Raw genomic sequence first — 224,964 nt, 5'->3', positions numbered from 1 at the left:
GACGTTGCAGTTCGGAATCTTCTGCAACGCGACCGCCATCGCCTTGATGACGAAGTCGTTGACCGAGATCTTGTAGAGCGGCTTCTTCTCCTTGTCCTTCGGCGCTGCGGCGTTGATCTCCTCGCGCGCGGCGAGCAGCTTGCCGATGTCGCAGTCGATGGTGAGGTAGAAGTGCGGGACGTTCTGCACCGAGGCAGTGAGACGCTGCGCGATGGTGCGGCGCATGCCGTCATGCGGCACCACCTCGTAGGAGCCCGGCTCGAACAGCGCGAGGATCTGCTTGTCCGACATCGACGGCGCGATGCTCGGGCCCGCGGCGGGCGCGGCCGCCGGCGCCTTCAGGCCCTTGCCGGACTTGGCCTCGTCGACGTCGCGCGCGATGACCCGGCCATGCGGGCCGGTGCCGGTGATGCGGGCGAGATCGATGCCGGCTTCTTTTGCCAGCCGGCGCGCCAGCGGCGATGAGAAGACGCGGGCGTGGCCGTTGGCCTGCGCGGCGGGTGCAGCGGCCTGAGGCGCCGCTGCGGGCGCTGCGGCCGGCTTTGGTGCAGGCGTCGCGACCGGTGCGGGAGCCGCCGCCGGCGCCGCGGCCTGGGCAGCCGGCTTCGGCGCCTCGGCGGGTTTCGCCGCCGGTGCTGCGCCTGCTCCGGCGCTGGCCGCCGCCTTCACATCCTCGCCGTCGCCGGCCATGACCGCGATGACGTCGTTGACCGGCACGTCCTGCGTGCCCTCGGGCACCAGGATCCTGGCGATCGTGCCTTCATCGACTGCCTCGACTTCCATCGTCGCCTTGTCGGTCTCGATCTCCGCGATCACGTCGCCGGACTTGACCTTGTCGCCCTCTTTCTTGAGCCACTTGGCGAGGTTGCCCTTTTCCATCGTCGGCGACAGCGCGGGCATGAGAATATTGATCGGCATTGTCAGTGACCTTGTTGCGACCGCGGTTTGGTTTGGCCCATGTCGGTCGGCCGGGCGATTTCGGCTTCGAACATCTCGACGATGCGCGCGAGCGCCTCGTCCTCGGTGTATTCGCTCTCGCGCGCATAGGCGCGCGCGGCGTGGCGGGCGATGTCGACCAGCATCAGCCCCCACATGTCCGGCTCCTCGAAAGCGCGCTGGAACGCGATCGACAGGCCGCCATCGACGACGAAGGCGCGCAGCACCTCGATGGCATCGTCGCGGCCCATCACGTCAGGCGGCAGCGGCTGCTCCTTGGGACCGGCCATCGGCGTTACCGGTAGGATACGGCCTTGGCGGCAGCGACCACCTCGGCGACGGAGGGCAGAGCGAGCTTTTCGAGGTTGGCGGCATAGGGCATCGGCACGTCCTTGCCGGAGACGCGCGCCACCGGCGCGTCCAGATAGTCGAAGGCATGCTCCATGATGCGCGCGGCAACCTCGGAGCCGACGCCGCTCTGCTGCCAGCCCTCCTCGACCGTGACCGCGCGGCCGGTCTTCTTCACCGAGTTGATGATGGTCTCGGTGTCCATCGGACGGATGGTGCGCAGATCGACCACCTCGGCCTCGATGCCTTCCTTGGCGAGTTCGTCGGCGGCCTTCAGCGCATAGGACATGCCCATCGCCCAGGAGACGAGGGTGACGTCCTTGCCGGCGCGGGCGATCCGCGCCTTGCCGATCGGCACCACGAAATCAGCCAGCTTCGGCACCTCGCCGGTGTGGCCGTACAGCACCTCGTTCTCGAGGAAGATCACCGGATTGGGATCGCGGATCGCGGCTTTCAGCAGGCCCTTGTAATCGGCGGCCGAATACGGCGCGATCACCTTGAGGCCCGGGATCTGCGAGTACCACGCCGCGTAGTCCTGGCTGTGCTGCGCGGCGACGCGCGCGGCGGCGCCGTTCGGGCCGCGGAACACGATCGAGCATCCCATCTGGCCGCCGGACATATAGAGCGTCTTGGCGGCGGAGTTGATGATCTGGTCGATCGCCTGCATGGCGAAGTTGAAGGTCATGAACTCGACGATCGGCTTCAGGCCCGCCATCGCCGCGCCGACGCCGACGCCGGCAAAGCCGTGCTCGGTGATCGGCGTGTCGATCACGCGGCGGGCGCCGAATTCCTGCAACAGGCCCTGCGTCACCTTGTAGGCGCCCTGATATTCCGCGACCTCCTCGCCCATGATGAAGACGTCGCCGTCGCGGCGCATCTCCTCGGCCATCGCATCGCGCAGCGCCTCGCGAATGGTCTGCGTGACCATCTCGGTCCCCGCAGGGATTTCCGGATCAGGCAGCGGTTCGGTCGCGGGCCCGGCCGGCGCCTTCGCCGCGGGCTGCGGCGCTTCCGCCTTTGCATCCCCCTTGGCTTCGGCCGGCGCGGCCTCGGCGGCCTTCGGCTGCGGCACTGGTGCCGCCGGCGCCTTGGCGAGGTCGGCTGCGCTCTCGCCGTCGACCAGAATGGTGGCGATCGGCGTGTTCACCGCAACGTCCGCGGTGCCTTCCGGAATCAGGATCTTGCCGAGCGTGCCCTCGTCGGTTGCCTCGACCTCCATCGTCGCCTTGTCGGTCTCGATCTCGGCGATGACGTCACCGGACTTGATGGTCTCGCCTTCCTTTTTCAGCCATTTGGCGAGGTTGCCCTTCTCCATGGTGGGCGACAGCGCAGGCATCAGCACTTGAATGGGCATATCGGCTCCCGAAATCGGTCTTGAAATTCGTCTGCGCGGTGGGTCAGCGGTAGATGTCGGTGTAGAGCTCGGCCGGATCCGGCTCCGGATCGTGCTGCGCGAAGTCGGCGGCCGCGTTGACGATCTCGCGCACCTCGGCGTCGATCGCCTTCAGCTCCTGCTCGCTGACGCCCGAGGCCAGCAAGCGGTTGCGCACCTGCTCGATCGGGTCCTGGTCGTGACGCACTTTCTCGACCTCCTCGCGCGTGCGGTACTTGGCCGGATCGGACATCGAGTGGCCGCGGTAGCGGTAGGTCTGCATCTCCAGAATCATCGGACCGTTGCCGCCGCGGCACCAGGCCACGGCCTCATCGGCGGCGGCCTTGACCGCGCGCACGTCCATGCCGTCGATCTGCTTGCCCGGAATGTTGAAGGAGGCGCCGCGCTTGGAGAAATCCTGCTGGGCCGATGCGCGCGACACCGAGGTGCCCATCGCATAGCGGTTGTTCTCGATCACGTAGATCACCGGCAGCTTCCACAGCTCCGCCATGTTGAAGCTTTCGTAGACCTGGCCCTGGTTGGCCGCGCCGTCGCCGAAATAGGTCACGCTGACGTTATCGTTGCCGCGATAGCGGTTGGCGAACGCAAGGCCGGTGCCGAGCGAGACCTGCGCGCCCACGATTCCGTGACCGCCGTAAAAGTGCTTCTCCTTGCTGAACATGTGCATGGAGCCGCCCTTGCCGCGGGAATAGCCGCCGCGGCGTCCGGTCAATTCGGCCATCACGCCCTTGGCTTCCATGTCGCAGGCCAGCATGTGGCCGTGGTCCCGGTAGCCGGTTATGACCTCGTCGCCCGGCTTCAGCGCCATCTGCATGCCGACCACGACCGCTTCCTGGCCGATATAGAGATGGCAGAACCCGCCGATCGCACCCATGCCGTAGAGTTGACCGGCCTTCTCCTCGAAGCGCCGGATCAGGAGCATGTCCCGCAGTGCCTTGAGCTCCTGCTCCTTGGTGAATTCGGGGGGAGAGCCGGCCTTCTCCTGCCCTGATTCTTTTGCGACGCTTTTCTTGGGTGCGGCCATGGCAATTCCGGGTGAGAGAAGTCGGAGAACCCTCTCTAACCCAACTCAAATCGCCTTGGAAGGATTGCGTTCGCCCGATGGAATTTTGCTATGCCGCACTGCAGCGCAGCGCGACATTTTTGTGATAGCGCGCGTGTGATTTTGAAATTTGAGAACGCGTCGTCAGTACTTGTTGATCCGAACGAGATCGCGCGGATTGGCGTAGTCGAGCTGGAAGCGCGCGCGCTCGTCCAGCATGTCGGGATCGACCCGGTCCGACCGCAGCAGCGACACCCGCTGCTCGCCCTCGGCCCGCTCCTTCTTCAGCCGCGCCAGCTCGGAGGTCAGCGCGATGATCTCCTGATCGAGCTCCTGGCGCGCGTTCAAGCCGTATTTGCCGGTGTAGGCGTTGACGCCGAAATAGCCGACCATCAGCGCCGCCAGCGTATAGAGGGCGAGCCCGGTCAGAATCGATTTGAGGCGTGTGCGGGAAACCATGGCCGCGAGCATGCGGCCATGGGGTTAACGAACGCTGAACCGGAGCGTTTTCGAGCGAAGCCTGTCCCGGACTTGATCCGGGATGGATACCGGTTCGCGTGAAGAAAACGCGTCAAGACAAGTTCAGAGTCCCGTTCCGATTCAATCGGAACGGGACTCTTGCTCAGCGGTTCTGCTTTTCGATAAAGGCCGCGAAGGCGTCGAGATATTGCTGCAGCACGCCCTCGAGCGACTCCTTGGTCAGTTCGCCGTTGTCGTCGAAGGCATCGCCGACGCCGTTGAGATAGGTTTCGGGCTGACCGAGGATCGGGCCGGAAATGCCCGGCAGGATGTTCTGCAGGTGCTTCACCGCGTTGACGCCGCCGAGCGGTCCGGGCGAATTGCCGATGATGCCGATCGGCTTGCCGATGAACGAGCTCTTGCCGTAGGGCCGCGAGGCAACGTCGATGGCGTTCTTCAACACGCCCGGGATCGAGCGGTTGTATTCGGGGGTCACGAACAGCACGCCGTTCGACTTCTGCAGCTTCTCGCGGAAGGCGAGCCAGTCCGCCGGCGGCGCGGCCTCGAGGTCCTGGTTGAAGAAGGAAATTTCCTGAAGCGTCGTCACATCGAGCTTCAGCGACGCCGGTGCAAGCTTGGCCAGCGCATTGGCGATCTTGAGCGAGAAGCTCTGCTTGCGGATGCTGCCGACGATGGTGACGATGTGATAGGCCATAGCAAATTCCCCTCGGGTTGCGCGTGAAACTGGTGACCCTCACCTACCGGCGCACCAGGAAAGATGCAAGTGCATGGATCGTCCAGTTCCGGAAACGCAGCGTTTCACCGAATTGGTCTATGCAAAGCAAAAGGGCCGCCCCTGTCGCGACGGCCCTTTGCGTTTCGATCCTCAGCCCTTGTTCGGGTTGATCAGGAATTTCTCGCCGGTCGCGCGCCTGTTGTAGACCGCGATGTTGTCGAGCTGCAGGGTCTCCTGCAACGAGACCACCTTGGTGTAGTGACTGGCGAAGGTCGTCTTCAACTCGGCCACCACGCGCTGGCGCAGCTTGTTGCCGGCCTCCGGACCGATCTTCATCAGGAACGGAAACAGCAGCCAGCCGCCGACACCCCAGGCCATGCCGAAGCCGCGCGGCAATTCGATCGAGCGCGTGTCGAGGCTGCCGTAGACATAGACCTGCTTGTGCACATTCGAGCCGTAGCGGCTATAGGCCTTGGCGGTCTTGTTGATCGCGGTCTCCATCGCGACCAGGATCTGGCCCGCGAGCTTGCCGCCGCCGATCGCATCGAAGGCGATGGTGGCGCCGGTCTCGACCAGCGCGCCGGTGAGCTTGTCCATGAAATCGGGCGCGGAGGAATCGACGACATGCTTGGCGCCGATCTTGTGCAGGATGTCGGCCTGCTCCTTGTTGCGCACGATGTTGACGAGGCCGATGCCGTCCTTGAGGCAGATCTTGTTGAGCATCTGGCCGAGATTGGACGCTGCCGCCGTGTGCACCAGCGCCTTGTGCCCCTCGCGCCGCATCGTCTCGGTCATGCCGAGCGCGGTCAGCGGATTGACGAAGCAGGACGCGCCTTCCGCCGGCGTGGTGCCGTCGGGCAGCGGCAGGCATTCGTTGACGCGCAGCGTGCGGTATTGCGCGTACATCGCGCCACCGATCATTGCGACGGTGCGGCCCATCAGCGCTTTCGCCGCATCCGATGAACCGGTCCTGATCACGACGCCGGCACCTTCATTGCCGACCGGCATGGACTCGTCGAGCCGCGCGGCGAGGCCCGCCAATGCCGCTTCCGGCACGCGCGCGGTCACCACGGGCAATTCCTTGCTGCCGGAGACCTTGGCGGCCGACATGTCGGCCGGGCCGATCAGAAGACCGAGATCGGACGGATTGATCGGGGTCGCCTCGACCCGGACCACGACCTCGTCGGGGCCGGGCTCGGGGGTCGGGACATTGACCAGCGATATCTCCAGCTCGCCATTCTTCTTGAGCAGCGAACGCAGTTGCAGACCGCTTTTGCCGTCGCTCATCCCGACCTCCCTTTTTGCGTTTGTTGGGTCCCGATCAAGTTGGGGCGCTACGCCAGCGCCTTCAAGGCCGCCCTGCCCGCGTATTTCGCCTGGGTACCGAGCTGCTGCTCGATGCGCAGCAGCTGGTTGTACTTGGCGGTGCGGTCGGAGCGCGCCAGCGAGCCGGTCTTGATCTGCCCGCAATTGGTGGCGACCGCGAGATCGGCGATCGTGGCGTCCTCGGTCTCGCCGGAGCGATGCGACATCACCGCGGTGTAGCCGGCCTTGTAGGCCATCTCGATCGCCGCAAGCGTCTCGGTCAGCGTGCCGATCTGGTTGACCTTGACGAGGATCGAATTGGCGCGGCCGTGCTTGATGCCGTCGGCAAGCCGGGTGACGTTGGTGACGAACAGGTCGTCGCCGACCAGCTGGCACTTCTTGCCGATCGCATCCGTCAGCTCCTTCCAGCCGTCCATGTCGTCCTCCGACATGCCGTCCTCGATGGTGACGATCGGATAGCGGCCGACGAGATCGGCGAGATACTTCACCTGCTCGGAGCGCGAGCGGGTCTTGTTCTCGCCGCCATAGACGTAGGAGCCTTCCTTGAAGAATTCGGTCGAGGCGCAGTCGAGGCCGAGCACGACGTCGTCGCCCGCCTTGTAGCCGGCCTTGCCGATCGCGTTCATGACGAACTCGAGCGCGGCGTCGGCCGACGGCAGGTTCGGCGCGAAGCCGCCCTCGTCGCCGACATTGGTGTTGTGGCCGGCCTTCTTCAGTTCGCCGCGCAGCGTGTGGAAGATTTCCGAACCGCAACGCAGCGCCTCGGCGAACGACGTGGCGCCGACCGGCAGGATCATGAATTCCTGGAAGTCGATCGGATTGTCGGCGTGCACGCCGCCATTGATGATGTTCATCATCGGCACCGGCAGCGTCCGCGCCGAGGTGCCCCCGACGTAGCGATACAGCGGCATGTCGAAGGATTCGGCGGCGGCCTTGGCGCAGGCCAGCGAGACGCCGAGGATGGCGTTGGCCCCGAGCCGGCTCTTGTTCGGCGTACCGTCGAGTTCGATCATGATCTGGTCGATCGCGACCTGCTCCTCGACGGCCTGGTCGCTGAGGGCCTCGTAGATCTCGCCGTTGATGGCGGCAACCGCCTTCTCGACGCCCTTGCCGAGATAACGCGACTTGTCGCCGTCGCGCAGTTCCACCGCCTCATGCGCGCCGGTGGAGGCGCCCGACGGCACCGCCGCGCGACCGATTGACCCATCCTCCAGCACCACATCGACCTCGACCGTGGGGTTGCCGCGGCTATCAAGGATTTCGCGGCCGATGATGTCGACGATGTCAGTCATGACGTGCTCTTTCTCGATATGGGGTTGGCTGATGCGCCGCGTCATACACGGCGCGCAAGCAAATGTGAACGGCCCGCCCACCCGGCCCGTCTGACGGTGCAATGTGGTGGGTTTATGCTGTTGGGGATTACCTTCGCGTGCTGGCCCATTGTTTCACGAAGCCGGGATAACGCAATGAACCGTCGCCAGTTTCTCGCCTCCACCACTGCCGCGATTTTGACCACGAGAGCGCAGGCGCAGGATGCCCAGACGCCGTTCCGGGTGAAATATTTCAACGTCGATGCCGGGACCGGCCTGCACGATGTCACGCCGGCGCCCGATGGCACCGTCTGGTTCACGGGCCAGCGCAGCGGTGCGCTGGGCCGGCTCAATCCGCGCGACAGTGCGGTCAAGCTGGTCAGCCTCGGCAAGGGTGCGGCCCCGCACGGCGTCACGATCGGCCCCGACGGCGCGCCATGGGTAACCGAGGGCGGGCAGAATGCGATCGCCCGCGTCGACCCCGGCGACCACAAGGTGACGCTGTTCCGCCTGCCTGAGAAAGCCGCTGACGCCAATCTCAATACCGGTGTGTTCGACAAGCGCGGCGTCTACTGGTTCACCGGCCAGTCCGGCTTCTACGGCCGGCTCGATCCGAAATCCGGTGAGATGAAGGTGTTCGAGGCACCGCGCGGCGTCGGCCCCTACGGCGTCACCGTGACCCCAAACGGCGACATCTGGTACGCCTCGCTTGCCGGCAGCTATATCGCACGGATTGACCGTGCGACCGGCAACGCCAGCGTGGTCCAGCCGCCGACGCCGAAACAGGGCGCGCGACGGGTGTGGTCGGATTCGCGGGGGCGGATCTGGGTCAGCGAATGGAACAGCGGCAACGTGTCGGTGCACGATCCCGCCGACGCGACGTGGAGGGCCTGGAAGCTACCCGGCAGCAATCCACGGACCTATGCCGTCTATGTCGACGACAAGGACAAGGTCTGGCTCACCGATTTCTCGGCCAACGCGATCATGCGCTTCGATCCGGTGGGCGCGACCTTCAACGCCTTTCCGAGCGACCGCGCCGGCGCAAATGTCCGGCAACTCGATGGCCGGCCCGGCGAGGTCTGGGGCTGTGAATCCGGCCAAGACCGCTTGGTCCTGATCCAGACTGCCGCGCCCGCGTAGCACCCTGCCCCCGCACGCGGACGGTTGACGAACCGCCCGCTTCCGTTCATTTCGGCCTCTCTCACAAGGATGAGGCCCATGGCGAAGAAAACCCTGCAACTCGGCCGTGCCGTCGCGTGGCCGGATAGCCCGGACAAGGCGGTGCTCGACCGCGTCCCCAATCCGCAGGCCGGCACGGATTATCTGGTGCGCTTCGCTATCCCGGAATTCACCTCGGTCTGCCCGATCACCGGCCAGCCGGACTTCGCCCATCTGGTGCTCGACTATGTGCCGGGCCGGTGGCTCCTGGAATCTAAGTCGCTTAAACTATATGCGGCGAGCTTCCGCAATCACGGCGCCTTCCACGAGGATTGCACCGTCATGATCGGGAAGCGCATCGTCGAGGAAATCAAACCGAAATGGCTGCGGATCGGCGGTTACTGGTATCCGCGCGGCGGCATCCCGATCGACGTGTTCTTCCAGACCGGAAGGCTGCCGAAGGGCGTCTGGGTTCCCGATCAGGGCGTCGCGACGTATCGCGGAAGGGGCTAGCGGGGTCGATGGAACGCCGCTGCCTGGAAGCCTAAGTACCGCCTTTGGGATGGATGCGACGAACTTCCAGCTCTTCCCAACGTGTCATGACTTTCTCGTTGAAGCGCCGCTGGTCAAACCTGACCTGACCGTCGTCCTGAATCAGAAAGATATCGTCCTGGGACGCGACCGCGTCCAGAAAGTGAGGCGATCGACTGTGAAGATAGACCTCCCCGCGGAATTCAGAAGGACTATGCAGCACCTCGAAAGAGGACATTGCAACGCAATAGTTGTCGAAAGTTTCGAATTTCGAGAAGTTGGCAACGGAGCATTCATCCAAAGTCATCACGGGATAGAAATTCGGCCCCCACAGGCCGCGCGTTGGTTGGAGAATCCTGAGAACACCGAGTTGCTCCAGCACACCACCCGGCCACTCCCAGTTACTTGAGAATTCATGATGGAAGGCCTCGCGTAGCGTGCCATTTTCATCAGGGAGCGACCTGATGTTCCCGCGCTTTCGGTCGAGATCCATCTTCCGATAAACCTCGAACAGAAATTCGTACGCAAGCGCGGCCACTGACGCGTTTTGCATTCCTCAGCCTCTCGATACCCGCGTCCCTGAAGAGGCGACGCTTATATTCATCAAATATGTACCATCACTACGGCTCGACGTCTGGCCGCGCCGCGGCATCCGCCGGTCGCGTCTGCTTCAAAAATCTCGCGCAGATAAAGCCGAGCACCACCATCACGGCAGCGGCCGAGACCAGCGTCGCGGTCTTGCCGGCGTGTTGCAGCCCAAAACCGTAGGCGATCGGGCCGACGGTCTGGCCCATGAAAAAGAAGAACGAGTGCAGCGACAGCGCGGTGGCGCGGGCCTCGACCGACAGCTCGCTGGCGAACACCTGCAGGCAGCCGTGGATCATGTAGAAGCCGAGGCCCATCACGAGAAGGCTCGCCATCTGCAATTTCCAGTGCGGCCCGAAGGCGACGCCGACGAGCTGGATAGCGACCAGCGTCGCGCCGACGATCATCATCCCCCTCACCCCGATCAACGGCAGCAGGCGCGCCACCGTCAGCGTGTAGAGCAATCCGCCGATCGCAAAGCCCGCGATCACGATGCCCGCGATCGACAGCGAGGTCTCGCCGAGTTCGAACAGGAATGAAGCGATGAACGGAAACAGCCCGAGCACGCAGCAGCCTTCGATGAAAACAGCCGAATAGCAGATCCGCGCGTTCGGATTGGTGAAGATGGTGCGATAGCCGTGGCGAAGCGCCTTCAGGCTGGTGCGCGGCGGACGATTGAGCGCGGCGCCGCGGAAGCCGGCCGCAACCGCCAGCGCAACGATGATCACGAGGCCGCCGAGCACCGCGAGCACGCCGCGCCAGCCGAGGAAGTCGCCGATCAGGCCCGAGGCCGTCGCGCCGAGCAGATTGCCGGTCATCGACCCCGCCAGCGTTCGCCCGATCGCAAGCTGCCGCTTGTCCGGGCCGACGAGATCGCTGGTCAGCGACAGCGCCACCGGAAACACCCCGCCCGAGCCGATGCCGGCGAGGATGCGGGTCACGAACAGCATCGGAAACGAGGTCGAGAGCGCGCCGAGGATGTTGGCGACACCGAGCAGTCCGAGGCAGATCGTCATCAGCCGCGCCTTGCCGAACAGGTCGGCGGCGGCGCCGATCGCCGGCTGCACCGCGGCAAAGGTGAAGGCGAACACCGCGGCAAAGCTCGCCGCGGTCGCGATGCTGACCCCGAAATCCTCGGCGACATGCGGCAGCACCGGATCGAGCGCGCGAACCGACAGGCTCGCCGCGAAGGTCGCCAGCGTGATCACGTTGAGGGCCGGCGGCATGCCGCTGGTTGCGGTCATGTCGTTGTCCGCCGGTCAGGCCGCCGTCTTCGCCAGCGCGTCGAACTGCATCAGCCGCCTGACGAGCGCCTCGAATTCACGGAGCGGCACCATGTTGGGGCCATCGGACGGCGCGTGATCCGGATCGGGATGGGTCTCGATGAACACGCCGGCGACGCCGACCGCGACCGCGGCCCGCGCCAGCACCGGCACGAATTCACGCTCACCGCCCGACGAGGTGCCCTTGCCGCCCGGCTGCTGCACCGAATGGGTGGCGTCGAAGATGACAGGCGCGCCGGTGGTGCGCGAAAGGATCGGCAGCGCGCGCATGTCCGAGACCAGCGTGTTGTAGCCGAACGACGCGCCGCGCTCGGTGACCAGCACATTGGCATTGCCGGCGCCGGTGATCTTGCTGACCACATTGGCCATGTCCCATGGCGCCAGGAACTGGCCCTTCTTGACGTTGACGACCTTGCCGGTCGCAGCTGCGGCCAGCAAGAGATCGGTCTGCCGGCACAGGAAGGCCGGGATCTGCAGCACATCGACCGCCTGCGCCACATCGGCGCACTGGGTCGCCTCATGCACGTCGGTCAGCACGGGCAACCCGAGCGAAGACCGGATCTCGGCGAAGATCGGCAGCGCCTGCGCCAATCCGATGCCGCGCGCCGCCGTCGCGCTGGTGCGGTTCGCCTTGTCGAACGAGGTCTTGTACACCAGACCGATCTTGAGCCGGGCCGCGATCTCCTTCAGCGCGGACGCCACTTCAAGCGCGTGGGCGCGGCTCTCGAGCTGGCAGGGACCGGCGATGATCGAGATGGGCAAGGCATTGCCGAATTTGGCCGATCCGACGGCAACGATCGGCGCGGCGGCTGGCGCGGAAACCTGATTGGTCAAAATGCTGCATCCTTTTGCCGGCGACCATGCAGTCCCGGGCGGGACGGATCAAGCCATCCGGCACGATGAGGGGGTTGCGCTGACGCCGTAGGTGCGCCGTGCTAACACAATCCCGCCCAAACAGCGCCTATAAACTGGTGCGGAACAGATTCCCATGAGGAAGACATGCGCATCCCGCTGATGATCGGAGCCGTCATCGCCCTGTCGGCGATGTCGGGCCTCGCCTACGGCCAGACCAGCAGCCAGCCCGGGGTCGTCACCAGCGGCGCCACCGGCGTGACCGTCAATGGCAAGCCGGCGGCGCGCAGCGGCGATACCACCAGCAATGGCGGCGCGCTCGTCGAGGGCGTGCCCAACGTCCTGATCAACGGCAAGCCGGCGGTGGTCATGGGAGATCGCACGCATTGCGGCGGCAAGACGACCTCCGGCAGCCGCGGCGTCTTCATCAACGGCAAGCCGATGGTGACCCAGGGCGACCAGACGTCCGGCTGCCCGCAATAGCCGCGCCGGTTATAGGGCGCGACGAAGTCTCGTCATCGCGCCCCCTGCGCCCACCGCGTCACTTGACCGACGAAAACGCCGTCGGCACCAGAAGCTGGTTGACGATGTTGAGAACGATCTGGCCGTCCTCCTCGGTCTTGGCGCGCGCGGTGATCCACTCCGGATCGGTCTGGAACGCGGTCCACTTCTTCTCGCGCTCGGCGAGCGATTCCCAGGCCAGCAGATAGGTCAGCTCCTGGTTGGATTCCCCGACCAGCGTCGTGAAGAAGCCGGCCTGCCTGATGCCGTGCTTGTCCCAGAGCTTCAGCGTGATGGTCTCGAAGCGCTTGAGCAGCGCCGGCAGGCGTCCCGGCAGGCAGCGATAGACGCGGGTCTCGTAGATCATTGGCAGTCCTCCCAGATTTGTGTGCGGGCGGTTATAGCCAGCGCCTTCCGGACTGTCTTGAGGGGGTGACAACATGGCACCCCTGCTCGCGCCAGGCGGCCATTTCCGCAATGTTGTTGCAATGTTACTTGCCTTAAAACCTGCCTTCAGGAGCTGGACCCACAAGGACATGCGGATACTGCTGGTTGAGGACGAGGCCGAAATGGCGGCGGCGCTGTCGCAGGCGCTGAAGGGCTACGACATGGTGGTCGACCACGTGCCGAACCTTGCCGAGGCCGAGGAAGCGATCTCCGCCGACGTGCATGGCGCGGTCCTGCTCGACCGGCAGCTTCCGGACGGCGACGGCCTCACGCTGATCCCGAAGCTGCGCGCCAAGGCCGACGGCGTCCCGATCATCGTGCTGACCGCGCGCGGCGAGCTCACCGACCGCATCACCGGCCTCGACAGCGGCGCCGACGACTATCTGGCCAAGCCGTTCGCCGTGGAAGAACTGCTGGCGCGGCTGCGCGCCGTGCTGCGCCGGCCGGCCGGACTGCAGCTCGAGATCATCAGGGCCGGCCGCGTGGCGTTCGATTGCAGCCATCGCGAGGCCAGCGTCGACGGCCGTCCGCTCGAGCTGCCGCGGCGCGAGCTGCTGGTGCTGGAGACGCTGCTGCGCCGCCTCGGCCGCACCGTGCTGCGCGCGACGCTGGAGGAAGCCGTCTACAATTTCGAGGACGAGATCCAGTCGAACGCGCTCGATGCGCACGTCTCGCGTCTCAGGCGCAAGCTTGCCGACGCCAACGCCGGCGTCGAGATCCACAGCATCCGCGGCGTCGGCTATCTGTTGAAGCAAACGTCATGAGCGAACAGGCCGAGCACTATTGCCTGCGCTCGCAACTGAGCTGGCGGCTGGTGACGCTGCAGGCGCTGCTGCTTGCCATGCTGATCGTCTGCCTGATCAGCGCGTTGTGTGCCACCGGCTTCCTGATCGTTCCGCGCGATGAGGATCATGTGATTTCCATCGTGCAGGGCGCGGTCGCACGCGACGGCAAGGGCGATCTGATTTTGCGCCCGACCGCCGAACTGCAAAAGCTCCGTGACGACACGCCCGACCTCTGGTTCCTGGTGCGCGACCGGGAAGGCCGTTCGCTGACGGAAGGCGCGGTGCCGCCGGAATTCGCCAGGATCGGTGGCGCACTCGACCAGATCAGCCAGGCGCGGCTCGGCTGGCAGATGTTCGAGGATGATCCGCGCAAGCCGCCGGCGCGGCTGAAGCGCGTCAATTCGGACGCCGGCCCCGTGCAGGTGCTCACGGCGACGCAGGGGCCGATGTCGAGCGTCAAGACCGCGCTCGCCACCACGCTGGCATTCCTCGCCATTGCCCTGCCCGGCCTTTTCCTGATGGCATGCGCCACCTTCATCGCGACGCCGATGGTGGTGAAGCGCGCCTTCGCCGGTCTCGACACCACCGCCGACGAAGCGCGCCGGATCGATTTCCGCCAGCGCGGCAGCCGGCTGTCGGCCGATCATCTGCCGCTCGAGGTGGCGCCGCTGGTGACCGCCATCAACGACGCGCTGAAGCGGCTCGACGACGGCTATTCCCGGCACCAGCGCTTCGTCGCCGACGCGGCCCATGAATTGCGCACGCCGATCGCGATCCTCAACACGCGGCTGGAGTCGCTGCCGCCAGGCCCGGAGAAAACCCGCCTGCTCGAGGATTCGGCACGCCTTGCGACGTTGGCCGAGCAACTGCTCGACATCCAGCGCTTCGACCAGTGCCGCAATCCGTTCGTCCGCGTCGATCTCGTCGCGGTCGCACGCAATGTCGCGGCCGACCTTGCGCCGCTCGCGATCGCGGCCGGCTATGAGCTGTCGCTCGATACTTCGGTCGACCGTGTGGAAACATCCGGCGATCGGGCGGCGCTGGAGCGCGCGCTCACCAACCTGGTGCAGAACGCCATCCAGCACGGCGGCCGCCGCGGCACCATCACCATCCATGTCGGCAGCGCCGCGACGATCGACGTATCGGATGAAGGCGACGGCATTCCCCAGGGCGAGCGCACGCGGATCTTCGATCCGTTCTATCGGCTCGCGCCGCTCGACCGCGGCGCCGGCCTCGGCCTCAACATGGTGCGCGAGATCGCAAGGCTGCACGGCGGTCACGTCTCCGTGCTCGATGGTCCCAAGGGCGGCGCGTGCTTCCGCCTCACATTACCGCCGGCGCCGTTCGCGTCGTGATGCCGAAGCGTTTTCGAGCGAAGCCTGTCCCGCACTCGCTGCGGGATGGGCACCGGTTCGCGTGAAGAAAACCGCATCGAAACCAGAGTCGAGAGCCGTTCCGATTCAATCGGAACGGCTCTCGCGCAATGTTGTCGCAATGCAGCTCCCGCAAACAGGGCGTCACGCTTCGCATCTGAGTCGAAGCGCCGCGACACTTTGTTGGGAATCCCAATGTCACATGATCTGCTGTCTTTCTTCACGGCGTGGATAGCGGCCCCCGGCCGCGTCGGCGCCATTGCGCCGTCGGGCGCAGCACTCGCCGAACTCATCACGCGCGACATCAGCGCCGACACCGGCCCGGTGCTCGAGCTCGGTCCGGGCACCGGCGCATTCACCTATCAGCTGTTGAAGCGCGGCGTGCGCCAGCAGGATCTCACGCTGATCGAGTACGGCTCGGATTTCATGCGGCTGCTGCAGCTGCGCTTTCCCGGCGCGCGCGTGCTGTGGATGGACGCGGCGCGCCTCGCCTCGGAGCGGCTCTACGATGGCGCGCCGGTCGGCGCCGTCGTCAGCGGACTGCCGCTGCTCAACATGTCGCCGCGCAAGGTCATCTCGATCGTCGGCGGCGCGTTCAGCTATCTGCGTCCCGGCGGCGCGTTCTATCAATTCACCTACGGCATGCGCTGCCCGGTGCCGCGGCCGATCCTCGACCGGCTCGGCCTGCGCGCCACGCTGGTCGACCGCGCCATCCTCAACGTGCCGCCGGCCGCGGTCTACCGGCTGACGCGACGCCCGCAATACAAGCTGATGACGCGCGACGGCACGCCAGCGGCTGGTGCAAACGTTTCACCGATCAAGAAAGAACGCCGGGCCAGCGAGGACTGCGCCGTGTAACGGCGCAGCTGGCGGCCGCTCGGTTAGACCAGCCGGCTCTGCTTCGCTGCGGCCTCGATGAACGAGGCAAACAGCGGATGCGGCTCGAACGGCCGCGACTTCAGCTCGGGATGGAACTGGACCCCGATGAACCAGGGATGGTCCTCGTACTCCACGATCTCCGGCAGCACGCCGTCGGGCGACATGCCGGAGAAGCGCAGGCCGTGCTGCTCGAGGCGGTCCTTGTAGGCGGTGTTGACCTCGTAGCGATGGCGGTGCCGCTCGGAGATCTCGGTCGCGCCGCCATAGACCTGCGAGACGCGGCTGCCGCGGTTGAGCGCCGCCGGATAGGCCCCGAGCCGCATCGTGCCGCCGAGATCGCCGCTCTGCGAGCGCTTCTCGAGCTCGTTGCCGCGCAGCCATTCCGTCATCAGGCCGACCAGCGGCTCCTTGGTCGGGCCGAACTCGGTCGAGTTGGCGTCCTCGATGCCGACCAGATTGCGCGCCGCCTCGATCACCGCCATCTGCATGCCGAAGCAGATGCCGAAATACGGCACGTCACGCTCGCGCGCGAACTGCGCCGCGCGGATCTTGCCCTCGGCGCCGCGCTGGCCGAAGCCGCCGGGCACCAGTATGCCGTTGACGTGCTCGAGGAACGGCGCCGGGTCCTCGTTCTCGAACACCTCGCTCTCGATCCAGTCGAGATTGACCTTCACCTTGTTGGCGATGCCGCCGTGCGACAGCGCCTCGATCAGCGATTTGTAGGCGTCCTTCATGCCGGTGTATTTGCCGACGATGGCGATCGTCACCGCACCTTCCGGATTGCGGACGCGCTCGTTGATGACGTGCCAGCTCTGCAGCGCCGGCGGAATCTTCGCGGTGATGCCGAACGCGGCCAGCACCTCGTCGTCGAGGCCGGCGGCGTGATAGGCCTCCGGCACGGCGTAGATGTTGTCGACGTCGCGCGCCTCGATCACGGCGCTCTCGCGCACGTTGCAGAACAGGCCGAGCTTGCGCCGCTCCTCCTTCGGGATCTCGCGGTCGGTGCGGCACAGCAGGATGTCCGGCTGGATGCCGATCGAGCGCAGCTCCTTCACCGAGTGCTGCGTCGGCTTTGTCTTGAGTTCGCCGGCACTTGGAATGTACGGCAGAAGCGTCAGGTGAATGTAGACCGCGTGATCGCGCGGCAGCTCGTTCTTGAGCTGGCGGATCGCCTCGAAGAACGGCAGGCCCTCGATGTCGCCGACGGTGCCGCCGATCTCGACCAGCACGAAATCGTACTCGTCGTTGCCGTCGAGCACGAATTCCTTGATCGCGTTGGTGACGTGCGGGACCACCTGGATGGTGGCGCCGAGATAGTCGCCGCGGCGCTCCTTGGAGATGATGTCCTGGTAGATCCGACCGGTCGTGATGTTGTCGGCCTTGGTGGCCGGACGACCGGTGAAGCGCTCGTAATGGCCGAGATCGAGATCGGTCTCGGCGCCGTCGTCGGTCACGAACACTTCGCCGTGCTGATACGGCGACATCGTTCCGGGATCGAGGTTTAGATAGGGATCGAGCTTGCGAAGGCGGACTTTGTAGCCCCTGGCCTGCAGCAGAGCGCCGAGCGCCGCTGAAGCCAGACCCTTGCCGAGCGAGGAGACCACGCCGCCGGTGATGAATATGTACCGCGCCATGGGACTTTACCTTTAATCCGACTCCGCCGATTCGCAAAACGAATCGGCTGTTCCCGGCAAACAATTCGCCGGGCTGTGGGTTGCATCAAACTGGAAGCGATTTCAGAGCATTGATGGGGGTTTCTGATGCAGGATGCCAGCGGGGCATCCTGCATGGCCACCCTGCTTTATTGCGACCGTGGCGCCTGCGGACCGCTCGGGGCCTGCTGCCCCTGCTGCTCGTCGGCCTTCTTCAGCGAATCGAGGATGCCGCCCGAGGTCGGCGCGTTCATCGGCGTGCCGCCGGCCGGCTGGGTCTGCGCCGGTGCGCCGGTGCCGATGATCGAGCTCGGCTTGCGGTCATAGCCTGCGTACCAGGACAGGAACAGGCTGGTGATGAAGAAGCCCACCGCGAGGATCGCCGTGGTCCGCGTCAGCAGATTGGCGGTGCCGCGGCTCGACATGAAGCCGGCGCCGCCACCCATGCCAAGGCCGCCGCCTTCGGATTTCTGCAACAGCACGGCGCCGATCATGACGGCGACAATCATGAGGTGGACAATGATAACGACAGTCTGCATCGCAAGCCTTCCGTCACAAGCCGCCAAGCGGCCAGACAAACGGCGCTATCGGCTTTACGGTTTTCGTGAAGTCGCGCCCTGTTACACGATTGCACCGGGCATTGTCACCCCCGAGATAGTCGCACTGTCGATGATCACAAGCAGCGCCGATCACGGACCGGCCAGGCCTTGCCCGGAACCGGCGGTTTCTATTATAATAGATATATGGATACTTTGGTAGACGATCTGAGCCAACGCCTGGCGCAGCGGATCCGGCTCGAACGCGATGGCCGGGGCTGGTCACTGGCCGACCTCGCCGAGCGCGCCGGCGTCTCCAAGGCCACGATCAGCAAGATCGAGCGCGCCGAGGTCAGCCCCACCGCGGTCGTGCTGGTACGCCTCGCCTCGGCTTTCGATCTCACCCTGGCCGGCCTGATGTTGCGCGCCGAAGGCCAGGGCGAACGGCTGTCGCGCGCCGCCGCGCAAACGGTCTGGCGCGATCCGGAAACCGGCTATCTGCGCCGCCAGGTGTTCAGCCGTCCCGACCATCCGGTCGAGCTGGTGCGGGTCGAGCTGCCGCCGAAGCAGACCGTGACCCTGCCCGCCTCCTCCTACGCGCATATCCGCCAACTGGTCTGGGTGCTCAGCGGCAGCGTCGTCATCACCGAAGGCGGCGCACGCCACGTGCTCGCCGCCGGCGATTGCCTCGGATTCGGACCGCCGGCAGAGACGACCTTCGCCAACGAGACCAACGCCTCCTGCACCTATGTGGTCGCCCTGGCCCGGAGCTGATGCATGTCGCATTTTGCCATCAAGCCGCTCATCGACGGACCCGAGATCCGCGGTGCGCTTGGCGAGCTCCTGATCGAGACCGTCGCGAACGGCGGCTCGGTCAGCTTCATGCATCCGCTGTCGCCGGAGGACGCCGACGCATTCTGGCAGGACTCGCTTGCTGCCGCCGCGCGCGGCGAACGAGTAGTGCTCGGTGCGTTCGACGGCACTGATCTGATCGCCACCGTGACGCTGCTGCTGAAGCTGCCACCGAACCAGCCGCACCGCGCCGAGATCGCCAAGATGATGACGCACCTCAGCCACCGCCATCGCGGCGTCGCCACCGCATTGCTGCGCGCCGCCGAAGCGCTCGCCGTCGAGCACGGACGCACGCTGCTGGTGCTCGACACCGCCGTCGACGACGGCGCCGCACCGCTCTATGAAAAGCAAGGCTTTCAGCTCACCGGCGTCATCCCGGACTACGCGCTGAAGCCGCATGGCGGCCTCACCGGGACGATGATCTATTGGAAGCGGATCGGCGCCGCTGCGGCCTGAATCCGTAGCCAAACAGAGATACCGATGGCAGCTGTCTGCGCAACACTGCCAATCCCGTCACCCCCGCGCAAAGGCGAAGCCTTTGTCGCTGGAGGAGCCGCGTAGCGGCGTCTCGAAGGATGAACGGCCACCAGCCGGGCCGTCGATCCTTCGAGGCGGCCGCGTTGCGGCCTCCTCAGGATGACGGTGTGAGAGCTCGTTGTGAAATGGGCGGCCCTAACACCCCGCCGCGATGGCCAGGAAGTCCGACGCCTTCAGGCTGGCGCCGCCGACCAGCGCGCCGTTGACATTGGCGACCGCCATCAGCTCGGCCGCGTTCGACGGCTTGACCGAGCCGCCGTACAGGATCCTGATCCTGTTTCCCTCGCCCTTGAAGCGATCGGTGAGCTGACCTCGGATAAACCTGTGAACTTCCTCGACATCCTTGGCCGTCGGGGTCAGGCCGGTGCCGATCGCCCAGACCGGCTCATAGGCCACCACCAGGTTGGCCGCGGTCGAGCCATCGGGCAGCGAGCCCGCAAGCTGGGTGCCGCAGACATCGAGCGTCTTGCCGGCGTCGCGCTGCTCGCGCGTCTCGCCGATGCAGACGATCGCGGTCAGGTGGGCGCGCCAGGCGGCCTCCGCCTTCTGCCGAATCAAGGCGTCGGTCTCGCCGTGGTCGGCGCGCCGCTCGGAATGGCCGACGATGATCGCGACCGCGCCGAGATCCTTGAACATCTCCGCCGAGAGATCGCCGGTGTGGGCACCCGATGCCTTCGGATGGCAATCCTGGGCGCCGACCGCGACCTTCGAGCCGCGCGCCTTGTCGGCAAAGGCCCCGACCAGCGTCGCCGGCGGACAGACCAGGAGATCGGCCTTTCCGGCGACATCGCCGGCGCCCGCCAGCATCGCGTCGAACTCGACAAAAGAGGATTTCAGGCCGTTCATTTTCCAGTTGCCGGCGATCAGCGGCCGGATGGCGTCGGTCATGTCGGATGTCCCATCGTTCAAGCGTGTCCCTGCGCTACCAGAGCCGGGCGGCGACTTCCAGAGCGCGGCTTCGCGCACACCGTGCGACGCTTCCGCCCGCGCGGCCAAGGTTGCGGGGGCGCTTCGGCCACTTTATGATGGGTTTTCAACCCGGTGACGCCCTGCTGCGGGACAAAAGCCTCGACTTTCGGCTCCCCATTGGGCACGACCCGGTTCCCCTCCTGTAAAACAAGTTGGACCCATGCTTCGAGGAATGCGGAAAGCCTCATCAAACTGGCTCGGCAAGACGATTATGGCCGTGGTGATGGGCGTTTTGATCGTCAGTTTCGGAATTTGGGGCATTGCCGACATTTTCAAGGGGTTTGGCCAGTCGACCTTCGCCAAGGTGGGCGGGACCGAGATTTCGGCCGAGCAGTTCCGCCAGATCTATACCGACCGCCTGCAGCAGCTTGGCCGCCAGTTCGGCCGTCCGCTGACGCCGGACCAGGCGCGCGCCTTCGGCATCGACCGCCAGGTGCTGCAGCAGACGCTTGCGGAAGCCGCGCTGGACGAGGAAGCGCGCCGCATGGGCCTCAACGTGTCCGACGCCGAGGTGCTGCGCGCGATCTACAACGATCCGAACTTCAAGGGCCTCAACAACCAGTTCGACCCGCAGCGTTTCCAGGCCGTGATCCGCAACTATGGCTATACCGAGGGCCGCTACATCGCCGAGCAGCGCCGCGTTGGCCTCAGGCGGCAGATCGCCGGCACCATCTCGTCCGGGATCGAGCCGCCGAAATCGCTGGTCGAGGCGCTGACCCGGTTCCAGAACGAGCAGCGTTCGATCGACTACATCACGCTCGGCGCTGCGCAGGCCGGCACCATCGATCCGCCCTCGCCCGAGGCGCTCGCCGCCTATTTCGAGGACCACAAGGCCCAGTTCCGCGCGCCCGAATACCGCAAGATCTCCTTCGTCGCCATCACGCCCGAGGAGATCGGCAAGTGGGAAACGGTGTCGGACGAGGACGCCAGGAAGATCTTCGAGGAGCGCAAGGACCGGCTCAGCACGCCGGAGAAGCGCGAGGTCTCGCAGATCGTGTTTCCGGACGCCGGCGAGGCGCAGGCCGCGCGCGGCCGGATCGCGTCGGGCACGTCGTTCGACGACATCGCCAAGGAGCGCAATCTCAATCTGGCCGACGTCAATCTCGGTCTGGTCGCAAAGTCGGCGATCCTCGATCCGGCCGTCGCCGATGCCGCCTTCTCCCTGCCCGCCGGCGACGTCAGCCAGCCGGTGCAGGGCCGCTTCGGCGTCGCGCTGGTCAAGGTCGGCAAGGTCGAGCCCGGCGCGACCCCGAGCTATGAAAGCCTCGCCCAGCAGGTGAAGAACGAGATCGCCTCCGAGCGCGCCCGCACCAAGGTCGCCGAGCTGCGCGACAAGATGGAAGACGAGCGCGGCGGCGGCGCCAGCGTCGTCGAAGCCGCACAGAAGCTGAAGCTGACCCCCATCACCATCGACGCGGTCGATCGCTCCGGGCGGCTGCCGAACGGCCAGGTCGCGACCAACATCCCGCGCGGTCTCGACGTGGTGTCGCAGGCCTTCAACAGCGACGTCGGCGTCGACAACGACCCGATCCAGTTCAACGGCGGCTATGTCTGGTACGACGTGCTCGGCATCACGCCGTCGCGCGAGCGCAGCCTCGACGAGGTTCGCGACCAGGTCGAGGCCAAATGGCGCGAAGACCAGGCCTCCACCAAGCTGCGCGCCAAGGCGACCGAGATCGTCCAGAAGCTCGACAGCGGCGCCAAGCTCGCCGACGAAGCCGCCGCTGTCGGCGTCAAGGTCGAAACCGCGGCGAATTTCAACCGCGAGGCCTCGCTGCCTGCCGTCCCGGCCGGCGTGATTGCAGCCGCATTCCGGGCCGCCAAGGACGGCGACGGACAGACCTCGGTCGCCGGCGGCAGCCAGTGGGTGGTCTTCCGCGTCACCAACGTGACGGTGCCGCCGGTGGACTTCGCGTCAGACGCGGCCAAGCAGCTCACCGAGGCGCTGCGGCGGTCGCTCAGCGACGAGCAGGTCGCGCAATATGTCACGAAGATCGAGTCCGATATCGGTGTGACCATCAACCAGGCAGCCTTCGCACAGGTGACAGGCGCAAATAATTGAGCATGATCGGGACAGCCCGACGACGCGCTGCGCGGCGATCAAGCTCCAACAACAGACCCTGAGCCAGCGAATGGACGACCTGAAATCGATCATCGGAAAAGTCGCCACCGGCGCCACGCTGACGCGTGAAGAGGCGGCGTCCGCCTTCGACAGCATGATGTCCGGCGAAGCCACGCCCTCGCAGATGGGCGGGCTATTGATGGCGCTGCGGGTGCGCGGCGAGACCGTCGAGGAGATCACTGGCGCCGTCACCGCGATGCGCGGCAAGATGCTGCCGGTCACGGCGCCGGCGGAGGCCGTCGACATCGTCGGCACCGGCGGCGACGGCTCCGGCTCGGTCAACGTCTCGACCTGCGCGGCATTCATCGTGGCCGGCGCCGGCGTGCCCGTGGCGAAGCACGGCAACCGCGCATTGTCGTCGCGCTCGGGCGCCGCCGACGTGCTGGCCTCGCTCGGCGTCAAGCTCGATTTGACGCCCGAACAAGTCGGGCGCTGCGTCAAGGAAGCCGGCATCGGCTTCATGTTCGCGCCCGCGCATCATCCGGCGATGAAGAATGTCGGTCCGACCCGGGTCGAGCTCGCCACCCGCACCATCTTCAACCTGCTCGGGCCGCTGTCGAACCCGGCCGGCGTCAAGCGGCAGATGGTCGGCGTATTCTCGCGGCAATGGGTGCAGCCGCTGGCGCAGGTGCTGAAGAACCTCGGCTCCGACAGGGTCTGGGTCGTGCATGGCTCCGATGGCCTCGACGAGATCACCCTCACCGGCCCGACCTTCGTTGCGACGCTCGAGAACGGCGAGATCAGGACATCGGAGGTGACGCCCGAGGACGCCGGCCTTGGCCGCGTCGGCGGCGAGGCGCTGAAGGGCGGTGACGCCGATGCCAATGCGATCGCACTCTCCAGCGTGCTGCAGGGCAAGCCGAGCGCCTATCGCGACGTCGCCCTGCTCAACGCCGCCGCCGCGCTGATCGTGGCCGGCCGCGCCAAGGACCTCAAGGAAGGCGTCGCGATCGGCACGCAGTCGCTCGACAGCGGCGCTGCCGCGGCGCGGCTGAAGCATCTGGTCGCGGTTTCGAACGGTTGAGCATGATCCGAAAAAGTGGGAACCGGTTTTTCGAATCAGATCATGCGCAAGCAAGGCGTTAAGCGATGTCCGACATCCTGACCAAGATCGAGGCCTACAAGCGCGAGGAGATCGCCGCCGCGAAGCGCGCCCATCCGCTCGCCGAGGTCGAGGCGCAGGCCAGATCAGCCTCGGCCCCGCGCGGCTTCGTCCGCGCCCTCAAGGACAAGCATGCGCGCGGCGACTACGCGCTGATCGCGGAAGTGAAGAAGGCCTCGCCTTCGAAAGGCTTGATCCGGGCCGATTTCGATCCGCCCGTGCTCGCCAAAGCCTATGAGGCCGGCGGCGCGGCCTGCCTGTCGGTGCTGACCGATGCGCCCTCGTTCCAGGGCCATCTCGACTTCATGGTCGCGGCCCGCGCGGCGACCAGCCTGCCGGTGCTGCGCAAAGATTTCATGTTCGACACCTACCAGGTGGCGGAAGCGCGCGCCCATGGCGCCGACTGCATCCTGATCATCATGGCCGCGCTCGACGACGCGGCGGCCCGGGAGATCGAGGACGCCGCGCTCGGCTACGGCATGGACGTGCTGGTCGAGATCCATGATCGCGCCGAGCTTGACCGTGCCTTGAAACTTCGCTCGCCGATGATCGGCGTCAACAACCGCAATCTGCGCACCTTCGAGACCACGCTGGCGACCAGCGAGGCGCTGGCGCCGCTGATCCCACGCGACCGCCTGATGGTCGGCGAGAGCGGCATCTTCACGCCTGACGATCTCGCCCGGCTCGAACGGGTCGGGATGTCGACCTTCCTGGTCGGTGAAAGTCTGATGCGGCAGCAGGACGTCACCGCGGCGACCCGCGCCTTGCTGACGCGGCAGGCCGCCCCGCGCGCCACCGCAACGCGCTGACGCAATGGCGCGGAACAGCAAGGGCAAGACCAAAGCCGAGCCGTCCGGCTCGGGCACCGCCCTCACCCACATCGACGCCAAGGGCGACGCGCGCATGGTCGACGTCTCGGCCAAGCCCGCCACCGAACGGACCGCCGTTGCCGAAGGCCGCGTCCTGATGAGCAAGGCAACGCTGGCGCTGATCGAAACCGGCCAGGCCAAGAAGGGCGACGTGCTGGCGACGGCGCGGATCGCCGGCATCATGGCGGCGAAGCGGACCTCGGAATTGATCCCGCTCTGCCATCCACTGGCGCTGACCAAGGTCACGATCGACATCACACCCGACCGCAAGCTGCCCGGCTGCATCGTCCGCGCCAGCGTCAAAGTGACGGGGCCGACCGGCGTCGAAATGGAGGCGCTGACCGCGGTCTCGGTCGCATGCCTGACGATCTACGACATGGTCAAGGCGGTCGATCGCGGCATCCGCATCGAGGGCATCCACCTCGTCGAGAAGATCGGTGGCAAGTCCGGGCACTACCGCGCCGGCGCGTGATTGCGACCGATGCGCAAGCGACGGCCTGCCGCGAATCCCGCAAGATTTCGTTAACCAATCTCGCTAACCCGCGCTCCATTTCGATTGGATACGACTTTCGCGGGCCGGGGGTGCACGAAACCTACTTCCGGGTGAAGCACCTGGAAGCGATTGCGGCACATGAATCCAAACGGCAGCGCCTCGTTCAACATCACCTCGGTGATCGGCAGCGGTCCGATCCGCTGGCTGATCCTCGGCGGCGCCGTGCTGATGGCCGCGATCGCGATCGGCGCCACGCTGATGGCGGAGAATTTCCGCGATCGCGCCCTGCACAACAGCGAGCGTGAGCTCGAGAACACCGTGCTGCTGCTGGCGCGGCATTTCGACCAGCAGCTCGACGATCTCGAAGTCGTCCAGCGCGACCTGATCGCGTTCATGCGCGACAATGCAATCGCGACGCCGGAGAATTACAGGCGCCGGATGTCGGCCGCCGACATCCATGCGATGCTCAAATCCAAGATGGACGCGCTGTCCAATGTCGGCAGCCTCAACGTGTTCGACGCCGACGGCGTTCTGATCAACAGCTCGGGCGCCTGGCCGCTGCCGCAGGCCAGCATTGCCGACCGCCCCTACTTCCAGATCTTCAAGTCGAGCCCCTATTCGCCCGACATGCAGGTCGCGCCGGTGGTCAGCCGCATCACCGGAAACTGGACCACCGTTATCGTCCGCAAGGTGACCGGTCCGCACGGCGAATTCCTCGGCGTGGTCGGCCGCGGCATCGAGCCGGCGGCCTTCGAGAAGTTCTTCTCCACCGTGGCGCTCGGCGACGGCGCCGCGATCTCGATGCATCACCGCGACGGCACGCTGCTGGCGCGCTATCCCCATGTCGAGGAGCTGATCGGGAGGAATTTCCGCAACGGTCCGGTCAATCAGCAGCAGGTGTTCGAGCTGCCGCAAAGCACGACGCGGCTCGCCAGCCCGGTCGACGGCAAGGACCGCCTGGTGTCGTCGCGGGCGCTGACCAAATTCCCGATCGTCGTCGTCGCGACGAGCACCACGGAGGCGGCGCTCGCCAACTGGCGCGAGCAGATCGGCATCCTGATCGCGGTGACCAGCATCTCGGTGCTGGCGATCGCGATCCTGCTGACGCTGGTGGTGCGCAAGCTGGTGCAGCAACATCGCGCCCAGCAGCAGCGCCTGACGCTGGAGAAGCTGCGGCTCGACACTGCCGTCAACAACATGACGCAGGGGCTGTTGCTGTTCGATGCCGCGCAGCGCCTGGTGATCTGCAACAGGCGCTATATCGAGATGTACGGGTTGTCGGCCGACATCATCAAGCCCGGCTGCAGCTTCCGCGACGTCATCGTGCATCGTCACCGGACCGGCTCGTTCCAGGGCGACGTCGAGCGCTACGTCAATCTCGTGCTGCGCGACGTCGGCATCCGCAACACCATGGTGATCACGACGCCCGACGGGCGCTCGATCCAGGTCGTCAACGAGCCGCTGGCCGACGGCGGCTGGCTTGCGACCCACGAGGACGTCACCGAGCGCCGCCGCGCCGAGGAGCGCATCACGCATCTTGCCCACTACGATGCGCTCACCGACCTGCCGAACCGCGCGCTGTTCCACGAGGAGATCAGGCGCGAGCTGCCGCATGTCGCGCCCGACAGCCAGCTTGCGGTGCTCTATATCGACATCGACGAATTCAAGGGCGTCAACGACTCGCTCGGCCACATGGTCGGCGACGAGCTTCTCAAGTCCGTGGCGCGGACGCTGAGCGGCGTGATCGGCGAAGGCGATTTCGTCGCCCGCCTCGGCGGCGACGAGTTCGCGATCGTGCAGACCGGGGTGAAGAGCGAGGCCGAGGTCACCGACCTCGTCGCGCGCATCTACGAGGTGATCCGCGCGCCCTATCAATGCCTCGGCCACCAGGTCACGACCGACGCCAGCATCGGCATCGCGCTGGCGCCGAAGGACGGCACCGATCTCGACCAGATCATGAAGAACGCCGATCTTGCGATGTATGCGGCGAAGTCGGCCGGCCGGCGCGTCTTCCGCTTGTTCGAGCCGGCGATGGATGCCGACGCCCGCGCCCGCCGCGAGCTCGAGATGGAGCTGCGGCAGACGATCGCCGCCGGCAGCGGGCTCGAAGTGCATTACCAGCCCTGCGTCGACCTGCGCAGCAACGAGATCACGGGCTGCGAGGCGCTGGTGCGCTGGCGTCATCCACAGCGCGGCATGATCTCGCCGGCCGAATTCGTGCCGATTGCGGAAGAGACCGGCCTGATCAACCAGCTCGGCGAATGGGTGCTGATGACGGCCTGCAAGGAAGCCGTGAACTGGCCCGACCAGGTCAGGCTGGCCGTCAACGTCTCGCCGGTGCAGTTCCGCAGCGGCACGCTGGCGCTCAAGGTGATCGCGGCGCTTGCATCGTCGGGGCTGTCAGCGAGCCGGCTCGAGCTCGAGATCACCGAGGCGGTGCTGATCCGCGACGACGAGACGGCGCTGGCCGCGCTGCACCAGCTGCGCGCCATCGGCATCAGGATCGCGCTCGACGATTTCGGCACCGGCTATTCGTCGCTGAGCTACCTGAAGCGATTCCCGTTCGACAAGATCAAGATCGACCGCTGCTTCGTCACCGACATCGCCGATCCGCAAGGCTCGGCCGGCATCGTCGAGGCCGTCGTCAACATCGCCGCCGAGCGCAGCATGACGACGACGGCGGAAGGCGTCGAGACCGCGCAGCAGCAGCAATTGCTGCGCGAGCTCGGCTGCTCGGAAATGCAGGGCTATCTGTTCAGCCCGCCAAAGCCCGCCGCCCAGATCCGCGAGCTGCTGGCCGGGCACCGCCGCGGCCCCGCTGCGGGCGCGAGCACCATGCGCCGGCGCAAACCCGTCGCCGGCGCGGCATAAGGCTGCTCGGAAGTCGAGAACCCGAGGGGCGTCTGCACGATTTCGGAATATTGGAAGAATACCCTGAAATTGCCCGACATGTCAAATTGCCCGGTCGAGCGCCAGCCACCACCGGCTCCTTTGCATGGGGTTGTTTTCGATATTTTGGCAGCGCGCCCCGGCGACGGTAGCCGCGTAGCCCGGATGGAGCGCAGCGCAATCCGGGGACCTTGCAACGCGCAAAGCGCTCCCGGATTTCGCGGAGCCTGTCATCGGGCGCGCGTTCGCGCGACCCGTTGGCTCCATCCGGGCTACATGTGTCAGGTCCTAGTTCGGTACCGGCCGCTTCTGCGCGGCCTTGGTGTCGGCGTTCTTGGCGTCGGCGTTGACGGTGACGCCGCGCAGCTGGTTGAACGCCGCGGCCAGCGCCTTGTCGTTCTTCTCGTCCGGCGGGACGTAGGATTGCGAGCCGGTCTGCTCGGCGCCCTCGGCGGAAAGATGGCCGCGCATCGAGGCCTCGCCCTTGATCTCCGAGCGGGTCTTGAACTCGTCGGGCACGTCCTGCAGCACCTCGATGTCGGGCTTGATGCCGAGTGCCTGGATCGAATGGCCCGACGGCGTGAAATAGCGCGCCGTGGTCAGCGCCAGCGCGCCATTGCCGGTGCCGAGCGGAATGATGGTCTGCACCGAGCCCTTGCCGAACGAGCGGGTGCCGATCAGCGTCGCGCGCTTATGGTCGTGCAGCGCGCCGGCGACGATCTCGGAGGCCGAGGCCGAGCCGCCGTTGATCAAGACGACGAGCGGCTTGCCCTTGGTCATGTCGCCGCCATGCGCGGTGAAGCGCTGGGTTTCCTCGGGATTGCGGCCGCGGGTCGAGACCACCTCGCCGCGCTGCATCAGGGTCGCGGTCACCGAGACCGCCTGGTCGAGCAGGCCGCCGGGATTGTTGCGGAGGTCGACGACGTAGCCGGCGAGCTTGTCCTGCGGGACCTGCTTCTGGACATCGCCGATCGCCTTGCGCAGACCTTCGGTGGTCTGCTCGTTGAACGAGGTGATCCTGATATAGCCGATGTCGCCGCCCTCGACGTGATACTTCACCGGACGGACGCGGATGATCTCGCGCGTAATCGAGACCTCGATCGGCTTGTCGGCGTCCTTGCGGACGATCTTCAACCGGATCGAGCTGTTGGGCGCGCCCTTCATCTTGTTGACGGCCTGATCGAGCGTCATGCCCTGGATCTGGTCGTCGTCGATCGAGGTGATCACGTCGCCCGACATGATGCCGGCGCGCGAGGCCGGCGTGTCGTCGATCGGCGCCACCACCTTGACGAAGCCGTCCTCCATCGTGACCTCGATGCCGAGCCCGCCGAACTCGCCATGCGTGGTCTCCTGCATCTCCGCCCAGCCCTTCTCGTTCATGTAGCGGGAGTGCGGATCGAGCGAGGAGATCATGCCGTTGATCGCGCCCTCGACGAGCTTGGAGTCCTCGGGCTTCTCGACGTAGTCGGTCTTGACCTTCTCGAACACCTCGCCGAACAGATTGAGCTGCGAATAGGTGTTGCTGCTGTCGGAATGCGCGGCGGCGTTGGCGACGGCGAACAGATGCGCGCCCTGCGGCGAGGCCACCAGCAGGGTGAGACACGCGCCCGCGACCGTCCCGAGCAAGAAGCCAACATGTTTGCGCATTATCCGTGATCCCTTCGCTAACGGCCGGCAACGTTTCGCAACATTCGGCCCCACCCCGACGCGGGGCACCACACAACGGCTTTTTGGTCGGATCAAGGCCGCGCTGTCACCGGACCATTACGGTCCTGTCACGGTGCCCGGATCGGCCTCTTGTCAGCCCCCTGTCAGCCTTTCGTCGGCCTTTGGCCCAGTCTCCCGCAACCCGTTCTGCCAGGTCGACGGCTGGGTGCCGAATCCGCGCTTGGCCCGCGTGCCCAGCCAATAGCCGAACTGCGGAGGAACATTGCGGAACGGCCCCTCGACGCCGAGCTTGAGCGCGGCGTCCATCGGCCAGTTCGGGTTATTGAGGATTTCCCGGCCGACCGCGATCAAATCTGCTTGTTTATCACGCAGGATTTGCTCGGCCTGGTCCCCGTGGATGATCAGGCCGACCGCCATGGTCATGATATCGGCATGGGCGCGGACATATTCCGCGAGCGGCACCTGATAGTTGTATTTGATCTCCTTGCCCAGGATCGGCGCCATCTCGCTGATTCCGCCCGATGAGCAGTCGATCACGTCGACGCCCTCGGCTTTCAGGATCCTGGCGAGCCGCGCGCTCTGCTCCGAGCCCCAGCCGGCATTGTCCTCGACCGACAGCCGCACGAACAGCGGCTTGTGATCCGGCCAGTGCACCCGCACCGCCTCGGTGACCTCGATCAGGAAGCGCATCCGGTTGGCTTCCGAGCCGCCATATTCATCGTTGCGCTGGTTGGAGCGCCCGGAGAGGAATTCGTGCACGAGATAGCCATGGGCGCCGTGCAGTTCCAGCACCTCGAACCCTGCCTGATGGGCGCGCCGTGCCGCCTGCCCCCAGGCCTCGACGAGGTCCTTCACCTCATGCGTGTCCAGCGCGCGCGGCACCGGCCAGCGCTCGCTATGGGCGATCGCGCTCGGCGCCACCGGCGTCCAGGCATCCCAATCCTCGATCTCGGCGGTGCGTTCGAGCGGACGGTCGCCCTCCCAAGGCCGGCTCGCACGCGCCTTGCGGCCGGAATGGCCGAGCTGGATGCCGGCGACCGCGCTCTGCTGCTTGATGAAGCCGACGAGGCGGCTGAGCGGCGCGATGAACTTGTCGTCCCAGATGCCGAGATCGCCGATCGTGCCGCAGCCGCGCCGCTCGACCTTGGTCGATTCGACGATCACGAGACCGGCGCCGCCGGCGGCGAACTTGCCGGCATTCATCAGGTGCCAGTCGGTCGGAAAGCCCTTCTCGGCGGAATACTGGTGCATCGGCGGCACCACGATGCGGTTCTTCAGCGTGACGCCGCGGATGGTCATTGGCGAAAACAGCAGCTTGTCGGACATCGCTTCCTCATTATGCGTCGTTACCCGGCGTGCGGGACCGATCTTGTGTTTGGCGCGGACGATATACGCAGCGCGCGACGCCCGATAGAGGCGCGCCGGCGGCCGCAATTGGCCGCTCGAACGGATCGCGCCACGGCGGTGCCGTAGCGGGCCGCGGCAGGTTCGCCATGCCTGTTCCCTTGCGGCGATTTTTCACGCGCATAGGAAATGATGATCGCGATGCGTGTTGTCCCCGCAACCCAGAGGAGGGACACTCATGAGGACCCGCACAATCGCACTGCTCATCGCCGGTGCCATGGCAACCGGCCCGATCCTGGCGCAACACGCGGTTGCCCAGAACCTGCAAAACGAGGCCGACAAGGGCGCCAAGACCCGCAACTCCGGTGAATCCGGTTACGTCGGCGATCAGGACAGGCCCGGCGCGGCCGCAACGCCTCCGGGACGCCCCGATACGGCCGCCGGTTCCCCAGATGCCACGACGTCTCCAAGCGCCCAGAGTTCCGGAACCGGCATCGCCGGCGCGCCGGGCAACAAGAGCGGGCCGCCCGCCAAGCAAGGCACGGTCGGTTCGAACTCGCAGAACCTGCACGTCCAGGAACAGGATCCGTCGAACATCAAGGGACAGCCCGGCAACAAGAGCGGCCCACCCGCAAAGCGCTAGGCAGCGCGCCATGCTGATCAGGCGGCGGTAACCGATCCTATTGAGCGGCCTTGCGGCTCGCGGAGAGGTCGGTCGGGCAATTTGCTCCGCATTCAATCGACTTCTTCTGGTCGGCAACGCGCCATACCAGCAACGCGACCAGGACTATGATGGTGACGGTGAGCTTGGCCAATGCGTCGTGGTTCAATGTCGGCTCCGCAGAATAATCGGCATAACGAAAAAGATCAGCTGCAAGCGGAAATGTGACCCCGGCACCCTCTCGGGCCGAAGGCCGAATGCTGGGGCGTCCACCGGGCCCGCATTCGATTCGGGCCTGATGACGTCATGATGGTACGGTCCCGGCGCGGTCTGCAAGCTTCTCAGTCTGCATGGCAGCATGGCGCCGCCGGCCGCAGCCGGTTGGAACATTGTCATCAGCGTGCGGTTCAGAAACTGTCCTCTGATTCATTGCCCCAGAGGCACACACCACCTCCTGCGGCCCCAGCCGTCACGCTGGGGCCGTAAATCATAGGAGGTGCCCGCGGACTGCTGTTGGTCTCCCAGGACCACAATCGCGCCGGCGCGCCCGCAAATGACGTACGTAGCCTATACAGGCCAGATCGCGGTCAGAGCTTCGCGAGCCTCGCTGCGCCCGCCGCGATCGCCTCGTTGAAGCTGGTGTCCCAGAATTTTCCAACCTCCGCGCGCGCGTCGAGCACGCCGAGCTTGAGGAAGGTGTCGGCGACCTTCTGGTGCGTCTCCGGCACGTCAGGCGTCACCCCGGCGAGCGCGAAGTCGTCGCTGCGACGGGCGAACTGGTCGAGGATGTCCTGCAACGGCAGATGCGTCTCCGCCACCTGCGCGGCCGCATACACCGGAAAATTCTTGTTGGCGAACGCATAAGCGCGCTGGATCCGCAGCAGCAGATCGCTCACGGCCGCGTGACGCAGCGGATCGTCGACGGCCTTCGGATTGGCGTAGATCGGGAAATTCCCCGAGAGATAGCCGGCGCCGGTCTTGAGCAGCCGCGCGCCCTGCTTGGCGATCGCGAGCTGCCCGTTATAACCGTAGATCGCCCAGGCATCGAGCTTGCCGGAGGCGAAGGCCGAATAGCCGTCGGACGGCGTCAGATTGATGGCCTCGATATCGCCAAACGCAAGGCCGGCTTCCTCGAGTTGCTTGGCGAGGAAATAATGCGCCGTGGTCGCGCGCACATAGCCGACGCGCTTTCCCTTGAGATCGGCGATCGAATGGATCGGCGCGTCTTTCGCCGCCACCGTGACCTGGATGTTGAGATCCTCATGGGTGACGGCGACGAAGCGCACCTTGGCATTCTGGCGCGCCGCGAACATCGCCGGAATCTCGCTGCCCGAACCGATGTCGAGCGCGTCCCCGTTCAAGGCCTCGATGTGGAGCACACCGTTGTTGAGCTCCTTCCACTCGATCCTGTACGGCGTCTTGTCCTCGCCCGCGGCCTGCAACAGCTGGCGCCAGCCGCCCTTGTAGTAGGCAACGCGCAATGTAACGCCGCCGAGATCGGTGCCGCCCCCCGCTCCGGTTTCCGCGCGCGCACCGCCGGTGATCAGACTTCCGGCAAGCACGCCGAGCGCAGAACGTCGCGAAAGCGAAAATGGCGTAGTCACCGGCTTGAGCTCCTGAACAACAGTCACAACTGCTGCGAGCTTAAGAGAAAACCGCCCGATGTATATGAGACGCTATTTCGTTTTTCGCCATGCGCGCGAAAAGCCGTTCCATGGATTGATGGCTGGACGCGGCGATCTGTTTTCCGCCACCCTGTCGGCCAATTGTAGCTCGGATCAGCGAGCGCGACATCCGGGGTCCCGCCATCGATTCAAGCTGGACCTTACCCGCATGTCGCTTTGCTCATGCGGGCTACTTTCTGCTACTTCGCAACCTCGTATACATCGGGATCGAAGCTCGAGCTCGGATTGGCGAAAGCGTGGCGCAGCGCCGGCGACATCGGCACGTTGTAATTGATACCTTTCGGCGGGGTCGGCGCTTCCAGCCATTTCCTGTACATGACCTCGATCTCGGGGCTCTTGTAGAGTTCCGCCGTGGCGCGGTCGGCGAGCGCCTTGAACGGGGTGTCCTCCCTGCGCAGCATGATGCCGAACGGCTCTGCCTTCGAGAACGCCTCCTCGCTGATCATGTAGAACGAAGGCTGCTTCGACCGCGCGATCGCAACGGCAAGCTGGACGTCGTCGAGCGCGTAGGCCTCGGCGCGATCGGTCTCCAGCATCAGGAACGCCTCGGCCTGGTCCTTGGCCGGGAGAACGTTGATGCCGAGCTTGCGTTCGGTGTTGACCTTGATGAGCTGCGTGAGGTTCACCGAGCCCGCAACGGCGGTGACCGACTTGCCCTTGAGATCGTCGATCGTGTTGATCCCAGCGGATTTCTTGGCGGCAAAGCGTGTCGCGCTGAGGAAGTGCGTGTTGGTGAAGGTCACCTGCTTCTGGCGGTCCGCGCTGTTGGTGGTCGCCGAGCAATGCAGATCGATCGTGCCGTTGACCATCAGCGGAATGCGGTTCGACGAGGTCACCGGGAGGTAGTCGACGGCGATGTCAGATACGCCGAGCTCCTTCTTCACGGCATCAACGATCTTCAGGCAGATGTCGAGCGCAAAGCCGATCGGCCGCTGATTGTCGTCGAGATAGCTGAAGGGAACGGAAGCCTCCTGAAAGCCGAGCGTGACCTTCTTCGCCTCCTTGATCTTCTGCAGCGTGCCCGACAGCTCTTCGGCCGTCGCGGGGCTTGCGGCGAGCGTGAGAGCGAAGAGGATGGCGGGCAAACGCATCGGCGGCTCCTGTGCGGTGATCAGACGGCGGTGATAGCGCACGCATGAGCCCGGAGCCAGATGACGCTGTGTCTAGCAGCTATCGCACTTTGCTATGGTCCGCCTGCCAAAGTTGCGGCCGTGGCTGCGGCGCATCACTAGCGCTGCGCCGCCCCCTCGAGCAGGCGGTCGCCGACTAGGCGGACCGCGCCACGGGTCCAGGAATAATCGGCTCCCATCCGCAGGCCGCTGTCGCCGCGCGAGACGACCGCGCCGCTGCGGGCGTCGCGCAGCTGGAAGCCGATCGTGTATTCGGTCCGGCTGACCCGCCTGATCACGCCGATCAGCGATTGATCGGCGCCGAGCTGTTGCGCAATCGCGGCTTCGCAGCCGTCGCAGTCACGCAGCGCACGCGCCTTGACGGGCTCCGCGGTCGCGCCGCCGGTATCGACCAGGCGGTAGCGGCCCGACTGCGCAAGCCGGTCACGCACGCCCTTGGTGACATCGGCGAGGTAGGCTGCATCGGCGTCGGCAAGGCCGGACGACGGCGCCGCGGACGTGTCCTCGAGCTCGAATGCGAACACCGCAAGCCCGATCGGCGCCGCAGCGGCGGTCTGCCCCGGCGGCAGCACGGCCGCGAGGACGCCGCGCACCTCGCGCGACACGAACATCCGCGCATGGTCCCATGCCTCATCAGTGTCGCCGCGAAACGTGTAGAGCTTCTCGTAGAGCACCTGGTTCGCTTCGACATCGATGACCGCCACCTTGGCCCACTGCACCAGCGTACTCATCTTCTGCACGCCGCCGACCACCTTGATCCGGGCCTCGCCTGCGGGCGCCGCCGATGACACCAGGCGATAGCGCGGCTCCGCGGCGACGTCGGCGCGCAGCGCGCGCATGAACGCATCGAGCCGCCTCTGATGCGCGGCGGTCTGGTCGATCACCTCGCCTGACGTATCAACATAGCCGAAATCGTGGATGCTGACGCCAAGCGGGGATGCCGTCGCCCTGCCGGCTTCGGCGCGCAGCGGACAAGATCCGGCCAGCAGGCCGATCAAGGCAACAGAGAGCAGAACGAGACGGGACTGACGCATGATTGGGGCCTTTCAGCTGCTGGCGCGGGCGGGTCGGTCGCATCCTGGGCCAACTGGCCTCCGCGCCGCAGCGGAGTGCCTCCCGCCCGGTGCCGGGAAAATTTCACGACGATGGTCCGCGCCGACAGCGGCGCTTCTCGGCGCCTCCGTTCTGCCGTTTAATGTGCGCGACGGCCCTGCCCGCGACCGCGCACTGAGGCTCGTCTGCGATCTCTGAGGATACGCCAATGTGGATTTGGTCCGGAAGCGATCTGAAACTGCGGCTGACGTTGCGCGTGGCGATCGTCTCGACGCTCTGCTTTGCCGTCATCTCCGGCTATTTCCTGGTCGAGGCCGACCGCTCGGTGCGCGGGCGGATCGCGGCCGTTGCCGATGTCGCCGCCAAGACGCTGGAGCTGCAGCAGAGCAAGATCCAATGGTTGAACAATGCGCGTTCCGACTTTCCCGATCTCGACAGCGTTGCCGCTACGGTCATGACGCCGGGACTGTGCATCGCCTTTCGCAGCAATAGCGGCGAGATCAGCCAACGCTTCTGCGGCGGCGCGCAAGCCGATCAGGCCGCGCCGCCGCTGGCCTTCGCGGCGCTCTATCGCCGCCTGTTCGATCCCGGCCGCGAGACTGTACGGCAGGTGGTTTCGCGCGGCAACGCCGTCGGCGAGGCTGTGGCCTGGATCGATCCGGCGGTGCCGACCGCCGAGGCCTGGCACGATGCCGGCCGGCTGATGGCGGTGTTCATGATCGCGCTGCCGCTGCTCTGCGCCCTGGTCTATGCGGCGCTGGCGCGCGCGCTGCGTCCGACGCGGCAGATCCGCGACGGGCTCGAACGGATCGCCGCAGGCGACCTCGCCGCGCGCCTGCCGCCGTTCGATCTCGCCGAACTGTCGGCGATCGGCGACGTCTTCAACCAGCTCGCCGAGCGCCTCGCTGCCGCGCTCTCCGACCGCAACGCGCTGACGCAGAAACTGATCCTGGTGCAGGACGAGGAACGCCGGCACCTCGCGCGCGAGCTGCATGACGAATTCGGGCAGTCGCTGGCCGCCATCCGTGCGCTCGCCGCCTCGGCGCGCCAGACCGCGGCCGCGGATTGCCCGCCTTTGCTCGCCGAATGCGACGGCATCGCGCGGACCGCGACCGGCATGATGGAGACGCTGCGCGGCGCCCTCTTCCGGCTCCGCCCGCCCGATGTCGACGAACTCGGACTTGCGGCCAGCCTCGAAGGCCTGGTCGCTAGCTGGAACGGCCGCAGCCGGGGACAGCCGCGGTTCGAGATCACCATATCGGGATCGTTCGAGCGCCTTGCCGCCTCCGTCGGCGCCAACCTCTACCGCATCGTGCAGGAGGCGCTCACCAACGCCGCCAAGCATGCCGGCGCCACGCGCGTGATGCTGCGGCTTGAGATGCGCGAGGCGGCGCCCGGCGGCGGGGACAGCGCGATCGTGCTCGCGATCGACGATGACGGCCAGCCCGGCGATCTACAAGGCGATCCCCAGCTCAAGTCCGGCCTCGGCCTGCTCGGCATGCGCGAACGGGTCGCCGCGCTGGGCGGGCGGCTCAGCTTCGAGACCGGACAGCCCAGCGGCTCATCGCTCCGCGTCATCGTTCCCGTCGCGGCCAGCCGAGAGGCCGCACCGGTGGAGCGCGCGGCATGAGCCATGCGGCGCGAACCATCATGCTGGTTGACGACCACGCCGTCGTTCGGGAGGGCTACCGGGCGATGCTGCAGAAGCAGCCGGACCTCTGCGTCGTCGCCGAAGCCTCCGACGGCGTCGAGGCCTACCGCCTCTACAAGGAGACCGGGCCCGACCTCGTCATCATGGACCTGTCGATGCCCGGCATCGGCGGCATCGAGGCCATCCGCCGCCTCCGGCAGTGGGACAGGCGCGCAAAAATCCTGGTGTTCACCATGCACCAGAACGCGGCCTTTGCCGTGCAGGCGATCCGCGCCGGCGCGAGCGGCTATGTCACCAAGACCAGCCCGCCGGAGACGCTGGTGCACGCCGTGATGGATGCGCTGTCGGGCAAGATCGCGATCAGCCCGGATATCGACCACGAGCTCGCGCTCAGCCACCTTGCCGGCGAGAGGAAGGCTGCCGACCTCCTGACCGCGCGGGAATTCGAGGTGCTGCGGATGCTGCTCGCGGAGAACACCACCGAGGAGATCGCCGAGGCGCTGCACCTCAGCCCCAAGACGGTCGCGAACCTGCATTCCCTGATCAAGGACAAGCTCGGCGTCGGCACCGATATCGAGTTGGTCCGCCTCGCGCTGCGGCAAGGCATCCTGACGCAGCTCGATCTCGGCGAACGCTGAGCCCGCGGCGGCGGCAGCGACCAACTCTTGCGAGCGCGCCGGGGATTGGATAACCTTCTGCTCGCGATGAGCTCCGCAGGCTCATTCGCCCCTCGCGCGACTGGCGAGCTTACGTGGAATTGACCACGGTGAAGCGCGAAGGGTTCTAGCGCCGTTCGCCTGGGCACCCGTTCAGCTGATGATCCAGCGTCTTAGGGAGCCCGGACCATGCCGTCATTCCGCAATGAACTCCACCTCAACGATTCGGAAGTTGCCCTTGCGCTCGAGGGCGAAGAGCGCCGCCAGCAAGACGGCGTCGAGCTGATTCCGTCGGAAAATTACACCTATCCCGAGGTTCTCGAGCTGCTCGGGTCGGTGTTCACCAACAAGTATTCCGAGGGCTATCCGGGGCGCCGCTATTACGGCGGCCAGGAATTTACCGACCAGATAGAGAACCTTGCCCGACAGCGAGCTTGCGCGCTGTTCCGCGCCGAACATGCCAACGTTCAGCCTCTGTCCGGGTCGCCAATGAACCAGGCCGTGTATCTCGGCCTGCTGCAGCCCGGCGATACGATATTGGCGATGGACCTGTCACACGGCGGCCATCTCACCCATGGCGCGCCCGTGTCGCACATGGGGCGGCTCTTCAACTTCGCCCGCTACAAGACGCAGCCGTCAAACGGCGGCGCCATCGATTTCGATGGGCTCCGCGCCATGGCCCGGCACGTCCGTCCGAAGCTGGTGCTGTGCGGCTACAGCTCCTATCCGCGCGATCTGGATTATGCGTCCTTCAAGAGTATCGCCGATGAGGTGGGTGCACTGACCATGGCCGACGTCAGCCATTACGGCGGCCTGATCGCCGGCAACGCCTTGCGCAATCCGCTCGATGCGGGCTTCGACGTGATGACGACGACATCGCACAAGACGCTTCGCGGACCGCGCGGCGGCATCGTTCTTTGTCGCCGGGAGTTCGCCGGCAAGATCGACGCGTCGGTGTTCCCGGGATTGCAGGGAGGTCCGCACATGAACGTTGTGGCCGGAACCGCGGTCACGCTGAAGAAGGCATCGACATCCGATTTTCAGGCCTATGCAGGGCTGGTCATCCGTAACGCGAAGGTCCTGGCCGAAGCGTTGATGGAACGCGGCATGACCTTGATCACCGGCGGAACCGACAATCACATGATGGTCGTGGATACGGTGGCCAGCGTCGGCCTGGACGGCGGCGCGGCCGAGAACATCCTCGACGCCGTCGGGATCACCGCAAACAAGCAGATCATTCCCGACGATCCGCGTCCGCCGCTCAAGCCGAGCGGCATTCGCCTCGGGACGCCGGCGGCGACCACGCGCGGCATGGGCGAGCCCGAAATGCGCCTCATCGCCGAGCTCATTGCGGGATCCCTCCGGTCGAAGGGAGATGCAGCGGTCGTCAAGCGACTGAGGTCGAACAGCGTCGAGATGTGCCGCGCTTTCCCCGTTCCGGGGATCGCACCGCCCTCATAGGCGGCCAAGCCGCGTTCCTGTTCCGCGTTCGTCGCGTCGCTCGTCCGGGTGTGCAGTCTGCATGGGCACGTCATGAAGGTTCCCCGGGAACGACCGGAACGGAAATTGATGCTGTTCGTTGGACCGCATGATCTCGAAGACGGAGCGTCGAACACCGTGACCCGGAAAACCTTGCAAGCACGCTCGGAGCAGGCGCTCGTCGTCATCATTCTCAGCACCGGTGCGCTGATCGGTTACCTCGGCCTGGCACTGTCCAGGCTGTGAGAGCTACGCCCGGCGGGCACCAAGCCGCCGGGAGGCGTCAACAAGCCGCTTGGTGTGCCGAAAACGCGCGCGCGCGTGCCACTGAGTTGCCCGACGCGGCAAGCCAAGCACCGCAGCAAAAATATAGGGTGAAAAGAGCAAGGCTCGGACATATCATGTCGCGAGAATGCGAATGTTTGACGCACAAGCGACAACACCCGCCGTCGTCCCGGCGAAGGCCGGCAACTGTTATGTTGGTTTGGTCTGCAGGTACGGCTTTCGGTCTCGCATCATGGCATTGAGGACCGTGAGCAGCTTCCTGGCGACGGCGATGAGGGCGAGTTTGGCTGGTTTTCCGGCCTGTCGCAGTCGTGCATAGAAGGCCTTGAACGGATCAGCTCTGCGAACTGCGTTGAGGGCCGCCATATAAAGGGCGTCACGAACGCGCTTTCGGCCGCCCGCAATCTTGCGCTTGCCGCGGAAGGTGCCGCTGTCGACGTTGAAGGGAGCAAGGCCAGCGAGCGCTGCGAGTTGTTTCGGTCCGACCCGCCCGAGTTCCGGCATCTGCGCGATGAGCTGCATGCAGGCCACGGGACCCACGCCGGGCAGCGAACGCATTAACTTCGCATCGTCCGCGATCTGCGCTTCGGCTTTAATCAATGCGCTGATGTCGGCCTCGATCTCGGCGATCTCGCTGTCGAGGACCTCGATGAGGCGGCCGATGCGTTCGGCCATGGCGCGATCGTCGGCCTCGCTGCGCCGGTTCTTCTCCTGGGCGCGCATGAGGACCAGCTGATCCCGCCGTTTTGCAAGCCTCGCCAAGGCGCCCCGTGCAGGATCGGCGACCTGCTCGGGGGCGGGCTGCATGGCCCGCGCAAAGGCCGCCAGCATCCGCGCATCGATCGGATCGGTCTTGGCGAGTAGGCCGCTGGCCCGTGCAAAGTCGCGGGCACGGGCCGGGTTGATCCGTGCGAACTGGATCCCGGCCTGACGCAGCGCCTCGCGAAGCGCGAGGTCATAGATACCCGTCGCCTCGAAGACCACCAGCGCATCGCATTGCCAACGCGCCACCTGCTGTGTGATGGCCTGTGTCGCGTTGGCAATGCGCCTCGGCACGCCGTCAGCCTCATCAAAGATATCGAGGTGTTTCTTGGAGATGTCGATTCCGACGTAACGAAGAGCTATGATCACGGTGCCTGTCCCTGTGATGCGAGGTCTGTTGGTGCAGCCTCGTGCAACTGTTCAGGTTGATAGATGGAACGGGCGGGAGACCGAGCCGGCTCACGGCGTCAAGCGCCAAGGACCCAACGGCTTCCCGCCCACCCTCATCCTGACACACTTCCAAGACACAGGGACCCATTACCCCAAATCTCAATTGTTGCGCGACGCCGGGGCCACGATCCCGTTCCTGATCAAATCCGGTGGTGATGGGTCCCGGCCTTCGCCGGGACGACGGTGGTGTGCGCGGGAACAGTCTCGCGATGAATGCAACGCCACGTACAATCCACACACCCGTCACTGAAATCGAGGACATTGCCGCCTGCCCGCAATTCTCGTACACGGTTTCACGCAATGACCTCGCGACTCTCTCCCAACTCCGTCGACGTGCTGCTGTTCGATATCGGCCGCGTCGTGCTCGACATCGACTTTGACAAGGTGATGGCGCACTGGGCGCAGCACGCCGGCTGTGCGCCCGCCGAGCTCGCCACGCGATTTGTCGTCGACGACAGTTTCAAGCATCACGAGATCGGCCGGATCGACGACGCGGCGTTCTTCGAAAGCCTGCGCCGGACTCTCGGCATCGACATCACGGACGCCCAGTTCCTCGAGGGCTGGAATGCGATCTTCACCGGCGAGATGCCGGGCATCGCCCCGCTGCTCGCGGCGGCCGCCGAGCGGATGCCGCTCTACGCCTTCTCCAACACCAATCCGGCCCATGTCGCGCACTTCTCGGTCACCCATGCCGAGCTGCTCAGCCATTTCCGCAACGTCTTCCTGTCCTCGAGCATCGGCTTCCGCAAACCCGACGCCGAGGCCTATGATCATGTGGTAAAAGCCATCGGCGTCCCGGCGTCGCGGATCCTGTTCTTCGACGACCTGGCCGCCAATATCGAAGGTGCACGGGCGCGCGGCCTTCATGCTATCCACGTGACATCGACGGATGACGTGGCAAGGGCTTTGACCGCACTTGGTATTTGGACATTAGGAATTGAGGAGCTCTGAGCGTGGCCCTGATGCCGGTTGCCGATGCCCTGTCCGCCGTCCTCGCCGGCGCCGAACCGCTGCCAGAGGAGATGGTCGCGCTCGATGCCGCCTACCACCGCACGCTGGCGCACGACCTCGCGGCGCTGCGCACCCAGCCGCCGCAGCCGATGTCGGCGATGGACGGCTATGCGGTGCGCGCCGCCGATGCGGCTGATCTAAAGGCCCGGCTCAAGGTGATCGGCGAAGTCGCCGCCGGCCGGCCGTTCGGGCGGACGGTCGGCGCCGGCGAGGCGGTGCGGATCTTCACCGGCGGCGTGATCCCCAATGGCGCCGACGCGGTGATCATCCAGGAAGACACCGCCGTCGACGGCGACCACATCACGATCACGGAGGCCGCCAGCGTCGGGCGGCACATCCGCCAGGCCGGGGTCGATTTCCGTGCGGGCGAGGTGCTGCTCGCCGGCGGCAGCCACCTGTCCGACCGCGCGCTGTCGCTGGCGGCCGCCATGAACTATCCGGAACTTGCGGTGCGCCGCCGCCCGAAGGTCGCGGTGCTGGCGACCGGCGACGAACTGGTGATGCCGGGCTCGCGGCCCCGTCCCGGCCAGATCGTCTATTCCAACGGCTACGCGCTGCGGGCGCTGGCGCGCGCCGAAGGCGCCGAGACCGTCGACCTCGGCGTTGCCGCCGACACGGTGGAGGCGACCACGGCCGGCATCCGCCGGGCACGCGAGGCCGGCGCCGATGTCCTGATTACGACAGGCGGCGCCTCGGTCGGCGACCACGATCTCGTCAAGCGGTCGCTGGAGGCCGAGGGCGTCGAGATGGCGTTCTGGCGGATCGCGATGCGGCCCGGCAAGCCGATGATGCATGGCCGGCTCGGCGCGATGCGGGTGATCGGCCTGCCCGGCAATCCGGTGTCGTCCTATGTCTGCGCCTTCCTGTTCCTGGTGCCGTTGATTCGGGCGCTGAGCGGCCGGAAAGTGATTCATCATCGCCGCGCGAGCGCCCTGCTCGGCCGCGACCTCGCCGCCAACGACCAGCGCGAGGACTATCTGCGGGCGCGTCTCGAAGCGCGCGAGGACGGCAAGCTGATCGCAACGCCGGTGACGCAGCAGGATTCGTCGCTGCTCGCGAATCTCGCTGCGGCACGGGCACTTCTCGTGCGTCCGCCGTTTGCGGCGGCGGCCGTCAAAGGCAGCGAATGCGAGATCCTGACGCTGCCCGAATAGGGTTTTCACGCCCCGCCGATCGTGCGTTGCCTGATCCGTTCACCGGAAATTAAGTGGTTGCGGAACACATATCGAACATATAGTGTCCGTTCATGATTTGTTTCGAGTACTGGTGTCTACAATCGGGAAGCCGCGTGGAAGCAAGTGCAACGAGCACATGCTCCTGAGGTCAGGCCCCGCCTGCAGGCCCCACCAGAAGAGTCTCGGAATCGAACGCCGCTATCAACCGGGGGAATACTCGAGATGCTCACGCGCAAACAGTACGAACTTCTGCGTTTCATCAATGAACGTCTGAAAGAGGCCGGCGTACCGCCCTCCTTCGACGAGATGAAGGATGCGCTCGACCTGCGCTCGAAGTCCGGTATCCACCGCCTGATCACTGCGCTGGAGGAGCGCGGCTTCATCCGCCGCCTGCCGAACCGCGCCCGCGCCATTGAGGTCATCAAGCTGCCCGAACTCTCGGCCGGCGGCGGCAACGGCCGACGCGGCTTCACGCCCAGCGTCATCGAAGGCACCCTCGGCCGGCGCGCCAGCACGCCGCCGATCGCCGAGGACGACGGCAACCGTCCGGTCGCGGTCCCCGTGATGGGCCGGATCGCCGCCGGTACGCCGATCGAGGCGCTGCAGACCCGCAGCCACACCATCAGCGTGCCGCCCGACATGCTCGGCGCCGGCGAGCACTATGCGCTCGAGGTGCGCGGCGACTCGATGGTCGATGCCGGCATCCTCGACGGCGACATGGCGCTGATCCAGCGCAACGACGTCGCCAATACCGGCGACATCGTGGTGGCGCTGATCGACGAGGAGGAAGCCACCCTGAAGCGCTTCCGCCGCCGCGGCGCATCGATCGCGCTCGAGCCGGCCAACACCGCCTATGAAGTGCGCATCCTGCCGCCGAACCGGGTCCGCATCCAGGGCAAGCTGATCGGCCTGTATCGCAAATACTGAATTGCAAATACTTGCGGCGGCCGGGAACGAGCAACACGTCGGATCGTTCCTTGCATGATAGCGTAGCGTACGGCCTGCCCGATGCGCTCCGATACCTCTCGCGCAGCGTCGCGTGTTTGTGATCGGGGTCGGTCTCGGACCAGTCGTACAATCGCCCAGAAACGAGCGGAAGCTCGTTCGCTATCGTCCACTCTGGTAGAGGCCCCAATGCCTCAAGAGAGGCACGGGTCGCTACCTCGAAATGAGGAGCCATCCGATGTGTGACTATAGTCTGCACGCCGTGGCATCGCGCCCCGCCATTGTCGGAGAGACGCTGATCACGACGACGTTCCGCGGCACGTCGACCCGCGGTTTTGCTTCGGAAAACGATCCCACTGTCGCGGTCTGCATGCTGCCGGGCACCGAGCTCGCTTTCGCCGAGAACGTTCGCTACGACAGCCGCTGGATCTGGACCAAGACGCTGAACTATCGCGTCGGCGTGTTCAACGAAGTCGAGCCCGACGTGCCCGATCGGCATCATGACGCGGTGGAATTCCCCGACGGCAGCCATGTGCTGGTGACCCAGCTGGTCGAGGGACAGCGCGTCAGCGTGCTGCAATTGCCGGCGCTGCATCCGCCGGTCGAGCAGAAGCCGAAGGTGGTGGAGCGGCGGCCCTCCGCATTTGCAACGCTGTTTTTGGGTTGAGCGCATCGTCGCCGCGGAATGGGCTGTTCGGCGGCGGATGACCTAAGCAATTTCGGGCGCCCCCGGACTTCCGCTTCCGGGGCGCACGAGGAAATTTGCGTCAGCCGGCGCCTTGGCGCATCATCGGGCACGGAGGACGTGCGCGGTGGTCGATAAGGTCACATGGCAAAAGGCTGGACGCGTCACGGAACCGGGCCGCTACATGTTCCGGTTCGGTTGGCTGACGGTGACGGCCGACGACCTGAGAGTCTGGGAGCAATTTCCCGAGGCTTCCTTCACCCTCGTCAAGAAGCCCGACGCCGGCCCCGACTCCGACGAATACCATCTCGGCCTGTTCGAGCTGCCGAGCGCCCCCTCGCCGGACCACCGCTAGTCATCGCCCTGCAGATCGGACTCGGCCGGCGTCGCATCCACGGCAGGCCGCGGTGCGGCGGCGGCTGCGCGCAGCGTCGTCTCGCTCTCGCCGTCGCCGGGAACCGCCGGCGACCACGGCCGGTCGATCCCGCCGGGCTTGACGGCATCGACGGCGTAGCCGTCCCTGGTCCGCCGCAGTACCAGCGCGCCGTGGCGCCGCAGCCGCTCGGCATCGATCACCGACGCCGTGCAGCCCCGCGGCGCCGCCCGCGCCGTCACGATCAAGCCTGCGCGCTCGCAGTCGTCCGCCAGCGCCTCCGGCCGGGTCGCCAGCGCGACGAAGGCGCCGCCTAGTCCCTGGGTCACGCAGCCGCCGGCATCGCAGGAGACGCCGTCGCCGAGCGACGCATCGGTGGCGGTCCGCGCGTCGGCGTCCGCCGCCAGCCACTCCTTGACCAGGAACGCATCCTTGGCGCTGTGCATCAAATGCAGCCGCCCGTCACCGCCGCGCACCGCGACGTTGCGGCCGTCGCCGGAGACCAGCACGTCCGGCTGCGGCACCCTGAGCGCCCAGACCGAGGCCACCAGCAGCAGAACCGCGCCCGACCAGCGCAGCGGCGTACGCAGCAGCCCGAGCAGGATGATGCCGGCACTCGCTGCAATCAGCGGCCCGATCCCGAACGCCGCCATGCGGCCGACCGCGCCCGGGAGTGCGGCGACCCATTGCGTCACCAGGATCATCCAGTCGATGCCAAGACCCATGATCGCCCAGAACACGCCGTCGAAGCCGAACGGCATGGCGACGAGGCCCAGCAGGCCGGCCGGCATCACGACCGCCGACACGACAGGCATCGCCGCGAGGTTGGCGAGCAGCCCGTAGGGCGTCACGCGGTGGAAGTGGAACGCGGCGTAGGGCGTCGTCGCCAGCCCCGCCACCAGCGAGGCCAGCATCAGCATGGTGAGCTCGCGCCCGCCCCACAGCGCAACCCGCGCGGTCGCCGAATGGTCGGGCGACGCGAATAGGTTCGGCAGCCCGATCTGCACCAGCGCCACCAGCCCGAGCGTCGCGGCAAACGACATCTGGAAGCTCGGATGCACCAGCGCCTCCGGCGCGATCGCGAGCACGATCAGCGCCGCCACCGCCAGCGTGCGGAAGGTGATCGCGCGGCGGTCGACGATCACGGCGAGCAGCACCACGGCGGTCATGAAGAACGACCGTTGCGTCGCGACCTCCGCACCCGACAGCAACAGATAGAATGCCGCGGCGACCAGCGCCGCCGCCGCCGCCCATTTCTTGATCGGATGCCCCGCCGTCAGTGCCGGAAACAGCGCGAGCAGCGCGCGCACCGCGAAGAACACGACGCCGGCGACCACGGCCATGTGGTAGCCGGAGATCGACAGCACATGGCCGAGCCCCGAGATGAACATCGCATCGTTGACCGGCGTCGAGATCGCGTCGCGCCGGCCGGTGAGCAATGCGGTTGCGATCGCGCGCTGGTCGCCGTCGAGCGTGGTGCGAATCCGCGCGTCGATGGCGTCGCGCAGGCCTTGCATGAAGGCGGCGTAGCGCAGCGCAAAGCCGCCGGTCGCAGGCGGCTCCCTGGTCTTGACCGCGCCCATCACGAAGCCGGAGGCGCCGATGCCCTGGAAATACAGGTCACGTCCGAAATCATAGGAGCCCGGGCGCTGCGGCCCGAGCGGCGGCAACAGCCGCGCCTTCAACTCTACGAAGCTGCCGACATCGGGCGCAGTGCCCTTCTTCACCGAAAGCCGGACACGATCGAGCTTCGTCATGTCGCGCGGGCTCTCCATCGAAACCACGCGCAGCACGAAACGATCGGTCTTCTCGCGGATGTCACGCGCCTCGACGAAGCCGGTCAGCGCCACCGAGAACATCGGCCGCGCCAGCACCGTGTGAGCAACGCGCGCCGTCTTCCAGGTCGCCGTCGCAAAGCCTGCGGCCACCGCGGCCAGCATCGCGATGACGGGAAACACGCTGCGCCGCCGCAGCAGCAGCGCCAGCAGGCAGAGCAGGATTGCGACGGTGGCCGCGACCGACAGCACCGGCTCGTGCTCGGCCGCGAAATAGAAGGCGATACCAGTGCCGAACGCCACCGGCACCCAGGGCAACAACCGGCCCGCCCCCGCCTCCGCGCCCGCCCATCGCCGCAATGTCTCGACGACAGGCTTCCAGATGCCGACGCGCGCCGGGAAATAGCCGCCAGCCGGCGCAGCCGCGCGCGGCGGCCACGTCCCCGCGTAGCCGCGTTTGCCGCCCGGCGTCGTGCCCTGCTCCGCCATTCCGCTTGCGATCCCTGCCGAGCGGCAGGCTAGCGGATGGCCCCGTCCCCCGACTAGCGGAACGGATGCAGAATACGGACCGGCAACGCCCGGGTACCTGGATCGTCCTGCGCCTTGCCGACCTCGCGCCGGGCCACAGCTGCCGCCTGCGTCAAATCGATCGAGCCGAAAGTCTCATTAAGATACCGATCACATTAGGAATAGACTGTCCCGATGCCTCCACTCCCGGAGAGACCGGGATGAGGCAGTGACGGCTCGCGGCACTTGAAGGCCGCTGGAGCTCCTCTCAGGCGGCCACAACTCCCCTGAGATCAGGCGTTGCGGACGAACTCGCAAATCTCGCCTGTAACGCCGCGCACCACGCGCACTCCGCGAGCGGATTGATCGCTGAAAAACGCGAGGAGTAGCGTTTGCATTTGAGAGGAGCGACACATGGCAATTCAAGTACCGAGCGATTTTCGTCGCGTGATTGTCGCCGCGTCAGTGGGAAACATCATTGAATGGTACGACTTTTATATTTTTGGCAGCCTGGCCGCGGTTCTGTCGGTCAAGTTCTTTGAGCAATCCCACCCCGTTGCAGCCCTGCTGAGCACGATCGCGCTGTTCACTGCGGGATTCCTGATCCGCCCGCTAGGGGCCTTCCTGTTCGGATGGATGGGCGATCGGGTCGGCCGCAAATATACATTCCTCATTACGCTGAGCGGAATGGGCCTGGGAACGGGAGCGATCGGACTGATCCCGACTTATCAGTCGATCGGCCTGACGGCCGCATTCATTCTGTTCGGCTTGCGGATGATCCAGGGTCTCTGCCTGGGCGGCGAGTATGGCGGCGCCATCACCTACGTCGCCGAGCATGTTCCGGATCACAGCCGCGGCTACTACACCGGCTGGCTACAAACCTCGCCGACACTCGGGATCGTGGTGTCGCTGGCCGTGATCGTTCTGACCCGAACCTGGGCCGGCAATCAGGCCTTTGACGAATGGGCGTGGCGCGTTCCGTTCCTGGTCTCGTTCCTGCTGGTGGCCATCGCCATCTACATCCGCCTGCAGCTCCAGGAGACGCCGATTTTCCAGGAGATCAAGGCACGCGGACAGATGACCAGGAATCCCTGGCGGGAAGCTTTCCTCAGCGCCAACATCAAGTACATCTTGATCGCGATCGTCGTCCTGATTGGGCAGGGCGTGGTCTGGTACAGTGGTCAATTCTGGGCACTGTACTTCCTGCAGCAGGTCTCCAAGGTCGATGCGGTTACCTCGGCCTACATTGTGGGAGCCGCACTGTTGATCGGAACGCCGAGCCTGATCTTCTTTGGTTGGCTGTCGGATCAGATCGGCCGCAAATCCGTGATCCTCGGAGGCATGCTGCTTGCCGCGATCACCTACTATCCGCTGTATCTGTGGCTCGGCATGGTCACGCAGCCGGGACACATCAACTATCCGGTCGCCGTCTTCATCATCTTCATCCTCGTCTGCTACGTCGGGATGGTGTACGGGCCGGTCGGCGCGTTTCTGGCGGAGTTTTTCCCGGCCAGGATCAGGTACACCTCGGTCTCGGTGCCGTATCATATCGGCAATGGTTGGGGCGGCGGATTGGTACCCTTCATCACATCAGCCGCCTTCGCAGCGACCGGCAGCATCGGCTACGCGCTGATCTACCCGATTGTCGTTCCCGCGGTGTGCTTCGTGATCGCCGTTTTCATCATGCCCGAGACACGCAAAACCAGAATCTGGGAGCAGATCGAGGCGAAAGCCGCATCGTGACGGAGTCACCTTGCTGAGGGGCGACCAGCGCCGCCCCGTTCCGATGGGATCGGAACGGGGGGTCTGGAATCTTGTCTTGACGCGTTTTCTTTCCGCGAAGCGGTATCCGCATTACGTCGGAGCCGGACGGAGAGGATTCCGCGCCACGCAAGTCCAATCTCCGGCCGCCTTGGGTTGGCGGTCAGGCCAACGTTTCAGTCAGCTCCCTCTCAGCCAGCTCGGTGATGCCAGCGATCGTGCCACCAGGTGGCAAAATCACGATCCATCGTCAGCTCCCAGCACGCGAGCACGATCACCACGATGCCCGCGAGCACGCTGCTCGTCGTGACCGATCCTGGCTCGTAGCTGAACGTCCAAGGTGCGACTACCAGAGCCAACCCCATCAGCATCTCACCCCATTCCTCCAGATAGGACGGAATGATGAATGCCTCCAAGGCGAACAGCACGACGCCCAATCCGAGCGCGATGGAGATCCAGAGAGCTGCCCCGGAGAAGCCCAGAGCAAACGGCGATGCAACCAGCCAGGCGCCCACCAACAGGCTGGCAGCATCCTGCCAGTGTTGAATGCGCATGATCCTCACCTCCTTCTTCCGAAGACATGGTGCGGCGCGGACCAAAAAGCATCGGTCCGACCTGCGATGTGTTGCCGCTGCTGATCCGTAGCCCACGTCCAGCCGGGCGTCCCCGCTACCCGGGAAAGCGCTCTTGCAATGGCGCCGCAGCAAGATGCACACTGTGTGCGCTTGACCAGGTGTCAACGTCTGCGGTTCGCGGCCCGACCGGCATTTGCGGTTGCGCTCAGGACGAGAGGAGGATGACGCCATGCGAGAAATCGAAATCCACAACTATGCGCGGCAGTTGCTCGAGGCACATGGCGCCAAGGCCATTGCGGAAGCTGCCCAAAACGCCATCGAGCTCGAAGCAAGAGGCGAGGCCGAGCTGGCCAGGACCTGGCGACATATCGAAGACGCCATGAAGCTGATGCGCGGGCCACACCAAAGCTGAGGCTGGCAGCGAGCAGCGCAGAACGTGGAGCGGGACCCGTTCGAGCCTCGCAATGGCGGCTTGAACGGCAGCACAATCTCAACGACGCGGCTCTCCATGACAGGAGTGAAGCCATGTTTCCGAAGTGCGCAACAGCCGAAGATATCGTGAAGGCGGTCAAGGACGAGAACGTGCAGATGATCGATCTGCGTTTCACCGATTTGCCGGGGGTATGGCAACATTTTTCCGTCCCTCCGAGCGCGGCGAGCGTCGATGCCCTCGGAGATGGAATTGGCTTCGACGGCTCATCGATCCGCGGCTTTCAGGAAATCCAGGAAAGCGACATGCTGGTCGTTCCGGACCCGACCACGGCCTTTCTCGACCCGTATTCCACCGCATCCACCCTGGTATTGATCTGCAACATCCGCGACCCTGTGACCGGTCAATCCTATAGCCGTGATGCCCGGTACATCGCCCAGAAAGCCGAAACTCACCTGAAGGCGACAGGCCACGCCGATATCAGCTACTTCGGTCCGGAGGCGGAATTCTTCGTGTTCGACAGCGTGCGCTACGGACAGGGCATCAATTACGCTTTCCACGAAATCGATTCCGATGAAGGCAGCTGGAACACCGGCTCGGAGGAAGCGCCCAATCTGGGACACAAACCGCGCCCGAAAGAGGGATACTTTCCGGTACCCCCGACGGACAGCATGCAGGCGCTCCGCACCGAAATGGTGTTGACCATGGAGCAGCTGGGCATCCAGATCGAAGCCCATCACCATGAAGTCGCGACCGGTGGGCAGAACGAAATCGACATGCGCTTCACCACGCTGACGCGCATGGCGGACAATCTGATGATCTACAAATACGTGGTGAAGAACACCGCCCGCCAGAACGGCATGACCGCAACATTCATGCCGAAACCTTTGTTCGAGGACAACGCGTCTGGAATGCATGTTCATCAGTCGCTGTGGAAAGGCGAGACCAACCTGTTCTACGACAGGGGCGACTATGCCGAACTGAGTCAGCTCGCCCGCCACTACATCGGCGGCCTGCTGACCCACGCCTGGGCGTTGTGCGGGCTTTGCGCCCCGACCACGAACTCATATCGGCGCCTGGTGCCGGGCTATGAGGCTCCGATCAATCTGGTCTATTCCCAGCGCAACCGGTCAGCCTGCTGCCGCATTCCGATGTATTCGCCGAACCCAAAGGCCAAGCGTGTCGAATTTCGCTCGCCGGATCCTTCCTGCAATCCCTATCTGGCTTTTGCCGCAATGCTGATGGCCGGCCTCGACGGAATCCGCAACAAGATCGACCCGGGCAGCCCGATCGACAAGAACCTCTACGACCTGCCGCCCGCCGAGGCGAAGGAGGTGAAGTCGACGCCGGGGTCGCTGGATCAAGCGCTGGACGCGCTCGAACGCGATCATGCATTCCTGCTGCGCAACGATGTCTTCACCGCCGATGTGATCGAAACATGGCTCGACTACAAGCGGAAGAAGGAGGTCGATCCCATCAGATTGCGACCTCATCCCTACGAGTTCCATTTGTACTACGACATCTAGAGCGTTTTCGAGCGAAGTGGGTACCGGTTCGCGTCAAGAAAACGCGTCAAACCGAGAATCTAGAGCCCCGTTCCGATTCAATCGGAACGGGATAAGCTCTAGCGGCGACCGCACGCTCTGTGCGGACCAACCCAGTGCTCGATCAGGGGACTCGTCTCCGGTCAACACAGCGTCGGATGCCTGAGTCGCTCGTCCAGTCGGGGCGGTCCAACACCCGGAAGCCGCCCTCGGCAGCCTACGACCTTGGTCCCTCCTCGCGATGCAACGAGATCCGGATAGCCTGCAGTTGGGTGCAAGATCGCTTGGATGAGCGGCAGCCGCGGGGCGCGTGGCGCCCGGCCCCCCGCGCACTGACTATGCACTCTCCCTGACTACGAGGGCCCGCCGGCCCTCGACTTTTTGCGTCACGCTCCAGCGCCAGGCCTAGATCAGCGGCGTCTGCGACGAGACGTGGTGGCAGACGATCTTCCAGCCGCCGTCCTCGTGCGCGATCACCCAGGTGATCTTGACGGCGAGCGAGGGCGCATCGCCGTCGAGGAAGAATGACGCGATGCCCGCCATGTTGACGAGATCGGCATTGACCCGTTCTGCCCTGACATCGCTGAACTGAACTCGCGGCGCGCGCCAGCGCGGCAGACCGTCAAAGTAGGCTTTGACGCCGTCGCGGCCACGATACAGCGTCGGGTTCGAGCCGAAGAAGAACGCGCTCTTCGAATAGAGCGCGCTTAACGCATTCGCATCGAGCCTGCTGAAACCCGCCGACCATCTGGCGATGATGGCGGAGACGATCTCGTCGGATTCATCGGGCATCGATCCCCCGTCTGCTTGTCCGCGCGGAGCTGCGCTAGCCCTTGCCGCCGACTTCCTTGGCGAAGGTGTCGCGCAGGCCGATGGTGCGGTTGAACACCATCCGGTCCGGCGTCGAATCCGCATCGCGCACGAAATAGCCCTGCCGCTCGAACTGCATCGGGTCGGGCGAATTGCTCTCGGCGATCGCCGGCTCGACGCGGGCATCCTTCAGCACTTCGAGCGACTGCGGATTGAGGTCGGCGGCGAAATCGGCTGCGTTCGGGCTCGGATTGGCGAACAGCTGGTTGTAGATGCGGATCTCCGCCGGCTTCGACTGCGCCGCCGGCAACCAGTGCATCGTCGCCTTGACCTTGCGGCCGTCGGGCGCATTGCCGCCCTTGGTTGCGGGATCGTAGGTCGCGCGGAGTTCGACGATCTCGCCGGCATCGTTCTTCACCACGCCGGTACACTTGATGAAATAGGCATAGCGCAGCCGCACCTCATTGCCGGGCGAGAGGCGGTAGAACTTCTTCGGCGGATTCTCCATGAAGTCGTCGCGCTCGATATAGAGCTCGCGGCCGAACGCGACCTTGCGGGTGCCGGCTTCCGGATTGTCGGGATGGTTGATCGCCTCGATCTCTTCGACCTGTCCTTCCGGATAATTCTCGATCACCACCTTGAGCGGCCGCAGCACCGCCATCCGGCGCAGTGCCGTGCGGTTCAGCTCCTCGCGGATGCAGAACTCGAGCATGCCGACATCGACCACGCTGTTGGCCTTGGCGACGCCGATGCGCTTGATGAATTCGCGCACCGCCGCCGGCGGCACGCCGCGCCGCTTCAAGCCGGCAATGGTCGGCATGCGCGGATCGTCCCAGCCCGAGACGTGGCCGTCGCGGACGAGCTGGGTCAGCACGCGCTTGGACAGCAGCGTATAGGTCAGGTTCAGCCGTGCCATTTCGTACTGGCGCGGCTTCGAGGGCACCGGCAGCTTGTCGAGCAGCCACTCATAGAGCGGGCGGTGATCCTCGAACTCCAGCGTACAGATCGAATGGGTGATGCCCTCGATCGCGTCCGACTGGCCGTGCGCGTAGTCGTAGCTCGGATAGATCGACCACTTGTCGCCGGTGCGCGGATGGCGGGCGTGCAGGATGCGGTAGAGCACAGGGTCGCGCAGGTTGATGTTGCCGGCGGCCATGTCGATCTTGGCGCGCAGCACGCGGGCGCCGTTCGAGAACTCTCCGGCCTTCATGCGGCGGAACAGGTCGAGGTTCTCCTCGACCGAGCGGTCGCGGAACGGCGAGTTCTTGCCGGGCTCGGTCAGCGTGCCGCGGGAAGCGCGGATCTCCTCCTGCGACTGATCGTCGACATAGGCATAGCCGGCCTTGATCAGGCCCTCGGCCCAATCGTACAGGCGCTCGAAATAGTCCGACGCATAGAACAGGTTGGCTCCCCAGTCGTAGCCGAGCCAATGGACGTCGGCCTGGATGGAGTCGATGTACTCCTGCTCCTCCTTGGTCGGATTGGTGTCGTCGAAGCGCAAATTGCACTGGCCGCCGAACTCCTGCGCGATGCCGAAATTCAGGGCGATCGACTTGGCGTGGCCGATATGCAGGTAGCCGTTCGGCTCCGGCGGGAAACGGGTCACGATCCGGTTGTGCCTGTGGGAGGAGAGATCGGCCTGGACGATGTCGCGGATGAAGTCGCGCCCTGCCTCTGCCGTCGTGTCAGTCGTCATCAAAGGGTTCCCTGGAGGAGTCAGCTCAACCTTCTGCCAAATTCGTGCCGTCCGGCCAAGTCCGGTTTCAAGTCTGGTTTGGCGGGCAAAAGGTCAGCCCGGGGGTTTAGTTATGTCCGGTTCCTGATATACACCACCGCCGTCTCAGCATACGTCTCGCTCGATCATGACCAATTCCGTCGTTACCCGCTTCGCCCCCTCACCGACCGGCTTCCTCCATATCGGAGGTGCCCGCACCGCGCTGTTCAACTGGCTCTATGCCAGGAAGCTCGGCGGCAAGATGCTGCTCCGGATCGAGGACACCGACCGTGAACGCTCGACCAAGGAGGCGATCGACGCCATCCTGGACGGCCTGAAGTGGCTCGAGCTCGATTGGGACGGCGAGGTCATCTACCAGTTCAGCCGCGCCGCCCGCCACCGCGAGGTCGCCGAAAGCCTGCTCGCCGCCGGGCGCGCCTATTACTGCTATGCCTCGCCGGAAGAGCTCACCGCGATGCGCGAGAAGGCGCGCGCCGAGGGCCGCACCCGCCTCTATGACGGCATGTGGCGCGACCGCGATCCGGCCACCGCGCCCGACGGCATCAAGCCGACCATCCGCCTCAAGGCGCCGCAGACCGGCGAAACCGTGATCGAGGACCAGGTGCAGGGCCGCGTGGTCTGGCAGAACGAGAACCTCGACGACCTCGTCCTGCTCCGTGGCGACGGCACCCCGACCTACATGCTCGCGGTCGTGGTCGACGACCACGATATGGGCGTCACTCACATCATCCGTGGCGACGACCACCTGATCAACGCCGCGCGTCAGAAGCAGATCTACGACGCGCTGGAGTGGGAACTGCCGAGCATGTCCCACATTCCGCTGATCCACGGTCCCGACGGCTCGAAACTGTCGAAGCGCCATGGCGCGCTCGGCGTCGATGCCTACCGCGCGCTCGGCTACCTGCCGGCCGCCTTGCGCAACTACCTCGTCCGGCTCGGCTGGAGCCATGGCGATCAGGAGATCTTCTCGACCCAGGAGATGATCGACGCGTTCGACCTCTCAGGCATCGGCCGTTCTGCGGCGCGGTTCGATTTCGCCAAACTGGAGAACCTCAACGGTCACTATATCCGGCAGAGCGACGATCAATCCCTCGTGACCCAGTTCGAGAGCGTGCTGGATTATGTTCCCGAGGGCGCCGCACTGAAGGCCAAGCTCAACGACACCACCCGTGCGCAATTGCTGCGGGCGATGCCGAGCCTGAAGGAGCGCGCCAAGACGCTGATCGAGCTGATCGCGGGCGCCTACTTCATCTTCGCCGATCGTCCGCTCGCGCTGGATCCGAAAGCGGCGGCGCTGCTGACGGCTGAAACGCGCGCGTTGATCGGCCGCCTGCGCACTGCGCTGGAGGCCGTCAACGACTGGACGGCGGAAACCACCGAGACCGCGATGCGGAATTTCGCCGAGCAGAACAACCTGAAACTCGGCGCCGTCGCCCAGCCGCTGAGGGTGGCGTTGACGGGACGTACAACGTCGCCGGGCATATTCGACGTGCTGGCCGTGCTGGGACGCCAGGAGTGCCTTGCCCGCCTCGCCGATCAGGCGGCGTGATCCTGCATGGACCCCCTCCAGGGTCCATCTTGCAGCGCACATGGCAATGAGCTACCCAATTCCGGACGCTTTCTCCACAAGCCGTTCCGCCCCGCCATGGGCCGCAATTTAGCGACTGGGCAAGGTCGGTTTTCGCAACGAATTCATCGGGGATATCACGATGGACGCAAAATCCAGCAAGACAGCCACACTCACCATCGGCAACAAGAACTACGATTTCCCGATCCTGAGCGGCACGGTTGGGCCTGATGTCATCGACATCGGCAAGCTCTACGGCCAGGCCGGGGTGTTCACCTACGACCCCGGCTTCACCTCGACCGGCAGCTGCCAGTCGAAGATCACCTACATCGACGGCGATGCCGGCGTTCTCGAATACCGCGGCTATCCGATCGAGCAGCTCGCCGAGCACGGCGACTTCCTCGAGACCTGCTACCTGCTGCTGTACGGCGATCTTCCGACTCCGGCGCAGAAGAAGGACTTCGACTATCGCGTGATCCATCACACGATGGTGCATGAGCAGATGGCGCGGTTCTTCCAGGGCTTCCGCCGCGACGCTCACCCGATGGCGATCATGGTTGCTGCCGTCGGCGCGCTGGCCGCGTTCTACCACGACTCCACCGACATCAACGATCCGCGGCAACGCATGATCGCCTCGATGCGAATGATCGCGAAGGTACCGACGCTGGCGGCGATGGCGTACAAGTACACGATCGGCCAGCCCTTCGTGTATCCGAAGAACTCGCTCTCGTTTGCCGAGAACTTCCTCAACATGTGCTTCGCGGTGCCCTGCGAGGAGTACAAGATCAATCCGGTGCTCGCCGACGCACTCGACAAGATCTTCATCCTGCACGCCGATCACGAGCAGAACGCCTCGACCTCGACGGTACGCATTGCCGGCTCCTCGGGCGCCAACCCGTTCGCCTGCATCGCGGCCGGCATCGCCTGCCTGTGGGGCCCGGCGCATGGCGGCGCCAACGAGGCCGCGCTCAACATGCTCTACGACATCGGCAAGGTCGAAAACATTCCGGACTTCATCGCCAAGGTGAAGGACAAGAACAGCGAAGTTCGCCTGATGGGCTTCGGCCACCGCGTCTACAAGAACTACGATCCGCGCGCCAAGATCATGCAGAAGATGTGTCACGCGGTGCTGAAGGAGACCGGCCACGGCGACGATCCTATGCTCAAGGTCGCGATGGAGCTTGAGAAGATCGCGCTCAGCGATCCCTACTTCATCGATCGCAAGCTCTACCCGAACGTCGACTTCTATTCGGGCATCACGCTGAAGGCGATGGGCTTCCCGGTCTCGATGTTCACGGTGCTGTTCGCGGTCGCCCGCACCGTCGGCTGGATCAGCCAGTGGAGCGAGATGATCGAGGATCCGCAGCAGAAGATCGGCCGTCCGCGCCAGCTCTACACCGGCGTCGCGCGCCGCGACTATGTGCAGATCGACAAGCGCAAGTAAGCTGCATCGCTCAAGAGAATCCGGGACGGCGCCATCATTCCTGATGGCGCCGTTTTCGTTTGCCCCGCGCGACTTCGGTCGCGATCGCGTCCAGGCGCGGCAGCCAGAACGCCCGGAACCGGTCGAGCCAGTCGTCGACCTCTCGCAGCCGCGCCGGCTCGACCGCGTAGATGCGGCGCGTACCCTCGGCGCGCACCGACGCGAAACCGGCGTCCCGCAGGATCCGCAATTGCTGCGAGACCGCCGACTGGGTGATGCCGAACTCGCGCTGCACGACGGCAACGACGTCGCCCGAACTGTGCTCGCCGGTCGCCAATAGCTCCAGGATGCGCCGGCGGACAGGATCGCCGAGGATGTCGAAGGCGTGCATCGCTCGTTAGCCTCCGCTCCCCGGCTCCGGCTCGCCGCAATAGGCCGCCGTGGTATTTGCGGCCGATCTGCGCGCCGCTGCCTCCTCGGTGCCCGCCGCGATCGAGGCCCTGCACCAGTCCTCGCTGGCGCGGCGGATGAATTCCTTGCCGTCGTCGGTGGCCGGCCACGCCGACGCGGCGGCGCGGTCGAATTCCCCGCCGGGCGGCATGGCCAGATAGAGCGCGAGCCCGAGCAGCGCGAGATCCCAGCCGACGCCGACCGCACCGGCCCCGTAGCGGTCCCAGAAGTCGCCCTCGATCACCGAGAGGTGTTCCAATTCCAGGCGCGTGGCGTCTGGGCCATTCTCGGCCAACGTCACGGTAACCCAGCTGACCGTGCCCATGGACTCCCACGTGACGGCAAGCCGGCGCGGCGGCTCACACGTCGTGATCTCGCCGCCCGCGTGGCCCTGGAACTGATAGCGGCCGCCAAGCCTCAGGTCGCCCGAGATCGGCAGGAACCAGCGCGGAATGCGTTCGGGGTTGGTCAGCACATCCCAGAGATCGGCGATGTCGGTGTCGTAGCTGCGGGTCGCGATCACCGCCCGCGCCGGCTTGCCGTCGCGTTCCCGGAAGGCGACTTCGCGAACGACGGCTCCGACATAGGCGACCGGATCGATCTTCATGGCTGGGCTCCATACTAATATTAGCTATTGCTAATATTAGTATGGTCTAAACATTCAGCGCAAGCGGGATCGTTGCGGCGGGATGTCGCCGCTGAACGCGGACACGATCGATTGGCTAAAGCATGATCCGGAAAAGTGCGAAGCGGATTTCATGCTCAAACAAAGTGCTAAAGCGCGATGACGATTCAACCTAATCACACCGCGCCTTAGGTCGAACGGCGGCCCATCTCCGCCAGCACGATGTCGGCGGCTCGGACGCTTGGCGGCTGGTCGCCGGTCGACATCTTCCCGTCCATCGTCGCGAACCCCACGAGCTGCCGCAGACGATCGGGCGAATCCGCAAGCACGTCGCGCAGCGCCGCCGCGAGCTTGTCCGGCGTGCAGTCCTCCTGCAGGAACTCGGGAATGATATCGCTGCCGATCACGAGATTGGCGAGGATCACCGAGGACACCCGGATCGCACGGCGCAGGATGAACGCCTCGGCGGCGCCGACGCGATAGGCCGTCACCATGGGAATCCCCGACAGCGCGAGCTCCAGCGTCACCGTGCCCGACTTCGCGAGAGCCGCGCGGGCGACACGGAACGCGGCGCGCTTCTCGGTCTCGCCGATCGCGAGCCGCGGCACCACCGGCCACGACGCGACGCCTTCGCGCACCATCGCCTCGAGATGCGGCATGGTGGGGAGCACGAGCTCGAACGGCGTTTGCTTGCTGAGCTGGCCGAGCGCCGTGCCGAACAGCGCCAGGTGATGCCTGATCTCGCTGCGCCGGCTTCCGGGCAACACCAGCAGCACCGGAGGCTGCGCATCGCGCCGCTTCTGCTCGTCCTCGTTCGGCCGCAGCGAGGCGAGCTGCTCGGTCAGGGGATGGCCGACATAGCTGCACGGGGGTCCCTGCAGCTTGCGATATTCCTCCGGCTCGAACGGCAGCAGCGCGAGCACGTGATCGACATAGCGCTGCATCGCGCGCGCCCTGCCCGGCCGCCAGGCCCAGACCGAGGGCGACACGTAGTCGACGATCGGAATGTTCGGGTTGCGGGCGCGGACGCGACGGGCGACGCGGTGGGTGAAATCGGGGCTGTCGATGATGACGAGCATGTCAGGCGCGTCGGCGAGCACGGCATCGGCTGTGCGCCGGATCAATCGCAGGATTTTCGGCAATTGCTTCACGACAGCGGCAAAACCCATGATCGAGAGTTCCTCGATCGGAAACAGCGAGGCGATGCCCTGTGCAGCCATCGCCTGGCCGCCGACGCCGGAAAACTGCACGGCATCGCCGAGGCGCTGGCGCAGCACCTGCATCAGCGCCGCGCCGAGGCGGTCGCCGGATTCCTCGGTCGCGATGAGGAATATCTTGCGAACGGTGCTGGGACTGCGCACCTGCATCAGCCCGCCAGTCCGATGACAAACAGCCCTTTGGCGTCGGCGGCCTCGACCAGGGCCTGCGGTTCGGCGGCCAGCGTATTGCCGGCGATCACGGCGATGCCGGCGATACCGGCGGCTGCCGCGCCCTCGACCGTCCGCGGGCCGATGGTCGGCAGATCGAAGCGCAAATCCTGCCTGCTCTTCGGCGCCTTCACCAGCACGCCGCGGCCGGCCTTGGTGCGGATGCGGCCCTCGGCGCGCAGCCGCGCGACGCGCGCGAGCAGCCCGTCGGTGCCCTCGATATCCTCGACCGCCACCACATGACCGTCGATCACCACGGCCGCTTGACCGATGTCGAACGGGCCGAGCGCGTCGAGCACGCCGCGTCCGCGCGCGATATCGGCGAGCGCCGTGCTGTCGGGCGCCGCGCGCGTCACGGCGCCCTCCGGCATCAACAGATCGGGCGCGACATCCTTGATCCCGACCATGCGGAAGCCCTGCTGCTCGAGGATGCGGCCGACGCTCGACAGCAAATGATCGTCGCCGCCGCGAAATGCGCGCACGACGTGGCCGAGCAGGCGCAGCGTGCCCCAGTCGAGCCGAATCTCCGACAGCGCGGGGCGCACCAGGGTGCCGATGAAGATCAGATCGCGGCAGCCTTCATCGCGGAACAGCCGGGTCGCGCGCCCGAGCTGGCCGACCGAGATCCAGCGGTGGCGAAACCGCTGCGCGCGCGCCGGGTCGCAGGCGCCGCGCAGCGCGAACAACACCGGCGTGATGCCGCGCGCAACCAGGGAGTCGGCAACCGCGAACGGCATGGCGCCGCCGCCGGCGATGACGCCGACCGGCGAGGAAAGCGAGGGAGCCGCTGACGTCATGCTGGCGGCCATCCGCTGCTCAATTGCTATCGGCGGGAAGGCAGAGCGGGCGCAGCTTGCCGCCCTCGATGAAGGCCAGGATTTCCGCAATCGCCGGATCCTCGCCCGCCAGCGGCTGCACCGAGGCCAGCCGCTCGGCGAAGATGCCAGGGCCGTGGAACAGCTTTTGATAGAACGCGCGCACCGTCGCCAGCCGCGCCTTGGTGAACTGGCGGCGCCGCATGCCGATGATGTTGAGTCCTTCGAGGACTGCGTACTGACCGTTGGCCAGTCCGAACGGGATGATGTCGCCGCGGACGCCGCAGACGCCGCCGATCATCACCTGGGAGCCGACGCGGGTGAACTGGTGCACCGCCGACAGGCCGCCGATATAGACGAAGTCGCCGATCTCGCAGTGGCCGCCGAGCGTCGCCGACGTCGCGAAGATCACGCCATTGCCGACCATGCAGTCATGGCCGACATGGCTGTTGTTCATGAAGAAGCCGCGATCGCCGACGCGGGTGAGCCCGCCGCCCTTGACCGTGCCGACGTTCATCGTCACGCCCTCGCGGATGGTGCAGGCTTCGCCGACTTCGAGGCGGGTCGGCTCGCCGCGATAGCTGAGATCCTGCGGCGGCCCGCCGAGCGCCGCGAACGGCGAGATGATGCAGCCGGCGCCGATCCTGGTATGCCCGCTGACCGTGACATGCGCGATCAGCTTGCAGTTCTCGCCAAGCACGACATTGGGGCCGATGATGCAGTACGGACCGATCTCGGTGCCGGCCCCGATCACAGCGCCATCGGCAATCCGCGCAGTCGGGTCGATCATGCTCATGAAGTTTCGGTCCGGAATTCGTTAATGGCGCCAAGGTGCTATCGAGGCGCCAGGCTGTCGATTGGGGCGGTCGTTAGCGCGACTTTGCCCGCCCTGTCCAGTGACGTATGATGACCGCCTGTTGCAAACGAGAAGGTCGCAACCGATCCCATGGTCCGGGCCGCCGCGCTGATCCTCAGCCTGCTCTCTGCGCCAATCGGCCCGGAGACGGTCGATCTCGGCGACAGCACGGCGATTGATCTCTCGAGCTTCGAATGCCGCGACATCAACCGCAGCACGATCGTCCAGCGGGTCTGCTACAGGGCGGATCAGCGCGCGCTGCTGGTCGCGGTCAGAGGCAGCTACCAGCACTATTGCGGCGTCCCCGCCGAAACCTACGACGCGCTGATGAACGCGCCGTCGATGGGCGTCTTCCTCAATCGCGTCCTGCGGATCGCGGGCGCGGACGGCCGCTACACCTGCACAACGTCGTGAGCCCGGCGCGGCTTAATCCGTCAGCATCGCACCGACATCGGCCTCGGCGACGACCTGGCCGTTGACCTTCGCATCGCCGTGAAACCACCACATCGTCTTGCGCCGGCCGAGCGAGCGCATGTGATACTCGATGGTGTCGCCGGGCATCACCGGCTTCCTGAACTTGCACTTGTCGATGGTGAGGAAATACACCGCGCGCGGCTTCTCGGTGCCCTCGACCGACTTGATGCCGATGACGCCGGCGGTCTGGGCCATCGCCTCGATCATCATCACGCCGGGGTAGACCGGACGGTCCGGGAAATGCCCCTGGAACGGCGGCTCGTTGAAGGTGACGTTCTTGATGCCGATGCCGCTGTAGTCGGTGCGGATCTTGATCACCCGGTCGATCAGCAACATCGGAAAGCGATGCGGGAGCGTCTTCAGGATATCGTTGATATCCACCAGCTCGAATTTGACCGGTGCCTCCTCCATCACTCCTGCCCCTCACCTTTGGCTTCGTTGTCGCGCACCAGACGCTCCACTGCGATAATTTCCCTGAACCACTGCTTGGTCGGCTTGGCGAAATGCCCGCCCCAGCGACCATTGGCCGGGATATCGTCCTTGACCGCGCTCATCGCCGTCACCTGCGCGCCGTCGCCGATCTTGAGGTGGTTGTTGATGCCTACCTTGGCGCCGAGCGCGACATTGTCGCCGATCGTCAGGCTGCCGGCGAGCCCGATCTGGGCCGCGAGCAGGCAGTGCCGGCCGATCGTTACATTGTGGCCGATCTGGACCTGATTGTCGATTTTGGTGCCCTCGCCGATCACGGTGTCGCGCAGGGAACCGCGGTCGATGGTCGAGGCGGCGCCGACCTCGACATCGTTCTGGATCACCACGCGGCCGGTTTGCGGCACCTTCACATGGCCGGCCGGCCCGAAGAAGATGAAGCCGTAGCCGTCCTGGCCGATATTGCAGCCGGGATGGATCAGGACGTTGTTGCCGATCAGCGCGAACTGGATGGTGGTCTTGGCGCCGACATTGCAGTCGCGGCCGATCTTGACGTCGGCTCCGATCACCGCGCCGGCGCCGATGATGGTGCCCGAGCCGATCTCGACCCGCGGGCCGATCACGACCAGCGGATCGACAATGACGCCGTCCTCGAGGCGCGCGGTGGGATCGATGATCGCCGACGGCGCGATGCCCTCGGTGTCGAACCAGGATTGCGGCCGCAGGGCATCGGCGTGCCATTGCCGGGCGAGCTCGACGAACACCTGGAACGGCTTCGCCGCCCGCAGCACGGCAGTGCCCTTCGGCACCTGTGCCTCGAAGCGCGGGCTGACCAGACATGCCCCGGCCTTGGTCGCGGCAAGCTGGTCGGCGTATTTCAGATTGTCGAAAAAGGCGAGATGCATCGGACCGGCCTCGTCGAGCGAGGCCAGCCCCCTGATCTGAAGCGCACCCCTTTCGGGGTCGACCAGTTGCGCCTTCGTCAACGCGGCTATTTCAGCCAGCGATGACGAAGGAGGACTCTTGAAGAAGATCGGCTGCGCCATTTCATCCGTCGCAGTCCGGTTGGCAATCGGTCTTAGAACGTCGTACCGCCGCCAAACCGGAATTCTTGCGTGCGGTCAAACGCACCCTTGGTCAGCGGCACCGCGTAGTCGAAGCGCAGCGGGCCGAACGGTGACTGCCAGATCAGGCCGACACCGACCGAGGTACGGACAACCTTGCTGTCGTCGTAGCTCAGACCAAGGCACGTACCCGGAGACGGCGGATTGTTCGTCGGCCTGATACAGCCGGGCTGGTTGACTTCGCCGGTCGCCGCCCACGAGGTCGGGCCCTGGTAATCGTACAGGCCGCCGGCGTCGGCATAGACCGCGCCCTTGAGCCCGACTTCCTTCGGCAGGAACCAGAACGGCATCTGCAGTTCCGCCGACACGCCCCAGTACTTGGTGCCGCCGATGGCGTCCATGGTGCCGTACGGGTTGATGTCGCGCGGACCGATACCGTTCGGCGCAAAGCCGCGGACCAGGTTCGGGCCCATCTGGAAGTGATCGAGCATGCGCAGATCCGAGGTCCCGAGCTTGTTCAGGATGCCGCCCTGGGCATGGATCACGCCGACGATGTCGGAGACCAGCGGAGTGTAGTACTTCGCGTCGATCGCGGTCTTGATGTAGCTGACGTCGCCGCCAACACCGGCGAAGTCCTGCTTGAAGTCGACGATCAGACCGTCGGTCGGGTTCTTGTTGTTGTCGAGCGTGTTGTAGTTGAGCGTGTAACCCAGCGCCGACGTGAGGGTCTTGCCGCCCGCCAGCTCCTTGCGGACCGGCAGCGAGGCTTCGCCGTCATAGAAGCAGCCGAGACCATTGGTCGACACCAGGCTGATCCCGTTCAGGTTCGCATAGGCCGGGCTCGGATTGAACGCGGGATTGGGCGTTCCATCCGGCAGGAGCGGCACGTTGTTACAGTTGTTCAGCGTCGACGGCAGGGTGATTTCCTGCTGGTAGATCGAGTAGCGCAGCTGCAGCGACAGGTCTTCCCGCAGGCTGAAGCCGAGCCGCGGGCTGAAGCCCAGCGTCTTGGTGCCGTACGCGATGTAGCTGTTGGACAGCTGCTGGCGCTGATAGAGGTCGAGGCCGAGCGCGACGCGGTAGTCGAGCAGATACGGCTCGACGAACGACAGCGAGTAGCCGCGGGCATACTGGCCGTAGGTTACCGACGCCTTCGCGAACAGGCCGCGGCCGAGCAGGTTGCGCTCGGAGACGCTGACTTCGGCCAGCGCGCCGTCGGTGGTCGAGTAACCGCCCGACACCGAGAAGTCGCCGGTCGACTTCTCCTCGAGATCGACGATCAGGATGACGCGATCGCTGGAGGAGCCCGGCTCGGTGGTGATCTTCACCGTCTTGAAGAAGTCGAGGTTCTTCAGCCGGCGCTCGGCACGGTCGACCAGCGCACGGTTGTAGGCGTCGCCTTCCGAGATATCGAACTCGCGGCGGATCACGTAGTCGCGGGTACGGCTGTTGCCGCGGATGTTGATGCGCTCGATATAGGTGCGCGGCCCTTCGTCGATCGCGAAGGTGATCGACACCGTGTGATTGTCGAAGTTGCGATCGCCGCGCGGCCGGACCACCGCGAAGGCGTAGCCGCGGCGCGATGCCTCGATCTGCATCTCTTCGACCGACTTCTCCAGCGCCTCGGCGTTGTAGAGCGAGCCGACATTGACGCGCGAGTAGGTGCGCAGCGCGTTCGGGTCGAGCGTTGCGATCGACGACGTATAGTTGACGGACGCGACGCGGTACTGCTGGCCTTCCTCGATCTTGAAGGTAACCAGGAAGCCCTTCTTCTCGGGATCGTATTCGGTCAGCGCGGCCACGACCTGGACGTCGGCATAGCCGTTCTTGAGGTAGAAGCGACGCAGCAGGTCGCGATCGGCCTCGACCCGGTCGGGGTCGTAGACGTCGTTGCCGCCGAGGAAGCTCAGGATGTTCGATTCGCGGGTCTTGATGACGTCGCGCAGACGGGACGCCGAATAGGCGCTGTTGCCGATGAACTCGATCGACCGAACGCCGGTCTTCACGCCTTCATTGACCTCGAAGATCAGGTCGACGCGGTTGTTCGGCTGCTCGATGATCTGCGGATTGACCCGCACGTCATAGCGGCCGGACCGACGGTAGATCTCGGCGATGCGCAGGGCGTCCGACTGGACCATCGGGCGCGAGAACGTGCCGCGCGGCTTGGACTGCACTTCAGCGGTCAGCTGTTCGTCCTTGATCTTCTTGTTGCCCTCGAAGGCAACGCGGCCGATTACCGGGTTCTCGACCACGACCACGACGAGGCGCCCGCCCCGCTGGTCGATATGGACGTCCTGAAACAGGCCGGTCTCGATCAGCGCCTTCAAACCATCGTCGATCTGGGCCTGGCCCAGCCGACCACCCGGTCCGGGATGGAAGTAGGAGCGGATGGTTTCAAGCTCGACACGGCGGTTCCCCTCCACCGTGATCGAATCGACTGTCTGCGCCGACACAGGCACAGACACAGCTACGGTCGCCAAGGTGGCAACCACCGGCGCGGCGAACATGACCAAGGCGGCGAACAGCCCCCCCCTCACTCGCATTCCAAACATCATGCGCAACGCGCCCTTATCTTAACGATGCCCGATCGTTCCCCAACGACCCGACAGATTCCCAACCTGCCGCTCAGCTTGTAACCAAATTTGCCTAGGGGGCAAACTTACTAGAGCTGAACATTTCCATTTTCGTTCCAAGACGTTGCCCATTGGCAACGCCACAAAAAAGCCCGTTTCAGGACCCGGCGATCCTGAGGATGTCGTTATACGTCGCAAACACCATTAGCATCAGGACCAGACCCAGCCCGATTCGGAAACCTACCTCCTGCGTCCGCTCCGACAGCGGGCGTCCCCGCAGCGCCTCCGCGCTGTAGAAAAGCAGGTGTCCGCCATCCAAAAGCGGGATCGGAAACAGGTTCAGCAGGCCGATCGAGACCGAAAGGATGGCGCAAAGGTTGATCACGAACTGGAACCCGGCGCTCGCGGCCTGCCCTGACAGCTTCGCGATTCCAATCACCCCGCTCACCTCGGCCGGATTGCCGGTTCCAACGAACAGCGACCCGAGGAACTTGAACGTGCTGGAAATGATGTACCAAACCTGCTCGACGCCGATCCTCAGGGCCTCCAGCACGCCGACGGAGGCGCTGGTGGCCTCGCCGACCTGAGCCTTGTGCTCGATTCCAAGCACGCCGATTCGGTGAGCATTGCCGAAGGGGTCCTTGACCTCCCTGAGCGCCGGCGTCGCCTTGAGCGCGACGATCGCGCCATCGCGCTTCACCTTGAACCCAAGCTCTGAACCAGCATTCGAGGCTACAATGCGCTGCATGTCGGCAAAGCTCTGAATCGCGCTGCCGTCGATCTCCACGACGACATCGCCGACCTTGAAGCCGGACGACGCTGCGACGCTTTCGGCCACCAGGCCGTCGACCCGGGCGATCGTGCTCGGCTTGCCGTAGTAGAGCGCCATGCCCGCGAAAATCAGGGCGCCGAGGATGAAATTGGCGATCGGGCCGGCCGCGACGATGGCGGTGCGCTTTCCGACCGATTTGTGATGGAAGCTGCCTTCGCGCTCTTCCGCCGTCATGGCGGCGAGCGTCTCGGTCGACGGCGTCGATGCCTCGCTGTCGTCGCCGAAGAATTTGACGTAACCGCCGAGCGGTATCGCCGAGATCTTCCAGCGCGTGCCGTGCCGGTCGTTGAAGCCGGCGAGCTCCGGCCCGAAGCCCAGCGAGAACGTCAACACCTTCACGCCGGCCCAGCGCGCGACCAGGAAGTGGCCGAGTTCGTGGAAGAAGACGACGATGGTCAGGACGAAGAGGAAGGGAACGATGGTACCGAGAAGCCCATGACTCAACGCATTGATACTATGAATAAAATACTCGGGCATTCGATTTTCCCTCGACAAGAGCCAAAGGCTCCGCCCCCAACCCTCTAGGTTGCCTTTAAGGCAATTTGAGGCAATAGGGCGGCAGCTTTATTTCGCGCGATATGGTCAACGGAAATCGCATCATCCGCCGAGCGCAGTGGTGGCTGATTCCCCGACCTGATCCAATCGTTCATCGTCGCCTCGACCAGGCGGGCGATCGCGCCGAACTTGATCTTGCCGGCGATGAACGCGGCGACCGCGATCTCGTTCGCGGCGTTGTAGACCGTCGTCGCGCCGTGCCCCATCCGCAGCGCCTCGTACGCCAGCCGCAGTCCCGGGAAGCGTTCAAAGTCCGGCGTCTCGAAGGTGAGCTGTCCGATCTTGGCGAGATCGAGCTTGGCGGACGGGCCGACAACGCGGTCGGGCCAGCCGAGGCAGTGCGCGATCGGGATCCGCATATCGGGCGTGCCGAGCTGGGCGACCACCGAGCGATCGGAGAACTCGACCATGCCGTGGATGATCGACTGCGGGTGCACCAGCACGTCGATTTCATCGGGCGTCAGGGCGAACAGATAGGACGCCTCGATCACCTCGAGACCCTTGTTCATCATCGACGCGGAATCGATCGTGATCTTCTGCCCCATGCTCCAATTGGGATGTTTCAGCGCCTGTTCCAGCGTCGCCTGCTCGATGTCGGCGGGGGCCCAGGTGCGGAACGGCCCGCCGGACGCGGTGATGATCACCCGCGTCAGTTCCTCGCGGTTGCCGGAAGCCAGCGCCTGGAACAGCGCATTGTGCTCGGAGTCTGCCGGCAGAATGCAGGCGCCGGCCTTCTTGGCCCGCTCCATGAAGATATCGCCGGCGCAGACCAAACATTCCTTGTTGGCGAGCGCGACGGTGGCGCCGCGATCGACCGCGGCGAGCGCGGGCTTCAGCCCGGCCGCGCCGCTGACCGCGGCCATCACCCAATCGGCAGGCCGCGCGGCCGCCTCGATGATCGCGCTCTCCCCGGCCCCGCATTCGATCCGGGTTCCGGCCAGCGCATCCTTCAATTCGGAAAGTCGGGCCGGATCGGCAATGGCCGCGAACCGCGCGCCGAATTCCTTGGCCAGCTTGGCGAGGCCCTCGACATTGCTGTTCGCGGTCAGCGCCTCGACCCGGTAGCGGTCGCGCGCGCCGCGGAGCAGATCCATGGTGCTGTCGCCGATCGAGCCGGTGGCACCGAGGACGGTTACGGTCCGCACCGCGGACACCGCCGCGGCCTTGTTGTTACGCAACGGAACTGCGCTCATTTCATCACCAAACCATAAGACCGCGCCCGACGCCATCGGCGCCACCACGGAGAAAGCCGAAAATCGCCGCCACAATGACGGCCGCGACGAATCCGTCCAGGCGGTCCAGGAGGCCGCCGTGACCGGGAATGATGTGACTCGAATCCTTCACGCCGAACCGCCGCTTCACCGCGGATTCGAAGAGATCGCCGAGTTGCGAGACCACCGACAAAACGGCGCCGAGCATCAAGAGCGGACCGGTCGAGCCGATCTCGAAGGCGGCAAAGCCGGCCGCGACCAGCAGGCTCGCCACGAAGCCGCCAACCGCACCCGCCCACGTCTTCTTCGGGCTGACCCGCACCCAGAGCTTTGGCCCGCCGATGCTGCGGCCCGCGAAGTAGCCGCCGATATCGGTGACCCACACGATCAGCAGCACGAACATCAGCGCGGCAAAGCCCTTCGCCGTGTCGAGACGCAGCAGGACCGATGCGATCTCGGCCGCTGCCGCATAGAGCAATCCCGCAATGGCCCAGTTGCGCCGCGCGCCGGACGTCAGTGCCACAACAACCGCACCGACGGCGAGCACGATCAGGGCCGCATCGATACGGCCGGCCATCAGGCACAGTCCGGCGAGCAGCAACGCGATCACACCGGGCACCAGGATCCGGAGCTCGCGTCCGAGTCCGGTGACAACAAGCCATTCCGCGAACAATCCAGCCGCCGCCAATGTCACAAGGAGCGACCAGGCGACGCCACCCATATAGGCCAGCGCGATCGCAACCGGCGCCAGCACCAGCGCCGCGATCACGCGCATCGCGAGATTGCGCGACCCCTGTTCGTTTGCTGCCGCCGGCGCGGCCTCGCCCTCGGTCACGATCCGGTTTTCGCAGCGAGCCCGCCGAACCGGCGCTCGCGCTTGCCGTATTCCGCAATCGCGCCCTCGAGCGCCGCCTTGTCGAAATCCGGCCAGTGAATCGGCACGAACACGAGCTCGCTATAGGCGGCCTGCCACATCAGGAAGTTGGACAGACGCTGCTCGCCGCTGGTGCGGATGATCAGATCCGGATCCGGAATGTCGGGCGCATCGAGATATTGCCCGAGCGTGTCGGCATCGATGGAGTTGGCGTCGCGCTTGCCTTCGGCGACCTCGCGCGCAAGGCGCCGCGCTGCGGAAGCGATCTCCGCGCGCGAACCGTAGTTGAAGGCGACCACGAGATTGAGCTTGTCGTTATTCCTGGTCAGCTCCTCGGCTTCGTTGAGCAGCGCGCAGATGTCGGCGTCGAGGCCGTCACGCTGGCCGATCACGCGCACCCGCACCCCATCGCGGTGCAGCGTCGCCAGATCGTTGCGGATGAAGCGGCGCAACAGGCCGAACAAATCGCCGATCTCGCTGGCCGGCCGCGACCAGTTCTCCGAGCTGAAGGAAAAGATGGTGAGATAGACGATGCCGAGTTCATGGGCTGCGCGCACCACACGGCGCAGCGCTTCGACGCCGCGGCGGTGGCCCTCGACGCGCGGCAGGCCGCGCGACTTGGCCCAGCGCCCGTTGCCGTCCATGATAACGGCCACATGCAACGGACTGCCGGTGCGATCCGGTCCGTCAGTTGCTGGGGCGGCGGCGTTCGACATCGGCTGTTCCCGTAGCGCCTTCAGACCGTCAGGATTTCCTTTTCCTTGGCAGCGAGCAGCTGATCGATTTCGGCGATCATGCCGTCGGTCGCCTTCTGCACCTCGTTCGACAGGCGCTCCTGATCGTCCTCGGAGATCTCGTGATTCTTCTCGAGCTTCTTGATCACGTCGAGACCGTCGCGGCGCACGTGGCGCACGGCGACCTTGGCCGCTTCGGCGTATTTGTGCGCGACCTTGACGAGCTCCTTGCGGCGCTCCTCGTTGAGCTCGGGAATCCGCAAGCGCAACACCTGCCCTTCGGTCGCGGGCGACAGGCCGAGATTGGAATCGACGATCGCCTTTTCGACCGCCTTCACCATCGTCTTGTCCCAGACCTGCACCGAGAGCAGGCGCGGCTCGGGCACGCTGATGGTCGCAACCTGGTTGAGCGGCATATGCGAGCCGTAAGCCTCGACCTGGACCGGCTCCAACATGGAGGCCGCGGCACGGCCGGTGCGCAGACCGCCGAGCTCGTGCTTGAGCGATTGTGTGGCGCCCTGCATGCGGCGCTTCACGTCGTTGATGTCAAAACCAGGTGCGGCCATGACGTTCTCCCTTCCCTAGAAACCGGCTGTCGACGCCCGGAGGCGCGGCATCAGCCGGCGACGACCGTGCCGTGTCCGGTACCGCGCAGAATCGCACCGATCGAACCGGGCTCCGCGATCGAGAACACGATGATAGGCAGCGACGTCTCGCGGGCAAGCGCGAAAGCGGTCGCGTCCATGACCTTGTAGCCGCCCTCGATCGCCTGCGAATGGGTCAGGCGGTCGAAGCGCTTGGCTTTGGGGTCCTTCTTCGGATCGGCGCTGTAGACGCCGTCGACATTGGTGGCCTTCAGCACCGCCTGCGCGCCGATTTCGGCCGCGCGGAGCACGGCGGTGGTGTCGGTGGTGAAGAACGGGTTGCCGGTTCCACCGCCGAGCAGGACGATGCGTCCCTCGGCAAGATATTTGTGCGTTGCACTACGGGTGAACAGCTCGGAAATCTCCGGCATCACGAATGCCGACAGGGTCTGCGCCGGGGTTCCCTTGCGCTCGATCGCCGCCTCCAGCGCGAGGCAGTTCATCATGGTGGCAAGCATGCCCATGGTGTCGCCGGTCGGCCGGGAGACGCCGCGCGAGGACACCTCGACGCCGCGGACGATGTTGCCGCCGCCGATCACGACGGCGACCTCGATGCCGAGCTTGCGGGCCGCAATCAGGTCGTCGGCGACGCGATCGACCGTCGGTTGATCGATACCGAACCCGTGGGAGCCGGCCAGATATTCGCCGGAAAGCTTGATCACCACGCGACGATAGATCGGCTCAGCCATGATGCGATCGCTTTCTTATCCGCGCAGGCAGGCTTCCGGCGCAAAGCGCCGGAGGCCCTGGTGTCAGCGGTTACTTCTTGCCGCTGGCGGCCGCGACTTCGGCGGCGAAGTCGCTTTCCTGCTTCTCGATTCCCTCACCGAGAGCATAGTTCACAAAGCCAGCGATTTTGATCGGCCCGCCGACCTTACCCTCAGCTTCCTTCACCGCCTGGGCAACGGACTTGCCGCTGTCGTGGATGAAGGCCTGATCGAGCAGGCAGACTTCCTTGTAGTAGGTCTTCAGGCCGGAATCGACGATCTTCTCGATGACGTTCTCCGGCTTGCCCTGCTGGCGGTACTTGTCGGCCAGCACGTCCTTCTCGCGCTTGACGGTCTCCGGATCGAGCCCGGCCGGGTCGAGCGCCAGCGGCTTCGCCGCCGCCACGTGCATGGCGAGCTGGCGGCCGAGCACTGCGAGCTCATCGGCCTTGCCGGCGGACTCCAGCGCCACGATCACGCCGATCTTGCCGGCGCCCTCGACGACCGCGTTGTGGACATAGCTCGACACCACGCCCTTGCTCACCTCGAGCGAGGCGGCGCGGCGCAGCGTCATGTTCTCGCCGATGGTCGCGATCGCGTCGGAGATCGCGGTCTCGACGGTGACATCGCCGACCTTCGCCGCCTTGATCTTCTCGACGTCGGCGCCGTTGTGCAGCGCGACCTGGGCGATCATCTTGACCAGGCCCTGGAACTGCTCATTGCGCGCAACGAAGTCGGTCTCGGAGTTGACCTCGACCAGCACGCCCTTGGTGCCGGAGGTCAGCGCGCCGATCAGGCCCTCGGCCGCCACGCGGCCGGCCTTCTTGGCGGCCTTGGAGAGGCCCTTCTTGCGCAGCCAATCCTGCGCTTCCTGCATGTCGCCGTTGTTCTCGGTCAGCGCCGCCTTGCAATCCATCATGCCCGCGCCGGTCGACTCGCGGAGCTCCTTGACCATCGCTGCTGTGATCGTTGCCATCGTTCAATGCCCTTCTTGCCTGTACAGAAACCGCGGCGCCCGATGGCGCCGCCGTCTGCGACAGGGAGATCGTTGTTCGTGGAATAGAAGCGGCGGCCGGGCGAAACCCGGCCACGCCGCGCAACCTTTATTCCGCTTCGGCGAGCGTCTTGGCCTGGGCGACCCAGGCGTCGGCACGGCTCGGCAGACCGACTTCTTCGCCGATCTTGTGCGCGGTGTCGTGATCGAGCTCGGCGAGCTGCCAGTAGTGGAAGATGCCGAGGTCGTTGAGCTTCTTCTCGATCGCACCGGACACGCCGGTGAGCTTCTTGAGGTTGTCGGCGGTGCCGCGCGGGCCGGCGAGGCCCTGGAAGCCGGACGGCGCAGCCGCCGGAAGGTCTTCCTGCACGGGCGTCGCCGACGCACCGATGTCGATTCCCGACTCGCCCTGAGCGCGCGAGATGCCGTCGATGGCGGCGCGCGCCACGAGGTCGCAATACAGCGAGATCGCGCGGCCGGCGTCGTCATTGCCCGGCACCACATAGGTGATGCCCTTCGGGTCCGAATTGGTGTCGACAATCGCGGCGACCGGAATGTTGAGCCGCTGGGCTTCCTGGATCGCGATGTCTTCCTTGTTGGTGTCGATCACGAAGATCATGTCGGGAAGACCGCCCATGTCCTTGATGCCGCCGAGCGAACGGTCGAGCTTGTCGCGCTCGCGCTGCAGCGTCAGCCGCTCCTTCTTGGTGTAGGAGTTGGCTTCGCCCGACGACAGCACGTCGTCGAGGTGACGCAGGCGCTTGATCGAGGCCGAGATCGTCTTCCAGTTGGTCAGCGTGCCGCCGAGCCAGCGCGAGTTGACGAAGTACTGCGCCGAACGCTTCGCGGCGTCGGCAACGCCGTCCTGGGCCGAGCGCTTGGTGCCGACGAACAGGATGCGGCCGCCCTTGGCGACGGTATCGCTGACCGCCTGCAGCGCACGGTGCAGCATCGGCACGGTCTGCGCGAGGTCGATGATGTGGATATTATTGCGGGCGCCGAAGATGTAATCCTGCATCTTCGGATTCCAGCGGTGGGCCTGGTGGCCAAAGTGAACGCCAGCTTCCAAAAGCTGACGCATGTTGAATTCGGGCAGCGACATAGATCCAATTCTCCGGTTGGTTCCTCCGGAAACGTGTGAGCAAACGCGCCTGAATGGCCCGGTTGCCACCGGACGGCCTTGAGAGCCATGTTTCCGTGTGAGATGGCGCGCTATATAGCGCGATTTGCGCGAGAAGCAAGGAAATACGGCCGGTTACAGCGGACGGCCGAGCCCAAATCGTACCGAAACGGACCTGTTCGGCGCCCGAAGTCCCCCTTTAGAGGGTCTGCACGTCGACCACGCCCGCCACCGCCTTGATCGCACCGGCAATCTGCGGCGAGACCTTGTAGCGGCCGGGCAGCTTCATCTCCACCTCGGTTTCGAGGTCCAGCATCATCACCAGCGAGACGTCGCCATCGGCCCCTGCCGCCGGTGGCGGCGCGGCGGCCGGCTTCACGGCCGGTGCCTTTGCGGGGCCGCCCGGGGCGGGCGCGGCTTCCGGCATGTTGAGGCGGCGGGCGATCGAATCCAGCGGCTTGGTGTCGCGCACGAAGATGCGCAGGCCCTTCTGGGTCTTGGCGGCGGCGTGATCCAGCGGCTCGGCGTGCAGCACCCTCGCCCGCACGTCCTCGCCCTGCAGTTCGGCGCCGAGCTGCAACAGCACGGCCGCCCCCGGCTCGAGCACGTCGCGGTACTGCGCAAGGCCCTCCGAGAACAGCACCGCCTCGAAATGGCCGGTCGGGTCCGACAGGCCCATGATGCCCATCTTGTTGCCGGTCTTGGTGCGCCGTTCCATGCGCGACACCACGGTAGCCGCGACCTTGCCGGCGGTGGCGCCGGTCTTCACCGCGCGCGAGAATTCCGCCCAGGATTGCACGCGCAGCCGCTTCAGCGCGGTCGCGTAATCGTCGAGCGGATGGCCCGACAGGAAGAAGCCGATGGCGTCGTATTCGCGCCGCAGCCGGTCCGCGGGCAGCCACGGCTCGATCTGCGGCAACATGATGCTCGGCGCATCCGCCGCGCCGCCGAACATGTCGTTCTGGCCCGAGGTCGCCGCCTCGTGGCTGCGCTGGCACGCGGCGAGGATCGCATCGGCACCGGCGAAGACGCGCGCGCGGTTCGGCTCCAGCGTGTCGAAAGCGCCGGCCGCCGCAAGGCTCTCGATGATCCGCTTGTTGACGGCGCGCGGGCTCACCCTTGCTGCGAAATCGGCGAGCGAGGTGAAGACGCCCTTCCTGTTGCGCTCCTCGATGATCTGCTCGACCGCCTGGATGCCGACGCCCTTCAGCGCCGCGAGCGCGTAGTAGATCGTGTTGTCGCTGACCTCGAAGGTCGCGCCGGAGCGATTGATGTTGGGCGCCTCGACCTTGATGCCGAGCCGCTGCGCCTCGGAACGAAATTCGGAGAGCTTGTCGGTGTTGTTGAGTTCGAGCGTCATCGACGCCGCCAGGAACTCGACCGGGTAATGCGCCTTCATATAGGCGGTGTGGTACGACACCAGCGCATAGGCGGCCGCGTGGCTCTTGTTGAAGCCGTAGTCGGCGAACTTGGCGAGCAGCTCGAAGATCGTCTCGGCCTGGCCCTTCGCCACGCCGTTCTTCATCGCACCGGCGACGAAGATGTCGCGCTGCTTGTCCATCTCGGCGCGGATCTTCTTGCCCATCGCGCGGCGCAGCAGGTCGGCCTGGCCGAGCGAGTAGCCCGCCATCTGCTGCGCGATTTGCATCACCTGTTCCTGATAGATGATGACGCCGAAGGTCTCCTTCAGGATCGGCTCCAGGATCGGATGCAGATATTCCGATTCCTCGTCGCCGTGCTTGCGCGCGCAATAGGTCGGGATGTTCGCCATCGGGCCCGGGCGATACAGCGCCACCAGCGCGATGATGTCCTCGAAGCGGTCCGGCCGCATGTCGATCAGCGCGCGCCGCATGCCCTGGCTTTCCACCTGGAACACGCCGACGACATCGCCCCGCGCCAGCATCTGATAGCTCGGCGCATCGTCGATCGGCAGCGTCGCGAGATCGACATCGACGTCGCGCTGCTTGAGCAGCTTCACCGCGACGTCGAGCACGGTCAGCGTCTTCAGGCCGAGGAAGTCGAACTTCACGAGGCCCGCGGGCTCGACCCATTTCATGTTGAACTGGGTCACCGGCATGTCGGATTTCGGATCGCGGTAGAGCGGCACCAGCTCGCTCAGCGGCCGGTCGCCGATCACGATGCCGGCGGCATGGGTCGAGGCATGGCGCGTCAGACCTTCGAGGCGCTGCGCGATATCGAACGCACGCGCCACCACCGGATCCTCGTCGCGGAACGCCTGCAGCTTCGGCTCGCCCTCGATCGCCTGCGCCAGCGTCACCGGTGCTGCGGGATTCTGCGGCACCAGCTTGGTCAGCTTGTCGACCTGCCCATAGGGCATCTGCAGCACGCGCCCGACGTCGCGCAGCACGCCGCGCGCCTGCAGCGTACCGAAGGTGATGATCTGCGCCACCTGGTCGCGGCCGTAGCGCTCCTGCACGTACTGGATCACCTCGCCGCGGCGGTCCTGGCAGAAGTCGATGTCGAAGTCCGGCATCGAGACGCGCTCGGGATTGAGGAAGCGCTCGAACAGCAGCGCAAACCGCATCGGATCGAGGTCGGTGATGGTGAGCACCCAGGCGACCAGCGAGCCCGCGCCGGAGCCGCGGCCCGGCCCGACCGGAATGCCCTGCGCCTTCGCCCATTTGATGAAGTCGGAGACGATCAGGAAGTAGCCCGCATATTTCATGCGGGTGATGACGTCGAGCTCGAAGGCGAGCCGCTTGCTGTAGTCCTCCTCGGTCATTCCCGGCGAGAGACCGTGCACCCGCAGGCGATTCGCCAGCCCCTCCTCGGCCTGGCGCTTCAGCTCGGCGGCCTCGTCGGCGGCGGCATCGGCGCTGGCGGCGGCACCGACCGTGAAGAACGGCAGGATCGGCTTGCGGGTCTTCGGCCGGAACGAGCAGCGCTCGGCGATCTCCACCGTCGAGGCCAGCGCCTCCGGGATGTCGGCGAACAGCACCGCCATCTCCGCACGGGTCTTGAAACGGTGATCCGGGGTCAGTTGCTCGCGGTTGGTCTCGGCGATCAGGTGGCCGCCGGCGATGCAGAGCAGCGCGTCATGCGATTCGTAGTCGTCATTGCTGGCGAAATACGGCTCGTTGGTCGCGACCAGCGGCAGGCCCTTGCTGTAGGCGAGATCGATCAGGCCGCCCTCGGTGCGGCGTTCCTTGTCGGCGCCGTGGCGCTGCAATTCGATGTAGAGGCGGTCGCCGAACAGGCTGGCCAGGCGCTCGCAGCGGGTGGTCGCCAGCGCCGCCTGTTCGGCCCGGAGTGCCAGCGCGATCGGCCCGTCGGGGCCGCCGGTCAGCGCGATCAGGTCCTCGGCGTCGTCGGTGAGCCAATCGAACTTGATGTGCGGGGTCTGGTTGACCGGCGTCTCCAGGAACGCCCGCGAGTTCAGCCGCATCAGGCTGCGGTAGCCGCGCTCGCGCGCCGCCAGCAGCACGATTCGCGCCGGGCCCGTCGTCGCTAGGATGCTCCGCGTGTTCGGATCGACGTCGCCGAAATCCACCGCCAGCTCGCAGCCGACGATCGGCTGGATGCCGTAGCCGGCCATCTTGTCGGAGAATTCTAGCGCCCCGAACATGTTGTCGGTATCGGTCAGCGCCAGCGCCGGCTGGCGGTCGGCCTTCGCGAGCTCGCCCAGCTTGGCGATCTTGATCGAGCCCTTCAGCAGCGAATAGGCGGAATGAACGTGAAGATGAACGAATCCGGCATTCGGCATGGCTGCTTACGGAAGCTCTTGAGTCAGGGATGGAGCGAGCGCCAGGGCCGGAACTCGAAAGCGTCAGACCCGACTCGCAATCCCATCGTGGGGCCTGAACCCTGCCAAGTCCACGCCGAACGCGGCGCGGCGGCAAGTCCTCCCGCTTTTCCCCAAGGGCAAGCCATGCCCCTGGCCCCGCGCGCGCATTTTCAGAATTGGGTGATCAGCTGGGCCCACACCGCGATCATCCCGACGAACAGCGTGATCGATGCCAGCGCTGCAGCTTCCTGCACGAAAATCTTCAACATGGCCGCTCTCCCTGAACTGGAACGTATGCAGAACATTGTTCCTTTTTTGTTCTAGGAGTCAAGCAACGGTAGTAGGTCAGTTTGAAAACTGACCCCGAAAGAATTCCCTTGGTTAATCGTGGCAGGAAGTGGCAGCGACTCGATAGTTTGAAGCGTTGCTGCGCTCAGCGTAGGACGTGCCGATTCACTTCTCAAACTGGGCTGCCAGCGTTGCTTGGGTAGTGGGTCAGTTTGATTGTGGCTGTCGGCCGGGATGGAAATTGGCTGGCACAGGGTGCATACTTGCTCCATGAACCACTGGCTAAAAACTGCCTTGATCATTTTCGGCATGTGCGCTGGATGGATGGCCTTTGGTTACTTGACCACCGATGACGATGAGATCGTCCGAATCGTTGCGGCGCAAAAATGACCTCTAAACGCCCCAGAGACCCCAACCTCTGCGGTTAATTCCTGACCGGCCAACGTCTCGCCGCCGATCCGGATAGCGAGCTGGTCGGAGGCTCCGGGGAGCTAGTTACCGCAACAATTCCCCGCCTGCTTGGGCGGGCACGGGACCGTTCCGAAGGAGCAAAACACGCAGCAATCTCCTGCTTTCGGTTTCAGGCGAGTGCCGCAGCCCTTGCAATCGTAGAAGAACCGGCAGGCGTCGGTCGGCATCGTCTCGATGGAGACATGGCCGCAGGATGGGCACGTCAGTTCGGAGATCAGCTGCAGGTCCGTCATGCCCCGAATATGCGGCGTTGACCGTTCGGTTGGAAACCCCCGCCCAATCAAGTCTGCCCCGAATCCCGGAGCTGACGAGCAGAGCCCATCCCCTGCTCGTGGCCGCCAGGCCAACAAAAAACCCCGGGCCGAAGCCCGGGGTTTTCGATGCCGCTTGAATTAAGCGAGCGATCAGTACTTCGCGATGACCGGGCCACCGAACTTGTAGTTCAGACGGCCGAGGACCATGTCGGTGTCGCCACCGGTGTGGAAGCCGGTCACGGCAACACCAGCCGGGGTCACGAAGGTCGCGCCATGGGTGTCTTCGAAGATGTGGTTGTACTCGACGCCGAGCGACCAGCCCTGCGAGAAGGCGAATTCGAGGCCAACGCCCACCGTCGGGCTCCAACGGGTGTCGAAGCCGGTCTGGGAGGCCAGATTGCCGGCCGCGTTGAGGAACTGGAAGTTGCGATCGGTGACCGCAGCACCGCCCTTGGCGTACAGCAGGACGTTGTTCCAGGCGTAGCCGATCTGACCGGTGAACAGGCCGAACGCATCGGTCTTCGAGCGAACGATGCCGCCCGGGACGACCAGATTGCCGGTGCTGCCGGAGAAGTCAGCCCAGTTGCCCTGAGCTTCCAGACCGAACACCCAGCCGCCGGCCTGCCAGCGGTAGCCGATCTGGCCACCGACGGTGCCGCCGTTGGCGTCGTAGCTTCCGACGCCGCCGAAGCCGTCGACCGAACGGTTGTCGTGGCTCTGGCCCCAACCACCGTTGATACCGATGTAGAAGCCAGTCCAATCATAAACAGCGGCAACCATGGGCGGCGGAGCCTTGGTGTAAGGGCGAGCCGCGAGGTCAGCCGCGGAGGCAGCAGTCGCGCTGAGCGCGAGCATGCTGGCGGTGACAAGCAAAATCTTTTTCATTTTCCCGTTCCAACTTTTTCTACAGGCCCCCAAGGCCGCGAGACACCGTCATAGCAGCCCCCGGCGGAATTGCTGTAACTTCGCGGCAACAGGCAGGGCCAAACGACTTCGCTCAAATTTGAAGTTAATACTGTGTTACGGGCGCTTCTTGGAGTTTTGCCACATAACTGCCGCACAATCTTCACAATTCAGGGCCGCCTCCGCAGCTGCGCGCAAGATCGTGTTGACCGGAACCGGCTTGTCCGATTTGGATCGTCGCCAAGGTCGAATCTTCCCAGCAGAAGGAATGCACATGCGGACGATGATTCTTGCTGCTGCAGCGTCAGTGGCCGCACTCGCAACGCTGGGGACTGCGCCCGCGCATGGCGTCGGCGTGCGTTACCCGTTCTGCATTCAGGGCGACCGCTATCCCGGCCTGAGCAACTGCTCCTATCCGTCGTATGAGGCGTGCCTGGCCACCGCTTCGGGCATCGGGCAGAACTGCGTCGCCAACCCCTATTATGCAGGCGACAACGACCCGCGCTCCTCTCTTCACGTGTCCCCGCGGGACCGCCGTGAGGGCAATTTCTTCGACCTGTTCATCCACTGACGCCCGATCCGGCAAACACCAGCGCGCGAATGTGAGTTGATCCAGCGCTGCGCGCGGGTGCCTATTCGCGCGCGCTCGGTATCAGCATTGCCGGCGCCCGACCGACGAGGAGATTTCTGATGCGCAGTTTGCTTCTGGCACTCTTGCCGGCACTTTTGGCCCTGGGTGCCGTCGCGCCGACACCAGCCAGCGCCCAGAAATACGACTCGACCTCGCCGGTCTGCAAAACCAACTACCGATGGGGCGGTGAGGATACCGACTGTGGCTACAGGTCGATCGCGCAGTGCCAGGCCTCGGCGTCCGGCCTGGCGGCGATCTGCATCAACAATCCCTATTATGCCGGACCGTCGATCGACGGTCGGCCGAGAGCATCTGGCAGACGGCCTCGCCCCACTTATTGAGAGCCAGAACCTGTTTCGTTCCGATCGAAGCGAAGCGGAAAAAGGCTCCGAATTCTTCGCCTTAACGCGATTTCTTCACGCGCACCGCTAGCCAGTTCACGCGACGGCGCACTATTCGAGCTCGACAACCTGTCCGTTCGACAGCGACACCCGGCGATCCATTCGCGCGGCAAGATCCAGATTGTGAGTCGCGATCAGCATCGCGACCCGGGTCGCCTTCACGAGTTGCATCAGCGCGTTGAAGACGTGGTCGGCGGTGCCGGGATCGAGATTGCCGGTCGGCTCGTCCGCGAACAGCACCCGGGGCGCGTTGGCAACCGCGCGCGCGATCGCGACACGCTGCTGCTCGCCGCCCGAGAGCTCGGCCGGACGATGAGTAATGCGGTCGCCGAGCCCGAGATAGGAGAGAATCTCGGTCGACCGTTTCACGGTTTCGGAGCGTTTGAGGCCGCGAATCATCTGCGGCAGCATGACGTTTTCGAGCGCCGAGAACTCCGGCAGCAGCCGGTGCGATTGATAGACGAAGCCGATATCGGAACGGCGAATCTGGGTGCGGTCGACGTCGGACATCTGCGAGGTCGGCGTGCCCGCGACATAGACTTCGCCGTCATCGGGGGTCTCCAGCAGGCCCGCGATGTGCAGCAATGTCGACTTGCCGGATCCCGACGGCGCCACCAGCGCCACCGATTGACCGGGCCACAGCGCGAGATTGGCGCCGTTCAGGACCGTCAGCGTCGCTTCGCCCTGCCGGTATTCCCGCTTGATGTCATGAAGATAGACGACCGGTGTGTCTTCCGCCCCCTCCGCCATGTGCGCTCCTTATTCGTACCGGAGCGCGTCGACCGGATCGAGGCGCGCGGCGCGCCACGACGGGTAGAGCGTCGCAAGGAAGGACAGCGTCAGCGCCATGATCACGACGGCGAGCGTCTCGCCAAAATCGATTTCAGCAGGCAGCTTCGACAGGAAATACAGCGTGGGATCGAACAATTCCGTGTTGGTGAGCCACGACAGGAATTGCCTGATGGTTTCGATGTTGAAGCAGATCAGCAAGCCGACCAGGAGACCGACCAGCGTGCCGACGACGCCGATCGATGCGCCGGTGATCAGGAATATCCGCATGATCGAACCCTGCGAGGCGCCAATGGTCCGCAGGATCGCGATGTCCTGGCCCTTGTCCTTCACCAGCATGATCAGTCCCGAGACGATATTGAGCGCCGCGACCAGCACGATCATGGTCAGGATCAGGAACATCACGTTGCGTTCGACCTGCAGCGCGTTGAAGAAGGTCGAATTGCGCTGCCGCCAGTCGACCAGGAACACCGGCCGGCCGGCCGCCTCGGTCACCAGCTTGCGATAGGTTTCGATCTTGTCCGGATTGGTGGTGAACACCTCGATCGAGGACACGTCGTTGTTGCGGTTGAAATAGGCCTGCGCCTCGGCCAGCGGCATGAACACGAAGGTCGAATCATATTCCGACATGCCGATCTCGAACACCGCAGTGATCTTGTAGGGCTTGATGCGCGGCGTGGTGCCCATCGGCGTCACCGCGCCCTTCGGCGAGACCAGCGTGATCATGTCGCCGGCATGCAGCGAAAGCTGGTCGGCGAGTCGGCGACCGATCGCGACGCCCTGCCCCTCGTCAAAGCCCTCGAGCGAGCCTTGTTTGATGTTCTTGGCGATCGAGGTGAGGTTGTTGAGATCGTCGGCGCGGATGCCGCGGATGAAGACGCCGGCGGCGTTGAACGGCGATGAGCCGAGCCCCTGCCCGTCGACCACCGGGGCGGCGAGACGGATGCCCTGCACCTGGCTGATGCGGTCGGCGACATCCTTCCAGTCGGTCAGCGGCGATTCCAGCGGCTGCACCAGAATATGTCCGTTGAGGCCGAGGATCTTGTCCAGCAATTCCTTGCGGAAGCCGTTCATGACCGCCATCACCACGATCAGCGTGGCGACGCCGAGCATGATGCCGAGGAACGAAAAGCCGGCGATAACCGAAATGAACCCTTCCTTGCGGCGCGCGCGCAGATAGCGTCCGGACAGCAGCCATTCGAATGGCGCAAAGGGCGGGGTACGGACTGGCTCGCTCATGGTCTCATCCATCTGTCGATAATCCCATGATTCGGGCCAAATGTGGCCGGATTACCCCGCCGATCAGCGCGGCGTGAATAAACTTTAACCCGCGAGCTTCGCGACCACGTCGGCGGGGCTCATGTTGTCGCGTGAGCCGTCGCTGCGACGCTTCACTTCGACCTTGCCGTCCGCAAGCCCCTTGGGTCCGACGAGAATCTGCCACGGGATGCCGATCAGATCGGCCGCGGCGAACTTGGCGCCGGCACGCTGGTCGGTGTCGTCGTAGAGCACGTCGACGCCCTTCGCCGAGAGCTCGCGATAGAGCTGCTCGCAGGCGCCATCGACCGCGGCATCGCCCTGCTTGAGATTGAGGATCGCAGCGCGGAACGGCGCGACGGCCTCGGGCCATTTGATGCCGGCGTCATCATGACACGCTTCGATGATCGCGCCGACCAGACGCGACACGCCGACGCCGTAGGAGCCGCCATGGATCGGCACGTCGACGCCGTCGGGACCGGCCACCATCGCCTTCATGGTGTCGGAATATTTGGTGCCGAAATAGAAGATCTGGCCGACCTCGATGCCGCGCGTGTTCAGCCGCTTAGCCTCGGGCACTTCCCGTTCGAAGCGCGCAGCTTCGTGGACGTCCTCGGTCGCGGCATAGACCGAAGTCCACTGCTTGATGATCGGCGTCAGATCACCGTCATAATCGACGTCCTCGCCCGGCACCGGCAGGTCCAGCACATCGCGGTTGATGTAGACGCCGGACTCGCCGGTCTCCGCGAGCACGATGAATTCGTGGCTGAGGTCGCCGCCGATCGGACCGGTCTCGGCCCGCATCGGGATCGCCTTCAGGCCCATCCGGGCAAAGGTACGCAAATAGGCCACGAACATCTTGTTGTAGGAGCGCCGCGCGCCGGCCTCGTCGAGGTCGAACGAATAGGCGTCCTTCATCAGGAATTCGCGGCCGCGCATCACGCCGAACCGTGGCCGCTGCTCGTCGCGGAACTTCCACTGGATGTGGTAGAGGTTGAGCGGCAGGTTCTTGTAGGACTTGATGTAGGAGCGGAAAATCTCCGTGATCATTTCCTCGTTGGTCGGCCCGTACAACAGCTCGCGCTTGTGACGATCGAGGATGCGCAGCATCTCCGGACCATAGGCGTCGTAGCGGCCGCTTTCGCGCCAGAGATCGGCGAGCTGCAGCGTCGGCATCAAGAGTTCGAGCGCGCCGGCGCGGTCCTGTTCCTCGCGAACGATCTGCTCGATCTTCTTCAACACCCGGAAGCCGAGCGGCAGCCAGGCATAGATGCCGGCGGCCTCCTGCCGCATCATGCCCGCGCGCAGCATCAGCCGATGCGAGACGATCTCCGCCTCTTTCGGGTTTTCTTTCAGGATGGGCAGGAAAAACCGCGACAATCGCATGGCGTTACTCGGGAATCAGGAAAGCGTAGGAAGAGCTGCAGTGAAACCGGATCGGCTGTGAAAACACAAGGCCGCCAAATAAGAAAAACCCTTCAAATCAGGCGATTTTCGGCCATTTGAACGAATTGCTCGCCGTCGAAGTGCCGAGCGCGCCGACCGCGGCTTTACCTGACCTCGAAATCGTCTTCCAGCGTCACTTTCTTGAAATCGGTCACCAGGGCGTCGATCTGCATGTGCCAGCGGCCCGGGACCGGCAGCGGCACCTTGCGCACGTGCCAATAGCCGTCGGCACCGCGCGCGGCGGCGCGTTCCATCGGTTCGATGCCGCGCTCGGGCAGGCTCAGCGTCAGCGTCGCCTTCTTGGCCGCAAACGGGCTGGCATCGCCGTTCATCAGCTGCAGCACGAAGTCATTCGGCCCGACCTTGCCCGGCGCAATCAGGACCTGGAACATCGCGGCATCGGTGTGGATGTGGACCGCGAGCGGAACATCGCTCGACATCGCCAGCACGCGCGGCGGCGGCGTGAAGCGCCATAATGCGACGAGGCCGAGAATGGCAATCATCAGCACGAATTCGAGCGCGATCGAGCGCTGCAGCGGCCGTGTCCGATGAAACTCGCGCGCGATGGCCGGCGTGAACACCAACCGGTTCAGCGCAGCGAGCCCGAGCAGCACCACCACCAGCACCAGTTTCGCAACAAGGATGTTGCCGTACCCGGTGTCGATCAGCGCGTGAAAACTTTCGAGCTGGACGATCGCGAGGGCGAGGCCCGACAAGGCGATCAAGGCGACAACCGGTACCGCGAGCGTCGAAAAATGCCGCAGCACCCGCAGCAGCGAATCCTTGCGCTGCCAGGCAAGCACCGCCAACGGCGCGAGCGCGCCCATCCAGAACGCCACGCCCACGCCATGGATGAACAGCGCGGCTCGCGTCAGCCATTGCGGCGAGGCGGTGGCGGCATGGCCGCTGACCGCAAACGACAGCCCGACACAGATCATTGCGATCGCGGTGCGGGTGAAGGCAGCACCAAACGACGGGCTGCGCCAGGCGATCGCCGCGATCAGCATCGCGGCGATCGCGAGCAGCAGCGCGGGAAACAGGCTGGTGCCGGCGGCGCTGGCCCATGCCGCCCACGTCACGATGCCCGAGAGCGGCAGGTTCAACAGGTCAACGCCCTGCAGTCCAAACGACGCGATCGCGCCGACAAGGCCGATCTTCAGCGACCACATGATCAGCCGCTCGCCGGCCGGGCCCTGCGCGATCCAGGCCGCAAAGAACATCCCGCCGACGCCGGCAAACAGACCCAGATAGAGCCCGAGCCGCGCCAGCCAGATCAACACATGGAGCATGCCGTCGCTTGACGGCGCCGCCGAGCCGGTGACGACGCCGATCGAAAACAGCAGCGAGCCCGCGACCGGATGGCCATCCTGCGACACCACGCGATAGCTGACCACCTGCGTGCCCTGTGGCAGGCTCGCCGGCAGTGTCACCATCACCGACTGGTCGACGGCGCGGATCGCGACGTCGCGCGGCTTGCCCGCGGCGTCGAGCAGGCTGACCGCCGTCGGCGCCACCGCTTCGTTGAAGCGGAGCACCACCGTCCTGGGTGCTTCAGCCACCACACTGCCGTCGGCCGGTTCGGCGCCGACCAGGACGGCATGCGCATGGGCCGAGGTCGCAAGACACAACGCCACGAGCAGCGCTGCGAGGTTTGCGACCAGCCGCATCGGTTACGACTTCGGCAGCAGCTTGACGCCGGGCGCCGGTGTCTTGCTGCCATGGTCGTGCCCGCCGCCCTGCCCGTCGGCTGGGATATCGATCCAGCGGCTGACGCCCTGCTCGCACTCCTGCACGACCGGAAAGTACAACTTGGTGTTGGGCTTCAGGGTATCGGTGAGAAACGTCTGCATCACGAACTCGTCGTAGTTCTGGTCCGCAAGCTTGCCACCGCTCCAGGCGACTTCCTTGACGCCCTCGGAAAGCTTGGCGCCGTGATAGTCGTATTGGGCGGCGTATTTGCCGGTGACCGTATCGAGAGCCCAGCCCGCCTTCGGCATCGGCTTCACTCCGATCACGCCCTCCGGAATCTGCACCCGGACCTTGATCGTCGCCGAGCCCGCGCAGCCATGCGGCACGGCGAACACCGCCTTGTAATACGATCCGACCGCCGCCTGCTTTCCTTCGAGCGTGATATGCGCGATCGCCGGCTGCGCTGCGAGCAGCGCCGCCGTGGCAATGAGGAGCGTCTGTGATCGCATGGCTCGCTCACATCTTCTTCATGTCCATGTGACCGGAATGGTCGCCGTGGCCGGAATGACCGCCGCCGCCCGGCGCCTGCGCGCCGACGGCCTGCACGTCCAGCGAGACCGAGACCTTGCCGGCCTTTTCGAACTCGAGCGTGACCGGCACCTTGTCGCCCTGCTTCAGCGGATTCTTCAGGTCGAACATCATCAGGTGATAGCCGCCCGGCGCGAGCTTCACGGTCTTGCCGGGCTCGATGGTCAGACCCTTGTCGAGCGCACGCATCTTCATCACACCATTGTCCATCGACATCTCGTGGACTTCGATCTTGCCGGCAACATCGCCGGAGCCTGACACCAGCCGGTCGGGCGTCGTCCCCTTGTTCTCGATCGTCAGATAGCCGCCGCCGATCTTGGCGCCGTTCGGCGTTGCGCGCGTCCAGGCCTGCGTGATCACGAGGTCGCCGGCCTTGACGTCCTCGGCGCGTGCGGACGCCGACACGAGTGCAGCGGTCAGCGCTGCGAAGGCAAGGATGCGGTGGAATGTCTTCATGGCGACGGATTTCCTTTCAAGTTGAAATTCAAGTGTCATCTGGTTGCTGCCGACTGGGCGCTGGACCATTTGTCCAGATCGGCGATTTCGGCCGACCCTTCGATCGTCGTGATCGTTCCATCCCGGGAAATCAGCATGGTTCGCGGGATATCGCCTTGCCAGCCCGGATCGATCTCAAATCTCAACCGCTCGGCAAAGCCGTCGTCGAAAATCCAGTTTTCGGCCGCGCCGAGGCCGGCGCGATCCAGCATCGATCGCGTCGCTTCCGGAAGGTTGGGAACCAGATCCGCGCTGATCGTGACGACATCGATTCCGGGATGATCCTTCATGAACTGGCCAAGCTGCGGCAGCTCGACCTTGCATGGTCCACAGGTCACTCCCCAGAAGTGCACCAGGGTCGGATGACCTGCATGCGCATGCAGCAGCTTTTGCCAGCTGCCGCGTTCGAACGGCTTTGGCGCGCCCTCTCCCGCCGCCAGTGCAGTCGGCAGCGTTGCGAGCAGGATCAGCGCAGCGAGCAAATGACGCTTCATGGTTCGCCCTCGATCGCTTGAAAATGGTAGCCGTCGGCCTTCGTCATCCACGACAGATAGGTCTGCCGGCTGTCCGAGACGAGCAGCGGATGGTCGGAACTGTCGGCGGTATCCGCGATCACCGTTGGCTTCGACCATGTCGCTCCATCGTCGTGCGACGTCATGAGGTCGATTGTCGTCTTCTGCCCGTCGAATTCCTTCCAGGCCATCACGAGCCCCTGCGGCCCCGCGATAATCTGTGGCCTAGACGGGCTGCGGTTCGGCTGACCGACCGGAAGCGGATCAGAGAAGGTTTTGCCGCCGTCGCGCGAGCGCGCATAGAACAATCCCTTGCGCGCCTTGCCGTTGGTGTACCACGTCACATGGTACGTTCCTTCGGGCGATACGGTTAGGCCCGGACCGTGATGCGGACAGGCCGCGATCTGCCAGTCGTCGCGGCTCACCCGATGTATCTCGCCGGGCGTAGCCAGGTCGGAGAACGTCACGATCGCATGGTCGCGCACGCCGCCCTCAAAGATGTTCCGGAACACGACCACCGGGTGGCCCGCGCCGTCGAACGCCAAAGCGAGGCGGCAGCATTCGCAGGTGTTGTCGGCGACGAGCCGAGCGTCGGAATAGGTTGCTCCGCCATCTTTCGATGACGCGAAAAACAATCCGGCACCGTCATATTTCTGGCCACGCTGCTGCGCCGGCACGCGGTTGCGCTTGTCGAGCCACGCGGCAAACACCGCCCCCGCAGGATCGAAGCCGATCGCCTCGAACCGCTGGCTCTCATTGTTCGTGGTGATGGCCTTCGGCGCATCGAAGCTGCGCCCGCCATCGGTCGATCGCGTGGTCAGCACCTGACCGTTGAAATTCTGATCGCGGAAGATCGAGAAGGCCACAGCGATGTTGCCCTTGGCATCGATCGCAAGCTTCGGCCGCGCATCCGGTCCCCAATCGAGATTGAGCCGCTCCCGGGTGACCTGCACCGGTGTGGAAAAGCTCTTGCCCTGGTCTTTCGAGTTCGCGACGGAGATCTGGCCGCCGGCCATCCACGCCAACCACAATGTCCCATCCCGCCCAAAGGCGGGCGTGACCTTGGTCGCGCAGCGCAGGGCCGTCTCTTCGCAGGCCGCTTCGGAGGCGTGCTGATGGCTCATCTGTGCGACGGCAAGGCTCGGCAAGGCCGCGAGCATGAGCGTTGCAAGCAGCGTCAGGGCGACCGGTTTGCGATAGGTCATTGATGCGCTCCTCATTTGAACGCAATCTTCATGCCCGCCACGAAGGCGCGCGGCGATCCGGCATAGATCGAGTTGGTCGAGTTTGCCAGTACGCTCGCGGGATTTTGAATGCCTGCCGCGGTCACCGAATTTGAGATGTTGTTCGCCGACGCCACGTAGGTCCGGTCGAAGACGTTCCTCACCTCGATGTACAGGTTCAGCGCCTTGAAATAATCCGAGACGAGATCGGTCTTGTAGTGCAGGTTGAGATTGACCAGCTCATAGCCCGGCGCCTTCAAGAGGTTGGCGTTGTCCATGTAGAAGCTGTCCTTCCGCTGGACTTCGACGAACCCGCCAAGTCCCTGCAACGGACCCGACAACTGGTCGTAGCCCAACCGCGCCGTGAGCTCGTTCGGTGAGATGCCGGGGATCTTGTTGCCGGCGCGATTGAAACTGAACACCGCTCCGTTCGTGATGCTTTCGACATATTCCGTGTAGACCTCGTCGAGATAGGTGTAGGCCGCCGAGAACCGCCAGCCCGGCAGGAATTTCCAGTCGGCGGCCAGTTCGACGCCGCGATGCTCCGAGCGCGGCGCGTTGAACGTGTAGGAGATGCCCGCAAGCGGCGTAGCCTGGGAAACGAGCTCGTCCTTGAAGAACTCGTAGAAGCCGGTGACGCTGACTTTGAGCGCGTTGTTCGGTGTCCAGTCGGCGCCGACGTCGTAGCCGAGATTCTTCTGCGTCCGCAGCTGGGTGTTGTTGCCCGAGGCGCCGCTCGGCAGGACGAACAAATTGCCGACCTGCGGCGTGCCATATCCGGTAGCCACCCGCCCGCGGAACTGCCACTCGCTGTTCAGCCGGTAGAGCAATGCGAGCTCGGGCGCGGTATTCTGGAATTGCCGATCGGCGGTCGTGACCGCCGTGGTCGTGGTTCCGGCCGCGCCGGCGTAGCTATAGGCGGTGTTCCGCCCCGTCAGACTGGTGGCCTCCCAGCCAATGCCGGCAACGGCCGTCAGCGCCGACGTGAGCTTCAATTCCTCCCGCGCACGAACGCCGTAATTCGTCGTCGTGCTGAGCAAATTGCTCGACAGGCTTCCGAGCGTCGCATTTCCCCCCGGCATCACATTGCGCGTATCGCTCGACGCGGTGAGCGTATTGTAGAAGCCGCCGAAATAGGTCGTCGAATCCAGCCCGAACACATCGCCGCGTCTGACGACGTCGCTCATGTAGTTGTAGGACGGGAAGTCGCCGATCGCGCTCGTCGATCCCGTCGGCTGGTTGATGTTGCGGTCGTCGAAGACGAACTGGTTGCGCCAGGTGGTCTGGTTGTCGAAGTCGTGCTCCCAGCGGCCGCCGACGATGGTACGGCGGTCGTCGCGCCCGAGGCCCGCCTGAACCGCAGTCTCTTTGTCGGTTCCTGCCGCCGCGTTGAATCCGTTGTTGAACAACGTCACGGTCGCGCATCCCGGCGCGGCCGTCGCGCCGGTCGTGCAACCCTGCTGGAACGGGTTCTGGTAGAACTGGTTCAGCGAGGAGCGGATCGGCAGGCGCGTCGTCAGGTCGTTATTGATCAGCTTCACCGTGAAGCGATCGTCCGGCGTGACCTGCAGCGTGCCGAGGAAATTGACGGTCTGGGTGTTGAACCAGCTGTTGCCGATGTAGCCGTCGCCGCGCGCGTCGCTCGCGAACAGCGAGCCCTCGAAATTGCCGACCTTCTTGCCCGCGGCGAGATAGTTGTTGAGGTAACCGAAGCTGCCACCGTCGACGCCATACTCGACGCCGTCGATCGTGCCGCCCGGCCGGGTCCGGAAATTCAGCGCGCCGCCGGTCGCGTAATTGCCGTAGAGCGCCGATGACGGCCCGCGAACCACGTCGATGGCGCCATAGGCATGCGGATCGATCAGGTCGCTGCGCGACAGGCCGTCCGGCTGGGTCACCGGGAAACCGTCGTCGAAGACGACGAGATTGCGGATGCCGAAGCCGTTGCGCGCATTCGACCCGCGGATCGAGATGCCGAAATCACGCGGGCCGTTGCCCTGCTTGATCGAGATGCCCGGACTGTCCCGCAGCACATCGGCGACGGAGAACGCCGGTCGGTTGTCGAACTGGCTGCGGTCGATGGTCGTCTGCGTCTGGCCCGTGGGCGCCCGGTTCAAACCGTCGCGGGTCGCGGCAAGCGTCTCCCCCGGCCTCGCGCCGCCCGCCGGGGCCGCCGTCGCGGCCGGCGCTGTCGCCGGCTTCGGAGGCCGCTGGACGGATGCCGCACGAACGCGCGGCTTCGGCGCCGCCGGTTTGGCGCGCACCGCCGTCCGGGGCGCCTCGACGGTGACAGAGGGTAGCTCTGTGCTGGGCGCCTGGGCTTCGGCAGCGGACGGCGATGCGCAGAGCGTCGCGCCCAGCGCGAGCACGCTTGCCGCTTCCAGCGGATGATAGCGAAACATGGATGAATCCTGACGCCGGCGCTTCGGCCGGCTTGCTCAAGGGCACTTGCCGGCGCGGGACGCACCGGCAGCGACAAGGTCGTCAGGAAGACAGCGGCGGCGCGCGGGCTTGCGCCGAGAGGCCGGCGCGCGAACGATCGAACTCGGAGGCGAAATCAAGCCAGGCGATCCGGCTCGGCAGGCGTACGACGGCCTGGGCCGCAACTTGCGGGCTATCAACGGGCGCACCGGTCTGCAGCACGCTGCACGCCGAGCAGCAGCCGTCATGGGCGTCGTGACTGGTCTGGTCACCCTGCCCGGCTCGGGAGCCGGCATCGCCGTGGCAGATGGTGGCGGCCGCGAGCGGATCGGACGCGGCAAGGTTCGCCGCCCAGCAGGCCCCGATCGGTGCAAGAATCTGCACCAGCAGGGCAACCAGGACGATGGGCAGAAAATTCTTCAGCCGCCGGCGCATTGCAAAACCATCCGGGACGGAACTAACCACCATGAGCACCGGAAGTCGAGATCGCCGACGCGTCCGGTTTCTTCCAGCCGGCGGAAATAGCCGAGCGTGGCACTTGCGTCACGGCGGCTCCGAAACCAGTCGTATCCCCTTACCCTGTCACGTGTTTTACATCTCCCGTCACAACCGCCGGTGGCGCCATCCCAATCATTTCGCAAATTGCTCGAAAATTGAACAATCGTTGCCGAAAATGATGACAAGCCTGGAAAGATAGTCTACCAATTCGGGCTCAGGCCAGCCGCGAGGTGTGTCCTGGTGGTCCAAGTCTCGGGAGGAGCCCGACGCGCATAAGCAGCGTCACCCCATCAATCAAGATCAAATCGAATTTTTGGGGCAAATAGGGTCGACACAATTTTTGGAGCAGGGCTTTCAGCCCTGCTCTTTTTTTATGTGATGATCGCAATCCGCTATGACTCCATCCTCGAATCCGATCGAACGCAGCTTTGAGCTCGCAGCAGCGGCTTGCGATGATCTGACACCGTTCGTGTATCGCCGCCTGTTTCGCGAACATCCTGAGACGCAGGCGATGTTTCGCACCGAAGGCAGCGAGCCTGTGAAAGGCGCGATGCTGCAGCTGACGATCGAAGCCATCCTCGATTTCGCGGGCGAGCGCCGCGGACATTTTCGCCTGATCGAATCGGAGGTGTTCTCGCACGACGCCTACGGCACGCCGCGCGAACTGTTCGTGGCATTCTTCGCGATGATTGCCGACAGCTTGCGCGACATTCTCGGCGAGCAGTGGACTGCGGAGATCGATGCTGCGTGGCACACGCTGCTCGGCGACATCGAAGCCATCGTGCTGCAGCAGAAACATCTCGTGGACGAGAGGCCGTAGCGTCACCGTTCCGATTGTGACACACTCGCTTTATCCGCGGCGCGTGCAATTGACGCCGACGGTCAGAAAAACGAAGAGGGAGCAAGCAATGCCAGGGACCGACAAGGGGATGGACAAGGCGTCGACGACGCGGCGCGACCTTCTGCAGATGGCGGCGGCAGGTGGAGCTGCGGCCGGCCTGTTCGGCGGAATGGGCATGACGACGTCCGCGCTCGCCGCCGAAATGGGACGCTCGGAAAAGCCGCTGAAGGCGGCGTTCTCCAACGCCGGACTGCAGGCGACGTGGTGCGCGCAGGGCAAGCAGGCCGCCGAGTTCTGGGGCAAGCTGTTCAACGTCGAAGTGACCTGGTTCGACGGCCAGCTCGATGCCGTCAAGCAGCGCGCCGCGATCGACAACATGGCGTCGCAGAAATGGGACTTCGTCGCGATCCAGGCGTTCGGCATCGGCACGCTGACCCAGCCGGTGCAGAAGATGATCGACGCCGGCACTCCCGTGATCGACATGGACACGCTTATTGCTCCTCTCGATCAAATTAACGTCCACTCGTTCCTCGCGCCCGACAACGAGTTCATGGGCGCCTCGGTGACGCAGGCGCTGTGCAACGCGATCGGCGGCAAGGGCAAGGTCATCATGACCCAGGGCGCGCTCGGCCACACCGGCGCGCAGGGCCGCGCCAAGGGCTTCAACTCGGTCATCAAGCAGTTCCCGAACATCGAGGTGCTGGACACCCAGCCCGCCGACTGGGACGTCTCCAAGACCGCCCGGCTCTGGGAAACCTATCTGACCAAATATTCGCAGATCGACGCCGCCTTCTTCCACAATGACGACATGGCGCTCGCCGCCTACAACATCATGAAGGCGCGCAACCGCACCAACATCCTGATCGGCGGCGTCGACGCCATGCCGCCGGCGATCCAGGCGGTCAGCGAAGGCCGCATGTTCGCGACCGTCCGCAATCCGTCCTGCCGCATCCATGGCGGCGCGATCGTCGCGGGCGTCGCCGCCGTGGTCGGCGGCGAAAAGAGCGGCCAGGGCATTCCGAAGAACGTCGTGACCGATGGTCCCGTCGTGACCAAGGCCAACGCCGCCGGCATGCAATGGATGGAGGATCACTTCCTGATCTGAGCGGTCCTCATGTCGCAGGGACGCTCGGCGATCCTCGAATTGCACCAGATCACGAAGGCCTTCGGCGGCGTCGAAGCCCTTCGTGGGGTCGACTTCGCGCTGCACGCCGGCGAGATCCACGGTCTCGTCGGCGAGAACGGCGCCGGAAAAAGCACGCTGATGAAGATCATCGCCGGCGTGCATCCGGAGTTCTCCGGCCGCTTCATGCTGGACGGCAAGGAGACCCGCTTCCGCTCCACCCGCGACGCGCACGCCGCCGGCATCGGCATGGTGCATCAGGAGCTCAGCGTCGCGCCCGATCTCACGGTCGCCGAGAACGTGTTCCTCGGCAACCAGCCGACCAACCGCCTCGGCTTCGTGCAGTGGCGGCGGATGGCGCGCGAGGCCGGCGAGCAGCTGGCACGGTTTGGCATCGACGTCGACCCGATGACGCGGCTCGGCGACCTGCCGATCGGCCTGCAACAATTGATCGAGATCGCGCGCGTGCTGTTCTCCGGCGCACGCATCATCATCCTGGACGAGCCGACCTCCGCCCTCTCCCCGCCCGAAGTCGAACGCCTCTTTGCGACGCTGCACAAGTTGCGCGACGAAGGCACCAGCATCGTCTTCATCTCGCATTTCATCGAGGACATTTTGCGGGTCTCCGACGTGGTCACCGTGTTCCGCAACGGGCGGAAGATCGCCGAGACGGCGTCCGCGGACACCACCAAGGGCGCGCTGATCGAGGCCATGATCGGCCGCGGTGGCGAGGCGCTGGAACACAGCTACACCGATGACCTGATGCTCCCGCAATCGAGCGGCGGCGCGGCGGTGCTGAAGGTCGATCAGCTCTCGCTGCGCCGCAGCCTGCAGGACGTCTCGTTCGAAGCCCGCTCCGGGGAGGTGCTCGGCATCTACGGCTTCATGGGCTGCGGGCAGTTGGAGCTGTCGCGCATCCTGTTCGGCAAGCTGCGGCCCGATGGCGGAACGCTGGTGGTCGACGGCGCCGCCAAGACCTTCCGCAGCACCGCAGCCGCCCGGCGGGCCGGCGTTGCGCTGGTGCCGGAAAGCCGCCGCGCCATGCTGTTCCACCAGGAGCCGGTTTACAAGAACATCTCGATCAGCATCCTCGAGCGGATCTCCTCGCTGCTGCTCAAGCCGGTGCGCGAGCGCGCGATCGCCCAGCGCCAGGTCGAGCAATTGCAGATCCGGCCGCCGGTGGTCGGCCTCGATCTCGGCATGCTGTCCGGCGGCAATCAGCAGAAGGTGGCGCTGGCGAAATGGCTCGCCTACCCGCCGCGCGTCCTGGTGCTGTGCGAGCCGACCCGCGGCATGGATGTCGGCGCCAAGAACGACGTGATCAACATCGTGCGCGATCTCCGCGCCAAGGGACTGGCGATCATCGTGCTGTCGACCGAGCCGGAGACGGTGCTGTCGCTGGCCGACCGGATCCTGGTGCTGAAGCGCGGCGCGGTGGTGCGCGAATTTGCAGGCGAAGCGGTCAGCAAGGACCGGCTGCTGGAGGCGGCCTAGAGCATGATCCGGAAAAGTGCGAAGCGGTTTTCCGATGAGATCATGCTCAAACAAACAGGGAAAGCGCGATGACCACCTCATCGCGCTTGATGGAGAGACATGATGGCAAGCAGTGACGGCGCGACGGCGCGAGCGGATCACCAGCGGTCGCGCGGGCTGGTGCCCTTCCTGCGCTCGCAGATGCGCAACATCGCGCCGTTCCTGACGCTGATCTTCCTCAGTGCGTTCTTTGCGATCGCGAGCCCGTCGTTTGCGACCATCGACAATGTCGGCAACATCCTCACGCAAGTCTCGGTCACCGGCATCATCGCCGTCGGCCTCACCTTCGTGATCCTGTGCGCCGAGATCGATCTGTCGATCGCCAGCATCGCCAACGTCACCGGCATTGCCGTGGCGTACTTCACGCTGCAGGAATCCTACGTCAACATCGCCAATGTCCCGATGCCGGGCATCGTCGCGATCCTGCTGGCGCTGGCGCTGTGCGCGCTGCTCGGCCTCGTCAACGCGCTGGGGCTGACCATGATCGGCATCCCCTCCTTCATCATGACGCTCGCCATGATGCAGATCGCGGCCGGCGTCTCGGCGCTGCTGGTGCGCGGCCAGATCGCCTACAAGGTGCCGGACCTGATCACGACGCTCGGCTCCGGCTCGATCGGCGGCATCCCCTGGATCGTGATCGTCGCCGCGGTGATGCTGCTCGGCGGCCACCTGGTGCTGACCTACACGCGGTTCGGCCGCTACGTCTACATGGTCGGCGGCAACCGCGAAGCCGCGGAATTTGCCGGCCTCAACGTCAAGCTCATCCTCGGCAGCGTGATGGTGATCTCGGCGGTGTGCTCGGGGATCGGCGGCATGCTCGGCGTCGCCCATTTCGGCAGCGCCCAGCAGAACGAGTTCGACACCTATCTCTTGGATTCGATCGCGGCCGTGGTGGTCGGCGGCACCAGCCTGTTCGGCGGCCGCGGCGGCATCGGCAACACCATCGTCGGCCTGTTCGTGCTCGGCGTGCTCAACAACGGCCTCGACCACGTCAATATCGACAGCTTCCTGAAGATCCTGATCCGCGGCCTGATCCTGCTCGCGGCGCTGATCATCAACGTCTACGCGCAGCGGCTGCGGGAGCAAGCGGCGGATTGATAGTGGAGCGGAGCACGTAGCTCTCACCTCTCGTCGTCCCGGCGAAGGCCGGGACCCATAACCACAGGGTTGGGTTGTTGAGAGCAGGCTGTGGCCCCAGCGTCGGGCAACAATTCGCATTCGTGATAATGGGTCCTGGCTTTCGCCAGGACGACGCCGAGTGTGTGTCGCTTGTGAGTCAAACATCCGCATTCTCGCGACACGATATGCCCGAGCTTTGCTGTTCGTTTCACCCTCTGAAAGCAGAGGGCGCAGGGAAAGCCGGGTGCCGATCGCACCCATGGGCCCCGTGCAATGGGTAGAAAGCACGGGGGTAGGACCACAGGTGTAACCGGGAACTCCGGCTTTCCCTGCGCGATGGGCTACGGCTTACTTCGTGCTCTCCCCGGCGAGACTTGGCTTGTTTGTCACCGCCTTCGCCACGCGCACCGCGCAACGTGAAGAGACACCTGCCACTTGGGCGTCAGGACCACACGACTTCACCGTCCGCCTCATGCGCACTCGTCAGTTGCACACTCAGCGTCCACCGCATCTCGACCCGCGTCCGTGACGACCGCGAAGCGCCCCTCGATCGGGTGAGACGGGCGGAATTGAACATCTGATTTGCCCGACGACGGAAGCGCTAATTTGCCCGTCGGGGTGATTTGTCGCAGGCCTCCTCCGTCGTCATTCCAGTTCGGTGCGGCGCTCCGCCCCGGAATGACAGCGGGTCATCTGGCAAAATCCGGCTGCCAGTGACGCAGTTCGCGCGCGGCGAAGGTGACTGCTCCGATCGTCGTGAACGACGCCGCCTCCAGCATCATATTGCGGGCGAGCTTGAGGGCGCGCGCCTCGCAGATCGCGCGCTGCTTCTCGTCGGCGATCCACTCGAAGTCGATGTTGTGCGCAAGGCCGAGGATGCGCCGGATGGTCTTGGCCGCGGCGAAGCCGACGGTGTCCTGGAACAGCCGCGCCATATAGGCCTGCCGTTCCGCCTCCAGCCGCGCGGCACCTGCCTCGCCCGCGAACAGCGACACCGGATAGCCGTCGCCCCTCGCCTCGCTGCGCCACAGCGCGAGAAACTTGCGGGAAAACTCGCTCCAGACGCCCTCGATGGTCGCGAGCAGCCATGCCTCGAACGAGGCGCGCTCGCCCGGCGTGCGCTCGTGGCCGGCGGAGGCGAGATAGGCCATCAGCAGATTGCCGATGACGGCGCCGATATCGAAGCCCATCGGGCCGTAGAACGCGAACTCGGGATCGATCACCCTGGTCTCGCTGTCCGTGACCATGATCGAGCCGGTGTGCAGGTCGCCGTGCAGCAGCGCCTGCGGGCTCGCCATGAATTTCAGCTTCAGCCTGCTAATTGCGACATGGAGGTCGAGGTCCTCGCGGAACGCCGCGGCCGTGGCGTCGAGATAGGGCGCGGTCCAGCGGTTCTGCTGGGCGATGCGATAGGGATCGGTGAAGATCAGATCCTCGGTGATCTTGCAGAGCGCATGGTTGCCGGCGAAATCGGCGATGCCCTGCTTCTTCTCCGCGGCCGACAAGGCAAGGTCGGACGTGAGGAACAGCGTTTGCGCCAGGAAGGTCGAGATATCCTCGACAAAGCGCGGGTACCGCGTGGCTTCGATCAGGCCCTTGCGCATGATGACGTGCGGCTCGAGCAGCTCCATCGCGGTGAGCGCGAGCGGCGCATCATGATGCAGCGCCGCAGGCACGAGCATCGGCGCCAGCCGCGCCTGATGCACCAGCGCCATGTGCTCGTAGTGCGCCCGCGACAGCGGCAGCGGCCAGCTCTCGCCGACGAGGCGCACATAGGGCAGCGCCTGCTTGACCGCGAGGCCGCCGCTGTTTCCCTTGACGATGAAGACGAGATTGAGATTGCCGTCGCCGACCTCGCTGATCGACCAGTCGGCCGGCGCGCCGCCGAGCTGCGCGACGATGGCGGGCAGCTCCGCGAGATAATCCCGCAGATCGGCTTCCCGCAGGATTCGATATGCGCTCGGCCCGGAGCCCGGCTGGGACTGCAGGTTCATCGTGGTCGCCTCCTCCGCATTGCCAGGGCGAGGTTGATCCCCGCTCCATTGGCATCAGTTTCTAAAACAGCATCCCCATCGGTACGTAGCCCGGGTGAGCGAAGCGATACCCGGGAAGGTGATCCCGCATGTCGCTTCGCTCATGCGGGCTACTTCAGATCCAACGAAAACTGCGTATCAGAACGGCATCCCCATCAGTTTCGACAGCCGCTCGATCGAGAGATAGCCGGAATGATAGGCCCACATGGCGATCGAGAAGATCACGGCCGAGATCAGCGTGGTCCACAGCAGCTTGCGGCCCATGCGCGCCAGGATCGGCGCGCCGGGGTCGGTGCCGGGCGCGCCGACGCCGTCCTCATGCTGGCTGCGTATGCCGAACGGCAATGTCAGGAACAGCACGAGCCACCAAAGGACGAAGTAGATCGCAAGCCCAGTGGAGATCTGGTACGCCATACTGGCCTCAGGCCTGTTCGATCTCGACCAGGGCGCCGGAAAAGTCCTTCGGGTGGAAGAACAGCACCGGCTTGCCGTGCGCGCCGATCTTCGGCTGGCCGTCGCCCAGCACCCGCGCGCCCTCGGCGATCATGCGGTCGCGAGCCGCGATGATGTCGGGCACGTCGTAGCAGACATGGTGGATGCCGCCGTCGGCATTGCGCTCGACGAATTTCGCGATCGGCGAGGCCTCGCCGAGCGGCTCGATGAACTCGATCTTGGTGTTCGGCAGCGTCACGAACACGGTGATGACGCCGTGCTCCGGCAGCGGCACCGCATCGGAAATCTCGGCATTGAAGGCAGTGCCGTAGATCTTCGCGGCCTGCTTGGCGTCCTTGACCGCGATCGCGACGTGATTGAGCCGGCCCAGCATCTCATTCTCCCTTTAGTTGAGCATGATCTTTTCGGAGAACCGCTTCGCGCTTTTCCGGATCATGCTTAGGCTCAGACCGTCAGAACGTGCACGACGCAGATCGGCTTCTTGCCCCATTGCTCGTTCAGCGCCGCCCGCACCGCGCGCCGCACCGATTCCCCCAGCGCGTCCGGATCGCGCCGCCGCGGCTTCGGCAGGCCCTCGATCGTCGATACCACCACATCGAACACGATGTCGTCGAGCAGTTCGCCCGCCGCATTGTTCTCCGGCATGCCGACCAGATCAACCTCGGGATCGTCGACGAGCTCGCCCTGCTCGGTCATGGCGATGGCGACGAAGGCGCAGCCGGCAAAGCCCATCCGCCGTCGTTCCACCACGGCACGCGACTTGGCGTCCTCCAGGATGGTTCCGTCCTTGTAGAGCCGGCCCGCCGGCACCTCGCCGATGATGCCGGGCTCGCCGGGCCCGAGCTTGACGAGGTCGCCGTTGCGGCAGGTCAGGACCTTGGGCACGCCGGCGGCGCGTGCCAGCTTGGCGTGCTCGGCCAGATGCAGCGCCTCGCCATGGACGGGGATCAAGAGCTGCGGCCGCACCCAGGAGATCATGTCGCGCAGCTCGTCGCGGCGCGGGTGGCCGGAGACGTGCACCAGATGCTCACGGTCGGTGATGATCTCGACGCCCTGCATGACCAGGTTGTTGATGATCGAGCCGACCGCCTTCTCGTTGCCGGGAATGGTGCGGGAGGAGAAGATCACGGTGTCGCCCTTGTTCAGGGTGACCTGCGGATGGTCGTCATTGGCGATCCGCGCCAGCGCCGCGCGCGGCTCGCCCTGGCTGCCGGTGCACAGCGCCAGCACCTTGTCGGCCGGGAAATGGCCGTAATAGTCGGCGCTGCGGAATTTATGCGAGCCGTCGAGATAGCCGCATTCGCGCGCCACCTGCACCACGCGCTCCATGGCGCGGCCGACCACGACCACCTCTCGATCGGCGGCGTTCGCGGCATCCGCCACCGCCCGCACCCGGGCGACATTGGAGGCGAAGGTCGTGACTGCGACCCGGCCCTTGGCCGCCTTGACCAGCTTCTTGATCGTGGCGGCGACCTCGGTTTCCGACGGCGAGCGCCCGTCGCGCACCGCATTGGTGGAGTCGCCGACCAGCGCCAGCACGCCTTCATCACCGAGCTCGCGCAGCCGCCGCTCGTCGGTCGGCTGGCCGATGATCGGGGTCGGATCGATCTTCCAGTCGCCGGTATGCAGCACGGTGCCGACATCGGTCTTGATCGCCAGCGCGTGCGATTCCGGAATCGAATGCGCGACCGGGATGAACTCGACATTGAACGGACCGATATCGACCCGCCCGCCCGACGGGATCACCGTGACCGGGATTTTTGGCGGGTTGCGCTCGGCGGCGCATTTGGCCTCGAACAGCGCCGCGCTGAATTGCGTCGCGTAGATCTTGCAGCCGAGCTTCGGCCAGAGATCGATGATGGCGCCGAAATGATCCTCATGGGCGTGCGTCAGCACGAGGCCCACCAGATTGTTGCGCTCCTTCTCGAGGAAGCGGACGTCGGGCATGATCAGGTCGATGCCCGGAAGATGCTCCTCGTCGCCAAACGAGACGCCGAGATCGACCGCGAGGAAGGACCGCTGGTGGCGGTTGCCGAGGCCGTAGATCGACAGGTTCATGCCGATCTCGCCGACGCCGCCGAGCGGCGCAAAGGTGAGTTCGTCGGGACGCGCCATCAGACCGCCCTCACCGAGGCTGCGGTGCCGAAATAGACCTCGCCGGCGGTCACGGGCAGGCGCTCGCCATCAGCGGTGCGGACGATCAGGCAGCCGGTATCATCGATGGTGTCGAACGTGCCCTCAAGGGTCGCCGAGCCGGTCTGGACCGCGACCTTCTCGCCGAGGCCGGCCGCGCGCTCCAGCCACAGCCTGCGGATCTCGGGGAAGCCGCGGCCGTCGTCCCAAATGCCGCGAAACTCGACCCAGGCGTCCGACAGCGCGGCAAACAGCTCCTCCGCCCCGATCTGGATGCCAAGCGCCGCGAGCGATACGGCCGGCGTCGGCGTCCCCTCGGGTGCTGCGACGACATTGGTGCCGATGCCGACCACGACCGCCAGCCGGCTCCCGATGGCCTCGGCCTCCAGCAGGATGCCCGAGAGCTTCTTGCCATTGGCCAGCACGTCGTTCGGCCATTTCAGGGTGAACTTCGGGCTGTCCGGCCCGAGCCGCAGCGCCGCCTCGATGCTGACCTTCCGCAGCGCGGCTTCAAGCGACAGCCCGGCGGCAAAGCCGAGGGTGGCGGCGACTGCCGGCTGAACGTCGGTCACCTCGAGGATCGTGCTGGCGAGATTGCCGCGCGGCGCGACCCAGACCCGCTGCCGCCGCCCGCGGCCCGCGGTCTGTTCGGGCGTCACGAACCACATCGGCCCCTGCGCGCCGTCGCGGGCGCGCAGCATCGCCTCGGCATTGGTCGAGCCGATCTGATCGAAGGCGGCGAGCCGGTAGCCCGCCGCTATGGCCCGAGGCCCGAGCGTGAAGGTCATGTCAGAGTTATGCGCATGATTGGTTCCGAAAGCCAGCATCCCGATTTCGGAACCGCACGCGTCAAAATAGTGATTTGGCCGCCGCCGTGGCCACGCTCACCAGCGGGCCCGGATAGGCGAAGTAGAAGATGTTGAAGATGCCCGCGACCGCCAGCACAGTGCGCAGCTCGACGCGGACCGGGTCGAGCTTGCCGAGCGGCTGGTCGAAATACATCACCTTGACGATCGACAGATAGTAGAACGCGCCCACCACGCTGGTCAGCACGCCGATCACGGCGAGCGTGAACAGATTGGCCTTGATCGCGGCGACGAACACGTACCACTTGCCGAAGAACCCGGCGAGCGGCGGCACGCCGGCCAGCGAGAACAGCAGCATCGCGAAGATGAAGGCGAGCAGCGGATTGGTGCGGGACAGGCCGGCGAAATCGCTGATCTGCTCCAGCGCCTGGCCGTTCCGCTTCATCGCCAGGATGATGCTGAAGGAGCCGAGCGTCATCGCCACATAGATCGCGATGTAGATCAGGACGCCCTGGGCGCCCTCGACCGTGCCGGAGGCGAGGCCGACCAGCGCAAAGCCCATATGGCCAATCGAGGAATAGGCCATCAGGCGCTTGATGTTGGTCTGGCCGATCGCCGCGAACGAGCCCAGCGCCATCGAGGCGATCGCCACGAACACCAGGATCTGCTGCCACTGGGTCACGATGCCCGGGAACGCGGTCAGCGTCGCGCGGGTGAACACCGCGAGCGCCGCGACCTTCGGGGCGGACGCGAAGAACGCCGTCACCGGCGTCGGCGCGCCCTCATAGACGTCCGGCGTCCACATGTGGAACGGCACTGCCGAGACCTTGAAGCAGAGGCCAGCGAGCAGGAACACCAGGCCGAACACGATGCCGATGCTGCCGGTGGTCGCCGCCGCCGCGATGCCGGCGAAGCTGACGGTGCCGGTGAAGCCGTAGATCAGCGATGCGCCGTAGAGCAGCATGCCCGACGACAGCGCGCCGAGCACGAAATACTTCAGGCCCGCCTCGCTCGACTTGGCGTTGTCGCGCTGGCTGGCGGCGACGACATAGAGCGCAAGGCTCATCAGCTCGAGGCCGAGATAGAGCGAGATCAAATCGCCGGCCGAGATCAGCACCATCATGCCGAGCGTCGACAGCAGCACCAGGATCGAGAACTCGAAGTTGCGGCTCGAGGGCTGAGACAGGTACTCGGTCGACAGGATCAGCGTCGCCGCCGAGGCGATCAGCGCGAGGACCTTCAGGAAGCGGGCGAAATCATCGACGATGAAGCTGCCGCCGAAGGTCACGAGCTTGCCGGCCGGCAGCCAGAGCTCCAGCACGCCGGTCAGCACCAGGAGACAGATCGCGAGCGCCGTGACGAGCCGCGTCGTCCCCTGCCCGCGATAAGCTCCGATCATCAACAGCACCATGGCGCCGACCGCGAGCACCAGCTCCGGCAGCACCGGCTGCAACTGATAACCTGCACTGGAAAAGCTCATGACGAGGGCCTTACTGGACGGTCAGCGCGGCTGCCTTCACGGCAGTCACGGCGGTTTGGTAATTGTTGACGAGCTGCTGGACCGAGGCGGCCGACATGTCGAGCACCGGCTTCGGATAGACGCCGAACAGGATGGTCAGCGCGATCAGCGGGAACAGCGTCACGCATTCGCGGAAGGTGAGATCCTTGATCGACATCAGCGACGGCTTGACCAGCGCGCCGAACACCACCTTGCGGTAGAGCCAGAGCGCGTAGCAGGCCGACAGGATCACGCCGGTGGTGGCGAAGAACGCGGTCGGCAGCGAGATCTTGAAGGTTCCGAGCAGCGTCATGAACTCGCCGACGAATCCGCTCGTGCCCGGCAGACCGACATTGGCCATGGTGAAGACCATGAAGGTCAGCGCGTAGAGCGGCATCCGGTTGACGAGGCCGCCATAGGCCGCGATCTCGCGGGTGTGCATGCGGTCGTAAACCACGCCGACGCAGAGGAACAGCGCGCCGGAGACGATGCCGTGCGAGACCATCTGGAACATGCCGCCGGCGACGCCCTGCGTCGTCACCGCGAAGATGCCCATGGTGACGAAGCCCATATGCGCGACGGATGAATATGCGATCAGCTTCTTCATGTCCTCCTGCATCATCGCCACCAACGAGGTGTAGATGATGGCGATGACCGACAGCACGAACACGAACGGCGCGAAGTCGTGCGAGGCCAGCGGGAACATCGGTAGCGAGAAGCGCAGGAAGCCGTAGCCGCCCATCTTCAGCAGGATCGCGGCCAGGATCACCGAGCCCGCCGTCGGCGCCTCGACGTGCGCGTCGGGCAGCCAGGTGTGCACCGGCCACATCGGCATCTTCACCGCGAACGAGGCAAAGAAGGCCAGCCACGCCCATGTCTGCATCGACCGCGGCACAGCGGTGTGCATCAGGGTCGGGATGTCGGTCGTGCCGGCGTTCCAGTACAGCGCCATGATGGCGAGCAGCATCAGAACCGAGCCGAGGAAGGTGTAGAGGAAGAACTTGAACGACGCATAGACCCGGCGCGGGCCGCCCCAGACGCCGATGATCAGGAACATCGGGATCAGGCCGCCCTCGAAGAACAGGTAGAACAGCACGAGATCGAGCGCCGAGAAGGTGCCCACCATCAGCGTTTCCAGGATCAGGAACGCCATCATGTATTCGCCGACGCGCTGCGTCACCGACTTCCAGCTCGCGATGATGCAGAGCGGCATGATCGCGGTGGTCAGGATGATCAGCGGCAGCGAGATGCCGTCGACGCCCATGTGATAGGTGATGCCGGTGGCGAGCCAGGACGCCTTCTCGACGAACTGGAAATCGGTCGAGGCCGGATCGAAGCGCGCTACCAGGATCAGCGAGATCGCGAAGGTGATCAGCGTGGTCCACAGCGCGATCCAGCGCGCCGTGCGGCTCGCGGTCTCGTCACCGCCCCGCGCCAGCAGATAGACCAAGATCGCACCGACCGCCGGCAGGAAGGTCGTAACCGAAAGGATGGGCCAGGTTGTCATTTACTGGCCTCCCAAGCCGAACATGAACCAGGTGATCAATCCGGCAGCCCCGATCAGCATCGCGAATGCGTAGTGATAGAGGTAGCCGGTCTGCAATTTCACGACGTTGCGGGTGACGTCGAGCACGCGGGCGGAGACGCCATCGGGACCGAAGCCGTCGATGATGAAGCCGTCGCCCTTCTTCCACAGCGTGTAGCCGAGCCACTTTGCCGGACGCACGAAGATCCAGTCGTACAGCTCGTCGAAGTACCATTTGTTGAGCAGGAACTGGTACAGCATCGGCTGCTGGCGAGCGAGCTCGACCGGCAGATACGGCCTGCGGATGTAGAACAGATACGAGATGAACAGGCCGAGCGCCATCATCACGGTGGGCAGCGGCGCGAGCCAGCCCGGCATGTGCTCCATGTTCTCGAGGATGTGCGGGTTCATCTTCACGGACTCGCGGAAGAACTCCTCGACGCCGTGCGGGTTGACGAACAGCTCCTTGAACGGCAGGCCGGCCAGGATCGAACCGGCGGCGAGCACGCCGATCGGCACCAGCATCCACACCGGGCTCTCATGCGCCGCCTCATAGTGCTTCTGGTCGTGCGGCTCGCCGAAGAACGTCTTGAAGATCAGACGCCAGGAGTAGAACGAGGTCAGGCCGGCGGCCGCGATCGTCAGCAGATATGCATAGGCGGCGAACGGATTATGCGCCGCATAGGCCGCCTCGATGATCGCGTCCTTGGAGAAGTAGCCGGCGAACAGCGGGAAGCCGGTCAGCGCCAGGGTGCCGATGCACATCACCGCGAAGGTGTACGGGATCTTGCGCCACAGCCCGCCCATGTTGCGGATGTCCTGCTCGTGATGCATCGCGTAGATCACCGAGCCGGACCCTAAGAACAGCAGCGCCTTGAAGAAGGCGTGCGTGAACAGATGGAACATGCCGACCGAATAGGCCCCCGCTCCCATCGCCACGAACATGTAGCCGAGCTGCGAACAGGTCGAATACGCGACGATGCGCTTGATGTCGTTCTGCACGAGGCCAATCGTGGCGGCGAAGAACGCCGTGGTCGCGCCGAAGAACATCACCACCGCCTGCGCGGTCGGTGACAGCTCGAACAGCGGCGACAGCCGCGCCACCATGAAGACTCCGGCGGTGACCATGGTCGCGGCATGGATCAGCGCCGACACCGGGGTCGGACCTTCCATCGCGTCCGGCAACCAGGTGTGCAGCAGGAACTGGGCCGACTTGCCCATCGCGCCCATGAACAGCAACAGGCAGGTCAGGGTCAGCGCCTCGGCCTGCCAGCCGAAGAAGTTGATGGTCTTGCCGGTCAGCCCGGGCGCGGCGTGGAAGATGGTCTCGAAATCGGTCGAGCCGACCAGCGCGAAGATCGCGAAGATGCCGAGCGCGAAACCGAAGTCGCCGACGCGGTTGACCACGAAGGCCTTGATCGCCGCGGCATTGGCCGACGGTTTCTGGTACCAGAACCCGATCAGGAGGTAGCTCGCGAGGCCGACGCCCTCCCAGCCGAAGAACAGCTGCACGAGGTTGTCTGACGTCACCAGCATCAGCATCGCGAAGGTGAACAGCGAGAGATAGCCGAAGAAGCGCGGCCGGTTCGGATCCTCGTCCATGTAGCCGATGGAGTAGAGGTGGACGAGCGCGGACACCGTGTTGACCACGACCAGCATCACCGCCGTCAGGGTGTCGACCCGCAGTGTCCAGGCCACCTGCAGGTCGCCCGAGGTGATCCAGGGCAGCAGCACGACGCGCGCGTCATGGTGCATGAAGCCGACATCGACCAGCGTGAACCAGGACAGCGCCGCCGAGACGAACAGCAGGCCGGTGGTGATCAGCTCGGCGAGGCGCGAGCCGGCGGCCGCCGGCTCGGAGACATGGTGATCGTCATGGCCATGGTCGTTATGACCGTGATCGTCATGGGCGGCGGAGGCACGGGCGTCGCCATGCGCGTCGTCGTGATGGTCGACGATATCGCCGCTCGGGCAGCGCGCATGGGCACCGACCAGCGAGATGATGCCTGCGAGGATGGCGCCCAGCAGAGGCAGGAATACGATTGCCTGAACCATAACTGCGCCTAGCCCTTCATCAGATTGACGTCTTCAACCGCGATCGAACCGCGGTTGCGGAAATACACCACCAGCACGGCGAGACCGATCGCGGCCTCGGCGGCGGCCACCGTCAGCACCAAGAGCGCGAACACCTGGCCGACGATGTCGCCGAGGAAGGTCGAGAACGCCACCAGGTTGATGTTGACCGACAGCAGGATCAGCTCGATCGACATCAGGATGACGATGATGTTCTTGCGGTTGAGGAAGATGCCGAGGATCCCGAGCGTGAACAGGATCGCGGCGACCGCGAGATAGTGTCCGAGCCCGATCGTCATTTCACCCACTCCGCCGCGTCGGCATCCTGCAGGCCCTGCCCCGACGCCACCTTGCGCATCGCCATCGCCATCTCGGGCGTGCGCGCGTTCTGCACGTTGATGTTCTGCCGCTTGACCTTGGCCTTGTGGCGCAGCGTCAGCACGATGGCGCCGATCATCGCGACCAGCAGCACCATGCCGGCGAGCTGGAAGTAATGGATGTACTTCGTATAGAGCACGAGGCCGAGCGCCTCCGTGTTGCTGACATTGGTCGGGATCGCCGCGGTGATCGTCTTGGTCACGGCCGGGTTGATTACCCAGGCGCCGACGACGAGCAGCAGCTCGAACATGAAGATGCCGCCGATCACGATGCCGATCGGCAGATACTGGATGAAGCCCTCGCGCAGCTCGACGAAGTCGACGTCGAGCATCATGATCACGAACAGGAACAGCACCGCGACCGCACCGACATAGACCACGATCAGCATCATCCCGAGGAACTCGGCGCCCATCAGGATGAACAGGCCGGCCGCGTTGACGAAGGCCAGGATCAGGAACAGCACGGAGTGCACGGGATTGCGCGAGACAATCACCATGACCGCCGAGGCCACGCAGACCGCAGCAAACAGGTAGAAGAACAGCGCCGGAAGGATCATGCCCTCACCTCACCGGTACGGCGCGTCGAGCGCGATCGACTTCGCGATCTCGCGCTCCCAGCGGTCGCCATTGGCGAGCAGCTTGGCCTTGTCATAGTACAGTTCCTCGCGGGTCTCGGTCGCGAATTCGAAATTCGGTCCCTCGACGATGGCGTCCACCGGGCATGCCTCCTGGCACAGGCCGCAATAGATGCACTTCACCATGTCGATGTCGTAACGCACCGTGCGGCGGGTGCCGTCGTTGCGGCGCGGGCCGGCCTCGATCGTGATCGCCTGCGCCGGGCAGATCGCCTCGCACAGCTTGCAGGCGATGCAGCGCTCCTCGCCGTTCGGATAGCGGCGCAGCGCGTGCTCGCCGCGGAAGCGCGGCGAGATCGGGCCCTTCTCGAAGGGATAGTTCAGCGTCGGCTTCGGCTGGAAGAAATAGCGCATCGCGAGGAAGAACGCCGAGACGAATTCCGACAGCAGAAGCGAGCGGGCTGTTGCGTTGACATTGACACTCATGACGGCCTCACTTCGGCGCGATGCCGGCGAACTGCAGCACGCCGGCCACGATCACCACCATCGCCAGCGACAGCGGCAGGAACACCTTCCAGCCGAGCCGCATCAGTTGATCGTAGCGGTAGCGCGGCACGATCGCCTTCGCCATCGCGAACATGAAGAACATGAAGAACACCTTCAGGGCGAACCAGACGATGCCCGGAATCCAGGTGAACGGCGGCAGGTTGACCGGCGGCAGCCAGCCGCCCAGGAACAGGATCGACGCCAGCGCGCACATCGTGGTGATCGCGACATACTCGCCGAGCATGAACAAAAGATACGGGGTCGAGCCGTATTCGGTCATGAAGCCGGCGACCAGTTCGGATTCGGCTTCGACGAGGTCGAACGGCGGACGGTTGGTTTCCGCCAGCGCCGAGACGTAGAACACCACGAACATCGGGAACAGCGGCCACACATACCAGTTCAGGATGGTGAGCTGCGGCAGGCCGATCAGGTGCGCAAGCCCGCGGGTGTTCTGCGCCTCGACCACCGCCGACAGGTTCAGCGAGCCGACGCAGAGCAGCACGGTGATGATGACGAAGCCGATCGAGACCTCGTAGGACACCATCTGCGCCGCCGAGCGCAGCGCGGCCAGGAACGGATATTTCGAGTTCGACGACCAGCCGGCCATGATGATGCCGTAGATCGACAGCGACGAGATCGCGAAGATGTAGAGAACGCCGACATTGATGTCGGAGATCACCCAGCCGAGATCAAACGGGATCACGGCCCAGGCGGCCAGCGCCAGGATGCACGACACCAGCGGCGCGAGCAGGAACACGCCCTTGTTGGAGCCGGACGGAATCACCGGCTCCTTCAGCACGAATTTCAGGAGGTCGGCGAAGGATTGCAGCAATCCGAACGGTCCGACCACGTTGGGGCCGCGGCGGATCTGCACCGCCGCCCAGATCTTGCGGTCGGCGAGCAGGATGTAGGCGATCGCGATCAGGAGCACGACCAGCAGCAACAGGCTCTCCGCGACCATGATGATCAGCGGCCAGAGGAAGCCGGTCCAGAACGAGCTTGCGAAGAATTCAGCCATCAGGTCACGCTCACTCCGCTGCCGTCAGCATTCGGCCCGACGCCAGCCGCGAGCATTCCGCCATCACGGCAGAGGCCCGCGCGATCGGGTTGGTCAGATAGAAATCCTCGACGGTCGGCTTGAATGCCGCCTTGTCGACGCTCCCGCCCTTGCCTGCCAGCGCCTTGACGTCGTCGGGCTTGCCGGCCTCGATCTGGTCGAGCCGCATCAGATGCGGGTAGGCCTTGAACATAGCCTGACGCAGCGCCTGCAGCGAGTCGAACGGCAGCTTCTTGCCGAGCACGTCGGACAGCGCGCGGATGATCGCCCAGTCCTCGCGGGCCTCGCCCGGCGGGAACGCGGCGCGGTTGGCGATCTGCGCCCGGCCTTCGGTGTTGACGTAGATACCGGACTTCTCGGTATAGGCCGCGCCCGGCAGGATGACGTCGGCACGATGCGCGCCCTGGTCACCATGGGTGCCGATATAGACCACGAAGGTGCCGTCCGGCGCCTTGATCTCGTCGGCGCCGAGCAGGAACAGCACGTCGAGCGTGCCGAAGGTCGTCATCTGCGCCGAGGTCAGCCCGCCCGCCGCCGGCGAGAAGCCGATATCGAGTGCACCGGCGCGCGAGGCGGTATCCTGCAGCACGGCAAAGCCGTTCCAGCCGTCCTTCAGCGCACCGACGTCGACCGCGAGCTTGGCGGCCTGCGCCAGCACCGCCGCGCCGTCATGCCTGGTATAGGCGCCGGCGCCGACCAGGATGATCGGGTGCTGGGCCTTCTTCAAGACGTCGGCAAAGGAGTGCTTGCCCGCCACGAGATCGGCCAGCGTATCGGTGCCCGCGCCGAGATAGTCGTGGTCATAGGTGAAATCGGCCTTGGCGCCGATCATGCCGACCTTGAGCCCGCCGGTGCGCCAGCGCTTGCGGATCCGCGCGTTCAGCACGGCGGCTTCCTTGCGCGGATGCGAGCCGACGATCAGGATCGCGTCGGCCTGGTCGATGCCGGCGATGGTCGGGTTGAAGATGTAGGAGCCGCGGCCCGCCTTGGCGTCGAACGCGTCGCCGCCCTGCACCGCCAGATTGACCGAGCCGAACTTCGCGAGCAGCTCCTTCAGCGCGTACATTTCGTCGACCGCGGCCAGATCGCCGGCGATCGCGCCGATCCGCTTGCCGTCGCTGCGGCCGGCCTTGGCGGCGATGGCAGCAAAGGCTTCCTGCCATGTCGCCGGCCTGAGCTGGCCGTTCTCGCGCACATAGGGCCGGTCGAGGCGCTGCGTGCGCAGGCCGTCGACGACGTGCCGGGTCTTGTCGGAGATCCACTCCTCATTCACCGCCTCGTTGATGCGCGGCAGGATGCGCATCACCTCGCGGCCGCGGGTGTCGACGCGGATCGCAGATCCCACGCCGTCCATGACGTCGACCGACTGGGTCTTGCCGAGCTCCCACGGACGCGCGGCGAAGGCGTACGGCTTCGAGGTCAGCGCGCCGACCGGGCAGATGTCGACGAGATTGCCCTGCAGCTCCGAGCTCAGCGCCTGCTCCAGATAGGTCGTGATCTCCATGTCTTCGCCGCGGCCGGTCGCGCCCATTTCCGGCGCGCCGCAGACTTCGGCGGAGAAGCGGACGCAGCGCGTGCACTGGATGCAGCGGTTCATCGAGGTCTTGACCAGCGCGCCGAGATACTTGTCCTCGACCGCGCGCTTGTTCTCGGCGAAACGGCTGGTGTCGACGCCGTAGCCCATCGCCTGGTCCTGCAGATCGCACTCGCCGCCCTGGTCGCAGATCGGGCAGTCCAGCGGATGGTTGATCAGCAGGAACTCCATCACGCCTTCGCGCGCCTTCTTCACCATCGGTGAACGGGTCGAGATCTCCGGCGGCTCGCCCTTCGGGCCCGGACGGCAGTCGCGCACGGCCCAGGCGCAGCTCGCGACCGGCTTCGGGCCGCCCTTCACCTCGACCAGGCACATCCGGCAATTGCCGGCGATCGACAGCCGCTCGTGATAGCAGAAGCGCGGAATCTCGGCGCCGGCCGCCTCGCACGCCTGCAGCAGCGTGTACTCCGGCGGCACATCGATCTCTTTGCCATCGACGATGATCTTGCTCATGTCTGTCTCAAGTCTTTCCGAGCTTGCAGTCCGGCGGTGCGACGCTCGCGGTTTTCAATGAGGTCTTCACCCATTGCTGGGTGTCGGCGCCGTAGGTCGCGAGATACGCAGGCTGCGCCTGGTTCTTCTCGCAGAGGAACGGCAGATGCGGTTTCAGGTCGTAGTCACACGATACCTGCCATTCGCGCTTTTCCGCGAATGCGGCAAAGGTCTCCTCGCAGGCATAGAGGAAGTACGAGACAAAACTCTCATATTGGGACCGCTCTTCGCGACCGGCGGCCTTGATGGCCTCGTAGTCGGGCTGAGCGAACTTCGGATTCTGGAATGCGAGATCGGTGTAGCCGAGAAACGCCGAACGCGCGCTGGAGGCGCGGTTCGAGGTGCGGATTTCGTTGATCTGCAGCAGGATTGCAACAAAGCCGAGCAGCGCTACGGTCGCCTGCGCCATCTGCGCAAGCGTCCCGTATTTCTGCCACCATGCGGCCTGTTGCGTCATCGCCAGCATTACTCCGCAGCTACCATGTGCATGGGATCGCGCACGCCCTGATCGTCGAGATCGGCCTTGTGCGAATACTGGTCGATGCGCTCTTCGATCTCGTGACGGAAATGCGCGATCAGGCCCTGGATCGGCCATGCCGCGGCGTCGCCGAGCGCGCAGATGGTGTGACCCTCGACCTGCTTGGTAACCTCGAGCAGCATGTCGATCTCGCGCTTGTGGGCGCGGCCCTCGGCCATGCGGGTCAAGACGCGCCACATCCAGCCGGTGCCCTCGCGACACGGCGTGCACTGGCCGCAGCTCTCATGCTTGTAGAAATAGGAGATGCGCGCAATCGCTCGGATCAGGTCGGTCGACTTGTCCATCACGATCACCGCCGCGGTGCCGAGGCCCGAGCGCAGCTTGCTCAAAGAGTCGAAATCCATCGGCGTGTCGATGATCTGCTCGGCCGGCACCATGCGCACCGACGAGCCGCCGGGGATCACTGCCTTCAGATTGCCCCAGCCGCCGCGGATGCCGCCGCAATGCTTCTCGATCAGCTCGCGGAACGGAATCCCCATCGCCTCTTCGACGTTGCAGGGCCGCTCGACGTGGCCGGAGATACAGAACAGCTTGGTGCCGACATTGTTCGGCCGGCCGATGCCGGCGAACCAAGCGGCGCCGCGGCGCAGGATGTCCGGCGCGACCGCGATCGACTCGACGTTGTTGACGGTGGTCGGGCAGCCATAGAGGCCGACATTGGCCGGGAACGGCGGCTTCAGCCGCGGCTGGCCCTTCTTGCCCTCGAGGCTCTCGAGCAGCGCGGTCTCCTCGCCGCAGATATAGGCGCCGGCGCCGTGCGCAACATAGATGTCGAACGGCCAGCCGTTGACGTTGTCCTTGCCGACCAGCTTGGCCTCATAGGCCTGGTCGATCGCCGCCTGCAGCCGCTCGCGCTCGCGGATGAACTCGCCGCGGATATAGATGTAGCAGGCATGCGCGCCCATCGCGAAGCTCGCGAGCAGGCAGCCTTCGACCAAGAGATGCGGATCGTGCCGCATGATCTCGCGGTCCTTGCAGGTGCCGGGCTCCGACTCGTCGGCGTTGACGACGAGGTAGCTCGGACGGCCGTCCTTGGATTCCTTCGGCATGAAGGACCACTTCATGCCGGTCGGGAAGCCGGCGCCGCCGCGGCCGCGCAGGCCGGACGCCTTCATCTCGTTGATGATCCAGTCGCGCCCCTTGTCGATGATCCCCTTGGTGCCATCCCAGGCGCCTCTGCGGCGCGCGCCCTCGAGGCCCCAATCATGCAGGCCGTAGAGGTTCTTGAAGATGCGGTCCTTGTCGTCGAGCATGCTCAAAACTTTCCGAACATCACCGATTGGCTTGCGAATAAGCGAGCCCGGCGGCGCAGCCGCCGAACACGATGGCCCACAACAGGCTGGATTCCAGCGTGGCGCTCAGGCCGTAGCGTTGCAGCAGGAACATGAAGCCGGCCGCGACAGCGGTATGCAGGGCGATCGTGCGCCAGGCCTTCATCGCAGCGCCCCTTCCTGCCTTGTTTTCCTGCCCGTTTGCCAGCACCTGAAAGCCCCGCATCAGGTGGTTTCCTTCAGCGTCGTCGGCCCGCCCGCGGGCGCCGAGAACTGACGGTCGATCTGCGGGCCCGGCTTCGGCGGATTGCCGGCGGCAAAGCCGTCGAGCACCTTGCCGAAGCTTTCCTTGGTCAGATCCTCATAGGTGTCCTTCCAGATCAGCACCATCGGCGCGTTCACGCAGGCCCCCAGGCACTCGACTTCTTCCCAGGAGAAGTTGCCGTCCTTCGACAGCTGGAAGGGATCGTGATGGATGCGGTGCTGGCAGACCTCGATCAGGTCGGCGGCGCCGCGCAACCGGCACGGCGTGGTGCCGCACACCTGCACATGCGCCTTCTTGCCGACCGGCGAGAGCTGGAACATGGTGTAGAAGGTCGCGATCTCCAGCATGCGGATATGCGGCATCTCGAGCAGGTCCGCGACGGCGCGGATCGCCGCTTCCGAGACCCAGCCGTCATGCTGCTCCTGCACGCGCCACAGGATCGCGATCGCGGCCGAAGCCTGCCGTCCCGGCGGATACTTCTCGATCTGCTTCTTGGCCCAGGCGAGATTCTCGTCCGTGAACGTGAAGCTCGCGGGCTGCAATTCCTTCGGGGCAAGGCGGCGGACGGACATCGATCAAACTCTCATTGCGCGCGGTGCGGATGCGGACATCGTCACCGGTCGACCTCGCCGAACACGATGTCCAGCGAGCCCAGGATGGCGGAAACGTCGGCCAGCAGATGGCCCCTGCAGATGTGATCCATCGCCTGCAGATGGGCGAAGCCCGGCGCGCGGATCTTGCACTTGTAGGGCTTGTTGGTGCCGTCGGCGACGAGGTAGACGCCGAACTCGCCCTTCGGCGCCTCGACCGCGGCATAGACTTCGCCGGCCGGCACGTGCACGCCTTCGGTGTAGAGCTTGAAGTGATGGATCAGCGCTTCCATCGAGCGCTTCATCTCACCACGGCGCGGCGGCGCGATCTTGTTGTCCTCGACCACCACCGGACCCTGCCCGTCGGGTGCTTTGAGCTTCTGGATGCACTGCTTCATGATGCGCACCGACTGGCGCATCTCTTCCATGCGGATCAGATAGCGGTCGTAGCAGTCGCCGTTCTTGCCGATCGGAATGTCGAAATCCATCTCGGCGTAGCACTCGTAGGGCTGCGACTTGCGCAGGTCCCAGGCTGCGCCCGAGCCGCGCACCATCACGCCGGAGAAGCCCCACTCCCAGGCTTCCTTCAGCGGCACCACACCGATATCGACGTTGCGCTGCTTGAAGATGCGGTTGCCGGTGAGCAGCCGATCGAGGTCGTCGACCACCTTGAGGAACGGATCGCACCACGCCTCGATGTCGTCGATCAGCTTCGGCGGCAGGTCCTGATGCACGCCGCCGACACGGAAGAACGCCGCGTGCATGCGCGAGCCCGAGGCGCGCTCGTAGAACACCATCAGCTTCTCGCGCTCTTCGAAGCCCCACAGCGGCGGGGTCAGCGCGCCGACGTCCATCGCCTGCGTGGTGACGTTGAGCAGATGCGACAGGATGCGGCCGATCTCGCAATACAGCACGCGGATCAGCTGGCCGCGGCGCGGCACCGTGATGCCGAGCAGCTTTTCCGCCGCGAGGCAGAACGCATGCTCCTGGTTCATCGGCGCGACGTAGTCGAGCCGGTCGAAATAGGGAATCGCCTGCAGATAGGTCTTGTGCTCGATCAGCTTCTCGGTGCCGCGGTGAAGCAGCCCGATATGCGGATCGACGCGCTCGACGACTTCGCCGTCGAGCTCCAGCACGAGGCGCAGCACGCCGTGCGCCGCCGGATGCTGCGGCCCAAAGTTGATGGTGAAGTTACGAAGGTTTTGCGGCTGTTCATTCATGGCTTCGGCTCCGCCTTGGCCTTTTCATCGCCGGGCAGCGGATAGTCCGCGCCTTCCCAGGGCGAAAGGAAATCGAACTTGCGGAATTCCTGGTTGAGCCGGACCGGCTCATACAGCACCCGCTTCTCCTGGTCGTCGTAGCGAACCTCGACGAAGCCGGTGAGCGGGAAATCCTTGCGCAGCGGATGGCCGTCGAAGCCGTAGTCCGTCAGCAGGCGGCGCATGTCCGGATGACCGGTGAAGATCACGCCGTAGAGGTCGTAGGTCTCGCGCTCGAACCAGTCGGCGCCGGGGAAGACGCCGATGATCGACGGCACCTGCGTGGTCTCGTCGGCTTGCCCGCGCAAACGGATGCGCGTGTTCAGCGTCGGCGACAGCAGATGGTAGACGACGTCGAAACGCTTCTCGCGGCTCGGATAGTCGACCGCGGTCACGTCGGTGACGTTGACGAAGCGGCAGCCGGGATCGTCACGCAGAAACCTGGCGACGTCCACGATTCTGCCAATCTCGACGTCGATAGTGAGTTGATTGAACGCGACCGAGTGCGCCGTGGCCGCGCCCGGAAGCGCGCTCACGATCGTCTGCCCAAGGGCGTCGAGCTTGCCGTCGTCCATACCTGAAACCTTAGCGTTCAATGGTGCCGATACGGCGGATCTTCTTCTGCAGCAGCAGCACGCCGTAGAGCAGCGCTTCCGCCGTGGGCGGACAGCCCGGCACGTAGATGTCGATCGGCACGATGCGATCGCAGCCACGGACCACCGAATAGGAATAGTGGTAGTAGCCGCCGCCATTGGCGCAGGAGCCCATCGAGATGACGTAGCGCGGCTCCGGCATCTGGTCGTAGACCTTGCGCAGCGCGGGCGCCATCTTGTTAGTCAGGGTACCCGCGACGATCATCACGTCGGATTGCCGCGGCGAGGCACGCGGTGCGAAGCCGAAGCGTTCGACGTCATAGCGCGGCATCGAGACCTGCATCATCTCGACCGCACAGCAGGCGAGACCGAAGGTCATCCACATCAGGGAGCCGGTGCGCGCCCAGGTGATGAGGTCATCGGCCGCGGCGACGAAGAAGCCCTTGTCGGACAGCTCGTGATTGACCTCGAGGAAAAACGGATCATTGGCGCCGACCGGCTTGCCGGTCGACGGATCAAGAATACCCTTCGGAGCCATGGCGATCTCTGATTTGGCTATCGCCGGCCGGGAGGTTGCGGCGGTGGGGCTCAATCCCATTCGAGCGCGCCTTTCTTCCATTCATACGCAAACCCGACCGTCAGCACGGCCAGGAACACCATCATCGACCAGAACCCGGTGGCGCCGAGCTTTCCGAACGCCACGGCCCACGGGAACAGGAACGCCACTTCGAGGTCGAAGATGATGAAGAGGATCGCCACCAGATAGAAGCGGACGTCGAACTTCATGCGGGCGTCGTCAAAAGCGTTGAATCCGCATTCATAGGCGGACAGCTTTTCCGGGTCCGGCGATTGGAACGCGACCAGGAACGGCGCGATCAGGAGCGCCAGACCGATCAGGCTCGCAACTCCGATAAAGACCACAAGTGGAAGATAATTCTGCAGGATGCCGGTCATCGGCGAGGCCTTCTTGCTGCGGTTTCGGACGTGCCGCAGATTCGTTGATTGGAATTGTTCTTGAGGCTTTAGCGCAGCGCAACAGGGGGCGCAAGACAAGCTATTTTGACGCTTTTACCGTCCTTCCCGCGGGCTCTTGGCCTCATCAGGCGGATGCGCTTGCCTCCATGGGCAACGCTGCGGCGGCCATCCTGTGCCCTGCGCTCTTGCCATATCAGCCCAGCCCCCGTTCGGCCGCGAGCATCTCGGCGGCGGTCAGGGTGAGCCGATCGATGTGTCCGAGCAGCAGCTCGAGATCCCCTGGCGCAAGCTGTTCCAACAGGCGCCGGTTCCGCTCCTGCGCGCCGGCCACGATGGCATCATGGGCGGCCAGGCCGGCCTTGGTAAGCGAGACCAAAGTCTCCCGGTTGTCGCGCGGATTGGCTGCCTTCGTCACCAGCTTGCGCGCCACGAGCTCGGCGAGTGCCCGGCTGATCTGCCCCTTGTCCATGCCGACGGCCTCGGCGAGCCGCACCACACTCATCGGCGGCCGCCGGCCGAGCGAGGCCACCAGGCCGAACTCCACCGAGGACAGGCCGGTCAGGCGCTTGTAGCGCAGCATCGCGCCGCGCCTGAGCAGGTTCGCCAGCACCATCAGCCGCGACGACATCATCGCGGTGATCGGCGCCAGTTCGGAATCGACAACGGCCTCCGGCGGCAAGGCCCTCTCAGTCCTGAGCTTCTCGGTCATCACCAACCTCTGCCAACAAAGCCGCGCGCTGCCAAGCTGAACGATATCGTTGACATTGTCATCGATCTATCGTTGACTTGGTCAACGATAGATCAGCCGCCGGCACCAGACCAGCGGCGGGGGAGGACAACGTGACGATCACCCAGCGGGACCGCGATCTCGGCACGGCCTATGCGATGAAGCCGTCCAGCATCCGGACCGAGCTCACCTCGGTCGGCCGCGGCACGCCGATGGGCGAGCTGCTGCGTCGGTATTGGCACCCGGTCGGCCTCAACGGTGACGCCAGCGATATCCCCAGAAAAGTCCGCGCGCTTGGCGAAGACGTGATCCTGTTCCGCGACCGGCATGGCCGGGTCGGCCTGCTGCATGCGCGCTGTTGCCACCGCGGCACCACACTCTATTACGGCAAGGTCGAGGAAGACGGCATCCGCTGCTGCTATCACGGCTGGAAGTTCGACACCGAGGGCCGCTGCCTCGAACAACCCTGCGAGCCCGACGGCGGCCTGTTCAAGGACAAGGTGCGCCAGCCCTGGTATCCGGTGCAGGAACGCTACGGCCTGATCTTCGCCTATATGGGGCCGGCCGAGAAACGGCCGGTGCTGCCGCGCTACGAATGCCTGGAAAACATGGACGACGGCGAGTTCGTCGAGGCCGACGATTCCTCGATCGGCGGCGGCGGCCCTGCCGTGATCCCCTGCAACTGGCTGCAGCATTTCGAGAACGTCGCCGACCCCTACCATGTGCCGGTGCTGCACGGCTCGTTCTCAGGGCCGCAGTTCACCAACATGATGGCCTCGATGCCCGAGGTGAGGTTCGAGATGTCGCCGCGCGGCGTCGCGGTGCGTTCGATCCGCAGGCAGGACGACGGCAAGGTGTTCTATCGCGTCACCGAGGCCGCCCTCCCGACACTCCGCGTCGTGCCCAATCCACGCGTCGCGCAGTTCGCGCGCGTCGAATCGATCGGCTGGACCTTGCCGATCGACGACACCTCGTTTCGCATCTACGTCGCCGGCCGGGTCAAGAACGCGGGCGATATCGGGCGGATGCGCTCGAAGTTCAACGGCAAGTTCTGGTGGGACATGACCGAGGCCGAGCACCAGCAGTTCCCCGGCGACTACGAGGCCCAGGTCGGCCAGGGAGCGGTGACGATCCATTCCGAAGAGCATTTTGGCCAGAGCGACCGCGGCATCCTGATGATCCGCCGGATGCTCTCCGACCAGCTCGAGGCCATGGCCAGCGGCCGCGACCCGATCGGCGTGTCGTTCGACGCCGACACGAGGCCGATCGAATTCGAGGCAGGGAACTACATCCGCGAGGCGTAAGGCGCGCGCGCAAGCAACAACGCAAGCAACAACAAAGAAGACCGGGGGAGGAAGTCATGGTCGATGTCGCACCGCAAGCGGCCGCGCCAATCGCTACTCGCTGCTGTCGGCGGCAGTCACGACCACGCTCGGCGCGCTGCTGTTCGTTTGGGCGGCGCGCTCGATCCGCGCCGACATCGCGCGCGCGAGCTAAGCATCCATGAACGCCAGCAGGTCAGCCATCAAGCGCGCGCTGTGCGTCAGCGGCAACGCGTGCGGGGCGCCTTCATAGACGGCGAGCCTGCTTCCTTTGATCAGCTTTGCCGTCTTCGCACCGGTCAGCTCGACGGCGCGCTGGCATCGTTGTCGCCATGCACGATCAGCGTCGGGCGATCGATCCCGCTCGCCGCGGCGCGCAGATCGGCAAAGGAAATGGTCTTGCGGCGGGCCAGTGCCACCGGCAACGGCACGCTCAGCATCATCTCCCTGATCCAGGCCCGCGTCACCTCGGCCGTGTCGGGCATGAAGAACGGCGCTTCGTTCTCGCCCATCCATTTCGAAAAGTCCTGCGCGATCGCCGCAATTTGCGCGTCGACCATCGCTCTCGGCACGGCGTCCGGATTGTCCTCGGTCTGCACGATGAACGGCGTGGTCGGCGCAACCAGCACCAGTCGCGCGATGCGCTTGGCGCCGTGACGCGCCAGATAGTTCACCGCCTCGATCGATCCCATCGAATGCGCGACGATCGTGACGTCGTGGAGATCATGCTGCTCGATCACGGCGGCGACGTCGTCGGTCAGCGTGTCGAGATCGTATCCCGCCATCGGCATGTCGGAGCGGCCGTGGCCGCGCCGGTCAGGCGCGACGCAGCGAAAACCGTTGGCGTTGAGCGCCACGATCTGGCTGCCCCAGATGCTGGAATTGAACGTCCAGGCGGCAAGCAGCAGCATCGGCCGGCCCGAGCCCCAATCCTGTGCGAACAGCTTTGTGCCGTCCCCGGCGGTTGCATAAAGCGGTTGGACCATCGCTTATCTCCCCTTGCGGATCGATCGGCAGCCATCGCCGCCGATGCATCGACCATCGCAAAGGGAGATCGCGCGCGCGATTACGCGTCAGGTAATCGCGCGCGCGATGTCAGGCTGCGCTCATGTCAGCTTGCCGGTGTATTTCTCCAGCGCCGCCCAGGCATCCGCGCCATAGGTCTTCTGCCACTGCGTGTAGAAGCCGGCCTTCACCAACGCGGCCCGGAACTGCACGGGATCGGGCTTGTTGAAGGTCATGCCCTTCTCGGTCAGCTCGGCCTGCAGCGAGCGGTCCATCTCGACCAGATCGGCGCGCTCCTTCACCGCCGCGGCATCGAACGCGGCGTTGATGAGCTCGAGCAGATCGGGCGGCAGACCGGCCATCGCGCGGCGGTTGCCGAGGATCCAGTAACCGCTCCAGCAATGGTTCGAGAGCGCGCAGAATTTCTGCACCTCGTAGAGTTTTCCGGTGGAGACCTGCGCCAGCGGATTCTCCTGCCCTTCGACGATGTGGGTCTGCAGCGCCGAATAGAGCTCGCTGTAGGAGATGCTCGACGGCAATGCGCCGAGCCCTGAGAACAGCGACGTCAGCAATGCTGTCACCGGCACGCGGATCTTGAAGCCCTTGAGATCGTCGACACTGTTGAGCTGCCGGCTCGACGACGAGGTGATCTGGCGGAAGCCGTTGTCCCAGACTTTCTTCAGCGGCACGACGCCGGTCTTCGTGATCGCCTCGCGCACGAGGTCGCCGACGCCGCCGTCCATCGCCGCCCAGACCTGGTCGTAGGACTGGAAGGCGAAACCGATGCTGGGCAGCCCCGACAGCGGCACCAGCGTCGACAGCGTCATGCTGGGCGCCGCCAACAGCTCGATCCCGCCGGCCCGGACCTGCGACAGCATCTCCGGATCGCCGCCGAGCTGGCTGTTGGAGAACACCGTGATGTTGACCCGGCCGGACGACTGCGCGCCGACCGCCTTGGCGGCCTCAGTCAGGCGCATTGTTAGCGGATGGGTTTCCGGAGTGTTGACACCGAGCTTGAGATCGAACTCGACGGCGGCAAGGGCTGGCTTACCAAACATCGTGGCGGCAACTGCAGCAGAACCGGTTCCCAGCACCCGGCGGCGGGTCATTCTCATTGTTTTCATTATTATTTTTCTCCCAAGCGCATTTCCGCGCCTGAGGTCAGTTTTAGCCGGCCGCGAGTGTGACGCAAGGCACGGTGAAACCAATCCGCCCGTGGCACGAAACCATTTCCGGGAACTCACGAAACGATCCGGAAACAGATGGGGCTTACCAGTACCTGCCATAGACGGCGCACAGACGCCCGGAGGCGACCATGAACCACTCGATCCATTCAGCTGACCGCGCGACCCATCTCAAGATTGTGGTGGTTGCCCTTGTTGCGGCGATCGGGATTGCGGCGCTCGGCATCTCGGCCCGGAACAACGCGGATTTCACGCAGACTGCCCAGACGACGCAGGTCATCAAGGCCGGCAAACCGGTGGCGATCACCTCCTCGGGCACCTCCACGGTCCGCTAAGACGCTTTCAGGCTTCGGCAGACAAAACGGCCGCCCTCGGGCGGCCTTTCTTGTTGGTCCCGATCGTCTCAAGCACGGACCAGGATGGTGTGGCCTTTGCGAGCAGGTTCGGCTACGGCGATTGCAGGACCACCGAGACCGGAGTGCGCACAATCGACGTGTGCATGGTCGCAACCCGGCTGAGCGCCGCGAATGACCAAGCCTCGCCTCGCCGGCGACGACATCGCGAAGCCGCAGGATGCTTCCCGCACCGACGGGTTGTCCCCTTTGCTAGGCCTCCCGGCATCGCTGCCGCTGGTGCTCGACCTCGACGGCACGCTGATCACGGGCGACCTGCTCTATCTGAGCTTCTTCTCGATCCTGCGCCGCAATCCGCTGATCGTCGTGTCATGCGCCGCTTGGCTGACGCGCGGCCGCGCGGCGCTGAAGCGCCGGCTCGCACAGCGCCAGCACATCGACTGGAGCCGGATCGAACTGCACCAGGACGTCGTCGCATTGGCCGAGCGCGAGAATGCGGCCGGCCGCCGCATCGTGCTGGCAACCGCTGCCGACGCGCTGCTCGCACGGAAGCTGGCGTCGGGTCTGCCTTGGATCGACCAGGTGCTCGCCTCCGACGGCGAACATAATCTGAAGGGCGCCAACAAGGCCGACCTGTTGCGGAAGACATTTCCCGAGGGCTTCATCTACGCCGGCGACAGCGCCTCCGACCTCGCGGTCTGGGCCCACGCTGCCGGCATCATCACCGTCAATGCCCGCGAAGCCGTGCGCGCCGCCGCGGCCGGGCTCGGCAGGCCGACGCTGCATCTGCAGGGCCGCGCGGCCGCGGCGAAATCTTAACCGCGTCCTAACTTGGTCGCTCGATTGCGATCCGCTCCGCGACCCCAGTCTTAAAAGTTGTCGGTCAAGGTCGGCGTCAACAGAGGCGCAGGCCACAATGAATTTGCAGCAGCAAGTAATTTCAACCGGCTTCAAGATCATCTGCACGGATTGCGGCAGCCTGGCGATCAAGGTCGCCGATCCCGCGCACGCATCCGGCGACACCATCATCGAATGCCGCCGCTGCAATGCGGTGCGCGGCACGGTGGCGGACTTGCACAACCTGGCGCGGTACGGCCGCGACCTGTTCGAATTCTAACCGCGGCCCCGCCGATGCTATCAGACCCGAAGGCAACCGTGCAGGGCGACGTTCCCTTGGACACGGTCTGGTCGATCCTCGAGGCCGCCAACGAATTGGGCGACACCCACACGGTTGACGCCTGCCGCCGCGTCATCGACGCCAATCTGCGCGGCGACACCCCGGGACAATCCGACCTCAACGCGGTCGCCGCATTCTTTGCCTGATCAAGGCAACGTGTTGCCGTTCTGTGAATTCAACAAGGCGTCGCGGTGACGAATCGCCAGGCAGAAACATAACAACACAGACCGAGATATTGCTTAACTTGCTTCGTTCAGGGCCGACCGGCTAGCTGCCTGGCAGCTTTCGGATTCGGACGGAACGATGACATTGACGCGCGATGACCTGGTTGTCGGGGTCACGATCCCCGGGTTCTTCGTCCTCAGCGTCGCCTCGATGATCGCCTGCGGGCATGCATTCCCGGCGATGCATGTCTGGCGATCCGGCATCAACGCGCAGGCCGCCCTCGGCACCGCCATCATGGTCGCGTTCGTCCCGGCGTTCGTCGCGGCACGATTCAGCTTCGGTTATCTGGTCGGCTTCTCGCTGCTGTCAGCCGTGTTCGGCTTCGTCTGGCTCAGCTTCTTCAGCGCGTTCGACTATCCGCACGCCATCGCCCGCTGGGCCATGATCGCCGCGCTGGCCGCCGCGATGATCCCTCTGATGCTCCAGAATATCCCGGTTTGGCGGCCCGGTTTGTCCGAAGCCGCCGTCAAGCGCATCGCGGTTCTGCTGCTGGCGTCGTGCCTTGCCGTGCTGGTCGCCGACGTCTCCTACGGGGCCAATCTTGGCGATCCTTATGGCGCAGCCCGCACCGCCGTCGTGCGGCCGGCGCTGTTGAACTATCTCACCGGGATCATGATCGGCGCGGTCCTGCCCTACCTGTTCGCGCATTTCGCATCGCGCAGGCGGTGGATGCCGGCGGCCGGGGTGCTGCTACTTGCGCTTTGCTTCTATCCCGTCGTCAACAACAAGACCGTGCTGCTGCTGCCGATCTGGCTGCCGTTTCTGTTCTGGCTGTACGGCCGGTTCGACCCGCGGCTGGCCACGGTGGTCGCATTTCTGATCCCGATGATCATCGGCCTTTCGGCTTTCGCCATTCTCGGCGTCGACAAGAACTATATCGTGTTCAGCACCATCAATCTGCGCTTCGTCGCGATCCCGTCGCTCGCGCTCGATCAATACGCCGACTTCTTTGCGCACCACGAGCTCACCCGGTTCTGCCAGATCTCCATCCTGCGATACATGGCCGCCTGCCCGTACGGCGAACTCGGCCCGACGCTTGGAGCGATTTATCAGGACGGCAATTTCAACGCGTCCTTCCTCGCCACCGAGGGCATCGCATCGGTCGGTCTTGCGCTCGCCCCGGTGTCGGCATTCGTCTGCGGCCTGACCCTGTCGGTGGGATCGATGGTCTCAAAGCACCTGTCGCCGCGCTTCATCGCGGTTTCGTCCGGCATCGCTGTCCAGGCGATCATGAACGTGCCGCTCACGACAGGCCTGCTGTCGAACGGGATAGCGCTGCTGTTCCTGTTGTGGTGGCTGACGCCCGAACAGCGCGTGGCATCATCCGTCAGTCGCGAGCAGGCCGCCGCTCAACCGGTCGGCGCCGTTGGCCTCGCGGCGTCCTGAGCTGTCGCGACAGTTGCCAGGTGCAGTGAACGGGAGGGCAAGCAACTCGTTACGGCATCGGTCCAGAGGGTCCGATGGTTCCGGGCCAAACACGCTGCTAAGTCATTGAAATGAATGGCGCGAGAGACGGGACTCGAACCCGCGGCCTCCGCCGTGACAGGGCGGCGCTCTAACCAACTGAGCTACTCCCGCGGATGCCGATCATCGGATTGATCCGCGCAGGACCGAGGGCATAAAGGCCCGCATCCGGTTAGTCAAGGAGGTTGCGGATCCCTGCACAGCGTCGGCATTTTCGCGGCGCCGGCACGGGTTGTCGCCTGTTTTCAAGGGAAACGGCGTAGTCAGCGAAGCCCCGAATCAAATAAGGCCTGATACGTCTGGGTTTCCTGTGGCCGGCCCGGCGCTGCCCGTTCCCGGAACCGGCGGTTTTCAGGACCTTTCCGGACGCATTTTCCCGACGCGAACGGCGCGCCATTCGCGTGAAAGCAGCAATCCAGCCATTCAGCAACGAGGAGGGCCAGACATGGCGAAGAAAGCAGCGACACCGGCGACGATCACGCTGAAGCATTTGGCGGCGGCCATCGCCGAAGAGCAGGAGCTGTCCAAGAAGCAGGCCGAGGCGATCCTGACCGACATGGTCACAAGGATCACCAAGCACCTCAAGAAGGGCGAGCGCATCAGGATCGTCGGCCTCGGCATCCTGCAGGTCCGCAAGCGCGCCGCCCGCATGGGCCGCAACCCGGCGACCGGCGAACAGATCCACATCAAGGCGAGCAAGAAGGTCGCCTTCCGCGCCGCCAAGGAGCTGAAGGAAGCCGTCTAGCGCCTTCTCTGTCCGTTAAGGCAAAGCGCCATTCCGGCTCGTGACGCGGCCCCGGAGTGGCGCTTTTCTGTTATAGGATTGTCCTTCGAAGCTCGCCTTGACGCGGTTTGCTCGCGTGAACCAACTTCGCCAAAGCGCATTGTTCCTTTCCCCTGTTTTTGCGCGGTTTTCATGCTGGCACCGGCTCTCGACTTCAAGCACACCGTCACCGAGCGCTTCCTGCGCTATGTCGTGATCGATACCCAGTCCGACCCGGATTCACCGACCTGCCCCTCCACCGAGAAGCAGAAGAATCTCGGGCGGCTGCTGGTCGCCGAGCTGCAGGCGATGGGGATATCCGACGCGCATCTCGATCCGCACGGATACGTTTACGCGACGATCCCGGCCAACACCGACAAGGCGGTGCCGGTGATCTGCTTCTGCTCGCACATGGACACCTCTCCCGACTGCACCGGCAAGAACGTCAAGCCGCAGGTCGTGAAGAACTACCGCGGCGGCGACATCGTGCTTCCCGCCGATGCCTCGCAGGTGATCCGCGCCGCCGAGCACGAAGCGCTGGCCGACCAGATCGGCAACGACATCATTACCACCGACGGCACCACCCTGCTCGGCGCCGACAACAAGGCGGGCCTTGCAGAGATCATGGACGCCGCGCATTTCCTGGTCACCAATCCGCAGGTCAAGCACGGCACCATCAAGATCCTGTTCACGCCGGACGAGGAGATCGGCCGCGGCGTCGACAAGGTCGACATCAAGAAGCTGGGGGCCGATTTCGGCTACACCATGGACGGCGAGACCGCCGGCCATATCGAGGACGAGACCTTCTCGGCCGACGGCGCCAGCATCATCATCGAAGGCGTCGCGACCCATCCGGGATTTGCCAAGGGCAAGATGGAGCACGCGATCAAGATCGCCGCCGCGATCGTCGATCGCCTGCCCAAGGACACCTGCTCGCCCGAGACCACCGAGGGCAAGGAAGGCTTCCTGCATCCGGTCGCGATCTCGGGCGCGCTGGAGAACGCGCGGATCGACTTCATCGTGCGTGATTTCACCGAGGCCGGCCTGAAGCAGAAGGAAGCGCTGCTGGAAGGCATCGTGAACGATGTCATGAAGGGCTATCCGCGCTCGACCTACCGCATGGAAATCAAGCAACAGTACCGTAACATGAAGGATGTGATCGATCGCCACCCGCAGATCGTGGCCCATGCGATCGAGGCGATCCAGCGCGCCGGCCTCACGCCGGTGAAGACCTCGATCCGCGGGGGCACGGATGGCTCGCGGCTGTCCTTCATGGGACTGCCCTGCCCGAACATCTTCGCCGGCGAGCACGCGTTCCATTCGCGGCTCGAATGGGTCAGCCGGCAGGACATGGAGAAGGCCGTGCAGACCATCGTGCACCTGGCGATGATCTGGGAAGAGAAGGCCTGATCAGGCCCGCGCCGTCACGATCCAGATCGCGCCGGGCAGCAGCACCGCATCGCCCTTGACAAACGGCGCCAGCGCCTCGCGCATCGAGGCGATCGCAGCGGCGCGCACGTCATCCGCGTGCCCTTCCAGCGCGCGGCTGGCCGGCCCGATCTCGAGCGCGCCCTGGATCGCGGCATCGATGCCGCGCCCGGTCGCGACATCGAGCTCGAGCCGGCACGGCTCCATAGCAATGCCGGAGAAGCCGGCTTCGCCCAGGATCCGCTTCACCCTCGCCTCGGAGGCGAACGCGAACGGGCCGGGATCCTCGGGCCCGAGCGGCGGCAGTTTCGGCACGTGCTTGTAGACGGCAGCAAGCGGCGTCATGAAGAACGGATTTTCGCGCGGCTCCTGCCAGCAGGCGAAGGCGAGACGGCCCGTCGGCTTCATCGCCTTGCGCAGATTGGCGAACGACACCACGGGATCGGCAAAGAACATCACGCCAAAGCGCGAGGCCAACAGATCGAAGCTCTCGCCGACAAACGGATAGACGGTCGCATCGGCCAGCGCGAACTCGACCGGCAAACCCTGCGGCGCGCTCTGCCGCGCCCGCGTCAGCATCGGCTCCGAGACATCGACGCCGAGCACGTGACCAGCCGGCGCGACCTTCGCCGCCAGTGCGAAGCTCGAGGCGCCGCTGCCACAGCCGACATCAACGACGCGTTCGCCGGCTTTCGGCGCGGCGCGATCGATCAGGAGGTCGAGCACCGGTTGCAGCACGATATCCTGCGCGGCCTGCCGTGTGGCCCAGCGCTGACCGCCCGGCCCGTTCCAGTATGCGATCTGATCGGCGTTTTGCGGGTGGCCTGCGTTCATGCGATCCAAACCTTTTCAGGAAGCTTCTGTCGTCTCAAGTTTGGGTATGATCTTTTCGGAAAACCGCCTCGCACTTTTCCGGATCATGCCCTAGCAGCTCTCGCGCGTCGCGGCGCGCAGCATCGGCATCACCTGATAGGTGAATCCGGCATTGGCCTTGGTGACGGGATCGTTGGCGACGATCTCCTGCGGATCGGCATCGTCGGGCAGTTGCAGCACGCCCAGGCCCCAGATCCCTGCCGGATCGGCGACCGGCCCGAACACCAGCGCCTTGCCGGCGTGCAGCAGCTCGCCGCAATAGGCGACATGCGCCTGCATGATGGCGGCTTCCTGCGGCGTCATGTCCTGCGGAAAGGTCGGACGCGGTCCGGTCAATTTGCAGACGTAATGTTTCATCGACCCGATCCGCGCTCGGAGATTATTTGGCGGCTGCGCTCGTGGGCTTGGCCGGCTTCGGCTTTGCGGCATTCGCCTTGGGCGCGCTCTGCCCGTCGCTGCGCGCAATGCCCCAGGGATCGGTCGGCTTCTGATCCGGCACACCGCTGAGCGCACGCTGATAGGCGCGCTGCTGCCGCGCCTCGTTGGCCGCATCGGCCGGCGACTTCTCGACCTCTTCGCGATAGCGCTGAACGTGATCCGACTGTGCGAATGCGGGTCCGGCAATCATGGTGAGAAGAAAAATCGCGGCGAGTTTGCGCATGCATCGAGTTCCCGGTTAGGCGGACAGAATAGCATCGCGGAAGCGTCGGCATCAAACCTGCGCGCGTGACTTTCGGCACCTTTCGCGCGATCGGTCATCGAACGACACTTGCCACGCCAGCGCGGAGCAAGCGCGGTCCCGGCCATCCCCATGTGACTACCCACGGCCGGGATCGCGCCCTCTTCGCGCGTTCACCGAGAGCCGTGCAATGGCCTTGCTCCACAGGGCTCATCAACCAGAGGCCGCTTTGCAGCTCGTGAAACACCGCGCCACCGTCATCCTGCGCGAGCATGTGCAGGCGGAGGCGGAGCTGGTCGGACGAGCCGCGGTTCTCACCGATGGAACCGCAGGAACCGTCGAGGGCGTGTTTCTGGACGAATCTCATGGATTGCGCATCTCGATCAAGGGCCACATCGGGAAGTGGCCGATCGCGACCATCAGGATGCTGCAACCGTAGGGCTGGATCCAAAGGGGAAATCACGCCCGCGCGCGTTTAGGCAGCCAGTCCGCCTGCGCTCTTCGAGCTTCGGCGCGACAGCCTTCGCCCCGCGCACCGAACAAGCGAATGAATTCGTGCTCAAATGGCTGGCTTGCCAAGCCGTAGCCCGGAGGGCGAAGGCTGGTAGGCGGCGAGAGATTCGAACTCCCGACCCTCTCGGTGTAAACGAGATGCTCTAACCAGCTGAGCTAGCCGCCCTTACCTGCGCGCCTCTTTAGCCTCGCCTGCCCCCGAGGCGCAAGGCCGCAACTCCTCAATCCGTCAGCTCCAGTCGGTCAGCTTCAATCCTTGGGCCGCGCCGGCAATTCCTTGAGATCATTGATCCATGGCGCGGCGGAGCGACACCAGACCTGGCGTCGCGGGGGCAATCGGTCGCGCTGGCGAATGCTGCCCCAGCGGATGCCCCAGTCGTCGGGCCCGCCGTCCTCGCCGCTCGTGAACAGCGGCGAACCGCAATCGCTGCAAAAGTGCTGGAAGCGGATTCGGCCGTTATCGCCCCGCTTGCGGTAGACCTTCGGTACACCTTCGGTGAGCCGGACTTGCTCGGCGCCGCAAATCACCGTGACGCGATAGGGCGAACCGGTCAGCGCCTGACAGTCCGTGCAATGGCAGATCGACACCTGTTCGGGATCAATTTCGGCCTGATAGGTGATAGCCCCGCAATGGCATTGCCCATCGATACGCATGGAGCGCTCTCCAATTCCGTCAAACCAAGCAACCGCCGTGGGCGCGGTTCCATCGTCCAGGGCCCTGGCTCTCGGCCCACCTCCCTTAACGGAGCAACGTCGGCATCCCATAGCTGCCTTGTTTGGGATACCAAATCGGGATACGAAACCTGCCAGACCGAGATTCTGTGCCCGCCAAGCGGCGGCCAAAGGACGGCGCCATGTCGCAGATGCTTCAGATCCATGACCAGCTCCGGGAGATGATCCTGTCGCTCGACCTGGGCCCCGGCGAGCGGCTGACCGAGCGCTGGCTGGAGAGCCGGTTCGAGGGATCGCGCACGCCGATCCGTGCCGCGCTGGTCCGGCTCGAAGGCGAAGAGCTGGTGCGCCGCGACGGCCGCAACTGGATTGTCGCACCGATCGACCTCGGTGAGCTGGAGGCGCTTGCCGAGTTCCGGATTCCGCTGGAGACGACGGCGGCGCGCCTCGCCTGCGCGCGGGCGAGCGCGGCCGATATCGCCGGCATCGAAGAAATGCTGGACGCCTGCCAGTCCGGCGCGCCGCGCGAGGAATGGCACCGGGTCGGCACCGATTTCCATGTCGAGATCGCGCGGCTCTCCGGCAATCCCTTCATCGTCAAGGCGATCGCCGGCGCGATGACCCGGCTGTCGCGGGCACGCTGGCTGGAAGTGTGGACCGAGCCGTCGCGCGAGCAAGCTTGGCGCGAGCACCGGCGCATCCTCGGCCTCATCAAGGCCAACGATCCGGAGGCCGCCGCGCGCGAGGCCGCCGACCACATCACCGATACCCGCGATCGCCTGCTGCGTTCGCTCAACGAGGACCGCCGCGGCCTCCGAGCGCGCGGCTTCGCCGTGATCGGACTGCGCTGACATGAACATCGAAGTCGATCGCGAAGCCCTGCTCGACGCGGGCCCCTGGAAACGCAATTTGATCGTCTGCGTGTTCGGCTCCTTCACGACTATCGTGGGGATGACGCTGCTGCTGCCGTTCCTGCCGCTCTATGTCGAGCAGCTCGGCGTGACCGATCACGCCGCGATCGTGCAATGGTCGGGCGTAGCCTATGGCGCGACCTTCTTCAGCGCGGCGCTGACGGCCCCCCTGTGGGGACGGCTCGCCGATCGCTACGGCCGCAAGCTGATGCTGATCCGCGCCAGCCTCGGCATGGCGATCGCCATGTCGCTGATCGGCATGGCGCACAACGTCTATGAGCTGGTCAGCCTGCGGCTGCTGACCGGCCTGCTCGGCGGCTACGCGTCGGGCTCGACCGTGCTGGTCGCGGCGCAGACGCCGAAGGCGCGGTCCGGCTGGGCGATCGGCGTGCTGTCGGCCGGCATCATGGCCGGCAGCCTGGTCGGTCCCTTGATCGGCGGCGTGCTGCCGGGGCTGATCGGCATCCGCGCGACCTTCTTCCTGATCGGCGGCGTCATCTTCTTCACCTTCCTCGGCACGACGTTCCTGATCCGCGAGGAAGCACGCCCGAAGGCCAAAGGCGGCAAGGCGCGGGGCGGCTGGTCGCTGGTCCCGGACAAGCGCCCTGTCGTCGCGATGTGGGGAACGGGCCTGCTGCTGATGGTCGCCAACATGTCGATCGAGCCGATCATCACGGTCTATGTCGCGCAACTGGTCGACGCACCGCAGGTGACATTCGTCGCCGGCCTCGTGATGTCGGCGGCGGCCTTCGGCAGCCTGCTGTCGTCCTCGCATCTCGGCAAGCTGGCCGATCGGGTCGGCCACTGGCGGATCATCACCATCTGCCTTGCTGTCTCGGCGCTGCTGTTGATCCCGCAGGCCTTCGTGGTCAGCGGCTGGCAGTTGATCCTGCTCCGCTTCCTGATGGGGCTCGCGCTCGGCGGCCTGCTGCCCTGCATCGCGAGCGTGATCCGGCACAACGTGCCCGATGCGGTCACCGGCAGCATGCTCGGCTATTCGATCTCGGCGCAATATGCCGGCCAGGTGATCGGCCCGCTCGCCGGCGGCTTCATCGGCGGCCATATCGGCATGTCCGCGGTGTTCCTCGGCACCAGCGTGCTGATGGCGCTCGGCGCGATCGGCAATTTCATCGTCGAGAAGAAAGAGTAGACGCCCTCGACCAAGCTGCCATGCAGCGGCGAGAAAATCCGCCACGCGTGCGGATCGGCAAAACAAAAACGGCGCCCGAAGGCGCCGTTTTCTATTTCGACTGAAGCCTGCTTCAGTGCGCCGTCAGGCCGCCGGACGCTTCGTCGGAAGCATCGGGCTTGACATCGACCTTGCTGGTCTCCTCTTCCCAGACGATCGGCGCGGGCACGCGGACCAGCGCCTTGGCGACGACCTCATCCAGCCGCGAGACCGGAATGATGTCCATGCCGCCCTTGATCGCATCGGAAATCTCCGTGAGATCCTTGGCGTTGTCCTCCGGGATCAGCACCGTCTTGATGCCGCCGCGCGCGGCAGCCAGGAGCTTCTCCTTCAGACCGCCAATCGGCAGCACGCGACCACGCAGCGTGATCTCGCCGGTCATCGCGACATCGTGGCGGACCGGGATGCCGGTCATGACCGAGATGATCGCGGTGGCCATCGCAACACCGGCAGACGGACCGTCCTTCGGCGTTGCGCCCTCCGGCACGTGAACGTGGATGTCGCGCCGGTCGAACATCGGCGGTTCGATGCCGTAGGTGATCGCACGGGAGCGGACGTAGGACGCCGCCGCCGAGATCGACTCCTTCATCACGTCGCGCAGATTGCCCGTGACGGTCATCTTGCCCTTGCCGGGCATCATGACGCCTTCGATGGTGAGCAACTCGCCGCCGACATCGGTCCAGGCCAGACCGGTGACGATACCGACCTGATCCTCGTCGTCGATCTCGCCGAAGCGATACTTCGGAACGCCGAGGAACTCTTCGATATTCGCCTCGGTGACCTTCACCGACTTCTTCTTGGAGATCATCAGCTCCTTCACCGCCTTGCGGGCGAGTGTGGAGAGCTCACGCTCCAGGTTACGGACGCCCGCTTCGCGGGTGTAGCGGCGGATCATCAAGAGCAAGGCCGCGTCGTCGATCGACCATTCCTTGGAGTCCAGACCATGCTTGGAGAGCGCGCTCGGGATCAGATGCTTGCGCGCGATCTCGACCTTCTCGTTCTCCGTGTAGCCGGCGATCCGAATGATCTCCATGCGGTCCATCAGCGGGCCGGGAATATTCAGCGTATTCGCGGTCGTGATGAACATCACGTTGGATAGGTCGTAGTCGACCTCCAGGTAGTGGTCGTTGAAGGTCGAGTTCTGCTCGGGGTCCAAGACCTCAAGCAGCGCCGACGACGGATCGCCGCGGAAATCGGCGCCCATCTTGTCGATCTCGTCCAGCAGGAACAGCGGGTTCGAGGTCTTCGCCTTGCGCATCGACTGGATGATCTTGCCGGGCATCGAGCCGATATAGGTGCGGCGGTGACCGCGGATCTCGGCCTCGTCACGCACGCCGCCGAGCGACACGCGCACGAATTCGCGCCCCGTGGCCTTGGCGATCGACTTGCCGAGCGAGGTCTTGCCGACGCCGGGAGGCCCGACCAGGCACAGGATCGGTCCGGTCAGCTTGTTGGCGCGCGACTGCACCGCGAGATACTCGACGATGCGGTCCTTGACCTTCTCGAGCCCGTAGTGATCGGAGTCCAGCACCGCTTGCGCGGCCTCGAGGTCCTTCTTGACCTTGGACTTCTTGCCCCACGGGATCGACAGCAGCCAATCCAGATAGTTGCGCACGACGGTCGCTTCCGCGGACATCGGCGACATCTGGCGCAGCTTCTTCAGCTCGTGCTGGGCCTTCTCGCGGGCTTCCTTGGACAGCTTGGTCTTGGAGATCTTCTCCTCCAGATCGGCCAGCTCGTCGCGACCTTCGTCGTCGCCGAGCTCCTTCTGGATCGCCTTCATCTGCTCGTTCAGGTAATACTCGCGCTGGGTCTTCTCCATCTGGCGCTTGACGCGCGAGCGGATGCGCTTCTCGACCTGCAACACCGAGATCTCGCTCTCCATCAGGCCCAGCACCTTCTCCAGGCGCTGCGTGACGGACAACGTCTCCAGGATGGCTTGCCGATCGGCAATCTTGACCGCGAGATGCGAGGCAACGGTATCGCCGAGCTTGGCGAAATCGGTGATCGCCTGAACCACGCCGACGACCTCGGCGGAGATCTTCTTGTTCAGCTTCACATAGCTTTCGAAGTCGGACACGACCGACCGCGCCAGCGCCTCGGCTTCGACCGAGTTGGCGTCAGTGTCGGCGAGCGCGACCGCGGTCGCCTCGTAATATTCGCTGCGGTCGGAGTACTTCTCGACGCGCGCGCGCTCGAGGCCCTCGACCAGCACCTTCACGGTGCCGTCGGGAAGCTTCAGGAGCTGCAGGACGCTGGCGAGCGTACCGGTCTCGTAAATTGAATCGGGTGCCGGATCGTCATCGGACGCGTTCTTCTGCGTCGCGAGCATGATCAGCGCGTCGTTCTTCATCACCTCTTCGAGCGCGCGGATCGACTTCTCGCGACCGACGAAGAGAGGCACGATCATGTGCGGGAAGACGACGATGTCGCGGAGCGGCAACACCGGATAGGAGTGGCTTTCGCCGTGGACGATCGTTGGCCGGGGTTTTGAGGTCGTCATGGCCTTATCCTTTTGTTTTGCCCCCTTGCACGCAATCCGCCTACTTGCGCAACCGCCACAAGGTGCCTTGGTGATCCGGAAAAAGATGCTGTCAGCAGTCGCTTATTCCGTATCGAAAAGCGACGAATCTCAACGCATGAGATCCCTTCGCCGATAGCATTAGGTGGCTATCAGGCACGGAGGTGTCAAGTCTGAGAAGTGCCCGGAAATTCAGGCTAAACAGGCATTTGCTGCTACGCCGCAAGAGCGCCGCTGCTGCGCCACGGCGGCCGCCGGAGCGTCCGGCAGCCGTGCATTTTTGGCGGGTCGAGACGAGCGCCGTTTACGCGCTTGCGCTGCTCTCGACGGCGCGGTCGGAACGATCCGCGTAGATGTAGAGCGGACGCGCCGTCCCCTCGACGACCTCGCGCGAGATCACGACTTCCTCGACGCCCTCCAGGCCCGGGAGGTCGAACATGGTTTCGAGCAGGATGCTCTCCAGGATCGACCGCAGGCCGCGCGCGCCGGTCTTGCGCTCGATCGCCTTGCGGGCAACCGCGCCAAGCGCCTCGTCGGCGAAGGTCAGTTCGATGTTCTCCATCTCGAATAGCCGCTGGTACTGCTTCACCAGCGCGTTCTTCGGATCGGTCAGGATCTTCTTCAGCGAGGTCTCGTCGAGGTCCTCCAGCGTCGCAACGACGGGCAGACGGCCGACGAATTCCGGGATCAGGCCGTACTTCAGCAGGTCTTCCGGCTCGACGTGACGGAAGATCTCGCCGGTGCGGCGGTCCTCCGGCGCGAGCACCTGCGCCGCGAAGCCGATCGAGGTCGAGCGGCCGCGCGCGGAGATGATCTTCTCGAGGCCCGAGAACGCACCGCCGCAGATGAACAGGATGTTGGTGGTATCCACCTGCAGGAATTCCTGCTGCGGATGCTTGCGGCCGCCCTGCGGCGGGACCGAGGCCACCGTGCCTTCCATGATCTTCAGCAGCGCCTGCTGGACGCCCTCGCCCGACACATCGCGGGTGATCGAGGGATTGTCCGACTTGCGGCTGATCTTGTCGATTTCGTCGATATAGACGATGCCGCGCTGCGCACGCTCGACGTTGTAGTCGGCGGCCTGCAGCAGCTTCAGGATGATGTTCTCGACGTCCTCGCCGACATAGCCGGCTTCGGTCAGCGTCGTCGCGTCAGCCATGGTGAAGGGCACGTCGAGGATGCGGGCCAGCGTCTGCGCGAGCAGCGTCTTGCCCGAACCGGTCGGACCGATCAGCAGGATGTTCGACTTCGCCAGCTCGACGTCGTTGTGCTTGGTCTGATGGTTGAGCCGCTTGTAGTGGTTGTGGACGGCGACCGACAGCACCTTCTTGGCATGGCTCTGGCCGATCACGTAGTCGTCCAGGACCTTGCAGATTTCCTTCGGCGTCGGGATGCCGTCGCGCGACTTCACCAGCGAGGACTTGTTCTCCTCGCGAATGATGTCCATGCACAGTTCGACACACTCGTCGCAAATGAAGACAGTCGGTCCGGCAATCAGCTTGCGAACTTCATGCTGGCTCTTGCCGCAGAACGAGCAATATAGCGTGTTCTTGGCGTCGCTCGTGCCGACCTTACTCATTCATTATCTCCGTCCGCCGTTCGATCTTGTTTGCCAGATCGACCCAATCCGGCACAAAACCGGGGTCTTGGGTAGATAGAGCAAATTCCGTACCAAAAAAGACCCTACGCAATACTGACCGTGTGGATCACGGTTTATTCGAATCTCCGCGATCATAGCCGATGCATCACAGCCAACCATGCTGGCACCCGACTATCAAGAATTCGCTAATCGGATGGCCGGCTCAAGACCGTGACAATACCGTGATTTTCAACGATCGCACGTGGAATACGCGCCGAAATCCACGGAACGTTGCGGGATTACCACGTCGGTATATGAGCACGAAACCGGAACTTTCCGCCTGTGCGCATGCACCCGCCCGCGGGTCCACCGCTGCTTTTGCCGGTTATGTGAGGCGTCAATGTGGAGATCACACCGACGCCTCGAGATGCCTGCCCAGATCAGGCCGCCTTCGCGGCGGCTGGATCGTCCGGACGCTTGTCGATGACCTTGTCGACGAGGCCGAACGCCTTGGCGTCCTCGGCGGTGAGGAACTTGTCGCGCTCCAGCGCGTCCTCGATCGCCTTGTAGGTCTGGCCGGTGTGCTTCACGTAGATCTCGTTGAGGCGCTTCTTGAGATTCAGGATCTCCTGCGCGTGCAGCATGATGTCGGTGGCCTGGCCCTGGAAGCCGCCGGAGGGTTGGTGCACCATGATGCGGGAATTCGGCAGCGTGAAGCGCATGTCCTTCTCGCCGGCGGCCAGCAGCAGCGAGCCCATCGAGGCCGCCTGCCCCGTGCACAGCGTCGATACCGGCGGACGGATGAACTGCATCGTATCGTAGATCGCAAGGCCCGACGTCACCACGCCGCCCGGCGAGTTGATGTACATCGAGATTTCCTTCTTCGGATTCTCGGCCTCGAGGAACAGCAGCTGCGCGACGATCAGCGTCGACATGCCGTCTTCCACCGGACCGGTGACGAAGATGATGCGCTCCTTCAGAAGGCGCGAGAAAATGTCGTAGGCGCGTTCGCCGCGATTGGTCTGCTCGACGACCATCGGCACGAGGTTCATGTAGGTTTCAACGGGATCGCGCATGAAAGAACCCAAGGGTTAGGGGTGATGCAGAACTTTGCTCGAGATTACTTGGCTCAAGACTACTGCCTCAAGGCTTAACCCAGATATGGGCCAATTTCCGGCCGACAAGGCCGTCAACTCGCCGCACTAGCCACCTGGGCAGGTCGCAGAAGTTCAAGCTGATTCGCGTCTGCACGCCTAGCGACGGGGACCCTCGCCAGGCGTGCTTTCGCGGTTCATCATTAACGCGAGGTGCCGAAATTAAGCGGCAGTTTTCTCGGCGTCTTCATCCTTGAACAGCTCGTCCTTGGTGACCTTCTTCTCGGTCACATTGGCGAGCTCCAGGACGAAGTCGACGACCTTGTCCTCGTAAATCGGGGCGCGGAGCTGGGCCAGCGCCTGGGCGTTGCTGCGATAGTAGTCCCAGACCTCCTTCTCGCGGCCGGGCACCTGGCGCGCACGCTCGATCACGGCGCGCGACACCTCGTCGTCGGTTACCGTGATCTTGTTCTTCTCGCCGATCTCCGACAGCACGAGGCCGAGGCGGACGCGGCGGTCGGCGATCTTGTGGTACTCCTCCTTTGCCGCTTCCTCGGTGGTGTTCTCGTCGGCGAAGGTCTTGCCGGACGAGTCCATCTCGGCCTTGATCGAGTTCCACATCAGGTTGAACTCTTCGGCGACAAGCGACGGCGGGGCCTCGAATTTGTGGCTCTCGTCGAGCCGGTCGAGCAGCGCGCGCTTGACCTTCTGGCGGGTGGCGCCGGCGAACTCGGCCGTCAGGCGCTCGCGGGCGGCTTCCTTCAGCTTGTCGAGCGACTCGAGGCCCAGCGTCCTGGCGAACTCGTCGTCGATCGTGGTCTCACCGGGCGCCTCGATCAGCGTTGCGGTGGTCTCGAACTCGGCCGGCTGGCCGGCGAGCTTCTCGTTCAGATAGTTCTTCGGGAACGAGACCTTCAGCGTGCGCGTCTCGTTGGTGCCGATGCCGATCAGCTGCTCCTCGAAGCCCGGGATGAACTGGCCGGCGCCGATCACGACCTGAATGCCCTCGCCGGTGCCGCCCTCGAAGGCTTCACCGTTGATGGTGCCCTTGAAGCTGATGGTGACGCGGTCGCCCTTCTCCGCCGCCCCTTCGGTCTTGGCATTGTACGGGCGGCTGCCTTCGGCGATCCGCTTGATGGCATCGTCGACATCGGCGTCGGAGACATCGACCACCGGCTTCTCGACCGAGAACGACTTGAAATCGGCGAGCTGGATCGGCGGCACGACCTCGATCGCGACGGTGTAGGTCAAGTCGGTCTTGCCCGACAGCAGTTCCTCGACCTGGTCCTTTTCGGTCGGCATCGTGATCTTCGGCTCGCCGGCGAGGCGGAAGCCGCGATCTTCGAAGATCTGCCGGTTGGTGTCGCTGATGGTCTGGTCGATGGTCTCGGCCATCACCGAGCGGCCGTAGATCTTCTTCAGATGCGCCACCGGCACCTTGCCGGGACGGAAGCCGTTGAGACGGACCTTGTCCTTGAGGTCGACCAGCTTGGCGTCCGCCTTGGCATCGAGATCGGATGCCGGGACGCTGATCTTGAATTCGTGCTTCAATCCCTCGTTGAGGGTCTCGGTGACCTGCATGGTATCAATCTTCTTCCGCTTTTGCCGCGGCCCGAGCGGCCGTGGCAGTGTTCAATCTGTTCGACGCTGAGCCTTGCGGCCTAACGTCTGTGGGTTCGGCGAACCCTCACCCCATCGGGGCCAAAGGTTCTCCAAGAATTCGTCATGCAAACGCTGTAAGCGCTTGGTGCGGGCGGAGGGACTCGAACCCCCACAACTTTCGTCACTGGAACCTAAATCCAGCGCGTCTACCAGTTCCGCCACGCCCGCGCGAAAAGCATCCCAGTCCGGCCGCGATGCCGCGGGCGGCCGGGCTTATAACATGCGCCCACCGGTTCGCAGCAAAAAAATGGCCGCTGTTGAGCCCGCCCTGCGACCGATCGCGACTGGACAGGTACACTTGAAAATGGTCCGCATCGGCCGGATGGCAAGTCCCCCCGCAACTCCCGAATTTTCACTCACCCGGCGTGACCTGATCGCCGCCCTCGGCGCCGCGGCGCTTTGCCCTACTCTGCCGGCCACCGTCTCGGCACAGGGCCGGACCGCGGTCGCGCTCCAGGCCAAACCCGACCGCATCTCGCTTCGTCCGGACGGACCGGGTCCTGGCGGACCGGAGACACCGGTCTGGTCACTCGGCGGCAGCGACCTCCGCTTCAAGCGCGGCGAGGTCCTCGACGTCACCTTTGGCAATGACCTGCCGGTAGCGGCCGCGCTGGATTGCCGCGGGCTCGACGGCATCGCCGCGGCGGAGCCACTGGCTTCCCGGGCGCTGCTTGTCGCCGGGGGCAAGGATAGCTTCCAGTTGCCGCTTCGGCATGCCGGCACCTTCCTGTGCGAGCCGCTGTTCGCTGATGGCGGCACGGCGCCGGCACGGCCGCGGCCGCTGATCGTGACTGGCACCTCGCCGGTCGCGGTCGATCGCGACGAGGTCCTGCTGATCGAGGAGTGGCGCCTGCGGCCGGACGGAAGCGCAATCCCGGCCGGCAACGATCCAAAAGATTCGACGCAAATTCATACGATTAACGGCAAAACCTCATACGACATCTCGGCGCCGGCCAATGCCCGCCTCAGACTCCGCTTTATCAACGGCAGCCAACGCAGCGTGCTGGCGGTCAAGCTGGAGAACCTCGACGTCCGGGTGATGGCCATCGACGGCCAGCCAGCCGAACCGTTTCCGGCCCGCAACGGTGCGCTGGTACTGGCTCCCGGCAGCCGCACCGATGTCTTCGTCGACGCGGCCGGACCTACCGGAACCAGCTTCGCGATCCTGCTGCACGACGGCAAGCAGGCCCGCCCGGTCGGCAAGCTGGCCATCTCGAACGACCCGCCGGTCCGCCCCGCGCCGTTCCCGCCGGCACCGCCGCTGCCGGGCAACGACATGCCCGCCCAGCTCGATCTCAAGAGCGCCGCAAGATTCGAGCTAACCCTCGGCACGCCGACCGAATGGTTCCGCCCGGCGGACTTCAAGCCATCGGCCGCTCCGGCCTTTCAGGCCAAGGCCGGCCGGTCGGTCGTGCTGGCGCTGACCAACCGCGGCGCGATCGCCAGCGTCTTTCATCTGCACGGCCATCACTTCCGTCTGCTCGACCGGCTCGACGACGGCTGGAAGCCGTTCTGGCTCGACACGCTCGCGATTGAGCCGGGCCAGACCCAGCGCATCGCTTTCCTCGCTGAATATCCGGGCCGCTATCTGATCGAGCAGGTCGCGACCGACTGGGCCGCGCCGCGGCTGGTCCGATGGTACAGTGTCCAATAACAACAAGAGGAAACGTCCATGAGCCGGACAGTTGCAGCGATCCGCGGAGTTCGGGCGCGAAGCGTCGTGGTGCCGCTCAAGCGCCCTGTGAAGAACGCCTTCGGCGTGATCGATTCCGGCCCGCTGGTTCTGATCGATGTCGAGACCGATCAAGGCATTACCGGCCGCAGCTACATCTTCGCCTACAGCAAGCTCACGCTTAAGCCTCTTGCCTATCTGATCGAGGAGATCGGCCGCGAGCTCATCGGCAAGCCGGTCGCGCCGTTCGACCTCATGAAGGCGATGGACGCCAAGTTTCGGCTGCTCGGCTGGCAGGGCCTCGTCGGCATGGCGGTATCCGGTCTCGACATGGCCTATTGGGACGTACTCGGCCAGCTCGCCGGCCGGCCGCTGGTCGAACTGCTCGGCGGCTCGGCGAAGCCGATCAAGGCCTATGACAGCTACGGCGTGGTCGATCCTGTCGCCGATGAGCGCGCGCTGCGCCGCTCGCTCGACCAGGGCTTTCGCGGCATCAAGATCAAGGGCGGCGATGGCAACGCCGCCATTGACGAGCGCGTCGTGAAGGGCGTGCGCGCCCTGCTCGGCCCCGACATCGCGCTGATGATCGACTTCAACCAGTCGCTCGATCCGGCGGAAGCGACCCGCCGCATCGCCCGCCTTGCGCCTTACGATTTGCACTGGATCGAGGAGCCGGTGCCGCAGGAGAGCCTGTCCGGCCACGCAAAAGTCCGCGAGACTTCGCCGACGCCGATCCAGGCTGGTGAGAACTGGTGGTTTCCGCGCGGCTTTGCCGAAGCGATCGCGGCCGGCGCGTCCGACTTCATCATGCCCGACGTGATGAAGGTCGGCGGCGTGACCGGCTGGGTGCAAGTCGCAGGACAAGCCGACGCCGCCTCGATCCCGATGTCGAGCCATCTGTTCGCGGAAGTCAGCGCGCACCTGCTCGCGGTGACGCCGACCGCGCACTGGCTCGAATTCCTCGACTTCGCCGGCTCCATCCTCACAAGGCCCGCCGAAATCGTCGACGGCGCGGTGACCGCCCGCGGTCCCGGGCTCGGGATCGAATGGAACGAGCCGGCGGTCGCGAAGTATCTCGTGACCTAGCGGCGATCCTGGCTGGTGAGCGCGCGCTTCACCTTTGCGACGCATTCATGTAGGTCGATCCGAAATCGGAGCGCCCAATGTCGACCAACAGCAAGCTGACGCTCAAATTCCGCTGCCCGACGGAGCTCGACGGACTGATACCGGCCCCCATACCGGCGGCGCAGGGCGTTCCCGACTGGCTCAAGGCGATGCCGGCGACGGCGTTCTCTTCGATCAACCTGCACGACGAGGACACCATCAAGCGCTGCCCGCCGTTCGTGGATGCGATGACCTGCGGGTTCTTGCTGCCGCTGGTTTGCGATCTCAAGGTCGAGGACGGCGAAATCACCTGGGACCAGGATTTACCGCCGGGAGGCACGCCGGAATTCCCACGCTCACCGATCGGCTTCCACGACCCGGGTCAGGTCACCGGCACCCCTCTGTTTGAAGAGGGCCGCTTCTTTCTCAAATTTCACAATCTGTGGACCGTCGAAGCCCCGGAAGGCTACGCGATCTACTTCACCCATCCCGTCAACCGCTTCGACCTGCCATTCACCACGCTCAGCGGCCTGGTCAATTCCGACCTCTATGCCGACAATTGGGTGCACTTTCCGGCGTACTGGCACGACAGGAATTTCAGAGGCGTCCTCCCAAAGGGGACTCCGATCGCGCAATGCATTCCCGTCAAGCGAGACGACTGGACCGCGCAGGCATCGCCGTTCACCGCGGAGGACGCCAAGCGGGTCGGCGAACTCCGCACCGAGCTCAAACGGCAGCCGAACCTCTACCGGAGAAACTTCAGGGCGTAAGGCAAGGCGGAATGTCGTCCGCCGCGTCAATCTCAGTCCCCGCCGAGGAACTTCGCAGCGGCGCTCTGGGAGAAGAAGAAGCGGCCGTGAGATCCCGAGGCCATGACGAACGCCGCGCGTCCAAATAGCTGGGGCTGACCGCGCATCACCGAGCGCAGCGCCGCCTCGGCAGCATCGCGCTCACCCTGCTCGAAGAGGCAAGTGGCGAGGTGGGCGCGGGTCGAGCGATCATCCGGGTATTGCGCGAGCACGCGGCGGAACGCATCCGCGGCTGCGGCGTAGTCGCCACGGAGGATCAGGACCCGCCCGAGCTGGTTGAGAACGTCGGGGCGTCCCGGCGCAGCATCACGTGCCGCCGTCAGGACGCTTGCAGCCCGCGCGATGTCATTGGTCTCCTGCAACAGGCGCCCGAGATCGAGCTTCAGATCGACGCTCTCAGGCGCGAGCGCGAGACCGGCCTCGATCGTGCTGATCGCCTCGTCGTATTGCCCCGCCTTGGCAAGCTGCCCGGCGAGTTCCTGAAAGGACGGAAAATATGGCGGGCGGCGCGCCGCCGTGCGCCGAAGCTGTGCGATGCCGTCGGTGACGCGGCCCGCGCCGCACAGCAGCGCGCCGAGCAAAGTCTCGACCTCTCCATCGTCGCCGCGGCGCGCAACCCGCTCGAGCGCTGCGATCGCCTCGCCTCCCCGGTTCTGCCCCATCAGGGCATGCGCCAGAAGAAGCGCGGCGTGTCTGTCCGTGCGGTTTGATTTCAGGATGTTCGTCGCAATCTGCTCGGCCTGAGCAAACTGCTGCGCCCGCAACGCCAAGGCGCCTTGTTGCAGTGCCTGAGCGAGGAAATTATTCTGCCTGCCACTCACGAGCGAGATTCACGGTGCCGAGGGAATACCCTGCGCGTTTAGCCCGCATCTTCCGACGCGTCCACCAAAAGTATCGTCTGACGGACGAGGCCCGGATGTCCGCATGCGTTGATCACGCGGACATCGCGCGCTTCGTCCCGCTACTCGCCGCCGGCGGCGATCCCGCGGGGGCTTGGTTGCAGCTTGCCGCGCATCTCTGCGGATGACGCTTCGCCGTCCATCGTCTCCGGCCGCAACGCCTCCAGCGGGCGCTTGCGGGTCTCGATGCCGAGCACCGCAACCGCGATCGCCTGCACCACCAGGAGCCCGGCCACCACAGAGACGACGCCGGTGACGCCGAACCTCGTGAACAGCTCGACCACGATGAACGGCGTCACGATCGACATCAGGCGACCGGCAGTGTTGCAGATGCCGGACCCGCGCATCCTGAGCTCGGTCGGGAACAGTTCGGGGATGTAGAGCCCCCAGGCCAGCGCCAGCATCACCGCCACCGTGAAGACCAGGAGGAAGCCGATCACGACGAAAGCGATGGGGTTGATGAACATCGGATAGATCAGCCCGAGCCCGGCCGCCGCGAGCGACAGCACGATCAGCGACGGCTTGCGGTCGATCTTCTCGCCGATCCACATGCCCGACAGCGTGCCGAGCGGGCTGCCGAGCGTCATCAGCATGGTGTAGCCGAGCGATGACGACAGGTTGATGCCCTGCTTGACGAAGAAGGTCGGGATCCAGGCGATGAAGCCGTAGACCGCGGTGTTGAGCCCGATCAGGATCAGGCAGCCGACGATGGTCCGCGCGATCAACGCCCGCGAGAACAGGCGCGTGAAGCGAACGTCCGGCTGCACCGGGGCCGGCTGATAGGCCGGGGTCGGCAGGGTCCTGCCCTTGCCGACCTCCTGCTCGATCGCCGCCAGCACCGCCTCCGCCTCGGCGCTCTTGCCCTGCGTCTCGAGCCAGCGCGGCGATTCCGGCAGTGAGCGCCGCAGGAACCAGACGATCATCGCGCCGACGCCGCACAGCGCGAACATCCAGCGCCAGCCGAGATGCGGAATGACGACCCAGCCGACCAGCGTCGCGACGAACAGCGCACCATTGGTGCAGGTTGCGAGCGCGGCGCCCCAGCGGCCGCGCTGCTGCGGCGGGATGAATTCGCTGAGCACGACATAGCCGACGACGATCTCGGCGCCGAGTCCGAGGCCCATCACGAAGCGGGCCCCGATCAGCCAGTTCATCGACGGCGCGAGCGTTGCCGCCAGCGCGCTGAGGCCGAAGATCAGGAGGTTGGCCTGATAGGCGAACTTGCGGCCGAAGCGGTCGCCGGCGACGCCCGCCAGCCAGGCACCGATCAGCATCCCGACAAAGGTCGCCGAGATGAAGCGCGCATTCTGGGCGAGGTCCGAATAGCCGGACTGAACCAGCGCGCCGAGAATACTGCCGGCGAGGAAGATCTCGAAGCCGTCGACGAACAGTCCGGCCCCGATCAGCGCGAAGATCCGGTAGTGAAATCCGGCAATCGGCAATCTGTCGAGCCGGCCCCCCGCGTTAACGCCCTTGGTCACCTCAGCCTCCCTGATTTTGATTTTGTTTTGATCGTTCTCTGCGCCCGCGTTCTGTGCCGGCGCTATCCGGTCGAGACGCGCGCCTCCTCGTCGGCGCTTGCATGCGCAGCCTGCGGCCGCGGCAGGCCGAGATTCTCGCGCAATGTGTCGCCCTGATACTCGCGCTGGAACAGGCCGCGGCGTTGCAGCTCGGGCACCACGAGGCGCACGAAGTCCTGGTAGGTGCCGGGCACATGGGTGGCGGCGACGACAAAGCCGTCGCAGCCGCCTTCGCAGAACCACCGCTCCATCTGATCGGCGACCGCCTTGGGCGAGCCGACGAAGGTCGGCAGTTCGGCGAGCGTCCCGCGCCCGCTGAACTGCACGAAGTCCCGCGGCGTCGGATTGGGCTTGCCGCTGAGACTCACCACGCGGTCGCGGATCGCCTGCAATCCGCTGATCGATGCCAGCTCATCCGACGTGAACGGCTCGTCCATCGGCTTGGCCGCGAAATCGTAGTTCAGCACCTCCGACAACAGCGTCAGCGCATCGATCGGCTTGGCGAGCCGGCTGATTGCCGCGAACTTGTCCTCGGCCTCGGCCTGGGTCTCGGCGACGACCGGATAGACCGCCGGCGCGATGCTGATGTCCCTGCCCGTCTTGGCCAGCGTTCCCTTGAGGTCGGCATATTGCTTCTTGGCGATGTCGAGATTGGGATAGATCACGAAGATCAATTCGCCCCAGCGTGCCGCGAAGGTCTTGCCGCGACCGCTCTGGCCGGCCTGAATGATCACCGGATGGCCCTGCCGCGAGCGCGGCACCGTGAACGGGCCGCGCGAGCGGAAGAACTGCCCCTGATGGTCGAGCCGGTGCACCTTGGCCGGATCGGCGAACAGCCCGCTCTCGCGGTCGAAGCTGACGGCGCCGTCCTCCCAGCTGTTCCAGTGACCGAGCACGACCTCCATGAACTCGTCGGCGCGGTCGTAGCGCAGATCGTGGCTGAGATGCTGCGAGGCACCGAAATTCGCCGCCTCGGAGTCGTTCAGCGAGGTCACCACGTTCCAGGCCGCGCGGCCGTTCAGCAGCAGGTCCATCGTTGCGAACACCCGCGCGACGTGGAACGGCTCGTAATAGGTGGTCGAATAGGTCACGCCGATGCCGAGCCGCTCGGTCGCCAATCCCATCGTCAGCGCGACCGAGACCGGATCGAGCTTCGCCGCGCGCACGCCGTGGCGGATGGTCTCGCGAAAATCGTCGCCGAAGCGATCAGGGATCGCGAGGCGGTCGTCGAAGAAGGCAAGATGGAACTTGCCGTGCTCCAGCGTCCGCCCGATCTCCTGATAATAGTCGCGCGAGAACCAATTCGGCTTCGAGTCCGGATGACGCCAGGAGGCGGGATAGTTCGAGCAATTCTGGGCCTGCAGGAAGCCGATCAATTTCATCTGCCTGGTCATGGCGTGGTTCCTTCGTGGCCGCGGGAGAATTGGGGCATGTCAGATCACCCCGTCGCTGCGCAGCGCGGCGAGCGCCGCAGCGGTTGCGCCGGCAAGCGAGGTCAGGACTTCGTCGGTGTGCGCGCCGAGCGCGACGCCGGCGTGCTTGAACTGTGGCGGCGTGCGCGACATCTTGGGAATCGCGCTCGGCACCGCGATCGGCCCCGCGCGCGAGGCCACCTCGGCGATGTTGCCGCGGGCGCGGTACTGCGGGTCGGCGAAGATGTCCGCGATGCTGTAGATCGGCCCGCAGGGCACGTCGTAACGCTCGCATTCGGCAAGCGCCGCCTCCAGCGGCATGGAGCCGATCCAGTCGGCGACCATCCCGTTGACCTCCTCGCGCCGCGCCAAGCGGCCGGCCATGGCCGCATAGCGCGAGTCAGTCGCGAGATCCGGCCGCCGCATCGCCTGCGCCAGGCGCTCGAACATCTTGTCGCTCGAACAGGCCAGCGCCACCCATTTGCCGTCGGCGGTCTGGTAATGGCTGTGCGGCACGACATTGACAGTGTCGGCGCCGAGGCGTTCGCGGACGAAGCCGGTCTTGGCGAACACGGTCGCCATTTCATCAAGCAGCCGAAACACCGATTCATAGAGCCCGATATCGACCACCTGCCCGTGTCCGGTGGCTTCGGCATGGCGCAGCGCCAGCAGCACGCCGAGCGCGCCCCATAGCCCGGAAATATAGTCGGCGAGCGAGGTCGATCCCGGCATCACCGGCGCCCGTCCCGCCTCGCCGGCAAGATGAGCGAGCCCGCTGAAGCCGTGCGCGATCCGGGCAAAGCCGGGCTTGTCGCGCAGCGGGCCGTCCTGCCCATAGGCGCTGATGCGCAGCATCACGAGCTTTGGGTTGATCTCGCGCAGCGCCTCGAAGCCGAGCCCCCATTTCTCCAGCGTGCCGGGCCGGAAGTTCTCCAGCACCACGTCGGATTGGCGGACCAGTTCGCGAAACAGCGCGGCGCCCCGCTCGCTGCGCAGATCGAGCGTCACCGACTTCTTGTTGCGGGCTTCGCTGAGCCAGACATAGGTGTCGCCGCAGTCGCTCGGCGTTCCGAACCGGCGCAGGGGATCGCCTGTGCCCGGCTGCTCGATCTTGATCACCTCGGCGCCGAAGTCGGACAGCACCGTCCCGCAGAACGGCGCCGCCACGAAGGTTGCGATATCGAGCACGCGAATTCCGGCAAGCGGTGACTCATGCGACATCGCGCGCTCCCGCCCTGCCCGCCGCCTGAATTGCGTCGTTGCGGTCGATAATCGCCTGCGCGCGCTTGAGCACCGCAAGATCGATCAGCACGCCGTCCTGCCCGAAGGCGCCGTCGCCGCCGGCGCTGGCGGATTGAATCTTGGCTGTGATCTCGCGCGCCCAGCCGATCTCTCGTGCGGTCGGCGAGAACACCTCGTTCGCAGTTTCGAGCTGCGAGGGATGGATCGCCCATTTGCCTTCGAAACCAAGCGCGGCCGCCCGCGCCGCACTGGCGCGAAAACCTGCGGCATCACCGAAATTGGCATAGGGGCCGTCGATCGCCCGCAGGCCGTGGGCGCGGCAGGCATTGGCGATCCGGGCGAGCGCGAAGTGCCACTGGTCGTTCCAGTGCACGCGGCGCGCGCCGCCCTCGCCCGCATCGGCGAGCACGGCATAGCGCCGATCGGAGGCGCCGATAATCTCGCCGCAGGTGCGCAGGTCGATCGAGTAATCGCCGATGCCGAAGATCACAGCCTCCAGCCGCTCCGACGCCTGCACGATGTCCTCGACATTGGCGAGCCCCAGCGTGGTCTCGATCAGGATCTCGATGCCCAGCGGCCTTGCGCGCGGGAACTCGCGCTCGAGCCCCGTCAGCAGCGCATCGACGAAACGGACGTCGAATGCGGTGCCGACCTTCGGCACCATGACGAGGTCGAGGCGCGGCGCGCGGCTGACGATCTCGATGATGTCGCGATGCGCCCATTCGGTGTCGAGCCCGTTGATCCGCACCGCCAGCGTCTTGTTGCCCCAGTCGATCCGGTTCAGCGCCTCGATCGCGATCTCGCGCGCCTCGGGTTTTCGCGGCGGCGCAACCGCGTCCTCCAGATCGAGGAAGATGAAATCGGCGGCGCTACTCGCGGCGCGCTCGAAGAAATGGGTCGAGGTGGCGGGAACCGCGAGTTCGGAACGCTGGACGCGGCGCGTGCGCGGCTTGGTGACGGTGAAGGACATTGGAGCATCTTTTCTGCATCGCGCCGCAGGATCGTCTCCCGCGGCCAACACAACCATGCTAGATGTCCGGCACTGATCTTTCTAACGAGATTATCTTAAGAACTGTTCAGGTCTTTGGGACAATCCTCCGCGGGGCAAAACGATGTCGCAGATCAATTTCAAGCTGCTGCACATGTTCATCGCGGTCGCCGAGAACAAGAGCTTTCGCCAGGCCTCCGAGCAGCTCAACCGCTCGCAATCCGCGGTCAGCATGCAGATCAAGCTGCTGGAGGACCAGGTCGGCGCCGCCCTGTTTCATCGCACCACGCGGCGCGTCGAGCTGACCGCGGAGGGACTGCAACTGCTGACGCATGCCCGGCGCGCGCTCGGCGAATGGGAGAACGGCCTGCGCGAGATCCGCGAGGTCATCGACATCCAGCGCGGCACGCTGTCGCTGGCCTGCGTTCCCACCATTGCCGCGACCATCCTGCCGCAGGCGCTGCATGCCTTCCAGGCGAGCTATCCCGGCATCAACATCAATCTGCGCGAGCTTGCGGCCGAGGACATGCTGGACTGCCTGCGCCGGCGCGAGGCGGATTTCGGCATCGGGCCGGAGACGGACGGCTCGACCGAGTTTCAGTTTGCGCCGCTGTTCAACGACCCGATCTATGCGCTGGCGACGAAGGCGTTTCCGTTTCGCAAGCGCAGCGCGGTCGACCTGACCGAGCTGTCCGCCTATCCGATCCTGCTCAACTCAAAATCGGCGGCGCTGCGCTCGATGCTGGAGCGCGCGCTCGCCACGCGCAATCTGCAGATGAAGATCAAGTTCGAGGTCGAGCACAGCTACACGCTGGCCGCGCTGGCCGGCGCCGGCCTCGGCGTCGGCATCCTGCCGAAGGTCGCCTTGCCGCGGCCGATCAGGAAGACGATGCAGGCGCTGCCGATCGTCAATCCGACGTTGGAGCGCACGGTCTGCATCGTCTCGCTGCGCGGACAATCGTTCTCGCCGGCCGCCGGCGCGCTGACATCAGTGATTCACAAATTTCTCAAGCCGCGGCCCTAGGCCCGCCGGGCCAATCCGCAGAACGCGCCACCAAAATAGATCAGCGGCGTCTCCCCCTCCCGCAGATGCATCGCGCGGACCGCGCCGACGAAAATCGAATGCGTGTCGTGCGCATGCTCGTCGATCAGCTCGCAGTCGAGCCCGATCAGCGCACCCTTAAGGATCGGCGTGCCGGTGGCAAGCGACAGCCAGCCGTCGGCGTCGGAAAACCGATCGTCCCGCTCGATGCCGCGGCGGCCGGCGAACACATTGGCCAGTTCGGCCTGGTCGGCGTGCAGCATGTTGACGCCGAAGGCTGCGGTGCGCCGGATCAGGCCATGCGCGCTCGCCGAACGGTTGACGCAGGCGATCAGCCGCGGCGGCGCGTCCGACAGCGAACAGACCGACGTCGCCGTCATGCCCGTTCTGTCGCCCGGCCCGCCCGCCGATAGGATCGTCACCGCACCGGCGTGGTGGCGCATCGCCGCGCGATAGGACGCAGGGTCGACGTCGTGGTGAAGCGCACCGGCGGTCCGTGCGGCGGTAGAGAGCTGGCTGCTCGGTGCGATCATCAGACTGTTCCGCGCAAGTGACAAGGATGCCGATCCTATAGGTCAGTCGAACCGATCGCGGAAACACAAATATCTGACGAGTTGTTCAGTTCAGCCGATCAATGCCAATCACGCTCATGGGAGAGGTCCGGCGATCTCCAGTTCGCCCTGGGCAATGAAACGTAACGTGCCGCTCACCCGGAGCCCTTTCAGTATGGCTGAGCCAGATGCGGGTAGGTCAATGAAGAACCTTCAGATGCCTCGAACCTCAATCATCATTTTCTGCCTTTCGGTCCTCGTCCTGTCGATGTCCGCAACCGGCGTGGCCGAGGCGAGAGGCGGCTTCAATCCGAATTGCCGCGTCCCAAGGATCAGCCTCTGTCCGGGTTGCACGGTCGCCGTCAAGATTATCGTGCTGCAGAAGCGCGAGTGCCGGATCAACTATGGTTCGTTGGGCCCCATGCACTCCGAAGCTGTAGCGAACTTTGCCGTCCATCAAACGGCAGACTAGATCAACTCATTGCACAAGCGCCCCGGCCCTCACCGGAGGTGTAGCGTCCAACTCGGCAATCCGGCGGTCAATCACACCGATCACGTATTTCGAGAACGGCCCGAAGTGCAAGTACAGCGCCATCAGCATCACGATGTAACGCAGCGCGCCCGGATTGGACTTGGCGACCTCGACGAAGGTCTTCCAGAACGGCTCGCGAACCTCCGGCAGGGCACTTATGATCTTGTGTACGCCTTCGATGCCGCCAAGCCTCTTGCGCATGTCGCCATCCGGCAGGTCGCGGCGCCGGTCCGACCGGTCGAGCATGGCGGCAAGCCGCGACAGCCGTCCTGCATATCCCGTCGGGCTGTACACGTGCCCGAGCACGGCCTTGTAATCCGTGAGGATGTCACGAAGCGGACGCTTGGTGTCGAAATTGCAGCCCAGCGTGCACTGGTCGCCCGCCTGCTCGACCTTCATGAGATCATGGCCCTCGTGCAGTCGGCCTTCCTTAGCCAGCCGCCGCGTCAGCTGTGTGCCAGGCAGCGCATAGAGCAGTCCAACCATGCAGACTGGAATGCTCGCCTCCTCGATGAAGTCGATCATCGCCTGTGCCATCGAGACTTTTTCGGTATCGAACCCGACGATGAAACCCGCGGTGACAAACATGCCATAGTCATAGATCTTGTGAACGCTCTCGGCGATGTTGCGCCTGGTGTTCTGCTTTTTCTTCATCTGCACGAGGGTCTCTGGATCCGGACTCTCAATGCCGACGAAAATGCCGAAGAAGTTGGCGTCCTTCATTGCCTGCAGCAGTTCGCTGTCGTCAGCGATATTGATCGAGGCTTCGGTCGAGAATTCGAACGGATAGTCCCGCTCTTCCAGCCAGGCTTTGAGCCGCGGCAGCAAGACTCGGAGGTTTTTCTTGTTGCCGATGAAATTGTCGTCGACGAAATCGACGTGCCCTCGATAACCGTGATCGTAGAGCGCTTGCAGCTCGGCGAGAATCTGATCGGGGGTTTTGGTACGCGGCACGCGCCCGTACAGCTCGATAATGTCGCAGAACTCGCAGGTAAACGGGCAGCCGCGCGAATACTGCACGCCAATGAAGAGATAATGCTCGAACTTGATCAAATCGTAGCGGGGCATCGGGCTTAGCGTGACATCGATCTTGAATTTCTCGGCGGTGAACACGCCCTTGCGCTCACCGCGTTCCCAAGCGGCGATGAATTCCTCGATGATGTGCTCGGCCTCGCCGATCACCTGGAAGTCCGCATCCGCGTAGAGGTGCGGGCTGGAGGAGACGTCGGGCCCGCCGACACATACCGGCTTGCCGTGCCGGTGGGCGAGATCGATCAGGTGGAGAAAATCAGGCTGCTGGTTGAGCATACCGCCGATCATGACGAGATCGGCCCAGTCGAGGTCCGCGTCGGTCGAAGGCTCGGTGTTACGGTTGACGAGGCGAATCTCCCAGTGCTTCGGCAGCATGGCGGCCACGGTGATCAGTCCGAGTGGCGCCGCCGGATACTTCGCGCCGACGAGTTCGCAAGCCTCCGTATAGTTCCAGAAAGAATCCGGAACGAACTTCGGATAGATCATGAGGACGCGGCAGGGACTCGTCATGTTGCTCCGGTCCGTACCACAAACCTCAAGGCTCAAGGGTACATTCACTGGTCGATACAGGCATTAAGTGCTCAAAAGGTGGCGGATAGCCAGACGATATTTCGCCTTACCGCGAGCCCGGTCCTATCCCCGGGCCTGCCTGCTGTCAGCTATTCCGGTCAATATCACTCACCCGCCGGCCCGCGCGTCCAGCGATAGCGCACGCCGGGCTCCCTCTCCTCGTCGCCGATGACGTCGGTCTCCTCATCCGCGACAAAACCGCGCGTCTCGTAGAAGCGGCGCGCGGGCGTTGCATTGAAACGTCCAGAGCTGCAGCCGGTCCGGGTCTTGCGATCTCGAGCAGCGCGCCGCCGATGCCGCGGCCCTGTGCGCCCGGCAGCACGTAGAGCTGCCCGATCCAGCCGTCGCGGAATGCGATCACGCCGCTCATCGCCGCGCCGTCGAACGCCCCCCCCCACAGCGTGCAGGTAGCAAACATCTGCTCGCGATAGAACCAGCGATCTTCGTCGGGCGTGCGCGGGCCGGCGAGCCACGGCAGCGTCTCGTCGAACGCCGCGCGATGCACGCCCGCGGCGGCATCCGTGTCGGCCGGCGTGAGCCGCCTAATACTCAATCCCGAATTCGTCATAGAGGCGGCGGAACACGGCGGGCAGCACTTCGGTGAGATCTTCCGCGATCAGGCCGGGGCCCGCCTCGCTCGCGCTCTCGCCGTGCATCCAGACGCCGATGCTGGCGGCCTCGAAGGCCGCGACGCCCTGCGCCAGGAAACCCGCGATGATGCCTGACAGCACGTCGCCGGCGCCGGCGGTGGCGAGCCACGGCGGCGCGTTGGCGGCGACGGTGGCGCGGCCGTCGGGAGACGCGATCACCGTGTCGGCGCCCTTCAGCAGTACCACCGCGCCGGAGCGCTCGGCCGCCGCGCGCACGCGCTCGAGCTTGGAACGGCCGGGATGCTTGTTGGAGATATCGCTGAACAGCCGCGGAAACTCGCCCTCATGCGGCGTCAGCACCACCTGCTGCCCGTCGCTTGCCTTGATCGCCTCGAACAGCCGGTCCGGCGCGCCGGCAAAGCTGGTCAGCGCGTCGGCGTCGAGCACCAGATGCCGCTGCGCCGACAGCGCGGTGTGGACGAAGTCACGGGTCCGCGCGCTGACCCCGGCGCCCGGACCGATCACGCAGGCATTGAGGCGCTTGTCGCCGAGCAGCTCGGCGAACTGGATCGGATTGTCGACCGCGCGCACCATCACCGCGGTCAGCGCCGCCGCATTGACGGCAAGCGCATCGCGCGGCGAGGCCAGCGTCACGAGGCCGGCGCCGGCGCGCAGCGCGGCACGCGCGGCAAGCCGTGCCGCGCCGGTCGAGGCGAGATCGCCCGACACCACGACGGCATGCCCCCGCGCGTACTTGTGGCCGTCGATCCGGGGCACCGGAAACGACCAGCGCCAGGCCTCCGGCAAGTTCTCCGCGGTCAGCGGCTTTATCTCGTCGAGCACCTGCGCGGCGATGCCGATGTCGGCGACGCGCACCCGGCCGCAATACATCCGGCCCGGCAGCAACAGATGCGCGGGCTTCTTGCGGAAGAACGTGACGGTCTCGGCCGCCTGCACGGCGGCCCCCATCACGGCGCCTGTCGTGCCGTTGATGCCGCTCGGCAGATCGACCGCCAGCACCGGCGTACCGTTGGCATTGATCGCCCCGATCATCTCCAGCGGATCGCCCTTCACCGGCCGGTTGAGGCCGGCACCGAACAGCGCGTCGATGATCAGCGCCGGCTTGCCGAGCGCCTGCGGGTTGAACGGCAGCACCGGATATTTCCAGCCCTTCGCCGCCAGCGCCGCATCGCCCTGCAGGCTGTCGCGCTCGCAGAGCAGGATCACCGAGACCTCGCGGCCGCGCGCGGCAAGCTCGGCGGCGGCGACAAAGCCGTCGCCGCCATTGTTGCCGCGGCCGGCGACCACCACGATCGGCCCCTCCTCGACCAGGTCCATCGCGGCTTCCGCGACGGCCTGACCGGCGCTCATCATCAGCGCGAAGCCCGGCGTTCCGGCTGCGATGGTCAGCCGGTCGGCGCGTTCCATCTCGGTCGTCGTCAGAACGTCCATGCCGTATCCTCAATCGCTTCGCCTTTTCGAGAGGCAATTCCTGTAACGTTCGCGGGGTTTCTACTGGCCGACTGCATACGGTTTGATCTATTTGCCTATTTGTTAGGCTTGGATATCATAGCCCATGTGGTTCGATATCAGCCGATTGCCTGTTAAAAGGCTGATAACATTCCGAAATCGGGGACCTTAACAACTTGGCATAGACCCTGCTTTTGAGGAAGCCGCGCGCAAGGCCGCTCCATGCGACCATTGCGCGTGTTTCCGGCCACCGGCCGGAAGCCTTAAGACCAACCAGACTGCGCCCCACGCGCATCGAACTCGACCCTGCAATCTGCAATGCCCGGGAGGCGCTCAGTGAAGAAGATTGAAGCCATCATCAAGCCCTTCAAGCTCGACGAGGTGAAAGAAGCGCTCCAGGAAGTCGGACTGCAAGGCATCACCGTGACCGAGGCCAAGGGATTTGGCCGCCAGAAGGGCCATGCCGAACTCTATCGCGGTGCGGAATACATCGTCGACTTCCTGCCCAAGGTGAAGATCGAGATCGTGATCGGCGACGACCTCGTCGAGAAGGCGATCGACGCGATCCGCCGCGCCGCGCAGACCGGCCGGATCGGCGACGGCAAGATCTTCGTCTCCAACATCGAGGAAGCCATCCGCATCCGGACCGGCGAATCCGGGCTGGACGCTATTTAAGGGCGGTGCTATCCGGATTTTCTGACGGCAAAAGAGAAAAAAGGCTGCTTCGGCAGCCTGATTTCGTTTGAGTAGTCACACGAACTCGCCAAAAGCGGGAATAACGTCGCTCTCCGCTGGAAACCGACCCGTACATCCATAAGGGGTATTCATGAAGACCGCCAAAGACGTCCTGAAATCGATCAAGGACAACGACGTCAAATACGTCGACCTGCGCTTCACCGATCCGCGCGGCAAGTGGCAGCACGTCACCTTCGACGTCAGCATGATCGACGATGACATCTTCGCCGAGGGAACGATGTTCGACGGCTCGTCGATCGCCGGCTGGAAGGCGATCAATGAATCCGACATGTGCCTGATGCCCGACCCGGTCACCGCGACGATCGACCCGTTCTTCGCCGAGACCACCATGGTCATCACCTGCGACGTGCTCGAGCCGACCACCGGCGAGCCTTACAACCGCGACCCCCGCGGCATCGCCAAGAAGGCCGAGGCGATGGTGAAGTCGATGGGCGTGGGCGACACCGTGTTCGTCGGCCCCGAGGCCGAATTCTTCGTGTTCGACGACGTGCGCTATTCGGCCGAACCCTACAACACCGGCTTCCGCCTCGACTCCTCCGAGTTGCCGATCAACTCGGCGACCGAATATGAGGGCGGCAACCTCGGCCACCGCATCCGCACCAAGGCCGGCTACTTCCCGGTGCCGCCGCAGGACTCGGTGCAGGACATGCGCTCGGAGATGCTCGGCGCGATGGCCAAGATGGGCGTCAAGGTCGAGAAGCACCACCACGAGGTGGCGTCGGCCCAGCACGAGCTCGGCATGAAGTTCGACACCCTGACGCTGATGGCCGACCAGATGCAGGTCTACAAGTACTGCATCCACCAGGTCGCCCACATCTACGGCAAGACCGCCACCTTCATGCCGAAGCCGGTCTATGGCGACAACGGCTCGGGCATGCACGTCCACCAGTCGATCTGGAAGGACGGCAAGCCGACCTTCGCCGGCAACAAATACGCCGACCTGTCGGAGACCTGCCTGCACTATATCGGCGGCATCATCAAGCACGCCAAGGCTATCAACGCCTTCACCAACCCGTCCACCAACTCCTACAAGCGTCTGGTCCCGGGCTATGAAGCCCCGGTGCTGCTCGCCTACTCGGCGCGCAACCGTTCGGCGTCCTGCCGCATCCCCTACACCGCGAACCCGAAGGCCAAGCGCGTCGAGGTGCGTTTCCCCGACCCGATGGCCAATCCCTATCTCGGCTTCGCCGCGATGCTGATGGCCGGCCTCGACGGCATCAAGAACAAGATCGATCCGGGTCCGGCGATGGACAAGGACCTCTACGATCTGCCGAAGGAAGAGTTGAAGCAGATCCCGACCGTGTGCGGCTCGCTGCGCGAGGCGCTCGAGAGCCTCGACAAGGACCGCGCGTTCCTCAAGAACGGCGGCGTGTTCGACGACGACTTCATCGACGCCTATATCGAGCTCAAGATGACCGAGGTCGCCCGTTTCGAGATGACCCCGCACCCGGTCGAGTTCGAGATGTACTACTCGCTGTAAGCTCTCTACAGCACTCACCGATGCGAAAGGCGCTTCCACCGGAAGCGCCTTTTGTTTTTGTACGCGACTACACCTTCGCCTTGGCGAGCCGCCGTCCGCCGGCGTCGAGCTCGTCGAAGGCGCTGAGGTCGCAAAGGTTTGCGCCGACTATGCGGTGATCGACACCGCGCAGCGCACCCAGGCGATCTTCATGCCGCTCGGCTACATGCTCGGCCAGGATCCGCTGCTGATCAAGGCGGACATGCTGGTGCGCCGCACCGGCAAGAACCCGATCACGGTGCGCGGCCTCGCACACGCGCTCGGCCTCAGCGAACGCACGCTGAACCGCCGCTTCCGCGAACTGACCCACGAGCCTCCGCAGGCCTTCATCATGCGTCGCCGCGTCGAGCACGCCCGCACGCTGCTGGAGACCACAGCGCAGCCGATCAAGGCGATCGCCCGCGCCACCGGCTATGAGGACGAGAGCAGCTTTCGAAAAGCCTTCCGCAAGCTCACGCTCACCTCACTCCAGGCCTACCGCGCGCAGCGATCGATCCGTGCGGCCTGATCGCAGCGCGTCACACCCGGAACAGCTTGGCGTACTTCGCCTTGATCTCCTCGGACTGCACCTGCACCTGGGCCGGATCGGCTTTCAGCATTTTCAGTTTGTCGAGCGGCACGTGCCCGGCCTTCTCCTTCACCTTGCCGTGGAACGAACGGTGCGCGAATTCGTCGGCCAGCATCTGTTGGGTCTCGGCGCTGAAGAAATAGCTCTGGAACAGCCGCGCGGCATTCGGGTTCGGCGCGTTCTTGAAGATGCCGCTGGGGACGATGATCAGCGGCGCGCCTTCGGTTGGATAGACCACCTCGACAGGCTTGCCCTGATCTTTGGCCAGCACGAGGTTATAGTCGTTGCCGTCGGCCATCACCGCGCGCTCGCCGAGCAGGATCTTTTTCGGTGGATCGGCTGCCGACTGCACCTGCATCACCCGCTGCTGCGAAAGCTTCTCCAGATACGGCCAGCCGAGGTCGCGTGCCAGCACGAAGGTCGCGGTCATGATCGCGCCGGAATAGCTCGGGTGACCCTTGACGATCTTGCCGCGCCACTTGGGATCGAGCAGGTCGGCGTAGCTCTTCGGCGCCTCCTCGCGCTTCACCTGCTCGGTGTTGTAGCCGATCACCTCGAACCAGGCGCAGGATGTCGCCGAGGTGCCGTCGGGATCGATCTGGTCGGCCGGAAAATGCCTGGCGACGTCCTCCGGGACATAGGCCGCGAGCCAGTCGTTCTTCTTCCAATCGAGATAATGCGCGGGATCGGTGGAATTGGCGACGTCGACGGCGTTGATGCCGCTGCCCTGCTCCTGCGCGATGCGCTGGAAGATGCGCTCCGCGCCGGAGCGCTCGACGCGGACGCTGATTCCGGGATATTTCTGCTCGAAGTCACGCGCGAGACGCTCGGCCGTGTTCAGTTCCAGCGCGCTGTAGAACGAGATCTTGCCTTCCTTCTTCGCGGCTGCGATCAGCTCCGGCGTCACGGCTTCCGCCGGCGGCGCCGCCGCGCGCAGCGGCTCTGCGAATACCATGCCGGCGGCGGTGGCCGCCGTCACCTTGAGCCAGTCGCGCCTCGACCATTTGCGGTCCTGCATTCCATACTCCCTGAGATCGGGCCGTTGACCGGCCGCGCCTTTGTCGCGGGAGCTTAGCGCGTAGCATGGGTAGAGCGAAGCGAAACCCAGCGGCCGCATCGGGGATGTTGGGTTTCGCGCAGTTTATCATCGGGCCGCGCGTTGCGGACCCGTTGGCATCCAGGCGACGCCGCGGTCTACGTCTTCCCGGGCGGATTCTCGCGCAGGAAGCGTTCGAGATCGGGCTGCACGGAATAAGGCTGTGGAACCGGATCGCCCTGAAAGTCGACCTGAAGATCAAGGCAGCGCCGCAGCATCCGCGCCAGTTCGCCGCGCCGATAGGGCTTGATGAGCAGCGGAATGCCGTGCCCGCCACGCCCCTGCTGCGCAGGCAGCACGCCGTCGCTGTAGCCCGAGGTGAACAGCACCCGCAGCGCCGGGCGCCCCGCCATCAGTGTCTCCGCCAATTGCCGGCCGTTCATGCTGCCGGGCATCACGATATCGGTGAACAGAAGGTCGAACGCGGTGCCGCGTTTGACGATTTCGAGCGCGACGTCCGCGTTTGCCGCGACCAACACGTGGTAGCCGAGGCTTTCGAGCTGGCCCGTGACATAGTCCCGGATCGTAGGGTCGTCCTCGACGCACAGGATCGTCTCGTCGCCACCCCTGACGGGCAGATCGTCCTCCTCCGCCGCGCGCTGTGCGGTGCCGTCGGCCTTCGGCAGATAGATCCTGAAGATGGTGCCGCGCCCCTGCTCGCTCTTGACCTCGATACCGCCGCCGCTTTGCTTGACGAAGCCGAACACCATGCTGAGCCCGAGCCCGGCGCCCTGCCCGACCTCCTTGGTGGAAAAGAACGGATCGAAGATCTTCTCCAGATGCGTCGGCGAAATGCCGGTGCCGGTATCGGTCACCTCGATCACGAGATGATCGCCGGCGCGCTCGACGCCGCACGTCACGGCGTCGGGAATCCCGAGCTGGATGTTGCGGGTCGCAAAGCTCAGCGTGCCGCCGTCAGGCATGGCATCGCGCGCATTGATGGCGAGATTGACCAGCGCGGCACCAAGCTGGCTGCGGTCGACGAAGGCGAGCCAGGCGTTGCGGCCGAGCTCCGTCCTGATCTCGGTCTGCGAGCCGAGCGTCTGCGACAGCAGCCGGACCACCTCGCCGACCAGGTCGTTGACGTCGGTCTCGGCGGGCTGCAGTGGTTGCTTGCGCGCGAATGCCAGGAGGCTCGAGGTGAGCTGCGCGCCGCGATCGGCGGCATCGCTGATCAGCTTGGCGATCGCAGCAAGCTGCGGGTTGTCCTTGACGCCGTCGGCGAGGATCTCGATCGTGCCGGTGATCACGGTCAGCATGTTGTTGAAGTCGTGCGCGATGCCGCCGGTCAGCCGCCCCAGCGATTCCGACTTCTGCGCCTGGATCAACTGCTCCTCGGCGATCCGGCGCTGGCTGACATCCCTGACAAAGGAATTGATGATCCAGCCGTCGCCGCGGCGCAGCGCGTTGAGCGACACCTCGACATAGAACCGGTGACCGTCGCGGTGCAGGCACGCCGTTTCATAGCGCATGCCCATGCCGCCGGCCGCGGTTTCCTGCAGGAAGCGGGTGATCCGCTGCCGGTGCGCAAGGCGCAGCTCCTCCGGAAACACCAGTTCGACCACCCGATGGCCGACCGCCTCGGACCGCGTCCAGCCAGTCAGCGCCTCGGCCTGCGGGCTCCAGTCGAGAATGAAGCCGTCCTGGTCGGTCTGGACGAAGGCGTCGAGCGCGGTCCTGACGATGGCCTGCGCCATCTGCTCGCTCTCGACCAGCGCCTGGTGTGCCCGCCGCTGCGCGGTGACGTCGTGCAGCACGGCGACCGCGCCCCGCAGATTGCCGGTATCGTCGCGCAGCGGCCGCGCGTTGACGACAAGGAATACGGCCGGTTGCGGCGGTTGCGGTTTGACGATCAGCTCGAAATCGTCGACGTTATCGCCGCGCAGCGCACGCGCCATCGGCGTGTCCGGGATCGGCATCACGGTGGTGCCGTCGGCATAATAGTTCTGGAAGGTGCGAACGCCGGTCAGGGTATCAAACCCGGGTTCGACGCTGTACAGCCGCCGCGCCGCGGCGTTGACGATCACGATCATCCCGTGCTCGTCGGCGACCACCACCGGATCGCGGATGCTCTCGACGGTCTTCTCCAGCAGGTGCTGCCTGCTGCCCAGCTGCGCCGACAATTCGGCCAGCGTCGCCGCAAGCTGAGCGGTCTCGCCGTCATCGCTCGAGCCGAGCGTGACCTGCTGGCCGCGCGACAGCGCCTCCGCAGCCCGCACCAGCTGGGCGGGCGTCCTGGACAGCGATCTCGCAATCACCTCAGCCGTCATCAATACCACCGCAACCGCGCCACCCGCGAGCAGAATGCCCGGCCAGGTCACGCCATGGATGAAGCCCAGCGCGAGCAGGAGCGCGGCGACGGGAAACATCATCCCCATCGCCAGACGGCCCGACAAATTCATCCCGACCACCCCCTCGTGTCGGCTGCACCGAAAATGGAAAAGGAAAAACAGTAATCCGGAAAGGGGTGTCGGCGCCGGAGCAAATATCCCTGTTGCTTAGCCGAGTCCGGCGCGGCAATCCGCCACTTTCGTATCCGTATTAGTACGGAGAAAGACCGTTTCCGGCGCGCGCTCGATACCGGAAGAACAGCTGCGGCCTGTCAACCAGCGGGACATCTCGCCAGCAGCGCAACTCAACATACTGAGAATCCGCGTGAAGGCCCCGGAGTACATGTCTGGCGCCACGGTCAGGCACCGGCCGAACGCGCCATGCAGGATGCCGACATGGTCGCCTGCCGAACATGCAGCGCTCCGCATCCCCGCGTTCGGGGTCCGGCCCAGCCCTCCCCGGCGCTTGGCGACACTCTCAACGCCGACTAACGACACCTCGAAGTACCTCGGCTCCGGGACGCATCAGATGTTCGAGCTCGATACCGTGAGGCGGCCAAACAGGGCCCCGATCCACGAGCTCGAGCGCTCCATGGCAAGCGGTGTTCCCGATTGCGGACGAACAATATCTCGGTCAAAATCGTCGGGACAGTTCAGGAAGGGTGAGCTGATAAAAGAAAGACGATGTGACGTACAGGCCGCATCCTCATCCCTGGGAAGCTTAAGCTGCAAATACCCATCCGGGTCCCGTTGAATGTTAGCACGCCGAAGAGCGGATCTGCTCTCAAGGCGGGTGACCTTGCATTTGATACGGAGCACAAAATGGATTCCATGCTGGATGACAGGAGCGCGGAAGGGCGGCTCGCGAGCTTGGAAGAGCAGCTTTCGAACCTCGCGCGCGAAGCGGGAGTCACTCCTTCCGACCCGCCGACCACCATGAAGGCGTTTCGCGCGCCGCTAGCGACGGTTCATCGATTGGCGGATTGGCGCCACCTGGCTCTTGTCGGTTCTGTGCTGGCAGCATGCATTGGTGGCGCTGCTTGGTGGTGGTCGTCACCCACAGATACGGCGATGGTGGCCTCCTCTGGGCACTCCTCACCTCCTGCGCAAACCCCACCGAAAGACGCCGCGCCGAAAGACGTTGCGCCGACTGCCGCCGCACTTTCTTCCGACCTGGCGCAGCAGCTTCAACCGATGGCGCGTGATCTCGCTGCCTTGAGGCAAGCGGTCGAACAGCTTGAGGTGAGGCAGGAACAATTGGTCCGCGACCATAAGAACCTCGCAAGCCAACTCGAGGCGAGCCAAGCCGAAATGGCGCGCAGCAAGGATATCATCGACCAGATCAAGGCGACCCAGGATCAGATGGCGCGCGAAAGCGAGACGGTCACCGAGCGGCTCAACGCAAGCCAGGAACAGCTGGCCGGTGTCACCGCCAACGCCGCGGAGCCAAAGGTGAGCCCCGAACAGCCAACGGTAACCCCGGAAATACCCCTGCCGCGCGCGCGGCCGTCGGCCAATGTTGCCCAAACGCGCAAACCGGCGCCACCCCCGGCGCGGCCGCACGCCACCGCCAAACCGCAACCGCCGGCATGGCCATGGTCAGTGCGCTAATGCCGTGACGTGCCTGCTTCCTGCGCGCCATCGACGCGGCAACGCTCATACCTGCATTTGCGATCAATGAAGCAACACGAAGAGGCCGCTGGCGCTGGTCAGCGGCCTCTTGAACCTGATCTTAAATGAACGTCTTGGTGGTAAAATCTTTGCCTCAGGTCCGCCATTATTAAACGGGGAATTCGCCACACAGTGAAGTCCTAACAGGTGCGACGCTCAACGGAACTCTTGGGACGTTGCAGGGACAACACACTTTGCGTTGGGGACGATCCACTCGCCTGCCGCGCGGCTCATGGCTTGCCAAACCAAGGTGCGCCAAGCCGACCCGACGGGCAACTCAGCAAAAACCTGTCAATCCTCGCGCGCGAAAATATTTCGCTTTATCCGAAGCGCAGCTCAGTGTATCAATTCCCCGTCTCACCCGATCGAGGGGCGCTTCGCGGTCGTCACGAACGTGGGTCGAGATGCGGTGGACGCCGAGCGTGTGACTGACGAGATCGCGCAAGGCGGACGGCGAAATCGTGCAGGCCTGACGCCCTAACGGCAGGTGTCTTTTCACATTGCGCGATGCGCGTTGTGGAGACGGTGACAACAAAGCCCAGTCTCGCCGGGGAGAGCACGTATAAGCCGTAACCCATCGCGCAGGGAAAGCCGGGTTGTATCCGGTTACACCTGTGGTCCTACCCCCGAGCTTTCTACCCATTGCTCGGGGCCCATGGGTGCGATCGGCACCCGGCTTTCCCTGCGCCCTCTGCTCAAGAGAGGGCCCAACGAAGAGCAAAGCTCGGACAAAACATGTCGCGAGAACGCGGATGTGTGACTCACAGACTGCGCGACACACTCAATGTCGTCCCGGCGAAGGGCGGGACCCATTACCATCGATGGTCATTGTTGAGCAGTGCTGCAATGACGAGTCCCCTCCACAACACCCGCTGCGGAGTATGGGTCCGGCCTTCGCCGGGACGACAGCTCGTTTTCCGGAGACCGACGTCATGCTAAACGCGCAGGGACGATGGCGGTGAAACCGTCCTACGCCGCCCGCCGCCGCTCGCGCAGCGCGTCGCCGAAGGCTTCGAACAGGGCACGGTTGATCGGATTGCGCTGCGGATCGTATTCGGCGTGCCACTGCACACCCAGCGCAAAGCCCGGCGCATCCGCGATGCGGATCGCCTCGATGGTGCCGTCCTCGGCAATGCCCTCGATCACGACGCGCTTGCCGGGCTCGAGGATGCCCTGGCCGTGCAGCGAATTGACCCGAATGGTCTCCCGGCCGAGGATTTTTGCAAACGCGCCGCCCGGCGTCAGTGCGACGTCATGACGGTCGGCGAACACAACGGTCGGGTCAGGATGGATTTCGCCGTTCTCGAGCCGCGGCATCCGGTGGTTCATGCGGCCCGGAATCTCGCGGATCTCCGGATGCAGCGAGCCGCCGAAGGCGACGTTCATCTCCTGCAGGCCGCGGCAGATACCGAAGATCGGAACGCCGCGTGCGACACAGGCCTCCGACAGCGCCAGCGCGACGTCGTCGCGGTGGATGTCGTAGGGCTCGTGGGCGGCACACGGTTCGGTGTTGAAACGGGTCGGATGAACATTGGCGCGGGCCCCGGTCAGCACGACCCCGTCGACCACGTCGAGCAAGGCGCCGACCTCGGTGATTTCGGGGCTGCCCGCGAACATCAGCGGCACCGCGCCCGACACCTCGGCAACCGCGCGAAGGTTGCGCTCCCCGACCATCTGGACTGTGAAACGATTTTCGATGCGATGGGCGTTTCCGATCACGCCGACCACGGGCCGTCTCATTATTGAAGTCTCGCGCAATGATTCTTCTAAGTTTGCGACGTTGCGGAGACGATCATGCCTTCGAGTTCCCGCCGGATCAACTGTCTATATCTGCACAGGGGGGCTTGCAGTCCTGCACAGATTCGCACCCCTCGGGACCCAAAGCCGGCCGGACGGCACCACCAATCGCGCCCGGCGCCGCAGCGCGTCAGCGGCAAACCGGCACGGTCCCGCCAGCTTGATCCCGGCGGGGTTTTCGCCAAAGACTGCTTCGGACCGTCGCGAAGGGGGAATCACCCGTGACAGACTCGGCTGACCATCGCCTGCAGGCCCGCAACGACTTGGCATGGGCGATCGCCGTCGGCGGGATCGGCGTGGTGCTGTTCGCGGCCCTGCTGACCTTCGCCTGGCATTTCGCCGCCACCCTGTTCCTGCTGTTCGCGGGCATGCTGCTCGGGGTCGCCCTCAATGCCATGACCACCCTGCTCGGCCGGCTGACCAAGCTGCCCCACGCGTTGCGGCTTGCGATCGTCTGCCTGGCGATGGCCGGGCTGCTGTCCGGCATCGTGTTCCTCGGCGGCACCACGATCGCGCAGCAGGCCACGGTGCTGAGCAACACGATTAAATCGCAGCTCGGCAGCGTCAAGGACTTCCTCGAACAGCACGGGGTCGACACCAGCTATCTCGATTTCACCAATGCCGCCGGCGAGGCGAAGGGCGAAGGCACCGCCGTGACGACAACGACGACGCCCCCATCGTCCCAGTCCCATGGCATCCCCGGCGCCGGCGCGCTGGCCTCCAGCGGCGGCGCCATCATCAGCCAGACGCTGAAGGTGCTGCTCGGCACCGTCAGCGTCGTCGGCAACTTCTTCATCGTGCTGTTTCTCGGGCTCGCCTTCGCGGCCCAGCCAAGCATCTACCGCGCCGGACTGTTGTTCATCGCGCCGGCGAAGTACCGCGCGCAGGCGACAATCATCGTCGACCGCATCGGCGAGACGCTGGAGCGCTGGCTGATCGCGCAGATCATCACGATGACGGCGGTGTTCCTTGTCACCTGGATCGGGCTTGCCATCATCGGCATTCCGAGTTCGTTCATCCTCGGCATCCAGGCCGGCCTGCTCGCCTTCATCCCGACGGTCGGCGCGATCCTCGGCGGGCTGATCGTGGTGCTGGCGAGCCTTGCGACAGGATGGATCGCGGCGCTGTCGGCCTTCATCCTGTTCCTCGGCGTCCACGCGCTGGAAAGCTACGTGCTGACGCCGATCATCCAGCGCCAGGCGCTCGACATCCCGCCGGCGACGCTGTTCGCGTTCCAGATCCTGCTCGGCGTCGTGTTCGGCATCTGGGGGCTGGCGCTGGCGCTGCCGCTGATGGCGATCGCCAAGGTGATGATCGATCACTTCAAGACGGAGGAGCCGGCGCGGGCCGCGTGACCCACGTCAGGAGAGCAGCAGCACGGTTCCCGCGACCATCAGCATCACGCCGGCCAGCATCACCATCGGCCAGCGGCTCTTCGGCGGCTGGTATCGCCCCTGGGCGCGCCGTTCGGCGATCAGCGCGGTCTCGTACTCATTGGAGTCCGAGAACAGGCAGGCGAAACCGCTGCGCGCCGAAACCGCATCCGCTTCGAGCGACATCAGGGCTGACTGCGGATTGCGGGGGCGGATCGACTCCATGCCCGAAAGCATGGGATCGAATGGTTAACCACTCGTTACCACACTCATGCCCGGACGCTTGCCGGCTTTTGCCGCGCCGAAGCCGGCAGGCCCGCGGTCTTGCGCCGCCAGTTCTCCAGCGAGAGCGGCAATTCCTCCGCCGCCTCGACGCGGTTGCGGCCGCCGCGCTTGGCTTGGTAGAGCGCGGTGTCGGCCGAGGCCAGCAGCACCTCGAGTTCGGTGCCGGCGGGGCCGCCGGCGACGCCGATACTGACCGTGGTGTCGACCGCGCCTTCCTCGCAGGTGATGTTGCTGTTCTCGAAGGCTTCGCGCACGCGCTCGGCGACCAGCACACCTTCCTCCAGCGAGCACGGCAGCAGCGCCGCGAATTCCTCGCCGCCGATCCGGCCCGACAGATCGCTGATCCTGAGGCTGTTGACTACCACGGCGGAGAACAGTTTCAGGATCTCGTCGCCCGCGGGATGGCCGAAGCGGTCGTTGATCGACTTGAAGTGATCGATGTCGAAGATCATCACGGTGACCGGCCGGCCGGCAACGGACTCGCGCTCGATCACCCGGGCGCAGGCCTCGGTGAAGCCGCGGCGGTTGAGCATGCCGCTCAGGGGATCGATCGACGCAGCCGTCTTGTGCACGGCCACCGCGCGGTCCGACACCATCATGAAGATCACGAACACCGTGCCGATCGCGTACAGCACGAGCTCGATCGAGAACAGCGTAACCCAAAAGCTGGAAACGAAATTCTGGCCGTTCAATCGCAGGAGGTCGCCGACCAGGATCGGCAGCATCAGGACGCAACCGTGCGCGACCGGGATCACGATCGCAAGCCAGCGCCGCTGCATCGCACGGCGGCGCTCGCTCCACAGTTCGGAGGCGGTCAGCGCGGCGTAGATCGCGACGATCCCGGCGCCGATCGTCAGGCGCATCGCGGGATCCTCAACCGTCGTCATCGCGCCGATCCATGCGATCGGGCCGAGCACGAGGCCCAGCAGGCTGGCCTTGCGGCCGTGGAAAATGCGCGCGGCATTCCAGACCAGGCCGCAGGCGGCGAAGCCGATCGCATTGAGGCCCAGCAGAACCATCGGATCGAGCGTCGAACTGCCGACCGTCCAGACCGCGACCGAGGCCGCGCCGAGCAGATAGGCGGTGCCCCACCATTTCAGTGCGGAAATGTTCTCCTGCCTGCCGAACAACCACAGCATGGCGCCGAGCATGCCCGCGACCATGGTGGCGAACAAATAAAGTGTCGATGGATCGAACGACATGAACTCACCCCAGCCCGGTGTGATGCAACGTTCGCAGGCGCAAATAAATACGGTGATGCAGCGCCACTGCGAGCCCGCAAGCTAGAAGGTGCGAGTTCCAATTTCGTTTGCACGCACACGCAAGTTTTCATGAAAAACTGCGCTAATTCGCGCCGAAGCACGACCGGTCGGGTGCAGCAAAAAGGGCGCCTTGCGGCGCCCTCTGCAACTCGATGCCTGCGGCAACTGCCGCGAATTTTACAACTCGAATTAGCGCTTCGAGAACTGGAAGGACTTGCGGGCCTTCGCCTTGCCGTACTTCTTGCGCTCGACCGAGCGGCTGTCGCGGGTCAGGAAGCCGCCCTTTTTGAGGACGCCGCGCAGCTCGGGCTCGAAGTTGGTCAGCGCCTTCGAGATGCCGTGGCGGACAGCACCGGCCTGGCCGGAAAGACCGCCGCCGGCGACGGTGCAGATCACGTCGTACTGGCCGTTACGGGCGGCAGCGACCAGCGGCTGCTGGATCATCATGCGCAGCACCGGGCGGGCGAAGTAGACTTCGAACTCGCGGGTGTTGACCGAGATCTTGCCGGAGCCCGGCTTGACCCAGACGCGGGCGACCGCGTCCTTGCGCTTGCCGGTGGCGTAAGCGCGGTTGTACTTGTCGACCTTCTTGATGTATTTCGGCGCGTCGGGCGCGGCCGGCTTGACCTGCGAGAGCTGGTCGAGGGACTGCAACGTATCGGACATTATGCGGCCCTCGTGTTCTTGCGATTCAGGGAAGCGATATCGACCTTCTCGGGGCTCTGCGCTTCATGCGGATGATCGGCACCCGGATAGACGCGCAGATTGCCCATCTGCATGCGGCCGAGCGGACCGCGCGGGATCATGCGCTCGATCGCCTTCTCGACGACGCGCTCGGGGAAGCGACCCTCGAGGATCTGCTTCGCGGTGCGCTCCTTGATGCCACCGATGAAGCCGGTGTGCTTGTAGTAGGTCTTCTGGTCGCGCTTGCGACCGGTCAGCACCACATGCGCGGCGTTGACGATGATGACGTTGTCGCCGCAATCGACATGCGGGGTGTAGGTGGGCAAGTGTTTGCCGCGCAGGCGCATCGCGACGAGCGTGGCAAGACGACCGACGACCAGACCCTTGGCGTCGATCACGACCCACTTCTTCGTCACTTCGGCGGGCTTGGCCGAGAACGTGCTCATGTGTGAAATCCGTGAAAAGGAAATCGGCGCCGTATGCGCCGAACTGGGCAGCTTTCTAGAGAAGCGCCGGGCGCGCGTCAACGCCCACGCACTCGAATTACATCAGAGAAAACAATAGTTTGCAAATATGGTGCAATAATACCGTAGAAAAGCCTATTGATTTGGAATGGAATAGGTCGCCGTGACATGGGCAATGGGATCGGGAGACGAGCCGGAGAGCAGGTTGACCTCGCCCACCGCGAGCCGCTTGCCGAGCTTGAGCAGCTTGGCCACCGCGAGCACGTCCTGCCCCGGCTGGCCCTTGCGCAGAAAGTTGATGTTGAGGTTGGTGGTCACGGCAAGGCCGACCGGCCCGATCGCCGACAGCAGCACCACGTACATCGCGAAATCCGCCAGCCCCATCAGGGTCGGCCCGGACACCGTACCGCCCGGCCGCAGCATGCGCTCGCTGAAGCGCTGGCGCAGCAGGGCCGTCTCGCCGTCGGCGCTTTCGATCCGGACATCGTCGTGGACGAACGCCTGCGGGAATTCCCTCCGCAGGAACTCCTCCACGTCAGCCACGCTCATTTTCGCAGTCGCCATGCCGTCCCTGCCCTCGCTTCAGCCTGCCTGTTACATTAAGTTGTCACAGAGACCAAAGTGGAATTTCATCATGTCCGTCCAAGCCGCCCGCGCCGAAGCGCCGCAACACCAGCCGATCCTGCTGCGTGAGACCATCGGCAGTATCGCGCTACTGACGCTCAATCGGCCGGGAGCGCGCAACAGCCTCTCCGAGGGCTTGATCGCCGAGCTGCACGTCGCGCTGGACGAGATCGGCGGCGACAAGCGCATCCGCGCCGTCGTGCTCGCCGCCAACGGCCCGGCGTTCTGTGCCGGCCACGACCTCAAGGAGCTCACCGCGCGCCGCAGCGACGCCGACCGCGGCCGCGCCTATTTCGCGCAAATCATGAACGCCTGCAGCGCGATGATGCAGGCCATCGTGCGCCTGCCGAAGCCGGTGGTCGCCGCCGTCCAGGGCATTGCCACCGCGGCCGGCTGCCAGCTCGTCGCAAGCTGCGACCTCGCGGTCGCCTCCGAAGCGGCGGCGTTCGCGACGCCGGGCGTCGACATCGGCCTGTTCTGCTCGACGCCGATGGTGGCGCTGTCGCGCAACGTGCCGCGCAAGCAGGCGATGGAGATGCTGCTGACCGGAGAGCCGGTCTCGGCGGCAACGGCGCAGAGCATCGGCCTCGTCAACCGCGTGGTCTCCGCGGGCACCGAACGCGACGCCGCGATCGCGCTGGCCGAGAAGGTCGCGCTGAAATCGGCCTACACCGTCAAGCTCGGCAAGGAAGCGTTCTATCGTCAGGCCGAGATGAACCTCGCCGACGCCTACCGCTTCGCCGCCGAGGTGATGACCGAAAACATGATGGCGCGCGACGCCGAGGAAGGCATCGGCGCCTTCATCGAGAAGCGCGATCCGAAGTGGCAAGACAAGTAAGATCGAAATGAATCACGACGCCTACGACGACAATTACATCCGCAGCATCCTGAACAACGTCAAGACGATTGCGATGGTCGGCGCATCGCCGGTCAATGTGCGGCCGAGCTATTTCGCATTCAAATATCTGGCGCAGCGCGGCTACGACATGATCCCGGTCAACCCCGGCCATGTCGGCAAGACCCTGATGGGCAAGCCGTTCGTCGCCTCGCTTGCGGACATCGATCGGCCGATCGACATGATCGACATCTTCCGCAATTCAAGCCACATCATGCCGGTGGTCGACGAGGCGCTGACATTGTCGCCGCTGCCGAAGGTGATCTGGATGCAGCTTGGCGCGCGCGACGACGCCGCGGCCGAGAAGGCGGAAGCCGCGGGCCTCAAGGTGGTGATGAACCGCTGCCCGAAGATCGAGTATGGCCGGCTGTCGTCCGAGATCTCGTGGATGGGCGTCAACTCGCGCACGCTGAGCTCCAAGCGCGCGCCGATCCCGACGCAGGGCATGCGGCTGTCGCTCAACCGCACGAGCTTCGGCGGCGGACAGACCGCGGCATCCGACCGCGCGGCAAAGAACAAGACCGAGACGACCTGACATCGCGGCGGAATAATCGCTGCGATCGTCCGGTATAGCGCGGGATGCCCCTCCAAAAACCGGCGGTGTGCCCAACTCGCTTGACGGCGGGCGCCGCCGCCATCAGCATGCCGCGCGTTTCGACCAGGCCACAACAGGATACAAAGAATGACCGATCGCCTTCCGGGATTTTCCACCCTTGCCGTGCACGCCGGCGCGCAGCCTGATCCCACCACCGGCGCGCGGGCGACGCCGATCTACCAGACCACGTCATTCGTCTTCAACGACGCCGACCACGCGGCCTCGCTGTTCGGCCTGCAGGCATTCGGCAACATTTATACCCGCATCGGCAACCCGACCAATGCCGTGCTCGAGGAACGTGTCGCAGCCCTCGAAGGCGGCACCGCGGCGCTCGCCGTCGCTTCCGGTCACGCAGCGCAGCTCGTCGTGCTGCAGCAGCTGATGAAGCCCGGCGACGAGGTGATCGCCGCGCGCAAGCTCTATGGCGGATCGATCAACCAGTTCACGCACGCCTTCAAGGCGTTCGGCTGGAATGTGGCCTGGGCCGACCCCGATGAGATCGAGAGCTTCGAGCGCGCGGTGACGCCGCACACCAAGGCGATCTTCATCGAGTCGATCGCCAACCCGGCCGGCAGCATCACCGACATCGAGGCGATCGCGGCCGTTGCGCGCAAGGCCGGCGTGCCGCTGATCGTCGACAACACGCTGGCCTCGCCCTATCTGATCAAGCCAATCGATCACGGCGCCGACATCGTCGTGCACTCCCTGACCAAGTTCCTCGGCGGTCACGGCAACTCGCTCGGCGGCATCATCGTCGACGCCGGCACCTTCGACTGGTCGAAGGACAACAAATATCCGATGCTGAGCGAGCCGCGCCCGGAATATCATGGCATCCGGATCCAGGAGACCTTCGGCAACTTCGCCTTCGCGATCGCCTGCCGCGTGCTCGGCCTGCGCGACCTCGGCCCGGCGCTGTCGCCGTTCAACGCCTTCATGATCCTGACCGGCATCGAGACGCTGCCGCTGCGCATGCAGAAGCACTGCGACAATGCCAAGGCGGTGGCGGAATTCCTCTCCACCCACCCCGCCGTGTCGGCGGTGAACTATGCCGGCCTGCCCGGCGACAGGTACAACGCCCTGCAGCGCAAATATGCGCCGAAGGGCGCCGGGGCGGTGTTCACCTTCAGCCTGAAGGGCGGCTATGACGCCGGCGTCAATCTGGTGTCGAACCTGAGGCTGTTCTCGCATCTCGCCAATGTCGGCGACACCCGCTCGCTGGTGATCCATCCGGCCTCCACCACCCACAGCCAGCTCGACGACGCCGCCAAGGTGAGGTCGGGCGCGGCGCCCGAGGTGGTGCGGCTTTCGATCGGCATCGAGGACAAGGAAGACCTGATCGCCGACCTCGACCAGGCCCTGCGCGCCTGATCCCGCAATTGTTCCGGAGCCGTGCGCCGCAGCGCTCCGGCAACTTGGCCAAGGCGACGGGCCTCCCGTTAACGCTTAATACCGACGGGCCTCTCGTTAACGTTCAATCCGGCTTAAACTGGCAGTGATAGGCTCCGGATGATTCGGGAGACCATTGATGCTGCGCTGGACATTGCCGCTCGCGATCGCGCTGTTTGCGATCCCGCCTGCTGACGCCGCCGACGGCCCGGCCGTCGCCAAGAGCGCGACCGTCAAGGCCGCGCGCCAGCTGCCGGCGGGCCTGCCGCACCGGCATTACGCCTACCGCACCACCATCACGTCGCCGACCTATGTGCGGCGCGGACGCCAGCTCGTGGTCGTCGAGCAGCCCGTGGTGATCCCGCTCAATTCCGAGCCGTACATCCCGTTCGTACCCGGCGAACCGCTGCTGCCGGGGTCGTCGTCGCTGCCCGGCTATTACGGCAACTGGCACTCCTACAACTATTTCGGCCCGTACTACGGCGGTGCCTATGTGACCTATTGGGACCGCCTGCCCTACGCCTGCGGCGTCTACGGCTACTGCTAGCGCGGAACGATCGGGTGGCCAGATCGCCGCAGAAATCCAGCGCACCGGCCTCGGGCAACGCGGTGACCGCCGATCTCGTCGCGGTGCTGGTCGCCGTCACCGAGGGCACGCCGAAGATCATGACCATCGCCGGCGGCTCCGCGCTGCCGAGCGGCCCGTTCGAGTTCACCCATCGCTCGCTGCAGACCGCGCTGCGGGCCTGGGTCGAAGCGCAGACCGGCCACCCGCTCGGCTATGTCGAACAGCTCTACACCTTTGCCGACCGCGGCCGCTCCGGCGACACCAAGGGGCTGCACAGCGTCTCGATCAGCTATCTCGGCCTGACCCGCGAGGATCGTGTCGGCGAAGGCTTCGAGGCGCATTGGTCCGGCTGGTACGACTACTTCCCCTGGGAGGATCATCGCGCCGGCGCACCGAGTTGCCTGGCAAGGATCATCGCGCCGAAGCTGAAGGCATGGGCGAAGGCAGCACAGTCGCCAACGCTGCAGCGCGAGCGCTGGCAGCGCTGCGCTATCACCTTCGGCCTCGATGATCGCGACTGGAACGAGGAGCTGGTGCTGCAGCGCTATGAGCTGCTCTACGAGGCCGCGCTGATCCCGGAAGCCGGGCGCGCGCACGGCCGCGAGGCGCCGATCGTGCCGGGCAAGCCGATGACGGCGGATCATCGCCGCATTCTCGCGACCGGGATCGCGCGGCTGCGCGCGAAGATCAAATACCGTCCGGTGGTATTCGAGCTGATGCCGGCCGAGTTCACCCTGCTGCAACTGCAACGCAGTGTTGAGGCGCTCGCAGGCCGGCTGGTCCACAAGCAGAACTTCCGCCGGCTGATCGAGCAGCAGGAACTCGTTGAAGAGACTGGCGCAATGGCCGCCGATACCGTCGGCCGGCCGGCCAAGCTGTTCCGTTTCCGCCATGCCGTGCTGGCCGAGCGGGCCGTCGCCGGCACCAAGCTCCCGCTTTCGCGCACTTGACACGCCTTATGCTCAGGATAAGTATAAGCCATCTTATGCTCACGGAGAGTATAAATGGCTGCACTCGATACCGAACTGCTCACCCGCACCGCGCCGCTCTATGAGCGCGTCAAGCGCGTCATCCCGCCGTTCGAATGGGCCACGTTCGCCGAGGACGTCGATGCGATCCTCGCGCTCAAACGCCGCCGCAATGCGGTGGTGCTGGCGCACAACTACCAGACGCCGGAAATCTTCCACGGCGTTGCCGATATCGTCGGCGACAGCCTGTTGCTCGCGCGGGAAGCGACCAAGGTCGACGCCGATGTCATCGTGCTCGCGGGCGTGCATTTCATGGCCGAGACGGCGAAGCTGCTCAATCCGGCCAAGACCGTGCTGATCCCCGACCTCAAGGCCGGCTGCTCGCTGGCGGATTCCATCACGGCGCAGGACGTGCGGCTGATGCGCGCGCGCTACCCGGACGCACCGGTCGTCGCCTATGTCAACACCTCGACCGCGGTGAAGGCCGAGTCCGACATCTGCTGCACGTCAGGCAATGCGCTGAAGGTGGTTGAATCGCTCGGCGCCGAGCGCGTCATCATGCTGCCGGATGAATATCTTGCGCAGAACATCGCCAAGCAAACCAGCAAGAAGATCATCGCCTGGAAGGGCCACTGCGAGGTGCACGAGCTGTTCACCGCCGACGACGTGCGTCAGCTGCGCGAGGATCATCCCGATGTCACCATCCTGGCGCATCCGGAATGCCCGCCCGAGGTGGTCGCTGAAGCGGACTTTGCCGGCTCGACGGCTGCGATGCAGTCGTTCGTCGAGAGCAAACGTCCGCCGCGCGTCGTGCTGCTGACGGAATGCTCGATGAGCGACAACATCGCGGCACGAAACCCCGACGTCGACTTCGTCCGCCCCTGCAATCTCTGTCCGCACATGAAGCGGATCACGCTGAAGAACATCCGCCACGCGCTGGAGACCAACCAGCACGAGGTCACCATCGACCCTGCGATCGCCGATCGCGCGCGCAAGAGCGTCGAAAGGATGCTGGCGATATGAGCACCGATATCTCCGATCTCAACGGCCGCCCGGTGATCATCGGCGGCGGCGCCGCCGGGCTGATGACCGCGCTTCAGCTCGCGCCCGAGCGGGTCGTGCTGCTGTCGAAATCGCCGCTCGGCGCGGAAGCTTCCAGCATGTGGGCGCAGGGCGGCCTTGCCGCGCCGGTCGGCGCCGATGACAGCCCTGCCCTGCATCTCGCCGATACGCTCGCGGCCGGCGCCGGCCTTTGCGATGCGGCCGCCGCGAGCCGGATCGTCCACGCCGCGCCCGCCGCCGTCGAACAGCTGGCGAGGCTCGGCGTCGCCTTCGACCGGCACGCCGACGGCAGCTGGCGCCTCGGGCTCGAGGCCGCACACCGCCGTAACCGCATCGTGCACGCCACCGGCGACGGCACCGGCCGGGAGATCATGCGCGCGCTGATCGCGGCAGTCCGCCAGACGCCGTCGATCACGCTGCTGGAAGGCGTCGAGGCGCGCCGGCTGATCGTCGAGGACAACGCGGTCAGGGGCGTGCTTGCAGCGAGCGCAAGTGGCGCGCTGACGATCGCGACCAACCGCGTCGTGATCGCGACCGGCGGCATCGGCGGGCTGTACGCCGACAGCACCAATCCCGGCGGATGTTTCGGCCAGGGGCTCGCGCTCGCCGCACATGCCGGCGCGAAACTGTCGGACATCGAGTTCGTCCAGTTTCATCCGACCGCCTTCGACGGGCCGTCGCGGCCGATGCCGCTGTTGACCGAGGCGATCCGCGGCGACGGCGCGGTGCTGATCGACGAGACCGGCCAGCGCTTCATGGCCGATCAGCCCGGCGCCGAGCTTGCGCCACGCGACATCGTCGCGCGCGCCGTGTGGCGCCATCGCGCCGCAGGGCATCGCACCTTCCTCGACGCGCGCAAGCACCCGGGCGTGGATTTCGCCCAGCGCTATCCCGTGATCAGCGCGTTCTGCAAGATGGCCGGCATCGATCCCTCCCATGATCTGATCCCGATCCGGCCGGCGGTTCACTACCACATGGGCGGCATCGCGGTTGATGGTTTTGGCCGCAGCACGGTGCAGGGCCTGTGGGCCTGCGGCGAGGCCGCACGCACCGGGTTGCACGGCGCCAACCGGCTCGCCAGCAACTCGCTGATGGAAGCGATCGTCTGCGCGCGCTGGGTCGCCGAGAGCATCGAAAGCGTGAGTGCAGGCCCGCGCGCCATGCTGCGCGACGACGCGATGTCACAGGCCTCCGATCCCTCCGCCGTGCGACCGATCCTCACCCAGGGGCTCGGCGTCCTGCGCGACCGCGACGGGATCGCCCGCGCGATCCGCAGCCTCTATCCACTCGCATGCGGTCACAGTGTGGCGTCCGATGCAGCATTGATCGGATTGATGGTCGCGATTGCCGCAATCAGGCGTGAGGAAAGCCGCGGCGGCCACTTCCGCAGCGATTTCCCGCACACCGCTGCGTCGGCCGTTCCGTCGTCCCTCACCCGCGTGGATGCACTCGCCGCCGCGCGCGACATCGTCGAATCCACGCCATTTGCCTGGAGTGCCCTGTCATGACCCTCAATCCCCTCTTGCCCCTGATCTATGAGCCGATCGTGCAGACGGCGCTGCGCGAGGATCTCGGCCGCGCCGGCGATATCACTGCAGATGCCATCGTGCCGGCCGGCCAGCAGGCGCGGCTGGTGATGCGGGCACGGCAGCCCGGCGTGATCGCCGGGCTCGACGTCGCGCGCTCGGCCTTCCAGACGGTGTCGCCGGCCATCACGCTGCGCGCCGAACGGCCCGACGGCAGCGCGGTCGAACCCGACCAGGTCATCGCGATCATCGACGGCCCGGCCCGCAGCCTGCTCACCGCGGAACGAACCGCACTCAACTTCCTCTGCCATCTGAGCGGCGTCGCCACCGCCACCGCCACGCTGGTCAAGGCCGTGGCGGGCACCCGCGCGCAGATCGTCTGCACCCGCAAGACCACGCCGGGACTGCGTGCGCTGGAGAAATATGCGGTGCGCGCCGGCGGCGGCGGCAATCACCGCTTCGGCCTCGACGATGCCGTGCTGATCAAGGACAACCACATCGCGCTCGCCGGCGGCATCCGCACCGCGATCGAGCGCGCCAAGGCCAATACCGGCCATCTCGTCAAGATCGAGGTCGAGGTCGACACGCTGTCGCAGCTCGAGGAGGCGCTGACGCTCGGCGTCGACGCGGTGCTGCTCGACAACATGACGGCCGAGCAGCTCAGCCAGGCGGTGGACATGGCGCGCGGCAAGGCGCTCACCGAAGCCTCCGGCCGCGTCACCGCGGCTATGGCCGCAGCGATTGCCGCAACCGGCGTCGACCTGATCTCGGTCGGCTGGGTGACCCACAGCTCGGCTGCGCTCGATATCGGGCTCGACTATCTGTCCTGAGAGGCTGGCTCGAAATGCGATCGATGAAATCGGGCTGCATCGTCTAGCTCCGTCATGCCCGGCCTTGTGCCGGGCATCCACGCAAGAAAGACGTAGATGGCCGGGACAAACCCGGCCATGACGAAAGAGAACCATTTTCGTTCAGTCAGAAACCAGGCTGGCCGACCGGCACGAGGGTCGGCTGGTCCCGTTCGGTCCGGCGCGCGGCGAAGCGCTCGGCCTGCAGCACCGCGAGCGTCAGCACGACGATGGCAACGGCCTGGTGCGTCAGCGCCAGATCGATCGGCACCTGATGCAGCAGCGTCAGGATGCCGAGCGTCGCCTGCAGCGTGATCGCCGCAACCAGCCACCAGGCCCCCGCGACGACAGCGCCGCCGGCGCGCGCGCGCATGGCATCGATCGCATGCGCGATCGCCAGCACGAACAGCAGATAGGCGGTCATGCGATGTTCGAACTGCACCGTCAGCGTGTTGTCGAACAGATTGCGCCACCACGGTGTCTCGAACCAAAGCCGGTCAGCCGACGGAATGAAGCCGCCGTCGATGTCGGGCCAGGTATTATAAACCCTGCCCGCGCGCAGCCCCGCGACCAGCGCGCCGAAATAGAGCTGCACGAAGGTCAGCACGAGCAGCACCGCACTCGTGATCTTCAGCCTGAGCGGCGCGATCACGGAAGGACGGTCCGTCAGGCGCCGCAGCGTCCAGACGATCGCCGCGAAGATGAGGAGCGCCAGCACCAGATGGGTCGCCAGCCGATACTGCGATACCTCGATGCGTTCCGAGAGGCCGGACGCGACCATCCACCAGCCGACGCCGCCCTGCAGTGCGCCAAGGCCAAAAATCACCCATAGCCGCCGGCCGAGTTCGCCGCTCACCGCGCCGCGCCACAGGAAATACAGGAACGGCAGCAAATAGGCCGCGCCGATCACGCGGCCAAGCAGCCGGTGGCTCCATTCCCACCAGAAGATCGTCTTGAAGTCCGCGAGCGTCATCCCGGCGTTGAGCTCGCGATATTGCGGGATCCGCTTGTAGCCCTCGAAGGCTTGGGTCCACTGCGCCTCGGTCAGCGGCGGCAGCGCGCCGGTCACCGGCTTCCATTCGACGATCGACAGGCCGGACTCGGTGAGCCGCGTGGCGCCGCCGACCAGGACCATCAGCGCGATCAGGGCGGCGACCGCGACCAGCCATACCCTGACGGCGCGGAGCTGCGATGTCTTTGCGGAAATACCGGCCATTTGCCCTGACTTGATTGGATTTTCGAGCCCCTTATAGTCCGCGGCGCCCGCGGCGCAAGCGCCGCCCGGAGCCTCGTTTCCGATCAATTCGGAACGAAGCTCCAGAATGTTGTTTTGACGCGTTTTCTTTGTGCGAACCGGTGTCGGCTTCGCTCGAAAACGCCCTGATCACGAGTTGCACATATCCGCCATGGCCATACGCACCCGCAAACTGCTCGGAACCATCTTCCTGCTGATCCTGGTGGTGGTGTGGTCGCTGCTCGGCATGACGGTCGCCCAGACGCCGTGGCTTGCCAATTCGGGGCTGCTGCAGGCGATCTTCTACGTCGTCGCGGGCCTCGGCTGGGTGCTGCCGGCGATGCCGATCGTCGCCTGGATGTCGCGGCCCGACCGCGCCTAAATAACGCTCTGGTTGCGCGCGCTGCGCGTCGGCCGCACCGGCGCGAACATCACGCCCGACAGCAGCACCCGCATCATCCGCAGCGAGCGCACGCGGCCGTCCCATGCGATGCGCGGCAGCGCGTGGAGGTTGGTGCGGCCCTGCGCCTCGACGACCCCGGAGATGGTCGACACCGCGCTGGCAAAGCCGGCCTCCTCGGCCATCACGACATGCGGACGGCCGAATGCTTCGCGGTCCCCGAAGGGGAATGCGAAATGCCTGACTTGCCGCCGCAGCGCGCTCTCGGCCACCGCCTTGCCCATCGCCATCTCGCGCTGCGCGTCGGCATCCCTGAGGCTCGACAGCGCCTGATAGTTCACGGTCGCACTGCCGAACGTCACGTTCGGATCGGCCGCAAGCTTCGCCAGATCCTGCCAGTCGAGTGACGCATTGCGTGACGATTGGGCCGCGTCGGCCGAATAGCGCCTGGCGAGATCATTCAGCGCGTAGGACAGGTCCGACGGCGGCAGCTTGCGCAGCCAGCCGGACAGGAAATCGAACAGCTCGTATTTGTCCGAGAGATTTGCAATCGCGAAGTGCCGCTCCCGGCCATCGATCATCATGCTGATGCGGTTTTCGCGCGCGATGATCTCCTCCAGCACCAGCCACCACGCCACGCCGACGCCATCGGGAAAGGCCGTCGGGAGATAGAGCGCGAAGGGAACGCCGTGCCTGGCGAGCACCGGCCAGGCATGGGTGACGATGTCCTTGCTGGCGCCGTCAAAGGTCAGGCAGGCAAAGCGCCGACGCTCCGGCAAGGTCACCGCGCGGCGGCAAGCCTCGTCGATCCCGACGATGTCATACCGCCAGCGCTTCAGCGCGCGGATCGTGCGATCGAGGAATGCCGGCGTGATCTCCTCGGACTTCAGCGGCTGAAACCGGCCGCGTCGCGCGGGACGAACGCGGGCGAAGCGCAGGATCACCCCGGCGCCGCCGCTCTCGCGTTCCCGCAGCCTGAAGGCGCCACTGAAATACGCGAGCTCCATCCGGGCCCGTCGTAAAATCCCGCTGTCCGGCGCCAAGATCCCCGTCCTCGTCAGGCGGTTCCCGCGCACCGCCGCGGCATTGTTCTTACTCTTTGTTGACATTTCCCTGCGAAGGTCGGCCCCAGCCGAGAACTGTAAATTAATACCCTAAAATTTCGGATTCCGAGATGACCATGGCGGCGGCAATCGAAGGCCAGACGGCTGAGACGCGGGCGTGGCCGAACGCAATCCGCGTTGCCGGCGTCGACATCTTTCATGATCTCACCGCGGCCGAAGCGACTTGGCGCGGCTTCGAGACACCGCAGCACAGCTACACGCCCTATCAGCGGTTCGATTTCCTTGCCGCTTGGCAGCGCCAGGTCGGCGAGCGCGAGGGCCTGCGGCCCTTCATCGTCGTCGCTCATGACAGCGAACGCCGCCCGCTGCTGCTGCTGCCGCTCGCAATCGAGGCCCGCCTCGGCGCGAACTGCGCGAGCTTCATGGGCGGCAAGCATGCGACCTTCAACATGGCGCTGTGCGCGAAGGATTTCGCCGCCAACGCGACGGAAGCCGACATCGCGGCTTTGATCGGATCGATCGCCGAACGCTCCCGCGCCGATGCGCTCGTGCTCTGCCAGCAGCCGCTGCGCTGGCAGGACCTGCCGAATCCGCTGGCGCTGCTGGCGCATCAGCCTTCGGTCAACGACTGCCCGGTGCTGGCGATCGAGCCCGGCGCGGCACCGGCGACGCTGGTCAGCAACTCGTTCCGCCGCCGCCTCAAGGGCAAGGAGCGCAAGCTGCAGGCGCTGCCCGGCTATCGCTATTACGTCGCGAGCGAGAGCGCCGATGTCTGCCGCCTGCTCGACTGGTTCTTCCGCGTCAAGCCGCAGCGCATGGCCGAGCAGAAGCTGCCGAACGTGTTCGCCGAGCCGGGTATCGAGCAATTTGTTCGTGCCGCCTGCCTCGCGCCGCGCGCCGATGGCGAGGGCTATGCGATCGACATCCACGCGCTGGAGTGCGACGAGGAAGTGATCGCGATCTTCGCCGGCGTATCCGACGGCCATCGCTTCTCGATGATGTTCAACACCTACACGATGTCGGCCAATTCCAAGTTCAGCCCCGGCCTGATCCTGATGCGCGATATCATCGACCGCCATGCCGGCCTGAACTACCGCGCTCTCGATCTCGGCATCGGCTCGGACGAGTACAAGCGGCTGTTCTGCAAGGACGATGAAGCCGTCGTCGACAGCTTCGTTCCGCTCAGCCTGCGCGGCAAGCCGGCGGCCAGCGCGCTGTCGGCCATCAATCGCGCCAAGCGCGCGGTGAAGCAAAATCCGGCGCTGTTCGAGATTGCCCAGAACCTGCGCAGCATGTTCCGCTGAGCGTTCAGCTCGCCGCGTCGCCCTGCTCTGCGCCGCCATTCGGTACGCCGAGCCGCTTCATCGCGTCGAACAGCAATGCCGCGGCGGGTGACAGCGCACGCTTGCGCAGCTTGATCAGGCCGTAATTCTCCAACAACAGCCTGTCGCGCAGGCGCAGCACCTTGAACCGCTGCGGATCGACCAGATCGAACACCAGCATGGGGACGGGCACGATCGCGTCGATGCCCGCGGCAATTCCGACCGAGGCGAAAAACGACTCGGTGTTGATGACCCGGCGCGGCGGCGTCACGCCGCGGCTCATGAACAGCCTCTCCAGCGCTTGGCGCATGAAGGATTCGCGCGGCTGGCAGATCCATTGCTGGTCGGCCATGTCCTCCAGCTCGACCGTCTCGCGGCCGGCCAACGGATGCTCCGCACGGACGAGCAGCACTGCCTCCTCCGCGCCGATCTCAAAATAGTCGAACTGCCGGGGATCGATGCCGGCGGGAATCCTGGCGACGACGAAATCGAACTCGAGCGCCAGTAGTCGCGTGATCAATGGCGGGCTGGTGCTGACATCGAGCGAGATGTTCACCCGATTCAGCTTTTCGCCGAGATACTGGATGACGTCGACGACGAGGTCGATGCTCGGCTTGGCGACTGTTCCAACGGAGACGGTGCCGAGCTCACCGGATTTGTAGCCCGCGAACTCGTCGGTGACCTGGTCGAGATCGGCCAGCACGCTCTTGCCGCCACGGATCAGGATCGACCCATATGCCGTCGGTTCGACGCCGCGCGCCGTGCGCTCGAACAAGGGAACCCGCGCCAGCGCCTCGATTTCGGCGAGCATCTTCGATGCAGCGGATTGGGTGATGTTCAACCGCTCGGCGGCGAGCTGCAACTTGCGCTCATTGTCGAGAGCGACCAGCAGGCGCAGCTGGCGCAGTTTCAGATTATTGATCACGGCCCGCCACCATCCTGCCCGGCAAGAGCCTTTTCCGTTCCGATCAAGCCGGAACGGGGCTCCAGATTCTGCTTTGAGGCGTTTTCTTGGCGCGAACGAGCAGCCACTTCGCTGGAAAACGCTCTAGAGTTCCCGCGCTTATACCGCGGTGCATCATGACAGTTTCGCCGTGGCTCCATTCCCAAATGCCATTAGTCACGCGGCAGTCGATTACACAACAATGAAGAAGACTTGCAAGAGCAACGCGACGAACCGCTGCGGGTGCGCCAGGTGCCGCCCCGAACAGCGCAGGGATCGTCTGCCGATTCGAAAAACAGGAAGGGATGGGAACGATGAGCGACGATGTCGAGAAGCGCGCGATCGGAAAGATGATGCGGCGGCTGATTCCGTTCCTCATCCTGTGTTACTTCGTGGCCTATCTCGATCGCGTCAATGTCGGCTTCGCCAAGCTGCACATGAACGCGGCGCTCGGCCTCAGCGAGGCCGCCTACGGGCTCGGCGCCGGTCTGTTCTTCATCGGCTACTTCTTCTTCGAGGTGCCCTCCAACATCCTTCTGGAACGGTTCGGTGCACGGCGCTGGATCGCCCGCATCATGATCAGCTGGGGCATCGTCTCGGCCGCATTTGCCTTCATCCCGCAGATGTCTGCGGCGAGCGGCCTGTCGAGCGAGTGGATCTTCTACTTCCTGCGCCTCCTGCTTGGCGCCTGCGAAGCCGGCTTCTTCCCCGGCATCATCTTCTATCTGACGCTCTGGTTCCCGTCGGTGTACCGCGCGCGCGTCATCAGCCTGTTCATGCTCGCGATCCCGATCTCGAGCATCATCGGGGCGCCCATTTCGGGATTGCTGCTCAACCTGTCGGGCGCCGGCCTGACCGGATGGCAGTGGCTGTTCGTTTGCGAGGCACTGCCATCGGTCCTGGTCGGCTTCGCTGTCCTGACCTTCCTTCCCGACTTTCCGCGCCAGGCCAGCTGGCTGCAGCTCGACGAGGTCAAGTGGATCCAGACCACCCTTGAGCGCGAGCGGCAGCAAACCGAGGCCGTGGAGCATATTTCCGTTCTGCAGTCGCTCACCGACTCGCGGGTCCTTGCCTGCGCCTTCGTGTATTTCTGCCTCAACGCGGCAAGCTACGGCGTCGCCTTCTTCCTGCCCACCATCATCAAGGCGTTTGGCGTCACCGACACCCAGACCGGCTTGATCGCGGCCCTGCCCTTCGTGTTCGGCGCGGTCGGCATGGTGCTGCTCGGCCGCCATTCCGACAAGACCGGCGAGCGGCGATACCATGTGGCCGGCGCGCTGACGCTCGCCGCCGTCGGCATCGGCCTCGCCGGGCTGGTGTCGAATCCGATACTGATCGTCGCTCTGCTCTGCCTTGCGCAAATCGGCGTGTCGGCAGTGCCGCCGATGTTCTGGCCGATGCCGGCCGGCATCCTGACCGGCGCCTCAGCGGCGGCAGGCATTGCCGCGATCAACTCGCTCGGCAACCTGTCGGGCTTTGCCGGCCCATTCGCCGTCGGCTATCTGAAGGACCTGACCGGCAGCTTTACGGCGGGGCTGCTGCTGCTCGCCGTGATGGGACTGATCGGCGCGCTGGTCACGATCAGGCTGCGGATCGATCCGGTGCTCGAGCGAACCGCGCGCCAGCCGATGATGGCGCACTAGGCATCGGGCGCCTGCACCGGAAGGGAACGGCGCCTGTAATGCCCGTCACTTGCCGGCGGCCGCTTTGCTCGCGGCCGCCTTGGCGACCTCGCGGATACAGGCGATGAAGATCTCAGCGGTCGGGCCCAACGTGCGGCCTTTCAACGTGACGATCGCGGCCGAGACGGCGGCCGCTCGCGGAAGCTGAACCGGAAGCACCTTCAGGCCGAGATCGCCGCCGGCAAACCGCGCGACCGAGCCCGGCAGCACGGTGATGAAGCGGCCGGTCGCGGCGAGCCGGCAGCACAAATGAAGCGACAGCGTCGTGACCGGCGCGCTTGGCATCTGCATTCCGGCTTCGCGAAACATCTCCGCCACCGCGGAACCGGGAAAGGTGTCCGGCGGAGGCAACACCCAGCGCTCGTCTGCGAGGTCGGCCAATTCGAGCCTGGATGCACGCGCCCATTTGCTTCGCCTTCCCGCGACCACGACGCGCCGATCATCGAGCAAGGGCTCGACTGCCAGGTCCGTCTCGTCAAACGGCGTCGGCGTCCATCCAAGCAACAGATCGATGTTGCGCTCGCGCAGTTCGCGGTAACGCAGATCGCTGAGAACGGTCTGCGCGACATTGATGCGGATGCCGGGGTGCCGCCGCGTGAAGCGGTCGATCGCCGCCGGAAGCAAGCCCGCTGCGATGCTCTCCGTACTGCCGATGCGCAACTCCCCGACGCTGGGATCTGCCAGAAACTCGAGCTCCTGCAAGCCCTGGGTAAGCTCGTCGAAGATCGAGACCCCGCGTCGCACCAGAGCATGGCCATAGGCCGTCAGTTCGATGCCGTTACGGCAACGATCGAACAGCCGAAGTCCGAGCGCGTGCTCCATGTCGCTGACCGCCCGCGATATCGCCGGCTGCGACACTGCGAGCTCCGCGGCAGCCTTCGCCATGCTGCCGCGCTGCGCGATGACGAGCAGGATGTGCAGGTCGCGCAGCTTGATCCGGCGTCGGGCACGCTCGATGTCCTGCATCAGCGATCCTTACCAAAACGGTTATGGACGCCTCAGACACTAGCATTGGACGTTTATCCCCGCCTCACGCATCCTCCGCGCGCGATGACGCAGATCGTCGCGCCCCGGACGGCGCGGCTCCACGACCATGGAGGCATGCATGTTGACCCGTCGCGACGTCCTGACCGCGTCAGCGGCCGGTGCCGCGCTCGCCGCCGCGGGCCTGGTCCGGCCAGTCGCCGCGCAGCCCCGCCTGAAGACCGCCCATATCCTGACCGGCTACACGCCCGGATTGCCGGACGCCGTCGCAAGGCTCGTTGCCGGGCAGATGAAGGATTATGCCGACTCCATCGTCGTTGAGACGCGGCCCGGCGCCAGCGGCCGGATTGCGATCGAGACCGTGAAGAACGCCGAGGCCGATGGATCGGTCATGCTGCTCGCGCCGCTCGGGTTCATCGCGCTGTTTCCGCACACCTACAAATCGCTCGCATACGCACCGCAGGACTTCACGCCGGTCTCGACCGTCGGCTCATTCGCGACGCTGCTGGCGGTCGGCCCGAAAGTCCCGAACGACGTCAGGAGCCTCGCCGACTTCGTCGCCTGGTGCCGCGCCAACCCGACGCAGGCGACCTACGGCACGCCGGGCGTCGGCACCACGCTGCATTTCATCGGTGCGATGCTCGGCCGGACCGCGGGCTTCGACTATCTCCACGTGCCCTATCAAGGCAGAGGGGCGGTTCAGGATCTCCTGAAAGGCGAGATCGCATCGGCGGTGATGCCGATCGACAGCCTGCTGGGCCAGGTCCAGTCCGGACAGCTTCGCGCTCTGGCGACGACCGGTCCCAGCCGTCTCAAATCTCTCCCCGATGTGCCGACGGTGGCGGAAGCCGGTTACCCCGCGCTTCAGGACGTGACCTGGTTCGGCATCTTCCTGCCGGCGAAGACGCCTCCGGCAATCGTCGCGCAACTCAACAGCGCGATCCAGGCGTCACTGCGCACCGAGGAGGTCAAGTCCGGCATGGCCAAACTGTCGATCGACGTCGACGCAATCGCGATGAATGACTTTGCCCGACTGCTCGCCACCGAATCCGATCGCTGGAAAGGGATCGTGCGCGCGACCGGATTTACCCCGACCGGCTGACGGTGGCGGTCAGGCGGCCACCACCCGCGGGCCCCTCACGGCCGCTTCCGACGCCGCGCAGGGCTTGCTCAGCATCGTCACTTCGGCGAAGCCGACCGCCGTGAGTTGCTCGATCATCGAGTGGCGAGCGTCCTGCGCCATGGCGGCGTCCGGCACCACGACCGCCTGCGCCTTCGCGGTCAGCAGTTCGGCCGGCAGGTCGACGGCCGAACCGGCGTCGAGCAGCACGTGATCGTAGACCCTGAGCAGCGCGTCGATCGCAAGTGCGAGCCGCGGCGACTGCAGATGCGAGCGATCGAAGCCCGGACGCCCGGCGCTGACGATCTGAACACGCGACTGCCGATCCTTGGTGATGATCTGCGCGAAGGTCGCCTCGCCCTGCATCAATTCGGCAAGGCCGGGCGCCGCGGGATCGACGGTCGCCGACGTCAGCACCGGCGAGGACGCGACGAGATCGACGACGACGACCTTGGCCTGGCGCGCCATCAGACGCGCCAGCGTCAGGGCGGTCAGCGTAACGCTCTCAGCCGCGGCCGGGCCGAGCACGGTGACCTTGTGGGCGGCGGGACCGGCAGCGACGAGGCGCTCGGCGAGCTCATCGATCTCGTCGGCGGCCTCGGCGGACGCAGGCTGCGGCTCAGGTTCATGGGCAGCCGCAGGCTCCAGCGGCAATTCGGGCTCCACCGCCGGCTTCGACACGACCGGCGACGCGAGCGCCGGTTCAGGCGGCAGCGCCGGCGCGGTCTGGTCCGCCGTTGCGGCATCCATGACGGGCTCGCGGCGCCTGATCACGGCGGCCGCCGGCGCGAAGGCGCGGCCAACCGCACCGGGCGCGGAGATGCGCAGCAGCTCACCCGTGATGATGATGCCGGACGACAGCAGCAGCGTCGCCAGCGTCGCGATCAGCACGATCGGCAGCTTCTTCGGATAAGCCGGCGTATTCGAAACCGAGGCGCGCGAGATGATGCGGCCGTCGGTCGGCGCGGCCTCGATGTTCTCGCGCGCCGTCGCTTCGCGATACTTGGCGAGATAGGCCTCCAGCAGGTCGCGCTGCGCCTTGGCTTCACGCTCCAGCCCGCGCAGCTGCACGTCCTGGCTATTGCTCGACGACGCCTGCTTCTTCGACTGGTCCAGGCTCGCCTGCAGCGCCATGACACGGCCATCGGCGACGCGGGCGTCATTGTCCAGCGAGCGCGAAACCTTGCCGGCTTCCTCACGCAATTGCCGGTCGAGATCGGCGATCTGCGCCTTCAATTCCTTGATGCGCGGATGGTTGTCGAGCAGCGTCGAGGACTGCTCGGCGAGCTGCGCGCGCAGCGTGCCGCGCTGTTCGGCGAGCCGGCGGATCAGCTCGGAGTTGAGCACCTCCGACGCCTCGATCGGCTTGCCGCCCTGAAGCATCTCGCGGATCAGCCGCGCCTTGGTCTCGGCATCCGCCTTCAGCGCGCGGGCATTGTTGAGCTGCGTGTTCAGCTCACCCATCTGCTGGTTCGACAGCGGGATGTTGTTGGTGCCGACGAACAGGCTCGACTTCGAGCGGAATTCCTCGACGCGCGAATCCGCATCCGCGACCTTGGTGCGCAGCTTGTCGATCTCGCCGAGCAGCCAGGTGCTGGCGGATTTGGCCTGGTCCTGCCGCGCGGCCTGCTGCAGCACGAGATAGCCGTCCGCGATCGAATTGGCGACGCGCGCCGCGAGCTCGGGATCCTCGGACTGGAATTCGATCACCATGACGCGCGACTTGTCGACCGCAAAAGCCTGGAAGCGCTCGTAATATGAATCAAGCACCCGCTCTTCCGGCGTCAGGCTGAACGGGTCACGGCCGATGCCGAACAGCGCCAGCAGTGACTTCAGCGGCGAAAAGCCCCGCAGCACCGGATCGAACTCCGGACGCTCGGCCAGCTTGTTCTTCTTGATGATGTCGCGCGCGAGATCGCGCGACAGCAACAGCTGCACCTGGCTCGTCACCGCCTCGGCGTCGAGCGAGGTCCGCTCCAGGTCGCGCTCGCCGTTCGGACGCAGGAAGGCGTTCTCGCGATTGTCGATCAGGATTCGCGCTTCCGACTTGTAGCGCGGCGTCACGACGTTGACCGCGGCAAGCGACAGCGCGAACACCAGCACCGACGGCACGATGATCCAGCCGCGCTTGCGCGCCAGCGCGCGGCCGAGCACGTGCAGGTCGAGATCGGCCGCCTCCGCCGGACGCGCCGGCTTGTCAGGCGCAGGCTTGTCAGAAGCAAGCTTGGGCGCAGCCGCCTTCACGACAGCTTCGTCGGCGACGGGCGCAGACTTCGGCAACGCCCGTTGCACGACGGCCTTATCCTTGCCTCTACGCCAGAATGCAAAACGCATAACAAACCCCCGCGGATACCGCGACTCCATCTCAATGGGGCGATTACAGTCCATTAAGGTTGCCGCTGGGTTAATCGGTGGGGTTGACGGGCATGGCCGCCACCACCCGCCCCGTCATTCTTTGTTAACCATGGGTGCCGTTAATCGGAGCCGATATTGTCGCGGGATTCCTTGCATGCGCGATCTGCGCGCTCCCCTTATTTGTCTGGTCGCTGCGCTCGTGCTGTCGGGGTGCATGGGCCGAACGTCGCCGGTCGCCGGCGACCCCGGTCTCGAACCGATGGCGTATGCTGCGCCCGTGGCCTATGCCGATCCCGCACCGACGCGCGAGGGCTATAATCTCGGCCCCGGCGACAAGCTCCGCGTTGTGGTCTATGGCCAGGAAGGGCTCACCAACGCCTATGCGATCGACGCCGCGGGCGCGATCACCATGCCGCTGATCGGCTCGGTGCCGGCGCGCGGCCGCACCCCTGCCAGGCTTGCCGCCGAGATCACCGCACGGCTGCGCAACGGCTTCATCCGCGAGCCGTCGGTCGCGGTCGAGATCGAGGCCTACCGGCCGTTCTTCATCCTCGGCGAGGTCCAGGCCCCCGGCCAGTATCCCTATGTGCCCAACATGACGGTCGAAAGCGCGGTCGCGATCGCCGGCGGCTTCTCGCCGCGCGCCAGGCGCGACGAGGTCACCCTCACCCACACCGATGCATCGGGCGCGGGCCGCTTCGTCGCTCCGCTGGGCACGCCGATCGGCCCGGGTGACACCGTGTTCGTCGGCGAGCGCTGGTTCTGATCGATGGCGCAGGATCAAACCCAGCAACCGCCGCTCCGCATCCTGCATGTCGTCCGTGCCCCGGTCGGCGGCATCATTCGTCACATCCTCGACGTCGCCAACGGCCAGATCGAACGCGGCCATCATGTCGGCATCGTCGCCGACAGCCTGACCGGCGGCGCGCGGGCCGACGCGGCGCTTGCCGAGATCGAGCCGCGGCTCAAGCTCGGCGTCCACCGCGTGGCAATACGCCGCGAGCCGCGCTTCGCCGATTTCATGGTCTGGGCCCACATCGCCGGCCTGATCCGCAAGCTGAAACCCGATGTCGTGCACGGGCATGGCGCCAAGGCCGGCGCCTATGTCCGGCTGCGGCGGCGGTCGAGCAAGGTGATCCGGGTCTACACGCCGCATGGCGGCTCGCTGCACTACCCGCTCGACACCTGGAAGGGCCGCTTCTACAGCCAGCTCGAGCGCACCCTGATGAACAGCACCGACCTGTTCCTGTTCGAGAGCGCGTTTGCCCGCGACACCTATCAGCGCACCGTCGGCAAGCCGGCAGGCCTCGTGCGCTGCGTGTTCAACGGCGTCACCGCGGAGGAATTCGAACCGGTCCCCGGCGCCGACGATGCCACCGACGTGGCCTATGTCGGCGAGTTCCGGCGCATCAAGGGCGCCGATCTCCTGATCGACGCGGTGGCGAAGCTGCGCGCCGAAGGCAAGCCGGTGACGCTGACGCTCGGCGGTGACGGCGAGGAATTCGAGCGCCTCAAGGAGCAGGTGAAGCGGCTGTCGCTCGGTGAGGCCGTCCGCTTCATCGGTCACGTCAAGGCGCGCTACGGTTTCTCCAAGGGCAACCTGCTGGTGGTGCCCTCGCGCGGCGATTCGATGCCCTATGTGGTGATCGAGGCTGCCGCTGCCGGCGTTCCGATGATCGCCGCCGACGTCGGCGGCATCCCGGAGATCTTCGATACCCACACCGACGCCCTGTTCGCGCCGAGCAATGCCGGCGCGATGGCCGATGCGATCAAGGCCGCGCTGGACAACCCCGCCGCGACCACGGCGCGCGCCGCGAGACTGCGCGAGCGCATTTCGGAACATTTCTCGCAGGGCGCAATGGTCGAGGGTGTGCTGGCCGGCTACCGCGACGCATTTGCCAAACGTTAACCACTTCTTGCACACGTAACCGTTTCTTCCGATTTGTCCCCTTAAGTCACGTCCGGGGGAATTTTAGTGCTGCGCGCGGATGCACATCTGCATGCGCAGGAATGGACGTGGACTCGTGGAACCGTTTAACGCACGCTCGATGCTGGATGCGGCAGCGTCTGCGACGGCCGCTCAGCCGCAGATCGAACGGCGCCGGCGCCTCTCGCCGGCCGCGCTCGCCGTCACCAACCAGAAAGTTCGCAGCGCCTACTCGCCGGTCGTGATCGCCGGCGTGGTTCGCCTCGCCGACTTCGTGCTGCTCAGCCTGGTCGGCGTCGGGCTCTATCTCGCTTATGTCAGGCCGCTCGCCGGCGGGATCATTCACTGGGGATACATCGCATCGATCCTCGGCATGTCGGCTGCCGCCGTTGTCTGCTTCCAGGCCGCCGACATCTACCAGGTGCAGATCTTCCGCGGCCAGCTGCGCCAGATGACGCGCATGATCTCGTCATGGGCCTTCGTGTTCCTGCTGTTCATCGGCATCTCCTTCCTGGTCAAGCTCGGCGGCGAGGTCTCGCGGGTCTGGCTGTCGTCGTTCTTCTGCGTCGGCCTTGCGGTCCTGATCGCCGAACGGCTGCTGCTGCGATCGATGGTGCGCGCCTGGGCGCATGACGGCCGGCTCGACCGCCGCACCATCATCGTCGGAGCCGACCACAACGGCGAGCAGCTGATCGAGGCGCTGAACGCCGAGGATGATTCCGACATCCATGTGCTCGGCGTGTTCGACGACCGCAATGACGATCGCGCCACCAATACCTGCGCCGGCTCACCGAAACTCGGCAAGATCGATGACATCGTCGAATTCGCCCGCCGCACCCGCGTCGACCTCGTGCTGTTCGCGCTGCCGATCTCAGCGGAGACCCGCATCCTGGAAATGCTGAAGAAGCTCTGGGTGCTGCCGGTCGACATCCGCCTGTCGGCCCATACCAACAAGCTGCGCTTCCACCCCCGTTCCTATTCCTATATCGGCAAGGTGCCGACGCTGGATATGTTCGAGGCGCCGATCACCGACTGGGATCTGGTGCTGAAATGGCTGTTCGACCGCGTAGTCGGCGGCCTGGCCCTGGTTGCGGCGCTGCCGGTATTGGGACTGGTGGCGCTCGCGGTGAAACTCGACAGCCCCGGCCCGGTGCTGTTCCGCCAGAAGCGCTTCGGCTTCAACAATGAGCGGATCGACGTCTACAAATTCCGCTCGCTCTACCATCACCAGGCCGACCCTACAGCTTCCAAGGTGGTGACCAAGAACGATCCGCGCGTCACCCGCGTCGGCCGCTTCATCCGCAAGACCTCGCTCGACGAATTGCCGCAACTGTTCAACGTGGTGCTGAAGGGCAATCTGTCGCTGGTCGGCCCGCGCCCGCACGCCGTGCAGAGCAAGCTGGAAAACCGCCTGTTCGACGAGGCGGTCGACGGCTACTTCGCCCGCCACCGCGTCAAGCCCGGCATCACCGGCTGGGCGCAGATCAACGGCTGGCGCGGCGAGGTCGACACCGACGAGAAGATCCAGAAGCGCGTCGAATATGATCTCTACTACATCGAAAACTGGTCGGTGCTGTTCGACCTCTACATCCTGCTCAAGACCCCGTTCTCGCTGCTGACCAAGAGCGAGAACGCGTACTGAGAATTCAGCGAACTGCCGTCGTTGCGCGGGCAATGACAAACGTATGTATCTGTTGCGTTGCGTGAGTATCCGATGGCCTATGCGGCGACAGCCGGGACGTCCCATTCGCCGACATCAGCACCAGCGGGCGTGCTGGCGCTGCAGCGGGCGCTGGTGTGGCTGGCCGGCGCGTCCGGCGCCATCGTGTTCATCGAGCCGAGCCCGTATGAGCTCGTCACGCTGACCGCCTGCGTGCTGTTCTTCGGCACCGGCCTGCGCATGCGGCTGGTGTTCATGCCGCTGCTGTTCACATTGATCGTGCTCAATGTCGGCTACAGCATCGGCGCGGTGCCGTTCCTCGACAAGCCGGAGGTGGTGAACTGGGTGCTCACCTCCTGGTACATGGCCGTCACCGTCATCTTCTTCGCGATGGTGATGTCGGAGGATACCGAAGCCCGCCTCGACATGCTGCGCCGCGGCCTGATCGTCGGCGCGATGATCGCCTCGCTCGCGGGCATCGCCGGCTACTTCCGTCTGGTGCCCGGCGGCTACGATCTGCTGACGCTGTACGATCGCGCCCGCGGCACCTTCAAGGATCCGAACGTGCTCGGCGCCTTCCTAATCCTGCCGGCGTTGTTCACGCTGCAGAGCGTCGTCTCCGACCGCTTCGACAAGGCGTTCCGCAACGCCATCGCGTTCGGCATCATCTCGCTCGCGATCCTGCTGTCGTTCTCGCGCGCCGCCTGGGGCGGCCTCGTGATCACCGCGGCTTTCATGCTGGCGCTGATGGTGTTCACCAGCCGCTCGCAGGCGCAGCGCTCGCGCATCATCGTGATGACGCTGATCGCCGCGATCCTGGCCGTGGCGCTGATCGCGGTGCTGCTCTCGATCGGCTCGGTCGCCGACATGTTCAAGCAGCGCGCGAGCTTCGACCAGAGCTATGACGAAGGCCGCTTCGGCCGGTTCGGCCGCCACATCCTCGGCGCCCAGATGGCGCTCGAACTGCCGTTCGGCATCGGACCGCTGCAATTCCACACCTACTTCCCCGAGGACACCCACAACTCGTTCCTCAACGCCTTCATGTCGGGCGGCTGGATCTCGGGGATCTGCTATCCGGCGCTGGTGTTCGTCAGCGCGATCATCGGCTTCCGCTACGTCTACCTGCAGGTGCCGTGGCAGCGCGGCTATCTCGCGGTCTTCTCGGCGTTCCTCGGCGTCGTCGGCGAGAGCTTCATCATCGACACCGACCACTGGCGGCACTTCTGGATGATGCTGGGCACGATGTGGGGCATGTATGCGGCAGCCGAGCGCTACCGCGCGACATCGGCACGGATTATCGACGAGCCTTCGGCGGCATCTTGAGACTGGCGCGCTGCTCCGGCGGCATGTCGATCACCGCCTTCAATGCTCCGGTTGCTTGCAGCACGCCCTTGTAGCCGTCATTGGCGAAGCGCAGCAGCAAGCGCAATTCGTCGTCGGTGTAGCTGCTCCACAGCTTGAGCATCGCCTCCTGCATCGGCACGTAGAACTTGCCGATCTCCGCCGCTTTTTCCTCCACCACCGAGATGAAGACCTTGCGGCGGTCGCTCTCGTCCCGCTCGCGGCGCACGTAACCCGCCTTCTCCAGACGATCGACCACGCCGGTGATCGCGCCGGTGGTCAGGCCGGTGACTTCGGCGAGACGGCCGGCGGTGACGCGCCCCTCCAGATGCAGGATGTCCATGCATTCCATGTCGGAGTTGGAGATTCCGGCCATGTTCGCAACGGCTTGGCCGTACATCACGCCCTGCGCCGACGACCGGCGCATCGCCTCCTCGAGTTCCTGCATCAGCGCTGCACGCGACTTCGCACTTGACAAAGCGGCTCCTGTATCTTACTCGCCTTATATCTTAGATACTAAGATAGTTAGCAACTGACCTTTCCTACCCCACACCGATGCATGGAGCAAGGCATGACCTCTCGTCCCCGTAAAGCTCTGATCATCGGCGCCGGCATCGCAGGCCCTGTCACCGCGATGTTCCTGACCCGCGCCGGAATCGAGACCGAGCTCTATGAAGCCTGGCCCTATTCCACCGGGATCGGCGGCGGGCTGCAGATCGCGCCGAACGGCATGCATGTGCTGGCGGAGCTTGGCCTTGCCGACGAGCTGATCCGCAACGGCTCGATCGCGGAGTCCTTCGACTTCTATTCGCAGGGCGGCAAGAAGCTCGGCTCGCTCAATCAGAACATGCAGCAGCGCTTCGGCCAGCCCGCGGTGAACATGTGCCGCGCGACGTTGAACGAGACGCTGATCGACAAGGCCTGGGCCTCCAACGTCTCGGTGTTCTTCGAGAAGAAGCTGGTGAAAATCGAGGACCGCGGCGACCAGCCCGTCATCGCCTATTTCAACGACGGCACCACCGCCGAGGGCGATTTCGTGATCGGCGCCGACGGCGTGCACTCGGCGGTGCGGCGCCACGTGATCCCTGACGGCCCGACGCCGTTCGACACCGGGCTGATCGGCTTCGGCGGATTCGTGCCCCGCGCGGTGATCGAGAAGCTGCCGATCGGCCAGAGGGTGGCGACCACGTTCGGGCAGAGCGGCTTCTTCGGCTATGGGATGTGCAGCCCCGATCCGGACACGGGCGCGATGTGGTGGAGCACGCAGCCGTCGCACGGCATGACCGCGGCGGCCTACCGGCTGCAGAGCCAGGACGCGATCAGGCAGCATCTGCGCGACTTCCATGCCGGCTGGCACGCGCCGATCCCTGCGATCATCGAAGCCGCCGAGAAGATCGTGGTCACCGACACGCTCGACGTCGCGACGCTGCCAACCTGGTCGCGCAAGCGCACGCTGTTGATCGGCGACGCCGCGCACGCCACCAGCCCGCATGCCGGCCAGGGCGCGTCGCTGGCGCTGGAAGACGCGCTGCGGCTCGGCATCCTGATGCGCGAGGGCCAGGAGCTCGGCATGACGTTCCAGGCCTTCGAGCACGAGCGGCGCCCGCGCGCCGAGAAGATCGTGGCGATCGCCCGCCGCAACGGCAACAGCAAGCGCGAGTTCAGCCCGACCGGTGCCTGGCTGCGCGATCACATGCTGAAGCTGCTGCTGCCGGTGTCGTCCAAGGGCATGGACTTCATGTACGCGTACGATCCGCGGGCGGCAGCGTAGCGCCTAGCTGTCATGCCCCGCGAAAGCGGGGCATCCAGTATTCCAGAGACGCCAGTGCTTGAGCCGTGAAGCCGCGGCGTACTGGATCGCCCGGTCGAGCCGGGCGATGACGCCGACGGCGTAGCGCGACTTACTTCTCGACCTCGAATGTCAGCCCGGCGTGATCGACCAGGCGCTTGATGAGCTTGTGCTGCATCGCGGCTCCCGGCGTCCAGAAGCCGGGCGCAACGTCGGGCGTATCGCGCAACAGGCAGATCGCGCATTCCGAGATCATCTTCGAGGTCGAGCCATAGCCGGGATCGCGATCGCCCTTGACGCCGGCGCGGACCATGCGGCCGTCGGGCGCGACCGCGAGATAGAGCAGATCGTAGCGGCCGTTCTCGCGCTCTTCCTTTGACGGGCCCTCGCCCGGCTTCGGCGCGCTTGGGCCGGTCTTCTCGGCATTGAGCGCCATCACACGCTTCGCGTTGGCCTCGCCCTTCTCGCCCGGGCCGGTCAGGACCATCTCGTCGTAGACGAAGTCCTTGCCGTAGGGAAAGCCCATCAGCATGTTGGAGCGGTGGACGTTGCGCGTGTTAATCAGCGCCATCATGAACGGCGCGGTCCAGGAGTGCAGATCCTCCTCAAAGGCCGGCTTGCTGCCGCGCGGCTGCTTCGGCCCCTCGAAGCCCGGCGTCAGCGCGAACGGGTTGTTGAGGATCGCAACCAGGCTGAGGTCCTTGGCGACAGCATCGAACGTCGCCTTGGCGCTCGCCGCGGTGCCGCCGGACAGCGTACCGCGCATGTCGCGCACGCGGCTCTTGACGCGCTGCGCCGGCGCGCCGAACACGCGCCTCGCTTCCTCCTGGACAAAGAACGCACCCAGTTCGAACGGCACCGAGTCGAAACCGCAGGAGAACACGATGCGCGCGCCGCTGGCCTTCGCGGCGGCTTCGTATTTGTCGATCATCTGCCGCATCCAGACCGGCTCGCCGCAGAGATCGAAATAGTCGGTGCCGCTTTCCACGCAGGCCGCGATCAGCTCGTTGCCATAGAGCTGATACGGTCCGACCGTCGAGATGACAGATTTGGTTTGCGCCAGCATCGCCTTCAACGAGGCGGCATCGCCGGCATCGGCAACGATCAGCGGCGTGTCGGCAGGCGCGCCGATCGCGTCGCGTACCGAGGCGAGCTTGTCTTTGCTGCGCCCGGCCATCGCCCATTTCATGCTGCCGTCGCGATAATGCGCCGCGAGATATTCGGCGACGAGTTGGCCGGTGAAGCCGGTCGCACCGTAGACGACGATGTCGAGTTTCGACGTGGACATGGATCAGGCTCCCTGCGCAGCGAATTGGGCGCCCTTTTCTCATCGCGGGCGCGGCAACGCAATGCGCTATTTCTTGTACGATACGCCCATGCCGGCGCGCACGTCGGCCTGGATGCCGTAGGGCGCGATCGGGTAGCGCAAACCGTTCCTGGCAAGCTGCTTCATGCCGGCGATCGCCTTCACCAGATAGGCCGGCGGCAGTGCCATCAGCATCTCCTCGTCGGGCACGCCGCCATAACGGCGCTCGGCGAAGCATGGCAGCGACAGGCTCGGCTCGCCGGTCTTCAGCGCCCGCCCCCACGAATCCGCGCAGGCGGTTTCGCCGACCACGCCCCACTCGAACTTCTTGTAGCCGGTGTATTGGAGACCGTTGATCAGGATGATCATCTGTCCCGGCGTCGCATAGACGAGACAGATGTCGGGCGGATTGAGGCGGCCGCTGGTCAGCGGGCTCACCGCCATCGCCTGGTACTGGCCGTAAGGCACCACGTCGAGCGCCTCCTGACGCTTGCGCGCGTCCTCGGCGGTGCCGTGCCAGACGCCGACATAGTTCTCGCCGGCAAGCCATTTCTCATCCTGCGGCGCGAGCCCGATCACGGCGCGGCATTGCGCGCCGACCAGATCATCGCCGGTGATGCCGACGGTCCAGCCGAGCCGCGAGGCCATGCTGACGATCTGGTCCGTGGTGTGGACCGCCGACGGGCGGCGGATCTTCGGGATCGCCTCCATCTCCTCGACGCACGCGAACATCTTGATGCCGATGACCGTGGTCTTCAGCCGCAGCAGATTGTTCAGATCAGTGACGATTGCGCCGAGGTCGAACTGTTCCGGCGGTGTCTGCTGTTGCATGGCGTGAACTCCCGTGATCGGCGGCTTGGCGCCGCCTGTTGCGTCGATGTTAGGATTGGCCGTCGGAGGCGACAAGTGCCTGCGGCTCAACGTGCAGCCGGTCCCGGCAACAAATCATCGGTTCTGCCGGCCAGATGATAGGCCAGAAGCCCGATCCACTCCCGTGTGCCGAGATCGGTGCGCGACAGGCCCTCGATCGCAAGCGTCGCGAAGCTGAAGACATTGCCGACGCGCCAGTCGACCGGATAGGCCTCGACATTGAATCCCGCCTTGCGGAACAGCCCGACCGAACGCGGCATATGGTAGGCCGAGGTGACGAGCAGCCAGCGCTCGCCCGGCTTGGGATCGACCAGCGCTCGGGAGAACTCAGCGTTCTCCACCGTGTTGCGGGAGCGGCGCTCGATGATCAATCGCGACCTGGCAATGCCGAGACCCTCGAACATCTCGGCGGCATAGTCGGCTTCGCGCGCATCGTTCGAGATCAGGTTCGCGCTGCCGCCGGTGAACACGAGGCGCGCAGTCGGATATCTGCGCGCGAGCGCCGCCGCCGCGATGACGCGGTCGGCCGCGCTGCGCACCACCGGCGTGCCATGTGCAACCGACAGATCGGCATCGATCGAGCCGCCGAGCACGATGATGCCGTCCGGCGCGCCGCGCGAGGCGTCCCATGGCGGGAAGCGCTGCTCCAATGTGGAGATCAGGACATTGCCGAGCGGCGAGAAGCCGCAGATCGCGAGCAGCAGCAGCGCGGCAACCATCAACCCGCGGCCGAGGCGCGCAAACCGCGTCAACAACAGCACGGTGCCGATCACGCCGATGCCGATCAGGAAGTTGATCGGCAGCAGCATGATGCCGAGCGTCTTGGAGAGCACAAAAAACAAGAGAAGCCCCTGCGAAGTTCTGCTACAGCGTCATACGCTGCTGGGAAACTAATCAAAAGCCGTCACATGACCCATCATCTGAAGTCGAGCCCCGAAACCTGCCATTGGGGCTTCTTTGAAGCCAAGCTGAAACCGGTTCTGACCGTCGCGAGCGGCGACGAGATCACGATCGAGACCGTCAGCGGCGGCCCGGACGTGGTGCCCGACCGCGGCAAATTCTTCGTTCCGCCGGAGCTCGACGACATCCATGCGAAGTGCGAGCGAATGGTACCCGGACACATCCTGACCGGCCCGATCGCGGTTGCCGGCGCCGAACCCGGCGACGTGCTCGAGGTCGATATTCTCGACGTTCAGCTGCGACAGGACTGGGGTTACAATCTGATCAAGCCATTGTCCGGCACCCTGCCCGACGATTTCCACGAGACACGCGTCCTCAATATCCCGCTCGATCGCGGACGCATGGTCGGCAGCATGCCCTGGGGGCTCGATCTGCCGCTCAAGCCGTTCTTCGGCGTGATGGGCGTATCGCCGCCGCCGGCCTGGGGCCGCATCTCCTCGCTGATCCCGCGCGCGATGGGTGGCAATCTCGACAACAAGGAACTCGGCGCCGGCGCCAAGCTCTATCTGCCGGTGTTCGTTCCGGGCGCGCTGTTCTCCTGCGGCGACGGCCATGGTGTGCAGGGCGACGGCGAGGTCTGCGTCACCGCGATCGAGACCGCGCTGACCGGCCGCTTCCGCCTGACCTTGCGCAAGGACCTCAAGCTGGCCTATCCGCGCGCCGAGACCGCGGACCATTACATGACCATGGCGATGGATCCCGATCTCGACCAGTGCGTGGTGCGGGCGCTGCGCGACATGATCGTGCTGCTCGGCGAGAAGCGCAATCTGTCGCGTGAGGACGCCTACACGCTGTGCAGTCTGGCCGCCGACCTGCGCGTGACGCAGACGGTCAACGGCTCCAAGGGCATCCACTGCATGATCGCCAAATCCGTGGTGCACGGGTAACGTCATTCTGGAGGGATGCGCAGCATCGAATCCGGAATCTCGAGATTCCGGGTTCGGCTCTACGAGCCGCCCCGGAATGACCAAGTGGATAAATAGCCGCACTTGTGTTCCGCGAGCACGGCTCGATACAATCCCCGTCCCAACGAACAAAAATGGACGGGGATGGACATGCTCAAGGACAGGCTTTCGCCGGCCGACGAAGCTGCGCGCGACAGGGAGATGCAGAAGACGCTCGCCGCCTGCCCGCGCATCCTCGACCTCATTGCCCGCGGCCCGCAGGGCGCGCCGGACGCCGAAGCCGCGATCTATCTGCGCTCGCCGCTCGATCCCAACCCGCTCGTGATCTCGAACGATCAGCTGATGGGCTGCATCAAGGCCGCTGAAACCTATTTCCGTAAGCAGGGCATCGGCAAGGACGATGCGGTGGCTGTCCTGCTCCCGGCGTGCCCCGCGACCGTCGTCGCGATCTTCGGCGCTGCCGCCTGCGGTGTCGCCGAGCCGCTCAACCTGCTGTTCACGCGCGAAGCGATCGTCGCCCAGCTCAATGCGATCAACGCAAAGCTGTTGCTGGCGCCGCCGCCAGGCATGCCGGGCGGGCTCTATGAGCGGGTCGAGGGCCTGCAGCGCGAGGTGCCGTCCCTGAAGCGCATCGTGATCGTGCCGCTCGACGGCAGCATCGCCTTCGACGGCGAGGTGCTGCGGCCTGATCCCGCCTGGCGCGACGACTACGGCAAGTCCAAGGACATGAGCGAGGCCGACCGCGTCGCCGTGATGCTGCCGACCGGCGGCACCACCGGCCATCCTAAGGTGGCGCGGCTCACCAATCGCGCGATGGTCGCCTCCACGGTATCCTCGCGGATGGCGCTCGATTTCCATCGCGGCGAGCGCGCGATGATCACGATGCCGCTGTTCCATGTCGGCGGCCTGTTCTGCACCACGGCCAATTCCCTGGCGGCCGGCACGACGATGGTGATCCCCGGCCCCGCCGGCGCGCGCGATCCGGCGCTGGTCCGGCATTTCTGGCAGATCATCGAGAAGTACCGCATCAACATCGCCGGCAACGTGCCGACGATACTCGGCGCCCTCGCCGATATCCCGGTCGCGGACAGCGACATCTCGACCCTGCGTGTCACCGCCACCGGCGCCTCGATCTGCCCGCCGGAGATCGAGCGGCGTTATCTTGCGACCTGGGGCGGCCCCTGCATCCAGCAGCTCTACGGCATGACCGAGCTTGCCGGTGCCATCACTCACGATGTGCACGGCGTGAAGCCGCGCGCCGAGAGCGTCGGCACCCGCAATCCGCTGGTCGAGCTTGCGATCCTCGACGGCGGCAAGCTCCACACCGGGCCGTGGCCCTCGCCGGTCGGCGAACTGCTGACCAGGGGGCCGCAGGTGTTCGCCGGCTATGTCGACAAGAAGCAGACCGAGGAGGCGTTTCGCGACGGCTGGCTGCGCACCGGCGACATCTGCCGGATCGATGCCGACGGCTTCGTCTACATCATGGGCCGCGCCAAGGACGTCATCATCCGCGGCGGCCACAACATCGATCCGCGCGCGATCGAGGACGCCGCGCTCGCGTTTCCGGGCGTGGCGCTTGCCGCGGCCGTCGGACGTCCCGACACCTACGCCGGCGAAGTGCCGATGCTGTTCGTCTCGGCGCAGCCCGGCTCCCATATCGATCCGAACGCGCTCGCCGCCTTCGTGCAGGACAACATCCTGGAGCCGCCGGCGCGCCCGCGCGTGGTGTCGGTGATTGCGGAGATGCCGGTCACGCCGGTCGGCAAGATCTTCAAGCCGAAGCTGCGCGAGATCGCCGCCGGCGAGGCCGCGCGCGAGCTGCTGGCGCTGGAAGGGTTGTCCGGCGAGGTCAGTGTCGAGGCGGTCACCGATCCGTCCCGCGGGCTGTACCTGAGTGTGAGCGCACCTCCGGACAAGGCCGAGACCGCTGAGCGGCTCCTCAAGAAGTTCCCGGTCAAGGTCGAGTTACGGTCCTAACACCCTCATTATTCAAGACAATCTGACTACAATACCGCGCCGGAACTGGCCTCCGGCGCGGCTGGATGCGGCCGCCCGCAATTTGCGGTTCACAGCTTGACGGACCGCCATATTCCTAAATAGACTCTAAATAGATACTTTTCAGTACGGGCGTTCAGGGTTAAGCGTTTCACCATGGCTACGGAAAAGGCCGAAACCGACCGCGTCCCGGTCACGCTGGCGCTCTCGACCATCGGATACCTCGAGAAGCTGGTGAGACAGGGCACCCACGGCACGAGCGTCCCGGGCGTCGCACGGACATTGATCGAGGAAGGCATTCGGCTCGCCATCAAGGACGGGTTGCTTGCAATCCGCGACAACGGCCGCACGCCCTAGAGCATGATCCGGAAAAGTGGAGACCGGTTTTCCGAAGAGATCATGCTCAAAACGGGATGAGATCACGGCGCGATTGCTTGTCATCGCGTGGTGAGCTCAGGGGCGTGTGCCGGCGCGGCGGTTCAACACAGAACGTGGAACCGTCAGATGATTGCCATCGAACCAACCTGGACGCCGGAGCGCGTCGACCAACTCAGGATCTACTTTGAAGCCGGCCTCTCCTGCCGCGACATCGCCGTCAATATCGGCGTCAGCCGCAATGCGGTGATCGGCAAGCTGTCGCGGCTGAACCTCACGCGCACGACGCCGGACGAACGCCGGGCCCGGCGCAAGAAATCCGCCGCGCACGCCGCGCAACGGGCGACCGCCAAGCAGCAGCTCGGGTTGCTTCAGGCGGTCTACGAGCAGCCCTGCGACGATGCACCGATCGTCAGCGCCAACAATTGCTCGCTGTTCGAGCTGAGCGAGCAGCGCTGCCGCTGGCCGATCAGCACCCCGGGCGCCGATGATTTCTGCTTCTGCGGCAACACGCCGCTCGGCGGCATGCCCTATTGCTCGGGGCACCACCGCCTCGCTTATCAGGCGGGCTCGCGCCAGCGCGCGATGCGCGGGTAGCGCTTGAGTGAAGCCGTCCCGCACGCGATGCGGGACGGTCGTTCAGCCGACCTTCCAGCCGGTCGCCGTCACGATGTTCTGGTAGAACTCCGGCGTGTAGGCCTGCTCCGGCGTCTTGCGCACGCGCTCATCAAGCAGGTGCGCATCGTCGCCGACCAGAATGCGCCAGCGCTCGGCCTTGACGCCGTCGAGGATGATCTTGGCGGCGGCGGCCGCCGAGGTCGGCGCCTCGTCGCGGAAAATGCGATCGCGGTCGAGCGCAAGCTGCTGGATGTCGGCATCCGACATCTTGGCAACGTCGATGCCCTGCCCCTTCAGGCGCTGGCGCGCTTGCGTCAGCTCGTCGGCGGTCAGGTGATCGGAGCTGGTGCCGAGTTGCACCTTGCGCGAGTTCGACACGATCGAGGTGCCGATGTGACCGGGCATCACGACCGAGCACTTCACATGCGGCGCGTTGAGACGGAGATCGTTGATCATCGCCTCGGTGAATCCCTTCACGGCGAACTTCGCCGCGCTGTAGGCGGTGTGCGACACGCCCATGCCGACCGAGGCCCAGAAACCGTTGACGCTCGAGGTGTTGACGATGTGCGCCTCGTCGGCCTTCACGAGCAGCGGCAGGAAGGTGCGGACGCCGAGATAGACGCCGCCCCAGCAGATGTTGAAGGTGCGCTCCCACTGCTCGCGCGTGTTGGAGAACAGACTGCCGCCGCCGCCGATGCCGGCGTTGTTGAACAGCAGGTGGATCTTGTCGGTCGCCTGCTGCTCGATCAGCTCATCGCGGAAGCGCTTGTAGTGATCCTCGATCGAGACGTCGGCAACGTGGGTGGTGATGCGCAGGCCCTGCGGCAGCTTCTCGACCTCGCAGAGCCGCTTGGTCTCGGCCATCGCCTCTGCGGATACGTCGCACATCGCAACATTGCAGCCCTCGGCAACGAGCTGCCGTGCCAGCTCGCGCCCCATGCCCGTGCCGCCACCGGTGATGACGGCAATCTTTCCGGCAAAATCCTTCATGTGAGATCCGTTCCTTCCCTTATTTTTCTTGCCCTGGTTCTTCTTTGTTTCGGCCGGGCGCGGATCGCAGTCCTGACCGCTTGGCTGCGGCACCTTACATCACCGAATTGTCGCCCAGCAACGGCGCCTCCTCACGCGCAGGTGAGCCGCTTGCAGCAAATTGAAGCGGCGGCGGCGTAACGAGATCATTCCGCGTTGCGAACAATCCGACATCGACAACAGGAGACGATGATCGTGCACATCCTGAACAGATTGGTCGCGACAACGCTGATGGCGATCGCGGCCGGAATTTCCACCGCGGCCGCTGCCGCCGAGGCAACTCCAGCGAAGCGGCGCGACAGCACCTGCGCGGATGGACCACGCTGATCGCAACCGGCGCAGAGCGCAGCGCGCGGCGTGGCACAGCGCGCGCTCGTCATGGGCCAAGCCCTGTCAATGTTGGGATCACATCGCCCGAATTCGAATATTTGTTCGCGAAGCGCGTGAGCCTCACGCGATGATCGCGCGCATCCCGGCTGCAGACCAAGCGACGCGGCCCCGCGCTATTCGGCGGTCTCGATGCGCACGGATGCGCGCCGCCGCAGGACGCCGGCACCCGCGCTCAGCGCCAGCTTGAGCAGGCCGCGCCACGAGAAATCGATGATCACCTCATGGTGCCGCAACCCTTTGCCGCCCTTCACCAGCCCGAGATCCCGGATCAGGCAATAGTGGCCGCTGCTCATGCGCGCCAGGCGGCTGTTCTTGAAGCGTCCCATGAATGGCGAGAATGCACTGCGGATCGATTCCGTCAAATCTTGACGACGTCGAATCGGCAAGGCGACGGCAACCCGATCGCCGGCCGCAGCTTGCGCGGGCCACGCGCGCCGCCATCGTCAACGCTGGCCTTGAATCAAAAACCTCCGGCAGGGCATTGCCGGAGGTTTGGGAGGCTTAGCAGCTAGCTAAGAGCCATCATGCAATGTGTTGGCCGTGGCGTATATAGTTTAGTAAATCAGGTAAGTAAACAAGTCTGCGGCTAATGAATCGCATGGCTCGTCTTCGTGGTTCGCGTGGACCGAAATGACGCAGCTCAGCTCTCCTCAGAATCTTCCGCAAAGAAAAACCCCGGCAGTTGCCTGCCGGGGTTCTGCTGGATCGTGATCAGATCAACCGGAATTACCAGTTGCGCTGAGCGCGGAAGAGCATCTGGACAGTGTCCTGATCCTTCAGCTCGTAGGTCGCGGTCGGCTTGCCGATAGCAGTCGACGACGTGGTGATGATACCGGCATACTTCTGATCGAGGTGCGAGTAGGTCACGTCGGCCGAGAAGGTCAGGTTCTTGACCGGGGTCCAACGGGTGATCACGCCGATCTGCGCGATGTTGTAGTCGGGGTTGCAAGCGGTCACGCCGGCGCCGCCAGCGAATGCGGCACGGAACGAACCACCGACGCCACCAACGCCGCAGATGAGCGACTTAGCCGCATCGTTGTACGAAACAGCGGCGAACGCACCGTACAAGCTGGTGTTCCAGTAGGGATCCCAGTTGTGGGTGTACGCACCGCGCATACCCCAGGTCTTGATGGACTGCTGCTGACCACCGGGGCCGAACACCGTGTCGGGTGCCGTTCCGAAGCCAACGCTGCCATAGACGCCCGGCAGGCTCGAACCGCCGAAGATGGCGATCGAGCTGGCCTGGCTGGCCAGTTCCTGGATGTTGTAACGGGTCGCACCGTCGGTGTAGACGCCCTGGATGTTGATGGTGTCGCCGGGGCCGGTCGGGATGTTCTTGATCGACAGGGCCAACGCACCAGCCCAACCCCACTTGTCGTCGGGATGGCCGGTCAACTCGGTGCCGCCGTAGTAGGCAGCGTGGTTGTCATGCGCGGCGACCGACGCCTGGAAGATACCCCAAGCCTGGTCAACCTTGAGCGAAGCGACGAAATCCGGAGCGATCGTGCCGGCGTAGTCGCTGGAGCCGTAAGCACCACCGACGCCGAGGTTGTTCACACCAGCCTGCATGTAGGCAACCTGGTCCTGCGCCGACAGAGCGAGCGACACGCCGTTGCCGAACTGCGCGGTGTAGGTGAACTGGTTGATGCCGTTGGTGGTGTTCACGCCACCGACGAGCGCGTCGTAGTTGTTGCCCGGATAACCGTTCCAGGGGGCAGCGAACTGCGAAACCGCCTTACCCATCGTGAAGCCGGCGAACTGGATGAAGGCGTAGTAGACGCCGACCGTACCGGCAGCCACGTTGCCCGAACCTGCGTTGTTCGGCGCAGAAGACGAGCCGATCGCCGAGTACACGGTCGAGCCGTTGCCCTGGCCGGCATAGGTGTCGGAGGTCCAGGTGAACACCGCATCGAAATAGGTGCGGACCACGCCGTATTCGGTCGCGGTGCGCGTATCGACGTTGAAGTCTTCACGCGAACGCCAAGTGTAGCCGTTCGTGAAACGGTTGTTGGCACCGCTGGCGCCGTTGTAGTTCGCGCCGTACACGCTGTTGCCGTTCACCACGACGTCAGCGCGCACATAGCCGCCCAGCTTGATGCAGGTGTCGGTGCCGGGGATGTAGTAGAAGCCCGGACCGTAGAGCGAGCAAACCTTCACGTACTCGACCGCTTTGGCCTTGACGGGAAGATCGGCCGCCTGTGCCCCGCCGACCGCGACCAGCGCAGCCGTCGAGCCCAGGATAAGGCTCTTCAAATTCATATTAAACCTCCAAGTTGCTCATATGCGGAGAGTCCGAGGCCGCGAGCGCCTCGTGATCCTCCCGCATTGTCCAAGACCGTTTTCCCCAAACCCCGCACCCTCAGATCAATCTGTGGTGTGCGACGGACTTGAACGATCACCGCAACGGGACGATCGAGATTCCCCTACCGCCTGGTTCAATATGCATTGGCCAGTTCGCCAATCAAAATAGTTTATAAAGTCAGGAATGCGAATGCGGCCACACTGTGTCTCGCCGGCAACGCTGCCTGTAAGCCCTTTGCTTACCTAGGAAAACTTGTCACACCCCAAATAGTCCAACCGTCACACGACCATCATAATTACTTTACGTTCACTTGCGTTCGTTGGCGGCTTACGGGAAAAAACGTATGCCGCGCAGAAAACAAGAAATAAATCAGCACAAAGCTGAGTCGGCGCCTGAGGGAAGAGGAAGCTGTGTCAGTGACAAGGAAGGATACGACGCGCCAGCGCGCCATCGAACATCTCGACATCATCAAGCGATTCACGCTCGAAATTTCGGCCATCAACTCCCACCTGGAGCGTGTCCGTCAGTTCTGGGGCAGGTCGCTTGGCGTCAGCGGTCCGCAATGGATGATTCTGATCGCGATCTCGGATCTCGACAAGGATGACGGCGTGCCGATCAACGTGGTGTCGAAGCTGCTGCACGTCGATCCGTCGTTCGTGACCACGCAATCCAAGCTGCTCGAGCAGAAGGAGCTGCTGCGGCGCTCGCCCTCCCCGGCCGATGCGCGCGTGGTCCGGTTGTCGCTGACCGACAAGACCAAAAGGCATCTCGCAGGCCTCGCCGAACAGCACAAGGCGTTCAAGAAAACCGTCTTCGAGGAGTTCAGCGAGCCTGAGCTGGCCGAGTTCACGGCCAAGCTTTCGATGCTCACCAACCGCCTGGAAAAGGCCTGCCTGATTGTTGCGATGGAGGCCGAAGCCTGAAGCGACCGGCTCTTCAACGGACGGGACGACTGGCAACCGGCACGGTCGCGCCGCTCACCTTGCGAAGCGTACGACGCGGAGACTTATCGGTGTCCGCGCCCCGGCGACTGGCACGCCAGGAAGACCAGAACGCTCAGCAGCGCAGCCCAGACCAGGAAGTGTTCAGCAATCACGTTGGCCCCCCATTTGCCCCTCAATGGAATGCATGAAACGGGCCAAGCCGCGGTCGATCCGTGAACGGGCTATGGAAAAGGAGCCCCGGCGCTGACGGCCGGGACCCCGAGAAACCAACCTTGCAGTGTAACTATCTGGACCTGGTCGAGCTGCCGCCGGTCATCCCGGTGCCCGCCCCCGTCGTCTGACCAGGCGCGTAGCCAGAGGCCCCTGGGCTCCCGGCTTTCGATCCTCGTGCCTGCATCTCGTGCCCGGGTGCATAGCCCGAAGCGCCGGGACTGCCCTTCTTGGAGCCCTTCTTTTGCATCTCGTGTCCAGGTGATTTGCTCGAAACACCCTGTGCAAAAGCAACGGGGGCGGAAGCCATCAGGCATGCCGCGGAAAGGACGATGATTGCGTGCTTCATTTTGTCCTCCAGAATGCGCCCCGCAACCAACCGCCTGAAATCAGTGACGTTCCATGAACGCTTGTTCATCGACACCACAGCCGCCGATGCGATCGGCTTGGTGCTGCCTCTTCAACGAGCGTTTGCTCAATATTGACGGCAGCGTGTCGGCTTCTGCGCACAGCTTTCCGCGACTGGCGAACAGCATTGGCAATCAATCGTAAGCAGGCGGCGCGCGATGCGCGTCCACTTCAAACCTTCACCGAACGAATTTTGAGAAAATGGTCGGAGCGAGAGGATTTGAACCTCCGACCCCTAGTCTCCCAGACTAGTGCGCTAACCGGGCTGCGCCACGCTCCGATGCCGTTCCATTAGCTGCGATCCTGCGTTCGCGCAAGGCGGGGCGGCTCTCAAAGACTGTATTCCGAGGCCGGTTCCCTTGGCAGGCGTCCTTGCCTCAGCCGTCCTTCATCGCCGCGTCGATCATCTGCCGGCAGGCGACCAGCTCCTGCAGCACGCGTTCGAGCCGCTCCCGATCGACTGACGGGACGGAGGGGCGAACCGGCGGCGCGGCGGGCGCTTTGCCCGGCTGAGCGTGCGCCTTGTAGGTCGACAGGATCGGATCCTCGTCGGGATCGACGAAGCGGTAGTCGATTCCCTTCTCGTCGCCGTCGCCCTCCTCGCCGTCGAAATCGAGGCCGTCGCTGCTCTCGAGGTCATCGGGCTCGGCCATGCTGTTGCCGACGGCTTCCTCGACCGCGCCGAACGAGACCGCCGCCGTCTGGTCGGCGATGCCCTGCACCGACTTAATGCCGTGCTCCTTCAGGATCCGCTGCACGCCGCGGATGGTGTAGCCCTCGCCGTACAGCAGCCGGCGGATGCCCTTGAGCAGGTCGACATCGTCGGGGCGATAATAGCGGCGTCCGCCGCTGCGCTTCATCGGCTTGATCTGCGCGAAGCGCGTTTCCCAGAATCTCAGCACATGCTGTGGAATATCGAGTTCATCAGCGACCTCGCTGATGGTACGGAACGCATCCGGCGCCTTGTCCAAATGCCCGCTCCTTTGAGCTCAATGCCTGGAGCCCTTCCGTTCCGATCGAATCGGACCGGAGCTCCGGATTCTAGTGTTGCCGCGTTTTCTTCACGCGAACCGGGTATCCACTTCGCTTGAAAACGCTCTAGTCGGCCTTGCTGCCGTCGCCATTGGTGACGACATGGCCATTGATCCGCTGCTTCAGGATCGCCGACGGCTTGAACACCATCACCCGCCGCGGCGAAATCGGCACCTCGGTGCCGGTCTTCGGATTACGGCCGATACGCTGGCCCTTCTTGCGCACCATGAAGGAGCCGAATGAGGACAGCTTCACCGTCTCGCCCTTTTCCAGGCAATCGGTGATCTCCTTCAGCACCAACTCGACAAATGCCGACGATTCCGTGCGCGACAAACCCACCTTTTGGTAGACCGCCTCACACAAATCGACGCGCGTAACTGTTTTTCCGGTTCCCGTGGTCATCGCCTGCCCCGCACTCTCGGCGAACAATTTCTTGACTGAAATTAAAAGCTTAGCGCGCAATGGTCAACAGTGACCAACGCCCAGGCGCAGGAAAGATACCGGCAACCTGTCGATACTGTTTGGCGATGCGCTACCAGCGCACGAGCGCCGAGCCCCAGGTAAAGCCGCCGCCCATCGCCTCGAACAGCACCAGATCGCCCTTCTTGACGCGCCCGTCCTTCACGGCGACCGACAGCGCGAGCGGGATCGAGGCCGCCGACGTGTTGCCGTGCTTGTCGACCGTCAGGACCACCTTCTGCGGCGCAATATGAAGCTTGTGCGCCGACGCATCGATGATTCGCTTGTTGGCCTGGTGCGGGATGAACCAGGTGATGTCCTCGGCGGTAAAGCCGGTGGCGTTGAAGGCGTCGACGATCACGTCGGTGATCATGCCGACGGCGTGCTTGAACACCTCGCGGCCCTCCATCCGGAGATACCCGACCGTCCTGGTCGAGCCGGGCCCGCCATCGACGAACAGCTTCGCCTTGTGGCGGCCGTCGGAGCGCAGATGCGTCGTCAACACGCCGCGGTCGCTGGTGGTGCCGGAATGCTGCTGCGCCTCCAGCACGACCGCGCCGGCGCCGTCGCCGAACAGCACGCAGGTGCCGCGGTCGTCCCAGTCGAGGATGCGCGAGAAGGTTTCGGCACCGATCACCAGCGCCCGCTTGTGGGTGCCGGCGCGCAGGAAATTGTCGGCGGTGGCCAGCGCGAAAACGAAGCCGGAACAGACCGCTTGCAGGTCGAAGGCGACGCCATGGTTGATGCCGAGCCCGTGCTGGACGGCGACCGCGGTGGCGGGAAAGGTGTTGTCGGGCGTCGAGGTCGCGAGCACGATCAGGTCGATCGACTGCGCATCGACTTGCGCATGGGCGAGCGCGGCCTGCGCCGCCTTGATCGCCAGATGCGAGGTGAATTCGTCGTCGGCCGCGATGTGGCGCTCGCTGATGCCGGTGCGCTGCACGATCCAGTCATCCGACGTGTCGATCCGGCTGGCCAGTTCGGCATTGGTCAAAACCCGCTCCGGCAAATATGAGCCGCAGCCGAGCACTACCGAACGTATAGCAGTCACGAGACAGCCTCCTGCGCGGTCTGCGCCTGCACCAGGGCGCTGCCGTCGCGATTGAGCATCTGATTGATCTTGGTGAGGAGATCGAAGTGGGCCATCTCATAGCCAACATCCACCGCATAGGCAAAGCCTTCCGCGTTGGTGCCGCCATGGCTCTTGACCACCACGCCCTTCAGGCCGAGCAGCAGGCCGCCATTCGACTTGTTGGGATCGAGCTTGTCGCGCAGCTTCTGGAACGCGCCGCGGGCCAGCAAATAGCCGATCCGCGCCAGCCAGCTCGATGACATGGCCTCGCGCAGCAGCGTGAACATCTGGCGCGCGGTTCCCTCGGCGGCCTTGAGCGCGATGTTGCCGCTGAAACCTTCCGACACGATGACGTCGGCGAGGCCCTTGCCGATCGCGTCGCCCTCGACGAAGCCGATATAATTGAACTGGGTTGAGTTCATCGCGCGCAGCATCTCGGCCGCCTCGCGGATTTCCCCGTGCCCCTTGATCTCCTCGGACCCGATATTGAGCAGGCCGACGGTCGGCCGTTCGCGGTTGAACAGCACGCTCGCCATGGCGCTGCCCATCACCGCCAGCGTCGCCAGATGGCGGGCGTCGCCGCCGATCGTGGCGCCGAGGTCGAGCACGACAGAGTCGCCGCGCAGCGTCGGCCACACCGCGGCAAGCGCCGGGCGGTCGACACCGGGCAGCGTCCGCAGATTGAGGCTGCCCATCGCCATCAGCGCGCCGCTGTTGCCGGCGGAGACCGCAACGTCGGCCTCGCCATGCTTCACGGCGTCGATCGCGAGCCACATCGAGGACGCCCTGCGGGTCCGCCGCAGCGCCTGGCTCGGCTTCTCATCGTTCTTCACGGCGACGTCGGTATGGATCACTTTCGATACCGCCTTCAGCGCCGGATGCTTGGCGAGCTCCGGCTCGATCTGGGCCCGGTCCCCGACCAGCAGGAATTCGCTGTCGGGATGACGGCTTAACGAGATTGCGGCGCCGGGAATGACGACGGAAGCGCCGACATCGCCCCCCATGGCGTCAAGCGCTATTCGAACCTTTTGAGGCATGAACGTCCCGGAAGCCTGCTTTCCCGCAGCCTTCAGACGAAGACCGCGAGCTTGAAGTCACCGCCGTCAACGGCGCGCGGCGAAACACCAACTCGCGTCCCGGCCGGGCCGCGACAATAGCGTGTCCTCGATCCGACACAACCTCTTGACCGCAAATGAGGCAGCTGCCGAACCGTCACGCAACACATTCAAACATACCAGAAATACATTGTATTTCAATGCATTGTGACGCATATTTGAAGTAATTGGGAACCCCGCTCGCGCAAGCTTGCAGGCAAGCCATCCCCGCAAATGTGGCGCCAGGCGCCTCAACTTCCCTTGGGCTTCTTGCCGTCCGGCTTTTCCTTCAGCGCCTTCAGCGCCGCGAAAGGATGATTTTCCGGATCAGCCGCTTCAGGCTTCTGTTCAAAGACCGCATCCACCTTGCGCGGATACGGGTCTACGCCGAGGAACAGCGCATCGGTGGCGAGCCGGCCGATGTCGATGAAGCCGCCGACGATCGGCTCCGGCGGGTCCGGCGTTTCCTCATCGCTGCCGTCGGCGTCGTCGACCAGGTCGGCCATTTGGGGAATCTGCTCGGGCGGCGCGAACACCACGTCGATCGGCTCATCGATCTCGTTCTCGATCGGATCGAGCGTCACCACGCAGGTCTGCCCGACCCTGGCCTTAACTCTGCCGGTGACGTGGTAGCTGCCGTCGCGCTTGGGCTGCAGATCGAACTCCGCATGCGCGGAGACGACTTCCCGCAACCCGGCAACTTCGGCCATCGCCTTGCGCGCCGCTTCGTCGGCCGCGATCTCGCGATGCAGGCCGGTCTCCGGGATCTGCGCGACATTGACGAGAACCCGCCAGGGGTCGCGGTCGCGCCGTGCATCGGGCTGCCCTGTGGTGCCGCCGCTCATGCCGCCGTCCCCGCAGCCTGTGGTACCGGAAAGCGCCACGCGCCCTTGGCCAACGCCGCGAGATCGGCGCGCGCCAGCCCTTCCATCGCCACCCTGGCATAGACGGCGAGCTGGCGGGCCTTGTCGATGTTCTGACCGTTGAGGATGTTCTTGCAGAACGACTCGGCCAAGGCCGTCTCGCTGTCGGTCAGCGCCAGATCATAGGCCGCGGTGCGGCCATAGAAGGCTTCACCGAACGCCTGCATGCGCTTCGGCACCGTGAGGTCGCCGACGCCCATTTCGCGCAGATTGTCGTCCATATCGATGCAGAAATGATCGAACAGGGCCTGGGACAGCCCCGCGCCACCCTCGACGGATTTCAGTCGCCGCAGCACCAGCCACAAGTGCATCAGAAGCAGGTCAAAACGGCCGTTAACCGTGTCCGGAACGCCCAAGTCACGGTAAAACAACGGTTCTCGCGCCTGCGTCACGATCATGCCATAGATGGTCTCAATGGTGCTGCGCGCGGGCACCCGGGGTCTTCTGAAGTGATTGAACGGCCAAAGCATGACGGGTTCCGGCTGCCGGTCCCCAAAGGGTCGCCTGTTGAGAGGTCGCCCATTGGAGCTCGGCATGATTGCAATCCATTGAGCTGCCCGGTACGTCAATGCCTCGGCCGATGCAAGGGGACGGATCAGTTCCGCCGATGAACCACACGCTTTCACGACAGTCTCGCGCCGCTTCCGCGCGCGGGTTTTTTTCGCGTCTCCGCGCCGTCGCGGCGATCGGCCTCGTCTGCGCCGCGCTCGGCGGCTGCGCCGGCGAACAATTCCAGAAGGGCTACATCCTGCCGGAAGGGGCGCTCGAGCAAATCCCGATCGGCGCGAGCCAGGACCAGGTGCTCATCGTGCTCGGCACGCCCTCGACGGTCGCAACGCTGGACGGCGAGGTGTTTTATTACATCTCGCAGCGGACCTCCCGCCCGGTCGCCTTCATGAATCAGCGGGTGATCGACCAGCGCGTGATCGCGGTCTATTTCGACAAGAACCGGCAGGTGCGCCGGCTCGCCAATTACGGCCTGAAGGACGGCAAGATCTTCGACTTCGTCAGCCGGTCCACGCCGACGTCGGGCCAGGAAATGTCCTACCTGACACCGCTCTTCAAGCTGCTGAGCTTCAACTAGAGCGAAGTGGACTCCGGTTCGCGTGAAGAAACGCGTCAAACTGGAGTCCAAAGCATAGGCCGCTGCGCCAAGTTGTCGCTTGCCCGACGGGCAAGCGGTCCCCTAGTTTGCTCGCAACAAGAGCCTGAGCAGGGGGTAAACGCATGAGAGCCAAGAGATTTTCCCGTCGTACGGTATTGTCGGGCACGGCCGCATTGACGGCCGCGTCGATCCTGCCGCGCGCGAGCCTCGGCGCCGGCGACTGGCGGCCAGCCGAGACCGTCCGCATCATCGTGCCGGCGGCGGCGGGCGGCTCAACCGACGTGATGGGACGGCTGCTCGCCGCGCATTTGCAGCCGCTCTGGGGCCAGTCGGTGGTGGTGGAGAATCGCTCCGGCGCCGGCGGCACCATCGGCACATCCGAGGTCGCGCGCGCCAAGGGCGACGGCCACACCATCCTGATCGGCAATCCCGGTCCCAACGCGATCGCCTACAGCATCTTCCGCAACCTCACCTACAAGGCCGACCAGTTGCAGCCGGTCTCCAACATGATCCGGATTCCGAACATCGTGTCGGCGCATCCATCGACCGGCCTCAAGTCGATCCCCGAATTGATCGCCTTCCTGAAGAAGAACCCCGACAAGCTCACCTACGGCTCGTCCGGCACCGGACAGAGCCCTCACCTCACCGGCGCCTGGTTCCTGCAACTCACCGGGCTGAAGATGACGCACGTGCCGTTCCGCGGCGCCGGTCCCGCATTGCAGGCCGGGCTCGCCGGCGACATCCAGATCCTGTTCGACAATCTCTATCCGTCGCTGCCGCAGGTGCAGGACGGCAAGCTCAACGGCCTCTGTGTCACCACGCCGGAGCGCAGCGATTCCGCACCGAGCCTGCCGACGATGCGCGAGGGCGCGCCGGAACTGGCAAATTTCGACGTCTCGTCCTGGTTCGGCGTCTTCCTGCCGAAGACCGCGCCTGCCCCGGTGCTCGACGAGCTGAACCGCCAGGTCAAGGCGATGCTGGAGCGCGACGACGTCAAGAAGAACATCGCCGGCATGGGCGCGCGCGCCGACTACGGCACGCCCCAGCAGTTCTCCGATTTCGTCAATGCGGAGACGAAGAAGTTCGCGGCGATCATCGAGAAGGAAGGCTTGCAGATGGAGGTCAAGTAGCGGCCGCCGTCACAAGCATTCCTGAGCATGTTGCGCCTCATGCTACGACGACTTGTTGATCTTCTTGACCTTGGCGTCGGTTGCTTCAATCGACATCGCCAGTTCCAGGATCGCCTTCGAGAGCAGCTCGATGGCCTCCTTCTGATCCTGTGATTTGGAAGCGCGGAGCGCGTAGTTCCGTGCGGATGAGAGCGACATCGATTGATCTCCGTGTTGTTCGCGTCTGCTTCAAAAATAAAACCCCGCGGCTTTCACCGCGGGGCTTCGCTTCAGTTGTGTCCGCCGCTCAGTGCGCCAGGATCGCCAGCAGCAGCAGCGCCACGATGTTGGTGATCTTGATCATCGGGTTCACCGCCGGGCCCGCCGTGTCCTTGTAGGGATCGCCGACGGTATCGCCGGTCACCGCGGACTTGTGGGCGTCAGAGCCCTTGCCGCCGTAGTGGCCGTCCTCGATGTATTTCTTGGCGTTGTCCCATGCGCCGCCGCCCGAGGTCATCGAGATCGCGACGAACAGACCGGTGACGATGACGCCGAGCAGCATGGCGCCGACCGCGGAGAATGCCGCCGACTTGCCGGCTGCGCCGCCGCCCGCGATGGCGTAGATCAGGAAGTAGACCACGATCGGCGACAGCACCGGCAGCAGCGACGGGATGATCATCTCCTTGATCGCCGCCCGGGTCAGCAGGTCGACCGCCTTGCCGTAGTCCGGCTTGTCGGTGCCCTGCATGATGCCGGGCTTCTCGCGGAACTGACGGCGCACTTCCTCGACGATCGCACCGGCGGCGCGACCGACCGCGGTCATGCCCATCGCACCGAACAGATACGGCAGCAGGCCGCCGAACAGCAGGCCGACCACGACGTAAGGATTGTTCAGAGAGAAGTCCGGGTTGACGCCCTTGAAGTAGGCATGGGCGTTGGCGTCGCTGATGAAGAATTTGAGGTCCTGATTATAGGCCGCAAACAGCACCAGCGCACCGAGACCGGCGGAGCCGATCGCGTAGCCCTTGGTCACCGCCTTGGTGGTGTTGCCGACCGCGTCGAGCGCGTCGGTCGACTTGCGCACTTCCTTGGGCAGCCCCGCCATCTCGGCGATGCCGCCGGCATTGTCGGTGACCGGGCCGAAGGCGTCGAGCGCGACGATCATGCCGGCCAGCGCCAGCATGGTGGCGGTCGCGATCGCGATGCCGAACAGGCCGGCCAGGCTGTAGGTGACCAGGATGCCGGCGATGATCACGATCGCGGGCAGCGCGGTCGCTTCCATCGAGACCGCGAGCCCCTGGATCACGTTGGTGCCGTGACCGGTGACCGAGGCCGAGGCGATCGACTTCACCGGGCGGTAGTCGGTGCCGGTGTAGTATTCGGTGATCCAGATGATCAGGCCGGTGACGACGAGACCGACCACGCCGCACCAGAACAGCGCCATGCCGGTATAGTCGACGCCGTCGAGCTTGCCGAAGCCGACCAGCCAATTGATCACGAGCGCGACGCCGACCAACGACAGGATGCCGGTGGCGATCAGGCCCTTGTAGAGGGCACCCATGATGGACTGGCTCGCACCGAGCTTGACGAAGAAGGTGCCGATGATCGAGGTGATGATGCAGATGCCGCCGATCGCGAGCGGCAGCGTCATCATGTTCACCAGGATCGGCGTCTTGGCGAAGAAGATCGCCGCGAGCACCATGGTGGCGACCGCGGTCACCGCATAGGTCTCGAACAGGTCCGCCGCCATGCCGGCGCAGTCGCCGACATTGTCGCCGACGTTGTCGGCGATGGTGGCCGGGTTACGCGGATCGTCCTCGGGGATGCCGGCCTCGACCTTGCCGACGAGGTCGCCGCCGACGTCCGCACCCTTGGTGAAGATGCCGCCGCCGAGACGGGCGAAGATCGAGATCAGCGAGGCGCCGAAGCCGAGCGCCACCATGGCGTCGACCACGGTGCGGCTGCCCGCTTCGAGACCCATGAACTTGACCAGCACCATGAAGTAGATGGTGACGCCGAGCAGCGCGAGACCGGCAACCAGCATGCCGGTGATCGCGCCCGCCTTGAAGGCGAGCTCGAGGCCGCCGGCGAGCGAGGTGGTTGCCGCCTGCGCGGTGCGGACGTTGGCGCGCACCGAGACGTTCATGCCGATGAAGCCGGCAGCCCCCGACAGGATGGCGCCGATCGCAAAGCCGATCGCCACGAGCAGGCCCAGGAAGTAGGCCAGCACCACGAAGATCACGATACCGACCATGCCGATCGTAGTGTACTGCCGCCGCAGATAGGCCTGTGCGCCCTCGCGCACCGCGGCCGCGATTTCCTGCATGCGCGGATTACCCGCATCCGCGTTCAAGACCGACTGCGTCGCCCAGATCGCGTAGACGATGGAAAGCGCCCCGCAGAGCACAATCAACCATAAAGCTGTCATGTTGCCTCAGATCCTTGATGTAACCCCCGCGCCTTCTTGTGCCGCTAGGGGGCGGCAGGCGCTTATTTTGCGAGGACAATCCTCCCCAAAAACGGATTGCCTCAAATCGGGCGCGACCTTGCCAAAATCGTTACCGCTGTGCAACGCCACCTGTGGCCGAAATCGCCGATATCGGCAGCTATTTAGAAGGAAAATCGGCGCGATCAGGCGCGGGAAGTCCAGCGCGGCTTCCGTTCCGACGCGTTTTCTTAACGTGAACCGGTGCCCGCTTCGCTCGAAACCGCTCTAGAAATGGCTGTAGGACAGCCGCTTCAACTTCAGTTCCCGGCCCTGCCCGTCAAGGAAGCTTGGTGGCGACGAGCCTGCGATCAGGCCGCCGATTGCGGTTACCGCGATCTTGGCCTGCCGTGCGTCCCGCAGAAACGCGTCGACATGATCGCTCGGGACCGCGCACAAGAGCTCGTAATCATCACCGCCGGCCACCAAGGTCTCGATGTCGATCGCCTTGCGCGCGAGCAGCCCTGCAGCTGCAGCCGACAACGGGACACTCGGCACATTGATCACGGCCGTCACACCACTGGCTGCACAAAGCTTGGTCAGATCGCCGGCAAGACCGTCGGACACATCCATCGCGGCGCTGGCGTGGGTGCGGACGGCCTTGGCCAAGGCGTTGCGCGGCTGCGGAACACGGTAACGGGCGGCAAGAAAATCCCGCCCGACGACATCGTCCGCCAGAGCCGCGGCGACCGGGCCCCCCTGGAGCACATCGAGACCGAGCGCGGCGTCTCCGATCGTACCGGTGACGAACACGCGGTCGCCGGCCTGCGCTCCCGCGCGATGCACCATCGTGCCCTGCGGCACCCGGCCGAACGCGGTGATCGAGATCATCAGCGGCCCCGGTGTCGAGACCGTGTCGCCGCCGAGCAGCGGGCAGCCGAAATCTGCGGCGTCCTCGCCGAGCGCCCGGGCAAACGGCTTCAGCCAGGCCTCCTCGGCGCCGCGCAGCGCCAGCGTCAGCACGAAGCCCGCCGGCACCGCGCCCTTGGCGGCGATGTCGGAGAGGTTCACCCGCAGCGCCTTGCGCGCCAGCGTGTCGGGCGGATCATCCGGAAGGAAGTGCACGCCCTCGACGATGGCGTCCGTGGTGACCACGATGTCCTCGCCATCAGCCCTCAGCGCGGCGGCGTCATCGTCGAGCCCGAACGCCCCCGGATCGGTCGCGAGCGGCTTGAAATAGCGCGCGATCAGGGAGTCTTCGCCGGATATCGGTTTGTCGCTCTGCGTCACGATAGCAGCCCCGTCATCCTGAGGTGCGAGCGGAGCGAGCCTCGAAGGATGCACGGCCCCAGCCGGGCCGTCGCCCTTCGAGACGGCCGCTGCGCGGCCTCCTCAGGGTGACGGTCAAGCGATCATATGTCTCCACTCAGCTCCGCACAAACTCGTCGCCGCGGAACTGGCGCGCGATCTGGTCGAGCACGGCGTTGACCATGCCGGTTTCGTCCTTTTCGACGAAGGCGTGCGCGACGTCGACATATTCGGAGACCACCACGCGGCCCGGCACGTCCTTGCGGTGCTCGAGCTCGTAGGAGCCTGCCCGCAGCACCGCGCGCAGGATGGCGTCGATCCGCTTCAACGGCCAGCCCTTCGACAGCGCCTCGTCGATCAGCGGATCGAGCCTGGCCTGGTCGCGCACCACACCGGAGACCACGTCGCGGAAAAACGCGGCTTCCGCCGGCAAATATTTCTCGCCCTCGACCTCGTTGCCGAGCCAGTGGCTCTCGAACTCGGCGAAGATGTCGTTGATGCCGGCGCCGCCAATGTCCATCTGGTAGAGCGCCTGCACCGCCGCGAGCCGTGCCGCGCCGCGGCGGTTGGCCTTTCTGTCGGGGGCTTTCGCGGGCTTCTTGTTGTCAGCCATGGTCAAGCCTTTGCCAGGCGGCGTTTGATCCGCAGCATCGCCAGCGCCGCACGCGCCGCGTCGCCGCCCTTGTTGAGTTCACTGGCGCGCGCCCGCGCCCAGGCCTGCGCCTCGGTGTTGACGGTGAGGATGCCGTTGCCGAGCGGGAATTTCCGGCTGACGGCCAAATCCATCAATCCGCGCGAGGACTCCTGCGAGACGATCTCGAAATGGATGGTGTCGCCGCGCACCACGCAGCCGAGCGCGATCGCCGCGTCATAAGGCTTGCCGTTCGTTTCAGCCGCATCGATCGCGATCGCGATCGCCGCCGGAATCTCCAGCGCGCCCGGCACCGTGATCACGTCATGGCTGGCGCCTGCGGCCTTGATCTCGGCAAGCGCGCCTTCCAGCAGCGCATCCTGGATGTCGTCATAGAACCGCGCTTCGACGATCAGCACGCGTGCGCCGGTAATGTCGGTCTGGTCCTTCAGGGGTGCGCGCCGCGCGTCAGCCATTGCAATACCAATCGGAACTTGGGGAGGAGTTGTGCAGCGTTTTAGGCGCAGCAGGGGCTAAAGCCAAGGGCAATACTGGCCCGGATGTCACCGCGATCAGCCCGATTTTTCAGGCCGGGTTCGCCTGCAATGCATAGGCCGCCCGGGCTGATAATCGCCCGAGGCGCATAGGCAGATAGGGACGTCTGTGTTGGCCGCAATGCCCAGGCCGAAGCTATTTCATCTCCGACAGCCGCGCCGCGTAGCGGGCCATCAGATCGACCTCGATATTGACCTCGCTGCCGGCCTTCCAGCCGCTCAGGGTCGTGACAGCAAGCGTGTGCGGGATGATCAGCACCGAAAAGCCGACATCGTCGACCGTGTTCACGGTCAGCGACACGCCGTCCAGCGTGACCGACCCCTTCGCCGCGATGAAACGCGCCAGTTCGCGGCTGGTTCGCAGCTCGAAGCGCGCCATGTCGGGCAGGTCCTCGCGCTTGACGATGGTGGCGATGCCGTCGGCATGCCCGGCCACGACGTGACCGCCGAGTTCGTCGCCGATCTTGAGCGCGCGCTCGAGATTGAGCCGGCCGCCCTGCCGCCAATGCTTGGCGGTGGTCATGCCGAGCGTCTCGGCCGCGGCATCGACATCGAACCAGGTCTTGCCATCGGCGGTGCCGGAGGCGACGACGGTGAGGCAGACGCCGTTGCAGGCGATCGAGGCGCCGTCGGCGATCGTGATCTGGTCGTAGTCGCAGGCAATTCGCATGCGATGCAGTTGCCCCTGCGCGACCTGCTTCAGGCTGGTGATCTCACCGATATCGGTGACAATTCCGGTAAACACAACAAAACCCCTTACTCTTCGTCATGCCCGGGCTTGTCCCGGGCATCCACGTCTTGGCCGCACGCTAGATGGAAGTCGTGGATGGCCGGGACAAGCCCGGCCATGACAGCCTACGAACGATCATAGATCGTTAAAACATCTTCACCGAGGGTTTCGCTAGCACGAAGCCGAAAGGCCGGCGACTGCGTGATTGCGTCGAGCGGCATTGCGTCCAGCGCGGGAACGCCGCCGGCACCGATCGCATCAGGTCCGCGCAACAGCCAGATCTCATCGACCAAGCCGCCTGCCACGAAAGAATTTGCCACGCGCGATCCGCCCTCGACCAGCAGCCGCGAGATCCCCTTCTCCGCCAGCGCATGCAGAACGGAGGGCAGATCGAGCCCTTGGGGCGCGCTGGCGGTGACGCGGATCACCTGCGCGCCGGCGGCACCTAACTTCACCGCGGCAGGCGCCTCCGCCATGTCAGATGTCAGCACCCAGAGCGGCGTCTCGCGCGCCGAATGCACCAGGCGGCTGTCGCCCGAAATCCGCAGCGCGCGATCCAGCACCAGGCGCACCGGCGAGCGCGCCGCCATCCCCGGCAACCGGCAGGTCAAAAGCGGATCGTCGGCCTTGACCGTGCCGATGCCGACCAGGATCGCGTCGCTCTGCGCGCGTAGCAAATGCACCCGGGTCCGCGCGGCCTCGCCTGATATCGCGACCGGCTTGTGGCCGCTGGCTGCGATCTTGTCGTCGGCGGACACCGCGAGCTTGAGGATCACATGCGGGCGCTTGTCGCGGATGCGGCGGAAGTGTCCGGCATGGTCGCGCGCGGCCTCCGCCGCGCACAGCCCGACGTCGACCGCGATGCCGGCGGCGCGCAGCTTGGCATGCCCCTGCCCCGCGACTTCCGGATTGGGATCCTCGATCGCCGAGACGACGCGGGCGAGCCCGGCCGCAACCACGGCGTCCGCACAGGGCGGCGAGCGGCCGAAATGCGAGCAGGGTTCGAGCGTCACATAGAGCGTGGCGCCGCGCGCGGCATCGCCTGCGCGCCTGAGTGCCTCGACCTCGGCATGCGGGCGGCCGCCTGCTTGCGTCCAGCCGCGGCCAACGATGACGCCGTCCTTGACGATCACGGCGCCGACCGCCGGATTGGGCCAGGTACGCCCGAGCCCGCGCCGGCCAAGCGCCAGCGCCAGCTGCATGAAGCGCAGATCGGCTGCCTTTGCCGCTTCCTTGGCCTCTTTGGCCTTCTGCGCGAACTGGTCTTCCAGAATGCGGAAGATCATTTGCGTAGCGTCGCGAGCCGCGGGTCCTCTTCGCCGGTCAATTCGTCGAGCACGGCCTCGAAGTCCTTGGCCTCGCGGAAATTACGATAGACCGAGGCGAAGCGCACATAGGCGACGTCGTCGAGCTGGCGCAGATGCTCCATCACGATCTCGCCGATCGCCTCCGAGGAGACCTCGGCCTCGCCGCCGCTTTCGAGCTCGCGCACGATGGTGGACACCATCTTCTCCACCCGCTCGGATTCCACCGGGCGCTTGCGCAAGGAGATCTGCAGCGAGCGCACCAGCTTGTCGCGGTCGAACGGCACGCGGCGGCCGTTGCGCTTGATGACGGTCAGCTCGCGCAGCTGCACCCGCTCGAAGGTCGTGAAGCGGAAGTTGCAGGCCATGCAGACGCGCCGCCTGCGGATGACCGCGGAGTCCTCGGTCGGACGCGAGTCCTTGACCTGCGTATCGAGAGAATTGCAGCTCGGGCAGCGCATCCGACGGGACCTCTACACGAGCATGATCCGGAAAAGTGCGAAGCGGTTTTCCGAAGAGATCATGCTCAAAAAAACGATACGGACCTTTTACTGATAGATCGGGAAGCGATCGGTCAGCGCCTTGACGCGCTCCTTGATCGCGGCCTCGACCAGCGGCGCCTTGCCGTCCGGCGACTGCGCCAGCGCGTTCAGCACTTCGGCGATCATGCCGCCGACCTGCTTGAACTCGGCGACGCCGAAGCCGCGCGTGGTCGCCGCCGGCGTGCCGAGCCGCAGGCCCGAGGTGACGAACGGCTTTTCGGGATCGAACGGAATGCCGTTCTTGTTGCAGGTGATGGCCGCGCGCACCAGCGCCTTCTCGGAGATGTTGCCCTTCAGCCCCTTCGGCCTGAGGTCGACCAGCATCAGATGGTTGTCGGTGCCGCCGGACACGATATCGAGGCCGTGGCCGCGCAGCGTCTCCGCCAGCGCCTTGGCGTTCTCGACCACGTTCTTGGCGTAGACCTTGAAGTCGGGCCGCAGCGCTTCGGCGAACGCGACAGCCTTGGCGGCGATGACGTGCATCAGCGGACCGCCCTGCAGGCCCGGGAAGATCGCCGAATTCAGCTTCCTGGCCAGCGTCTCGTCATTGGTGAGGATCAGGCCGCCGCGCGGGCCGCGCAGCGACTTGTGCGTCGTCGTGGTGGTGACGTGGGCATGCGGCACCGGCGAGGCATGCACGCCGCCGGCGACGAGGCCCGCAAAATGCGCCATGTCGACCAACAGATACGCGCCGACCGAGTCCGCGATCTCGCGGAAGCGCTTGAAGTCCCAGGCGCGCGAATAGGCCGAGCCGCCGGCGATGATCAGCTTCGGCTTGACCTGCTCGGCCAGCTTCTGCACTTCGTCCATGTCGATGATCTGGTCCTCGCGGCGCACGGTGTAGTGTGCGGCCTTGAACCACTTGCCGGACATGTTGACCGGCGAGCCGTGGGTGAGATGGCCGCCGGCCGCGAGGTCGAGGCCCATGAAGGTGTCGCCGGGTTGCAGCAGCGCCAGAAACGCCGCCTGGTTCATCTGGCTGCCGGAGTTCGGCTGGACGTTGGCGAAGCCGGCGCCGAACAGCTTCTTGGCGCGCTCGATCGCCAGCGTCTCGGCGACGTCGACCCACTCGCAACCGCCGTAGTAGCGCGCGCCCGGATAACCCTCCGCGTATTTGTTGGTCATCACCGAGCCCTGCGCCTCCAGCACGGCGCGGCTGACGATGTTTTCCGAGGCGATCAGCTCGATCTCATGACGCTGCCGGCCGAGCTCGCCCTTGATCGCGGCGGCGATCTCGGGATCGGCCTCGGCGAGACCAGCCGTGAAGAAGGAATCGGGCGCGGAAGCGGTCTTGGTGGATGAGGTCATCGGCGAAATATCTCCACCGCCGCAAGCCTTTAGGCGGGATGCGGACGGTCACGAGTGGCGGTCGAAGCTGGTTTCAGAGCGTTATCACATCGCCCCAAAATGGCCAAGCGGTTGCGGTCCCTGCCGGTCAATTATGCCAGATATGGTGGGGATGGCGGGGATTGCCAACCGGCCGGACGGCCGCCCCCGCCACCCGGTTCCAGCCGGCCCGGCGAACACGGCTGAGCCGGCCGCCGCATGGAACGTGACGCCCCTTCCCGACCGCGCGGGATTCAGGGACAAGACGACCAGCGCCTTAAGGTTTACAAGCGCTACTCGCGCAACCACGCGACATCGGACTCGCTTGATCATGTCGCGCGCGATTCGCGTTGCATTGTCTCGCGAGACGGCAAGACGATTTTTGAATCGTCCGATTTTTGAATCGTTCAACACTGGATCGATTCAAAGCTCTCACGCGATGCGTGCAATTGCCCGTCATGCGCCGTTGTCCCCCGGTCACACGGACAAGCTTTGCGCGCAACTTCGACAGCTTCTAACCGCGCGCAGGCCGCTCGCGAAAATCACCGTGATAACGACTCGCTCAAGATTTTTTTATGGAGCATGGAATAAATGTCGTGCACGTGGATTCGGCCGCAGCGGTTTGCCGCTTCGGCTGTCGCGGTGCTTTCGGTTGTCGGTGCGGACGATGTCTTCGCCCAGACGCAATTGCCGTCCGTGACCGTCGAAGCGCCGCAGCGGCAGGCGGCGCGATCACAGCAGCCGTCGCAACGAGCCGCACGCCCGCGCAGCGCCTCGCGCCGCGCAACGGCCGCGCCAGTGGGCGCGCAGCCACAGACCGCTCAGCAGCCCGCGGGCGCCGGCGGCGGACACGAACGCGCCAACGGCCCGGTCACCGGCTATCTGGCGCGGCTGAGCGCCAGCGGCACCAAGACCAGCACGCCGATCATCCAGACCCCGCAATCGGTGTCCGTCATCAGCGCCGAGCAGATCCGCGACCAGAAGATCGTCAGCAAGTTCGACGAGGTGCTGCGCTACACGCCAGGCGTCATCGGCGGCACCTATGGTGCCGATTTCCGCAACGACTGGTTCATGATCCGCGGCTTCCCCGCGCAGAACGAGTCGCTGTTCCTCGACGGCCTGCAGCTGTTCTACACCTCCTATGCGAGCTGGAAGCTGCAGCCCTTCAATCTCGAGCGCGTCGAGGTGCTGCGCGGTCCATCCGGCATCCTTTATGGCGGCTCGGCGCCGGGCGGCCTCGTCAACGCGGTGAGCAAGTTGCCGCAGGCGGAGCCCATTCGCTACATCGAGACCGGCGTCAACAATTTCGGCAACGGCTATACCCAGTTCGACATCGGCGGCGCGACGGCGCAGCCCGGCAATGGCCAGGTGCAGTACCGCCTCGTCGGCCAGGCCCAGGGCGGCGGCACCCAGACCGACTATGTCTACGACAACAACTTCTTCCTTGCCCCGTCGGTGACCTGGCGGCCCGATGCCGACACCAGCCTCACCGTGTTCGGCATGGCCTCGCACAGCAACACCCGCGCGCTGAACTTCCTGCCCTATGTCGGCACCGTCACCAGCGCGCCGTTCGGCCGGATTCCGACCAGCCTGTTCGTCGGCGATCCCAGCGCCGACCAGTTCCGCCGCGACCAGCAGATGGTCGGCTACCAGTTCCAGAAGAGCGTGACCGACAGCGTCGATTTCCGCCAGAACGCGCGCATGGCGCATGTCGACGTCTATTATGCCGGCCTCTACGGGCTCGGCTACGCGACGACGCCGGCCGCCGCCGACATCACCCGCGGCAATTTCTACACCCGCGGCATCGCCACCCAGCTCAACCTCGACAATCAGCTCGAATACCGCTTCACCACCGGCGCGCTGCAGCACACCGCGCTGGTCGGCGTCGATCTGAAATATTACGGCATCGACGACCGCCAGGGTTTTGGCATGGGCACGAATCTCAACGTGCTCAATCCGGTCTACGGCACCAACCTGCCGTACAGCGGCCCGCTCTATCAGAACGGCTATCTCGCCCAGGGCATGGCCGGCCTCTATCTGCAGGATCAGGTTAAGCTCGACCGTCTGACGGTCGTGCTGTCCGGACGCCAGGACTGGGTCGATCTCACCAACAACAACCGGATCGGCGCGTCCCAGGGCCGCGACGACAGCAAGTTCTCCGGCCGTGTCGGCGCGATCTACAATTTCGACAGCGGCGTTGCGCCCTACGTCTCCTACATGACGGGCTACAATCCGGTCATCGGCACCACCGCGGCCGGCCAATTGCTGCTGCCGGAAACCTCCGAGCAGACCGAGGTCGGCGTCAAATACGAGCCGGTCGGGCTCAACGCACGGTTCGGCGTCGCGTATTTCGACCTCAAGCGCAAGAACGCGCTGACCACCGATCCGAACAACCCGCTGTTCCAGACCCAGAACGGCGAAGTCACCTCGCGCGGCGTCGAGCTCGAGGCGGTCGCGAACATCACGCGCGACTTCAAGCTGGTGGCGAGCTACACCAATTACGAGCTGTTCGTCAGCAAGGATCTCAATCCTGCGCTGATCGGCACCGTGCCGACCAACGCGCCGCGGCAGCTCGCCTCAGTGTGGACCGACTACACCTTCCGCGACGGCCCGCTCACGGGCTTCGGCTTCGGCGGCGGCGTGCGCTATGTCGGCTCGTCCTTTGCCGACACCGCGAACACCGCGCGCGTCCCTGGGGTCGTGCTGGGCGATCTCGCCTTGCATTACGAATGGGACAACAACTGGCGCGCGGCGCTCAATGTCGTGAACGTCACCGACAAGATCTACGTCGCGAGCTGCGCGACCATCAGCTCCTGCTACTACGGCGATCGCCGCCGCATCACGGCGAGCCTCGCCTACAAATGGTGAGCTGAACATTCCGTTCACGGAAAATCATGTGACCGAGAGGCCGCATTCGGCCGCCTCGCTTTTTTCGCCGTCGTCAGGGTGGTGTCAGCTTGTCGCGCTAGGTTTCGCGTCGCGGCGATATTTGCCGTGCCCAGACTGGCCCGCTCCGAAATGCGAGCCCCGGAGCGGGCCTTTTACGGTCTGGTCGCGCGCTAATCCTCGTTCGCCTTGAATCGCCCGACCCCCTTGAGCACGAACGGCGCCAGCAGAGCGATCAGCGCGATGCCGAGCAGCGTCGCCGACATCGGGCTTTGCAGCAGCACCATGGGATCGCCGAGGCTGATCGCCAGCGCGCGACGCAGCTGGCTTTCGGCGATCGGCCCGAGGATCAGCCCGATCACGACGGGCGCGATCGGGAAGTCGAACCGGCGCATCAGAAAGCCCATCACGCCGAACGCCGCCAGCATCGACAGCTCGACGACCGACGGCTTCGCCGCGATCGTGCCCATGGTCGCGAATACCAGGATGCCGGCATAGAGCCAGGGCTGCGGAATCGCCAGCAGCCGCACCCAGAGCCCGACCAGCGGCAGATTGAGCACCAGCAGCATGCCGTTGGCGATGAACAGGCTCGCGATCAGGCCCCACACCAGGTCGGGCCGCTCCGCGAACAGCAGCGGCCCCGGGTTGAGGCCGTATTGCTGGAAGCCCGCCAGCATCATTGCAGCCGTTGCCGAGGTCGGCAGCCCGAGCGTCAACAGCGGCACCAGCGTGCCGGCGGCGGACGCGTTGTTCGCCGCTTCCGGCCCTGCGACGCCTTCGATCGCGCCCTTGCCGAATTCCTCGGGATGCTTGGTCAGTCGCCGCTCGGTGGAATAGGACAGGAATGTCGGGATCTCCGCCCCGCCGGCCGGCAGCGCCCCGATCGGAAAACCGAACAGCGTGCCGCGCAGCCA

At 65.0% G+C, this 224,964-nt stretch carries 214 protein-coding genes, 4 tRNA genes, 1 pseudogene and 1 riboswitch (2 of these 220 only partly in view); of the genes and pseudogenes, 82 read left to right on the top strand and 137 right to left on the bottom strand.

Translation table 11 applies throughout. The annotated features are described in order from the left end of the window. The 8 genes from JEY66_RS22720 to eno form a co-directional block, all read right to left on the bottom strand. A protein-coding gene (locus JEY66_RS22720; RefSeq protein ID WP_018271805.1) for a pyruvate dehydrogenase complex dihydrolipoamide acetyltransferase crosses the window boundary here: on the bottom strand, positions 1 to 918 show its 5' portion. It extends 450 nt beyond the left edge of the window; 918 of the gene's 1,368 nt are visible here — the first part of the coding sequence; its start codon is at positions 916 to 918; its stop codon lies off the left edge, out of view. Positions 919 to 920: 2 nt separating this feature from the next. Then, positions 921 to 1,226, bottom strand: a complete 306-nt coding sequence (locus JEY66_RS22715; RefSeq protein ID WP_018271806.1) for a DUF5076 domain-containing protein — start codon at positions 1,224 to 1,226, stop codon at positions 921 to 923. 5 nt (positions 1,227 to 1,231) lie between these two features. Further along, entirely contained in the window at positions 1,232 to 2,638 is a 1,407-nt protein-coding gene (locus JEY66_RS22710) for a pyruvate dehydrogenase complex E1 component subunit beta (protein ID WP_018271807.1), read from the bottom strand. A 43-nt stretch (positions 2,639 to 2,681) separates the two neighbouring features. Then, complete coding sequence (gene pdhA / locus JEY66_RS22705; RefSeq protein WP_018271808.1) at positions 2,682 to 3,701, bottom strand: pyruvate dehydrogenase (acetyl-transferring) E1 component subunit alpha; 1,020 nt, start codon at positions 3,699 to 3,701, stop codon at positions 2,682 to 2,684. A gap of 162 nt (positions 3,702 to 3,863) precedes the next feature. Beyond that, a complete protein-coding gene (locus JEY66_RS22700; RefSeq protein ID WP_026192803.1) occupies positions 3,864 to 4,178 on the bottom strand; it encodes an FtsB family cell division protein in 315 nt (104 codons plus the stop codon). A gap of 163 nt (positions 4,179 to 4,341) precedes the next feature. Continuing rightward, complete coding sequence (locus JEY66_RS22695; protein ID WP_018271810.1) at positions 4,342 to 4,893, bottom strand: NADPH-dependent FMN reductase; 552 nt, start codon at positions 4,891 to 4,893, stop codon at positions 4,342 to 4,344. 171 nt (positions 4,894 to 5,064) lie between these two features. Beyond that, positions 5,065 to 6,201, bottom strand: a complete 1,137-nt coding sequence (locus tag JEY66_RS22690; RefSeq protein WP_018271811.1) for a zinc-binding dehydrogenase — start codon at positions 6,199 to 6,201, stop codon at positions 5,065 to 5,067. A 47-nt stretch (positions 6,202 to 6,248) separates the two neighbouring features. Continuing rightward, complete coding sequence (eno, locus tag JEY66_RS22685; RefSeq protein WP_026192804.1) at positions 6,249 to 7,532, bottom strand: phosphopyruvate hydratase; 1,284 nt, start codon at positions 7,530 to 7,532, stop codon at positions 6,249 to 6,251. A 174-nt stretch (positions 7,533 to 7,706) separates the two neighbouring features. Here eno and JEY66_RS22680 point away from each other — a divergent pair, with 174 nt between their 5' ends. Together JEY66_RS22680 and queF are read left to right on the top strand one after the other, a co-directional pair. Continuing rightward, positions 7,707 to 8,690 (top strand): Vgb family protein, encoded by a 984-nt coding sequence (locus tag JEY66_RS22680; protein WP_018271813.1) that lies wholly within the window; start codon positions 7,707 to 7,709, stop codon positions 8,688 to 8,690. A 69-nt stretch (positions 8,691 to 8,759) separates the two neighbouring features. Further along, the gene (gene queF, locus JEY66_RS22675) at positions 8,760 to 9,221 is read left to right on the top strand and encodes a preQ(1) synthase (protein WP_085964819.1); all 462 of its coding nucleotides are present in this window, start codon (positions 8,760 to 8,762) and stop codon (positions 9,219 to 9,221) included. Between the two features lie 31 nt (positions 9,222 to 9,252). Here queF and JEY66_RS22670 read toward each other — a convergent pair whose 3' ends face one another. The 3 genes from JEY66_RS22670 to kdsA all read right to left on the bottom strand — a co-directional run bounded on the left by JEY66_RS22670 (position 9,253) and on the right by kdsA (position 11,941). Beyond that, on the bottom strand, positions 9,253 to 9,792 hold the full coding sequence (locus JEY66_RS22670; protein ID WP_018271815.1) for a hypothetical protein: 540 nt from the start codon (positions 9,790 to 9,792) through the stop codon (positions 9,253 to 9,255). Between the two features lie 67 nt (positions 9,793 to 9,859). Next, positions 9,860 to 11,068 carry an MFS transporter gene (locus JEY66_RS22665; protein ID WP_018271816.1) on the bottom strand — a complete coding sequence of 403 codons (1,209 nt, stop codon included), beginning with the start codon at positions 11,066 to 11,068 and terminating at the stop codon, positions 9,860 to 9,862. A gap of 15 nt (positions 11,069 to 11,083) precedes the next feature. Next, positions 11,084 to 11,941 carry a 3-deoxy-8-phosphooctulonate synthase gene (gene kdsA, locus JEY66_RS22660; protein WP_018271817.1) on the bottom strand — a complete coding sequence of 286 codons (858 nt, stop codon included), beginning with the start codon at positions 11,939 to 11,941 and terminating at the stop codon, positions 11,084 to 11,086. Between the two features lie 165 nt (positions 11,942 to 12,106). Between kdsA and JEY66_RS22655 the strand changes: the two genes are divergently transcribed. Then, a complete protein-coding gene (locus tag JEY66_RS22655) occupies positions 12,107 to 12,442 on the top strand; it encodes a PAAR domain-containing protein (protein ID WP_018271818.1) in 336 nt (111 codons plus the stop codon). A 58-nt stretch (positions 12,443 to 12,500) separates the two neighbouring features. Here the strand turns inward: JEY66_RS22655 and JEY66_RS22650 are convergent, their stop codons facing one another. Continuing rightward, the gene (locus JEY66_RS22650; protein ID WP_018271819.1) at positions 12,501 to 12,827 is read right to left on the bottom strand and encodes an NIPSNAP family protein; all 327 of its coding nucleotides are present in this window, start codon (positions 12,825 to 12,827) and stop codon (positions 12,501 to 12,503) included. 169 nt (positions 12,828 to 12,996) lie between these two features. On the opposite strand from JEY66_RS22650, the gene JEY66_RS22645 reads away from it, so the two are divergent. The 3 genes from JEY66_RS22645 (at position 12,997) to JEY66_RS22635 (ending at position 15,923) form a co-directional block, all read left to right on the top strand. Further along, a complete protein-coding gene (locus JEY66_RS22645) occupies positions 12,997 to 13,671 on the top strand; it encodes a response regulator (protein ID WP_018271820.1) in 675 nt (224 codons plus the stop codon). Beyond that, positions 13,668 to 15,047 carry a sensor histidine kinase gene (locus tag JEY66_RS22640; protein WP_018271821.1) on the top strand — a complete coding sequence of 460 codons (1,380 nt, stop codon included), beginning with the start codon at positions 13,668 to 13,670 and terminating at the stop codon, positions 15,045 to 15,047. The genes JEY66_RS22645 and JEY66_RS22640 overlap by 4 nt, the downstream gene beginning before the upstream one ends. Positions 15,048 to 15,260: 213 nt before the next feature. Continuing rightward, positions 15,261 to 15,923: a class I SAM-dependent methyltransferase gene (locus JEY66_RS22635; RefSeq protein ID WP_016848388.1), complete on the top strand. Its 663-nt coding sequence runs from the start codon at positions 15,261 to 15,263 to the stop codon at positions 15,921 to 15,923. Positions 15,924 to 15,946: 23 nt separating this feature from the next. On the opposite strand, the gene JEY66_RS22630 is transcribed toward JEY66_RS22635, so the two are convergent. Then, positions 15,947 to 17,578 carry a CTP synthase gene (locus JEY66_RS22630; protein ID WP_018271822.1) on the bottom strand — a complete coding sequence of 544 codons (1,632 nt, stop codon included), beginning with the start codon at positions 17,576 to 17,578 and terminating at the stop codon, positions 15,947 to 15,949. Between the two features lie 167 nt (positions 17,579 to 17,745). Further along, complete coding sequence (gene secG / locus JEY66_RS22625; RefSeq protein WP_026192805.1) at positions 17,746 to 18,135, bottom strand: preprotein translocase subunit SecG; 390 nt, start codon at positions 18,133 to 18,135, stop codon at positions 17,746 to 17,748. A 204-nt stretch (positions 18,136 to 18,339) separates the two neighbouring features. On the opposite strand from secG, the gene JEY66_RS22620 reads away from it, so the two are divergent. Both JEY66_RS22620 and JEY66_RS22615 read left to right on the top strand, forming a co-directional pair. Then, positions 18,340 to 18,906, top strand: coding sequence for a helix-turn-helix domain-containing protein (locus tag JEY66_RS22620; RefSeq protein WP_016841384.1), 567 nt, complete (start codon positions 18,340 to 18,342; stop codon positions 18,904 to 18,906). Positions 18,907 to 18,909: 3 nt separating this feature from the next. After that, complete coding sequence (locus JEY66_RS22615) at positions 18,910 to 19,440, top strand: GNAT family N-acetyltransferase (protein ID WP_016841385.1); 531 nt, start codon at positions 18,910 to 18,912, stop codon at positions 19,438 to 19,440. Between the two features lie 216 nt (positions 19,441 to 19,656). On the opposite strand, the gene tpiA is transcribed toward JEY66_RS22615, so the two are convergent. Then, the gene (gene tpiA, locus JEY66_RS22610; RefSeq protein ID WP_016841386.1) at positions 19,657 to 20,409 is read right to left on the bottom strand and encodes a triose-phosphate isomerase; all 753 of its coding nucleotides are present in this window, start codon (positions 20,407 to 20,409) and stop codon (positions 19,657 to 19,659) included. A gap of 241 nt (positions 20,410 to 20,650) precedes the next feature. Here tpiA and JEY66_RS22605 point away from each other — a divergent pair, with 241 nt between their 5' ends. The 5 genes from JEY66_RS22605 (at position 20,651) to JEY66_RS22585 (ending at position 27,947) form a co-directional block, all read left to right on the top strand. Continuing rightward, on the top strand, positions 20,651 to 22,552 hold the full coding sequence (locus tag JEY66_RS22605; RefSeq protein WP_026192806.1) for a peptidylprolyl isomerase: 1,902 nt from the start codon (positions 20,651 to 20,653) through the stop codon (positions 22,550 to 22,552). Between the two features lie 70 nt (positions 22,553 to 22,622). Then, on the top strand, positions 22,623 to 23,636 hold the full coding sequence (gene trpD, locus JEY66_RS22600) for an anthranilate phosphoribosyltransferase (protein ID WP_016841388.1): 1,014 nt from the start codon (positions 22,623 to 22,625) through the stop codon (positions 23,634 to 23,636). Positions 23,637 to 23,701: 65 nt separating this feature from the next. Beyond that, positions 23,702 to 24,523 (top strand): indole-3-glycerol phosphate synthase TrpC, encoded by an 822-nt coding sequence (trpC, locus tag JEY66_RS22595; protein ID WP_018271824.1) that lies wholly within the window; start codon positions 23,702 to 23,704, stop codon positions 24,521 to 24,523. A gap of 4 nt (positions 24,524 to 24,527) precedes the next feature. Next, on the top strand, positions 24,528 to 25,055 hold the full coding sequence (moaC, locus tag JEY66_RS22590) for a cyclic pyranopterin monophosphate synthase MoaC (protein WP_016841390.1): 528 nt from the start codon (positions 24,528 to 24,530) through the stop codon (positions 25,053 to 25,055). 159 nt (positions 25,056 to 25,214) lie between these two features. Continuing rightward, on the top strand, positions 25,215 to 27,947 hold the full coding sequence (locus JEY66_RS22585) for a bifunctional diguanylate cyclase/phosphodiesterase (protein WP_018271825.1): 2,733 nt from the start codon (positions 25,215 to 25,217) through the stop codon (positions 27,945 to 27,947). Positions 27,948 to 28,253: 306 nt separating this feature from the next. Here the strand turns inward: JEY66_RS22585 and JEY66_RS22580 are convergent, their stop codons facing one another. Beyond that, positions 28,254 to 29,612: a S41 family peptidase gene (locus JEY66_RS22580; RefSeq protein WP_018271826.1), complete on the bottom strand. Its 1,359-nt coding sequence runs from the start codon at positions 29,610 to 29,612 to the stop codon at positions 28,254 to 28,256. A 153-nt stretch (positions 29,613 to 29,765) separates the two neighbouring features. Next, a complete protein-coding gene (locus JEY66_RS22575) occupies positions 29,766 to 30,959 on the bottom strand; it encodes an NADH:flavin oxidoreductase/NADH oxidase (RefSeq protein ID WP_050999533.1) in 1,194 nt (397 codons plus the stop codon). 475 nt (positions 30,960 to 31,434) lie between these two features. Between JEY66_RS22575 and JEY66_RS22570 the strand changes: the two are divergent. Further along, a pseudogene (locus tag JEY66_RS22570) lies at positions 31,435 to 31,620 on the top strand (hypothetical protein); the annotation flags it as partial. A 37-nt stretch (positions 31,621 to 31,657) separates the two neighbouring features. On the opposite strand, the gene JEY66_RS22565 reads toward JEY66_RS22570, so the two are convergent. From JEY66_RS22565 to JEY66_RS22550, 4 genes are all read right to left on the bottom strand, one after another. Next, positions 31,658 to 31,807 (bottom strand): hypothetical protein, encoded by a 150-nt coding sequence (locus tag JEY66_RS22565; protein ID WP_018271828.1) that lies wholly within the window; start codon positions 31,805 to 31,807, stop codon positions 31,658 to 31,660. A gap of 418 nt (positions 31,808 to 32,225) precedes the next feature. Beyond that, the gene (locus JEY66_RS22560) at positions 32,226 to 33,242 is read right to left on the bottom strand and encodes an ABC transporter substrate-binding protein (protein WP_240537230.1); all 1,017 of its coding nucleotides are present in this window, start codon (positions 33,240 to 33,242) and stop codon (positions 32,226 to 32,228) included. 260 nt (positions 33,243 to 33,502) lie between these two features. Beyond that, complete coding sequence (locus JEY66_RS22555; protein ID WP_026192807.1) at positions 33,503 to 34,414, bottom strand: amino acid ABC transporter substrate-binding protein; 912 nt, start codon at positions 34,412 to 34,414, stop codon at positions 33,503 to 33,505. A 137-nt stretch (positions 34,415 to 34,551) separates the two neighbouring features. After that, the gene (locus JEY66_RS22550) at positions 34,552 to 35,487 is read right to left on the bottom strand and encodes a DUF3280 domain-containing protein (protein ID WP_026192808.1); all 936 of its coding nucleotides are present in this window, start codon (positions 35,485 to 35,487) and stop codon (positions 34,552 to 34,554) included. 227 nt (positions 35,488 to 35,714) lie between these two features. On the opposite strand from JEY66_RS22550, the gene JEY66_RS22545 reads away from it, so the two are divergent. From JEY66_RS22545 to JEY66_RS22530, 4 genes are all read left to right on the top strand, one after another. Then, the gene (locus JEY66_RS22545; protein ID WP_016843806.1) at positions 35,715 to 37,136 is read left to right on the top strand and encodes a sensor histidine kinase; all 1,422 of its coding nucleotides are present in this window, start codon (positions 35,715 to 35,717) and stop codon (positions 37,134 to 37,136) included. Continuing rightward, entirely contained in the window at positions 37,133 to 37,795 is a 663-nt protein-coding gene (locus tag JEY66_RS22540; RefSeq protein WP_016843805.1) for a response regulator transcription factor, read from the top strand. Before JEY66_RS22545 ends, JEY66_RS22540 begins: the two co-directional genes overlap by 4 nt. An 86-nt stretch (positions 37,796 to 37,881) precedes the next feature. Continuing rightward, positions 37,882 to 37,967, top strand: a riboswitch (ZMP/ZTP riboswitch). Positions 37,968 to 38,002: 35 nt separating this feature from the next. Then, a complete protein-coding gene (locus JEY66_RS22535; RefSeq protein ID WP_016843804.1) occupies positions 38,003 to 39,274 on the top strand; it encodes a serine hydroxymethyltransferase in 1,272 nt (423 codons plus the stop codon). Positions 39,275 to 39,382: 108 nt separating this feature from the next. Next, the gene (locus JEY66_RS22530) at positions 39,383 to 39,538 is read left to right on the top strand and encodes a hypothetical protein (protein ID WP_016843803.1); all 156 of its coding nucleotides are present in this window, start codon (positions 39,383 to 39,385) and stop codon (positions 39,536 to 39,538) included. Positions 39,539 to 39,766: 228 nt separating this feature from the next. On the opposite strand, the gene JEY66_RS22525 is transcribed toward JEY66_RS22530, so the two are convergent. Then, positions 39,767 to 40,708 (bottom strand): IS110 family transposase, encoded by a 942-nt coding sequence (locus JEY66_RS22525; RefSeq protein WP_018271587.1) that lies wholly within the window; start codon positions 40,706 to 40,708, stop codon positions 39,767 to 39,769. A 381-nt stretch (positions 40,709 to 41,089) separates the two neighbouring features. Between JEY66_RS22525 and JEY66_RS22520 the strand changes: the two genes are divergently transcribed. The 5 genes from JEY66_RS22520 (at position 41,090) to JEY66_RS22500 (ending at position 44,960) form a co-directional block, all read left to right on the top strand. Next, positions 41,090 to 41,740: an HAD family hydrolase gene (locus JEY66_RS22520; RefSeq protein WP_018271831.1), complete on the top strand. Its 651-nt coding sequence runs from the start codon at positions 41,090 to 41,092 to the stop codon at positions 41,738 to 41,740. A 2-nt stretch (positions 41,741 to 41,742) separates the two neighbouring features. Further along, on the top strand, positions 41,743 to 42,954 hold the full coding sequence (locus JEY66_RS22515) for a molybdopterin molybdotransferase MoeA (protein WP_026192809.1): 1,212 nt from the start codon (positions 41,743 to 41,745) through the stop codon (positions 42,952 to 42,954). Positions 42,955 to 43,197: 243 nt separating this feature from the next. Continuing rightward, positions 43,198 to 43,902: a transcriptional repressor LexA gene (gene lexA / locus JEY66_RS22510; RefSeq protein WP_016841600.1), complete on the top strand. Its 705-nt coding sequence runs from the start codon at positions 43,198 to 43,200 to the stop codon at positions 43,900 to 43,902. Between the two features lie 256 nt (positions 43,903 to 44,158). Next, complete coding sequence (locus tag JEY66_RS22505; RefSeq protein ID WP_026192810.1) at positions 44,159 to 44,587, top strand: hypothetical protein; 429 nt, start codon at positions 44,159 to 44,161, stop codon at positions 44,585 to 44,587. 145 nt (positions 44,588 to 44,732) lie between these two features. After that, complete coding sequence (locus JEY66_RS22500; RefSeq protein WP_016841598.1) at positions 44,733 to 44,960, top strand: hypothetical protein; 228 nt, start codon at positions 44,733 to 44,735, stop codon at positions 44,958 to 44,960. Here JEY66_RS22500 and JEY66_RS22495 read toward each other — a convergent pair. Beyond that, entirely contained in the window at positions 44,957 to 47,242 is a 2,286-nt protein-coding gene (locus tag JEY66_RS22495; protein WP_018271833.1) for a ComEC/Rec2 family competence protein, read from the bottom strand. The genes JEY66_RS22500 and JEY66_RS22495 overlap by 4 nt on opposite strands. Before the next feature lie 432 nt (positions 47,243 to 47,674). Here JEY66_RS22495 and JEY66_RS22490 point away from each other — a divergent pair, with 432 nt between their 5' ends. Then, complete coding sequence (locus JEY66_RS22490; protein WP_026192811.1) at positions 47,675 to 49,003, top strand: MFS transporter; 1,329 nt, start codon at positions 47,675 to 47,677, stop codon at positions 49,001 to 49,003. A gap of 209 nt (positions 49,004 to 49,212) precedes the next feature. Here the strand turns inward: JEY66_RS22490 and JEY66_RS22485 are convergent, their stop codons facing one another. Further along, the gene (locus tag JEY66_RS22485) at positions 49,213 to 49,575 is read right to left on the bottom strand and encodes an SPW repeat protein (RefSeq protein WP_026192812.1); all 363 of its coding nucleotides are present in this window, start codon (positions 49,573 to 49,575) and stop codon (positions 49,213 to 49,215) included. Positions 49,576 to 49,825: 250 nt separating this feature from the next. Between JEY66_RS22485 and JEY66_RS22480 the strand changes: the two genes are divergently transcribed. Both JEY66_RS22480 and glnA (JEY66_RS22475) read left to right on the top strand, forming a co-directional pair. Then, positions 49,826 to 50,008: a hypothetical protein gene (locus JEY66_RS22480; RefSeq protein ID WP_016841592.1), complete on the top strand. Its 183-nt coding sequence runs from the start codon at positions 49,826 to 49,828 to the stop codon at positions 50,006 to 50,008. A gap of 113 nt (positions 50,009 to 50,121) precedes the next feature. After that, positions 50,122 to 51,552, top strand: a complete 1,431-nt coding sequence (gene glnA, locus JEY66_RS22475; protein WP_016841591.1) for a type I glutamate--ammonia ligase — start codon at positions 50,122 to 50,124, stop codon at positions 51,550 to 51,552. A 423-nt stretch (positions 51,553 to 51,975) separates the two neighbouring features. On the opposite strand, the gene JEY66_RS22470 is transcribed toward glnA (JEY66_RS22475), so the two are convergent. After that, positions 51,976 to 52,362 carry a YybH family protein gene (locus JEY66_RS22470; protein WP_016841590.1) on the bottom strand — a complete coding sequence of 129 codons (387 nt, stop codon included), beginning with the start codon at positions 52,360 to 52,362 and terminating at the stop codon, positions 51,976 to 51,978. 34 nt (positions 52,363 to 52,396) lie between these two features. Continuing rightward, entirely contained in the window at positions 52,397 to 54,076 is a 1,680-nt protein-coding gene (locus JEY66_RS22465) for a glutamine--tRNA ligase/YqeY domain fusion protein (protein WP_038374150.1), read from the bottom strand. A 166-nt stretch (positions 54,077 to 54,242) separates the two neighbouring features. Here JEY66_RS22465 and gltX point away from each other — a divergent pair, with 166 nt between their 5' ends. Next, entirely contained in the window at positions 54,243 to 55,664 is a 1,422-nt protein-coding gene (gltX, locus tag JEY66_RS22460) for a glutamate--tRNA ligase (RefSeq protein ID WP_018271834.1), read from the top strand. A gap of 160 nt (positions 55,665 to 55,824) precedes the next feature. Then, positions 55,825 to 57,126, top strand: a complete 1,302-nt coding sequence (gltA, locus tag JEY66_RS22455; RefSeq protein ID WP_016841587.1) for a citrate synthase — start codon at positions 55,825 to 55,827, stop codon at positions 57,124 to 57,126. Between the two features lie 34 nt (positions 57,127 to 57,160). Here the strand turns inward: gltA and JEY66_RS22450 are convergent, their stop codons facing one another. The 5 genes from JEY66_RS22450 to lpxA form a co-directional block, all read right to left on the bottom strand. Beyond that, positions 57,161 to 57,496: an ArsR/SmtB family transcription factor gene (locus JEY66_RS22450; RefSeq protein WP_018271835.1), complete on the bottom strand. Its 336-nt coding sequence runs from the start codon at positions 57,494 to 57,496 to the stop codon at positions 57,161 to 57,163. Positions 57,497 to 57,502: 6 nt separating this feature from the next. After that, positions 57,503 to 58,162 (bottom strand): SRPBCC family protein, encoded by a 660-nt coding sequence (locus tag JEY66_RS22445; protein ID WP_018271836.1) that lies wholly within the window; start codon positions 58,160 to 58,162, stop codon positions 57,503 to 57,505. A gap of 206 nt (positions 58,163 to 58,368) precedes the next feature. Then, positions 58,369 to 59,547: a lipid-A-disaccharide synthase gene (gene lpxB, locus JEY66_RS22440; protein WP_016841584.1), complete on the bottom strand. Its 1,179-nt coding sequence runs from the start codon at positions 59,545 to 59,547 to the stop codon at positions 58,369 to 58,371. Next, positions 59,547 to 60,404 carry an LpxI family protein gene (locus JEY66_RS22435; RefSeq protein ID WP_038380325.1) on the bottom strand — a complete coding sequence of 286 codons (858 nt, stop codon included), beginning with the start codon at positions 60,402 to 60,404 and terminating at the stop codon, positions 59,547 to 59,549. The genes lpxB and JEY66_RS22435 overlap by 1 nt, the downstream gene beginning before the upstream one ends. A gap of 19 nt (positions 60,405 to 60,423) precedes the next feature. Beyond that, positions 60,424 to 61,218 (bottom strand): acyl-ACP--UDP-N-acetylglucosamine O-acyltransferase, encoded by a 795-nt coding sequence (lpxA, locus tag JEY66_RS22430; protein WP_016841582.1) that lies wholly within the window; start codon positions 61,216 to 61,218, stop codon positions 60,424 to 60,426. A 150-nt stretch (positions 61,219 to 61,368) separates the two neighbouring features. On the opposite strand from lpxA, the gene JEY66_RS22425 reads away from it, so the two are divergent. Continuing rightward, positions 61,369 to 61,692, top strand: a complete 324-nt coding sequence (locus JEY66_RS22425) for a KTSC domain-containing protein (protein ID WP_018271838.1) — start codon at positions 61,369 to 61,371, stop codon at positions 61,690 to 61,692. A 12-nt stretch (positions 61,693 to 61,704) separates the two neighbouring features. On the opposite strand, the gene fabZ is transcribed toward JEY66_RS22425, so the two are convergent. The 14 genes from fabZ to JEY66_RS22355 all read right to left on the bottom strand — a co-directional run bounded on the left by fabZ (position 61,705) and on the right by JEY66_RS22355 (position 79,129). Then, the gene (gene fabZ, locus JEY66_RS22420) at positions 61,705 to 62,163 is read right to left on the bottom strand and encodes a 3-hydroxyacyl-ACP dehydratase FabZ (RefSeq protein ID WP_016841580.1); all 459 of its coding nucleotides are present in this window, start codon (positions 62,161 to 62,163) and stop codon (positions 61,705 to 61,707) included. Beyond that, a complete protein-coding gene (gene lpxD / locus JEY66_RS22415; protein WP_016841579.1) occupies positions 62,163 to 63,224 on the bottom strand; it encodes a UDP-3-O-(3-hydroxymyristoyl)glucosamine N-acyltransferase in 1,062 nt (353 codons plus the stop codon). Before lpxD ends, fabZ begins: the two co-directional genes overlap by 1 nt. A 32-nt stretch (positions 63,225 to 63,256) precedes the next feature. Beyond that, on the bottom strand, positions 63,257 to 65,797 hold the full coding sequence (bamA, locus tag JEY66_RS22410) for an outer membrane protein assembly factor BamA (RefSeq protein ID WP_026192813.1): 2,541 nt from the start codon (positions 65,795 to 65,797) through the stop codon (positions 63,257 to 63,259). 175 nt (positions 65,798 to 65,972) lie between these two features. Beyond that, positions 65,973 to 67,124: an RIP metalloprotease RseP gene (gene rseP, locus JEY66_RS22405; RefSeq protein WP_026192814.1), complete on the bottom strand. Its 1,152-nt coding sequence runs from the start codon at positions 67,122 to 67,124 to the stop codon at positions 65,973 to 65,975. Positions 67,125 to 67,168: 44 nt separating this feature from the next. Then, positions 67,169 to 68,395 (bottom strand): 1-deoxy-D-xylulose-5-phosphate reductoisomerase, encoded by a 1,227-nt coding sequence (gene dxr / locus JEY66_RS22400; RefSeq protein ID WP_018271840.1) that lies wholly within the window; start codon positions 68,393 to 68,395, stop codon positions 67,169 to 67,171. Between the two features lie 4 nt (positions 68,396 to 68,399). After that, positions 68,400 to 69,248, bottom strand: a complete 849-nt coding sequence (locus tag JEY66_RS22395; protein WP_016841821.1) for a phosphatidate cytidylyltransferase — start codon at positions 69,246 to 69,248, stop codon at positions 68,400 to 68,402. Continuing rightward, positions 69,245 to 70,003: an isoprenyl transferase gene (locus tag JEY66_RS22390; RefSeq protein ID WP_026192815.1), complete on the bottom strand. Its 759-nt coding sequence runs from the start codon at positions 70,001 to 70,003 to the stop codon at positions 69,245 to 69,247. Before JEY66_RS22390 ends, JEY66_RS22395 begins: the two co-directional genes overlap by 4 nt. 20 nt (positions 70,004 to 70,023) lie before the next feature. Next, positions 70,024 to 70,587 (bottom strand): ribosome recycling factor, encoded by a 564-nt coding sequence (gene frr, locus JEY66_RS22385; protein ID WP_016844334.1) that lies wholly within the window; start codon positions 70,585 to 70,587, stop codon positions 70,024 to 70,026. Between the two features lie 50 nt (positions 70,588 to 70,637). Beyond that, positions 70,638 to 71,354: a UMP kinase gene (pyrH, locus tag JEY66_RS22380; protein WP_016844335.1), complete on the bottom strand. Its 717-nt coding sequence runs from the start codon at positions 71,352 to 71,354 to the stop codon at positions 70,638 to 70,640. Between the two features lie 70 nt (positions 71,355 to 71,424). Beyond that, positions 71,425 to 72,348 (bottom strand): translation elongation factor Ts, encoded by a 924-nt coding sequence (tsf, locus tag JEY66_RS22375; protein ID WP_018271842.1) that lies wholly within the window; start codon positions 72,346 to 72,348, stop codon positions 71,425 to 71,427. Positions 72,349 to 72,475: 127 nt separating this feature from the next. Next, complete coding sequence (locus JEY66_RS22370) at positions 72,476 to 73,468, bottom strand: 30S ribosomal protein S2 (protein WP_016846252.1); 993 nt, start codon at positions 73,466 to 73,468, stop codon at positions 72,476 to 72,478. A gap of 217 nt (positions 73,469 to 73,685) precedes the next feature. After that, positions 73,686 to 77,210, bottom strand: coding sequence for a DNA polymerase III subunit alpha (gene dnaE, locus JEY66_RS22365; RefSeq protein WP_018271843.1), 3,525 nt, complete (start codon positions 77,208 to 77,210; stop codon positions 73,686 to 73,688). Between the two features lie 800 nt (positions 77,211 to 78,010). Further along, on the bottom strand, positions 78,011 to 78,214 hold the full coding sequence (locus tag JEY66_RS22360) for a GDCCVxC domain-containing (seleno)protein (RefSeq protein ID WP_075968968.1): 204 nt from the start codon (positions 78,212 to 78,214) through the stop codon (positions 78,011 to 78,013). A gap of 180 nt (positions 78,215 to 78,394) precedes the next feature. After that, on the bottom strand, positions 78,395 to 79,129 hold the full coding sequence (locus JEY66_RS22355) for an outer membrane protein (RefSeq protein ID WP_016840548.1): 735 nt from the start codon (positions 79,127 to 79,129) through the stop codon (positions 78,395 to 78,397). A 292-nt stretch (positions 79,130 to 79,421) separates the two neighbouring features. On the opposite strand from JEY66_RS22355, the gene JEY66_RS22350 reads away from it, so the two are divergent. Both JEY66_RS22350 and JEY66_RS22345 read left to right on the top strand, forming a co-directional pair. Next, positions 79,422 to 79,718, top strand: coding sequence for a DUF3551 domain-containing protein (locus JEY66_RS22350; protein ID WP_244620830.1), 297 nt, complete (start codon positions 79,422 to 79,424; stop codon positions 79,716 to 79,718). Between the two features lie 119 nt (positions 79,719 to 79,837). Next, the gene (locus tag JEY66_RS22345) at positions 79,838 to 80,119 is read left to right on the top strand and encodes a DUF3551 domain-containing protein (protein ID WP_075968965.1); all 282 of its coding nucleotides are present in this window, start codon (positions 79,838 to 79,840) and stop codon (positions 80,117 to 80,119) included. 111 nt (positions 80,120 to 80,230) lie between these two features. Here JEY66_RS22345 and JEY66_RS22340 read toward each other — a convergent pair whose 3' ends face one another. The 10 genes from JEY66_RS22340 to JEY66_RS22295 all read right to left on the bottom strand — a co-directional run bounded on the left by JEY66_RS22340 (position 80,231) and on the right by JEY66_RS22295 (position 91,034). Next, positions 80,231 to 80,929: an ABC transporter ATP-binding protein gene (locus JEY66_RS22340; protein ID WP_016840545.1), complete on the bottom strand. Its 699-nt coding sequence runs from the start codon at positions 80,927 to 80,929 to the stop codon at positions 80,231 to 80,233. A 9-nt stretch (positions 80,930 to 80,938) separates the two neighbouring features. After that, complete coding sequence (locus JEY66_RS22335; RefSeq protein WP_016840544.1) at positions 80,939 to 82,219, bottom strand: lipoprotein-releasing ABC transporter permease subunit; 1,281 nt, start codon at positions 82,217 to 82,219, stop codon at positions 80,939 to 80,941. A gap of 72 nt (positions 82,220 to 82,291) precedes the next feature. Beyond that, entirely contained in the window at positions 82,292 to 83,611 is a 1,320-nt protein-coding gene (proS, locus tag JEY66_RS22330) for a proline--tRNA ligase (RefSeq protein WP_016840543.1), read from the bottom strand. Positions 83,612 to 83,775: 164 nt separating this feature from the next. After that, a complete protein-coding gene (locus JEY66_RS22325; protein WP_018271845.1) occupies positions 83,776 to 85,338 on the bottom strand; it encodes a copper resistance CopC/CopD family protein in 1,563 nt (520 codons plus the stop codon). Between the two features lie 3 nt (positions 85,339 to 85,341). Beyond that, positions 85,342 to 85,869, bottom strand: a complete 528-nt coding sequence (locus JEY66_RS22320; protein WP_016840540.1) for a YcnI family protein — start codon at positions 85,867 to 85,869, stop codon at positions 85,342 to 85,344. 7 nt (positions 85,870 to 85,876) lie between these two features. Then, the gene (locus JEY66_RS22315; RefSeq protein ID WP_016840539.1) at positions 85,877 to 86,404 is read right to left on the bottom strand and encodes a copper chaperone PCu(A)C; all 528 of its coding nucleotides are present in this window, start codon (positions 86,402 to 86,404) and stop codon (positions 85,877 to 85,879) included. Positions 86,405 to 86,439: 35 nt separating this feature from the next. Continuing rightward, the gene (locus tag JEY66_RS22310; protein ID WP_016840538.1) at positions 86,440 to 86,937 is read right to left on the bottom strand and encodes a TlpA family protein disulfide reductase; all 498 of its coding nucleotides are present in this window, start codon (positions 86,935 to 86,937) and stop codon (positions 86,440 to 86,442) included. Next, positions 86,934 to 88,160, bottom strand: a complete 1,227-nt coding sequence (locus tag JEY66_RS22305) for a sialidase family protein (RefSeq protein ID WP_018271846.1) — start codon at positions 88,158 to 88,160, stop codon at positions 86,934 to 86,936. Before JEY66_RS22305 ends, JEY66_RS22310 begins: the two co-directional genes overlap by 4 nt. Before the next feature lie 11 nt (positions 88,161 to 88,171). Continuing rightward, a complete protein-coding gene (locus tag JEY66_RS22300) occupies positions 88,172 to 90,580 on the bottom strand; it encodes a TonB-dependent receptor family protein (protein WP_018271847.1) in 2,409 nt (802 codons plus the stop codon). Positions 90,581 to 90,662: 82 nt separating this feature from the next. Then, positions 90,663 to 91,034 carry a DUF2946 domain-containing protein gene (locus tag JEY66_RS22295; protein WP_016848451.1) on the bottom strand — a complete coding sequence of 124 codons (372 nt, stop codon included), beginning with the start codon at positions 91,032 to 91,034 and terminating at the stop codon, positions 90,663 to 90,665. A gap of 457 nt (positions 91,035 to 91,491) precedes the next feature. Between JEY66_RS22295 and JEY66_RS22290 the strand changes: the two genes are divergently transcribed. The 4 genes from JEY66_RS22290 (at position 91,492) to JEY66_RS22275 (ending at position 95,692) form a co-directional block, all read left to right on the top strand. Continuing rightward, a complete protein-coding gene (locus tag JEY66_RS22290) occupies positions 91,492 to 91,917 on the top strand; it encodes a globin (RefSeq protein ID WP_016848452.1) in 426 nt (141 codons plus the stop codon). Between the two features lie 88 nt (positions 91,918 to 92,005). Further along, on the top strand, positions 92,006 to 93,043 hold the full coding sequence (locus JEY66_RS22285) for a sugar ABC transporter substrate-binding protein (protein ID WP_016848453.1): 1,038 nt from the start codon (positions 92,006 to 92,008) through the stop codon (positions 93,041 to 93,043). Between the two features lie 9 nt (positions 93,044 to 93,052). Continuing rightward, entirely contained in the window at positions 93,053 to 94,555 is a 1,503-nt protein-coding gene (locus JEY66_RS22280) for a sugar ABC transporter ATP-binding protein (RefSeq protein WP_018271849.1), read from the top strand. A 102-nt stretch (positions 94,556 to 94,657) separates the two neighbouring features. Further along, positions 94,658 to 95,692: an ABC transporter permease gene (locus JEY66_RS22275; protein WP_026192816.1), complete on the top strand. Its 1,035-nt coding sequence runs from the start codon at positions 94,658 to 94,660 to the stop codon at positions 95,690 to 95,692. A 710-nt stretch (positions 95,693 to 96,402) separates the two neighbouring features. On the opposite strand, the gene mtnK is transcribed toward JEY66_RS22275, so the two are convergent. From mtnK to JEY66_RS22165, 22 genes are all read right to left on the bottom strand, one after another. Continuing rightward, on the bottom strand, positions 96,403 to 97,707 hold the full coding sequence (gene mtnK, locus JEY66_RS22270) for an S-methyl-5-thioribose kinase (RefSeq protein WP_018271851.1): 1,305 nt from the start codon (positions 97,705 to 97,707) through the stop codon (positions 96,403 to 96,405). 177 nt (positions 97,708 to 97,884) lie between these two features. Further along, positions 97,885 to 98,160 (bottom strand): DUF1467 family protein, encoded by a 276-nt coding sequence (locus JEY66_RS22265; protein ID WP_016841810.1) that lies wholly within the window; start codon positions 98,158 to 98,160, stop codon positions 97,885 to 97,887. 7 nt (positions 98,161 to 98,167) lie between these two features. Beyond that, entirely contained in the window at positions 98,168 to 98,572 is a 405-nt protein-coding gene (gene mce, locus JEY66_RS22260; protein ID WP_016841811.1) for a methylmalonyl-CoA epimerase, read from the bottom strand. Positions 98,573 to 98,643: 71 nt separating this feature from the next. Further along, entirely contained in the window at positions 98,644 to 100,314 is a 1,671-nt protein-coding gene (locus JEY66_RS22255) for a ribonuclease J (RefSeq protein ID WP_018271852.1), read from the bottom strand. Further along, positions 100,314 to 101,120, bottom strand: a complete 807-nt coding sequence (locus JEY66_RS22250) for a biotin--[acetyl-CoA-carboxylase] ligase (protein ID WP_026192818.1) — start codon at positions 101,118 to 101,120, stop codon at positions 100,314 to 100,316. The genes JEY66_RS22255 and JEY66_RS22250 overlap by 1 nt, the downstream gene beginning before the upstream one ends. A gap of 61 nt (positions 101,121 to 101,181) precedes the next feature. Then, positions 101,182 to 102,618, bottom strand: coding sequence for an NADH-quinone oxidoreductase subunit NuoN (gene nuoN / locus JEY66_RS22245; protein WP_026192819.1), 1,437 nt, complete (start codon positions 102,616 to 102,618; stop codon positions 101,182 to 101,184). 10 nt (positions 102,619 to 102,628) lie between these two features. Further along, entirely contained in the window at positions 102,629 to 104,143 is a 1,515-nt protein-coding gene (locus JEY66_RS22240) for an NADH-quinone oxidoreductase subunit M (protein WP_016841819.1), read from the bottom strand. After that, complete coding sequence (gene nuoL / locus JEY66_RS22235) at positions 104,144 to 106,216, bottom strand: NADH-quinone oxidoreductase subunit L (RefSeq protein WP_018271853.1); 2,073 nt, start codon at positions 106,214 to 106,216, stop codon at positions 104,144 to 104,146. 8 nt (positions 106,217 to 106,224) lie between these two features. Further along, complete coding sequence (nuoK, locus tag JEY66_RS22230) at positions 106,225 to 106,533, bottom strand: NADH-quinone oxidoreductase subunit NuoK (RefSeq protein WP_016841823.1); 309 nt, start codon at positions 106,531 to 106,533, stop codon at positions 106,225 to 106,227. Next, entirely contained in the window at positions 106,530 to 107,168 is a 639-nt protein-coding gene (locus JEY66_RS22225) for an NADH-quinone oxidoreductase subunit J (protein ID WP_016841824.1), read from the bottom strand. Before JEY66_RS22225 ends, nuoK begins: the two co-directional genes overlap by 4 nt. A 9-nt stretch (positions 107,169 to 107,177) precedes the next feature. Beyond that, complete coding sequence (gene nuoI, locus JEY66_RS22220; RefSeq protein ID WP_018271854.1) at positions 107,178 to 107,672, bottom strand: NADH-quinone oxidoreductase subunit NuoI; 495 nt, start codon at positions 107,670 to 107,672, stop codon at positions 107,178 to 107,180. Between the two features lie 7 nt (positions 107,673 to 107,679). Beyond that, positions 107,680 to 108,750 (bottom strand): NADH-quinone oxidoreductase subunit NuoH, encoded by a 1,071-nt coding sequence (nuoH, locus tag JEY66_RS22215; RefSeq protein ID WP_018271855.1) that lies wholly within the window; start codon positions 108,748 to 108,750, stop codon positions 107,680 to 107,682. 10 nt (positions 108,751 to 108,760) lie between these two features. Next, a complete protein-coding gene (nuoG, locus tag JEY66_RS22210) occupies positions 108,761 to 110,836 on the bottom strand; it encodes an NADH-quinone oxidoreductase subunit NuoG (RefSeq protein ID WP_018271856.1) in 2,076 nt (691 codons plus the stop codon). A gap of 7 nt (positions 110,837 to 110,843) precedes the next feature. Then, a complete protein-coding gene (locus JEY66_RS22205) occupies positions 110,844 to 111,332 on the bottom strand; it encodes a hypothetical protein (protein WP_141381954.1) in 489 nt (162 codons plus the stop codon). Positions 111,333 to 111,340: 8 nt separating this feature from the next. Continuing rightward, on the bottom strand, positions 111,341 to 112,666 hold the full coding sequence (nuoF, locus tag JEY66_RS22200; protein WP_016847754.1) for an NADH-quinone oxidoreductase subunit NuoF: 1,326 nt from the start codon (positions 112,664 to 112,666) through the stop codon (positions 111,341 to 111,343). A gap of 19 nt (positions 112,667 to 112,685) precedes the next feature. After that, the gene (locus JEY66_RS22195) at positions 112,686 to 112,910 is read right to left on the bottom strand and encodes a hypothetical protein (RefSeq protein WP_016847753.1); all 225 of its coding nucleotides are present in this window, start codon (positions 112,908 to 112,910) and stop codon (positions 112,686 to 112,688) included. Then, positions 112,910 to 113,521: an NADH-quinone oxidoreductase subunit NuoE gene (gene nuoE / locus JEY66_RS22190; protein WP_016847752.1), complete on the bottom strand. Its 612-nt coding sequence runs from the start codon at positions 113,519 to 113,521 to the stop codon at positions 112,910 to 112,912. Before nuoE ends, JEY66_RS22195 begins: the two co-directional genes overlap by 1 nt. 41 nt (positions 113,522 to 113,562) lie before the next feature. Next, positions 113,563 to 114,759 (bottom strand): NADH-quinone oxidoreductase subunit D, encoded by a 1,197-nt coding sequence (locus JEY66_RS22185; RefSeq protein ID WP_016847751.1) that lies wholly within the window; start codon positions 114,757 to 114,759, stop codon positions 113,563 to 113,565. Beyond that, positions 114,756 to 115,373, bottom strand: coding sequence for an NADH-quinone oxidoreductase subunit C (locus JEY66_RS22180; protein WP_018271858.1), 618 nt, complete (start codon positions 115,371 to 115,373; stop codon positions 114,756 to 114,758). Before JEY66_RS22180 ends, JEY66_RS22185 begins: the two co-directional genes overlap by 4 nt. A gap of 10 nt (positions 115,374 to 115,383) precedes the next feature. Further along, positions 115,384 to 115,929 carry a NuoB/complex I 20 kDa subunit family protein gene (locus JEY66_RS22175; protein ID WP_018271859.1) on the bottom strand — a complete coding sequence of 182 codons (546 nt, stop codon included), beginning with the start codon at positions 115,927 to 115,929 and terminating at the stop codon, positions 115,384 to 115,386. A gap of 50 nt (positions 115,930 to 115,979) precedes the next feature. After that, the gene (locus JEY66_RS22170) at positions 115,980 to 116,345 is read right to left on the bottom strand and encodes an NADH-quinone oxidoreductase subunit A (RefSeq protein ID WP_018271860.1); all 366 of its coding nucleotides are present in this window, start codon (positions 116,343 to 116,345) and stop codon (positions 115,980 to 115,982) included. 214 nt (positions 116,346 to 116,559) lie between these two features. Further along, on the bottom strand, positions 116,560 to 117,075 hold the full coding sequence (locus JEY66_RS22165; RefSeq protein WP_018271861.1) for a MarR family winged helix-turn-helix transcriptional regulator: 516 nt from the start codon (positions 117,073 to 117,075) through the stop codon (positions 116,560 to 116,562). Positions 117,076 to 117,206: 131 nt separating this feature from the next. On the opposite strand from JEY66_RS22165, the gene JEY66_RS22160 reads away from it, so the two are divergent. Then, entirely contained in the window at positions 117,207 to 118,397 is a 1,191-nt protein-coding gene (locus JEY66_RS22160; RefSeq protein ID WP_026192823.1) for an aromatic ring-hydroxylating dioxygenase subunit alpha, read from the top strand. 317 nt (positions 118,398 to 118,714) lie between these two features. On the opposite strand, the gene JEY66_RS22155 is transcribed toward JEY66_RS22160, so the two are convergent. After that, a complete protein-coding gene (locus JEY66_RS22155; RefSeq protein WP_016847745.1) occupies positions 118,715 to 119,401 on the bottom strand; it encodes an alpha/beta fold hydrolase in 687 nt (228 codons plus the stop codon). 120 nt (positions 119,402 to 119,521) lie between these two features. After that, positions 119,522 to 120,535: a TRAP transporter substrate-binding protein gene (locus JEY66_RS22150; RefSeq protein WP_026192824.1), complete on the bottom strand. Its 1,014-nt coding sequence runs from the start codon at positions 120,533 to 120,535 to the stop codon at positions 119,522 to 119,524. Between the two features lie 200 nt (positions 120,536 to 120,735). Between JEY66_RS22150 and JEY66_RS22145 the strand changes: the two genes are divergently transcribed. From JEY66_RS22145 to JEY66_RS22125, 5 genes are all read left to right on the top strand, one after another. Next, the gene (locus tag JEY66_RS22145) at positions 120,736 to 120,939 is read left to right on the top strand and encodes a hypothetical protein (protein ID WP_016847743.1); all 204 of its coding nucleotides are present in this window, start codon (positions 120,736 to 120,738) and stop codon (positions 120,937 to 120,939) included. 192 nt (positions 120,940 to 121,131) lie between these two features. Continuing rightward, complete coding sequence (locus tag JEY66_RS22140; protein WP_016847742.1) at positions 121,132 to 121,776, top strand: haloacid dehalogenase-like hydrolase; 645 nt, start codon at positions 121,132 to 121,134, stop codon at positions 121,774 to 121,776. A 97-nt stretch (positions 121,777 to 121,873) separates the two neighbouring features. Next, complete coding sequence (locus JEY66_RS22135) at positions 121,874 to 122,074, top strand: hypothetical protein (protein ID WP_016847741.1); 201 nt, start codon at positions 121,874 to 121,876, stop codon at positions 122,072 to 122,074. Between the two features lie 14 nt (positions 122,075 to 122,088). Then, positions 122,089 to 122,280, top strand: coding sequence for a hypothetical protein (locus tag JEY66_RS22130; RefSeq protein WP_016847740.1), 192 nt, complete (start codon positions 122,089 to 122,091; stop codon positions 122,278 to 122,280). Between the two features lie 157 nt (positions 122,281 to 122,437). Further along, positions 122,438 to 123,745, top strand: a complete 1,308-nt coding sequence (locus tag JEY66_RS22125; RefSeq protein ID WP_018271863.1) for a hypothetical protein — start codon at positions 122,438 to 122,440, stop codon at positions 123,743 to 123,745. 115 nt (positions 123,746 to 123,860) lie between these two features. On the opposite strand, the gene JEY66_RS22120 is transcribed toward JEY66_RS22125, so the two are convergent. Continuing rightward, a tRNA-Asp gene (locus tag JEY66_RS22120) sits at positions 123,861 to 123,937 on the bottom strand. A 307-nt stretch (positions 123,938 to 124,244) separates the two neighbouring features. Here JEY66_RS22120 and JEY66_RS22115 point away from each other — a divergent pair. Together JEY66_RS22115 and pepT are read left to right on the top strand one after the other, a co-directional pair. Further along, on the top strand, positions 124,245 to 124,568 hold the full coding sequence (locus JEY66_RS22115; protein ID WP_259171327.1) for an HU family DNA-binding protein: 324 nt from the start codon (positions 124,245 to 124,247) through the stop codon (positions 124,566 to 124,568). Positions 124,569 to 124,739: 171 nt separating this feature from the next. Continuing rightward, positions 124,740 to 125,996 (top strand): peptidase T, encoded by a 1,257-nt coding sequence (gene pepT, locus JEY66_RS22110; RefSeq protein ID WP_016847737.1) that lies wholly within the window; start codon positions 124,740 to 124,742, stop codon positions 125,994 to 125,996. Here pepT and JEY66_RS22105 read toward each other — a convergent pair whose 3' ends face one another. The 3 genes from JEY66_RS22105 to JEY66_RS22095 all read right to left on the bottom strand — a co-directional run bounded on the left by JEY66_RS22105 (position 125,997) and on the right by JEY66_RS22095 (position 127,548). Then, on the bottom strand, positions 125,997 to 126,848 hold the full coding sequence (locus tag JEY66_RS22105; RefSeq protein WP_018271864.1) for a class I SAM-dependent methyltransferase: 852 nt from the start codon (positions 126,846 to 126,848) through the stop codon (positions 125,997 to 125,999). A 90-nt stretch (positions 126,849 to 126,938) separates the two neighbouring features. Continuing rightward, on the bottom strand, positions 126,939 to 127,244 hold the full coding sequence (locus tag JEY66_RS22100; RefSeq protein ID WP_018271865.1) for a YciI family protein: 306 nt from the start codon (positions 127,242 to 127,244) through the stop codon (positions 126,939 to 126,941). A 22-nt stretch (positions 127,245 to 127,266) separates the two neighbouring features. Further along, the gene (locus tag JEY66_RS22095; protein ID WP_016847734.1) at positions 127,267 to 127,548 is read right to left on the bottom strand and encodes a hypothetical protein; all 282 of its coding nucleotides are present in this window, start codon (positions 127,546 to 127,548) and stop codon (positions 127,267 to 127,269) included. 247 nt (positions 127,549 to 127,795) lie between these two features. Here JEY66_RS22095 and JEY66_RS22090 point away from each other — a divergent pair, with 247 nt between their 5' ends. Next, positions 127,796 to 128,005, top strand: a complete 210-nt coding sequence (locus JEY66_RS22090) for a hypothetical protein (protein WP_016847733.1) — start codon at positions 127,796 to 127,798, stop codon at positions 128,003 to 128,005. A gap of 163 nt (positions 128,006 to 128,168) precedes the next feature. On the opposite strand, the gene JEY66_RS22085 is transcribed toward JEY66_RS22090, so the two are convergent. Both JEY66_RS22085 and JEY66_RS22080 read right to left on the bottom strand, forming a co-directional pair. Then, positions 128,169 to 128,245 (bottom strand) — tRNA-Val (locus tag JEY66_RS22085). A gap of 83 nt (positions 128,246 to 128,328) precedes the next feature. Further along, positions 128,329 to 128,733, bottom strand: a complete 405-nt coding sequence (locus JEY66_RS22080; RefSeq protein WP_016847732.1) for a GFA family protein — start codon at positions 128,731 to 128,733, stop codon at positions 128,329 to 128,331. A 200-nt stretch (positions 128,734 to 128,933) separates the two neighbouring features. Here JEY66_RS22080 and JEY66_RS22075 point away from each other — a divergent pair, with 200 nt between their 5' ends. Both JEY66_RS22075 and JEY66_RS22070 read left to right on the top strand, forming a co-directional pair. After that, the gene (locus JEY66_RS22075) at positions 128,934 to 129,602 is read left to right on the top strand and encodes a GntR family transcriptional regulator (protein ID WP_018271866.1); all 669 of its coding nucleotides are present in this window, start codon (positions 128,934 to 128,936) and stop codon (positions 129,600 to 129,602) included. Position 129,603: 1 nt separating this feature from the next. Further along, positions 129,604 to 130,812, top strand: a complete 1,209-nt coding sequence (locus JEY66_RS22070; RefSeq protein WP_018271867.1) for an MFS transporter — start codon at positions 129,604 to 129,606, stop codon at positions 130,810 to 130,812. A 112-nt stretch (positions 130,813 to 130,924) separates the two neighbouring features. Here JEY66_RS22070 and lon read toward each other — a convergent pair whose 3' ends face one another. The 5 genes from lon to JEY66_RS22045 all read right to left on the bottom strand — a co-directional run bounded on the left by lon (position 130,925) and on the right by JEY66_RS22045 (position 137,875). Next, positions 130,925 to 133,354, bottom strand: coding sequence for an endopeptidase La (gene lon, locus JEY66_RS22065; protein WP_018271868.1), 2,430 nt, complete (start codon positions 133,352 to 133,354; stop codon positions 130,925 to 130,927). A 322-nt stretch (positions 133,355 to 133,676) separates the two neighbouring features. Beyond that, entirely contained in the window at positions 133,677 to 134,951 is a 1,275-nt protein-coding gene (clpX, locus tag JEY66_RS22060) for an ATP-dependent Clp protease ATP-binding subunit ClpX (RefSeq protein WP_018271869.1), read from the bottom strand. 440 nt (positions 134,952 to 135,391) lie between these two features. After that, positions 135,392 to 136,027 carry an ATP-dependent Clp protease proteolytic subunit gene (locus tag JEY66_RS22055; RefSeq protein WP_016847729.1) on the bottom strand — a complete coding sequence of 212 codons (636 nt, stop codon included), beginning with the start codon at positions 136,025 to 136,027 and terminating at the stop codon, positions 135,392 to 135,394. A 240-nt stretch (positions 136,028 to 136,267) separates the two neighbouring features. Then, positions 136,268 to 137,626, bottom strand: coding sequence for a trigger factor (gene tig / locus JEY66_RS22050; RefSeq protein WP_018271870.1), 1,359 nt, complete (start codon positions 137,624 to 137,626; stop codon positions 136,268 to 136,270). A gap of 164 nt (positions 137,627 to 137,790) precedes the next feature. Then, positions 137,791 to 137,875 (bottom strand) — tRNA-Leu (locus JEY66_RS22045). A gap of 154 nt (positions 137,876 to 138,029) precedes the next feature. Between JEY66_RS22045 and JEY66_RS22040 the strand changes: the two genes are divergently transcribed. From JEY66_RS22040 to JEY66_RS22030, 3 genes are all read left to right on the top strand, one after another. Further along, positions 138,030 to 139,361, top strand: coding sequence for a multicopper oxidase family protein (locus JEY66_RS22040; protein ID WP_026192825.1), 1,332 nt, complete (start codon positions 138,030 to 138,032; stop codon positions 139,359 to 139,361). Positions 139,362 to 139,379: 18 nt separating this feature from the next. Continuing rightward, the gene (locus tag JEY66_RS22035) at positions 139,380 to 140,465 is read left to right on the top strand and encodes an enolase C-terminal domain-like protein (protein ID WP_026192826.1); all 1,086 of its coding nucleotides are present in this window, start codon (positions 139,380 to 139,382) and stop codon (positions 140,463 to 140,465) included. 77 nt (positions 140,466 to 140,542) lie between these two features. Then, positions 140,543 to 141,253, top strand: coding sequence for a hypothetical protein (locus JEY66_RS22030; protein WP_016847725.1), 711 nt, complete (start codon positions 140,543 to 140,545; stop codon positions 141,251 to 141,253). 32 nt (positions 141,254 to 141,285) lie between these two features. On the opposite strand, the gene JEY66_RS22025 is transcribed toward JEY66_RS22030, so the two are convergent. The 5 genes from JEY66_RS22025 to JEY66_RS22005 form a co-directional block, all read right to left on the bottom strand. Then, positions 141,286 to 142,113, bottom strand: a complete 828-nt coding sequence (locus JEY66_RS22025) for a tetratricopeptide repeat protein (protein ID WP_334369403.1) — start codon at positions 142,111 to 142,113, stop codon at positions 141,286 to 141,288. Between the two features lie 140 nt (positions 142,114 to 142,253). Beyond that, a complete protein-coding gene (locus tag JEY66_RS22020) occupies positions 142,254 to 143,672 on the bottom strand; it encodes an MFS transporter (RefSeq protein ID WP_018271873.1) in 1,419 nt (472 codons plus the stop codon). A gap of 62 nt (positions 143,673 to 143,734) precedes the next feature. Then, the gene (locus JEY66_RS22015) at positions 143,735 to 145,105 is read right to left on the bottom strand and encodes an LLM class flavin-dependent oxidoreductase (RefSeq protein WP_016845656.1); all 1,371 of its coding nucleotides are present in this window, start codon (positions 145,103 to 145,105) and stop codon (positions 143,735 to 143,737) included. Positions 145,106 to 145,144: 39 nt separating this feature from the next. Then, on the bottom strand, positions 145,145 to 146,344 hold the full coding sequence (locus JEY66_RS22010; RefSeq protein WP_016845655.1) for a CaiB/BaiF CoA transferase family protein: 1,200 nt from the start codon (positions 146,342 to 146,344) through the stop codon (positions 145,145 to 145,147). Then, the gene (locus JEY66_RS22005) at positions 146,334 to 147,335 is read right to left on the bottom strand and encodes an HpcH/HpaI aldolase/citrate lyase family protein (RefSeq protein ID WP_016845654.1); all 1,002 of its coding nucleotides are present in this window, start codon (positions 147,333 to 147,335) and stop codon (positions 146,334 to 146,336) included. The genes JEY66_RS22010 and JEY66_RS22005 overlap by 11 nt, the downstream gene beginning before the upstream one ends. A gap of 142 nt (positions 147,336 to 147,477) precedes the next feature. On the opposite strand from JEY66_RS22005, the gene JEY66_RS22000 reads away from it, so the two are divergent. Beyond that, positions 147,478 to 148,377 carry a LysR family transcriptional regulator gene (locus JEY66_RS22000; protein ID WP_016845653.1) on the top strand — a complete coding sequence of 300 codons (900 nt, stop codon included), beginning with the start codon at positions 147,478 to 147,480 and terminating at the stop codon, positions 148,375 to 148,377. Here JEY66_RS22000 and JEY66_RS21995 read toward each other — a convergent pair. Further along, the gene (locus tag JEY66_RS21995) at positions 148,374 to 148,928 is read right to left on the bottom strand and encodes a flavin reductase family protein (protein WP_016845652.1); all 555 of its coding nucleotides are present in this window, start codon (positions 148,926 to 148,928) and stop codon (positions 148,374 to 148,376) included. The genes JEY66_RS22000 and JEY66_RS21995 overlap by 4 nt on opposite strands. A 220-nt stretch (positions 148,929 to 149,148) precedes the next feature. On the opposite strand from JEY66_RS21995, the gene JEY66_RS21990 reads away from it, so the two are divergent. Next, positions 149,149 to 149,418 (top strand): hypothetical protein, encoded by a 270-nt coding sequence (locus JEY66_RS21990; protein ID WP_244620831.1) that lies wholly within the window; start codon positions 149,149 to 149,151, stop codon positions 149,416 to 149,418. A gap of 6 nt (positions 149,419 to 149,424) precedes the next feature. On the opposite strand, the gene JEY66_RS21985 is transcribed toward JEY66_RS21990, so the two are convergent. The 3 genes from JEY66_RS21985 to JEY66_RS21975 form a co-directional block, all read right to left on the bottom strand. Continuing rightward, a complete protein-coding gene (locus JEY66_RS21985) occupies positions 149,425 to 151,020 on the bottom strand; it encodes a B12-binding domain-containing radical SAM protein (RefSeq protein ID WP_016845650.1) in 1,596 nt (531 codons plus the stop codon). Between the two features lie 145 nt (positions 151,021 to 151,165). Next, positions 151,166 to 151,648 (bottom strand): GNAT family N-acetyltransferase, encoded by a 483-nt coding sequence (locus JEY66_RS21980; protein WP_334454523.1) that lies wholly within the window; start codon positions 151,646 to 151,648, stop codon positions 151,166 to 151,168. Beyond that, complete coding sequence (locus tag JEY66_RS21975) at positions 151,623 to 153,122, bottom strand: bifunctional ADP-dependent NAD(P)H-hydrate dehydratase/NAD(P)H-hydrate epimerase (RefSeq protein WP_018271874.1); 1,500 nt, start codon at positions 153,120 to 153,122, stop codon at positions 151,623 to 151,625. Before JEY66_RS21975 ends, JEY66_RS21980 begins: the two co-directional genes overlap by 26 nt. 354 nt (positions 153,123 to 153,476) lie before the next feature. Here JEY66_RS21975 and JEY66_RS21970 point away from each other — a divergent pair, with 354 nt between their 5' ends. The 3 genes from JEY66_RS21970 (at position 153,477) to JEY66_RS21960 (ending at position 155,923) form a co-directional block, all read left to right on the top strand. Then, on the top strand, positions 153,477 to 153,815 hold the full coding sequence (locus JEY66_RS21970) for a P-II family nitrogen regulator (RefSeq protein ID WP_011441447.1): 339 nt from the start codon (positions 153,477 to 153,479) through the stop codon (positions 153,813 to 153,815). Positions 153,816 to 153,966: 151 nt separating this feature from the next. Further along, positions 153,967 to 155,376, top strand: a complete 1,410-nt coding sequence (glnA, locus tag JEY66_RS21965; RefSeq protein ID WP_018271875.1) for a type I glutamate--ammonia ligase — start codon at positions 153,967 to 153,969, stop codon at positions 155,374 to 155,376. 154 nt (positions 155,377 to 155,530) lie between these two features. Beyond that, on the top strand, positions 155,531 to 155,923 hold the full coding sequence (locus tag JEY66_RS21960) for a helix-turn-helix domain-containing protein (protein ID WP_018271876.1): 393 nt from the start codon (positions 155,531 to 155,533) through the stop codon (positions 155,921 to 155,923). Positions 155,924 to 155,933: 10 nt separating this feature from the next. On the opposite strand, the gene JEY66_RS21955 is transcribed toward JEY66_RS21960, so the two are convergent. Then, complete coding sequence (locus tag JEY66_RS21955; protein ID WP_018271877.1) at positions 155,934 to 157,001, bottom strand: ABC transporter substrate-binding protein; 1,068 nt, start codon at positions 156,999 to 157,001, stop codon at positions 155,934 to 155,936. Between the two features lie 176 nt (positions 157,002 to 157,177). Beyond that, positions 157,178 to 159,481, bottom strand: coding sequence for a hybrid sensor histidine kinase/response regulator (locus tag JEY66_RS21950; protein ID WP_018271878.1), 2,304 nt, complete (start codon positions 159,479 to 159,481; stop codon positions 157,178 to 157,180). Positions 159,482 to 160,231: 750 nt separating this feature from the next. Here JEY66_RS21950 and JEY66_RS21945 point away from each other — a divergent pair. Next, a complete protein-coding gene (locus JEY66_RS21945; RefSeq protein ID WP_018271879.1) occupies positions 160,232 to 161,020 on the top strand; it encodes a coiled-coil domain-containing protein in 789 nt (262 codons plus the stop codon). A gap of 1,029 nt (positions 161,021 to 162,049) precedes the next feature. Here JEY66_RS21945 and JEY66_RS21940 read toward each other — a convergent pair. Continuing rightward, positions 162,050 to 162,820 (bottom strand): gamma-glutamyl-gamma-aminobutyrate hydrolase family protein, encoded by a 771-nt coding sequence (locus JEY66_RS21940; protein WP_021079122.1) that lies wholly within the window; start codon positions 162,818 to 162,820, stop codon positions 162,050 to 162,052. Positions 162,821 to 163,098: 278 nt separating this feature from the next. On the opposite strand from JEY66_RS21940, the gene JEY66_RS21935 reads away from it, so the two are divergent. Beyond that, complete coding sequence (locus JEY66_RS21935) at positions 163,099 to 164,232, top strand: AI-2E family transporter (protein ID WP_026192827.1); 1,134 nt, start codon at positions 163,099 to 163,101, stop codon at positions 164,230 to 164,232. 6 nt (positions 164,233 to 164,238) lie between these two features. Here the strand turns inward: JEY66_RS21935 and JEY66_RS21930 are convergent, their stop codons facing one another. The 5 genes from JEY66_RS21930 to JEY66_RS21910 all read right to left on the bottom strand — a co-directional run bounded on the left by JEY66_RS21930 (position 164,239) and on the right by JEY66_RS21910 (position 167,509). After that, entirely contained in the window at positions 164,239 to 164,475 is a 237-nt protein-coding gene (locus JEY66_RS21930) for a hypothetical protein (RefSeq protein WP_018271881.1), read from the bottom strand. Between the two features lie 44 nt (positions 164,476 to 164,519). Beyond that, positions 164,520 to 165,737, bottom strand: a complete 1,218-nt coding sequence (locus JEY66_RS21925; RefSeq protein WP_018271882.1) for a GGDEF domain-containing protein — start codon at positions 165,735 to 165,737, stop codon at positions 164,520 to 164,522. Between the two features lie 249 nt (positions 165,738 to 165,986). Continuing rightward, entirely contained in the window at positions 165,987 to 166,463 is a 477-nt protein-coding gene (gene rpsI, locus JEY66_RS21920) for a 30S ribosomal protein S9 (protein ID WP_016840521.1), read from the bottom strand. Then, positions 166,463 to 166,927, bottom strand: coding sequence for a 50S ribosomal protein L13 (gene rplM, locus JEY66_RS21915; protein WP_016840522.1), 465 nt, complete (start codon positions 166,925 to 166,927; stop codon positions 166,463 to 166,465). Before rplM ends, rpsI begins: the two co-directional genes overlap by 1 nt. A gap of 153 nt (positions 166,928 to 167,080) precedes the next feature. Beyond that, positions 167,081 to 167,509, bottom strand: a complete 429-nt coding sequence (locus JEY66_RS21910; RefSeq protein ID WP_016840523.1) for a PaaI family thioesterase — start codon at positions 167,507 to 167,509, stop codon at positions 167,081 to 167,083. 70 nt (positions 167,510 to 167,579) lie between these two features. Between JEY66_RS21910 and JEY66_RS21905 the strand changes: the two genes are divergently transcribed. The 8 genes from JEY66_RS21905 to nadC all read left to right on the top strand — a co-directional run bounded on the left by JEY66_RS21905 (position 167,580) and on the right by nadC (position 175,399). Next, on the top strand, positions 167,580 to 168,407 hold the full coding sequence (locus tag JEY66_RS21905) for an enoyl-CoA hydratase (protein WP_018271883.1): 828 nt from the start codon (positions 167,580 to 167,582) through the stop codon (positions 168,405 to 168,407). Positions 168,408 to 168,414: 7 nt separating this feature from the next. Next, complete coding sequence (locus JEY66_RS21900; RefSeq protein WP_016840525.1) at positions 168,415 to 168,999, top strand: CoA-binding protein; 585 nt, start codon at positions 168,415 to 168,417, stop codon at positions 168,997 to 168,999. A gap of 147 nt (positions 169,000 to 169,146) precedes the next feature. After that, positions 169,147 to 170,427, top strand: coding sequence for an O-acetylhomoserine aminocarboxypropyltransferase (locus JEY66_RS21895; RefSeq protein ID WP_016840526.1), 1,281 nt, complete (start codon positions 169,147 to 169,149; stop codon positions 170,425 to 170,427). A 157-nt stretch (positions 170,428 to 170,584) separates the two neighbouring features. Continuing rightward, positions 170,585 to 170,992, top strand: coding sequence for a hypothetical protein (locus tag JEY66_RS21890; protein WP_018271884.1), 408 nt, complete (start codon positions 170,585 to 170,587; stop codon positions 170,990 to 170,992). A gap of 14 nt (positions 170,993 to 171,006) precedes the next feature. Next, complete coding sequence (locus tag JEY66_RS21885; RefSeq protein ID WP_018271885.1) at positions 171,007 to 171,963, top strand: NUDIX hydrolase; 957 nt, start codon at positions 171,007 to 171,009, stop codon at positions 171,961 to 171,963. A 54-nt stretch (positions 171,964 to 172,017) separates the two neighbouring features. Next, positions 172,018 to 173,004 (top strand): quinolinate synthase NadA, encoded by a 987-nt coding sequence (gene nadA / locus JEY66_RS21880; RefSeq protein ID WP_016844950.1) that lies wholly within the window; start codon positions 172,018 to 172,020, stop codon positions 173,002 to 173,004. Further along, complete coding sequence (locus JEY66_RS21875; RefSeq protein ID WP_018271886.1) at positions 173,001 to 174,551, top strand: L-aspartate oxidase; 1,551 nt, start codon at positions 173,001 to 173,003, stop codon at positions 174,549 to 174,551. The genes nadA and JEY66_RS21875 overlap by 4 nt, the downstream gene beginning before the upstream one ends. Then, complete coding sequence (gene nadC / locus JEY66_RS21870; protein WP_016844952.1) at positions 174,548 to 175,399, top strand: carboxylating nicotinate-nucleotide diphosphorylase; 852 nt, start codon at positions 174,548 to 174,550, stop codon at positions 175,397 to 175,399. The genes JEY66_RS21875 and nadC overlap by 4 nt, the downstream gene beginning before the upstream one ends. A gap of 145 nt (positions 175,400 to 175,544) precedes the next feature. Here nadC and JEY66_RS21865 read toward each other — a convergent pair whose 3' ends face one another. After that, positions 175,545 to 176,633 (bottom strand): COX15/CtaA family protein, encoded by a 1,089-nt coding sequence (locus JEY66_RS21865; RefSeq protein ID WP_026192828.1) that lies wholly within the window; start codon positions 176,631 to 176,633, stop codon positions 175,545 to 175,547. Positions 176,634 to 176,823: 190 nt separating this feature from the next. Here JEY66_RS21865 and JEY66_RS21860 point away from each other — a divergent pair, with 190 nt between their 5' ends. Next, entirely contained in the window at positions 176,824 to 177,033 is a 210-nt protein-coding gene (locus JEY66_RS21860; RefSeq protein ID WP_016844954.1) for a DUF2842 domain-containing protein, read from the top strand. Here the strand turns inward: JEY66_RS21860 and JEY66_RS21855 are convergent. Beyond that, positions 177,030 to 178,058, bottom strand: coding sequence for a polysaccharide deacetylase family protein (locus tag JEY66_RS21855; RefSeq protein WP_016844955.1), 1,029 nt, complete (start codon positions 178,056 to 178,058; stop codon positions 177,030 to 177,032). The two genes, JEY66_RS21860 and JEY66_RS21855, sit on opposite strands and share 4 nt — an antisense overlap. Before the next feature lie 167 nt (positions 178,059 to 178,225). On the opposite strand from JEY66_RS21855, the gene JEY66_RS21850 reads away from it, so the two are divergent. After that, a complete protein-coding gene (locus JEY66_RS21850) occupies positions 178,226 to 179,419 on the top strand; it encodes a GNAT family N-acetyltransferase (protein WP_016844956.1) in 1,194 nt (397 codons plus the stop codon). A gap of 4 nt (positions 179,420 to 179,423) precedes the next feature. On the opposite strand, the gene JEY66_RS21845 is transcribed toward JEY66_RS21850, so the two are convergent. Continuing rightward, on the bottom strand, positions 179,424 to 180,362 hold the full coding sequence (locus JEY66_RS21845) for a LysR family transcriptional regulator (RefSeq protein ID WP_016844957.1): 939 nt from the start codon (positions 180,360 to 180,362) through the stop codon (positions 179,424 to 179,426). A gap of 323 nt (positions 180,363 to 180,685) precedes the next feature. On the opposite strand from JEY66_RS21845, the gene JEY66_RS21840 reads away from it, so the two are divergent. Beyond that, entirely contained in the window at positions 180,686 to 182,023 is a 1,338-nt protein-coding gene (locus tag JEY66_RS21840) for an MFS transporter (protein ID WP_018271888.1), read from the top strand. A gap of 45 nt (positions 182,024 to 182,068) precedes the next feature. On the opposite strand, the gene JEY66_RS21835 is transcribed toward JEY66_RS21840, so the two are convergent. Then, on the bottom strand, positions 182,069 to 183,028 hold the full coding sequence (locus tag JEY66_RS21835) for a LysR family transcriptional regulator (RefSeq protein WP_018271889.1): 960 nt from the start codon (positions 183,026 to 183,028) through the stop codon (positions 182,069 to 182,071). Between the two features lie 139 nt (positions 183,029 to 183,167). On the opposite strand from JEY66_RS21835, the gene JEY66_RS21830 reads away from it, so the two are divergent. Beyond that, positions 183,168 to 184,148 (top strand): tripartite tricarboxylate transporter substrate-binding protein, encoded by a 981-nt coding sequence (locus JEY66_RS21830; RefSeq protein ID WP_041482866.1) that lies wholly within the window; start codon positions 183,168 to 183,170, stop codon positions 184,146 to 184,148. Positions 184,149 to 184,157: 9 nt separating this feature from the next. On the opposite strand, the gene JEY66_RS21825 is transcribed toward JEY66_RS21830, so the two are convergent. Continuing rightward, entirely contained in the window at positions 184,158 to 186,500 is a 2,343-nt protein-coding gene (locus JEY66_RS21825; RefSeq protein ID WP_018271891.1) for a GumC family protein, read from the bottom strand. Between the two features lie 175 nt (positions 186,501 to 186,675). Between JEY66_RS21825 and JEY66_RS21820 the strand changes: the two genes are divergently transcribed. The 4 genes from JEY66_RS21820 to JEY66_RS21805 all read left to right on the top strand — a co-directional run bounded on the left by JEY66_RS21820 (position 186,676) and on the right by JEY66_RS21805 (position 191,431). Beyond that, a complete protein-coding gene (locus JEY66_RS21820; protein ID WP_026192830.1) occupies positions 186,676 to 187,287 on the top strand; it encodes a polysaccharide biosynthesis/export family protein in 612 nt (203 codons plus the stop codon). Between the two features lie 3 nt (positions 187,288 to 187,290). Continuing rightward, entirely contained in the window at positions 187,291 to 188,430 is a 1,140-nt protein-coding gene (locus tag JEY66_RS21815; protein ID WP_018271893.1) for a glycosyltransferase family 4 protein, read from the top strand. Between the two features lie 115 nt (positions 188,431 to 188,545). Further along, positions 188,546 to 190,090 (top strand): undecaprenyl-phosphate glucose phosphotransferase, encoded by a 1,545-nt coding sequence (locus JEY66_RS21810; protein ID WP_026192831.1) that lies wholly within the window; start codon positions 188,546 to 188,548, stop codon positions 190,088 to 190,090. A 72-nt stretch (positions 190,091 to 190,162) separates the two neighbouring features. Further along, positions 190,163 to 191,431 (top strand): O-antigen ligase family protein, encoded by a 1,269-nt coding sequence (locus JEY66_RS21805; RefSeq protein ID WP_026192832.1) that lies wholly within the window; start codon positions 190,163 to 190,165, stop codon positions 191,429 to 191,431. Here the strand turns inward: JEY66_RS21805 and JEY66_RS21800 are convergent. After that, positions 191,403 to 191,897, bottom strand: coding sequence for a MarR family transcriptional regulator (locus tag JEY66_RS21800; RefSeq protein ID WP_018271896.1), 495 nt, complete (start codon positions 191,895 to 191,897; stop codon positions 191,403 to 191,405). The genes JEY66_RS21805 and JEY66_RS21800 overlap by 29 nt on opposite strands. 123 nt (positions 191,898 to 192,020) lie before the next feature. Here JEY66_RS21800 and JEY66_RS21795 point away from each other — a divergent pair, with 123 nt between their 5' ends. Beyond that, positions 192,021 to 193,220 (top strand): FAD-dependent oxidoreductase, encoded by a 1,200-nt coding sequence (locus JEY66_RS21795; RefSeq protein WP_026192834.1) that lies wholly within the window; start codon positions 192,021 to 192,023, stop codon positions 193,218 to 193,220. A 130-nt stretch (positions 193,221 to 193,350) separates the two neighbouring features. Here the strand turns inward: JEY66_RS21795 and JEY66_RS21790 are convergent, their stop codons facing one another. From JEY66_RS21790 to JEY66_RS21780, 3 genes are all read right to left on the bottom strand, one after another. After that, positions 193,351 to 194,526, bottom strand: coding sequence for a saccharopine dehydrogenase family protein (locus JEY66_RS21790; RefSeq protein WP_018271898.1), 1,176 nt, complete (start codon positions 194,524 to 194,526; stop codon positions 193,351 to 193,353). A 66-nt stretch (positions 194,527 to 194,592) separates the two neighbouring features. After that, the gene (locus tag JEY66_RS21785) at positions 194,593 to 195,375 is read right to left on the bottom strand and encodes a DUF169 domain-containing protein (protein WP_018271899.1); all 783 of its coding nucleotides are present in this window, start codon (positions 195,373 to 195,375) and stop codon (positions 194,593 to 194,595) included. Positions 195,376 to 195,461: 86 nt separating this feature from the next. Continuing rightward, positions 195,462 to 196,256: a YdcF family protein gene (locus tag JEY66_RS21780; RefSeq protein ID WP_018271900.1), complete on the bottom strand. Its 795-nt coding sequence runs from the start codon at positions 196,254 to 196,256 to the stop codon at positions 195,462 to 195,464. 66 nt (positions 196,257 to 196,322) lie between these two features. Here JEY66_RS21780 and JEY66_RS21775 point away from each other — a divergent pair, with 66 nt between their 5' ends. From JEY66_RS21775 to JEY66_RS21760, 4 genes are all read left to right on the top strand, one after another. Next, on the top strand, positions 196,323 to 197,261 hold the full coding sequence (locus JEY66_RS21775; protein WP_018271901.1) for an acetamidase/formamidase family protein: 939 nt from the start codon (positions 196,323 to 196,325) through the stop codon (positions 197,259 to 197,261). A gap of 168 nt (positions 197,262 to 197,429) precedes the next feature. Next, complete coding sequence (locus JEY66_RS21770; RefSeq protein ID WP_197971308.1) at positions 197,430 to 199,256, top strand: AMP-binding protein; 1,827 nt, start codon at positions 197,430 to 197,432, stop codon at positions 199,254 to 199,256. Between the two features lie 174 nt (positions 199,257 to 199,430). After that, a complete protein-coding gene (locus tag JEY66_RS21765) occupies positions 199,431 to 199,631 on the top strand; it encodes a hypothetical protein (RefSeq protein ID WP_016844973.1) in 201 nt (66 codons plus the stop codon). Positions 199,632 to 199,778: 147 nt separating this feature from the next. Beyond that, positions 199,779 to 200,246 (top strand): GcrA family cell cycle regulator, encoded by a 468-nt coding sequence (locus JEY66_RS21760; RefSeq protein WP_018271903.1) that lies wholly within the window; start codon positions 199,779 to 199,781, stop codon positions 200,244 to 200,246. Positions 200,247 to 200,288: 42 nt separating this feature from the next. Here the strand turns inward: JEY66_RS21760 and JEY66_RS21755 are convergent, their stop codons facing one another. Then, positions 200,289 to 201,257: an SDR family oxidoreductase gene (locus JEY66_RS21755; protein WP_018271904.1), complete on the bottom strand. Its 969-nt coding sequence runs from the start codon at positions 201,255 to 201,257 to the stop codon at positions 200,289 to 200,291. A 228-nt stretch (positions 201,258 to 201,485) separates the two neighbouring features. Between JEY66_RS21755 and JEY66_RS21750 the strand changes: the two genes are divergently transcribed. After that, entirely contained in the window at positions 201,486 to 201,623 is a 138-nt protein-coding gene (locus JEY66_RS21750; RefSeq protein WP_157183461.1) for a hypothetical protein, read from the top strand. 176 nt (positions 201,624 to 201,799) lie between these two features. On the opposite strand, the gene JEY66_RS21745 is transcribed toward JEY66_RS21750, so the two are convergent. Then, positions 201,800 to 201,979 (bottom strand): hypothetical protein, encoded by a 180-nt coding sequence (locus JEY66_RS21745; RefSeq protein WP_050999539.1) that lies wholly within the window; start codon positions 201,977 to 201,979, stop codon positions 201,800 to 201,802. A 433-nt stretch (positions 201,980 to 202,412) separates the two neighbouring features. Then, positions 202,413 to 203,945 carry a porin gene (locus JEY66_RS21740; protein ID WP_018271907.1) on the bottom strand — a complete coding sequence of 511 codons (1,533 nt, stop codon included), beginning with the start codon at positions 203,943 to 203,945 and terminating at the stop codon, positions 202,413 to 202,415. A gap of 453 nt (positions 203,946 to 204,398) precedes the next feature. Between JEY66_RS21740 and JEY66_RS21735 the strand changes: the two genes are divergently transcribed. Continuing rightward, the gene (locus JEY66_RS21735) at positions 204,399 to 204,911 is read left to right on the top strand and encodes a MarR family winged helix-turn-helix transcriptional regulator (protein ID WP_026192835.1); all 513 of its coding nucleotides are present in this window, start codon (positions 204,399 to 204,401) and stop codon (positions 204,909 to 204,911) included. A gap of 620 nt (positions 204,912 to 205,531) precedes the next feature. Here the strand turns inward: JEY66_RS21735 and JEY66_RS21730 are convergent. From JEY66_RS21730 to JEY66_RS21695, 8 genes are all read right to left on the bottom strand, one after another. After that, positions 205,532 to 205,678: a hypothetical protein gene (locus JEY66_RS21730; protein WP_157183462.1), complete on the bottom strand. Its 147-nt coding sequence runs from the start codon at positions 205,676 to 205,678 to the stop codon at positions 205,532 to 205,534. 74 nt (positions 205,679 to 205,752) lie between these two features. Continuing rightward, a tRNA-Pro gene (locus tag JEY66_RS21725) sits at positions 205,753 to 205,830 on the bottom strand. A 97-nt stretch (positions 205,831 to 205,927) separates the two neighbouring features. Beyond that, on the bottom strand, positions 205,928 to 206,521 hold the full coding sequence (locus tag JEY66_RS21720; protein WP_018271909.1) for a MerR family transcriptional regulator: 594 nt from the start codon (positions 206,519 to 206,521) through the stop codon (positions 205,928 to 205,930). A gap of 127 nt (positions 206,522 to 206,648) precedes the next feature. Then, complete coding sequence (locus JEY66_RS21715) at positions 206,649 to 206,984, bottom strand: integration host factor subunit alpha (RefSeq protein WP_035631661.1); 336 nt, start codon at positions 206,982 to 206,984, stop codon at positions 206,649 to 206,651. A gap of 130 nt (positions 206,985 to 207,114) precedes the next feature. Further along, positions 207,115 to 208,092 (bottom strand): beta-ketoacyl-ACP synthase III, encoded by a 978-nt coding sequence (locus JEY66_RS21710; protein WP_026192836.1) that lies wholly within the window; start codon positions 208,090 to 208,092, stop codon positions 207,115 to 207,117. Beyond that, a complete protein-coding gene (gene plsX, locus JEY66_RS21705) occupies positions 208,089 to 209,150 on the bottom strand; it encodes a phosphate acyltransferase PlsX (protein ID WP_026192837.1) in 1,062 nt (353 codons plus the stop codon). The genes JEY66_RS21710 and plsX overlap by 4 nt, the downstream gene beginning before the upstream one ends. A gap of 308 nt (positions 209,151 to 209,458) precedes the next feature. Then, on the bottom strand, positions 209,459 to 210,052 hold the full coding sequence (locus JEY66_RS21700) for a YceD family protein (RefSeq protein ID WP_018271913.1): 594 nt from the start codon (positions 210,050 to 210,052) through the stop codon (positions 209,459 to 209,461). Further along, positions 210,049 to 210,600: a ubiquinol-cytochrome C chaperone family protein gene (locus JEY66_RS21695; protein ID WP_026192838.1), complete on the bottom strand. Its 552-nt coding sequence runs from the start codon at positions 210,598 to 210,600 to the stop codon at positions 210,049 to 210,051. The genes JEY66_RS21700 and JEY66_RS21695 overlap by 4 nt, the downstream gene beginning before the upstream one ends. A gap of 137 nt (positions 210,601 to 210,737) precedes the next feature. Between JEY66_RS21695 and JEY66_RS21690 the strand changes: the two genes are divergently transcribed. Continuing rightward, entirely contained in the window at positions 210,738 to 211,214 is a 477-nt protein-coding gene (locus JEY66_RS21690) for an outer membrane protein assembly factor BamE (protein WP_018271914.1), read from the top strand. 143 nt (positions 211,215 to 211,357) lie between these two features. After that, a complete protein-coding gene (locus JEY66_RS21685; RefSeq protein ID WP_026192839.1) occupies positions 211,358 to 212,365 on the top strand; it encodes a Bug family tripartite tricarboxylate transporter substrate binding protein in 1,008 nt (335 codons plus the stop codon). A gap of 42 nt (positions 212,366 to 212,407) precedes the next feature. Here the strand turns inward: JEY66_RS21685 and JEY66_RS21680 are convergent, their stop codons facing one another. From JEY66_RS21680 to glyA, 9 genes are all read right to left on the bottom strand, one after another. Next, complete coding sequence (locus JEY66_RS21680; protein WP_016844991.1) at positions 212,408 to 212,563, bottom strand: hypothetical protein; 156 nt, start codon at positions 212,561 to 212,563, stop codon at positions 212,408 to 212,410. Positions 212,564 to 212,651: 88 nt separating this feature from the next. Continuing rightward, the gene (locus JEY66_RS21675) at positions 212,652 to 214,772 is read right to left on the bottom strand and encodes a sodium-translocating pyrophosphatase (RefSeq protein ID WP_026192840.1); all 2,121 of its coding nucleotides are present in this window, start codon (positions 214,770 to 214,772) and stop codon (positions 212,652 to 212,654) included. Between the two features lie 285 nt (positions 214,773 to 215,057). After that, positions 215,058 to 216,059 carry a thiamine-phosphate kinase gene (thiL, locus tag JEY66_RS21670; protein WP_018271917.1) on the bottom strand — a complete coding sequence of 334 codons (1,002 nt, stop codon included), beginning with the start codon at positions 216,057 to 216,059 and terminating at the stop codon, positions 215,058 to 215,060. Between the two features lie 136 nt (positions 216,060 to 216,195). Continuing rightward, the gene (gene nusB, locus JEY66_RS21665) at positions 216,196 to 216,690 is read right to left on the bottom strand and encodes a transcription antitermination factor NusB (protein ID WP_016844994.1); all 495 of its coding nucleotides are present in this window, start codon (positions 216,688 to 216,690) and stop codon (positions 216,196 to 216,198) included. 2 nt (positions 216,691 to 216,692) lie between these two features. Continuing rightward, entirely contained in the window at positions 216,693 to 217,184 is a 492-nt protein-coding gene (gene ribH / locus JEY66_RS21660; RefSeq protein WP_016844995.1) for a 6,7-dimethyl-8-ribityllumazine synthase, read from the bottom strand. Positions 217,185 to 217,398: 214 nt separating this feature from the next. Next, positions 217,399 to 218,007 (bottom strand): riboflavin synthase, encoded by a 609-nt coding sequence (locus JEY66_RS21655; RefSeq protein WP_018271918.1) that lies wholly within the window; start codon positions 218,005 to 218,007, stop codon positions 217,399 to 217,401. Between the two features lie 110 nt (positions 218,008 to 218,117). Beyond that, positions 218,118 to 219,278 (bottom strand): bifunctional diaminohydroxyphosphoribosylaminopyrimidine deaminase/5-amino-6-(5-phosphoribosylamino)uracil reductase RibD, encoded by a 1,161-nt coding sequence (gene ribD / locus JEY66_RS21650; protein ID WP_016844998.1) that lies wholly within the window; start codon positions 219,276 to 219,278, stop codon positions 218,118 to 218,120. Next, positions 219,275 to 219,757 (bottom strand): transcriptional regulator NrdR, encoded by a 483-nt coding sequence (gene nrdR / locus JEY66_RS21645; protein ID WP_016844999.1) that lies wholly within the window; start codon positions 219,755 to 219,757, stop codon positions 219,275 to 219,277. The genes ribD and nrdR overlap by 4 nt, the downstream gene beginning before the upstream one ends. An 87-nt stretch (positions 219,758 to 219,844) precedes the next feature. Next, positions 219,845 to 221,146, bottom strand: coding sequence for a serine hydroxymethyltransferase (gene glyA, locus JEY66_RS21640; protein WP_018271920.1), 1,302 nt, complete (start codon positions 221,144 to 221,146; stop codon positions 219,845 to 219,847). A gap of 609 nt (positions 221,147 to 221,755) precedes the next feature. Between glyA and JEY66_RS21635 the strand changes: the two genes are divergently transcribed. Continuing rightward, on the top strand, positions 221,756 to 224,032 hold the full coding sequence (locus JEY66_RS21635; RefSeq protein ID WP_018271921.1) for a TonB-dependent siderophore receptor: 2,277 nt from the start codon (positions 221,756 to 221,758) through the stop codon (positions 224,030 to 224,032). Positions 224,033 to 224,223: 191 nt separating this feature from the next. Here JEY66_RS21635 and JEY66_RS21630 read toward each other — a convergent pair whose 3' ends face one another. Then, positions 224,224 to 224,964 carry the 3' end of a tripartite tricarboxylate transporter permease gene (locus tag JEY66_RS21630; RefSeq protein WP_018271922.1) on the bottom strand. 759 nt of this gene lie beyond the right edge of the window, so 741 of the gene's 1,500 nt are visible here — the last part of the coding sequence; its start codon lies off the right edge, out of view; its stop codon occupies positions 224,224 to 224,226.

Origin of the sequence: Bradyrhizobium elkanii USDA 76 (assembly GCF_023278185.1) — a bacterium.
GTDB lineage: Bacteria > Pseudomonadota > Alphaproteobacteria > Rhizobiales > Xanthobacteraceae > Bradyrhizobium > Bradyrhizobium elkanii.
This window is presented reverse-complemented; position numbering and strand designations above follow the sequence as displayed.

Excerpts from the sequence above, each read along its gene's own strand:
- JEY66_RS22715 (WP_018271806.1), bottom strand. The coding sequence starts at position 1,226 with ATGGCCGGTCCCAAGGAGCAGCCGCTGCCGCCTGACGTGATGGGCCGC.
- JEY66_RS22710 (WP_018271807.1), bottom strand. The coding sequence starts at position 2,638 with ATGCCCATTCAAGTGCTGATGCCTGCGCTGTCGCCCACCATGGAGAAG.
- pdhA (WP_018271808.1), bottom strand. The coding sequence starts at position 3,701 with ATGGCCGCACCCAAGAAAAGCGTCGCAAAAGAATCAGGGCAGGAGAAG.
- JEY66_RS22700 (WP_026192803.1), bottom strand. The coding sequence starts at position 4,178 with ATGGTTTCCCGCACACGCCTCAAATCGATTCTGACCGGGCTCGCCCTC.
- JEY66_RS22695 (WP_018271810.1), bottom strand. The coding sequence starts at position 4,893 with ATGGCCTATCACATCGTCACCATCGTCGGCAGCATCCGCAAGCAGAGC.
- JEY66_RS22690 (WP_018271811.1), bottom strand. The coding sequence starts at position 6,201 with ATGAGCGACGGCAAAAGCGGTCTGCAACTGCGTTCGCTGCTCAAGAAG.
- eno (WP_026192804.1), bottom strand. The coding sequence starts at position 7,532 with ATGACTGACATCGTCGACATCATCGGCCGCGAAATCCTTGATAGCCGC.
- JEY66_RS22680 (WP_018271813.1), top strand. The coding sequence starts at position 7,707 with ATGAACCGTCGCCAGTTTCTCGCCTCCACCACTGCCGCGATTTTGACC.
- queF (WP_085964819.1), top strand. The coding sequence starts at position 8,760 with ATGAGGCCCATGGCGAAGAAAACCCTGCAACTCGGCCGTGCCGTCGCG.
- JEY66_RS22670 (WP_018271815.1), bottom strand. The coding sequence starts at position 9,792 with ATGCAAAACGCGTCAGTGGCCGCGCTTGCGTACGAATTTCTGTTCGAG.
- JEY66_RS22665 (WP_018271816.1), bottom strand. The coding sequence starts at position 11,068 with ATGACCGCAACCAGCGGCATGCCGCCGGCCCTCAACGTGATCACGCTG.
- JEY66_RS22655 (WP_018271818.1), top strand. The coding sequence starts at position 12,107 with ATGCGCATCCCGCTGATGATCGGAGCCGTCATCGCCCTGTCGGCGATG.
- JEY66_RS22650 (WP_018271819.1), bottom strand. The coding sequence starts at position 12,827 with ATGATCTACGAGACCCGCGTCTATCGCTGCCTGCCGGGACGCCTGCCG.
- JEY66_RS22645 (WP_018271820.1), top strand. The coding sequence starts at position 12,997 with ATGCGGATACTGCTGGTTGAGGACGAGGCCGAAATGGCGGCGGCGCTG.
- JEY66_RS22640 (WP_018271821.1), top strand. The coding sequence starts at position 13,668 with ATGAGCGAACAGGCCGAGCACTATTGCCTGCGCTCGCAACTGAGCTGG.
- JEY66_RS22635 (WP_016848388.1), top strand. The coding sequence starts at position 15,261 with ATGTCACATGATCTGCTGTCTTTCTTCACGGCGTGGATAGCGGCCCCC.
- JEY66_RS22630 (WP_018271822.1), bottom strand. The coding sequence starts at position 17,578 with ATGGCGCGGTACATATTCATCACCGGCGGCGTGGTCTCCTCGCTCGGC.
- secG (WP_026192805.1), bottom strand. The coding sequence starts at position 18,135 with ATGCAGACTGTCGTTATCATTGTCCACCTCATGATTGTCGCCGTCATG.
- JEY66_RS22620 (WP_016841384.1), top strand. The coding sequence starts at position 18,340 with ATGGATACTTTGGTAGACGATCTGAGCCAACGCCTGGCGCAGCGGATC.
- JEY66_RS22615 (WP_016841385.1), top strand. The coding sequence starts at position 18,910 with ATGTCGCATTTTGCCATCAAGCCGCTCATCGACGGACCCGAGATCCGC.
- tpiA (WP_016841386.1), bottom strand. The coding sequence starts at position 20,409 with ATGACCGACGCCATCCGGCCGCTGATCGCCGGCAACTGGAAAATGAAC.
- JEY66_RS22605 (WP_026192806.1), top strand. The coding sequence starts at position 20,651 with ATGCTTCGAGGAATGCGGAAAGCCTCATCAAACTGGCTCGGCAAGACG.
- trpD (WP_016841388.1), top strand. The coding sequence starts at position 22,623 with ATGGACGACCTGAAATCGATCATCGGAAAAGTCGCCACCGGCGCCACG.
- trpC (WP_018271824.1), top strand. The coding sequence starts at position 23,702 with ATGTCCGACATCCTGACCAAGATCGAGGCCTACAAGCGCGAGGAGATC.
- moaC (WP_016841390.1), top strand. The coding sequence starts at position 24,528 with ATGGCGCGGAACAGCAAGGGCAAGACCAAAGCCGAGCCGTCCGGCTCG.
- JEY66_RS22585 (WP_018271825.1), top strand. The coding sequence starts at position 25,215 with ATGAATCCAAACGGCAGCGCCTCGTTCAACATCACCTCGGTGATCGGC.
- JEY66_RS22580 (WP_018271826.1), bottom strand. The coding sequence starts at position 29,612 with ATGCGCAAACATGTTGGCTTCTTGCTCGGGACGGTCGCGGGCGCGTGT.
- JEY66_RS22575 (WP_050999533.1), bottom strand. The coding sequence starts at position 30,959 with ATGTCCGACAAGCTGCTGTTTTCGCCAATGACCATCCGCGGCGTCACG.
- JEY66_RS22555 (WP_026192807.1), bottom strand. The coding sequence starts at position 34,414 with ATGCGTTTGCCCGCCATCCTCTTCGCTCTCACGCTCGCCGCAAGCCCC.
- JEY66_RS22550 (WP_026192808.1), bottom strand. The coding sequence starts at position 35,487 with ATGCGTCAGTCCCGTCTCGTTCTGCTCTCTGTTGCCTTGATCGGCCTG.
- JEY66_RS22545 (WP_016843806.1), top strand. The coding sequence starts at position 35,715 with ATGTGGATTTGGTCCGGAAGCGATCTGAAACTGCGGCTGACGTTGCGC.
- JEY66_RS22540 (WP_016843805.1), top strand. The coding sequence starts at position 37,133 with ATGAGCCATGCGGCGCGAACCATCATGCTGGTTGACGACCACGCCGTC.
- JEY66_RS22535 (WP_016843804.1), top strand. The coding sequence starts at position 38,003 with ATGCCGTCATTCCGCAATGAACTCCACCTCAACGATTCGGAAGTTGCC.
- JEY66_RS22530 (WP_016843803.1), top strand. The coding sequence starts at position 39,383 with ATGCTGTTCGTTGGACCGCATGATCTCGAAGACGGAGCGTCGAACACC.
- JEY66_RS22520 (WP_018271831.1), top strand. The coding sequence starts at position 41,090 with ATGACCTCGCGACTCTCTCCCAACTCCGTCGACGTGCTGCTGTTCGAT.
- lexA (WP_016841600.1), top strand. The coding sequence starts at position 43,198 with ATGCTCACGCGCAAACAGTACGAACTTCTGCGTTTCATCAATGAACGT.
- JEY66_RS22505 (WP_026192810.1), top strand. The coding sequence starts at position 44,159 with ATGTGTGACTATAGTCTGCACGCCGTGGCATCGCGCCCCGCCATTGTC.
- JEY66_RS22495 (WP_018271833.1), bottom strand. The coding sequence starts at position 47,242 with ATGGCGGAGCAGGGCACGACGCCGGGCGGCAAACGCGGCTACGCGGGG.
- JEY66_RS22490 (WP_026192811.1), top strand. The coding sequence starts at position 47,675 with ATGGCAATTCAAGTACCGAGCGATTTTCGTCGCGTGATTGTCGCCGCG.
- JEY66_RS22485 (WP_026192812.1), bottom strand. The coding sequence starts at position 49,575 with ATGCGCATTCAACACTGGCAGGATGCTGCCAGCCTGTTGGTGGGCGCC.
- JEY66_RS22480 (WP_016841592.1), top strand. The coding sequence starts at position 49,826 with ATGCGAGAAATCGAAATCCACAACTATGCGCGGCAGTTGCTCGAGGCA.
- glnA (WP_016841591.1), top strand. The coding sequence starts at position 50,122 with ATGTTTCCGAAGTGCGCAACAGCCGAAGATATCGTGAAGGCGGTCAAG.
- JEY66_RS22470 (WP_016841590.1), bottom strand. The coding sequence starts at position 52,362 with ATGCCCGATGAATCCGACGAGATCGTCTCCGCCATCATCGCCAGATGG.
- JEY66_RS22465 (WP_038374150.1), bottom strand. The coding sequence starts at position 54,076 with ATGACGACTGACACGACGGCAGAGGCAGGGCGCGACTTCATCCGCGAC.
- gltX (WP_018271834.1), top strand. The coding sequence starts at position 54,243 with ATGACCAATTCCGTCGTTACCCGCTTCGCCCCCTCACCGACCGGCTTC.
- gltA (WP_016841587.1), top strand. The coding sequence starts at position 55,825 with ATGGACGCAAAATCCAGCAAGACAGCCACACTCACCATCGGCAACAAG.
- JEY66_RS22450 (WP_018271835.1), bottom strand. The coding sequence starts at position 57,496 with ATGCACGCCTTCGACATCCTCGGCGATCCTGTCCGCCGGCGCATCCTG.
- JEY66_RS22445 (WP_018271836.1), bottom strand. The coding sequence starts at position 58,162 with ATGAAGATCGATCCGGTCGCCTATGTCGGAGCCGTCGTTCGCGAAGTC.
- lpxB (WP_016841584.1), bottom strand. The coding sequence starts at position 59,547 with ATGCAGGTGCGCAGTCCCAGCACCGTTCGCAAGATATTCCTCATCGCG.
- JEY66_RS22435 (WP_038380325.1), bottom strand. The coding sequence starts at position 60,404 with ATGACGTCAGCGGCTCCCTCGCTTTCCTCGCCGGTCGGCGTCATCGCC.
- lpxA (WP_016841582.1), bottom strand. The coding sequence starts at position 61,218 with ATGAGCATGATCGACCCGACTGCGCGGATTGCCGATGGCGCTGTGATC.
- JEY66_RS22425 (WP_018271838.1), top strand. The coding sequence starts at position 61,369 with ATGGTCCGGGCCGCCGCGCTGATCCTCAGCCTGCTCTCTGCGCCAATC.
- fabZ (WP_016841580.1), bottom strand. The coding sequence starts at position 62,163 with ATGGAGGAGGCACCGGTCAAATTCGAGCTGGTGGATATCAACGATATC.
- lpxD (WP_016841579.1), bottom strand. The coding sequence starts at position 63,224 with ATGGCGCAGCCGATCTTCTTCAAGAGTCCTCCTTCGTCATCGCTGGCT.
- bamA (WP_026192813.1), bottom strand. The coding sequence starts at position 65,797 with ATGATGTTTGGAATGCGAGTGAGGGGGGGGCTGTTCGCCGCCTTGGTC.
- rseP (WP_026192814.1), bottom strand. The coding sequence starts at position 67,124 with ATGCCCGAGTATTTTATTCATAGTATCAATGCGTTGAGTCATGGGCTT.
- dxr (WP_018271840.1), bottom strand. The coding sequence starts at position 68,395 with ATGAGCGCAGTTCCGTTGCGTAACAACAAGGCCGCGGCGGTGTCCGCG.
- JEY66_RS22390 (WP_026192815.1), bottom strand. The coding sequence starts at position 70,003 with ATGTCGAACGCCGCCGCCCCAGCAACTGACGGACCGGATCGCACCGGC.
- frr (WP_016844334.1), bottom strand. The coding sequence starts at position 70,587 with ATGGCCGCACCTGGTTTTGACATCAACGACGTGAAGCGCCGCATGCAG.
- pyrH (WP_016844335.1), bottom strand. The coding sequence starts at position 71,354 with ATGGCTGAGCCGATCTATCGTCGCGTGGTGATCAAGCTTTCCGGCGAA.
- tsf (WP_018271842.1), bottom strand. The coding sequence starts at position 72,348 with ATGGCAACGATCACAGCAGCGATGGTCAAGGAGCTCCGCGAGTCGACC.
- JEY66_RS22370 (WP_016846252.1), bottom strand. The coding sequence starts at position 73,468 with ATGTCGCTGCCCGAATTCAACATGCGTCAGCTTTTGGAAGCTGGCGTT.
- dnaE (WP_018271843.1), bottom strand. The coding sequence starts at position 77,210 with ATGCCGAATGCCGGATTCGTTCATCTTCACGTTCATTCCGCCTATTCG.
- JEY66_RS22355 (WP_016840548.1), bottom strand. The coding sequence starts at position 79,129 with ATGAAAAAGATTTTGCTTGTCACCGCCAGCATGCTCGCGCTCAGCGCG.
- JEY66_RS22350 (WP_244620830.1), top strand. The coding sequence starts at position 79,422 with ATGCGGACGATGATTCTTGCTGCTGCAGCGTCAGTGGCCGCACTCGCA.
- JEY66_RS22345 (WP_075968965.1), top strand. The coding sequence starts at position 79,838 with ATGCGCAGTTTGCTTCTGGCACTCTTGCCGGCACTTTTGGCCCTGGGT.
- JEY66_RS22340 (WP_016840545.1), bottom strand. The coding sequence starts at position 80,929 with ATGGCGGAGGGGGCGGAAGACACACCGGTCGTCTATCTTCATGACATC.
- JEY66_RS22335 (WP_016840544.1), bottom strand. The coding sequence starts at position 82,219 with ATGGATGAGACCATGAGCGAGCCAGTCCGTACCCCGCCCTTTGCGCCA.
- proS (WP_016840543.1), bottom strand. The coding sequence starts at position 83,611 with ATGCGATTGTCGCGGTTTTTCCTGCCCATCCTGAAAGAAAACCCGAAA.
- JEY66_RS22325 (WP_018271845.1), bottom strand. The coding sequence starts at position 85,338 with ATGCGGCTGGTCGCAAACCTCGCAGCGCTGCTCGTGGCGTTGTGTCTT.
- JEY66_RS22320 (WP_016840540.1), bottom strand. The coding sequence starts at position 85,869 with ATGCGATCACAGACGCTCCTCATTGCCACGGCGGCGCTGCTCGCAGCG.
- JEY66_RS22315 (WP_016840539.1), bottom strand. The coding sequence starts at position 86,404 with ATGAAGACATTCCACCGCATCCTTGCCTTCGCAGCGCTGACCGCTGCA.
- JEY66_RS22310 (WP_016840538.1), bottom strand. The coding sequence starts at position 86,937 with ATGAAGCGTCATTTGCTCGCTGCGCTGATCCTGCTCGCAACGCTGCCG.
- JEY66_RS22305 (WP_018271846.1), bottom strand. The coding sequence starts at position 88,160 with ATGACCTATCGCAAACCGGTCGCCCTGACGCTGCTTGCAACGCTCATG.
- JEY66_RS22300 (WP_018271847.1), bottom strand. The coding sequence starts at position 90,580 with ATGTTTCGCTATCATCCGCTGGAAGCGGCAAGCGTGCTCGCGCTGGGC.
- JEY66_RS22295 (WP_016848451.1), bottom strand. The coding sequence starts at position 91,034 with ATGCGCCGGCGGCTGAAGAATTTTCTGCCCATCGTCCTGGTTGCCCTG.
- JEY66_RS22290 (WP_016848452.1), top strand. The coding sequence starts at position 91,492 with ATGACTCCATCCTCGAATCCGATCGAACGCAGCTTTGAGCTCGCAGCA.
- JEY66_RS22285 (WP_016848453.1), top strand. The coding sequence starts at position 92,006 with ATGCCAGGGACCGACAAGGGGATGGACAAGGCGTCGACGACGCGGCGC.
- JEY66_RS22280 (WP_018271849.1), top strand. The coding sequence starts at position 93,053 with ATGTCGCAGGGACGCTCGGCGATCCTCGAATTGCACCAGATCACGAAG.
- JEY66_RS22275 (WP_026192816.1), top strand. The coding sequence starts at position 94,658 with ATGGCAAGCAGTGACGGCGCGACGGCGCGAGCGGATCACCAGCGGTCG.
- mtnK (WP_018271851.1), bottom strand. The coding sequence starts at position 97,707 with ATGAACCTGCAGTCCCAGCCGGGCTCCGGGCCGAGCGCATATCGAATC.
- JEY66_RS22265 (WP_016841810.1), bottom strand. The coding sequence starts at position 98,160 with ATGGCGTACCAGATCTCCACTGGGCTTGCGATCTACTTCGTCCTTTGG.
- mce (WP_016841811.1), bottom strand. The coding sequence starts at position 98,572 with ATGCTGGGCCGGCTCAATCACGTCGCGATCGCGGTCAAGGACGCCAAG.
- JEY66_RS22255 (WP_018271852.1), bottom strand. The coding sequence starts at position 100,314 with ATGGCGCGTCCCGACGAACTCACCTTTGCGCCGCTCGGCGGCGTCGGC.
- JEY66_RS22250 (WP_026192818.1), bottom strand. The coding sequence starts at position 101,120 with ATGACCTTCACGCTCGGGCCTCGGGCCATAGCGGCGGGCTACCGGCTC.
- nuoN (WP_026192819.1), bottom strand. The coding sequence starts at position 102,618 with ATGAGCTTTTCCAGTGCAGGTTATCAGTTGCAGCCGGTGCTGCCGGAG.
- JEY66_RS22240 (WP_016841819.1), bottom strand. The coding sequence starts at position 104,143 with ATGACAACCTGGCCCATCCTTTCGGTTACGACCTTCCTGCCGGCGGTC.
- nuoL (WP_018271853.1), bottom strand. The coding sequence starts at position 106,216 with ATGGTTCAGGCAATCGTATTCCTGCCTCTGCTGGGCGCCATCCTCGCA.
- nuoK (WP_016841823.1), bottom strand. The coding sequence starts at position 106,533 with ATGACGATCGGGCTCGGACACTATCTCGCGGTCGCCGCGATCCTGTTC.
- JEY66_RS22225 (WP_016841824.1), bottom strand. The coding sequence starts at position 107,168 with ATGATCCTTCCGGCGCTGTTCTTCTACCTGTTTGCTGCGGTCTGCGTG.
- nuoI (WP_018271854.1), bottom strand. The coding sequence starts at position 107,672 with ATGAGTGTCAATGTCAACGCAACAGCCCGCTCGCTTCTGCTGTCGGAA.
- nuoH (WP_018271855.1), bottom strand. The coding sequence starts at position 108,750 with ATGGCTGAATTCTTCGCAAGCTCGTTCTGGACCGGCTTCCTCTGGCCG.
- nuoG (WP_018271856.1), bottom strand. The coding sequence starts at position 110,836 with ATGAGCAAGATCATCGTCGATGGCAAAGAGATCGATGTGCCGCCGGAG.
- JEY66_RS22205 (WP_141381954.1), bottom strand. The coding sequence starts at position 111,332 with ATGACGCAACAGGCCGCATGGTGGCAGAAATACGGGACGCTTGCGCAG.
- nuoF (WP_016847754.1), bottom strand. The coding sequence starts at position 112,666 with ATGCTCGACGACAAGGACCGCATCTTCAAGAACCTCTACGGCCTGCAT.
- JEY66_RS22195 (WP_016847753.1), bottom strand. The coding sequence starts at position 112,910 with ATGCGGGGCTTTCAGGTGCTGGCAAACGGGCAGGAAAACAAGGCAGGA.
- nuoE (WP_016847752.1), bottom strand. The coding sequence starts at position 113,521 with ATGTCCGTCCGCCGCCTTGCCCCGAAGGAATTGCAGCCCGCGAGCTTC.
- JEY66_RS22185 (WP_016847751.1), bottom strand. The coding sequence starts at position 114,759 with ATGAATGAACAGCCGCAAAACCTTCGTAACTTCACCATCAACTTTGGG.
- JEY66_RS22180 (WP_018271858.1), bottom strand. The coding sequence starts at position 115,373 with ATGGACGACGGCAAGCTCGACGCCCTTGGGCAGACGATCGTGAGCGCG.
- JEY66_RS22175 (WP_018271859.1), bottom strand. The coding sequence starts at position 115,929 with ATGGCTCCGAAGGGTATTCTTGATCCGTCGACCGGCAAGCCGGTCGGC.
- JEY66_RS22170 (WP_018271860.1), bottom strand. The coding sequence starts at position 116,345 with ATGACCGGCATCCTGCAGAATTATCTTCCACTTGTGGTCTTTATCGGA.
- JEY66_RS22165 (WP_018271861.1), bottom strand. The coding sequence starts at position 117,075 with ATGACCGAGAAGCTCAGGACTGAGAGGGCCTTGCCGCCGGAGGCCGTT.
- JEY66_RS22155 (WP_016847745.1), bottom strand. The coding sequence starts at position 119,401 with ATGGTCCAACCGCTTTATGCAACCGCCGGGGACGGCACAAAGCTGTTC.
- JEY66_RS22150 (WP_026192824.1), bottom strand. The coding sequence starts at position 120,535 with ATGAGAATGACCCGCCGCCGGGTGCTGGGAACCGGTTCTGCTGCAGTT.
- JEY66_RS22145 (WP_016847743.1), top strand. The coding sequence starts at position 120,736 with ATGAACCACTCGATCCATTCAGCTGACCGCGCGACCCATCTCAAGATT.
- JEY66_RS22140 (WP_016847742.1), top strand. The coding sequence starts at position 121,132 with ATGACCAAGCCTCGCCTCGCCGGCGACGACATCGCGAAGCCGCAGGAT.
- JEY66_RS22135 (WP_016847741.1), top strand. The coding sequence starts at position 121,874 with ATGAATTTGCAGCAGCAAGTAATTTCAACCGGCTTCAAGATCATCTGC.
- JEY66_RS22130 (WP_016847740.1), top strand. The coding sequence starts at position 122,089 with ATGCTATCAGACCCGAAGGCAACCGTGCAGGGCGACGTTCCCTTGGAC.
- JEY66_RS22125 (WP_018271863.1), top strand. The coding sequence starts at position 122,438 with ATGACATTGACGCGCGATGACCTGGTTGTCGGGGTCACGATCCCCGGG.
- pepT (WP_016847737.1), top strand. The coding sequence starts at position 124,740 with ATGCTGGCACCGGCTCTCGACTTCAAGCACACCGTCACCGAGCGCTTC.
- JEY66_RS22105 (WP_018271864.1), bottom strand. The coding sequence starts at position 126,848 with ATGAACGCAGGCCACCCGCAAAACGCCGATCAGATCGCATACTGGAAC.
- JEY66_RS22100 (WP_018271865.1), bottom strand. The coding sequence starts at position 127,244 with ATGAAACATTACGTCTGCAAATTGACCGGACCGCGTCCGACCTTTCCG.
- JEY66_RS22095 (WP_016847734.1), bottom strand. The coding sequence starts at position 127,548 with ATGCGCAAACTCGCCGCGATTTTTCTTCTCACCATGATTGCCGGACCC.
- JEY66_RS22080 (WP_016847732.1), bottom strand. The coding sequence starts at position 128,733 with ATGCGTATCGATGGGCAATGCCATTGCGGGGCTATCACCTATCAGGCC.
- JEY66_RS22075 (WP_018271866.1), top strand. The coding sequence starts at position 128,934 with ATGTCGCAGATGCTTCAGATCCATGACCAGCTCCGGGAGATGATCCTG.
- JEY66_RS22070 (WP_018271867.1), top strand. The coding sequence starts at position 129,604 with ATGAACATCGAAGTCGATCGCGAAGCCCTGCTCGACGCGGGCCCCTGG.
- lon (WP_018271868.1), bottom strand. The coding sequence starts at position 133,354 with ATGACGACCTCAAAACCCCGGCCAACGATCGTCCACGGCGAAAGCCAC.
- clpX (WP_018271869.1), bottom strand. The coding sequence starts at position 134,951 with ATGAGTAAGGTCGGCACGAGCGACGCCAAGAACACGCTATATTGCTCG.
- JEY66_RS22055 (WP_016847729.1), bottom strand. The coding sequence starts at position 136,027 with ATGCGCGATCCCGTTGAAACCTACATGAACCTCGTGCCGATGGTCGTC.
- tig (WP_018271870.1), bottom strand. The coding sequence starts at position 137,626 with ATGCAGGTCACCGAGACCCTCAACGAGGGATTGAAGCACGAATTCAAG.
- JEY66_RS22040 (WP_026192825.1), top strand. The coding sequence starts at position 138,030 with ATGGCAAGTCCCCCCGCAACTCCCGAATTTTCACTCACCCGGCGTGAC.
- JEY66_RS22035 (WP_026192826.1), top strand. The coding sequence starts at position 139,380 with ATGAGCCGGACAGTTGCAGCGATCCGCGGAGTTCGGGCGCGAAGCGTC.
- JEY66_RS22030 (WP_016847725.1), top strand. The coding sequence starts at position 140,543 with ATGTCGACCAACAGCAAGCTGACGCTCAAATTCCGCTGCCCGACGGAG.
- JEY66_RS22015 (WP_016845656.1), bottom strand. The coding sequence starts at position 145,105 with ATGACCAGGCAGATGAAATTGATCGGCTTCCTGCAGGCCCAGAATTGC.
- JEY66_RS22010 (WP_016845655.1), bottom strand. The coding sequence starts at position 146,344 with ATGTCGCATGAGTCACCGCTTGCCGGAATTCGCGTGCTCGATATCGCA.
- JEY66_RS22005 (WP_016845654.1), bottom strand. The coding sequence starts at position 147,335 with ATGTCCTTCACCGTCACCAAGCCGCGCACGCGCCGCGTCCAGCGTTCC.
- JEY66_RS22000 (WP_016845653.1), top strand. The coding sequence starts at position 147,478 with ATGTCGCAGATCAATTTCAAGCTGCTGCACATGTTCATCGCGGTCGCC.
- JEY66_RS21995 (WP_016845652.1), bottom strand. The coding sequence starts at position 148,928 with ATGATCGCACCGAGCAGCCAGCTCTCTACCGCCGCACGGACCGCCGGT.
- JEY66_RS21990 (WP_244620831.1), top strand. The coding sequence starts at position 149,149 with ATGAAGAACCTTCAGATGCCTCGAACCTCAATCATCATTTTCTGCCTT.
- JEY66_RS21985 (WP_016845650.1), bottom strand. The coding sequence starts at position 151,020 with ATGACGAGTCCCTGCCGCGTCCTCATGATCTATCCGAAGTTCGTTCCG.
- JEY66_RS21980 (WP_334454523.1), bottom strand. The coding sequence starts at position 151,648 with ATGACGAATTCGGGATTGAGTATTAGGCGGCTCACGCCGGCCGACACG.
- JEY66_RS21975 (WP_018271874.1), bottom strand. The coding sequence starts at position 153,122 with ATGGACGTTCTGACGACGACCGAGATGGAACGCGCCGACCGGCTGACC.
- glnA (WP_018271875.1), top strand. The coding sequence starts at position 153,967 with ATGAAGACCGCCAAAGACGTCCTGAAATCGATCAAGGACAACGACGTC.
- JEY66_RS21955 (WP_018271877.1), bottom strand. The coding sequence starts at position 157,001 with ATGCAGGACCGCAAATGGTCGAGGCGCGACTGGCTCAAGGTGACGGCG.
- JEY66_RS21950 (WP_018271878.1), bottom strand. The coding sequence starts at position 159,481 with ATGAATTTGTCGGGCCGTCTGGCGATGGGGATGATGTTTCCCGTCGCC.
- JEY66_RS21945 (WP_018271879.1), top strand. The coding sequence starts at position 160,232 with ATGGATTCCATGCTGGATGACAGGAGCGCGGAAGGGCGGCTCGCGAGC.
- JEY66_RS21940 (WP_021079122.1), bottom strand. The coding sequence starts at position 162,820 with ATGAGACGGCCCGTGGTCGGCGTGATCGGAAACGCCCATCGCATCGAA.
- JEY66_RS21930 (WP_018271881.1), bottom strand. The coding sequence starts at position 164,475 with ATGGAGTCGATCCGCCCCCGCAATCCGCAGTCAGCCCTGATGTCGCTC.
- JEY66_RS21925 (WP_018271882.1), bottom strand. The coding sequence starts at position 165,737 with ATGTCGTTCGATCCATCGACACTTTATTTGTTCGCCACCATGGTCGCG.
- rpsI (WP_016840521.1), bottom strand. The coding sequence starts at position 166,463 with ATGTCCGATACGTTGCAGTCCCTCGACCAGCTCTCGCAGGTCAAGCCG.
- rplM (WP_016840522.1), bottom strand. The coding sequence starts at position 166,927 with ATGAGCACGTTCTCGGCCAAGCCCGCCGAAGTGACGAAGAAGTGGGTC.
- JEY66_RS21910 (WP_016840523.1), bottom strand. The coding sequence starts at position 167,509 with ATGGCGACTGCGAAAATGAGCGTGGCTGACGTGGAGGAGTTCCTGCGG.
- JEY66_RS21905 (WP_018271883.1), top strand. The coding sequence starts at position 167,580 with ATGTCCGTCCAAGCCGCCCGCGCCGAAGCGCCGCAACACCAGCCGATC.
- JEY66_RS21900 (WP_016840525.1), top strand. The coding sequence starts at position 168,415 with ATGAATCACGACGCCTACGACGACAATTACATCCGCAGCATCCTGAAC.
- JEY66_RS21895 (WP_016840526.1), top strand. The coding sequence starts at position 169,147 with ATGACCGATCGCCTTCCGGGATTTTCCACCCTTGCCGTGCACGCCGGC.
- JEY66_RS21890 (WP_018271884.1), top strand. The coding sequence starts at position 170,585 with ATGCTGCGCTGGACATTGCCGCTCGCGATCGCGCTGTTTGCGATCCCG.
- nadA (WP_016844950.1), top strand. The coding sequence starts at position 172,018 with ATGGCTGCACTCGATACCGAACTGCTCACCCGCACCGCGCCGCTCTAT.
- JEY66_RS21875 (WP_018271886.1), top strand. The coding sequence starts at position 173,001 with ATGAGCACCGATATCTCCGATCTCAACGGCCGCCCGGTGATCATCGGC.
- nadC (WP_016844952.1), top strand. The coding sequence starts at position 174,548 with ATGACCCTCAATCCCCTCTTGCCCCTGATCTATGAGCCGATCGTGCAG.
- JEY66_RS21865 (WP_026192828.1), bottom strand. The coding sequence starts at position 176,633 with ATGGCCGGTATTTCCGCAAAGACATCGCAGCTCCGCGCCGTCAGGGTA.
- JEY66_RS21860 (WP_016844954.1), top strand. The coding sequence starts at position 176,824 with ATGGCCATACGCACCCGCAAACTGCTCGGAACCATCTTCCTGCTGATC.
- JEY66_RS21855 (WP_016844955.1), bottom strand. The coding sequence starts at position 178,058 with ATGGAGCTCGCGTATTTCAGTGGCGCCTTCAGGCTGCGGGAACGCGAG.
- JEY66_RS21850 (WP_016844956.1), top strand. The coding sequence starts at position 178,226 with ATGACCATGGCGGCGGCAATCGAAGGCCAGACGGCTGAGACGCGGGCG.
- JEY66_RS21840 (WP_018271888.1), top strand. The coding sequence starts at position 180,686 with ATGGGAACGATGAGCGACGATGTCGAGAAGCGCGCGATCGGAAAGATG.
- JEY66_RS21835 (WP_018271889.1), bottom strand. The coding sequence starts at position 183,028 with ATGCAGGACATCGAGCGTGCCCGACGCCGGATCAAGCTGCGCGACCTG.
- JEY66_RS21830 (WP_041482866.1), top strand. The coding sequence starts at position 183,168 with ATGTTGACCCGTCGCGACGTCCTGACCGCGTCAGCGGCCGGTGCCGCG.
- JEY66_RS21825 (WP_018271891.1), bottom strand. The coding sequence starts at position 186,500 with ATGCGTTTTGCATTCTGGCGTAGAGGCAAGGATAAGGCCGTCGTGCAA.
- JEY66_RS21820 (WP_026192830.1), top strand. The coding sequence starts at position 186,676 with ATGCGCGATCTGCGCGCTCCCCTTATTTGTCTGGTCGCTGCGCTCGTG.
- JEY66_RS21815 (WP_018271893.1), top strand. The coding sequence starts at position 187,291 with ATGGCGCAGGATCAAACCCAGCAACCGCCGCTCCGCATCCTGCATGTC.
- JEY66_RS21805 (WP_026192832.1), top strand. The coding sequence starts at position 190,163 with ATGGCCTATGCGGCGACAGCCGGGACGTCCCATTCGCCGACATCAGCA.
- JEY66_RS21800 (WP_018271896.1), bottom strand. The coding sequence starts at position 191,897 with ATGCAGGAACTCGAGGAGGCGATGCGCCGGTCGTCGGCGCAGGGCGTG.
- JEY66_RS21795 (WP_026192834.1), top strand. The coding sequence starts at position 192,021 with ATGACCTCTCGTCCCCGTAAAGCTCTGATCATCGGCGCCGGCATCGCA.
- JEY66_RS21790 (WP_018271898.1), bottom strand. The coding sequence starts at position 194,526 with ATGTCCACGTCGAAACTCGACATCGTCGTCTACGGTGCGACCGGCTTC.
- JEY66_RS21785 (WP_018271899.1), bottom strand. The coding sequence starts at position 195,375 with ATGCAACAGCAGACACCGCCGGAACAGTTCGACCTCGGCGCAATCGTC.
- JEY66_RS21775 (WP_018271901.1), top strand. The coding sequence starts at position 196,323 with ATGACCCATCATCTGAAGTCGAGCCCCGAAACCTGCCATTGGGGCTTC.
- JEY66_RS21770 (WP_197971308.1), top strand. The coding sequence starts at position 197,430 with ATGCTCAAGGACAGGCTTTCGCCGGCCGACGAAGCTGCGCGCGACAGG.
- JEY66_RS21765 (WP_016844973.1), top strand. The coding sequence starts at position 199,431 with ATGGCTACGGAAAAGGCCGAAACCGACCGCGTCCCGGTCACGCTGGCG.
- JEY66_RS21760 (WP_018271903.1), top strand. The coding sequence starts at position 199,779 with ATGATTGCCATCGAACCAACCTGGACGCCGGAGCGCGTCGACCAACTC.
- JEY66_RS21755 (WP_018271904.1), bottom strand. The coding sequence starts at position 201,257 with ATGAAGGATTTTGCCGGAAAGATTGCCGTCATCACCGGTGGCGGCACG.
- JEY66_RS21750 (WP_157183461.1), top strand. The coding sequence starts at position 201,486 with ATGATCGTGCACATCCTGAACAGATTGGTCGCGACAACGCTGATGGCG.
- JEY66_RS21745 (WP_050999539.1), bottom strand. The coding sequence starts at position 201,979 with ATGAGCAGCGGCCACTATTGCCTGATCCGGGATCTCGGGCTGGTGAAG.
- JEY66_RS21740 (WP_018271907.1), bottom strand. The coding sequence starts at position 203,945 with ATGAATTTGAAGAGCCTTATCCTGGGCTCGACGGCTGCGCTGGTCGCG.
- JEY66_RS21730 (WP_157183462.1), bottom strand. The coding sequence starts at position 205,678 with ATGCTGTTCGCCAGTCGCGGAAAGCTGTGCGCAGAAGCCGACACGCTG.
- JEY66_RS21715 (WP_035631661.1), bottom strand. The coding sequence starts at position 206,984 with ATGACCACGGGAACCGGAAAAACAGTTACGCGCGTCGATTTGTGTGAG.
- plsX (WP_026192837.1), bottom strand. The coding sequence starts at position 209,150 with ATGCCTCAAAAGGTTCGAATAGCGCTTGACGCCATGGGGGGCGATGTC.
- JEY66_RS21700 (WP_018271913.1), bottom strand. The coding sequence starts at position 210,052 with ATGAGCGGCGGCACCACAGGGCAGCCCGATGCACGGCGCGACCGCGAC.
- JEY66_RS21695 (WP_026192838.1), bottom strand. The coding sequence starts at position 210,600 with ATGCTTTGGCCGTTCAATCACTTCAGAAGACCCCGGGTGCCCGCGCGC.
- JEY66_RS21690 (WP_018271914.1), top strand. The coding sequence starts at position 210,738 with ATGAACCACACGCTTTCACGACAGTCTCGCGCCGCTTCCGCGCGCGGG.
- JEY66_RS21685 (WP_026192839.1), top strand. The coding sequence starts at position 211,358 with ATGAGAGCCAAGAGATTTTCCCGTCGTACGGTATTGTCGGGCACGGCC.
- JEY66_RS21680 (WP_016844991.1), bottom strand. The coding sequence starts at position 212,563 with ATGTCGCTCTCATCCGCACGGAACTACGCGCTCCGCGCTTCCAAATCA.
- JEY66_RS21675 (WP_026192840.1), bottom strand. The coding sequence starts at position 214,772 with ATGACAGCTTTATGGTTGATTGTGCTCTGCGGGGCGCTTTCCATCGTC.
- nusB (WP_016844994.1), bottom strand. The coding sequence starts at position 216,690 with ATGGCTGACAACAAGAAGCCCGCGAAAGCCCCCGACAGAAAGGCCAAC.
- ribH (WP_016844995.1), bottom strand. The coding sequence starts at position 217,184 with ATGGCTGACGCGCGGCGCGCACCCCTGAAGGACCAGACCGACATTACC.
- ribD (WP_016844998.1), bottom strand. The coding sequence starts at position 219,278 with ATGATCTTCCGCATTCTGGAAGACCAGTTCGCGCAGAAGGCCAAAGAG.
- nrdR (WP_016844999.1), bottom strand. The coding sequence starts at position 219,757 with ATGCGCTGCCCGAGCTGCAATTCTCTCGATACGCAGGTCAAGGACTCG.
- glyA (WP_018271920.1), bottom strand. The coding sequence starts at position 221,146 with ATGACCTCATCCACCAAGACCGCTTCCGCGCCCGATTCCTTCTTCACG.
- JEY66_RS21635 (WP_018271921.1), top strand. The coding sequence starts at position 221,756 with ATGTCGTGCACGTGGATTCGGCCGCAGCGGTTTGCCGCTTCGGCTGTC.